Source organism: Hydrobacter penzbergensis (assembly GCF_900106985.1).
In the GTDB taxonomy this organism is placed as follows: Bacteria; Bacteroidota; Bacteroidia; order Chitinophagales; family Chitinophagaceae; genus Sediminibacterium; species Sediminibacterium magnilacihabitans.
Genome location: NZ_FNNO01000001.1, coordinates 344,190 through 574,875 on the forward strand (window position 1 = coordinate 344,190; position 230,686 = coordinate 574,875).

Consider the following 230,686-nt stretch of genomic DNA (forward strand, 5'->3'; position numbering starts at 1 on the left):
AGCACATAGCAATTGAATGTATTGTTATAAAGTGTTTCTAAGTGCTTTTTATCTGCTTGGGGCAAGTCCTGTAACCAGGTGATAAAGCCGTTACGAATGGTTTCAATTTTCTGGTGGGCAAGTTGTATCGCTTCATTGTCCGGTAAACGAATAGTTTTGTCATCCGGTCCCTTTACTTCATAAGTAAAGAAAGGTGTTGTGTTCTCCAGGGCATGTTCCAGAAGGGCATTTCCATAGGTTGTCCTGCCACTCTTAGGGGTAACTGCATATTCTTGTGATACTTTGGCATTATATCCCTGTGTATTGACTTTGAAAGTATCTACCGATTGAAAATAATTAACGCTGGTATTTAGCTCGAACAGTTCGGAAGCAAAACGATTATAATAAGAAGTAGGTATCCAGCGTTCGCCTAAGTTAAAATCAAGCAGCTCAAAAGGTATTTTTTCCGGTTGAATTTTGGTAATGGCCTCAAGGCTCTTTTGTATTTGAACATCGTCCGGATATACAGACGCTTTTTCTTGCGCAATACGAAGTTTCTCTACTACATTTCCGGATAAATATTGGTCAACTGTTTCCCACGCATTTTGTAACGGATTGAGGTAGATATGCCCTTCCAGTTTGGCGATGATTTCTGCTTCGGATAAACCTGTAGCCGCTTCAATAAAACGAATTTCAACTTTACCGTTTTCATTCAAACATTGGGCAAGAGCTTCAATAGGATTATCGGTGCGGAATTGTTCTTCCTTGTGATGAAGCGACTGCGTCAATACATCAGCAGGTAGGTATCGTTCGCCTTCTTTGCGTTCCAAAGAAGAAAGAATGGTAAAGCCAAAAGCCGTATCGTTTGCAATTAATTTGCGGTTGTTAGGATAATTGAGTAATCCGTATTGACTAACAAACTTTTCATAGCTATTTTGCAAAGTGTCTCTTAGCCCGGCATACTCTACATTATTTGAAACTTCTTTTTGAGCTAATTCCAGATAGCTATCCCTAAGGGTAATGTATTGCTCGTAAAATCCCTTATCCCGCTGACCGGAGAAAAAAGGTTGAAAACTTGCCTGCTTGAATTCAGCATCTGGATGACCAATACTTCCAATTTCACCATTATGGACAACGAGGGTTCCTGCCTTATAGAAAGGTTTGAGATTGGTAAATAGTTCCGGCTGGTTGCGTTCCAACCCAAAAGCTGCTTGAAGCGCTTTGTCTCCTTCGTAGGTATAGCCATGACCATAATCCTGTAGTTTTAAAGCAAGCCCTCTTAATTCATAGTTTATGCCTGCCGCATTCTGCCAGTTTGCCGGGAAAGCAATTTCTTCAACGTTAGAATAAAGTTTATAGACATATTGCTTGGAAGCAAAGGCTTTAGCAGTAACGAAAACTATGCTTTCGTGTTCAGGTTTTGCAGTGGTCTTAACCATACTGACGATGCGTGCCGTGTCTTTTTGAACCACCTTACTGTCCAGCTCACTCACGTATGCCATTGCCCGGTTAATACTTTCAGCGGGTGTGCTGTCGAACAAGCCTAACTGCACATTCGCCCTTTGGGTTCTGTCTTCAGGCACGGGCAAGAAAGTAAGCTGCTTACGTGCAGTTTCTGTCCCTGCCATAGAAAGGGATAGAGCTTGTTTGAATAAACTTTGATTGAAACGAGCCTCAACACCTTTCCCGATTGTTTCGGAGAGTTTAGTAGCAATGGCGTTAATGTCTCCATATTGCCATACGCTTTGGTTGGCATTGCCGTATTGATTTTTACCTGCTTTTACTTCATCACCGGCGATAATTTCGGGGTGGCGGTGTATGTATTGATTTAGGTGATAAGAGCCAAATTCATTTTCCTGTGCAATCGTAGCAACCAGGTATTTTTCTTCTATTGATAATGCTTGCTTGCCTTCATTCTTTTGAACGATCAGTAAATGGCTGGGCGCTTCCGTATTGCCGGTATTTTTCATTAGGTTGTCCGGCATTACGGTGAGAGAAATAAAATTAGCCTTGTTAAACAGGTATTCCCTGGCAATGTGATTAGAAGGGTTGTTTAAAAAACCATCCGTTGTGATGTAGGCAAGCAACCCACCCTTCGCAATCTTATCCAATCCTTTTGCAAAAAAGTAGTTGTGTATTTTACCGGAAAGCTCTTTGTCGGGTAATGCCCGATCATAAACGGAGAAGTTTCCAAAGGGAATATTACTGACAATGATATCATACTTGCCGTTATCATTTACCGGAGTTTGTTCAAAACCGGCAATGTGCGTACTTACAGAAACACCTAAGGAACTGTTTAACGCAGCCAGTACCTGACCGGTGAGTATATCTTTTTCGACAGCCGTTATATTTTCAAGGGAAGGGAAGGATTTAACTGCTTCCGTTATAAAAATGCCCGCACCGCTGCTGGGTTCGTATAGCCTTTTAGGTTCAATGCCGTGCTCTTTTAGTGTTGCGTATAAGGTTTGCGGTACAACTGGCGGTGTGTAGAAAGCTGTAAGGACACTGTTTTTTATTGAGCCGATTGCTTCTTTATATTGATGGCCTGATAAGTTATTTTGAAGCAGGTCATGCAACTCTATTATTTTAGGGTGCAATCGCAGGTCTTCGTCTGTCGCATTTAGTTTAATCCATTCCTCTTTGGCTGCATTAGGGTATAAGATGGCTTTTATCCCACCGAAGCCGGAATACTTTTGTAAGGCTTCTACCTGTGCTCTGTCCAATGCTTTTTCTTTATCCCATGCCAGTGCAATGCGAATAGCCGCTATGTTATCATTAAGCTTTTGTAATTGATTATAAGCCATACTTCACTTTTCACTCTCACTGCTTGTTTTCAAAATATTCTTTTACGGCACCGATAATGGCATAGCGCAGATACCGGTTGTTTTCATTTTCAAGGGTAAAACCAAAGGTTTCAAATACTGGTATGCAGCTTTCGATAAGGTTTATCACCTCATAGGTGAGCAATCCACCTTCTTTAAGTCTGTAATAGGTTGATGTAAATTCTTCTTCTAAAACCGAAATCAGGTAGTTGAACTTTGACGGGCGAAGCTCCTTTGTGAGTTCATCCATACAGCGTTCTTCTATGATGTATGCAGGAGTATTAATGGCAAGTAATTCATTCATCAACAAATCAATCTCTGCTATCTTTTCTTTCAGATAGCCACTTACATTGCCTTTCTCTTGAAGAGCAATCAATAAATCGGGATTGTTTTCGGCAATATATTGATGCAGCTTTTCAATTAGTACTTCCTGCATAATCATAGATTTTGTTAGGCGCTTAAACACCAAAGAAGGACTTAATAACAGTAGCCACCACTACAAGAAATACACAGCTTCCAAACCAGGCAGCCGCCACCTTTGAGGTATCCGGATCTCCGGAATTCCATTTCTGATACACTTTCACTGCGCCAATCAGTCCGAGGATGGCACCAACGGCATACATCAGGTTTGTACCTGCCGCAAAATAACTTCGCACCTTAGTGTTGGCTTCGTTGATACCGGCATTCGCATCTTGTGCCATTGCGGTAATGTGGATAGAGGTTAAGATTAATACGGCACAGACACTTAACCATTGCTTTTGGGATAGACTTTTAAAACTCACTCGCTTCATTTTCATAATACACACTATTTAAAAGTTGAACATTTACACTTTTGCAAACTTCCCGAAGCCTCTCCGTCACCACGGACGGAGAGGGAGGAAGCCGGCCACCACTACGCAACCTCTTTCCATAACATCACTTGCTCTTCAGCACTGAGGTGGATGGAGCCATATTTTTCACATTCGGATATAATAAGATTATTTATGGCTACCTGGTATGGTGAGCCTTTCAAATGAGGGTATTCCTTTAAGGTCAATTGCAGTAAGAAGATGAATTCTTCTCTGTGGTAATTTTTAGAAGAAGCATCTGCAATTGTTTCTTTTAGCTTCGTTGTCAGGTTCTCCACTTTATGGAAAAGACTGTCGGTGTCTGAAACTTCCGTTTGTTCGGATGTAAATTCAGCGTTTGGCGTTGAGTAGCTCTCGTCATGGGCAAGTTCTACGTCCCGTTTCCCTTTTCGTGCCAAAAGATTTTGCAGGTCATTGAAATAAAACCGCAGACCTATAAACAGATACCATACTGCTAAAAGGAGGATAACAACAAAAATGTAGGTTGTCCAGGAAATGTTTGTAAACATACGCTTCGCTTTTTCGTTCTCACTAATGATCCGGATAATTAAGTTGTTAATCCGGCTTGTCTTTAATGACTACACAAAAGAACATCAGCACAAAGCGCCTATCAAGTACAACTTTGATTGTATCTTTTTTGTACCCCGTTGTACCCTATTGGTAATCAGAAAGAAAAAAGGTATAGAAAATAAAAAATCCTCTTTTTAGAGGATGTTACAAGATAAAAAAGAGGTTCCTATGGTTTATACCTATTGCATGTTTTTCAGATATAGCTTACCCGCTGCAATAAAATTGTTCAACACCTGCAAAAGACTTACAGCCGGTAAGCTAAAAGTATTGCGCCCCGTCTCATTTCTTCATTCAATTCACTTCCTTCCTTTCATTCATCCATTCGACCAGGCGCTTTTTTTGACATAATCATTTAATACTCCCTTATCTTTTTAATGACTTGTTGAAGCGTTTGGATAATGATCTCCTTATCTCTTGTTTCAGCCGTATAGGATTTACTGCGCATGCTATCGTACGATATATTTTCCTGATAAGGAGTAGATAAATGCGGAACGATGTTTTTAAACACAGCATTGAGACTACGAGCCGTTATAATCTTTAAATCATCTGCAGCACGTAACAAAAGTGCCATTTGGTCCACCGATAATATACACAACAGTTTTTGCGGTTCATTCTTTGGGGAAACGCTTCCTGAGCCTTTTTGTTCTGTGCCGCCGTTTATGGGCACGATGGTTAAATGCAGCCTTTTTTCGAGGTAGAATATCTCCTGTGCAAACCAGTTGCTTAATTCGGTTTTCAGGTCGCCGTATTGCGGATTTAGAATAACTCCTGGCTTCCGATGCATTTGGTTGAACTGCTTGTAATGAAATAGCAACATTTCCAGCTTATCGGCAATATCCTCATTTGGATTGAGCCTTTCAGCAAGCCTTCTCGTAAAATAACCGATGTAAGACTTGCTATTGAAGTTCAGGAAGATAAGCAGTTCGTCCAAAGTGGTAAAAAGGCAAGTTTCGCAGTGGGGAAGTTCTAATAGTTCCAATTCTTTAAGCAGATCTTTTTGATACAATAACTCCCGGAAAGTAACGGGAAAGTCTTCTTTTAGACGGTTTATGAAGCCATATAAGCTATTTAAAACGATATCGGCAAGCTCCTTATTAGTTTCCTGGCCTAACAACTTGGTTTTCAGCTTATCTACCCTTTGTTTTAGCTCCTTGCCTGTTACAGCAAGGTAGGTTACCGGCACCCGTTCATTTAGGCTTAAATACGCAAAAAAGCGTACTTCTATAAATGAAAGTAGTTCTTCCAGACTCGTAATCAGGATGTTATATAGGTCTTTAAGGCGTCTTTTGTTTAATGTTTGCTCCTTCCGGTACTTCAATACCTGATCCAGTAGGATAATTAACAAGGAATGGGATTGGTTAACAAGTAGAGCAATCTGCTTTTCCTTTGTCAAGCCAAATATTTGGTTTTTTAGAATGGTTAACAGCTTCTCCTTCTCCTCACTTATCTTAGAGATAACAGAGCAAATTTCTTCATCTGAAAGGGTATTCAGATCGGTTTTCTCAGGATTAAGCGAAACAGTAATCAGAGAATCCAGCCACCCCAATGTATATCCTCCACACATAGCTGAAAATTTGGGTAGAATTAGTACTCATCTGCCAAATTTCCCGATTTAGCCCTATCCAAAGAATACGGCATTTCTACTAATTTTCTAAGTAAAAAGAAGTATTTTAAGTGCTTTCGAGGCAAATAGTGTTGCAATTCAGTCGTTTAGAAAGTATTTCGCTAAAAGTGCCCTATTGAAACCAGTTAATTCAGGCGGCTGAGAAAAAATGTTCCCGGCTTAGGATTTTTTAGATTTTCGGGTGCCCGCCAATGAGGTCAATTGGAGGGTTATTCCTTGTCGCTGAGCTTATTAATCATTTCAACCTTGTTGGAAACCCCAATTTTTTCAAAGATGTTTTGAATATGCGTTGCAACCGTCTTGTCAGCAATAAATAAGGTCTTTGCTATCTCCTTGTATTTGGTTCCCTTTAATACAAGTTTCACTATTTCTATTTCCCGGTTAGTAAGATTGTACGATTTACATTTCTGCTCAAGGTTAAAAGGGAGCTTTACATCTTCAGGAACTGCCTTTACATTGCCGAGGTTCTTGAGATTAGCTATTGATAAGTTCAGGATTGCTTTTTTCTGCTTACCAATGTTTTTCAGCACGGTGTCAATCTTTTGGTTTAACTCCTCAAAGGAAAACGGCTTTGGAATAAAGTCAATAGCTCCTAAGCGTAAGCCTTTAAGCTTATCAGTTGGCGTGGATTTGGCTGTTAAAAATATGATCGGGATATGGTTATATTCGTCCTGCTCAGAAATAACCTTTGCAAAAGCAAATCCATCCATCTTATCCATCATAATATCGGATAGAATTAAATCTGGTACAACGGGTAATTCATGTAGTTTTTTCAATGCTTCCGCTCCATTCAAAGAACAAAAGATGTTGTACTTGCCACTTAGCTTTTTTGAAAGAAAATGAAGCATGGCTTTATTATCTTCTATCAGCAAAATCGAAGGCCGGTTGGGAAGAGAAGGTGAATCCACTATCTCAAAGCGTTCGGTATTAGGAATGCGGAATTTTGATTCTAAAGGATTGGCAGCCGGAAACTCATTTTCTGCCGGAACGTACTTATTTAAAATAATGGTCACTTCAGTGCCGGGAGCTTCGGCAGGATTACTTTTAATATGGACTTGTCCTCCCAAGCTATCTACCACCTTTTTTACAATCGGCAGCCCAAGCCCCATACCTTGCAGTCCTGTCTTTTTATGATTTATCTGATAATACGGCTCAAATATTTTCTTTTGCAAATCAGGTGGTATGCCGATGCCGGCATCTTTAACGGAGAAATGAACCTTATCGCCTATAGTCTTTAAGGTTATTTCAATTTTCCCTTCATTATCAGAAAATTTAATCGCATTTTCTATTACATTGTTTACTATCCGGTCAATAGCGTTTGGATCTGCTTTTATGAAAACATTTTCTTCAATGTTCCTGTGACATGAAATGATTTGCTTCTTGCAGTAGTATTCAAACAACACCAGGCTACTTTTAATGATTTCAGTAAAATTCGTTATCTGATTATGATTATATACATCAATTCCCTTTGTAAACCTTTCAATATCGAATAAGCTGGTTACATCCCTTGTAAGTTTATCTACACCACCTTTGATTATTTCTAATTCCTCAACCGAGCCGTACTTGTTTATATACTCTTCCAAGTAATTATTCACCAAGGTTAAAGGCGTTTTAGTTTCGTGAACCAGGTTGATAAAATTGTTTGTCTTTTGTTCGTTTGCCTTTTCAAGATCCTTCGTTCTTTTATCTACCTCATTCTGCAAGTTGGTATTCCAGTTCAAAAGCTGCCGTTCAGATGCAATCAACCTTTGGTGTTCTATCCTCGTCTGCTTGATGTGCCTTGATACCTGTAGAGCTAACAAAAGCAAAAATCCAGTATTAGTAACAGATGCTTCTACTACTTGCCCTAAATGGAAGTAATCAATGATGGGCAAACCAACCCAGGGTGTTAAGCTTAAAAAGAGTACAGTCGCTTCTTCCTTTGATGCTTTACTTGTAAGAAGGTTGCCATACTTATATTTGATAGCTTTAACCAAAGTGAAAATCACCCATAAAGCATATAGCACCGGAAGAATAAGCACGTTTTGTGCAGTTGATAAATTACCGGATACGGCAAATACAACAACGAAAATGATATAAGGTATAATCAGGAAGAAGTAAACGCCCTTATAGGCATGGAACTTCATCTTCTCTAAGCCAAAGGCTTTGTAAACGTAGTAAGGGAAATAGCAAGGCGTAATAAATCCTGTAGCATAGGCAATAGTTTCTTGAATAAAGAATGACCCCGGCATATTGGGGTCGGGCAATAACCCGCCGGTAATGTTATAGGTTATCAGCAGGAAGATTAAAACGATATTCAGGAAAGTTATCTTATCATCCGGTCGGGCTAACTTATAAATTATCAGGTAGAAAAAAATAACTATTTCTATGCTCACAAAAATAAATGTGACAATGTGCATTTGTGTTCCAAATACCAGCATCCGATTTATTTTTTACTCAACTCTCTTTTTAGAAAAAATAACTTGTAGCTTAAATCAAGCTCATTGTATATCTGAAAGCCGAACTTCTTATACCAGGGTAAATTTTTCACAGTCGAAGTTTCCAGGTAGATTGGTCTTTGCTTTTGTTCACTATCCTCAATGATTTCATCCAGCAGAATACTACCAATGCCTTCATTTTGATGTTCGGGATCAACACCAATAAACCATAAGTAATACTTTGGCTCTTTTGACTGTAGCTCGTTTATCTTGGCTTCCCTTGCAAGCGTTTTCTTAATATTCTTTAAACCAACTGCCGAAAGGATCAACTTAACATCCAGCAGGATGGATTTGAGAGTAGTCTTTTTCTTATCAGGATAGGTTATCAGCGCACAGCCTTTCTTATCGTCCGATAAAAACACATCCCCAAATAAATAACAGACCTCAAAAGAATAATCCATTAACGAGCGAACCCGTTGTACTCGTTTTTCATCCTGCTTTACGATGTAGTTAACACTTTGGTTGGCGTCAAACGATTTGGTAAGTATGTCAACTACCAAGTCCTTGTCTTTATGTTCTGCTTTTATCATAATTTCTTGTTTTTTTAATGTAATATGACAACTCTGTCAGAATTAAGTGTATCACTATTGTTACCTGCACGATCAACCGCAACAAACCGGAAATAAAAAGTATCATTCTCAACTGGACTGCGGTTTAAATAATTCCACGGTAATTTGAGTTGCAGGAAGCCGCTTGTGTTGCCGGGAGATTGTGGTATTGTGGAAGCTACCGGAGCTAAAACTAAATCAGGTGGTAATGGACGCCTATTCGTATGAATGGGTATATAAACAAACTTGCCTCCCGAAATATCACCATCCTTATTTCTAAACTTTAACTGGATAACTAAATCCTGCTGAGGAGCTATAACCTTGGTATTATAAGAAGCTACTTCAATTTGCAAATGAGCTTTGAGTTTGTCTTTGCTACACGCAAAAAGAAATGAACAAGGAAGCAAAACCATTAAAATGTGTTTCATACCTGTTATTTAGTTAGACCGTTATTCACTTTAAGTAAACTTGCATTGATAGCCACGATAACAGTGCTCAAACTCATTAACACAGCACCCATTGCCGGACTTAGGGTAAAATAGGGGTACAACACGCCGGCTGCTAACGGAATTGCTACCACATTATACCCCACCGCCCAAGCCAAATTTTGTATCATCTTCTTATAGGTAGCCTTGCCAAAAGAAATCATTTGCACTACATCTTTTGGCTCACTATTAACAAGGATAATATCTGCTGTTTCTGCCGCTACATCGGTTCCTGAACCTACAGCTATACCAACGTCTGCCTGTGCTAAAGCAGGTGCATCATTCACCCCATCACCAGTCATGGCCACTATTTCACCTTTTTCCTGAAACTCTTTAACTTTTACTTGTTTTTCGTGAGGCAGCACATTTGCCAAGTACCCATCCATCCCCAATTTGTTGGCTACCGCTGCAGCAATCTTTTCGTTATCGCCTGTAAGCAGAAAGGATTTGATGTGCATTTGCTTTAGTGCATTTACTGCTTCTGCCGATGTCTCTCTTATGCTATCCGCCAGAGTAATGATACCTACGAGCTTATCATTAATCAGAACAAAATTTACCGTTTCTACATCTTGGTCAACTGTAGATGGAATGGCAGGAAGGGAGAGGTGATTTTGTTTAAAATAATTTGGACCGGCAGCTACTACATGCTTGCCGTTGACAGTTCCTGTAACGCCTACACCTTGTATGTATTTGAAGTTTTCTGACTTCCATAACGGTAGGTTCTTTTCTTTCAATTTCCGCATTATACCGTGTGCAATATGGTGTTCGGAATTTTGCTGAATGGCGGCAGCATATTGCAACACTTCATCGGCTGCAATCTCATTGCTTAATGGGATTACTTTTTGAACTTCATGCGAACCTTTGGTAAGGGTTCCTGTTTTATCAAAAATGATAGTAGTGAGCTTCCTCGCCATTTCAAACGCTGTACGGTTGCGTATCAATAAGCCGTGTGTTGCAGACAGGGTAGTTGACAAAGCCACAACCAACGGGATAGCTACACCTAAAGCATGAGGACACGAAGTAACCATCACGGTTACCATCCTTTCCAATGCAAATGACAAATCTTTTTCTACGCTAAGCCAATAAATCAAAGTGCCTACGCCTACTATTATAGAAATGATGGTAAGCCATTTGGCAACTTTGTCCGCAAGGTTTTGTGTAGTTGATTTGGCTTCCTGTGCAGATTGTACCAGGTTGATAACTTTGTTCAGATAACTATCGCTTCCGGTTCCGGTTACTCTAACTCGCAATGAGCCATCACCATTCACAGAGCCACCAATTACTTTAGTATCTTTTTCCTTTTTCACCGGTACACTTTCGCCTGTCAGCATACTTTCGTTTACATAGGTGCTGCCTTCCAATACAATTCCATCCGCCGGAACTTTTTCTCCCGGTTTTATGACGATAATATCATCGGCTGTTAACTCTTGTAAACTTTTATCGTGCACTTCACCATCTTTTTCAATGTGTACGATGGAAGGAAGCAACGCCACCAAACTTTCCAATGCCCTTGAAGCTGCCATTTGAGAACGCATTTCCAGCCAGTGCCCAAGCAGCATAATGTCAATCAAGGTGGCCAACTCCCAAAAGAAATCCATGCCTGGCAAGCCAAATACAACGGCTACACTATAAATAAAAGCAACAGAGATGGCCAAAGCAACCAATGTCATCATTCCTATTGCCTTATCCCTTATTTCACTGACCATTCCCGCAAGGAAAGGCCAGCCGCCATAGAAGTAGATAACGCTGCTTAATGCCAGAAGCACATAATTATCGAATGGAAAGTTTATGCGAAAACCTAACCATTGCTGTATCATGTGCGAAAGCAACAGTACCGGAATGGTAAGCACAAGGCAAATCCAAAACCGCTTTAAAAAATCTTCTGTATGATGTCCTGCATGTTTATCATGCATGTTGCCATGCTGCGTTTCTGCACCCGGTTCATGCTTGTGCGCATGATGGCTGTGGTTCATTTCCCGAACAGCCCCGGTATTGGCCTGTTGATGTTCGCCGTGTTCATGATGGTGATGATCATGTTCCATAAAATATCTTTTTTGAACTGTTACTCTTTATTTTATTCATCCGTTCCTTTCTAAGAAGGAAATAGGTTCCTATAATGATAAAAGGGAGACTTAGAATTTGACCCATGTTTATAGGCAATGCTTTTTCAAAAGGTTCCTGAGCCTCTTTTGTAAACTCTATTAGAAAACGGGCAGAAAACACAAGCACAAGGAACAATCCAAACAAAAACCCTTTTTTAAGATGAGTGCCTTTGTTTCGATATAAACTCCATAAAGTAAAAAAGATGAGGAGGTAAGCTATAGCCTCATAAACCTGTGATGGATGACGAGGCAATAAATCAACTCTTTCAAATATAAAAGCCCAAGACACATCAGTAGGCTTACCAATTATTTCAGAGTTAAAAAGATTGCCTGTTCTGATAAAAAAACCTGCAAGAGCTACCGCAATTACAACTTTGTCCAATACCCTTAAAAAGTTGTGATGGTATCTTTTGCAGTACAATGCAAGTGCGATGAGAATACCAATGGCACCGCCATGACTGGCTAAACCCTGATAGCCCGTCCATTCAAACCCTTTGTTATTGATACGAAAAGGAAAAATAATTTCTAAAGGATGCGTTTTGAAATAACTGAATTCGTAAAAAAATACTTGTCCAAGACGAGCACCGATTATTGTACCTGCAATAAGGTAAATCAAAAGAGGGTTTAGTTCCTCCTGAATGAAATGCTCTTTTTGGTACATGCTTTTGACCAAAACATAACCCAGGAGAAAAGCAATAGCAAACAATACAGAATAGTATCTGAGTGCAAACCCACCTATACGGAAGATTTCAGGGTTGATATTCCATTTGATAAAAAGAAATTCCATACTGTTTGTTTCTGTTGTTATTTATGAGTATTCAACCATACTTTAAATTCCTTTACGTCTTTTTCCTGATCCGTTATACTTTTCTGTGCCATTTTCTTCAGTTCGTCATTCATTCCGTTTTTTACTTCCATTGCTGCCATCGCTATTCCATGCTCATGATGGTGCATCATCATAGTTGCGAAGTCTTTATCCACGTCGCCGCTCATTTTCATAGATTGCATCGTGTTCATCATGTCTTTCATGTGCTTTTCCAATTCACCTTCCCCGTGCTTCATGCCTGACGGCTTATAGCTACTAATAATGGCTCTTAATTTCTGTTGTTCGTCTTTTTGCTTTGTGATAATCTCTTGTGCTTTCGATTTCATTTTTTCATCCTTGCCTTGTGAAAGTTCTACCTGTGCCATGTCAATGCCACCCTGATGATGTTCTATCATCATATTCGCCCAATCCACGTCAAAATCACCAGTCGTTTTCAGGGAGTGCATTTTGTTCATCATGCTATTCATTACACTCATTAAGTTAGTACCGGTATTGGCTGTAGTATTCTCAGTAGTAGTATGTTCATGAGCAGCAGTATCGGTATGCTCATGTGCTGTACTTTCCTTTTTATCGCTTTCTGCGGTGGTTGAATTATTGCAGCTTGTAAAGAGATAAACGGCTGCGATCAGTGCTAAGGATTTGATTTTTAAATTCATGGTTTCAGTTTTTATAGTTTGAAATTGTTTGGTAAAAAGTAAGGATGCCGAAGTACTCAACATCCTTACTACTTTTACGCTGCCACTCCTGAATGACAGGCTTCGGCGCAAGCCCTGCAAGCTTCTGCGCATCTTCTGCAATGCTCCATTCCCATGCTTGCATGCTTTTCGCATTCTTCAGCACAGGCTTCGCAGATGTCGGCACATTCGTGCAGCAGGTGCTGTGCATGTTCTGAACTCCTTGATACAAAGGATGCAGCAAGTGAACAGATTTCAGCACAATCAATGTCTAACTTGATGCAACGGGCAAGCATCTTTACGTCCTGTTCTTCAAGACAGGCTGCTGCACAATGGTTACATTCTTCTGCGCATTTGGTGAGGGCATCTAACAATGCCCTGTTTTGTACATGGCTCATAATTGGCGATTTTATGGTTAAGAAATATTCTTGATTAATAGGTTAGCGTTATGCCTGCACCTAAGCCCATATCAGTATCATAGTGAGTTGATAAAGCAAACCATTTTAAAACGATGTATCTGAACCCGGCGGTGTACTCCTTATCGGTATTAACCATGAAGTTGAAACGTAAACGATTAGTAACCGGCACGTCTTCGCGGCTTAGCTGAAAGCGGAACTTTCCATTGCCATCAACCCTTGCATCTGCCAATATCAGCATGGGTAAAGCATATTGTACACCTGCAACAAAAGTTTTTCGATTGTTTTTGTTGCTTATTTGTCCAAATGAATTTTTTTCTATTTCATCTTTCCCTACTTTTTTGTAGTGATAGTCAAATCCCACATAAGTGAACAACCATTGATTTTTTCCGAAGAACCGCCCGAAGTTTGTTTCACTTTCAAAACCATGCTCTGCATGTAACCCTACATGCCAAACTTGTTGCAGTGCATATCGGTTCGTAGAGAGCATTGCTTCTCCATCACTACCATTACTTTCTAAGCCCGCTCTAACCATGAGATGTCGCATGCTATTATCTCTCTTAAACATTCGATATGCTTTTGCAGCATCAGGTAGTTCAGGATTTACCGGTGAGTTTTCGTAAGTGAATACCCGACCCATACCTGCCATCATATGAAAAAGGATGTGACAATGAAAAAACCAATTACCGCTTTGGTTAGCAGCAAATTCAATTGTATCTGTTTCCATCGGCATGATGTCAATCACATTCTTTAAAGGAGAGTAATCACCTTGTGAATTCAACACCCTGAAATCATGTCCATGCAGGTGCATAGGGTGGCGCATCATGGAATTGTTGGTGAGGATAAGGCGTACATTTTCACCTTGTTTAATTAAGATTTTATCAGCTTCGTTTACTGTCTTGTTATCTATAGTCCATACATACCTGTTCATGTTTCCGGTAAGGGTAAAGTGAAGAACTCTGGTCGGACCGTCAGGTAAGGTTGTTTTTACCGGAGAACGTAGCATGTCATAATTAAGCGTTACAATGCCGGAACTGCTATTCATATTCATGCCCTGCATATCATTAATGTTTTCCATCTTCATCTCCTGCATGCTGTCATTCTTAGGCTCGTTCATGTTCATATGTCCCGAATGACCCATGTTCATTTTGTCGCTACCATCACCAGTTAATTCCGGGTACATCACCGAATTCATATCCATTCTTTGCAGGCTCATGTTCATTCCCATGTCTTTCATGTCTCCGTTGGTTTTCATCATATCGTTCATCATCTTCATGCCTTCAAAGTATTTCAGACGTGGAAGCACAGGAGCAGGCATTTTCATACCTGTTCCTAACCATAGTGATGTTGCTTTTGTACGGTCTTCCGGTGTAGCCCTAAACTCGTAACTCATGTTCTCAGGAATAGTTACAATGAGGTCATAAGTTTCGGCAGTACCTACAATCAGCCGATCCACTTCTACTGGTTCCATATCATTTCCGTCATTTCCCACTACGGCTATTTTTCCACCTGCATATTGCAACCAGAAGTAACTGGACGCCCCCCCGTTTACTACATGCAGCTTTACTTTATCACCCGCCTTAAACTGTGGTGCAGCATTCTCAGGTTTGCCATTAGAAAGAAAACGGTCATAATAAACATCGCTTACATCCATTGCCTTCATTCGCTTCCATTCATTGACAACTTTTGTTTTAAAGAAGCCTTCCTTAATGGCTTCTATATAGCTTTGCGTACTTCCTTTTTTAATTGAGTACCAATCATTAGCCGTGCGTAACCGGCGTTGCACCTGAGTAGGATTTTCATCCGTCCATTCGCTTAGCACAAGCGTATATTCTTTGTTGAATAAACTATTTTGCATGTGCATGGAAGAACCCGCCATATTCTTATCAGGCATATGAGCTTCTTCTCTCTTTTTAAATATCAATGCCCCATACATACCTGATTGTTCCTGCAGTGCACTATGGGAATGATACCAATACGTTCCGTTTTGCACAACAGCAAATTTGTACAGATGTGTTTCTCCGGGACCTATTCTTGCTGTAGTTAAATAGGGTACACCATCAAAGCGGTTAGGAAGTATCACGCCATGCCAGTGCAGCGAGGTTTCCTCTTTCTTTAAATTATTGTGCAGATAAATTTCAGCCGTATCGCCTTCCGTGAAAGTTAGTGTGGGTGCAGGTATAGAACCATTGATGGCAATAGCACGTTTCGTTTTGCCTGTAAAGTTTACCATAGTATCCGTTACATACAGGTCGTATCGAACTCTTTTACCAGGCATAAGGTTGACTTTCGCAGGGATTTGGTTTGCCATATCTGTTTCACCACTATCAGATGCCATTTTATGTTCGTTCATTGGCATGTCCATCTTCATGTCCATATCCGGCATACCTTTTTTCTGAGGCACCGTGTCTTTCGACATCGGCATTGCCTTTTGCTTTGGCATCTGGGGTTGAGGCGTTGGAGCCGTAGTTTTTATTGTCTTCTTTACTAATGTCATTCCGCATTTTGGACACTTTCCAGGCTTTGACATTTGCACTTCAGGGTGCATAACACAAGTGTATATTATTTTCTGTGTCTGTTGGTTACTTGGCTTTTGAGCAGGCATGTTGTGCCCTTCATGCTGTGCAAATGCTGTTGTAAGCCAAAAAACCTGCATAAGCATCAGAAATACTGTTTTCATCTTTTTCTCCTTTTTTATTGACAACACTTTTTCTTGCGGATGAAAACCGCTTTTAAAAATCTTACTGTCAGTTTACCAATTCGTTTCAATATTGTTTTATTTGTTTTGTGTAAGGCTGTCTCTTGTTCTTCTTACCCAACTAATGATTTCCGCTTTATATGTTTCGGTAAGCCGGGCATCTTTGTGTAGCAAGAGGTATGATGACAAGGGCATCGTACCGTCCTTAACGCTATTTTCTATAGCCCGAAGCTTATTAGCCTGCCGCCTCGATGAATAAGAGCCAAATTCACTGAAATTCAATTCATCTTTACCTTCCTTAACATGCCTGGCTAAAAGCCATCCCATAGGCTGCACATTGGCGTACCAGGGATAGCGGGTATTGTTGCTATGACAATCGTAGCAAGCATTTTCAAAAACAGCTTGTATGCTTTGCGGAACGTTATACATGTTTACTATATCCGTTTGCAATACCTGCCCACTTGTATTGCGGGTAGGTTGTATAAACTGTATAACAATCAGTACAATTAGAATAGCTAACAATATTTTTTTCGTGCGGCTCATGCTCACTGTTTAATTTCTTCTTTCACTTCGCCACAGGTAGGCATTTCCTTGCCGAGATAGGGATTTCTTATAAGCTTAACTTCGCTTAACCATGTAGCGCCTTTATTATCGTTATACATAGGGCAAAAATCACGATACAAGGTTTGACCCGTTCCAAATGCTTTTACCATGTCATATATATCGTTACTAAGCATATCAAAATGCTCTCGCTGATGATCAATTTTATCAGCACTCTTGCTGATGTGTTCTGCCATTTCTTTGGCATCGTCCGCAACGTCAGCGTACACTTTCTTTTGCCCCTCTGTTAAAGATGATTTGTCTATCTTGTTCATTGCCTCTAAAAATTCATTTGCTGCATTAGCTGCCGCCTGACTATTATCATTAGCCAACGCATTTTTTAGATTGAGGTAACCATTTACAATTCCTTTAATTGGCGTTGCCTCTCCGGTTGGGTTTGAAGAAAGCGTCGTTGTCGGAGTTTGGTTGTTATCTGCGCTATTGTTTTCAGCAGATTTATTATTGCCGCTATTGCATGCTGTAAAAGCAATTGAAGCCGTCATTATAGCTATTATTATAGATTTCATTCGCTTAGTTTTTAATATGAATAAAGCCGAGGTTTGGAGCAAGCCAACCCCATTCTTGCTTTGGCAGAAGAGTTACTTCAAGGTTTCTGTTACCTTGCCGCACGTAAGCATGCTGCTACCGAAATATGGATTTTTGATTGCCTGCTCGCTGCTTAACCAGTATGCTTTTTTCATTGGGCAATACTGTTGATAAACAGGCAGGTCGGTAAGCTTTACGGCTTTCGCCAAAGCCGTCATATTATTTGAGAGATTGGCAAAGAGGTTACGTTGCTGTTTGATGTCTTTGGTTTCGGAAATCCGTCCGGCATCTTTCAACAACGCATTAATATTGCCTTCAGATATAACCTTAAAGTCTATGCTATTGGCAGTTTTTACAAACTCTGCTGCTTTCGCAGAAGCTGCATTGGCATTATCTGCTACCAAAGCATCTTTTATATTATAATATAGGTTGAGTAGCTGCGACACGTTTTTATTGTCGCTTGCAATGGTGGCAGAATTAGAACGTTCAGTTGTATTGCTGCGGAGATCATGTTGAGCAAACACTGAAGTAGAGGTGAAGCAAAATAATGTTGCTATTACGATTAGCTTTTTCATTCAAAATGATTTAATGTTTTAAAAAATAAGTACAAGCATGGGCAAATAATGCCATGCAGAAATGAAACATTAAATCAAATCTGAAAGCTCTGAATAGCTATGCGAATGTCCGATATGGGAGGATGGTAACTTCGGACAAAATGTTTAATATTCGGAACAACCTGCGAAGCAAATAACAGGTCGATATCAAAGTATGTAGAAAGAAATGCTGCAAAGAATACAGGATTGATTACAGCATTTACGGATTGGGGGACGGTTTTTTCAAGCTGAGCAAATTTTGTTACTCCGTCATTGCAGCAATTGTCTTTATCATCTTTTGATTTTTGCTCATGGTGTGCTTGACTGTGGTTTTTCGCTTTGTGGTTGTGTTGGTGATGATGCTGATGTTTTTTACCATCAGCGTGTACATGAATTGAAGATTGAGTTGCTTCGTCATGATGGTGAGTAGTATTGAAGCCTAAATCCATTCCAACAGAACAAGCAAAGCCAATAACCGTGTTCAGTGAGAACACGACTAACAGAAAAGCCGCTTTAAGTTGTATGGATCTATTTGCTTTCATTACTGTTTACTCATACAATAAGCCATGATATTCAGAGTAATTTTAAGATATACAAAGGTAGTCAGCCTAAAGTTTTCGACTGTTACATAATTTTTAATAAGATTTACAGAATTTTTAGATTGAAGGGGTAGAAGCACGTTTTTACCTCTGTCTTAACAACCTCATCCCTACTGATGCTGATTGAGTGGTTGAAGGTTCGTGTTCATATTCGCCGTTGTTCTCAACACTTATCTATTAAACTTTTACAGCCGATCTCCTGATTTTTCTTCGTCTCAAGCGGTATTATATTGAAGGAACAACTTCAATAGGAATGAAAATTTCTCTTTCAATTCTATGATACGCTTCATCAAGCGGGTTATGTTCTAAAATCTCAAACACATAAGAGTGTTTAATTCTATAGTTGTTTTTAGGGAGCCAGAATTGGTGAATGGCGTGTAAACTATGAAAGGTTGTGAGTGAGGGTCCTTTGACTTTAGTTATGGCAAATCTTCCACCTTCTAATTCGGCAATATCTACATTCTTTGGAAGAGATTGACCCGACTGAAAAGTTATTCCTGCCTGATAAAGTTCTGCATGAGGATTGATAACGCCAATGAATTTCGAGCCCTCATTTATCAAATTAAAATCTTCAACAAGTTGGATAACTTTCCTAAATCCACGCTCAATTTTTTTCGGCTGTGATAATGGAAGATTGACAAATACAGCACGAACTGTCTGAAGTTTGCTTACTCTTACTTCTAAATTTCTGCGCCAATAATCAGGGCTGTAACCTTGGCTAAAAAGGTGCACATTTGTACTCTTTGTGCCCATTGATCTTCGGAATTTAATCTTCTCCTTCGGTGTAAGTTTTCTTAATTCCTCGGCACATATTCCAAAATAGGATTTAAAGGCACGGGCAAAAGTGGATGGCGATGCAAAGCCGCTGCTTAAAGCAATTTCAGTTACAGTTTTGTAATCTTGATTGACTATAAAATGTGCTGAATTTTCCAAACGCATTCTAATAATATATTGCTTTGGAGTTTCGCCTGTAACTTGTTTAAATACTTTTTGGAAATGAAAAGGAGAATAGTTTGCAATAGCAGCAAGTTTCTTTAATCTGAGGTCTGCTGAGAGATGACTTAAAATAAAATTCACTACGGTGTTAGTTCTGTGAACATATTCTTCAGGCAAATTGCTCATTATATGTATTGCACTTTGATGGTGGAATAAAGTTAAATTTCCAAACGCTTCATTTATATTATTTCAATCAATAATGGTTCATAGTGCCACTTAGATGCCAAACCACAAAAAAGAGTAACAAAACGATAATTACTCCAATTACAATTTTAATAACCGATGCTTTTTGTGTTGCGTTATTTTCCATAACCACGCTTTGAGTGTTGATTGTTCCGAAATGTATTTTTCCCCAAGGCTTATAAACAGAAATTACGGTTATAGCCAATAAGACAAAAAGGGCGAGAACCGCTTTTTGTAAAAGCTCCCTTCCAATACCAAACAACTGCGAATTTGGCAATTGTACTTTTGATGCTGTCATTGCTCCATCATTTATAAGCCGCATATGCACCAACAGTAAAATGGTTGAACCAACTGTTAGAAGAAATTTTACAAAAACCCAATAGTGTTTAATCAAACCCCATTTTGCGCCGAGAGACTGAATAAGTCCTGTAATCAGTGAACCAAAGCAGAATGGAAGAATAATATACTGCCCAATTAAATTCATCCCGATGTAAGAAGAAAGAACTGTTTGATTGTTTTTACTTGTAAGCGCTGCAATATTAAGAACTACAAATCCAGCCACAGCACCAAACCATCCAACAGAGAATGCAATGTGACAAGTAAGAACAAGTTTTCTTAATTGAGATGTCATCTGTAAACTATTTTAAAAATCAAGAGGCTGTTTAAGCCAACAACCTCTTGACAACTGTTAATGACCCATAACTGACTTCATTGGACATTCTCCATGTGGCGGTGTATGACCGTTTAAATGAAATCCGACTATTGTAGCCAGCAATGCGGCTGCTACTACTAAAACTTTGTACTTCATTTTTGTTTGTTTTTGTAATCACGAAAGTCCAAGTTCCTACTGAAAAGTTATCGGCAAAACTTGGGAACTACTTTGCAAATCTTGCGATTTAAGAAGGGAGTATATTTCTTTAGGCTTTTTGACCGAAACGCAGAAGGATAGCAAATCAATCATTTTTCAAAAAACTGAATGCTCTTTCAATAGAGTTTGATTTTTAAATAAACTACATGTTGATCATGTCATGTCCTGCCATTGGATTAGCCCCTTTCTTAAAAATGTACTCGCTGTTTATCAGGTAAGCACTACTAATTAAATCCATATTTCTTGCATCAAGTGTGTACCAAAATACATGACCTACCCCTGTGCCATCAGGTCCCAAAGTGGGTATTACACCCTGCGGTAACAGGCGTTGCGCATAATTCAGGCGTTCCAGTACTCTTGTTCTTGCCCAATAACTATCTACATCATCATCAAAAATCAAATAGACAAAGCTCATCCCGAACATGGAGGTGCCTCTAATGTTCTTGATTTTAGGAATGCCCTGCAGGTTCGACACTAATGGGTACGTTACCTGATCTTCCATTACCTGCGGACTGCGACCCATACATTCCGTAAACACAATAATTTGATTTTCGGATAAATCGGGAATGGCATCAATGGAGTTTTGCCGCATCGAACAAATGCCCCAGACAAAAAGCCCTGCGCTGATCATTAACACAACCAACCTGTTTCTTAAAGCAAATTCAACTAACTTCTGAACCATAATAATTCTGATTAAAGCCGTTTAGCCGTTAATAGAAGGAATGATAGAAGCAGACTATGTTTCTGAATGGAGCGTTGGCTGACAGCCTGCTTCTAAGAACTTAAGATTTAACCTTAACCAGCGGTTTGTTGCAAATTGGGCATTTGCCAGGCTTGCTGCTGTATTCATCGGGATGCATGGTGCAGGTATATTCTTTAATTGCCTGCTTGCTGCCCCTTCTATCTACCACCAGTTGCGCCTTGCATTTAGGACAAACGCCTTCATGGTCGCTAACAACTTCCGTGTGCATAGGACAAGTGTAAGTCTTTGTTACTTCCCTTTTCATTTGTTCTTTTTTGGAAAGTGTTAAGTCCATATTACACTTGGGGCATTTGCCAGGTTTGTTGCTTACAACATCCGGGTGCATTGGGCAAGTGTATTGAACAACTACAGTTGTGTGATTGGGGTTAGGAACGTTTGCTTTACTTTTTTGAGCGAAGGTTGACAGAGTTGCAAAGAATGGTATCAACAGAATTAAATACGTTTTCATATAATTAATTTTATCTGATTAGAAGAAATGTTTTGTAGCTGTAGCTACTTAGATTAAACTTGAAAAAGAGAATGTAGGCTAATTGATCAATAGCCTTCCAGAAGGAGAATGAGTGGGTATATAAAACACCTTTAGCCCAACAAATTGCCGGGCATACACTCATAAAGGAAAATCAAATTCTGAAAACGCAGTTGCGAATAAAAAGAGGAACGCCTTGTGTGCGTGGCGGCGCATTGGCGAGTGGATGTTCTTCTGTTATGGAAGAAACGTAAACAGATTGTAAGTCGAAAAAGGTAGGGAGTACAGCAACAGAGGTTAGATGCACCAATGACAAGCTATTATCAGCAGGCTTTTGATCATCTACCTTAAACTGTTTATGCTCGTCTTTACAACAACCTTTATGTGGCACTTTAGCCATACCACATTTCGGGCATTTTCCGCCTTTATTTTTCGAGAGTTTCCAGTCAATCAACTTACCCATGCAGTAATGCAAGTGCATTGTTGCACCTGATGATGCTGTGATATACAGAAGGGCTAATATGGCGACTATAAACTTTTTCACTACATGAAAAATCGTAAGTAAAACTACATTAGCTGCATTGTTATATTTTTGATTTCAGCCATTTGGCATGATGAATTTGGTTAGCTAAATGAATACCAGGTAGTTCATCTTTTATTCGTCTTTAACCAGTCAGCTAAGTCTTCAATCTCTTTCGTTTGCGACATAACAATATTGTTAGCCATCGTTTTTAACTGTGCATTATTACCATGATGCAAATAAGCAGAAGCATTGTCAATCGCACTTTGATGATGTATGATCATTAAAGTAGCAAAATCGTTATCAATATCACCCGTTATTAGTTGAATGTCTGCAGCCTTGCCGCTTTTCATCATGCTATCCATTTGCTCCAATTGTAAAAGATGGGTCACTGTTATCTACAGTTAAAGAAGCTAAGATGGTATTGAGTTGCTGAATTTCCGGTTGTTGCTCGTTGATGATTTTTTGAGCCGTGCGTTTCAAGCTATCATTTTTACCTTCCTGTAACTCCAGGGTTTGCCATATCAATAGCTCCTTGATGATGCATCTTCATCATACGAGCAAAATCAATTTCAGGATCATTTGTTTTCTGCATCGTATCCGTCTTACTCATCATTTGATGCATCAGGATCATCATTTTGTTATCATCATGCTTTTGCAGCGTTATTCCGTTATCGTCTTTTGAGCAAGCCGATAACAACGCTACCATAAACCCCACCACAGTTAAAAACCTGTTCTTTATAAAAGTTCAATTGAAGTGCAAAGTTACTTTTGCCATCTTTCCCAGCTGTTACATAATTTTGATTGTGTTTTACATAATTTTTAGACACAGCATTAGAGACCAATGATAGGTTGATACTAAACCTCATCAAGCGGCTTCCGTCTACTTTTGCCAATGTTTTTAAAATGGCTGGGTGTTTGGTTGGTAACCTTCTTAAATTGAGCAGACAGGTGTGCAACACTGCTATAGCCTAATTTATCTGCAATCTCACTCAGCGTTAATTGCCCATAAACAAGTAACTCTTTTACCTTTTCAACTTTTTGATTGATGATATACTTTTCGATGGTGATACCTTCTACTTCCGAAAAAAGATTGCTCAGGTAGCAATAGTCTTTTTTAAGTTGTTCGGAGAGGATTTGCGAAAAGTTGTATTTGCTTACTTTATCACTATGATGTATTTGAGTGATTATAATGTTCTTAATTTTTTCGGTGAGCTGCTTTTTACTATCATCGAGCAATTCAAAGCCAAGGGCGGCTATATTGCTCCTGAATTTTTCCAATTGGTTTGGCGTTGGCTCTTTCGTTAATTCTACCTCACCAAGAGATATAGCGGTAGCTTTTAAGCGTACTTTTTTCAATTCCTGACTTATCACCAATATACAGCGGTTACAAACCATATTCTTTATAGCTAACTTCATAGAGGCATGTTGAGTTATTTTACGTTTACCAATGATGCTAACGGATGTAGCACAATAAAAAGCTGATAACAATTAGGGATATCAAGCCGTAAAGGCAGATAGAATGGACAGGAAGGTCCTGCGACAAGGAGAGGAGCTAATCAAATACGGTACACGCAGTTGCTGATGTATATTGGTACTTTGCCTGTACCCGGTGGAGAGTTCGTTAACGGGTAATTGATGATTGAATGGGAATATACTATCAGGGTATAGTTATTCCAATCATATTGTGGCAGGTCAATGGCTATTTTTAAAGGAGAAAAAGTAGCTGCCTGAAAGTTGTATTTGCTTTCAATTTTTATCGTTTGGTGTTTATCCTCGCAGCAGCCCTTCTTTTTAGCCATGCTGCAATTCTTACAGTCATCTTTCTTGTCGTGTTTATGCCATAAAGCCCAGGATACCATCTTGCCCATGCAATAGTGCATGTGAATGGTGGCTCCGGTGGAGGTCATAAAGTATAGAACTGCTAATATGGTTGCTATACACTTTTTCACATCTGGCGTTCGTCTTTATGGGAGTGTCTTGTAAACAAAGTTAACTTTTTAAAAGCTCAAAAAAGATAAGCCGGATCAGTTGTTCTGACCCGGCTTACCTCTAAAGTTTAGGCTACTTCCTCCGCTTTGAAACCTGCCTTCTCAACCGCTCTAACTACGTCATTCTTATTGACTTCTGTACCTGAAACGGTCAAAATTTTATTCGGATTTTGAGTATCTACCTTCCAGTTGTTTTCACCCACGGTTTCGTTTAGTGAAGAAGTAATCTTCGCAACACATCCGCTGCAATTGATGTTTGTTTTCAATTTCAGAGTTTCCATGTTATTCTATTTTTATTGATTAAAGAATTGATTTGAATTTTAAACGTAAGCTGTTGCTTACTACACTTACAGAGCTTAGAACCTCAGTTTTTACTACACTGGAACAAAGGATTTTTGATGCAGCATATTTATGTCAAGCCCCGTTTCATTTAAGAAAAGAGCCATTGCCTCTACTGCTGTTATTTCGGTTTGCTGACGATTGAAACCAAATTTCTCCGGCACACCTTGTTCGGTTACAAAAGATGCTCTGTACCGTTTATCTTTTTGATAAGGACTGTTGCCAATGAACAATTCCTGAATGCGATAATCTTTACGGTTCTCAACTTTAATATAGGCTGTAAGTCCCATGCACCGTTTAACATAGCCGCCCATTTGTTGCATCGGATTGGCTGAAAATGTTCTCTCCAGGTTTTCTTCCAGCATTTCCTTGATTTCTTCTCCGGTTAATTCCGTTGTTGAAATGAAAGGGTTGTGTGGAATGATATTGAACAGGTCATTTTTCGAAATATTTCCTTTAAGTATCGGTATCCCATATCTCCATCCATTGGAAAAGGCGAGCTCTGTTTGCGAAACACGCATCATTGCCGCAAGCAATAAATTATCCATTGATGAATGCAATGTGTTATAGCGATGCAAGGTAACCGGAGTGGTTCCAACTACATCTGTAAAAAGATCGGCGTGTGGAGCTAAGGCATCTTTGACCATCCTTTCTGTTTCTTCATCCTGCGGAAGCGTTTCATCAACCACTTTTAATTCGTAGCGATAGCTATTGATTGTATTGCTTTCTATTTCCACATCTAAATGCCCAATGAAAGAACCGTGACAACCGCATTGAATGACAACTGTGTCATTAACTGTTATAGTCTCATAAAGCCGGTTGTGCGTGTGCGCACTTAAACAAATATCTACACCGTTTACTTTTGAAAGCAAATCACAATCTTGTGGGAAGCCATTGTGTGAGAGCAAGATAACCAGATTGGCACCCTCATTCCTCACCCGGTTAATCATTTCAGGCAATTCTTTTGAGCCATCGGTAATACGCAACCCTTTGCTGAAGTGTTTAGGCATGGTTTTGTCAATGATATTGGAGCAAATGCCGAGTACAGCAATTTTATAACCATTCACCTCTTTGATAACGTAGGCAGGTAAAAAAAGACTGCCGGCCTCGTTGTACACATTCATTCCTAAAACAGGATAGTTGAGTTGGGAAGACAAATGTCTTAAATGTTGCGGACCATACGCAAAATCCCAATGTCCTACCATGGCATCAATGCCTATGTTGTTTAAAATAGGCACCACAACTTCGCCTTTCGATTGCACCACAGGAAAAGTGCCGTGAAAGGTATCACCACCATCAAAGACTAAAACATTCTCCTGCTGTCTCCTGACATCGTTTATATAACCGGCTATTCTTGCATAACCACCCGCTATTTTTATCACTTCTTCGGAACCGCTATAAAAAAGCTCTGGGTGCGGCTGTAAATAGCCATGGATATCATTGAAGAACAAGACAGATAGTTTCATCTTTTCAGAATGGTACATTAATTCTTTGAAAAAAACATTTTTATACCGATTGCAATTAAAACGATAGCTAAAACTTTTTCAACTGCTTCTTTCTTTAATAAATAATTTGACTAAGTGCTGCTGCTTTAACATCTACATTTCCCTGTTTGTAATAAACATAAGCAGCCATGAGACCAATAGGCGGTGCAAGGGCTGCAATAGAAGTGCCTTGTGCAGTTCGGAAAGAAAAGGCAAATAGAAAAACCCAAGCGGGAACAATGATAACACCGCCACCAATGCCAACCATACCGCTTAACCATCCTGCAAATAGGCCCAACAACAATAATCCGAAAACGTAATTCATAAGCTGCTCTTTATTATATTGACAAATACAAGATCGTCGGTAGGTTTATCCTTATTTTATAGAGGTTTTAAACGTTTACAAAACTTGTTCCATATGAATTAGATAAATGATTTCCACATAGCGCCTGTGTTCAAATGCGATCAATCACATTTTGCAATTTGCCGCTTACTTCTTCTGCAATGGAATGTAATGCTTCGTTTTCCACCCCACCAATTGAGTTAAGCGGATTGATGGCCGATACTTCCACTTCTCCGTTTTGTTTCTCCTGTATTAAAATGTTACAAGGCAGCATCACACCTATCTTGTCCTCCAGTTGAACAGCCTTATGCGCCAGTGCGGGATTGCAGGCGCCCAGGATTTTGTAGTTGCGGAAGTCAACCCCTAATTTTTCTTTGAGCTTTTCTTTCAGGTCAATTTCTGTAATCACACCAAAACCTTCCTTCTTCAATTCGCCTGTTACGGCGTCAACAGCCGCAATGAAATTTTTGTTTACTTTTTTGCTGATTGTATAGTCCATAATGGTTTCTTTAAAAGTGATTTCTTAAGTTACTTTCTTTGTATTTACCAGACTGTAGCCTGCTATAATCAGCAGTACCGAAAAAACCAAAAAGCCCCAGTTCCATGCCGGTATGTTCAAGGCCACCTCTCTTACATTGTGTAGTTTTAAAAGGTGATGGTTAATAATGCCTTCAATAATGTTGAATAGGCCCCAGCCCAGGAGCATGCCGCCAACAAGCAAATTGCCGGAACGGGCAATGTCCTTACGCCACAATAGCTTCCAAAGCAACACGACACCTACCAGCAATACAATCAGGCAAAACGCATGAAACACCCCATCCCAGAACATGTTTACACTTTTGTTTACATAATCTGTCGGCGGAATTTTTTTCGATAACATCTCATGCCATTGCAAAATTTGGTGCAGCACAATACCATCTACAAATCCGCCCAAACCAATCCCCAGCACCATTGCCGCTGTAGTCAAGGGAACGGGTGTCAGTTCCTCGCTTTCGGGATAGGCGGCCAACCGTGTTTTATAGCGCTTTGCAGACAGTGCGGAAAGAAGCACTACTACAACGGCAAGCACAATGAAGGCTGAAAGCATGGTTAGCAGGTTAGGGAAAAAAGCGCTGTTCCAAATTGCTTCCCGGATATGCTTGTTGCAGGTGATGCATGCAAAGTGAATTGATAGCCACGTCATACGGGATTATTTAAAATTTATACTTAATCAAACATGAAATAATTGAAACAAACCATGTTCCACTATTATCTCATGTACATTAGATTTTTGTTGTCTATAGATGGATATTTATTCCAGCACAACTAAGGATGTACGACAGCCCAGCCTTCGTATTGTCTGATGATGATTTCTCCGTTGCCGCTTGGTACATAAGATACAAACGGCCATAACTCATCTTTGCTGATTTTTCTCTCCCGCAACGTGTTCTCACATTGTGCCAGCAGTACACCTTTACTCTTCAAACCCATGAGCAGTGTATCGTAGCGATTGCTTTTCCGGTAAATTTCTACACCATCGCCAAAGGCAATCAACTCTACCTGTAACTTACCCTTTAGCCGTGGATCCTCTAAAGCATTATTGATGTTTCTAACCACAGCCCTTATTTTTTTGTCGTCCGATTGATTGAGAATGTACAAAGCCTTGTATGCATTCAATGTTGCCTCTGCTCCATGAAAGTCGTAATTGCTGACTTGTTGTGTGTGACCTGTTGCGTACAAAAGGGTCAATGCCAGCCAAAGGACCATCGTTTTTATTCTTCTCATTATTTGTGTTTAACTGGTCTTCATAAAATTTTTAACAGCATCGCTCAAATCAAACACCCTTGCCTTTTCGTTCAACGTTGAATGAATAAGCGAACTGGCGGCTGCACTGCGGTAACCTCCGGCACAATGCACCACAATAGGCTTATTGGTTGGGATTTCGGCTACTCTTTCTCTCAATTCTGCCAGTGGGATGGGCAGGCTGCCCGGAAATATTTTTCCGGCCTTCACCTCTGATGTGTTCCGAACATCTATAATGGTGTAATTAGCTTTCTGCTCTTTAAAGATATTTACATCAAGTTCTGCCTCTTTCTCGGGTCCGTCCCTAACAATCAATGCCTCCGCAATTGCCGTTTCGTAACCAATGGCAGCCGCTCTTAACATCATACGTTGCAATTGCTCCCTGCTTTCACCTGCCAGATAGAATTTTTCACCCGGCTTAATGATGCTGCCCAGCCAGGTCTCAAATTTGCCATCTTCCATGATATTGATAGAATGTGGCAGATGCCCTTCTTTGAAGTGTTCTTCTTTGCGAACGTCCACAATCCATAAAGCTTTATCCAATCCAGCAGCATCATTACCGCTGTCGCTCATTTTAATCTTCGAAATGCTTTCCTGCAAAGGGGCTGCACCTTTCCGGTTAAGCTCCACATCAAAAGAAAAGTAGTGCGGAATAAACGGCTGGTCGGATAGAAGATTGTTGACAAATTCTTCTTCGGTTACCGGCTGCAAACTCCAGTTGCTTTGTTTTTCCCTTCCGATGGCGCTGCTGCTTTCCTTGCTTAAATTTTTGCCGCACAAGGTTCCGGCTCCATGCGCTGGATATACGACAACGTCATCATTCAGCGTCATCAATTTTTCCCGTAGCGAGTGATACATCTGCCTTGCCAACTCTTCCCGTTTCGATTGAATTTTACCGGCACCTTCTCTTAAATCCGGTCTGCCACAGTCGCCAATGAATAGGGTATCGCCGGTGAAGACGGCTTTTTGCTTTCCATTATGCTCTAACAGAACGCTAATGCTATCCGGCGAATGGCCCGGTGTATGAATAGCGGACAACTTTACTTTCCCAACCTGAATGGAGTCGCCTTCGTCAAAGGTTTGGTGCGGGTAAAGCGCATCTACCAGCTTACCGGTGTAAATGGTTGCACCTGTTGACTGATGAAGCTCTAAATGACTGCTCACGAAGTCGGCATGCGGATGTGTTTCGATGACGCCTACAATTTGTGCTTCGTTTTCGGTTGCATAATCAAGATAGGGTTGAGTGTTTCGGGCAGGGTCAATCAGGATTATTTTCTTCTCGCAATCGCTTAAAACAGCATAGCTAAATTGCGCAAGGTTTTTGTCTTCAAATTGCTTTATCTGCATGCGTCCAATCTTTAAGGGTGAAGTAATAGTAAAGTAGGGTTTCGGGTTGTGACTTTTGTCACGGCAGGCTTATCAAAACTAATTTATGCGGCTGCACTGTGACTATTGGCTATGTTACAAGAGGCGGCATCTTTGTCGTACCGGACGAAAAAGGAGAGCCATACTGTTCTGGATAAACGCATCAGGTAAGGTTGCAGGGCAAGGAGCAAAACGGCATTTAACCCTATCCACCAAAAGAACCGGTTGTCGTGCACCGACATGCCAATAATGACCCACCAGGCAATAAAACTTGCAACTGTTATTGCAACGGCTAAAGCATAGCTGACATAACCAGTCCCATAACAGAACGAAGGTTCAATTTCCATCGGTTGCCCGCAAACCGGGCAGGTGTCGTTCATTTTCATGAAACCTTTGCTGTAAGAACGCCTGTTAACGAACATATCGCCCTGCCTGCAATGCGGGCACTTTAACTTTAGAACGCTTGGAATATATTTGGGATGTTGATGCTGCTTGGGTGTTTCCATAAATATGCGTTTAAGACTTCAAAACTATTGAAGCCATAAGTGGTATTTCGTGACACATATCACAGATCTTCACTTCTTGATAATGTATTTTGCCTAAGTACTAAAATCCAGCGCTCCATGCAGGGTTTAAGAGAAAACCGCAACCAATTCTATTTACTGGTGCTCATCAATGCCTTTGTTGGCAGTATGGTAGGACTGGAACGTTCTGTACTGCCGGGCCTAAGCCAACAGTTTAGCCTGAGCAGTTACACTGCCATGCTTTCCTTTCTTGTTTCATTTGGTAGCAGTAAAGCTGTTTTTAATTTGCTTACCGGGAAATTGACAAAAACTTTTTCCCGCAAGACGGTTCTATTGATAGGGTGGATAGTCGCCCTTCCGGTTCCTTTTCTTCTTATGTATGCACCTGACTGGAACTGGATTATTGCTGCGAACGTTCTCCTGGGCATCAATCAGGGACTTGCGTGGTCTTCAACGGTCATTATGAAGATTGATTTGGTGGGAGAAAGGAACCGTGGTCTGGCAATGGGCATCAACGAATTTGCTGGTTATTTATCAGTGGGGCTGGCTGCTTATTTAGCCAGTGAAATTGCTGCAGACAAGGGATTTGCCTACTATCCCTTCTTACCGGGAATTTTCTTTTCCATGGCCGGCTTATTCCTGACCCTGTTCTTTGTAAAGGACACAACGCCACATGTCGTTTATGAAGCAGCAAAAAGCAATGTTCCGTATTTAAAGAATATTTGGGAAGCCACTACTTTACGGCATCACAACCTTGGAAGTGTCACCATCAACGGATTTATCAACAACCTAAACGACGGCGTGATTTGGGGCCTGCTTCCTGTTTTGCTTTTGGGCAAACAGTTTACCCTTTCACAAACAGGATTTGTTGCAGGAGTTTATCCGGCTGTATGGGGCATTGCTCAATTAGTCACCGGCAAACTGGGCGACCGGTACTGTAAAAAACAACTTATTATTTCGGGTATGCTTGTTCAAGCTGCTGGTTTAACCCTGTTGGCATTTTCCAATACGTTTTCGCCGGCTGTTATTTCTATGTTGTTACTTGGTTTAGGGACGGCCTTGGTTTATCCCAACTTTCTTACCGTGGTAGCTGAAAATACCCACCCTCATCAACGGGCAGAAAGCCTGAGCATCTTTCGTTTTTGGCGTGACAGCGGCTATGTTATTGGTGCTTTACTGTCCGGCATTTTAGCGGATGCTTTTGGTATTGTTGTCACGCTCCTGATTGTGGCAATGCTTACGGCTTTAGCCGGGCTATTGGCACAGGTAAGAATGTGTTGTACCGCAAGGTTGCTTTGGAAAAGCAGGTTATGTACAGAACTAACTTAGCTGTTCATCGTGACCATTATCACATTTAAAGGAAAGATTTGTTTGGATATTGCGTACATGGAAAGACAGTTTTGGAATACACGATATAGCGAGCATGATTTTGTTTATGGCAAAGCGCCGAACCAATTTTTCAAACAATTCATTGACACACACAAACCGGGTACTATCTTGTTGCCGGCGGAAGGAGAAGGAAGAAATAGCCGCTACGCTGCCTCCAAAGGCTGGCGGGTAGATGCATTCGATTTTAGTGAAGTGGCTACAGCAAAAGCCCTGAAGCTAACAGAAAGCCTAAGGCCGAGTATCAATTATTGGACGCAAGATATTGCAACCTTTAAGGCAACAAAGAGATACGATGCTGTTGCGTTGATTTACGTTCACTTGCCACAAGCATTGCGACAAGTGTTTCATGAGGAAGTATTTAACGCCTTGCAATCCGGTGGATTTCTGGTGTTTGAAGCATTTGCCAAAGAGCAAGTCAATATGAAGTCCGGCGGGCCCAAAGACCTTTCATTGCTGTATGATGCCCCGTCAATTTGCAGCGATTTCCCGTTTCTTCATTTACTCTCCTGTGGGCAAAAAGAAATCGAATTGAACGAAGGAGAATTCCACAAGGGCAAGGCTACTGTTCTGCAATTGATTGGACAAAGATTGTAAGGAAACCACAAGCCGGGTGTCCGGGGGCCGCACGGTACGAGAAATTATGTTGCTAAGCGTAAAGTCCATTTTTGAAATCTGGTGAATGAGAAAGAAGGAATGACAACATGGGGAGCCTTATTTCAATAGTTGGCGAAAGGCTTCCGAATTATAATCATTGCCGCCACTGATTTGCCGTAGCAATTCACCTTTTTCGTTGTAGATAAAAGTAGAAGGAATAGCATCCACATTGAAAATGGTTGGCAGGTTCTCGGCGGGATAATAAACCGGCAGGTTCAGATTTTGGCTGCGCATGAACCTTTTTGCTTTTGCGAAGTTATCGTCCAGCGAAAGCATCACAAAAGCTACTTTACTGGTGTCTACCGATTTTGAAAGTTTCTCAATGGATGGCATTTCGGCCCGACATGGGGGACACCAGCTTGCCCATAAATTGACAAACACTTTTTTGCCTGCAAAACTTTGCAGGTTGATGCGACGGCCATTGATATCTTCCATTGCAAACGCAGGCAACAAAGAAGCCGGCGCTGTTGCGCTATGGCTGTCAACCGTAGTGGAGTGCTGCGTTGATACAGGCGTGGTTTCGTTCTGCTTATCCTCCGAACACGCTACGAATGTTATCATTAAGACGGCTGAAGTGAATACGATTGCTCTTTTCCCAAATTGTTTTTTGTTCATTTGTTTTATTTTTTTACTCCAATAATCCCTTTAGCTGATTGATAAATGTTGTGGTATTGTAATCGGCAATGCCTTCGTGTTTTAAAACCACCTTACCCTCTTTGTCCAGTACCACGGTTGTCGGCAATGTGCCACTGTAAATTTCAGCCGGCACGGTTCCGGCTTTGGTAAGCAAGGGCATTGTATAATGGTTGTTTTGTAAATAGCTTTTTGCCTTTGCCGTATCCTCGTCTTCATTGATAAACAAAAAGACAAAACGCTTATCATCTTTTAACTGGTTGTACAAGTCGTTGAGCGATGGCATCTCTGCCCTGCACGGTGGACACCAAGTAGCCCAGAAGTTAATGAACACCACTTTCCCTTTTAAACCGGCAACAGAAGATACATCGCCATTTTCCGTCCGAAAATCAAAGGAAACATTTGCCGCTTGTACTTTTCCATTCAAAGCTTCTTTTTTGATTTCTGCCCGGAACAATCCAACAGATATCAATTGTTTCAGCACCCATGATTTTGCATCAGGACTAAACAGCAACAGCAGCAGCAAGCCAACAAAAACAAGATTGCCTGCTTTTCCAATGTTCCTTTTGCTAATAAATTGTTTCATACGCATAAGTAGATTTTTCAAGGTTTTTGGGGGCTCATTTTTGCCCAATCTTTGTGCCTTCCTTTATCTCTTCGCTGCCTTTTAACAGGATTTGGTCGCCGGGGCTAAGGTTGCCGAAAACTTCTATTAGTGTGTCTTTTGTTATACCAATTGTGACCGGTATTCTCTTGGCCTGATTGTTTTCGTTCTTCACGACAAACACACCGGCTTGTGACTGTACCACGCTGCTGACAGGTGCCCACAGCGTGGACTGTGGCCGTTGCAATTGAACGGTAACTTTTGCATACTGGCCGGAACGCAACAAACTATTTGCATTGTCAATATCAAATTCAGCCAGTAAAGATTTTGTTTGGGGATCCAAAGCGCCGCTGTTTCTGGACAGGGTGGCGGTAAATGTTTTACCGGGGTAGTCAATTAAGGTAAATGTTGCTTTTGTTCCTGCTGCCAGCGATTGTGCCTGCTTTTCAGGAATGGCTACGAGTAATCGCAGTTTGCTTTCCTGTGTTAACTGAAATAAAGGTTGCCCACTCATACCATTCTCGCCTACCAGTGCTCCTTCCGAAACAAACCGTCCTGTAATCACTCCATTAAAAGGAGCTGTTATTCGGAGATAGCGTTGTATTTGACCGCTGGCTGCCGCTTCGGAACGGCTGCTGTGATACGCTGCACTGTCGCCTAAGTATTGTGCGTAGGCTCTTTCCAGTTCGATTGTGGCGACCGCTCCGTTTTTCTTTGCCGCTTCTTTTAAGCGCTGATAGGATTGCTTGCTAAAAAGAAATTTCTGGTATGTTGAACTGGTAGTGGATGTTTTGGCCGCATACTGTGCGCCAATTTCAGGTGCTTCCAGTTGTGCCAACAATTGTCCCTTGCGAACATAGCTGCCTCTATCCACATACAGCTTCTTGATGAAGCCCTTTACTTTAGGATAAATGTTTACTTCTTCGTAAGGCTTTAATTCTCCCGGTAAGGTGACGGTAAAGGAAGGCCGGTCGGACAAGACGACGGCCAGTTTAATGGCCGGCCTGGCCTTATTCGTAACAGCCTCTTTTGCCTTTTCCTTTTCTTCAGAGCAATTTTGAAAGAACGTTACTATCGCTATCAATGACAATAAATAGAACAAGCGCATTATTGTAAAATTTTAGTGGAAGGGTTAACAAGTAAGTTTTCTTTAGCTGCAAAGCGACTGGTTGCATCGTCAGGGTCAAGGGAAACACTTTGCAGACTTGCTTTTTTGCGAACAACTACAAATAAATGAGGAAGCACCAGTAAGGTAGTAAAGGTGGACATTAGTAAACCGCCAATGACGGACTGGCCCAATGGAGCCACCTGCTCGCCGCCTTCGCCCAGGCCGGCTGCCATCGGAATCATACCGGCAATCATGGCCAGCGTGGTCATAATGATGGGACGCAACCGTGAGGAAGCAGCCAGTATTGCTGCCACACCTACGTCAACTTTATGGTGGAAACGGCTGCGTTCGGCGTGGTCGGCCAATAAAAACGCATTGGAGACCGATACGCCTACCGACATAATAATGCCCATGTACGATTGCAGGTTCAGCGTGCTGCCGAAGGCTAACAGCATCAGCAAGCTCCCTGCAATGACGGCGGGTATCACAGACAGTATCATGCCTGCCAAAGCAAAAGACTGGTAGTACGCCGCCAGCATCAGAAAGATGACCACAATGGCAATGACCAAGCCGGTTTTCAAACCATCCAGCGTATCGGCAAGCAATTGCAATTGCCCTTGAATGGAAACAATCACACCTTTGGGCTTTTCTCCGGCTTGCACAAGGGCCTTTTTAACTGCCGTGTTTGCGCTGCCTAAATCTTTATTGTGGACATTGGCAGCAATGGTCACATATCGGTTAGCACCCTGACGGTTCACCTGTCCTGGTTCCTCGCCAAATGAAATGGCTGCAATATCATCTAAAATAGGTCTTGCCTGGCCGGCTTTTAGTGGCAGCATCTTTAATTCATCTACCGCCTGCATACTGGCTTCGGGCACTTGCACCTGCACCTGGAAAATTAATCCAGATTTTGGGTCCCGCCATAAGGTCTTGTTCACAAAACGAGTGGAGGAGGTTGCCATTGTAATCACCTGCGTCACGTCCTGCATGGTCAGGCCAAACTGGGCGGCCCGTTCCCGGTCCACTTCAATTTGCAAACTTGGATAGTGTACCGCCTCTTCTATTCGCACATCCCGGAAAAATGCATTCTGCTTTAAGGCTGCCTCAATCTTCTTTGCATAGCCTTCTGCTCCTGCCAACTGAGGCGCAGCTATCCGGATCTGCACCGGTGTGTTCGTGCCTTGGCTCATGATTTTTTCCACCAACTCAATGGGTTCAAAAGAGATTTGCAATTCAGGGTATTCCTTCTTTACTCTCCGGCGGATGGTTTCTTTCAACTTCTCAACAGGTGTAGTCAATGTTTCTTTATTGAGCGATACTTGCAATACAGCTTCCTGCGAACCACTCGTGAACAAAAAAATGGGATTGATGGCCGTGCCGGATGGTTGCGTGCCAACGAAGGCCGAGGATATGGCAACAGCACCGTTGGTTTCCGTTGAAATGATTTCTGTTAACTTATGCAGGTATTCCTCTGTTTTCTCAAGCCGTGTGCCGGCAGGTGCTACTATGCGCAGTTGCAAGTCGCTTGTTCCACCGTTTGGCATAATATCGGTTCCTATCGTCATAAAACCAACTGCAACCAACCCTATTACTACAATGGCATACGTAGTAATCACGGTTTTTTTATTGCGCTGAAAAGAGCGGGTAAGAACCAGATAACGTTTTTTGAATTTTTCAAACCTTGAGAGTTTTATTTTACCGTTTCTATTCACCCGATGTTCGTGTGTCTTTGTTTTCATCAACCAGTTTGCCATGACTGGCACAAAGGTTTGCGAGAAGAGAAAAGAAGCAATCATAGAAAATCCCACCGCCAGCGATAGCGGAAGAAACATGTCTTTTGGTATGCCTGACATAATGAAGGAAGGAAGCAAAACCGAAAGAACACAAAGCAAAATTAGGAGCTTGGGAATAGAGATTTCCAGAAGTGCATCAACGATTGCTCTGGCCTTTGTTTTACCTCTTTCAAAATGCTGGTGAATATTTTCGATGGTTACGGTGGCTTCATCCACCAGGATACCGATGGCCAGCGCAAGACCACTTAAGGTCATGATATTGACGGTTTGTCCAAACGCATAAAGCAACAGCACCGCCGATAAAACGGAGATGGGGATAGTGAGAACAACAATCAATGCGCCTCTTGTATCACCCAAAAAAAGCAAGACCATCAAACCGGTTAGAATGGCACCCAAAATGCCTTCATGAATGAGGTTTTTGATAGAGCGTTCAATGTAAACCGACTGGTCGAATACATAATTAATCTTTACATCATCCGGAAGACTTTCTTTTAGAGTTGGCAGGGCCTGTTTTAAATTCTCCACCACTTTCAGTGTGGAAGCGTCGGCTTTCTTAATTACCGGCAAATACACCGAACGCTTGCCGTTAACGATAGCATAACCGGTGGTAATGTCAGCGCCGTCTTCCACGGTAGCGATGTCTTTGATAAAGACCGTAGCAGCACCTTCTGTCTTTACCGGAAGATTTAGAAACTCTTCGGGCCCTTTCACCATAGAGTTTACGGGGCTCATGTAATTCTTCTCGCCAATGCGAACGTTTCCGGCCGCCGAAGGAAGATTGTTTTTTGCGATAGCCGTCATTACCTGTTCTTCCGACAAGCCGTAGGACCGCATTTGGTCGGGATTAACTTTCACTACAATAGAACGAATGTTGCCTCCAAAGGGTGCTGGTGCAGTGATACCGGGAATAGTGACAAACATGGGACGAATTCTTGTCAGCACCAGGTTTTGAATTTCACTGATGGAGCGTTTATCGCTTTCAAATACTAACTGTCCAATGGGCAAGGCGCTGCCATCAAAACGAACGACTTGCGGCGGTACAGAACCGGGTGGCAAAAATCCCATCGCCCTGGATACCTGTGTGGAAACTTCTGCTGCTGCCTGGGCCATATCGGCGCCGGGGTAAAATGAAAGTTTCATGAGCGTAAAGCCCTGAATGCTTTTAAACTCTATGTCCTTCACACCACTGACAAAGACCAAGACCTTTTGAAATTCATTGGCCATAAAACCATCCATGTATGCAGGTGTCAGTCCGCCATAAGGCATGGCGATATAAATGGCAGGACTTTCGATTTTGGGGAATATATCCACGTTAATTTTTCGAACCACAAAAAATGAGAAATACCCAATCGCCATGACCAACACAATGACGGCAATTGGTTTTCGAAGGGCTAATCGAATAATGTTCATAGTCGTTTGGGTTAGGGTTGAATAGCGGTGAGTAATAAAGAAAGGTTGCCCAGGGCTTCAGACTGCTGGATGAGCTCGTTCCAATAACCATATACCGCAGCAACGTAGTTGCTCTCGGCATCCTGCAGGTTTTTTTGCAATTGCAGCAGTTCTATCAGGCTTATTAAGCCGGATTGATAACGAACTTCATAAAGTTCATAAGCTTCCTTGGAAGCGTTGAATGAGGCGTTGGCAGCCGCCAGCTTTTGCCGTTGTTCATCCCAACCGGCTAAAGCCGATGCATATTGAGCATTGAGCTGTATTTTCACGGCATCACGGTCAGCTTTGGCTGAAGCAATTACACGTTCAGCAATAGCACGTTTGGTTTTGTTTTGGTAAAGAGAAGAGAAACCCCAGGTTAGTCCTACACCCACAAGGTAATTTCCTGAAGCATTGTTCCAAGGGGCGGCAATACCTTTATTAACCGAACCGTCTGTTTGGATGCCAGAACCCTTTAACCCTACACCGGCCAACAAACCAACAGAAGGATAGCGTTCTGCTTTAATGGCTTCTTTTTCGGCTTCTGCAAAACGAATGCGTTCATTCAACACCTGCAAATAAGGATGATTTTGAAGCGCTTCGCCTGTACCAATGACCGTTTGTTGAAACCGGTAATACACAGAAGTATCGAGGTCCGAAAAAGGTATATTCTCTCCGATGAACGAGGACAATTGTATAAGCTGTGTCTTTAAAATTGCCTGTTGTTCGTGTTCCTTAGCAATAGATTGCAGTAAGGCTGATTTTAGCAGCAGCGTATCGGCTCCGGGTCGCAAGCCTGCACTGGCCTGAGACTGTATCAGGCTGAATAATTCAGCCAGTCGTTTTGTATCCGCAGCAACTATTTCCAGTGCAGCCTTGCTGCTTAACGCTGCAAAATAGATGCGGGTTACGGCGGATAACATCTGCCATTCTTCCTGCTTTAGTGCATTTGTGCTTAACCGGATAGCGGCATCGGCCACGTCTAATTTCTTTTGCTCTCTTCCGAATTGCATGAAATTCCACTGCAATACGGCGGAAGCGTACAAATTAGAACCGGCAGTTTTCTCAAGAATGGGTTTATTGCTACCGCTGATGGTGTAAATTCCCGGCAAGGGGAAGAACGAGCCGGGCACATTCTGAACCGACCCATAGCTTTGCTGGGCCTGTATGTTTATTTCCGGCAGGAACTGTTGCTTTATTAATTCCTTTTTTAGTTCCTGCTCTTCTATCAATTGTTTTTTCGAAGTAAGAGAAGGGTATTGCTGCAATGTTTTTTGCCATACCTTCTGAAGTGTATAAGTCCGTTTCTGTGCAAATACAACGGTATGATGCAGCAACCCAAAGGCAGTTGCCCACACAACGATTTTTTTCATCATTTTCTTTCTGAGTGAAATGGAATAGAAATAATTAGCTGCAGAGTGCAGCAGACAATAATTAACCGGAGAGAAGGAAAGAAAATCAGATGAGAAGACGGCGGTGTTGCAAGAAAAGAGGAAGGGAAGAAAGCTTTATAGAACCAGAAGGATAAACGTGTGCATCTAAGCTGCTGAGGTAATGATGTATCGAAAAGCCGGATTGCTGGTTGTAAATAGTAAGGAGAGTTGAAGCAGGCTTTGTTTGCTTTAATTTGGCGGCTTCAACCAAAACAACCTTTTTTTTGATAGAACAACACGAAGCAGCCTTGTAGTTCGTATTTGTAATGGTTTGTGCTTTTGTTCCTTTCTGAAAGGTAATAGATGAACCTGCATTGGTCTGTAGGAAACGCTTTAGAGGACACGAAACCACTAAAAGTAAAACGGCAAGCACAAATATCATCGCAGAAGAAACCTTTCTGCCGTTGTGATAAAGTGTATTCGTACCTGCTTTCATGTTTTGCAAAATAAAAGGAACAATTACAAATAGAGAAAATTCTCTTTATAATAACTTGTTAACACAACTGCTTCACAGGGCTAATGTGGCAGCTTTTCCCTAAAATAGCCGTACATCCACGTACCTGCAATGGCACTTAGCAGCACCACAGCAATCACCAGAAAACCGGCACCAATCTGGGCAAACAAGGGCCCGGGGCAAGCACCGGTCATGGCCCAACCCAAACCGAATATCAATCCGCCAATGATTTGCCCTTTGTTGAACTTCTTTGGGTGAAATTCTATCTTCTCACCATAGATGGTTTTTATGTTGTATTTCTTAATCAACCATACAGAAATCATTCCCACAACAATGGCTGTTCCAATCACCCCATACATGTGAAAGCTTTGCAGGCGGAACATTTCCTGAATGCGGAACCAGGAAATGATTTCTGCCTTGGTAAAAGCTATGCCGAAGATGATACCCACCATAGCGTATTTCAAATTGTGATACCACTTATGCTTTAAATGCGAGTCGTTCACACACATGGTGTCCAACGCTCTTGCCTCGTAATCAGTGTCTATTACCGTTTGCTCGTTTGCAAGGGTTGTCGGTCTTTTGCTTAATACTTCAGCCATTTCTTTTATCTTTTGTGATTTACAAGCTAAGGATATAAGGTAAAATCAAATTGGCCATAATGAAACCACCCGCCATGAAACTTGCTGTGGCAATCAGAGAAGGCACCTGCAGGTCACTAATGCCCATAATGGCATGTCCGCTGGTGCAGCCACCTGCATAGCGGGCACCAAAGCCCACCAGAAAGCCACCTCCTACCAGCATGATAAAGCCTCGCATAGTGGTTAAACTTTTAAAGCTAAATAGCTCCCGGGGCAAAAGCCTGGAATGATCTTCAATGCCGTAAGCTTTCAATTCAGACAGTAAGCCCGGCGCTACTTTCACCGGTTCAGAACTTGATAAAAAATGGGTTGCCAGCAGAGCGCCTATGATAATGCCGCCCACAAAGAAGAAATTCCATACCTCTTTTTTCCAATCATACTTGAAAAATTTTATGTTGGCTGGCAAACAGGCTGCACAGGCATGGCGCAGGTTGGCAGAAATGCCAAAGTGCTTGTTTCCTAAAATTAATAGTGCGGGCACGGTCAAGCCAATAATTGCTCCGGCTACATACCATGGCCACGGTTGCTTTAGTAATTCCATCATACGCAAAATAATTCAGTTGCAAAATTGTTGAAAGTGGAAATGCCTTTTCGTGACTTACATCACGATAGTATAATTCAGTGTTATTTTAATGAGTTCTGTAGGTTATCGTTTTCCACATCTCAATAGGTTTAAAAGGACCAAACTTGTGTTGCTGTTTCGAAAAGGGATCTGCATAAGGACCAAAGGGGAAATCAATTGGTTTTTTCGCTTCGTCCGGCCAGTCACTATGTTGGTCTTTGTGTGGCCTGGGTTGTGAATTTACAAATGCTGCAACATCCCAGGCTTCTTCCAGGGAAAGGACCGGATTTTGATGACTGGCTTGATGAAAAGGCATATTGTTTTTAACGAACGAAGCGAAACCGGAAAGCCGGTATAAACCAGCACCGTCATTATAGCTGTGGGCACCCCACAATGGCGGGATTGCATATGTAAAGCCATCCGGACTTAACTGGCCTTCGCCATGCGCTCCATGACAACTTTGACATTTGTTGAGGTAAACCTGTTTGCCGTTTTCAGTACTTGCAGCCCTGTCTAAAAAGGGCAGCTTTTCCAATCCGGAGCCATAGGGCTTCTTGCCTTTAGGCACATCTTTGTCAAGCCATTTCAGGTAAGTGTAAATAGCTTGCATTTCCCGGCTGCTGGTATCAATGGGCTTTCCGTTCAGGCTTCTTTCAAAACAGTCGTTCACCCGTTGGTAAACATCTTCTATTGTCCCGCTTCGTTGCCGTAGTTTTGGATAAGTAGAATACACAGCACCAAAATTATTACCCCATGGTTTCCTGCCGGCATCCAAATGACAGTTCTGGCAGTTCATGCCATTGCTAATATGCAGAACAGAGCCTTTCGGTCCGAAATAGCTTCCTGTATGGGCAATCAGCTCTTCGCCATAGATAATCATTTCCCTTTCTTTACCCTTTGTTATCTGGTCAGTGTATAGGCTTGGAGCAATCCAGGTACTGTCTGCAGGTTCATGTGGCATACCTGTCTTATGCTTCTCGTAACTGATGATTTCCTGCAGCGTAACCATAGCTACGACAACCAACAACACTACCGCCGGCCAATTTGATTTCAATACTTTCATCGTAAGCATCTCACTTTCTTTAGGTAAAATATTTCCGATTGGCCCTTGTTTGGGAATTATTATGGCTTACGCATGGAAGCAGCTTTTTTCTTTCTGAAAGAGCCCAAAAGAACAGCACCCAGCACAGCAAAATACAGGGTGCTGTTCACAGGCTTTGAGCTTATGGGACAGGTGCCTGAAAGACAGCCTACGTATTTCCAATAGAAGAACCCTGCCAAACTGCCTAAGATAGCGCCAATGAAATACCCTTTATTTCGAAGCATCCACTTCTTCATATTCCACTTCTTTTGTGGCTTGCCTTTTTGAATTAGAAACAGGGCAGCCTGCAGTTCCACAACAACCATAATTGAGCAAAGCACTCAGCAACAGAAAAACTCCCGCTATTACCAGCAAGGTCTCTCGTTGCCCGACACCTTGTCCCACCGCCACAACTCCTATGAGTAAACGAACTAATCGTAGCCAGTTCCAGTTGGTCAATATTCTTTCTTTCATGTTATTGAGATGTTTTCAAATTGGTCCAGGCCCCACCGTTGTATGCATCAATACCTGTCGCTTTCAAAATCCCTTTGGCAATACCACTGCGGTTGCCACTGCGACAAACCGTAATCACCGGCTTGTTCCACTTGCGGATTAAATCCGACTTTAATTTAAGCTCATTCAGAGGAATATTTTTAGAGCCGGGAATGTGACCTTGGCTGAATTCAGCAGCCGTTCGCACATCTACAATCACGGCTCCGTTTTCAAATGCCCTTACCAGTTCCTGATTATCTTTCCCGAACAAGCTTTTGAAAAATTTAAGCATTGTTTATTTTTTTTGTTGCAGCAGGTCTTCCAATCCGCCGCCGTTATACACATCTGTAATGCCATTTTGCTGTAGAATAGAAGCAGCCATTCCGCTCCGGTTGCCGCTGCGGCAATAGGTAACAATGGGCTGCTGTATTTGTTTGAATTCATGTATTCGCTGCGAGACTTCACCCAACGGAATGTTCATGGCACCCGGATAATGACCTTGTGCAAATTCTTCAGGTGTTCTTACATCAACAAAGACAGCGTTATTTAAAATGTTTTTCATCGTTTTCTTTTTAAGAGGTGATGGATAAAAAGAGAAAGCCTCTTTCTCTCCTTAGTGTGTTATTTCTTGCTAACCGTTGTCGGACATACATAGTCCGTTACAGGAAGGGTACCACTTTCTTTGATGGCTTTGAAGCCACCCTTAACATCAATCAGGTTTTCAAAACCCCGTGCCCGCAGAATAGAATTGAAAATCATGGAGCGGTAACCACCGGCGCAATGGACATAATAAGGCTTGTCCCTGCCAATCTGTGTGATGTGATCGTTGATACTGTCCAGGGGCATATTTATAGCGCCATTCACATGTTCGCTCAGGTACTCTCCAGGCTTGCGCACATCCAGCACTTCAGCCTTTTCCTTTTTTAATCTTTCCGCCAGTTCGTCGGCTGAAATGGACGCAATGCTGTCCACTTCTTTTCCGGCGGTCTTCCAGGCAGCAAAGCCGCCTTTCAGATACCCGATGGTATAATCGTACCCCACTCTTGCCAAACGGGTGATGACTTCTTCCTCCCTTCCTTCATCCGTTACTAAAAGAATTTGTTGCCTGATGTCGGGTATCAAAGCACCTACCCACGGGGCAAAGCTGCCATCAATACCGATGTTGATGGAATTGGGAATAAAACCTTTTGCAAAAGTTTGCGGGTCTCTTGTATCAAGAATGATGGCTCCCGTTTCGTTGGCCGCTGCTTCAAACGCATCCGGGGAAAGCGCTTGTTTGCCACGCTGCATTACTTCACTTATGCTTTCATAGCCTTGTTTGTTCAGCATCACGTTCAACGGAAAATATGCCGGCGGCGTAGCCAGACCTTCTGTTACTTCTTTAATAAATTCCTCTCTGGACATGCCCGCCCGCAGAGCATAGTTTGTTTGCTTTTGATGACCCAATGTATCTGAAGTTTCCTTGCTCATGTTCTTGCCACAGGCACTGCCGGCACCGTGTGCCGGATAAACAATGAGGTCATCTGTTAAAGGCATAATCTTGTTCCGCAAAGAATCATACATGATTCCGGCCAGTTCTTCCTGTGTCATGTGGGCGGCTTTTTGCGCCAGGTCTGGGCGGCCCACATCGCCTATGAACAATGTATCTCCCGAGAAAAGCGCCACCTCTTTGCCGTTTTCATCTTTCAGCAAATAGCAGGTGCTTTCCATGGTATGACCGGGAGTGTGCAATACCTTAAAGGTTACGTTACCAACTTTAAACTCCTGCCCGCCTTTGGCAATGATGGCTTCAAATGATGGATTGGCGTTGGGTCCATACACAATAGGTGCGCCGGTTTGCTTGCTCAAATCCACGTGGCCGGAGACAAAGTCGGCGTGGAAGTGTGTTTCAAAAACATACTTGATTTTAGCGCCATTACGTTTTGCTTTTTGCACATACGGCTCCACTTCACGCAAAGGGTCAATCACCACCGCCTCACCTTCGCTTTCGATGTAGTAAGCGCCCTGTGCAAGACAACCTGTATAAATTTGTTCGATTTTCATTTCTGTATTTTTTGGTGTTGTAAAATTCGATTGCTTTTCTGTGTTGTATCGTGACTTGGGTCACAGCTTGTTTTTGATTATTTGAATAACGTTTCTTTTATAATGATGTAAATGCCCATCACCAACACAAACCAGCCAAAGCCTTTTTTTAGTTTCTCGCTGGACAGTTTTTTGCCCAGAGCGCCACCGATAAAAATGCCTGTAGTGGCAAGGAGGGTTACTTTTAAAAGAAATCTCCAGTCAATGGCAAAGTGCCCCAGGTCGCCGGTAAAGCCAACGAGTGAGTTCAGGGCAATAATCAGCAACGAAGTGCCGATTGCTGTCTTCATCGGCAGCTTCAACAGAAACACGAGAGCAGGAATGAGCAAAAAGCCGCCACCGGCGCCAAGTAGTCCCGTAACAAGGCCGATTGCTGTTCCATAAATCACCAGCTTGCCAAAGCGGATACAATCCTTGCATTCTTTTTCCTCTGCCTGCACTTTTTTGTTGCGAATCATGCTGAAGGAAGCCAGCAGCATTAGAATGGCAAACAGCACCATGGTCAGCAGCGATTCAGTGATAGCTACGCCCCCAATGAAGAAAATCGTTTTGGGAATAGCCGGTACAATGAATTTGCGGGTCAGGAATACGGTAACAATGGAGGATGCACCAAAAAGAAGTGCTGCTTTGACATTGACCAGTCCCTTGCGGAAATTATTAAAAGCGCCTACCAGACTGGTAGAACCAACAATAAAAAGTGAGTAAGATGTGGCCAGCAGCGGCTGCAGGCCAAACAAATAGACCATCACCGGAACGGTGAGAATAGAACCGCCGCCACCAATCAGACCGAGTGAAATACCAATAAGTAATGATGCCACGTAACCAAAAACTTCCATGCTTTGTTATTTGCCTGCAAAGCTGAAAAAATTCAACAGCACGTTTCGTGATTCAGGTCACGCAGCGGACATCAGTCTGAGCAATAGAGATGCAAGGCACGAGGTTTGTGTTTTACTGTGAAGGCCCAGGCCGGAACGAGTGACCGGCTTAAACAAAAAGCATGGAAGAGCGGGTAAGAAAACACACCACAACAGGCGTCAATGAAAGAATTGACGAAAAAATAAAGGAAAGCATTGCCCGGTATTTACCACAGGGAAGGCCGCTATTTCGCAAAGAATAAAGGAATTGGACCAGGAGTGGGACATTGAAAGAGCACTGGAAGTAAACATGCCGATTGTGGCATTAATCGGCCTGTCCTTAACCGTGTTTGTCAGCCCTTGGTGGGCTATTTTTCCGACCTTGGTCTTGCTTTTTTTCTACAGCATGCCATTCAGGGATGGTGCCCACCTTTGCCTGCTTTTCGAATGCTGGGCTTTCGCACAAAAAAAGAAATAGAAAAGGAACGCTATGCGCTGAAGTTATTACGAGGTGATTTTGATTTTTTAGCTTGCAACGAAACAACAGCTACGGAAGTTTACAAAGCCGTTTCGCAGAGCTAAAAAGATGATTGTAGTTTTATAATGCTTTATCCAGATTAACCAGCTCCACCTGTGAACCTTGGATTTTCACAATGCCTCTTTCAGAAAGTTTTTTCATCAGCCGGGAAATGACCTCTCTGGAAGAATTTAACTCCTGTGCAACCTGGGTATATGAAAGCGTAAGAACATTCGTATTTAACTTCTCTTGATGGCGCTTTAAATAAAACACCAGGCGTTCATCCATATTTCGGAAGGCAATGTGGTCAATGGTTTGCAAAAGCTCATCAAAGCGCTCCCGGTAAGTGCTTACCGCAAACTGTGCCCAACTTTTGTACTTACCCATCCACTCATCTACCTTGTGGAGTGGTATGCTGAGAACAGTGGCATCGGTCACTGCCTTTGCCATCAAGCCGCTGGTTTCCTTGCCCAAAGCACAAACGAGTGAAATGGCACAGGCTTTTCCTGCATCCAGGTGGTATATAAAGAATTCATTGCCCTGGTCGTCTTCCCTGTAAATTTTTATCAGGCCTCCTAACACCAACATTGCTGAACGAATGTTTTGACCGGTACGTATCAGCACTTCACCTGCTGCTAATGTTTTCACTTCACCCACTTTGGATAGCTCTTCGATAAGACCTTTTTCCAAGGATGGAAAGTACTTGGCAAATTCTTTTTCTGTCATAGCTGCAAAGTTAGATGTAGCGACAGAGAGAAGCGTGACAAACGTCTCACCTATTTATTCACCTGGCTTTTTACAAAATCCTTTTGTTAATAGATCCACTATCCGCCGAAAATAGGCAGCCTTATTGAATCCTCCAGCCCGTTCCAAAGAGCGGCCTTAAATTTTAATGCCGAGTGTCAAATACAGATTTCTTCCGTCACCGGGCCAAATGCCGGGGCCTGGATAAAATGTTGGCCTTTTGGTGAAATACTGTTTATTGAAAATGTTGTTAATGCCTGCCCGCAGCGTAAACAGGGCATTGGCTCTAAAGGAGGCATTGAAATCCCAAATGGAATAAGCAGGCGTAAAACCTCTTGCTCCGCTTGCTGGCGGCGCCTGCGTGTTCAATGCATCGGAAAAAGTGGAGGAAGTATAGCTGTACAGAACGGTGCAGCTAAAGGCTTTGAATAAAATATCCAACCCGTTTCTACTAATCCAGTCGGGAACAGCTTCAACCTTGTTTCCTCTGATTGATTTGTTCCCTGCTCCTGCTGCAACCTGGCCGTCGGTGTACCGGCCATTCATGTACGAGGTGGAGGTAAATATTCCTGCATATAGATGACTGGTAACAGGAAGCTTGTATTGCAGGAACAGTTCTACCCCGTTGGTCCGGCTGTTGCCAATGTTGGTTTTGTAAGTATAAGATTGCCCCGAATTGTCTTGTAGCACCAGAGTTCCCATCCGGTTGTTGTAAAGAAGACGGAAGACACTTATGTCGTATTGCAGGCGCTGGAAAATCTTTCCTCTGACACCCGCATCAAGGTTATACCCGGCAGCATCTTTCAGGGCCTTGTCAACTTGCTCGTAAGTAGAAGCAGGAACAATGTCCTTGAATATTACCGGACGATATGCCTGCGAAAAACCACCATAGAGCATGTTTTCCTTATCCAATATATATTGGGAACTTATGCCGAATAAGGCAAAATGATGATTGATGGTGGTAGGCAGTTCGTTTACTGTGTAATATTTGATAATGCCGCTCATTTTGGAAACGCCGCTTTCAAAACGGATACCCGGAGAAACTACCCAACGAGAGCTGAGTTGAAAGGAATTTTCGGCAAACATGGCAACATTGGTGGTCTTGAAATGAATATCTCTTCCAAAGCCGGGCTCAACCAATGTTAAATCGTAATCCGTGCCTGTTGTTCCTTTTCCCAGTTGCCTGCGGTGCAGGTCATTGTTCATATATACGACCCCTGTAGCGAGTTTGCTTTGCACGTTTCCCAATCGATATTGATGCAATATTCTTGCTTCCAATGTACGGCTGTTAAACCGGTCAATGTCTACCTGCCGGTTTTTGTACGATTGATTGGCCTGGTCAATTGCATCGGGCACGTTGGCAAAAGCATCAAACATCACACTGTTTCGCAAGCCAAAAACACCGGAGGCTGTTAGTTTAATTTTCGTTTTTGTGTTTAGCGCAGCGTTTAAACTGATTGAAGGAACATAAATATCCGGGCTAAAAAAGTTCCGGCTTCGGGTGCTCATTCTGGGGTCAGTCAAAAACATGCTGTCGTTTAATGGCCCGGGAATCTGGTATAAATATTTTGATCTCCCTAATTCTGCCTTTACTCCAACTTTGTCGCTGACCTTATATTGCAGTTGAACAAACTGGGCATCGGCTTCGGAAACACTGTTTCTCCGATACCCATTCGAATGCCTGCGGTACGTGTAAGCATAATAAGAGAACTTTTTTACGGTTCCACTTATGGCATTATACGAACTTAACAGGCCAAAGGAGCCTGCCGAATTAATGCTTTCAAAAGAAAATGTCTTTGCCGTATCCGGCCTTTTAGTGCTATAGTTGATCATTCCTCCGAACTGGGCGCCATACTGTAACGCTCCAGTTCCCCGTATCACTTCAATTCTTTCGAAGCTTTCCATGGGTGCGCTATAGTGGCTGGCAGGGTAGCCGTACATATCTGAATTGATGAGCACTCCGTTTTGGCGCACATTGAATTCCCAACTCCGATGAGGATCGAGGCCACGGGTGGATATGTTTAATTGGTTGCCACTCCCATCCATATCATAAACAAAGACTCCAGGCACTTTGGAAAATAGTTGACGGGCATTTTTTATGGCAATGTTGGCATTTGCGGCGCTTAGGGTAATGAGCTCGTTTTTCTTTCCACTGGTCAGATAACCGTCCGTTTCCTCTGCTAACCGGTTAATATCGTTCCGCATCCAGGACTTTATCATTACTTCCTGAAGTTCTTGCGGCTTTAAGCTATCTTTCGAATTTTGCGAAAAACAAATTGATGCCAATGCTGAGAAAACAATTAGTAAAGTAAACTTTCTCATTATCAAGTACTTAATATACGGTTCCAAAAATTTGGATTAGACGAAAGTACAAGACTGCATAAAACAAAGGTCTCCAGATTATTAATTTATCGTTAAGTTTACAACTTGGGCATGTAAATGTGAGAATACCTGTAGTTTTGCATACTTGAAAAAAGTAACTGCTATATTGTTTTTATTCATACAGCTCAGCGCTACCACTGAGTTCTCGCAGTTATTCAAGCTACCGATACTTTGGCAGCATTACCAGGAACACAAGCAGGGGAATAAGGATGTTTCATTTATAAGCTACCTGACGATGCACTATCTGAATGGTGATGTAAAGGATGCTGATTACGAAAGAGACATGCAGTTACCTTTTAAAACTACCACGCATTATCAGGTTGCAAGCGTAGCTTCTATACTTCCTGCCCCGATTACAACTGTTGAACCACCGGTTTACAATCACTTGTCTGAAATCGTGCCCGCTAACGATATATTTATCTCCTCTGAGTTTTTATCTGCTATCTGGCAGCCTCCCAAAGCTTAAGCAAGTCATCGCTGTTTATCTTTCTTCTTGTTGTGCACCTGTATATAGGTGACCCATCCTTCATTCCGTCATGTGCGTTTACTGGCCCGTATGGTTCTGTGGCATCTAAACGTTCATTTGAAAGTATGTAAGTCTGTTCAAACAGCGTCTCTTCGTTTAGTATCTCATTATCAAGTGGCAGAATAGCGCAACTGTTATTGTTGTGCCTCTACTCGTCATTAGCATTGATTTTACCATGCTTAAGCAAATCATTCATTTTTCCATCCGGAACAAATTAATCATTGGCCTGCTAACTCTCGGACTTGTCGTTTGGGGAGCTTACCAGGCCACACAATTACCAATAGATGCCGTACCGGATATTACAGACAATCAGGTACAGGTGATTACAGTTTCCCCTTCTCTTGGCGCTCCCGACATAGAACGCCTGATCACGTTTCCCATTGAACAGGTTAATAGCAACATACCTGGCCTAAAAGAAATCAGGAGCTTTTCCCGATTCGGTTTGTCTGTCGTCACTATTGTTTTCAATGATGCGGTTGATGTGTATTGGGCCCGTCAGCAGGTAGCCGAACGGCTACAGCAGGTGCAAAGCCAGATACCGACTCAATTTGGCAAACCTGAGCTGGCACCTGTTACCACCGGTCTTGGAGAAATCTATCAATATGTCGTCAGGCCAAAGGCGGGCTTTGAAGGCAAATACGATGTGATGCAACTGCGCACCATTCAGGATTGGATTGTGCGCCGGCAATTGCTCGGTACCCAAGGAGTGGCGGAAGTCGCCAGCTTTGGCGGAAAGCTGAAGCAGTACGAGATTGCCCTCAATCCCTACAAGCTCAAATCGTACAACCTTACCGTTGACGATGTATTCACCGCCCTGGCAAAAAACAACCAAAATACCGGAGGCGCTTACATTGAAAAAGGGCCTACGGTTTTGTTTATCCGCAGCGAGGGGCTGGTTGCCAACGAAGAAGATCTCAACAACATTGTAGTTAGCAGCACCGCAAGCAACATTCCGGTTTTGATTCGTGATGTGGGTGCAGTTCACCTGGGCAATGCGACCCGCTATGGCGCCATGACATTTAACGATAAAGGCGAAGTGGCCGGAGCGGTTGTAATGATGTTGAAAGGTGAAAATTCTTCTGCGGTCATTAGAAGAGTGAAAGAAAAAATTGCTCAAGTTCAAAAATCATTACCCGAAGGTGTCGTAATTGAGCCGTTCCTTGACCGGACAAAAATGGTGAACAATGCCATTTCAACGGTGGAGCGGAACCTGACGGAAGGTGCTTTGATTGTCATCTTCGTGTTGGTTCTTTTCCTGGGAAATTTAAGAGCAGGGCTGGTCGTAGCATCGGTCATTCCGCTGGCCATGTTGTTTGCCATTATTATGATGAACGCTTTTGGCGTGAGTGGCAATCTGATGAGCCTTGGTGCCATTGATTTCGGGTTGATAGTGGACGGCGCTGTTATCATTGTAGAAGCCGTCATGCACCAGCTAAAACACTCAAAACATTTCAGTGGGGTAAACCGGCTCACGCAAGAGAAAATGGATGATGAAGTAGAACACAGCGCATCCCGCATGATGAATGCTTCCATCTTTGGGCAAATCATTATCCTGATTGTTTACCTCCCCATCTTTTCGCTACAAGGCATTGAGGGAAAAATGTTTAAGCCAATGGCGCAGACGGTTACGTTTGCCCTCCTCGGCGCTTTTATTTTATCGCTGACCTACGTGCCTATGATGACTTCCTTGGCAATCAGCAAAAAAATCTCACATAAACCCAATCTTAGCGACCGGGTGATGAACCGGCTGGAAAGGATTTATCAGCATGCGCTGGCAAAATCACTGCGGTTATCGAAAGTATTTATCGCATCAGCAGTAGCGCTGTTTATCATTAGTGTCTTCATTCTAAGCCGGATGGGCGGTGAGTTTATTCCCAAGTTGGAAGAAGGCGACTTTGCCGTAGAAACAAGGGTGCTAACCGGAAGCAATATCACCACCTCTGTCAATACACTTCTTAAAGCCTCACAAATTCTGAAGGCAAGATTTCCGGAAGTGGAAAAAGTGGTGGGAAAGAATGGCAGCAGTGAAATTCCTACTGACCCCATGCCGATTGAAGCCAGTGACCTGATGATTAATTTAAAAGACAAAAGCACCTGGACCAGCGCCAAAACCTTTGACGAATTGTCGGAGAAGATGCAGGCTGCCTTGCAGGAAATACCAGGTGTAACGTTTGGCTTTCAGTATCCCGTTCAAATGCGGTTTAATGAGTTGATTAGCGGTGCCAGGCAGGATGTGGTGTGCAAAATTTTTGGGGAAGACCTGGACTCGCTTGCCAGTTATGCCAATAAACTGGGAGCAGTGGTAAGCACAGTTGATGGTGCCGCCGATTTATATATTGAAACCGTTACCGGTATGCCGCAGATTATCATCCGCTACAACCGGCGGGCGATAGCACAATACGGCCTTACGATTGAAGACATTAACCGTGTCATCAACACTGGCTTTGCAGGGCAAAGCACCGGACAGGTTTACGAAGGCGAAAAACGATTTGACCTCGTCGTACGTCTGGAAAGCGGCCAGCGGCAGAACATTGCAGACGTGCAAAACCTGCTGATAGCAACGCCGTCGGGCACGCAAATCCCATTAAGCCAAGTGGCCGATGTCCGCATAACAGAAGGGCCCAACCAAATACAACGGGAAGATGCCAAACGCCGCATCATCGTTGGCTTTAATGTCCGGGGCCGGGATGTAAAAAGCGTGGTAAATGAGTTACAGGGAAAAGTAGAACAGCAAATGAAATTACCCGCAGGCTATTTTGTAACGTATGGCGGTGCATTTGAAAATCTGCAGGAAGCACAAAAGCGGTTGAGTATCGCCGTACCCGTATCACTGTTGCTCATCTTCCTACTTCTGTACTTCGCCTTCCGCAGTGTCAAACAGGGACTGCTCATTTACTCGGCTATTCCACTCTCTGCCATTGGGGGAGTTTTGGCCCTAGCCATCAGAGGCATGCCCTTCAGCATCTCTGCCGGGGTGGGGTTCATTGCCTTGTTTGGAGTGGCGGTACTAAATGGCATTGTACTCATCTCCGAATTTAACCGCCTTCGCAAAGAAGGCTGGAAAGACGTGAAACGCATTGTACTGCAGGGAACCAAAGTGCGATTACGCCCTGTATTGATGACAGCGATGGTTGCTTCTTTGGGTTTTATTCCGATGGCATTGAGCAGCGGCGCCGGTGCTGAAGTTCAGCGGCCATTGGCAACGGTTGTGATTGGCGGATTGGTCACTGCTACATTCTTAACCTTATTCATTTTACCTATGTTGTATGTCATATTTGATGGAAAGAAAAAAATAAAATCATTGCCTGTGAAAGCTGCCGCTATGGGCTTGCTGTTCGTTGTAAGCGGGATGGCTTCGCTAAAAGCGCAAACACCTGTAACGTTGCAGCAAGCCCTTGACACGGCGGTTCAGAACAATCTGGCCGTCCGTTCTTCACAACTGAACGTGGCCTATTACCAGCAGTTGCAGGGAAGTGCACGGGATGTTTCAAAAACGGCTTTTAATGCCGAAGTGGGCCAGTTTAATTCCTATCAGGCCGATACAAGACTGGGTGTACAGCAAACCATCAACTTTCCAACGGTGTACACCCGGCAGAAAGCTTTGTACCAGGCGCAAACCCGCAGGAGCCAGACGGAATTGCAATGGACAAAACTGCAACTGAAAGAACAAGTGCGGCAAGACTATTCGGACATTGTTGCTCTAAAACAGAAACAAAAACTTTTGCAGTTTGCGGACAGCATCTATGCCCGGTTTTTGAGCAAAGCAGCATTGCGCTATAAAGCCGGCGAAACAAGCATCGTTGAAAGAGCAGCTGCGGAAAACCAGCGAAAGCAAATCAGCCTTCAGTTGCAAACAATGGAAGCAGATATTAATACAGCACTTATCAGCTTCAATACGTTGCTCAACAGCAGACACTATTTTGTCCCGGCGGATACGGGCTTGCGCACTCAGCCTGCATTCATAGCCGACACGGCGCTACTATCCCTTCATCCGGCCATTCAATTAAAACAAAATGACGTACTGATTGCTGAGCAAAACTGGCAACTGCAAAAAGCAAAGTTGCTGCCCGACCTTACATTGGGCTACAGTAACCAAAGCATCATCGGCAACCAGTTGGTTAACGGTGTAAACAAATATTACGACGCAGGCAACCGGTTCCACAGCGTACAGGCGGGTATTGCTATCTCGCTTTTTAGCGGCGCACAAAAAAGCAGGATACGGGCTGCTCAAACAGCCATACTGCAATCGCAAACAGAATACGAGCTTGCCGGGCAAAGGACGTTATCGGCCTACCGCACCTTGATAGAGCAATACCGTGTGCAGCAGGCAAACGTACAGGCCTATGAAACAACGATGCTGAAAAATGCTTCCACGGTGTTGAATGCAGCCAACCTGCAGTTTCAGAATGGAGAAATCAATTACCTGGAATGGGTGATGCTCACCAACCAAGCCGTCAGCATACAGTCCGGGTACATAGATGCCGTTCAAAATCTCAACAGAATTCAAATCCAACTTCAAACCTTAACGGGCAACCAATAAATGCATTCAGATGAAACGTCTAATCATATTTATAATAGCGGCCACAATCCTTTCCTGTTCTTCTAAAAAGCAAGATACTGCTACAGAAACAGCGGTAAAAGAAGAAAAACAAGTGGACCGCAACTATACCGTGCAGCTTACCGATTCGCAGGCACGGAATGCACAAATTGTCATCGGCCAGCTTGAAAAAAAGGAAATAGCAAACCAGTTAAAAGTCACGGGTAAGGTGGATGTGCCGCCGCAAAACATGGTTTCCGTCAGCTTTCCGTTGGGCGGATATTTGAAATCCACCAACCTGCTGCCCGGTACCTATGTAAGAAAAGGCGGCGTGTTGGGTGTGTTAGAAGACATCCAGTTTATTCAGTTGCAACAGGATTACCTGTCGGCAAAAGTGCGTCTTCAGTTTTTGGAAGCAGACTACAAACGCCAGCAAACGCTGGATGCAGGTCAGGCAACCAGCACCAAAATGGTGCAGCAGGTGCGGAGTGATTACCAAAGCCAGCGCATCCTGCTTAGAAGTTTAGAGGAGAAGTTGCGTCTTATTGGCCTCAACCCTGCTCGGCTGAGCGAAGGAAACATTTCCAAACGTGTCAACATCTACTCACCCATCAGCGGATATGTATCAAAGGTGAACGTCAATATCGGTAAGTATGTAAGCCCTACGGATGTATTGTTTGAGCTTGTAAATCCGGCTGATATTCACCTGGTACTGACCGTGTTTCAAAAAGATGTGGCGAAGCTGAGGGTAGGTCAAAAGGTGATAACCTATACCACCAGCGATACGGTTAGAAAAATACCGGCTACAATTTTACTCATCAGCCAGGACGTAGCGCCGGATGGCAGCGTACAGGTGCATTGCCATTTTGAATACGAAGAACACAAGTTGCTGCCCGGCACGTTTATGAATGCGGAGATAGAAACTAAAAATGCTGAAGCGTTTGTTCTACCCGAAACGGCAGTAGTGAGCTTTGAGAATAACCATTACGTCTTTGTGCAGAAAGAGAAAAACGTTTACGAAATGATACCCGTGCAGACAGGCGCCAGTGAGAACGGATATGTAGCGTTGGATGACGCAAACAGCAAAGCATTAGCCGGTAAGCCCATCGTAAGTGCAAATGCATACACATTACTCATGGCTTTAAAAAACAAGGCCGACGAATAACAACAAACCTACTTTTTAAACAACTCAAAATCAATTTTATGAACCTCAATCCCGCTCACTGGCACCTAATGGTTAATCATATCCCCATTACCGGAGGAATAATAGCATTGCTTGTTTTGGCTTATGGCATTCTTCGCAAAAGCGAGGCTGTTATTAAAGCTGCTTATTGGCTGTTCGTTCTTATTGCAGTCTTTTCATTTATTGCTTCCCAAACCGGCGAAGGTGCAGAGCACATGCTCCTGCAGGCAAAGCTGGCCGACCGTGACACCATTGAGAGGCATGTGGAGGCTTCAAACATTGCCCAATGGTGCATGGTGCTCGTTGGCCTGGCATCATTGGCTGCTTTGTTCGTCAAACGCTTCCAAACCATGCGTGTGATGCCCGTAGTTGTGCTTATACTTTCTCTTATTGCGGCAGGGCTAATGGCAAGAGCCGGCCTGTTAGGCGGCGAAATCATGCACAAAGAAATTAGGCCGGCAGCGGCAGCTACCACCGGTTTCGTCAAGGATGACCAAACCGGTGCAAACGAAATTTTTAATAACCGCTAAATTTTAAAATCATGGGATTTGAGCAGTATCACGAGCCCGCAACAGAGCTCTCACAAGAAGTAAGAACGTTTGCCCGCATGTTGACCTCTTTGACTGAAGAAGCGGAGGCAATCGGGTGGTACGAGCAGCGCATGTCGCTGGAAAAAGACAAAGAAGCAAAAGCCATCATGGCCAATGCACAGAAAGAAGAGTTCAAGCATTTTGCTATGGATCTGGAGTTCCTGCTCCGCAAAAACGAAACCTGGCGAGACGTCATGAAGAACATCCTGTTTCGGGAGGGTAACATTGTAGAAAACGGTGAAGCAGCGGAAAAGAAAGTTGATTAAACCGCCCAATGCGAACAGCCCGTTCGGTTGTACGGGTTGTTCATTTATTGCCGAAATGATAAAAAGCAAAAAGCTTATACCGCAACAACTTGAAAGCACGTTAATTAAAAAAACATGAAAGCATTATTCCTTTCAATTGTCCTGGTTTCTTTTTCGCACACCCAATGGTTAACCAACCTTGCCGAAGCTAAAAAGGAAGCGGCAAAATCGCATAAATCCATCTTGCTCAACTTTTCCGGTTCCGATTGGTGCATTCCCTGCATGAAGCTTAAAAAACAAGTATTTGAAGACACTGCATTTGTAAACTATGCTGATACGGCCTTGGTGCTGGTAAACGCAGATTTTCCCCGGCAGCAAAAGCACTCTCTTTCCAAAGAGCAGGAAAAAGCAAATGAGAAGATGGCGGAACAATACAACCCCAACGGCTACTTCCCATTCACGCTTCTGCTGGATGCAAACGGCAAGGTTTTAAAAACATGGGAAGGATTGCCAAAAGAAAATGTTGCGGGATTTGTGCAGCAAATAAAAAACGCAGGTAATGCAGTGCATTGACAAACAGGCGGAGCAACTTGTCAAAAGAGTTTTACGACTGATGGGCAACCGCTTTGAAATTTCGGTAGTTGCCGATAACGAGGCGTGGGCCAATAGCTGTATTGACAAGGCTATTTTAGAAATCAGCCGCATTGAAAAATTGCTGACCACATTTTCCGAAGACAGCGTTACCAATGCCATCAACCGGCAGGCAGGCATTGCTCCAGTAAAAGTGGAGAAAGAAGTGTTCCAATTAATACAGCGCTCACTTCGTATTTCCACACTTACACAGGGCGCCTTCGACATCACTTATGGGTCTATGGATAAACGCTTCTGGAATTTTGACCCGCAGATGAAAAGCTTGCCTGATGCTGCCACTGCAAAAAAAATGGTACACCTGATTAATTACCGCAACGTGCTGTTGAATGTAAGGAACAGCACCGTTATGCTCAAAGAAAAAGGTATGCGGATTGGTTTTGGCGGAATAGGAAAAGGCTATGCTGCAGAAGCCGCAAAGCAGGTGTTGAAAGAAGCCGGCATCAAGAGTGGCATTGTCAATGCTGCAGGTGACCTTACGGTATGGGGCATGCAACCCGACGGCAATCCCTGGACCATCGGCATCGCTAATCCAGAAACTGCCAATCAGCCTTTTTCTTACCTCACGTTAAGTGATATAGCGGTTGCCACATCAGGCAATTATGAAAAACACGTCTGGATTGACGGCATCAAATATTCACATACCATCAATCCAAAAACGGGGCTGCCGATTACAGGCATTAAAAGTGTCACGGTCATCAGCCCTAATGCGGAGATTAGCGATGCCCTGACGACACCAGTGATGGTCATGGGTACAAAGGTTGGCCTTAGCCTTATGAACCAATTGCAACACGTGGGCTGCATTATCATTGACGATAACAATGTAATGCATACTACTAACAACATTTCTATCACATAACATAATTCACTGGTGATGCTTCCAGATAAAACAAAGTTGAATAAACACTTTTTACATCACGTTAAAGACAAATCATGAATAAAAGAACACATTATCCGGCACTTTTCACAGCCGTAATTCTCATCGCCGCTTCTTGCCAACCGGTGAAGGAATACCAGAAAAACCGGTTGAACGACAGCGAAATGGAACTGTCGGCAAGACGTGTGCAAAAGACAGAAACCAGTTTTCAAAACTATCGTGAAGGTGCTTCCGGCGGAAACGGTGGCAAAACCGGAGGCGGCTGCGGCTGTAATTAAAAAGCACTTTGTATGAAAAAGATTTGCCTCTTCACCATTGGCCTATATCTAAATATTCTGGCAGCGTTTGCTCAAAAAGGAACCGCCGATACTTCGGCGTACCGTGACCGTAAACTTCACCTTGATGAAGTAAATCTTGTAACAAGTTACTACCAGCAGAACGGCAACAACTCCGCCGTTACCGGAGGTATTGGAACAGAGCACCTAACTGATTTTGCCAACTCCTTTGACATAAAACTTTCCCGCTACGATAAAAAGTTGCGAAAGCACAGTTTTGAATTTGACTTGGGCCTTGACACTTATTCATCCGCCTCTTCCGATAAGATTGACCCTCGGACAATCTCTTCGGCATCTTCATCTGACATGCGGATTTATCCTTCGCTATCCTGGTCGGTTGAGAACCTAAACAAGGGAACGACAGTTGGTGCGAATATTTCATCCTCCACCGAGTACGATTATCAATCCTTTGGCTTTGGGATAAGCGCTGCAAAAAAATCAAAAGACAACAACCGGGAAGTTTCCGTCAGGCTACAGACCTACCTGGACAACGTAACCTTAATCTCACCCATTGAACTACGCACTGCCGCAGGCCGTGGTGATAATTATGGAAGCAGCCCACGCAATACTTATAACGCTGCATTTGGACTTTCGCAAGTTGTGAACAAGCGGTTACAGATGTCATTATTGGTTGAAGCGGCTTACCAAAAAGGTTATCTCGGGCTGCCTTTTCACCGGGTGTATTTTACCGACAACAGCCTGCGCACCGAGAACCTGCCCACTACAAGGTTTAAAATTCCGATAGGTTTACGGGCAAATTATTTTATTGGTGACAACCTGGTGTTTCGCAGCTTTTACCGCTTTTACAAAGATGACTGGGGAATAATGGCACACACCGCCGACCTGGAGACGGCGTACAAAATAAATCCATTTATCTCTGTCAGCCCATTTTACCGCTTTTATACGCAAACTGCTGCAAACTATTTTGCCCCTTACAAAGTGCACGGCTTGCAGGAGCTTTTCTACACCAGTAACTACGACTTATCCAACTTCAACAGCCAGTTCTTTGGGGCAGGTCTGCGACTGACGCCGGCAAACGGCATTTTAGGAATACACAAGTTAGCCATGTTAGAAATCAGAGCCGGCCATTATCGCCGCAACAACGGGTTATCGGCGAACATTGTTTCACTCAACTTAAAATTCAAATAAATCACTTATGGATATTCATCTGCATAAAGAAGCGCATCTAAAAAGCTCTGACTTCATCACCGATGTGGTCATTGGCATGAGCGATGGTTTAACAGTACCGTTTGCGTTGGCGGCAGGCCTCAGCAGCGCTGTCTCTGATAACCATCTCGTTACTACAGCAGGCATTGCCGAAATTATCGCTGGCTCTATTGCAATGGGTTTGGGTGGTTACTTGGCCGGGAAAACAGAACAGGACCATTATTCCTCTGAATTGCGAAAAGAGTATGATGAAGTAGCGAGAATACCCGAAAAGGAAAAGGCAGAAGTACGGGAAATCTTCGCCGGATACGGCTTGAGCGAATATGCGCAAAATGTGATTGCAGATGAATTGGCGAAAGACAAAGACAAGTGGGTGGAGTTTATGATGAAGTATGAATTGGGGCTTGACGAACCGGATGCCCGACGTGCGGGGAAGAGTGCAGCTACCATCGGCATCTCATACATCGTTGGTGGTACAATACCGTTACTGCCTTACTTCTTCACCAGCACACCACTTGAGGGGCTCAAAATTTCTGCACTCATTACCTTGGTCTGCCTTTTCATATTTGGCTATTTTAAAAGCAAGGTGACGGGTCAGCCAGTTTGGAGTGGGGCATTCAAAGTAATGATCATAGGCGCTATTGCAGCGGGTGCGGCATTTACAGTTGCTAAATTGTTTGGTGCATAATAACACTCAACCATCCCTTGATGCAAGAAGAGAAAAAATTCAGAATTCATTCAAATTCAATTCTGACATTGGAAAAAAATTTTTGTGAAACTCCTGATTATTGAAGATGAAAAAGAACTGCTTGATAGTGTTGTAAAATACTTTCAGGGAGCAAAGTATGTGTGCGAAGTAGCCTCCACTTACAAGGCCGCCTTGGAAAAAGTGGATCTATACGACTATGACTGTATCCTTCTCGACAGTACCGGAACGATAGCTTGCGGCTGGCCAACAACAAAGCCCTGATTGATTTCAGCTACAAGCCCAGAGTTGGCATTTATACAGATGGCGGGTTTAATTCTTCCCTGACGGGTCCGGCTTACAAACATTTTGGTGTAAGCTTCGGCGTCAATTTCGTAGTGCCCATTTACGACGGGCATCAAAAAAAGCTTTTGTACCAGCGGCTGGATATTGAGCAGCGAACAAGAGAAAAATACAGGCAATTTCAGCTTGCCCAATACCAGCAGCAAACGGCACAACTCAAGTGACAGCTTGCAGAAACAGATTCGTTAATCCGCAACATTAACAGTCAGCTAAAATACTCAGAAGGACTGGTCAATGTGAACCGTTTACTGGGAAGCAATTTCAAACAAGCCTTTACCAAGCCTTTTCACATGAAGGGCAGGGATTGGAAATATTTGGGAATTGGCGCAGGCGTGATAACCGCTTTGAGCTTTGCTGACCAACCGGTTCAAAAGGAAGCCTTGCGAATACGGAATGCCAACCCACCCTTTGCGAACGATTAGTAAATACGTCACCAATTTTGGCGGGCCGTACGAGTTCTACACCTTGGCAACCCTTGGTGCTTATGGCTTTATTTTCAAAAACCAAAAAATGAAAACCACCACCTTGCTGGCAACGCAGGCTTACATCACCGGTGCGGCAGTGGAAGGCCTGTTGAAAACCATTACCGGCCGAACACGTCCCTCTTTCTATGGGCCAAACGAAATTGCCAAACCAATGTTCAAGGGGCCGTTTGCCAAAAGCATTGATTACACCGGCGCTAAAACAAACAGTTCATTTCCTTCAGGACATACCACCGTAGCCTTTGCAGCAGCCACCGTTTACGCTATGGAATACAAAGACAAACCCCTGGTGCCTATTCTTTGCTACACTTCTGCATCGCTCATTGGGCTTAGCCGGATTACCGAAAACAAGCATTGGCTAACTGATGTTGTGGTAGGGGCTGCATTAGGGTACCTCACCGGAAGGCAGGTGGTAAACAATTATCATCGCTATGCAGCAGTAAAGAACGCAAAGGCTAAGAAGGGCGATTTGTCTTTTAACCTGCAGTATTCACAAAGCGTGGTGATGCCAGGCTTGGTTTACCGCTTTCGTTAACTGCCTAAATCAACTTAATGAGCCAACAAAGAGTAACGCTGTTACGGGCTACTTCCAAAATGTGCGGATCTATAAGGACGATGGAGCTAAGCTGAAATCTTTGTTGTTTGGTGGCATCGGACAACAACGAACACAAGCTGCATTCAGATTATTGCGAAGCGTTTGCCAGGCATGGTGAAAGTGCTTTGGTCCTGAGCTGACCTAAATGGGGGCTTAGCCCCGTTTTATCCTTTAATAAGCTATTGTATCACATTCAAGTTTAGAATATGAAACCATTAGAGCAGTTAATCAATGTCGAAAAGGGCAAGTTGCTGCACGAGCTATTCCCTGATGAAATGCCTGCATTGCTTCAACATACAAAAAGAAACGTGCAGCCTGATAGACAGGAATAAAGACAGCATAAAAGCCCATTGGGAAAACGGTCTGTTAACAGCCGATTTTTGGTTTACGTTATCCGGTAACGCTAACCGGATTATTGATAAATACGGAGCTAAACTGGAGAAAAGCAGCCGCTTGTTTGCCGACCAGCTTTTTGACGGGTACACGGCTATTTATACGATAGAGAGTATAGTTAACTATGCAAGGTCGAAGCCGGCCAACAAGAAGTTTACAAACGCTGTAGCGATGCTTTTTATGTAAGCCATTTTAAAAATTCGACCCCGCTTATGCGGGGTTGTTGTTTTCGATGATAATCGCAGGAATGTGGATAAAGGGGTTGCTTTGATTTGCTCTATGCAAAGAAGTAAATTGGTAATTTTATCGTAAGTATCAATACTTTTTACTATGAAAATACTAACCATCGTACTCTTAGCCACTTTCCTAACAACTGGCTGTACATCGAAGAAAGAATTGAGCCGTGAGGAGGCTGCGACCCTCATAAAAGAAGGTATGAAATATCCTCGTGTGATTGACTATGATGCTTATTCCAGCGACCCGGAGTTTGCAAAAATGGCAATTGACAAAGGGCTTGAAAAAGAAGGGTTGGTAACTGTACAACGTACCCAAAAGATGGGTGATGTTGGTAAGCCATTAGTAGAGTTTACAAGTAAGGCGCAGCCCTACTTGCTCCCGACACCAGAAAAGGATAAAGCCATCCATGTACAAAAAGTGAAGCTGGCGGATGAAGACTTAGTGGAAGTAACAGGCATCACCACTACGGAAGATGGTAAGCAGGCCGTTGCAGAATACACCACAGCGTATAAAAACGTCAGCGGTTTTGCACCTTTAACCGACATCAACTTCAACAAGATTAATACCCGCAAAGCCAACTTCACCTTATATGACGATGGATGGAGGTTGGAAAAAAAATAGGGATTGTCCATTGGTGTCCAGCGGCTTTCTGTAAACGGTGGTTTACTCGTTTTACCTCTCTAATTCCTTCCGATAGTTATTAAAATGAACGCCACTTTTAACCAAGAGAAGGTGGCTTAAGTTGAAACCCGGCCACAGGGTAGATACGCTGTTATTGCAATCGTTTTTTGACGCTTATGGAGTAGGCACAGCACTAAAAAATAATGAAGAACCGTGCTGTGTCAAAGCCAAAGAGAGGTCAAGGTCATCGTAACGCACAGTTTGATCGAAATATCAAACGAAATATACTTTACGTCCATTATATGGAATTGTATATTTGCGCAAAATATTCTTGAAGCGTTTTTGCTTTAAGTCCTGCACTGAAACTTAGGAACTTTCAAAGGTAACGGGACATAAGTGAAAAACGCCCATGCTACGGCGTGGGCGCACTTATTCGTTACCGGGTTTCCTAAGACCTCAGTGCGGTAAGCTGTTGCCTGCGCTTTTTTTATATGCAGGCAGCACAGATCAAATGGTATATTATTCACCGCTCAAAATAATGACATGTCCGCCTCCAGCTATTACCCGGGATTTGATTATCCGGCGAACCAAATCTTCAAATTTCTGGCAGCCTTAGATTACTTTACCATTATGCTGAAAAATGGCCAAATCGTTCATTATACCGCTACAGATGTAAATGCTTTTCGCCAGTGGTTAACGGACAATAATATCCCGGATATGAGAACTGAAGACGGCTGGGTGGTTAATCAAAATTCGTAGCCTCCTTTTATTTTGTTGTGCTTAACGAATTAAGCTTTTCGCTTAGTTCTGTAAGCCCTGCTTTTGTCAAACAATCATCTGCCAGAGTATTCAATTCCTGAAGGCTTTCTGCCGGTATATTCGCCAACAGATTTGACGATTTATCATCGTCCTTCGTTGCCAGGCCACGCTTAATAACGCTATTTAGCAGCAGTACATTTTTGCGTGAAATCCGCATATCAATCTTCACTGTTTCATTCATGCCAGGGATACTCAAGATCGTATCATAAACCTTGGCTACATCGGTTGTTGTAAGCATAACTACACATTTTTAAATTATCAATCTTTACTGCACAAATTTATCTTTTGCTACCTAATGTATCCGTATCAAAATATGGCGAGGATAGGCTTGAGCCATACCACCTTTTTAACTTCGCTACCATAGTAACTGAAATAGTGAAATTGAAAATGTGTAGTTATGAATTTCAGCAAACAAAGGCTCTCTATCGAAGAAGCCAGAGAGACGGATATGGTAAATTATCTGTCTAATTTGGGGTATGAACCCAAAAAGGTTAGAGGCAATGATTACTGGTATTTGTCTCCCCTACGGGAAGAAAGAACAGCCTCTTTTAAGATAAATCGAAAGGTGAACCGCTGGTACGATCACGGATTGGGCAAAGGTGGTAATATCATTGACTTTGCCATCTTATATAACAACTGCACTGTAGGCGAATTCCTGCACCAGTTAAGCGGCAATCTTTCTTTTCAACAGCCGTTGGTTAGGCACTTAGAAAAACAAGCTGACGGCGGTGGTGAAAGCAAAATAAGTATCCTTCAGGAGAAGGTGCTTTCGTCATTTTCGTTATTGCGCTATCTGCAACAAAGAAGACTTCCTATTGACCTTGTAGAACGCTATTGTAAAGAAGTAAAATACGAGTTAAACGGCAAAGAATATTTTGGCATTGGCTTCAAGAATAACTCCGGTGGCTATGAAATTCGGAACCCTTATTTCAAAGCCAGTAGTGCTCCAAAAGACATGACAACGTTTAACAACGGCGCCAAAGAAGCTGCCGTTTTCGAAGGCTTTACAGACTTCCTTTCTTTTCTTGCAATTCATAAAAATCAGCCTCAAATACCAAGCGATTTCGTGATTTTAAATTCGGTTTCCTTTTTTGAAAAAGCACGTCCTTTTATGGAACAACATGAGTGCATCCGGCTGTATTTAGACCGTGATGCAACGGGACAAAATTGCAGTCATTATGCGCTGTCGTTAAGCAATAAATACAAAGATGAAAGTGGCTTGTATCAGCATCATAACGACCTAAACGATTGGCTGGTGAATTTCGGGAAAACTCAAAAGAAAACCTTAGGGCATAAAATCTAAAGGAGTTGCCTATTTAGTTCTAAATACGTGATGCTTGAAGTAAACACTATTAGAGGTGGCTAAAATACATTGTAATGGACTATGAAACGCCTAAAGAACTTTCCAAAAGCTGTGAGATTGCCTCTTTCCCGCAATCGGCAAGATGTCCGGTTGTATCACAACCGAATCTTGCCGCCCTTTACTCCGAAGTCGTAGGCGGGGACACTATAATGTAAAACAGAGTTTGAAACGTGAAAATGAAACCGTGATGAGCGAACAAAATAACAACCGAACCAAATGGCTACACCTACGTCTAAGGCAAGAAGAATACGACAAATTGCATAAGCAGTTCAAGAAAACAACTTGCCGAAAACTAAGCGATTATGCCCGCAAAATCTTGCTGGGTAAACCTGTAACCAGCACCTACCGCAACCAGTCGCTGGATGACTTTATGGCAGAAGCTATGAGGCTTAGAAATGAGTTGAATGGCATTGGAAATAACTTCAATCAGGCTGTAAAAAAGCTTCACACACTGCACCAAATTACAGAGTTCAGAAGTTGGATTATTACTTATGAATTAGAGAAACAAACACTCTTAAACAAGGTGGAAGAAATCAAAAATTACATTCAAAAAATTGCTGAAAAATGGTTGCAGTAATCAAGACAGGACACTCTATTCACCGCATTTTAAACTACAATGAAAACAAGGTGAAAGAAGGTATAGCGCAGTTCATTTCTGCCGCTAATTACCCTATGGATTCTGAAAAATTATCCTTCAATCAAAAGCTAAATCGGCTGCTTAAACAAGCTGCACTAAATGAAAATGTTACAAGAAATAGCGTTCATGTTTCATTAAATTTTGACCCTAATGAGCGGCTTTCGGATGGGCAATTAAAAGAGATTTCCGACACCTACATGCAGAAAATTGGCTTTGGCGAACAGCCGTATTTGGTGTACCAGCACCTCGATGCTGGGCATCCACATATTCATATTGTTTCAGTCAAAGTGAGAGCCGATGGAACCCGTATAGATACCCAAAATATTGGTCGGAACCAGTCTGAAAAAGCACGGAAAGAAATTGAGATCACCTATGGCTTGGCAAGGGCTGAGGATATGAAGAAGAAGCAGTATGAACTTAAATCTGCTTATACCCAAAAGGTTCAGTATGGAAGGTCCGATTCCAGACGGGCAATAGCTAATGTGCTGGATGCTGTACTGAATACTTACAAGTACACATCCCTGCCTGAACTCAATGCAGTTTTGAAGCAATATAACGTGATGGCAGATAGAGGTAGCGAAAGCTCAAGGACATACCAACATCAGGGATTGCTCTACCGCATTTTAGACGAACAGAGCAATCCTGTTGGCGTTCCTATTAAAGCCAGTTCTTTCCATAACAAACCTACCTTGAAATATCTGGAAGAAAGGTTTCCCCTTAACGAAGTTGCCCGGCAGCCGCACAAATCACGGGTTAAAAATGCCATTGATTTAGCCTTGCTAAAACAGCCAAATCAATCGCTGCAAACTTTGATAAAAGCCCTCGAAAAAGAAGGTATCAACACTGTTATACGGCAGAATGCAGACGGTGTTATTTACGGGATTACCTATGTTGACCACCGCACAAAATGCGTCTTTAACGGGAGTGTCATAGGCAAACCTTACAGTGCAAAAGGCATCTTGGAAAGATGTAGCGAGACGGGAGAACAAACCACGCAAAAGCCGGACTTTGTTAAACAACCACCATCAAAAACACACTTGCCAGAGGAGCAAGCAATACCGCCCGCAGTTCAACAAAATAAAGGTGACAATGAACTTCTGGAAACCTTATTACAACTGGAACATACATCCGGTTATGTTCCTCACCAGTTAACCAAAAAGGGAGGAAGAAAACGCAGAAAACGGACGAACAAACGTCTTTAATCAATCAAAAATATACAGCTATGCAAACAGGAGAAAACGAACAAGCGCTGAGGAAGATCCTGGACATGACCAGGTTGATCAGCATAGCCCTTTTAGGGTTGCATTTTTATTATTACTGCTATACTGCTTTTGGCGAATGGCATTTGACAGCAACTCTTACCGACAGACTAATGGGTAATATCCGGAGCACCGGATTGTTTAACAACTTTCAAACTTCTAAACTTTTTTCGTTGGGTTTTTTAGCTATCTCACTATTAGGTGCAAGAGGTAGGAAGGATGAAAAATTAAGCTATAAAACTGCCTTTGCGTACATCATTACAGGACTGGTGCTATACTTTTTAAGTTACCTTTCTTTGCTTGCTAAAATTGCCCTGACCACGGCAGCAATGCTCTATATGGGGATTACAGCCATCGGATTTATGTTGGTCTTATCGGGAGGCACTTTGCTATCCCGTGTGATACAGCAAAAGTTAAACAGCAAAGACATTTTCAACAAGGAAAATGAGACGTTTCCACAGGAAGAAAGGCTGCTGGAGAATGAGTATTCTATTAACCTGCCGGCACGATATAACCTGAAGGGTAGAATACGGCGAAGCTGGATCAACATCATCAATCCTTTTAGGGCTTTGTTGGTACTTGGCTCACCAGGAGCAGGCAAGTCCTATTTTGTTATCCGGCATGTCATTACGCAGCACATCAGGAAGGGATTTACCATGTTTGTGTACGATTTTAAGTTTGACGACTTATCTAAAATTGCGTATAACACTTGGCTAAAACATAAAATGAAATACCCGGTTCAACCGCAGTTTTATGTCATCAATTTTGACGACCTCACCCGCAGTCACCGGTGCAACCCCCTGGACCATGAAACCATGACCGATATTACAGACGCAGCGGAATCAGCCCGCACCATTTTAATGGGACTGAATAGGGAATGGATCAAGCGGCAGGGTGATTTTTTTGTAGAGTCGCCGATCAATTTTTTAACGGCGATTATCTGGTATTTACGGAAGTACAGAGATGGGGAATTTTGCACCTTGCCTCATGTCATTGAACTGATGCAGGTGGACTATGACAGCCTGTTTACAGCACTCAGAACCGAGAAGGAAATTGAGGTACTAATTAACCCGTTCGTCAACGCCTACTTGAACGATGTAATGGAGCAGTTGGAAGGTCAAATTGCCTCTGCTAAGATTGCAATGGCCAGACTTTCATCCCCTCAACTGTACTATGTGCTGTCCGGCAATGATTTTACGTTGGACATCAATAATCCCGACCAGCCGAAGCTTGTCTGCATGGGTAACAACCCACAAAAAATACAGATTTACGGAGCGGTATTGTCCCTTTATGTAAACCGATTAATAAAGCTGGTGAACAAAAAAGGAAAACAAAAAAGCAGCCTTATTTTCGATGAATTTCCCACTATTTACCTGAACAACATGGATAGCCTGATTGCCACCGCCCGGAGCAATAAAGTAGCGACTTGTTTGGGCGTGCAAGACTTTAGCCAACTGCGAAAAGACTATGGGAAAGAACAGGCAGACGTGATTATGAATATTACGGGAAACATTGTAAGCGGGCAGGTTACAGGTGATACTGCCAAACAGCTTTCTGAGCGTTTTGGGAAGATTATGCAGGACCGGGAGAGCCTTTCCATCAACCGCTCTGATACCTCTATAAGCCGCTCAAAACAGTTGGAAGCAGCCATTCCGCCATCCAAAATTTCAGCCCTTTCATCCGGCGAATTTGTGGGGATGGTAGCGGATGATCCGGACTGTAAAATTGAACTGAAAGCCTTCCATTGTTCCATAGTAAATGACCATGAAGCGTTGACGCAGGAGCAAAATAACTATAAAGAAATCCCTGTTATTCGTAAGCTGGATAATGCAATGGTTCAGCGAAATTATTTACAGATAAAGCAGGATGTACAGGATATTATTCAGTCCGAAATGGAGCGGGTTTTAAGCGACCCAGGGCTAAGTCATTTGGTTATTAAAAAAGCAATGTAAGCCTGCTTTTAAAGTGATGCACGTATTTGTGCTATCATTTCAGCTTGCAACTTTTCAAACTCATTTGGGTTATCGAAAAGCGTTTGCCAGGCATCGTTTACAATTTTAGAAACAGGGTTTTGATGCGCTTCGATTTGCTCATTGTAGGTTGCCAAGTCTATGCCCTTGCAGTAGTCGTAAACTATATCGGTTAAGGCTTCCAAAAGGGCTTCAGGAAAAATATATTTGTAATCAGGATGCTTAGGATTGTTTGTATGGTTTAAAAATTGCTCCCAACTACTTTTGATTTCATCACATTCATAGTTAAAACCTATCTTATTCAGCATAAGAAAAACCGCCCGCATTCTTGCTTCGTCTGATGGATGGCTTGGCGAATCAACAAAGATAGCATTAGAGCCGTTGCTCAACGCTGACATTTTCATGTTCGCCCATGCAAAAGCAGGTCCGCACAGGTAGGTTGCAATCATGTCGCAGGTAAATTCTTCTATCCAGTATTCTTCCCAACGTTTGTGTTTGTTTTGCAGGAATGGTACATAATGCTCATGCGTTTTTTCATCATAACTTCTGTCTATTTCCGCATTGAAGTATTGTTGCAATGCAGGGCTGAATTTCGCCTTTACAATGTCAGGATATTGCTTGCAAATCAGATGACCAATTTCGTGGTACAAATCCGGCAGATTAAGCAGATTGTTTTCTTCTCCATAAGGCAAGGCAATGATTTCAAAAACAGGATGTGCCCAATAATAATTTTCCGAATTGCTTATCGTAGTAATGATAGGCGGAATTGATAAATGCCTTATCTCATTATAAATTCTGGCAATTTTTTTATTAAAGTAAATTTCCGGTACATCGTAGTTGGCAATAACCTCGAAGCGGTACAATTCAATGGTTTGAAACAACTCGTTTAGCTCGTTGAACTCGTAAAGGTTGTTGTTTGCCAGTATATCAATATCAAGGTCAACACCGGAAATTTTTGCCTGAAGCAAGCTTTTAAGTTCTTCCAAATATTCAATGGTTTTGGGAACGAAAGCCTTTTGGATGTCCTCGTGGTACTGCCGGCTGTTCAAAATATTTAGCATCCGCTGCACCCTGCAATTCAAATCATGGTATAATCCCTTAATAAACGCTATCATCCTCTGGCAGTTCTCATTTTTCTGAATAATAAATTCCGTTCACTGTCTAAAATGGCAATGATTTTATCCAGCATTAAAAAGTTTGCTTTCGTCAGCGGTTTATTTTCTTTGAGTAATTGAACAATTACTTCTATTTCTTTCCGGTCAGTATCGTTGCGAAGCACCATGTTTTGCAAGGCAGAACTTTCAGACAAGCCAATGAGCTTGCTGTTATACTCTGTATCTTTTGCAAGACTTTCGAGATCAGATAATGATTGCAGTAAATCCTTTTTAGCCGTGTTTATTTCATCATCACTTACGTCAAGTTTGGGATATTTTTCTTTGTTGGTTTTATCAGCCAGCAAAGATTTCTTTTTGAAAACAATAACGGATTTGTTTACCCTTGATGTAAAGTCAACAATGTCGCTATACCGCTTTGTTATTAATGTCATTTCGCTCATAACGAAAATTTTAATGGTCAGTCAAAAATTTGTTCTTCCTGCTCCTCTAATGATTTTTCCGTAAGCGAGTGAGCAAACGAACGGATCATCGTATCTATCAGCTTTAATACAACAGGCAGGGAGCCGCCTTTGTCTGGTGCGGAGAAAGCCAGTATGCACTGATGAAAAATATCCTGCATTACACTTTCAAAGTCCGCATTACCTTCTACCAATGTAATGTGAATGGGTTGTACAGTGCCGGGTATTTTGAAGGGATAACCCGTTGTAAAAAGAAAACCCGTTGTCGCATCGAATAATTTATATGTGCCGGAGATAGGGTTAGAGAGATTGTTATAGCCGCCTTTCTCCAATGCTACACGATATGGAATAGCGGTATTTTTATGAATATCCACTATGCCCCAATTTATTTTATTGGCATCAATCAAACCGTCTTTCGCTAACTCTCCCAAAACGGTTTTCATCGCTTTGCCTTCTTCGCCAAAGCTCCTTCCATCTCTAAGAAGGATAATGCTGTTTGGATTTTTGGCGTGTTGCGGAATATGCCGCTTCAGGTTCTCCAGCAACTTATCAATAATTACTTTGGCGCTTATTTTTTCGTTTCTGAAAGTTCCCGTTCTGTTTGAGACCTCCGTGTAATCAAAAACAATCTTTTCGCCGTTTCGATAAAAGAACAAAAAGCCTGCATAGTGATCATGCACATCCAAGCCGATATAGATGTCATGGTTCAGCGGTTGAGACAGTGCATAAGCCCATTTTTGATTTACAATCAGGTATTCAAAAAACAGGTTGCTGATATAGGAGCGGTAACTTCTTAAGCCATCCTGATTAAGCTTGAAAATGTAGCCGTTTTCCCTGTCGGAATAGCCGCTGTAAAATGAAGCTACCTTTCTTGCTGAAGCGCACTGAAATTTGATGCTTTTGTAAAAATTCTTTTTCACACAATCGTGCAGGTTGCGTATGTAATAAGCCGATTCAACTTCTGCATCCGGTAATAAAAATAAAGCGTTCCCATGCGTAGCATTGTGCCTGCTCAATGCATCTTTTATCTCGTTGTACTGACGATAGGCACTTGACGATTTAAGGTCTTTGTAAACAATTAAAGTGAACTCCTCAAAATTGCGGGCATACAACTTCATGTCTTTGCTAAACGTTGACTGAATAGCTTTCGCCAACTGGAAGTCAATCGAATCAGGCACTAAAAGATACTGCGGGTTGAATTGCGTTTTATTCAGTATTCCATTCCGCATAATATTTGCCCGCCGCAGCTTTCCAAAATCTTCAATAGCTCTTTCATATCGTTCATCAAGCACAAGAGATTTCATCTCAATCCCATTATTGAACTTAAGCCCTGGCAATGGAAATATTTTCAGCGTTTCGCTAAGCGGGTATTGGTTAACCTTTAGTTCAACACCATTAAATACAATGCCTTGAAAATTGTGCTTGATGAACGTCCTTAGATAATAAAACCTGTTATTGGGATTTTGAATTGTTTTATTGTGCATACCGTTCACAAAATCATCCGCCGTTGTGTACAGCATTTTTGCCAAACATGCTGCCCCGTTAAAATACTTTGACGTGTTTCCCGGATAATTAAAAATCAAAGCTGGTGTATCGGGAAACAAATGCTTTTGCATGTTAAACGTTTCAGATTTGGTATGCTTCATTGCCCAATCCAAAACAGTGTATTTTTTTCCGTTTAAAGCAAAGTCTTGTTCTTTAATAGCCTTACCAAGACTTGCTATCTGAACCTGATACCAGCTATCGCCACCGAAGTACAGGCACTTACGCCCTTTCAACCGTTTTTTCATCACTTCAATATCTTCACCTGCCAAATGCTCGTGCAAAAACTTCTTGTCGGTGTATTTGTACGATAAATCAAGAGCTATGTAAAAATGTCCATCTGGTTGAGGGACAATTTTGAAATTAAACCCACTAAACACATCTATTTGCGAATGAGGTTCGTTAAAAATTGGTTTCCTTAAAAAGTATTGGTAAGCACTATACCGCCACAATTTTGGATGATTGCCCAAATGTTCTTTAACCGCAAACTCCAAAAAGCGAATGGCTAACTCTCTATTGTTGCTCGTTAAGCTATTAAAGTTGAGGTCATAATTGCCGGGCAAAAGGGTTGCTTTTGCAATCATTGGCGCCAGGCTTATTTCAACGTTTTCAACTTCTGTGTCGGCTTTTACAGCAATAAATTTCTTGCCGTCTTTGAAGTAAACAGCAACAGGACCAGATGTTACAGATGCAATTTTCATCAGCACCTTTTGCATGTTCCTGTTATTTAACGCCGGGTCGTTTTCAATTTCCTGCAATTCCAACTGCATCAGCTTAAAAGGAAATTTCAAGCTGTGCAGGTTGTTTAGCCGAAACAATGTTGTCGTATGTTTCTTCATGATATTGATTATTATTCAGTAAAATTTTTGTACAAAGCGAACGGAACTTGCAGAACATACAGGTTCCTTCTTTATCGGTAATCGGAAAATCCTCAATGTTTAATTGGTCAAATGGTTTTCCATCCGTCAACATCTCCACGTCGTCGCTGTTTAAATAGATGTAATCAACACATTCATCTACTACCTGCTTATTGAATGGATGTTCTTTTGCATTTTGTTTTAATAGGTTTACTTCTATCAATCGAATATCATCATAACCCAATCTTTTTCCCTTTCCTTCGTTTGCTTTTCTGCGATAGGTGTCAAGCACTGTAATGCCACCTATCACCAACTGCCTTGAATAATCGCTTACATCGCTTTCTGAAACTTTCCAATCCAAAACAACAGCCTTGTTATCTACAAACATGAACAGGTCAAGCTGCGGGCTTATTTTGACGTTCTCAAACTCGAAGCCCCACGCTCTTAAATTCGGTATGAGGAAGGTGGCTTTTGCCAAAAAATCAACAAGCAAAGAGCCGTTCGGCATTTTTATCAAAGGAATATTTTGTATGATTTCTTTGATAGATGAATACACCTTTGACAAATCTTCTTCCTTGTAAGGAACGTTTGTATCATGCACATCCAAAATGCAGTAGTCTGCACCCACTTTTGATTCTGAATTTTCCTTTACTTTATATAACCTGTCTTCAGAAAACTTGAATTGCCTTTTCGCCAGTTCTATTGCCCGGTTTGCCATTTCATTATAATCAATGGGCAGCTTATCTTTTATCCTGGGCATAATCTCCAACTCCATAATCTTATCAATCACCGACCCACGCCACATGAGTAAACTCTTTGATTTCTTTAGCTCGTGCGCCCTTCTGCGGAGCGAATTAGTGAAATGGTGAGACGGCGCTAAGTATTGGAAATAATACATCCTGTTACATTTTCTTAGCGTACTCAATGCAGAAAAAGACCATTCTAATTTATTGCTCATTGCTCGTTGATTTAGTACAACTCATTCAGCCTTTTCAAATACTTTTTTAATGCTTCTTCATTTTGAAACAAGTATTGGCTTTCAGACTTGCTTGCTTTTGTATTAAATGAAGTTGCTGCGCTTGCGTTTCTTCTGCGATAAGAAAGTTGCATTGCTCCCAAAGCAGCCGGAGAAAAAGCAAACTCGTTTTTCAAAATTTGAAATGTTTTGTGAATTGCTTTTTCCGCTTTTTCAAAAGGTATCTGCAAACTTTTCAGCAGGTTTCTGAAAGAAAGAACCGGAATACTGTTTGCCAGCACTTTATCAGCTTGAAGTTGTTCGATAGTTGCAAGAGGCAAGCTTGATTTTTCTGCTAATTCTTCTTTCTTCAAGTTAGCTTTTGATGCGGCATTTATAATTAACGTTCCCAAAGAATCTACAGCCAATTTTTCATAAAGCTTATCAATCATTTTAATTGATGCTGCTTCGGAAAGTTGGCTTTTGTATTCTGCAGAAGTGATATTTTTTAGCTGCGTGGAAGCATCTAAAAATTCACTATTACTTGAACCGCTATTCAAGTAAGCGAGCTTTAAAGCTTCATCAACAGGGTCAATATTTATTTTGTTATTTTCCATCGTTTGTGATTTGAGTAGTTTGTAAAAGTTTTATCAGTTTCTTTTTAGCCCGATGATGCTTTACTTTAAGCTGATTGTTTTCAATCTTCAGCATGTCTGCTATTTGTTCATAAGAAAAGCCGTTCGCTTTCAGCAACAGCAAATCTTTTTCAACAGGTTCTAATTTTGAAAGAGCTAATTGTAACTCTTTCAACTTAGGATTTTCTGTTTCTTCGCTGTCTGTATAGTCCAGAAAAAATTCCTTGCTGAATGGGTTCTTCAATTCATCAACATTCAAGTCATCATCTTCGCTGTTCATTTCCATTTCACTGAATGATAGCACTTTAAAATCTTGCGATATAGTTTTATTCTTTCTGTATTGCTGCCTCAAAAAATTGATGAATATTTTGAAAATGAGGTTGTCGAAATGCCTTTGTGATTGAATTTCGTATTCTCCAATTTTCAGAATTATTGTTTGCAAGGTTTGATAAACAATTTCCCAAGCTTCGTCCTCATTAAACTTCCAGTTATCTACGGCAAAGCCATAGAACTTTTTACCGTATAACAGGTAAAGAGTTTCCCAACCCTTGCGATCCTTTTGGTCAATCTGAGATATGATTTCTGTATAAGTCATTATTGTTTCATCCTTCGTTTACCTATATGAAATGGAGTTACACCATTACAGTAAATTTGAATTTCGTTCCTCATATACTTATATATATGCAATGAGGTTACACTTCATTCAAATATAAGAATTTGGGCGGGAGAAGGCAGAGCCATAATTTTAAAGGAGGCGTGCAAATAATTGATAAACAATGAGCAAAGTAGGAAGAAACGACCCTTGCCCTTGTGGTAGCGGGAAAAAATACAAGCACTGTCATTGGGAACAGGAACAGACGAAAGGGATGGCTGAAAATACAGCTTTGCCGCAGGCTACGCCGTTTGAAACGTTGGTGAACGATTATAACGCCATCCCCATTGTAAAGCTTTTGGCAATACTGCAACTGCAACCGGCTAACCACGGGCAGAATGTAAAATTTGAGAGCATGATGAGGCAGGTGCTGGTGAAAAGAAAGAATGCAGATAACCGTCCGTTTGCTACTTGGGATAGGCTAAATGCAGTCATCCGACATTACCATGAAGGAGAGCTTTTAGACGAACCTACAAACACTTTTACCGACAACGCTGTTTATGCAGAAGGCAACTACGTTGTTTATCCCGGCATTTATCTTAACGGAACTGACATATTAAACCAATTGCTTGAATGCATTTTTATTCGTGGAAATAAACTGCCTGATGATTTTAAAAAAAGAGTAAATGATGGTGCGGGCATTTTATTATTCATGAGCAACAGTATTGCAAAGGATTTGCAGCATACCAGATATATGTATGAGGAAAGAGATGACCACATTGTTTTTCCTGAATACGATACTTTTATAGAACAAGTTGGAGCAATCGTCTTTAGCAAGGAATATTTACAGAAGGTTTGCAATGCGCACAACTACGATTACAGCGCCGTGCAGAACTTTATTCTGAATGTAGGCGACGCCGCATTAAAGGAAGAAGACCCGGACAAGAACATTGTTATTTTAAAGCCTTTGATTGAGGACGGGGACGACGTGGTATTGTACATGCCTACAACGGTGGTAAATGCTATCGTTGATTTTATTTATTCGCAAGCAAGGAACTTCAACTGCTATGATGATTTGCTAAAATTTCTGCACGAAGAACAGCTTGACCAGGCATGTATGGCACTCGTTAATCAGAAATGGGTTGCAACAGACATTCAGCTTCCCGACGATGGTTTCAAACTACCCATTCAGGAAATGGTTTTCCAGTTCGATAATCAAAAGTTTGGGTATCTGTGTTTTATACATACTGCAAGCTTAGCGCACCTGAATAATCCGGGAACAGACTCTTTGTTTGAGCAACGCAATAAACAGGTAATCGCACATTTGGCATCGCTTACTTCCAAACAGGAGTTTAATGTACTTAGCTTATTTGTACTTGCGGAAAGTGGACACGATGCTTTCTTTTCATGGGCTAAACCTGATACGGGTAATCAGTCAATGACGTTTAGATATGGCGAATTAAAAGCGATTGCCTACTCTGATAATGCGAATTCGTTAACCTTATGGAAGTTCGCCAAAGCTTATAGCAAGACCAATGAAAAAGTACGTATCATGTCAATGGGCGGCTCACTTGATGCTTATTCGATTTACAATAAAAATCACGGCAGCTTATTGCATTCGGATGAAGCTAATCCCATGGGCGGAATGTTGATGATTGTTCCCGGCAGCTCCAACGATTTTGTGCGTTCCGTACAGGTAAAGAGAGACGAACATGCAGTTTCCATCTTTATTAATCGCACCATTGGTTATGTCAAAGTAATCCGTTACAAGGATTATGCTCCCATTTATAAGATGAAAGAGGCGCACCGTGATTTTAGGTTGGCAATAGAAAGCTATAAAATGCCCATTTGGATAACCAATTACCAATCAAAGAAAGCAAGCGAATCAACTTGGGCGCATTATCTGTGCGAAGCTGTTGCTTTTTGGTTACACAAAATGCAGCAAGATTTAGCCGAACCAATCAACGAGCTTACACTCGTCCAGTTCGAGATTGAAATTATTCTTGATGAAGGTCTTTTAACCGCAGAAGAATTCACCATTAAAGAAGTAGATGCCAAAAGCGTTGAAATAAGAATTGAAATAGATGCGCCGAAAATCAGGCTGCATATTCCTTACGAATTTTTATACGTTGTAAGGCTTGCCGATAATTCAGCCGATAAATTATTAATGAAAGCAGTTTTAAGCGGCATCATTCAATATACCGCAGCTTCAAAACGAGCAATAAACCTAAGCAATGAACAAGCTAATCAAATCTTAGAAAAGGTATTGCAACCTGCGCAGGCTAAAATGATTTTGTTTAGCGATGCCTCCAGTAACGTGCGTTTGGACGATAGAGGATTGCCGTCTGTTCGTTACATTCAGGAGACAGACGTATCATTTATATTAGATAATCTGGTGGAGTATTTGCCTGCGGGCTATGCGATACCAGCAACCATAACAAATAAGGATGAGAAGATAAAGCTGTGCGATAATATTGTAACAGCTCTTTTGGGAGTTTTAAATGAGAGGCTGAAAGTGTTTGAAGGAGAAGAATTAATTAAATGGCTAATTCGTGCTAATGAAAAATGCGTTCAGGTAAAAGAGTTCCGAGAAATTTTGATACCTGCTAAAATCGCATGTTTCAGCGACTTCAAAAAAGAAGTAGATGAGCTTTTGGATAAAAATGAAAACCTTGTCACGACCGCTCATGCGCTTAGAACACTAATCGAGTTTGTAGCAACTAACATTCCTGCCGGTAAAAAGTGGGCAAACTTCGATGATATTGATGAACTATTGGCAATAACCAATCAAATTGCAACCTGGGGAGCAATGAGCGAAGCAATGCGGTTAGGCGTTGACGAACCCGAAATGGGTTTATTACCGTCCGGCAGAATTGGAACTGACAAAACTTTTGAAAAAGAAAGCCTTCAACCATATTCGCAAGCAAGAACATCTGGCGAGGTTTTTCAGTACATTGAAAAGTTTGAAAAAAATTACATTCCTTCTTTTAAGAAAGATGCACAACCAACAGAAGATTCAAAAGCTTTGGACGAAGCTTTTTTGGACGAGTTTGGCATCACACTTACAACATTGTCGCAAATAGTAGGAACGTTGATTAATGAAGCTTTTAAAGTTGCAAATCCCTGCTTTAAAATCAAAGAAGCAGATGCCATAAACTTACTGCTTTCATCTATTCCCGGCTTAACAGGAGAAGAAGTTCAATCAACCTTAAATCTACTTACCTTACGGCAACGTCCGGCGTTAGGTGTGCCGCCTGCAGGTTTTCGTCAACAGGATATTTTTCCCTGGCGATATTCACGCCAGCTTTCTTATTTGAGAAGACCTTTAGTAAAATGGGTAGATGGAAACAACGATACGTATTATTTCTATGGTTATCGGCATCTGATGGCGTATATAGACAATCTTCTTTTTTTATTATACACCGGAAAATTACCTGAAACCGATTCAGAAAAAATGAAAACGTGGATAGCTGAAGTTCTATCTGAGAAAGGCGCTCCGTTTAGAAACGCAGTAAAAGATTGGTTGAAGACAAACACCGACTTAGAGGTAATTGACTACGAAGTGAAAATGCAGCCGGGTGGACCAATTAATGCAGAAAAAAATTATGGTGACATAGATGTACTGGCGATGGATCACGGCAACCACATCATTTATTCCATTGAATGCAAAAACAGTGTCGGAGCACGAAACATCCATGAAATGAAAGTTGAAATGGATCTGTATTTAGGCAGGGAGGGACAGGAGAAAAAGGCTAAAATAAAAAAGCATATTGAAAGAGACCAATGGATGAAGGCACATCCTGATGCATTGAATAAGTTAGTGAAAGACCCGGCAACCTACAAAATTGTATCGTTGATTTTAACGTCAGAAGAAATACCGCTTGGCTACCTCGCAAAAGAGAAAATGCCATTGCCTATTTTGTCATTCAATAAATTAAAAATGGACGGCAAAGCAGCTTTGCCGAACTGACCTTAAGGCATTGTGAAACAGTTTGATTGCAAGAGGTGAAACTAAAATCGAGTTATAGCGATTTTACTGCAAAAGTTTGATATTTAGATGCTTGTATTTTGCTTAATAGGGCATGCTAAGCTATTTTAAGGCTATCTAAGAAGGTTAGGAAAGGTATTAGGGGTTCGATTGTGACCCCGTCCAGTCCGCAAGGTTAGTTTACCACAATTTATAAGCCCGTAGAATAACCATTCTGCGGGCTTTTTGCTTCAACAAGGTTTCAACAAAATCTAAAAGTTACAACATGCCTGCACAAGCCTCATTAAAATTTCACCTGTTCACTCAGAAATTTTGAAATTACTTTATTGAATGCCTCGGGCTGTTCCATATTTGATATATGTCCGCAGTCAGGAATGATTGCCAGCGTTGATCCTTTGATCCTTTGGTGTATATAGGCTGATGATTCTAACGGAGTAAATTCATCCTGATCCCCTACAATGATCAATACAGGGAAGTCTATTTTTTCAAGCAAATGAGTGTAGTCCCTGCGCTCTGCCCGCCCTCTTTGAACTGCCGATGAACCTGCTGCAGGCGTTGTTTTCATCATCTTTTCTACCCTACTTACGACCTCTGGTTTATGTGTAAAAGTATTCGTGCACATAAAATGCCTGATCCTTTCATTTGTGAATTTCTCCATCCCTCCCGATAATATTCTTTTCGAAAGTTCAATCCGGTTTTGATAGCCAGCTTCGTTTTCCGCCCTTGCTTCCGTGTTGGCAAAAATGATTGCGCTAAACAGATCAGGTGCCCATGTGTACATTTCTAATGCTATTTGACCGCCCATCGAAAGGGAAATTATTACCGCCTTTTTGATAGAGAGGTGGTCCAGCAAATGCAACAAATCCAGGGCAAGTTCATCGAGTAAAATGATGTCTTTGCCTTGTCCCGTTTCACCGTATCCACGCAAGTCAGGAATAATCAGGCGGTAATTTTTGGCCAGCATTTCTTTTTGGTCATCCCACATGCTTCTGTTGAATGGTTGTCCATGTATCAGCAGGATGGCTTCTCCGGCACCAACCTCATCAAATACCATTGTTATTCCCCGTATGGATGCTTCTTTTCTCATAATGTAATCCCATTTTTTGTTAAGTGGGTTATACACGCATTGTGAGCACGTTTGAGTCTATTCTTTGATTACAATTTGGTTAGTTGAATAAACCCGAATTCCATTTGATTGCTTTTGGCATAGATGCGGATGCTATTTTTTCCCTTTGGCAACTGCTTTTTCGCTATTTCTATTGTTTGCCATTTTTGTTTTTCGTTCTCAACTGGATTGAAACTGATAGCCTGCGGCGCTTCTCCATTTACACTTATTGCCATTTTCTGATCAGGTGCAGAAGCACTCAAACGTAACCGGATATAATAGGTTGCCGGTGCAGTCAGATAGAAGGTATAATTCAACCATTCCCCATCTTCCATTTTAGTAACCTTATGGCCATTCGACAAAGGGTCATCGTTTACATCAATATCCACGCCATCGTTTCGGTACACCCGCCCTTTGTTCCATATCTGCCAGGAACCTCCCGAGGAAATATGATAATCTGCTGAATCCATGTCGAGGTAAGCGCTGCCACTCCGGCCTAAATCATAATCTGTGGCATAGATGATCAAACCTGAATTGTTTTTCTTATGATTGGTAAAAGGAATTGTTTCTGAAGAATGCACCTGACGAAACAGGGCATCGAGCACATCCCTGTGAAGCAGGCAATTTCTAAGCTTCACATTCTCGGCCAGTTGAAAAAATACTTTCTTAGCTGCTGCTTTCGTTGGCTTAGGCCCGTTACCGTTCCAATAACTTAAGACCTTTCCGTAATCGGCAGGAACTTTTACTTCCAATGGATTATTCACTCCCATCTTCTTCAATGGCCACCAACTCCAGCCGATATTGTTCTGTTCCAGCAAAGCAACAGCTTCCCGGAACCATACATTGGAATTCTCTCCCGTTTCTCCAAGCCATACCGGCACATTGTACCGTTGGCGTGCCTCCAGTATATTTTTAATCGATTGCTGGTCGTTGTAATTCCAGTACTTGTGAAAACTCATGCACAGGTTTTTGTCCCATATAGATGGCAGTCCCGCATAATTATTGCCCCAACCATTTCCTTCAATGATCAACAAGTGGCGGGTATCTACTTTACGAACAGCTGTAGCAACTTCTTTCAGAAAATTCCATAACGGCTCATTATGCTGTTCCCATATTCCATTGCGGTCCTTGGGGTTTAAAGAAAAACCCCAGTTGGGTTCATTGAGCAAATCATAGCCGCCTATCCACGGTTCATTTGCATAGCGTTGGGCAATTTTCTCCCAAAGGGCGATGGTCTTTAGCTGGTTCTCCCGGCTTTCCCATAACGAGGGTTTGGAAGCATCCCGGTCAGCAATGTTCAGGTCATTCCCTTGTCCGCCCGGTGCAGCATGCAAATCCAGGATGAGATAAATATGCGCTTTTTTGCACCATGACAATAAACTATCAACAAGTTGAAATCCTTCTTTCAGCCATGTATGTCGCCCCTTTACCGGTTCTTCATCAACAGGCAGCGTGAACAGGTTAAAATGCATGGGCAACCTGATGGCATTAAAACCCCATGCCTTCAGCGAATCTACCTCTGCCCTGCTGATGTGGTTCTTTCTCCATCGATGATAAAAAGAATCCGTTGCCTGCTTACCGATCAACTGTTCAATCCTGCTTTTGATCTTGTGTTGCATACCTTCCCCTTCCAGGCGAAGCATATAGCCTTCCTGTATCATCCATCCGCCCAAACCAATGCTTCTTAATAAAACGTTTTCGTCTTTGTCGTTTACAATTTTCTGTCCGTCCACTTTCAGGAATCCCTGGGCTTGAGCAGTGCAACACAATAGCATGAATAAGCCAATGTAAAAGTTTCGATAAACAAATGATTTCAGTAGCATAATCGTTATTTAAAAGAGAAAAATTGCGTGGTTTCTATTTTCAGTAGACAATAGTAAAAAAAGACCACCAGAAGATCAACTCCTGGCGGTCATATATCTTTTTACGCTATTTTGTATGGCTTTGTGCCTGTTGCGCCATTGTCAAAGCCTGAGTAGTAGTATAATATTTCGCCAGCATATTGGGCACTTCCCATGCAGGCATGTTGTTGTTCTGCAGGTAATTTAAAAATTGTTTGAACACCATGCCGAAATGCGCTTCATGTCCTTCTTTGTATTTTTCGGGGATGACCACCTGCCAGCCGTCGTTGATCTTTTTCAATTCTACACCGGGGTGCTGCTGTTGTATTTTTTTGAACTGCTCTTGTAAAGCAGCTTCATACTCGCTGGTATTGGCCACCGGCTTGATGTATAAAGTGGGCTTGTATTGTTCGGCCTGCCCCTGATCTATCAGCAAGGTTGCTTTGGTTCCTTTCATCAGGGAATAATAGGTATCGCCTGTTCCTTCCGGCGCTTTATATTTCCATAAAGCGGTTGTTTTAACGTGTATGTTTTTCAATTTGTAATCGATCTCTCCATTACAATAATACTGGAGTATGGAGTCTTTGATCACATTCTTAGTTAAATAAGCGGGGAAGCCGTTGGATTGCGTGATCGTTTTGAATTCGCTCAGCGTAAGTTCTGTTGGCCAGTGTTTTGCTGCACCGATATGGATATCATTTTTATAATCGATCGGTTTTTCGGGAAAACATTCCCACTGCACCAGGTCAACCAGGTGCGTCATTACATCGGCAATGCCTTCGCCCTGTTTGGTTACGTCTAAAAACCATTCGGGCCTTATGAGCACATTGCCTGATACATATTTATACAAATAATGCACGCTTTCTTTTACCACAGCAGGATCTGTAGCTGTACCTTCCTGTAACTGGCCAAAGATTTCAGGGATCATGGAAAGCTCCCGCTGCAATATGGTAGTGATCTCAAAACGCTCTGTCATGATATCGTACAGCAGTAAATGGTTTTTCTTAGCTGTTTCAAATGCGGTCTGGATCTTCGCAAAGCCTTCGCTATTGATGGCCATTGGCTTATCGCCCAAAACATGCAAGCCATTTTGCAGCGACTGCAGGATATAATCGGATTTTTTTTCGTTATTGCCCGCCAGCACAACAATATTCCCTTTCTTCTCACTGATCATCTTCTCAAAAAAATCATTCCCGATATAGACTTCTTCTTTCCATGCTGTAGGATTGTCTTTCCGGTTATTATAGCCATCGATCCGTTTGATGTGCAAATCCAGGTCGTTACCCCTGGGTGCATATACCTGAACTACTGAATCTACCTGGTCGTACATTGTTTTCTGAACCAATGCCGCATGGAAATGTCCTGGGTCGAGCGTGATCAGGTGATAGGGTTTGCTCTTATTGCTTTGATGCATCGTGCAGGATAAAAGCATGGAAGAAATAGAAAATATTGCGATGAATGTTTTTTTCATGATAAAGCTGGAATTAAAAATCATATTTTTTTCTGCGTGGACGTGATAACATAGCCGTTGCTTCCTTATCGTTGTTTTTAAAGACCTCATTTACGGGATCCCAATAAATCTTCCTTTTCACCTTCATGGCAATATGGTGCAACAGGCAGGCGCTGCAGGAACGATGGCCCACTTCAACAGGTGCAGATGGCTGTTTTCTTGATTTAACGCAATCGAGCCAGTTGATATGCTGTTCGGAGCTTTCGTATAAATGAACTTCATTCGGACCGATCACCGATTGCAATATTTTAGGATTGCTGGCGTCGATTGGTTTGATGCCGCTGCTGTCTGCAACCGGGTCGGAATCTGTAACACGGTAATTACCACGGGTTGTCCATAGCCAGCCTTCCGTACCAATGAATTTTACGCCGTTGGGCAGTTCATTGGAAACGATCATGTGCACACCATTTGCATACAAGGCTTCTGTTCTGAATATCCCGTGCACATCCCACAATCCTTTATAAGCGGGGTCATCGGTAGGAAATGATCCTTTGCCCCAGATCTCAACAGGCCCTGAATATTCCATACCCATTCCCCAATGCGCTGTATCAATATGATGGGCGCCCCATCCGGTTATCATGCCGGCGCCAAACTGTTCGCAGCGCAGCCATCCGGGCCGGCTTGTAATGCCCTTCATGGTAAAATCCTGTGCATGTACCCTGTCTTCCGTATAATACACATCGGGTGTAGCGCCCAGCCATGCATCATAATCCAGGCTGGCAGGTACCGGCATAGATGCCCTGCTTCCACCACCAGGATCACCCGGCAATCCTACTTCTACTGTTTTCAATTCACCGATCCTTCCGTTCCTTACGAGCTCGCATACTTTTTTGAATTGAGGCCATGGATCGATGGATCGTTGCTGGCTGCCCATTTGCAAAATGCGCCCGGTCTTTTTTACTGCATTGCTTAATATCCTGCCTTCTTCAATCGTTAATGCAGCAGGCTTTTGTAAATACACATCTTTGCCGGCATTCACTGCATGCACGCCTACAATGGCATGTTGGTGGTCGGGTAAGCTGATGTGCACTGCATCGATGTCCTTGTTTGCCAGCAGCTCTTTATAATCATAATATACTTTGATATCCCAATCGCCTTTCAGTCCGCCGTTGAATGCAGCCGCTCTTGCATAATTTGCTCTTACAGCTGCGGGGCCTGCATTTGCACGGTTTTTATCCAGGTCACAAACAGCCATGATCCTGGCGCCGGCATATCTTGCAATACCGCTCATGTCATGGGTGATCGATATCCTGCCGCAACCAATAGATCCTACATTGATCATATTGCTCGGGGCATTTTTACCGAATACACTGGCCGGTACAATCGTGGGAAAGTTCACCGCCAGGGCAGTTCCCAGAGAAGCTTTGATGGTATTACCGAGGAACTCCCTTCTACCAACACCTTTTTTTTCTTTTTTCATAATGAATATTTGATCGTCATCCCGAGCGCAGCCGAGGGATCTGCCCGAATATTCAGCAGGTCCCTCGACTCGCTTCGCTCGCTCGGGATGACGGTTAAAAACAAATTATTTTTTAAGCGTCATGGGCCTGGCTTTTTTCTGAGCGATCAACGCCAGTTCGGTAGCCAAAAAACAATCTGCCTGTGGCATGGCAGTTTCTGTTCTGTTGATGATATCATCCACAAACAAAGGACCAAAAGGAAGTGATTCTTTGTTACAATCCATGTGGACCATTTCTTTCTGGTTAACCAGGTACAGGTGATTCCCACCTTTGTTGCCCGAAGCGATATCTGTATTTTTTCTCACTTCAATGTAACCATCGGTGCCCAATATGGTCAACCGGCCATCTCCCCAGGTATCCAAACCATCGGGTGTAAACCAATCTACCCTGATATAACCTGTACCGCCATTACCACTGAGCATCACATCGCCAAAATCTTCAAAATGGGGATATTGCGGGTAATGCACGTTGCCTGTTTGAGCCAACAATACTTCTGCTTTTGTTGTGCCGGTGAAATAGAGATACTGGTCAAACTGGTGTGAACCAATATCGGTGAGAATGCCGCCATATCTTTTCTTATCGAAAAACCAATCGGGCCTGGAATTGATACTCATCCGGTGCGGCGCCAGGTTAACGGTTTGAATCACTTTTCCAATAGCACCCTGTTTGATCAAATCACTGGCTTTCATCGTGGCTTTGTTTTCCAATCGCTCACTGTACATGATCATGTAGATGCGCTTGGTTTCTTTCTGCACTTTTTTCACCTGTGCAAATTCTTCCAGTGTGATGGCACCCGGCTTATCTGTCAGGTAATCTTTGCCATGCTGCATGACCCTGATGCCCAACGGCGCCCGTTGATCGGGTATACCGGAACTCAGTACCAATTGTATGGAAGTATCTTCCAGTATTTCCTGTTCACTTTTGGCGATTTTACAATTGGGGTATCTTTTATGGAAATTGTTCAGCAGGTCGGGCTCTTTTGCATAAACAGCCACCATCTCACCACCTCCTCTTGTTACAGCTTCCACCATGCCATAAATATGGCCATGGTTGATATTGACAACGCCAAACTTGATCCGGCCGGGTGCAATGTTCAGGGCTTTTTCTTTGTTGGTAGACTCGATAGACCTGGCCCCTGCCATGAGTGGCGACATGAGCATTAATCCGGAAGCCCAGGCTGTATCTTTTAATAATTTTCTTCTGAGTGCGTCGTGAGGTTTCATAATGGAAGCATTTGTTCGCACAAAGTAATTAATATCCAGTGTTTTGTGCTAGTTCTTAAATGCAAAAAACACGCTATTATTGGCATCCTGTTCAGCTATGTTAACATATAGTTTTCAGATGTAATCTATCTTTACTACAAAACAAGCAATCCATGCCAAAAGAAAAAATAAGATGTAGCTGGTGCCAGAAAGACGACTTGTACAAACAATACCACGACGAAGAATGGGGAACGCCTTTGCATGATGATCAAAAATTGTTCGAACTGCTTTGCCTCGAAGGAGCGCAGGCGGGATTGAGTTGGTATACGATCTTATCTAAACGGGAGAATTACCGCAAAGCATTCGACGGGTTTGATGCAAAGAAAATGGCAAAATACAATGCAGCGAAAATTGAAAAGTTGCTGCTGAACGAAGGGATTGTACGGAACCGTTTAAAGGTGAACGCTTTTGTTACCAATGCACAAGCTTACCTGGCTATACAAACAGCATTCGGCAGTTTTGACAAATACATCTGGCAGTTCGTGGGTGGCAAACCCATTGTAAACCAGATAAGCTCCATGAGTAATGTACCCGCCAAAACAGCCATATCCGACGCGATGAGTAAAGATTTACTCAAGCGTGGGTTTAAATTTGTTGGTTCTACTATTTGTTATGCATTTATGCAAGCTTCCGGCATGGTAGACGATCACATCAACGATTGCTGGAAGAAAGGAAAAAGATGAACGTTTACCACAACGGCTTACCCTGGTAATAATCGAGTATCTTGGTCCGGAGCAGGTAATCATAGCGTGCGATGATCAGGTTGCTCCTGGCCCGGTCGAGGTTGTTCTTGGCAATCAGGTAATCGACCGAAGTACCTACTCCTTGTTCGAAGCGTATTTCCGCAGCGCGGAAAGATTCCGTATACGCTTTTACCTGTTCCATTAAAACAGTGTACCGGTCTTTTGCCGAAGTCATGTTCAGGTGATCTCTTTCTACCTGTTGCCTCAATTGTATTTTGGCTGTTTCATCAACAAACCGGGCATTTTGCAAGTCGATCTTTGCCTGTGCCACCTGGTTCTTGTAACGGAAATTATTCAGGATGGGCAGGCTGATACCGGCTCCTACATAAGTACCGTAATTATTTTTCAATTGATCGGCATAAGCAATCTTGTTATTCAATGCGTCCCTGCTGTTGCTGGAATAATTGGTATTGATGCCGCCACCAATAGCAAGACTGGGGAATAAATTTCCTTTTGCTGCACGAAGCGCTTTTTCAGAACGCAAGGTTTTGAGCTCTACCGATTTGATGGCAGCCAGATGCGACACAGCAGTTTGATAGATGCTGTCGGCAGTAGCACGATACGATAAATCGAACTGGTCGGCGCCTAGGCGTTCCAAACTGAGGCTTGTATCCAACGGCATATTCATCAGTTGTGCTAAAGAAAGCTTTGCCGCGTCCCTTGCGTTTCGGGTATTGATGAGTGTTACCTGGTCGCTGGCCAATTGTCCTTTGAGATCGTACAGATCGGAAGGCTTGATGGCGCCGGCTTTGTCCTGTATTTCCAGCCGCGCTACTTGTTGCTCAGAAAGGTATACTTGCTTTGTTGCCTGTTCCATGAGGTCTTCGTTGTTCAATACCTGCAAATAGGCCAGTATAATGTCCAGCGTGAGCTTGTCTTTCGATTGTTGCCAATCCATTTTACCTGCATCGTACGCATACTGGTTTTGTTTGAGTGTATTCAACAGCTTGAATCCGTTGAAAATGGTAACGCTGCTGCCCAGGCTATAATTGGCAGTTGTAAGCTGTTGGTTGATATAGCTGTTATTGGAAGGGTCGATACTTCTTCCCTGGTTGAGGGCGTGGTTGATGCTGCCGTTGAGTTGTGGTACCAGGTTGCCTTTCGCCTGGTTCAGGTTAACGGCCGCCGTTCGCAACTGGAACTCCTGTTGCTTTACATCGGCATTATTGACGATGGCCGTTTCAATGCATTGACGGAGCGTCAGGGAACTGCGTTGTGATAATCCGGGCACACATATCGATGCGATGCCTATGAATAACAGAAATTGTTTCATCAATATATTTTTAACTGCTTAGTCTTTTTTCTCTATTCTTCCGTCCAGCAGGTGGATGATCCGCGATCCGTAGCCGGCATTTTTTTCTGAATGTGTTACCTGTATGATGGTGATGCCTTCTTCCTGGTTCAATTGTTTGAACAGTTGCATGATCTCTTCTCCCTGTTTTGAGTTGAGGTTGCCGGTAGGCTCATCGGCCAGCAACAATTGCGGCCTGGCCACCAGGGCGCGTGCGATGCCTACCAGTTGTTGTTGTCCGCCGGAAAGTTGTTCGGGGAAAAGGTCTTTTTTCCCTACGATCTGGAAACGGTCGAGCATGTCTGCTACCCTGGCCTTCCGTTCCGATGGTTTTACATCCTGGTAAAGTAACGGTGTCTCAATATTTTCATACACCGTCAGCTCATCTATCAGGTGGTAAGCCTGGAATATGAAACCGATATGCTGTTTGTACAGATTTGTCCGTTGTTTTTCTTTCAATTCATGTACAGGTTGCCCATTAAAGGAATAAGCACCTTCATCAAACACATCCAACATGCCGATTAGGTTGAGCAGGGTTGATTTTCCCGATCCCGATGGCCCCATGATGGAAATGAATTCTCCTTCTTTTACAGACAGGTTCACATCTTTTAAAATGAAGGTTCGGGCGCTCTTGTTCTCTACCCATTTGTAAATTCCTTTTAGTTGTATCATAATAATTAATCGTTTTATTCTGTTCGCAAAGATTTAACCGGGTTTGTTACTATTACTTTAATCCCCAATACCTGGATATTCCCTAAGTGATGAACGCCTATACCAACAGATAAATATTTTAAAATCAATTGTTTGAATATTACTAAAAACAACAATCGTCTGAAATCGAACAGTTGCTGTTCGGATACATACCTAACACAGTGTTAGGTTGCAATTTTTAACCCTTTTACTAAACATTTCTTAACGATCATTCATTAAGCGCTTTTGATTTTAAATCCTTCATTAACTTATCAAACCGAACCCAATAAACGTTACAATCTTTCTCACTTGTGCCCCATGTATAAAAAAGATATTTTCCATCGGGGGAAACATATTGCCCGAACCTGTGTGCTTTACCAGTATTTATTGCAGCGCCGAGACTTACCGGATTAGCCCATGTTTTATCTCTTTTTCTAAAACTGATATAAAGCTCACACTCATATGTGGGAGTTTCGTTAGTACTGATGATTATATAACTTTCATCCGGGGCAATATAGAGATCGCCATTAAACCCGGGCTTGTTCAGTGGCGCACCGAGGTTGCTGATAACTGTATCTTTACCTGAGATTGTCAGTATTGAAAAGTTATATGAACTGTAGTCACTTTTGTTACTGCGATCACCATTACTTCCTGCATAAAAATTTCCTGATAAAGTTGGCATGAAATTGTACAACCCAAATGACATATCAAGATATTTGTATGGCAGGCCCCAGCCACTATTGATTCTATCAGCCTTCCAAACAGCGCTTCCTCTTCCTCCAAAATAAAGGCTGTTATCATCTAATGAAAAGGTGGGGCTTGACAAGCGGCTGCAAATTAATTCTGGCTTTCTCCATTTTCGTCCGTCAAAAACCAAACGGTTCACACCGCCGTTGGTGTTATTGAACCAGCTCGTTCCAAAGGTGTAATAAAACTCTTTTCCATCATTACTAAACGCAACCCTGCAAAATGCAAAGCCTGAATCAACAAGCAGTCCTTTTGCAAAAATTTCCGGCACATTTCCTGGTGGTTTTTGACCCAGGTAGGCATCTTTGCTATTCCAAAAATCCTTTTGCGCTTTTGTGGCAATGACAGAAGCTAGAAAGATGATCACAGTTAATAAAATGTTCTTCTTCATTTTCATATTTTTAAACATTATTGTCCGACTAAAAATGGGTCAAAAATGGCTGTAACTCTTATTGCATAAGGAATACGAGCTAAAACTCATCCGTCGCAAAATCGAGGGGAGTATGCCCTTGTTGAAAATTCGATGTAATCCAGCACAGTAAAGGGTTTGATCCATTATTTTACGATTTTAGTCGGACAACAATGATTTTTAAATTGCATTTACTCCGTTCTCAAATTTTTCACTGGGTTGGCACAGGCCGCCTTTAACGAACGAAAACTAACCGTTGCAAACGCAATAAGCAACGTAATTGCAATGGCCAACACGAAAACGCCCATACCAATCCCGATACGGAACTTAAAATCCTGTAAGTACCTGTTCATGAACCACCAGGCAATCGGTGCTGCAATGACAAAAGCAATAAACAAGAGACGGCTGAACTCTTTACCAAACATCCACAAAATGCTGCTTACCCCTGCTCCCAATACCTTACGTATCCCAATCTCTTTTGTCTTTTGTGCTGCCATGAAGGATACCAGGCCGTATAAACCCAGGCAGCCAATGAGAATGGCTATGCCTGCAAATGTCTCAATCAACTTAAGGATCGTATCATCAAACTCATAATATTTATCCAGTTTTTTATCTAAAAACTCATGCTCATATACATATTGCGGATAGATGTCGTTCCAGACTTTTGCAATCGTTGTTAAGCCCGATCTGGCGTCCTGCACATTCATCTTTACGGCACAATGCTCCACACCATGTAATGCAGGAAACATAACCACCGGATTGATATTCAACCGAAAAGACTTGTCATAAAAATTTTTCACCACGCCTACAACCGGCGCAGTAACGCCATTCAGCGAAATATTCTTATTGATGATTTCTTGTGCAGACCGCATGCCCAGTTTTTGAACAACAACTTCATTTACTATATATTGGTTGGTGGTGTCAGAAGGATAGATATTCCTTCCAGCTACCAACTTCAAATTAAACAGGGAAAGATAATTTTCATCAATGGGCTTAGGATTTACCGACCATGGTCTTTCTTCGCTATCATTATCATACCGGATGCCGTTGGTATTACTATGATCGGAACTGGGAGGTTCCATGCAAAGTGAAGCATCTTTTACAGATGGTATTTCTTTAAGCCTGTTTATCAACCATTTCATTTTGATCCGACCAATACTATCATGAACAGGAACCGGCAGCATTACAATATTGTCTTTATCAAAACCCAGGTCCGAGTGTTTAGAAAAATTCATCTGTGAGGCGATCACAATCGTTCCGATGATCAGCATCTGGGAAATGGAAAATTGCACAATGACCAATACTTTCCTCATCGAAAAGCCGGCAGTCTTTTCCCGCGACAATTTGCCTTTTAACGCGACTGCTGGCTTGAATCCCGATAATATCAAACCTGGGTAAGACCCTGACAGAAACACAACAACAAGTACAATCGCTACAAGGAATAACAATAGCCAGGTATTCATGAAGGGGTTGATGGCAAGTTGTACTTTAAAAAGGGTATTCACAAAAGGTAAACTCAACTTTGCGAAGCCCATTGCCAGCAATGTTGCAAACAATGTAATGATGGTTGTTTCTGCAATAAATTGCCAGAACAGCTGCATGCGCATACCGCCCAATACCTTCCTTACACCTATTTCTTTACTTCTATTGGAGGCCTGCGCAGTAGCAAGATTGATAAAATTGACACATGCAGTAACAATCAAAAACAATCCGATGAATGCAGCTGCCCATAAGTACTTTTTATCTGCATAGCCACCATAATCGGCATTGAAATGGATATCCTTTAATGGCTGAAGATGGAATTTGAAAACATTCTTGTTGTTATTGTTGGCATAGTATTTTTCCATTACCTGGGGGAAGACTTTTTCAACAGCATCCGCGGCAACGCCTTGTTTCAGTAAAAGAAAAGTATTACACTCACTGGTAAATCCCCCCCAACTGTCGTCTTTTGCCTGCCAATCACTGAAATCTTTTAAATTTTTATCGCTCACATAAATTTCCTGTACCCTGTCTGTATTTAAAGGAATATCACGAAGAATGCCTGTTATTTTGGCATTCACCGTATTGTTGATGCGGATCGTTTTCCCTATTACATCTTCATGCCCGAAATATTTCCTCGCCAATTTTTGGGTAATGACGGCTGTATTAGGTTCATTCAATGCGGTTTTTATATCCCCCTCTGCCAATGGGAAATTAAATATGTCGAAAAAGTCTGCTGTTGTAATGGCAATACCATTATTTTCTTTGAACTTTTTTATGTCATTATTTGATGATTCAACACTGACAGGCATTCCCCAAAACACTTCAACCCTTGCCGCCCTTTCCGCAAATGCATAATCATTACGCATCGCTTTTGCCAAGGGTGCGGGTGAACCATGTGAATAAAAAGTATGCTCACCCCGCACTTCAGTACCCACACGATATATCCTGTCTTTGTTGTGGTTGAAGTTTTCAAAACTCAAATGATGGGCAACTATCGAAAAAATCACAATACTGCATGCGATTCCCAGGGAAAGCCCAGCAATGTTAATTGTTGCATAAGCTTTATTGCGTATCAGGCTGCGCCAAGCTGTTTTGAAATAATTTTTGATCATAACATTATTTTTATTCAGTTCGCAAGCTCTTTACCGGGTTGCTGATGGCTGCTTTTATCGATTGAAAGCTGACCGTAGCCAATGCAATCAATACAACCAGAATACCTGCCAGGGGAAAATTCCACCAGCTGATCGCAACGCGATATTGGTAATTCTGAAGCCAGTTATTCATGATCCACCAGGCGAGCGGGAATGCCAACAGGCAGGACAGGCCGATGAGTTTCAGAAAATCTTTCGACAACAATGCGGTGATATTGGTTACTGTTGCTCCCAGCACTTTTCTCACCCCTATTTCTTTGATCCTCCGTTCTGTTGCATAGGATGCCAGGGCAAATAAACCCAGACATGAAATCACGATAGCCAAAACGGCGAATACCCTCGACAGTTTACTGATCAGCTCTTCATTCATGAATATGCGATTGAATTGTTCATCCACAAACTGGTAAGAAAAAGGGTAACCGGGGTTATATTGCTTCATTACGCTTTCAACCGTCGCCACCGTTTTCTCAATATCTGCCTGTGGTTTAAACCGCACATACATTTCTGTAGTGTTTTCGGGTTTACTATAAAAGAACATGACCGGATCGGGCTTGGCATACATATCACCATAAACATAATCGTTCACCACTCCTACTACCTGGGCTGCCACACCGCTGCCATCACCATCATACCATATCTTTTTATCCAGGGCGCTTCCTTCTCCCATCAGCTTTTCCAAAGATTGTGTGATAACGATATGGATCGTTTTGTTTACCATGGCACTGTCTGTTTCGGCAATATCCCTTCCTTGCAGCAACCTGATGCCCGATGTGTGGAAAAATCCGGTACTTACATATCGTTGGGAAATGACCACTTTTGCATCTCTGGGCTTCCCCATCCAGGTAAGGCCATAGGTATTGTTTCCTCCATAGAGTGTAATATGATCGCTCAAAGCCACATCTTCAATCAATCCCGTGCCCAGGAGCTCCTGTTTAATAGCAGCATAGTGCCTTCCGACATTGCCCGTTACCTCCGTTTGCAATAAGTTATTCTTATCCAGTCCAAGGTTTCGGCTTTTCACATGCTGTATCTGCTGGTAAATGACAATAGTGCCAATGATCAGGACAATGGAGACTGTGAATTGCATTACAACCAGTCCATTCCTGATCAGGTTGGCGCTGCCGGCTTTTTGTTTCAATCCTTTCAGAACCATTGCCGGATTGAAAAGAGACAGGTAGAATGAAGGATAGCTGCCCGATAACAACCCGCAAACCAATATAATCGACAAAAGCATGAAAACATGAAAAGGACGATCCAATCCAAGTGACAGGTGTTTCTGAACCATCAGGTTGAATGCAGGCAGAGCAAGTGCTATCATGATAATGGCTAACAAACCAGCAAAAAAGGCCATCAGTAAAGCTTCACCAAGAAACTGATAAATAAGGCTGGTATTGGTTGACCCTAATACTTTTCTTACGCCTACCTCTTTCGCCCGTTTTTCGCTCCTGGCCGTGGCAAGGTTCATGAAATTAATACAGGCGATCAAAAGAATGATGATGGCAATAAGAGAAAACAGGCGAACATATTCAATACGCCCACCACCCGTTTGCACACCGTTATCGAATTTATCACGCAGCCGCCAGTCGTTCATGCTGAATAAAAAGGGTCTTGCTATGGAAGTGGGCTCTCTCTTCTGAATGAAATCATACAGTAACTTATTCACAGTAGCAGGGTCAGCTCCCGGTTTGAGTTCCACATAAGTACTCAAAGAATTATTACCCCATTTATGTAGCCATTCGCTGTTTCTAAAAAAGATTTCAAATGGAACCACCCATTCAAATTGCAAACTGGAGTTATCAGGTATATCTTTCAGTACACCAGTAACTACAAAGTCTTGCTTGTTATTCACTCTTACGCTCTTTCCCAGTACGTCTTTATCATTCCCGAAAAATTTCTTGGCTGTCTTCTCCGTTATAACAATGGAATGGAGTTCTTTGAAAGCTGTTGCCGCATTTCCTTGTACAAACGGCAGGGTGAACATGGTAAATAAAGAAGGTTCTACATACTTTCCGCCTGCATACATGGAGCGATCACCGATGCTGAACAAAAATGTAGCAGTTCCTTCCGAAGTGCGGCAGGTATTGGCAACTCCCGGAATCTCTGCCTGCATGGCCGGACCCAAAAGCCCGGGCGTGGACGAAAGCGTGCTTGTACGGGTATCGACTTTCTGGTTTTCCTGGACAAAATATAACTGGTCTTTTTTCTCGTTAAAATTATCATAGCTTAATTCATCTTCTACCCACAAAAAGATCAACCCAGCACAAACGACACCTATAGTCAATCCAAAAATGTTCAGAAAACCATAAGTCTTGTTCTTCCAAAGATTTCGGAACGCAGTTTTGAAATAATTTTTGATCATATCTATAATTTTATTCAGTTCGCAAGCTCTTTACCGGGTTAGCCACCGCTGCTTTGATTGCCTGGAAGCTCACTGTTGCCATTGCAATAAAGACCACCAGGAAGCAGGCCGCAGCAAATATTTGCCAGCCGATCGTGATCCTGTAAGGATAATTCTGAAGCCATTTGTTGGCTACCATCCATGCAGCAGGAACAGCAACGATCAATGCAATGCATACCAGTTTCAGGAAATCTTTAGAAAGAATGGTCACTACACCGTTTACAGATGCTCCCAGGATCTTACGGATGCCGATTTCTTTTGTCCGTTTCTCTGCCGCCAGCACAGACAGACCGAACAAGCCAATGCAGGAAACGAAAATGGTCAATATGGCACCGAAAAGCATGATCTGTTTCCATTTTGCTTCGGACTCGTACTCCTTGAGATTTTTTTCGTTTTTGAACGTGTAATCATACGGACTAAGCGGAAAAAAGTCTTTGAATTTCTTTTGGATATAGGCGAGGCAATCAGCTGCGGTATTAGGCTTTATCTTGATATTAAATTGACCGTACTGATTATCATTTTTCATAGTGAACATCTGAGGCTCAATTTTTTGATTCAATGCCAGGTAATGATAGTCTTTTACCACACCAACTACATGGTAGATTTCGTTGTTATTGTAATAGAAATTCACTATTTCGCCAATAGGATGCTTCCATCCCGCCTTCTTTACAAACGCTTCATTCACAAGAATAGACCGCGTTGAATCGAAAGGAAAGCTTTTCGAAAAATTTCTTCCCATTACCAGCGGTATTTTTAATGCAGGAAGGTATGACTCATCAATTGTTTCATATTCGAAACTCATAAAAGAATCGTTGCCAAGCTTAGCATCAGTAATCCAACGTCCGCCATTTTTAGCAGCTACGGCTGCAATATTGGGGTTCTGTAATAATGTGGCCTTGAACAATGCCGCCTTCCTATGGTTCATTCCGTCTTTGTGCAATTCAATGATATTACTATCGTCGTATCCCAAATCAGCTTTTGTAAGAAAATCAAACTGCCGGTAAATAACAAGGGTAGCACAGATCAAAAATGCGGAAAACGTAAATTGCAATACCACCAATGACTTTTGCAGGTAATTTTTACCGGCAAGCCGAAAACGGCCATAGAGTGTTTCTACCGGCTTGTAGCCAGATAATACCATGGCAGGGTAAAACCCAGCCAGCAAGCCTGTTATAATAAGTAAGGCAATATAAGCCGTTACCAGTTTTGTATCAAAGAGATACGAAAGAGAAAGCGCTTTATTAGAAAGTCGGTTAAATACAGGCAACGATATTTCAACTAACAAGATCGCTGAAATGAAAGCAATTACACATAAGAAAAACGATTCTCCCAGAAATTGAACAATCAATTGTTTTTTCCTGCTACCGATTACCTTTCTAACCCCTATCTCTTTTGCCCGTTTCAATGACCTGGCTACTGTAAGGTTTACGAAATTGATACAGGCAATTAGCAATACAAATAATGCAATACCAGAAAGTATATACGAATACATCGGGTTGCTTTCGTCAGATAACCCATTTGTTGCAGGAAGTTCAGGGTTCATGTGAATGTCTGTAAACTGCTGCAAAAAATAGGTTCCCATTTGAGGATCGGGACCATTATCGTATTTTTTATTGAGCTCATCAAAAATCTGCCTGGCGTCCTTCTCGTAAAAATTTTGCATTTGCTTTTCTACTATACTAATATTCGCTTTGGGATTTAGCACCACAAATGTGTTCAGGAAAAAATAATACCAGTTCTCATTATTGTTGGCATCCTGAACCGATTCTTTAAACGGAAGCAATACATCGAATTTTATGGAAGAATTTTGTGGGCATGTTCTTGCAACGGCTGTTACTTTATACGGAACAAACGCACTGTCTTCTTTTACCATCACCGTATTACCTACCACATCGGTACTACCAAATTGCTTTTTTGCAGCATCTTCAGAGAACACAATGGAACGTGGCTCAACGAGACAGGTTTTAGCATCACCATGCAACAGTGGGAAAGTAAACATGGAGAAAAAACCAGAATCTACATTCAGTAAATTCTGCGAACGAACGTCTGCTCCTTTTTTGATATCTCTTGCACCACCTGATATACGAACAAAGGATTGAATCCCAGGAACATTCTGTGTGAACCTGGGGCCTTGTAAATAGCCGGTATGGATGCTTTTTTGTACAACTCCATTCCGCTTCGCTTTTGAAACAATCCGGTAAATATGGGATACATCTTTATGGAACCGGTCGTAACTTACTTCGTCCTTCACAAAGAGCATAATGAGCATGGCACAAGCCAGCCCGAGACTCAGCCCTATAATATTGATGAAGGAATAAATTTTATTCCTCAGCAAGTTCCGCCAGGCGGTTTTAAAATAGTTCCTTATCATAACCGTTATTTATTAAAGCTTTTTATTTATTCTGTTCTCAAACTCTTCACAGGATTGGCAAGCGCCGCCTTTATTGCCTGGAAACTTACCGTTACAAGTGCGATAATGATGGCAACGAGTCCGCCTGCAGCAAATAACCACCAACTGATGCTGATGCGATAAGCATAATACTGCAACCATTGGTGCATATAAAACCATGCAATGGGCGTAGCTATCGCAAAGGCAATTGCAATGAGTATGATAAATTCCTTTGAAAACAAATAAACGATACTGCCTGCAGTAGCGCCAAGCACTTTACGAATACCCACTTCTTTTATCCGCTGCACTGCCATGAATGAGGCCAGCCCGTACAGCCCGAGGCAGCTAAGGAATATAGCGATTGCTGCGAAAGCTTTATACAATTGCGACAACTGGTTTTCTTGTTTATAAAAACTGCCAATCTTATCATCAAGAAACTTGTATTCATAACTATAATCGGGAAATGTTTGCTCCCATATTTTTTTAACCGATTGCATGGTAGAGGCCATGTTCGTTGTTCCCAATTTTATTGCAGCCTGGCGGTACATGGTAATATTGGTAGTAATAAGCAGTGGCGCCAGGCCATTGCGGAAAGGCCTGTCATTAAAATCTTTCAATACACCAACAACGGGGCATTTTATTTGGTCATTCAACATGCTTATTTCTTTGTTCAATATATCTCCTGGCTTTTTGAATCCCAGGCTTTTTACCAGCGATTCATTCACCAGGAACTCTCTAGTCATATTGGAGGGTTGCAGATTTCTTCCGGCTACCAGTTGTAATTTATAAGCCGTCACATACCCGTCGTCTGCGAATTTGGCAATGGCCTGAAAATCTGTCTCTTTTATTGCGTGGTCAAATTTGAATGAGGTCCACATATCGTTAGCATCTTCAACCGGGGTGTTGGAACTAAAGCTTACCGACTGCACGCCGTTTACCGACAATAACTGCTGCCGCAAATAATCCGTCAGCTTGCTGCCGGTACTGTCCGGGCGGAAAGGAACATTTACAATGGCGTCTTTATCGAAGCCTAACGGACGGTTCATAAAATAATCCATCTGTTTTACAATGATGAGTGTTCCGATGATAAGCGCCTGTGCTATAACAAATTGAAATACCACCAATCCTCTTCTTAATGAAATTCCCTTTGCAGTATTTACTGTAAGCTTACTCTTTAAAGCATTGACAGGATTGAAACGTGATAAAACAATAGAAGGATAAAAACCGGCGAGTGCGGTTACAAGCATTGTTACTGTCAGCAGAAATAAAATAATTGATGGGTTGTTTAGTACGTTGAACGAAAGTGAAAGCTCCAACAATTGATTTATAGAGGGCAATACAAAAATGGTAATCACTGCTGCAAGTATTACGGCACTTGTAACTATCAAAAACGTTTCAATAATGAACTGGATCTGCAATTGAAATTTATTGCTACCCAGCACTTTTCTTACACCTACTTCCTTTGCGCGATTAACCGCTTGCGCAGTGGAGAGATTGATAAAGTTTACGCATGCAATCAACAGGATAAATGTTGCTATGAGCCATAATACATTGATGAGCTCATGACTGATCGTTTTGTTGCTGTAATTGCCCACTTCTGCGTCATAATGTACTGCGCTTAATGACTGAACAATTTGGCTATTCTTATTGTCAGCAGGCGCCATCTTTCGTGCGAACGCGCTGAGTTGTTGATTAAAATTATCAACGGAAATATTCGGTGGCAACAAAACATAGCACCCAAAATCAGGGCTAGTCTGGTTCCAGTTGGGGTTTTGCAAGCCGTATATCTTGTCTCCTGTAAAATCTGTTCCAAAAGCAACTACCAATTTTAGCTGTAAGTCTGTATTGGCTGGGATGGTTGCGAGAATGCCTGAAACTTTCAGCGCTGCTGGCGGAAATTGGAACAATCCTGCACCTATTCTATAGGTTCCTGTCAGTTTAATGGTTTTGCCTATTGCTGCTTTCCAGTCGCCAAAATAGTTTTCCGCGATTTCTTTTGTAAGCAATACATTGTTCGGATCTTTCAATGAAGCATACGAACCTGCCAGCAGCGGGAAGTCGAACATGTTGAAGAATGAAGGGCTTGTATAAAATACACCGCTCTGCTCTTTAAAATTCTTTACAGGAGTTCCATTGGCATCAAGCACCTGTAACTCATCATTGTGGCTCGCATAAATCGGGGCTACTTGTTCCAGTTGTGGAAAAGCCGTTTTCAGTCCTTCCGGCATTGGGAAAGGAATGCTTTTCTCATAAGAAATAGTGGCAGCATCTGCATGATGATGTTCGGTTAACACCCGATAGATGCGATCTTTCTTTGAATGAAAATTATCGAAACTTGTTTGAAATTGTATAATGATAAAGATCATCATGCATACAGCAATGCCAACTGCTAAGCCAGCAATGTTGATAATGGCGTAGCTTTTGTTTCTCACCAAACTCCTGAATGCTGTTTTGAAATAGTTCTTTATCATGATATTTTTTTATCAAATTCTTCTATTCTGTTCTCAAACTCTTTACCGGGTTAGCCACCGCAGCTTTTATTGACTGAAAGCTAACAGTGATTAAAGCTATCAGCAGCGCAGAAATTCCTGCTGAAAGAAATATCCACCAGCTTATCGAAATTCTGTAAGCAAAGCTTTGCAGCCATTTATTCATAGCCCACCATGCAACAGGTAAGGCAATTATATAAGCAATTAAAACAAGCTTTGCAAAATCTTTGGAAAGCATTGTAGCAATACCGGCTATGCTTGCGCCCAGCACTTTTCGTATGCCTATTTCTTTTATTCGTTGCTCTGCTGAGAATGTTGACAAACCAAATAAGCCAAGGCATGCGATTAAAATAGTGATGATGGTAAAGTACGACACGATAGCCGATGTGCGCTGTTCCTTTCCATAATTTCGTTGAAAATCCTGGTCTAAAAATGAATAGCCAAAAGGCACGCCGGGGTTAAGTTTTACCCAGGCACCCTGTACTTCTTTTATAATACCTGCATAGTTATCAGTATTGAGTGAGGCAATAAGAAAAGCATACCTGCTACCGAATATTGTGGTAGTGAAACCACAAGGCTGGATAAGGTTGTGCAGGCTTTCAAAATGGAAATCTCTTACTACGCCTATAATGCTTAACGAACCATGATAATCGTTTACATCATAGCGCATTTTTTTCCCAACAGCATTCTCTATAGTATAGCCAAGTTGTTTTACTGCCGTTTCATTTACAATTATCCCTGCAGAATCATTAAACTCTTTGGAAAATGCCCGGCCGCTTAATAATTGAAAACCAAGCGTTTCTATAAAATTATTGTTCACCGCGCTAAGATGCACATCCACATTATCCTGCCTTGTTTTGCCTTCACTGTAAAAAAGCATATCATTCAAATTCGTAATGCCGGGATAAGCTGAAGCACTCGTTATAGATTTTATTTCGGGATATTTTAATAATTCATTCTTTAAAGCAGTGTAATTTTTTTCACTGTTAAGATACCCATCATGCAGCGGCAATATTAATTTCTGCTCTTTATTAAAACCCAATTGTCTGTTTTTTAAATCATCCATTTGTTGCCAAATAACAATGGCAGCAAATACCAAACAGATAGAAATAGTGAATTGAAATACTACTAAACCTTTTCGAAACAATGTTGCTGAAAAATGCCTGGTTATCTTTCCTTTCAGTACAGATGCCGGCTTGAATGCAGACAAATAAAAAGCAGGATATAAGCCGGCAAACAATCCTGTTACCAATGTTAACGCTACTATCCAAAACAATAACGAAGGTTCTTCGAAAAGATGAATATTTTTTTGTGTGAGATTATTAAAGAGTGGCAACAATAGTTGAACAAGTACCAATCCAATAAGCAGGGAAATGATGCACATGATAAATGATTCACCAAGGAATTGGGCTATTAATAAGCCTCTGTTGGCACCTATTACTTTTCTTACGCCTACTTCTTTGGCACGTTTTTCACTACGGGCTGTGCTTAGGTTTATAAAATTACTACAAGCAATGATGAGCAGGAATGCAGCAATAGAGCCAAGTATGTATAGATAGGTGATGTTACCGTTGGCTGCAATTTCGTTTCCGGAAGAAGAGTGCAAGTAAATATCTTTTAGCGGCTGCAGAAAAAGGCCTACTGAAATGCCTGCCGATTTTGTTTCTGTACCCGTTTGTTTATCAAAGAAAAATTGCAGTTTCTTTTCAAATAGCTGCCGGTTACTTCCTTGTTTCAATTTTATGTAAGTAAAAAATAAACTATTTCCTATAAAATGAGTTTGGCGTTGCACCCAATTCCACATATCATTATTTCGCATGGACAAGAAATAGTTAGCCGGAATATGCAATTTGTATCGGCTATCATCAAAAACTGCTTTTACCGTATAATTAAATTTTCCGAAAGGTGTATTAATTAAGAGCGGTTTGCCCACGGGGTCGTCATTGCCGAAATATTTTTGAGACATCGTTTTTGAAATCACTAAACTATTGGGATCGCTCAAAGCAGTTTCGCCATTACCATAAACAAACCGGTAGGTAAAGATTTGGAAGAAGGTTGAATCTACATAATACCCATTCGTTTCAAAAAACTGTTTCTGTTCCTTGTCATTTTGATATTGGACAAGCATTTTTGCAATGTCCGAGAATGTCATTAGTCTTGCCGCCTGTTCTACTTCGGGAAAATTACTTTTCACTGCAAATGCAATCGGAGCAGCCACAGAAGCCCATGTTGTTTTGTCTTTTTTATTTTCAGAAGCGATGCGAAAAACCCTGTCGCCGTCTTTCTGATGCTTGTCATAGCTGCTTTCATCTAAAATATAAAGCATAATAACCAAGCAGGAAGCCAAGCCAACAGCCAACCCAAAAATGTTGATACTAGAAAATACTTTGTTTTTCCAAAGACTTCTTATCGCTATTTTTAAATAATTTTTGAGCATGTTGTTTTATTTTGAATGTTTCTCACTCCGTTCTTAAACTCTTTACCGGGTTAGCCACCGCTGCTTTTATTGCCTGAAAGCTTACTGTTGTCAGTGCAATCAAAATCACCAGGAAACCAGCCGCAGCAAATATTTGCCAGCCGATCGTGATCCTGTATGGATAATTCTGAAGCCATTTGTTGGCGACCATCCATGCAGCCGGAACAGCAACGAGCAATGCAATGCATACCAGTTTCAGGAAATCTTTGGAAAGAGTAGCTACCACACTATTTACAGATGCCCCCAAGATCTTTCGGATGCCAATTTCTTTTGTCCTTTTTTCAGCCGCCAATACCGATAGTCCGAACAATCCAATGCACGAAATGAAAATGGTCAATATGGCACCGAACAACATAATCTGCTTCCATCTTGCCTCGGTTTCATAGCTTCTAAGGTTCTCCTCGTTTTTAAAGACATAGGAATATGGGCTGAGCGGGAAAATTTCGGCAAACTTTTTTTGAATGAATTTGAGGCATTCTGCGGCGGTGTTTGGCTTTATTTTGATATTAATCAGGCCATACAAATTGCTATTTTTCATTGTAAATAACTGCGGGTCTATTTGCTGGCCTAAACCCTGGTAGTGATAATCTTTTACAACACCTATGACGCGATAAATCTCATTATTATTGTAAAAGAAATTAACCGTTTCACCAATAGGAGTTTTCCAACCTGCTTTCTTTACAAAAGCCTCGTTTACAAGAACAGATTGTATTGAATCTGCAGGAAAATCTTTTGAAAAATTCCTTCCTGCCACCAGCGGAATTTTTAAAGCAGGAATATAAGACTCATCAATGGTTTCATAAGTAAAGTTGATGGAAGAATCATTCCTGAGTTTAGCCGTTGTACCATTATAGCCTCCATTTTTGGCAGCCACTTCAACAATGTTGGGGTTTTGAAGCAACGCTGTCTTAAATAGCGCGGCTTCACTGTGTTTCATCATGTTTTTGTGTATCACAACAATATTGTTGTCATCATACCCCAAATCAGTTTTGGTAAGAAAATTAAACTGCTTGTAAATCACAATGGTGGCGAAAATGAGAAATGACGCGAGCGCAAATTGTAATACGACCAATGATTTTTGCAGATAGTTCTTCCCCGAAAACTGAACCCTGCTATATAATGTCTCTGTCGGTTTATACCCCGATAATACCAGTGCGGGATAAAAACCTGCCAGCAATCCCGTAGCAATAAGCAGCACAAGATAACCTACCACTAATCTTGTATCAAACAGGTAAGAAAAAGAAAGCGCTTTATGTGAAAGATCATTAAACACAGGCAGGGTTAATTTTACCAGTATGATTGCCGCAGTAAAAGCGGCTATCGTTAATAAAAACGACTCACCAAGAAATTGCGCAATCAGTTGTTTTTTCCCGCCACCAACGACTTTGCGTACACCAATTTCTTTGGCTCGTTTTAATGACCTGGCTACTGTCAGGTTCACAAAATTGATACAGGCAATCAACAATACAAACAGTGCAATGCCTGAAAGTATATAAGCAAATATCGGGTTGCTTCCATCTGTCAATCCGTTCACCGGAGGAAGCTGGGGGTTCAGGTGGATATCAGTGAATGGTTGCAAAAAATAAGTACCCATCTGCACATCAGGGCCACCGCCATATTTCTTAATCAATGCATCGAAAGTCGGCTTTCCATCCTTTGCATAAAACCTTTGCATTTGGTTTTCCACTGTTTGCACATTTGCGTTCGGGTTCAAAACAACAAATGTGTTCAGGAATTTATTAAACCAGTTATCGTCATTTTTCGCATCCTTGGTAGTCTCTCTGAATGGGAGCAATACATCAAACTTGATAGTAGAATTTTGAGGACAGGTTTTTGCTACAGCAGTTACCTTGTACGGAACAAACGCGCTGTCTTCTTTCATCATTACTATTTTACCGACCGCATTATGGGTACCGAATTGCTTTTCAGCCATATTTTCTGAAAGCACAATAGAATGAGGCTCCAGCAAGCAGGTTTTAAGATTACCGTTCAGCAACGGCAAAGTAAAGACGGAGAAAAAATTCGAATCTACATATAACAAAGATTGAGAATGAACCTCCATTCCTGTTTTTATATCCAAGGCACTGCTCTGTAAGCGGACAAAAGACTGGATACCCGGTACATTTTGTGTAAACCTTGGCCCTTGCAAAAAACCGGTAATGCTGTTTTTTTGTTCAGTTCCATTGTGCTTGGATTTTGATACGACCCTATAAATATGCGACACATTTTTATGGAACCTATCGAAGCTCACATCATCTTTTACATACAGCATAATAAGCATAGCAGAAGCCAGCCCAAGGCTCAACCCGGCAATATTGATAAGGGAATAAATTTTATTCCTTTGAAGGTTTCTCCACGCTGTTTTAAAATAATTTTTCAACATAACGATTTATTTATCGGTGTCCAATTTCTGATACGTAAACCCCTACTCCATTCTCAAACTATTTACCGGATTGGCTGTTGCTGCTTTGATCGCCTGGAAGCTTACTGTTATTAATGCAATCAGCAATGCAATAACTCCCGAAGCAACAAACATCCACCAGCTTGTATTGATTCTGTACGCAAAGTTTTGCAGCCATTTATTCATCGCCCAATATGAAATCGGAAATGCAATAAGAATCGCAATGCAGACCAGTTTTATAAAATCTTTTGAAAGCATTCCCGTTATTTGTGATACATCAGCGCCTAGCACTTTGCGTATGCCAATCTCCTTGGTACGCTGTTCTGCTGTATAAGTGATCAGTCCAAACAGTCCCAGGCAGGATACGAATATGGTGAGTGCGGAGAAAATATTGAGAATAGCACTTGTTTTTTGTTCTGCCACATAGGTCTTGTTATACAGATTATCCATAAAAGCGTAGGTAAAAGGTTCATCTGTTTGGAAATTTGCCCATTCCTTCTTCATTGCGGAAAGTAGCCCCGGTATATCTGTGGTTTTTATTTTAAATATCAACCCCCAGTCCTGACCAAGCACCATTAACAGGGGAGTAATTGGTTCATGAAGCGACTTGAAATTGAAATCTTTCACCACCCCAACTATATGAAAAGGAATATCCATCCCCTTTCCTTCCTTATCGATTTTCCTGACAATCGTTTTTCCAATAGCATCATTCACTCCCCATCCAAATGCTTTTGCAGCAGTTTCGTTGACGATCATAGCAGTGGAATCTGTTGCTAAATCTCTTGAAAAGTTCCTGCCCGCTGCCAACTGCATACCCAAAGTGGGAATATATTGCTCATCCACCTGGTATTCCAGTGTTCTCATCATTTCATTGTCACGTCCCGATGGATATGCTAAAGCATTATTATTACCGCTGGGGCCGGCCGGCTTATACGCTGAAATGGTTGCGTTCACTATACGAGGGTCTTTCAGCATCTTTTCTTTATAGATCCGCTCATTTTTACCCAGGGCCCAGGAATTTGAGATCGTGAGTAATTGTTCCTTGTTGTAACCCAAATTTTTATGTTGTATATATTTCATTTGTTGCCATACTACAATCGTACCGACGATTAAAGCAACAGAAATAAAAAACTGGAAAACAACCAGGCTGCTGCGTAAGCCAAAACTATTATTACCGCCAGTAAATTTCCCTTTTAAAACAGAGGCAGGTTTGAAAGACGACAGAAAGAAGGCTGGATACATTCCTGCAACAATGCTTACAAAAACACCCAACCCGATAAATGCTGCAATGATTCTTATTTCAAATTCAAAACTTAAGTCTTTGCCAGATATATCATTGAAGACCGGCAACAGGAATTGAATTAAGCCATATGATATCAACAAGGCAAAAAAGGTCAACAATGCAGATTCAAGCAAGAACTGTTTCACAAGCTGAAGTCGTCCTGAACCAATTACTTTGCGCACGCCTACCTCTTTTGCACGTTTGGAGGCGCTTGCGGTGGAAAGATTAATAAAATTGATGCATGCAATAAGCAGCATAAAAATGGCAATTGCCGAGAAGATGTATACATACATAACATTCCCAGGAGATGTCAATTCATAATTCGAATGAGAATACAGGTGAATGGATGTTAGTGGTTGCAATACAAAGCCGAGTCCGTTGCCTTTTTTTCTAAACTGCTCAAGGCTCACACCCATTTGCTGTTGTATTTGAGGGCCCATGTATTTCTCCACCATGCCCGGCAGTTTGGCTTCCAGTTTTTTATAATCGGATCCTGGTTTTAATAATATATAAGTAAAAAAATTAGACCCCATCCACGAATCCGACTTTGCTTCGTTCAATCCAGTCATGGAGCCAAACAAATCAAATTGGAAGTGAGAATTGACCGGTACTTTGTCGATGAGCCCTGTTACTTTAAAAGGTTCATTGTTATTACTGGTAAACACCAGGGTTTTACCTATCGGATTTTCATTGCCGAAATATTTTTTTGCCGCTGCTTTTGTAATGACAAGTGTGTTGGGTTCTTTCAAAGCAGTCTTTACGTCTCCTTCAATCAGCGGTAAAGTGAATATGCTGAAAAAATTAGGGTCAACAAAAACAAGTTCATCATCCCTGAAATTCCTCCCTTTATAACTGATTTTCGGCGCGCCTGCCACGCGAAGCCTCGTAGCATCTTCAACTTCAGGGTAATCCTTTGTCATTGCCGAAGCTACTTGTGGCATTACGTTTGCCTCATAAATCTTTCCTCCATTGATATCCGCTTTGAAAACAATCCGTACTATACGGTCGGCATTTTTATTGAACCGGTCAAAATTCAGTTCATCCTGCACATAAAGCATGATGATAAAACAGACTGAAATTCCAATGGAAAGTCCTGCAATATTGATGAAAGAAAAAGCTTTTCTTTTTATCAAATTGCGCCACGCGGTTATGAAATAGTTTTTCAGCATAATCTTTTTATTTCAATTATTGATTATTCCGTTCTCAAACTCTTCACCGGGTTAGCCAGAGCAGCTTTTATTGCCTGGGAACTAACTGTAATAAATGCAATCAACAGCGCAGTACCCGCCGCCGCAATAAATATCCACCAGCTCATATTTATCCTATACGCAAAGCTTTGCAGCCATTTATTCATTGCCCACCATGCAATAGGCGATGCAATAAGTATAGAAACGATCACCAATTTCAGAAGGTCTTTTGTGAGCAATTGTGCAATGCCAGATACGCTTGCACCAATAACCTTCCTTATACCAATTTCTTTTGTTCTTTGCTCTGCCGTAAATGCCACTAATCCAAATAAACCAAGGCAAGCAACAAAAATCGCTAACATTGAAAATACGGTTACGGTATTGGCTGCATGCTGGTCTGACGCATACAGATTCTGAATATGCTCATCAAGAAACCGGTAATCGAAAGCCGAATTAGGCAAATCGTTCCTGAATATTCCTTGTATTTGTTGCACAAGTGCCGGAAGGTTTTGTGTATTATACCTTATCAGCAATTCCCTTAAATTTTCTGGTGCTTTGTTCATTGCATAATAAACATACCCGCCTATTTCTTCTTTCAGAGAATGATAATTGAAATCCCTCACAACGCCGGTAACAATAGACCTATCAGCCATTTCGGTAATGATATGTTTACCTATGGCCTCCTGCGGTGTTTTAAAGCCCAAATAATTTGCAACAACTTCATTAATCAATGCATAACAAGTAGTATCGCCTTCAGCTATGGTTTTAGGTAATGTTGTGCCAGCCAATAATTGCAGCTGCATTGTTTGCACAATGGAGCCGTCTGAATGGCATGTTTTAACAGGGTAGCCTTCCTTGTCTGTCGATGACTTACTTACACTTCTTCCACTTTCAACATCCCCCGGGATCGATTGCACTTCCGAAACGCTTTCAATATTTGCGAGGTTTTTTAAATCATTTTTCGCAGATAAAATCTGCTGTCTATTTTGTGCCGATTTTATTGAAACTGCAACAATACCATTGGGATTATATCCCAAATTTTTATTCCTGATATAATGTATTTGTTCCAGGATTACTATTACACCAATAATCAAAATAACAGAAGATGCAAACTGAAATACCACCAATGATTTACGAATAAAATCTGCAACAGAATACTTTTGTTTCAATTTATTCATTAATACAAGCGGGGAAATGTATGACATGGAAAACGCAGGATAGCTGCCAGCAACAATTGTTACTACAAACCATATCAGCAACAGGCCAAGTAGTATAGGTATTGAATATAATGCTGATGGTTTTAATTCTATGCCGGTAATGTCATGAAACAATGGTTGCACAAGAAAAGAAAGAAAATAACCGACAATAATGGCAATAAAAGAAAGGACGGCGGTTTCAATATAAAACAGTATAAGCATTTGCCTGATATTGGCGCCTAAAACTTTATTTACACCTACCCCTTTGGCTCGCTTTTGAGAACGTGCCGTTGCCAGATTCATATAGTTAATGCAAGCAATAACCAATACAAGCAACGATAAAAACAACAATGCTTTTACAGTGTTGCTGCTGCCAATCCTTTCAGAATAACCTGCTCTTAAGCCTGAAGAATACAAGTGGATATCCGTTAATGGCTGCATTAAAAATCCGGAATAAAATTGGTGCTCTTTTGGTACATTTTTATTAATAAGTGCTACAGCCAGTTGTTGCACCCGGTCAATATTTGCGCCAGGCTGTAAAAGGCAATATGTTTCGAAACTCGCATTGCTCCAGGAAATATTTTTGCCTGCCCAGGAATCCATGATGTTATACACCATGTCGCAATCAATCGTGCTATTTTCTGGCAAATCTTTGTAAACGCCGGAAACATGTAATGTATCACTATTGTTTACATAAATGATTTTCCCAAATGCAGCTTCTTTTCCATACAGCCTTTCTTTTGCAGATTGGGACAGGACGATGGATTTCCGCTGTGCAAAAGCCGTATTTGCATTGCCTTCAATAAAACTGAAATCAAACATGCTGAAGACAGATGCGTCGGCCATGTACAGTTTTTTTTCAACAAAGTTTTTATCCCCTGTTTTCAGGGATACAGAAGCGCCGAAATCGTGTTTAATCAGTCTTGTCATATCCTTTACCTGTGGGATGCTTTGCAACATGGCAGGACCAACTGCATTGGGCAACTCTGCCCATTTCTCATATTGATACTGTGCCGTTGTTTGCATGTTCACACGGTAGATATTCTTAGCGTTTTTGTACCCGCGATCAAAACTTAATTCATAAGAGACACATGCAAACAATGTAATGCATACACACAAAGCAATAGCTAACCCTGCTATGTTAAGCGTTGTAAAAAGTTTATTCTTCTTAATATTCCTCCATGCAGTCTTGAAATAATTCTTTATCATGACAACTCTTTTTATGAATGATAAGTCATTCTTCAACCATTCACTATCTCACTTTCAAATGCTTTGATTCAAACCAGTATGTTTTCCGTAACCGTTTGCCCATCGAGCATGCGGATAATGCGATGACTGTAACGGGCATCGTGTTCGGAGTGTGTAACCATGACGATCGTGGTCCCCAATTCATTCAGCTCAGTCAATAACTGCATCACTTCATTACCATTGGAAGAATCGAGATTACCGGTAGGTTCATCCGCCAGGATCAGCTTGGGGTTGTTGACCACAGCTCTGGCTACCGCCACCCTTTGTTGTTGTCCGCCGGAAAGCTGTTGGGGATAGTGGTTGCGGCGATGCATGATCTGCATTTTATCCAGCACCGCTTCTACCCTTGTCTTCCTGTCGGCCGCTTTAACGCCGGTATAGATCAGGGGCAGTTCTACATTCTCAAAAACAGTCAGTTCATCGATGAGGTTGAAACTCTGGAACACGAACCCGATATTGTGTTTACGGAGATCGGCCCTTTTGCGTTCATTGAAGCCGGCCACTTCAATACCATTGAAGACAAAACTGCCCGCATCGGGATCATCGAGCAATCCCAGTATATTCAACAACGTGGATTTACCACAGCCGGATGGTCCCATCACAGCCACAAATTCCCCCTCCTTCACGTCGATACATAGTTTGTTGAGCGCTACCGTTTCCACTTCTTCTGTGCGGTAGATTTTCTCGAGGTTTTTGATCTTGATCATATTGCAGATTGCTTAATTTTTTTTTAATATTAGTTCCTGCATGTTTCCATAGTTCTCATAACTGGATGTTACCACTTTATCGCCCGGTTTCAGGCCCGATAACACTTCATAATACTCTGTATTCTGGCGGCCCAGCTGTATATCTGTTTTATAGGCTCTTCTGCCATCTGCACTCAGCTTGAATATCCAGTTGCCACCGGTTTGCTGGTAAAAACCACCTTTCGGCAATAACAGCGCCTGTGTTTCATCACTTAGCGCCAGCAAAATCTGTAAAGTCTGCCCGCGACGGATCCCTTTGGGCACTTCTCCTTCAAATTCCATATCTACCTGGAAACTGCTTTTGGTTATCTGAGAGAATATTTTTTTTATGGTGAGTGTATAATCTTTACCGGCAAAATTGAATGTACCCTTCAGTCCGGTATAAATGCGCGATACATAGTGCTCATCTACATCCACCCTTACTTTAAAACCGCTCAGTACATCTATTTGTCCCAGGCGTTCTCCTTTATTCTTATTCTGCCCTATTTCCGCATCGAGCGATGTCAGTTGCCCGTCTACCGGGGCACGAACGATGAGGTCGCCCACTTTTTTCTGAAATAATCCCAGTGCATTCTGCGAACCCTGGTAAGATTGTTTCGCCTGTGCCAGTTGTTGTACATTGGTTGTAGAATCCTGTTGCATGATCTCCCTGGTAAGGCTATATTTCTGTAAATTATAATTGTAATCGTTCTCTGCTTTTTTGAATTCCTGGAAACCAATCACTTTTTGTTCGTACAAACGCTTGTCTAAGAGGTACACCCGTTCTGCTTCTTTCAACAGGTTTTCTGCATCGGTCAACTGGTTGCGTTTGGTAACCGTATTCTGCAACGCTGCGTTCCGTGCGATCTGCATCTGTGTAAGGGTATTATACACGTTGGATTGTTGTGAAAGAAGGTTCAGCTCCAGGTCGGTATTGCTGAGCCGGAGAATGGGTTGCCCCTTTTTCATGACGGTACCATCTTCCACATATTTCTCTTCCACGCGACCGCCTTCCACTGCATCGAGGTAAATCGTGGTCAACGGCAGCACGACACCGTTGACGGGAATGGCATCCTTGTAAGGGCCTTTTTTGACTTCCGAGATGATGATCCGCTCCGTATCTACATTCAGCCTGCTTTTTCCTGAGGTGAAATAATAGCTGGCACCTATCAGGGCAGCAATACCAACGCTTACTCCAATCGTAAGTAATCTTTTAACCGACCATTTCTTTTTTGCAATAACTCTGTCCATTATGTCTGATGTTAATTTGGCGATGCAGTGATGAATATCCAGCCCTGCTTGCCGAGGGCTGGATATTACAAACCCAACTATAACTGCCACATTATTACTCTATAAGAACATGCCAGAGTGCTTATACTATGATTTTCAATTCATTACGATGTGTTACAAGCCATTAACCGCGCGCATTCGATACAACAACTGTCCGCTTTTGATACACTTGTAAGAACTTCTTAGTGTATGAACCCCACGAGGTGGGCCAACTGGTGGAAAAGTTCGGTAGCATGTTGTGCGTTTATGATACAGTAGTTGTCCGGTTTCGATACAGTGCTGTATTGAGACTACACAGTATGGATAATTGTTTGTCATCACTTTGTATTTGTGGTATCATTGTAGCACTAATTACGCCAGCTATAAATTCTCTCCGGGCATGCAGTTCAAAAAAGCCTCCATACTGGTCATAGATGACGATACCGATGTATTAACGGCCGTGCGCCTGTTGCTGAAACCGGAAGCAGGACAAGTAGTTACAGAAAAGAACCCCGAACAGATCCGCTTTCACCTGGCCCAACAGTCTTTCGACGCGATATTGCTGGACATGAATTTCAACAGCGCCGTCCATACCGGCAACGAAGGATTGTTCTGGTTGAAGAAGATCAAGGAATTGCGTTCAGATGCTGCGGTGATCATGATCACCGCTTACGGAGATATTGACCTCGCCGTACGATCGCTGAAAGAAGGCGCTTCAGATTTCGTGATAAAACCATGGCACAATGAAAAATTGATCGGCACCATCAAGGATGCACTGAAACGAAAAGAAAACAAAACTACGAGCGGCATGGTACCCGAGTCAGGCTCTATCATAGGCACAGAACTGATCGGCCGTTCAGACGCGATGCAGGAAATATTGCTGAAACTGGAAAAAATTGCCCCTACCGATGCCAACATCCTCATATTAGGTGAAAACGGTACAGGTAAGGATTTGATTGCAAAAGCCATTCACCAGCATTCGCTTCGGGCACAAAAACCATTTGTAAAAGTGGATGTAGGCGCCTTAACAGAAAGCCTCTTCGAAAGCGAATTGTTTGGTCATAAAAAAGGCGCTTTTACCGATGCGAAAGAAGATCGCGCCGGCAGGTTTGAAGCAGCAAACGGCGGTACACTCTTTCTCGATGAAATTGGTAATATCAGCCTCCAACAGCAAGCGAAGCTGTTAACGGTATTGCAAAACCGGCAGATAACCAGGCTGGGCAGCAATGAGTCCGTACCGGTTGATATCAGATTGATATGCGCTACCAACCTGCCTATTATGGAACTGGCCAATGAAAACCGTTTCCGCAAAGACCTGGTCTATCGCATCAATACCGTAGAGATCATGGTACCACCATTGCGCAAAAGAGGTAACGATATTATCCTGCTGGCTAAACATTTCAGTAACCTGTACAGCAATAAATATTTAAAACCAACACTGGAACTGGATGATAATGCGCTGGACAAACTGTTGCATTATCATTTTCCGGGGAACATACGGGAGTTACAATATACCATTGAAAGAGCCGTCATTATGTCCGATGGTGGCGTATTGGAAGCAAAAGACCTGATCTTTTCACCCATCGAATCGGCACCCGAAGAATCATCGTCAGTCCCCGTAGAACTGAAACTCAGCGCCGTTGAAAAAAACACCATTCGCCGCGTTATTGAAAAGCACCATGGCAATATCACCAAGGCAGCAAAAGAACTGGGAATCACACGCACTGCACTCTATCGCCGCCTAAGCAAATACGATATATGACACAGGGAAATACAGCATGGCGGATAGGCATAAGGATAGTACTGCTTTTTGCAGCGCTGTTTGCCACTGCATTCATCCTGATAAAAGGCTGGTTCCCGTATCTGCTGATAGCCATCCCGGTTACTATTTACCTGTCAATTGAATTGTACCGTTTTCATAAAAAAACACACGATGAACTGCAACAGTTTGTAGAAGCTGTGCATTACCGGGATTTTTCCCGGCATTTTGATATCAAGCATGCACCGGTTGACCTGCAACCTTTGAGAAAAGGGTTCAACGAGATCAATACAACATTTAAAACCATCACCAGGGAAAAGGAAACCCAATACCAGTATTTACAAAAGATACTGGAACTGGTAGATACCGGCATCTTATCTTATGAAGAGCAAGGAGGTGAAGTAGTATGGATGAATGAATCGCTGAAACGCATGCTGCAACTGCCCTATCTTAAAACCATCCACTCGATGGAAAAGCGGGATGCGGCGTTGTATCAGGACATCATTGCATTAAAACCCGGCGAAGGAAAGATCACCACCGCGCAGCCCGAAGCGGCTTCGTTTAAAATATTGCTGTCTGCCACTTCCTTCCAGACCGACGGGAAAAAATACAAACTGATCGCTTTCCAGAACGTAGACGAAGCCCTGGATGAAACAGAATCAAAAGCCTGGCAGAAACTGCTGAGCGTAATGACACATGAAATCATGAACTCGGTGGCGCCCATTTCCTCTCTTGCCGACACGCTAAAGAACAGGTTGCAGCAATCGGCGCCTTTGCTCAAACACCATCCCGGCGCAGTAGACGACCTTGAGTTGGGTATCGAAACCATCAAGCGCAGAAGCGAAGGCTTGCTGAAATTTGCCGAGACCTACCGTAACCTGAATAAGATCACCACCCTCAATCTTACAAAAGTATATGTACGGGATCTGTTTGAAAACCTGCACCGGTTGATGCAACCCACCCTGGAACAGAAAGAGATTGAACTGGAAATCATTCTCAAAGATCCCGACCTGATGCTGGAGGCTGATACCAACCTGGTAGAACAGGTACTGATTAACCTGGTGGTGAATGCGATCGAAGCGGTAAAATCGACCAACCAGCCCAGGATCATTTTAGCCGGTTACCAATCCGGCAATGGCAAAACCATTATCAAGGTCGCTGATAACGGATTGGGTATACCAGCCGAGATCATGGATAAGATTTTCATCCCATTCTTCAGCACCAAAAAACACGGCAGCGGTATTGGGCTGAGCCTTTGCAAACAAATCATGATGCTGCACCGGGGAAATATCCAGGTACAAAGTGCCACAAGCGAAGGGACTGTTTTTATGCTCTTATTCTGATTTTTACAACGAAGATGTCTTGGCATCAAAAGCATCCAATACCCTTGTAGAGAAAACCAATGCAGCTCCGGCATTCACGGCAATCGCAACGCTCAATGCTTCTACGATCTCTTCTTTCGTGGCTCCTTGTTTAATGGCAGCATCGGTATGAACTGTAATACATCCATCGCATTCGCGTGTAACAGCTACTGCCAGTGCAATCAACTCTCTTACTTTAGCACCTAACAGGTTGGTGGCATTGCCTGCTTCACTCAGGCCGCGATAGCCTTTAATAATTTCGTGGTTGATCCTTCCGATCTGGACATTGCCAGCTGCTATTTGTTTTTGGTATTCATTCCAATCAAGCATCATAATGATTTGATTTTGGGTTAAATAAAATGATTCAATGTTTGTCCATCTTCCCTTTTGCTTCCATGCACCAGGTCATTTCGTGTAAAAATGACCTGGCAAATTTTTGTATCAATGGGCTTGTTACATGCCCATGCTCATCGTAGTCATCCTGCACATTGCCTACGCGAAACATCGATGGCACTACCCATGCACCTATTTTCCATAAAGAGAATAATAAAGATGTCATTACCTGCGAACCTCCATACTGTCCGTTCGATACCGTAGCCAATCCAATGGGTTTTCTTCTCCATTCTGCATACAAAACGTCTATTGCATTTTTGAGACTGGCAGGATATCCCCCGTTGTATTCCGGTGTAACGATCAGGATGCCTTCGGCATGCTTGATCCTTTCGGCAAATTCTACCAAAGAAGGTAACGGGTTCTGCATTTCGCCGAGCCGCTGGTCGAAAATGGGAAAATCGTATTCCTGCAGGTCAAGTATTTCTACAGAACCTAATTCGTGCTCTTCTATGAATTTTTTGAAGAACAAAGCCACCCGGTGACTCATGCGTTCTTTTCTGATACTGGATGAAATAATGGTGATCTGGTGCATAAATTTATGTATTGATATTGTATTTTTTTGCCAGCGCCGCACAAACGCCGTTCGTCCATCCGAACCCATCCTGCCCAGGGTATTCGCCGCCACCCGCTTCCAGGTGCATGTCTATTACATTGTATTTTTCCATCAGTTTGCCTGTGCGTTTGTACACTTCGTTATTCAGGTTCAGCCACCGGGTGGCGATCTCCTTTGCCAACTCATGCGACCCCATTTTTTCCAGTGCTATGATCGTCATCCATTGCAGGGGCGCCCAACCATTGGGATGGTCCCATTGCTGCCCGGTATGCTGTGTAGCGGTTACAACTCCCCCGGCACATAAAAAATGTTCCCTGATCGTATCACTTACCCGCTCATATTCCGTTAATGGATCAACACCAAACAGGAACAAAGGCACCATCCCAGCCAGTGTGATCATTTCTTTTTGTTTTTCTTCCTTCCAATCATAATCAACATAAAAATTTTTATGACTGTTCCAGCAATAAGCATCCATCGCTGCTCGCCTTTTCCTGGCAGCAGACAGGTATTGGTCTTCCTTCTCTTGCATGCCCGACTGCCGGTAGGCTTCACTGATCATCATTTCCTGGAACAAAAGCAACGCATTCAAATCAACCGGAATGATATCGGTAGTGTGGATGGTATACAACGACTTACCATCTTTGAACCAGCGGCTGCTGAAATCCCAGCCCGATTCTGCTGCCGCTCTCAGGTTGCGGAACAATATTGCCGGCTCGCTGGCTGATCGTTGCGCCAGCTCCCTGTCTTCCCGGTACGATTCAGGCCTTGGTGTATCGTACTCATCCCAAAACCTGTTGAGTATGGATCCGTCCGGCATCCGCACTATGTGGTGCAGCGCAATCTGTTCATCGCTTAATTCAGTTTCCCCGCGCATCCAGAACTGGTATTCCTTTTCCAGTTGTGGCAGGTATTGACTCTTCACCTGCTCTCCTTTAGTCTCTGCCAGCAGGCTCACCATCATTGCAAAAAAAGGCGGCTGCGACCGGCCCAGGTAATAGCTGCGGTTTCCATTCGGTATATACCCGATGATATTGATGAGGTGGGCAAAATTCTGGATCATGTGCTCCATCATAGCTGTCCTGCCCGATGCCTGCAAGCCCAGCAAAGTGAAGTAACTATCCCAATAATAAATTTCCCTGAATCGCCCACCCGGAACGATATAAGGATAAGGAAGCGGGATCAAAGAGCCTTGCTGTGTATCCGGCTTACGGGTGAGGGCCGGCCAGAGTGATTCAATATGCTCCAACATGGTAGCGTTGCTTTGTGCAACAAAGTCAACGGCTGGGGCAGCAGGTAATGTAAAATAACGCCGTACAAATGAAGTAAGATCAAAGTCAGGCTTGTGTTTCTCTGCTTCGTATGTGTTCAGGATATCCGGTATTCCTGTTTTGGGTGCGCAATCCACAAAAGTCTTTCCATCAGGGAAAATCCTGTTCATCTGCACTGCTTCAAACAAAGAAGTACGGAAAAAATCAACCGTCATTTTCATGTTCATTTTATTGAAACAGTTTTCAAGTCTTTTGTTTCTGTTGGAACCCGTAAAAAAACCACAAGCATAACAGCAAGACGGCCATGGGTGCCAATGAAAAATAAAACGCTTTTCCCCCGCCAATGTGTTTGAATAAATATCCTACCAGTCTTGACCCCAAAGTGCCTCCAATAGCTGAAAAGAAAACGAGCAGGGATGCCATGGGACTGTGAAACTTTTTCTCTGTAGAACTGAGTACAAAAGAATTGACCAACGGGTAAATGGGCGCCAGGAAAAAGCCGATCAACGGGAAAACATAACCAATCACCGGCACATCGGCAAAAGAAAGGATCTGCCTTGGCGCCAGGTTCTGCGCTGCCGGCAACACCAGCCAGACGATGATCGCTGCACCTGCCAGGCAAACAAATAGCATGAAGAACCAGGATATTTTCTTTACCAACAGCGCCGATAAATACCGTCCTAATGCGATGGACAGCATGAGAATGACCGCCATATAAATGCTGGTTGTCTCGGGCAGGTGCAATACTTTCTGATTAAAAGTAGGCAGCCAGCTCATGATGCCCTGCTCTGTCATCACATACATGAAAGCAGCAACGGCAAAAACCAGCACCAGGGGTCTTTTGATCAGTTTTACCATTTCCACAAAATCATCTATCACCGATGTTCCCGGAATTTCATAATCCGCTTTAAAATCTGACAATAACAACACCAAAAAAGATACGGCTATCAATCCTGCCAACAGCAGGTATATGCGCAGCCATGCATTCGGGTTGGTATCGCTGTAGAAAAAAGGGAAAGCAATGAATCCGGCGGCAATACCAATCATAAAACAGCTCTCCACTGAACTGAGCAGGCTTTTGTGTTCTTTTTCATCATTGGTTACCACACCTATCAATGCATACACAGATACTTTGATAACGGCAAAAGAGACGCCCACACAAGCAAACATCAATTTAACCGTTGCAAATGAGTTACCAAAATACATAGTAAGGCAACCGGCAAAGACCAACGCCAGGGCCGCCAGCATGCCTTTTTTATAACCCAGCCTGGGCAGGAAGGAGCCTACAAAAAAAGACACAAAAGCAATGGAAAGGTCTTTGAAAGCTTCCAGGATACTGGCCTGCAATTCATCTACATGATATGAATTGATGGATTTCTGGATCAATATGCCTACACTGTTGAGCAGTATGGCGAATACAAAATAGTTGAGGAATAAGGATATCCTGATCTTTTGGTTTGACATGGCAGCTGTTTGAAAAGACAGCTTTAAAATAAGGTTTTCTGTCTAGAATATCTTGTATTGAACCGAAATTCATTATTCTTGCCATAAGCCATGGTTTTTAATACGTAGTAATTAAACATATATTAAAAACGAGATAATCCACATTAAAAGTGAGCTACTGTGGGAATGGTGTGGGTTTGCTGTGGTTTTAGTATCAACCAATAGTATATTTATCGGCCTTCAAACCCCTTTTACATGAAACCAAAGTATTCATTACCTGTTTATGTATTGTTGTTGCTTTGTGCTACTGTCTGCGCTCAAAGCGATCTTCATAATGATCCCGTCTATTCCGGCAAAGATTTGGGCGTTCGTTATAAGGGTGCAATAACCTCTTTTAAAATTTGGGCGCCCCGGGCATCAGAAGTGCTGTTGCGTTTATACGCAGCTGGCGATGGCGGCCAGCCGCTGGAACAGATAAAACTGCTGCCAGCCCGGCAAGGCATATGGGAAACCATTGTCCATAAAAACATTGTCAACCGCTATTATACTTTCCAGGTAAAACAGGATGGTAAATGGTTGGATGAAAGTCCTGATATCAATGCAAAAGCCGTAGGCGTCAACGGCAAACGTGGAATGGTGGTTGACCTGAAAACCACCAACCCGGTCAACTGGGCTAAAGATAAAAAACCACTGCTTAAAAATTTTACCGACATCATCATCTATGAATTACATGTACGCGACCTGTCGATCAGTCCCACTTCCGGCATTCACCACAAAGGAAAATTTCTGGGTCTTACCGAGACAGGAACACGCAATGCAGCCGGTGAAAAAACGGGGCTCGATCACCTGGCCGAATTAGGTATTACACATGTACACCTGTTACCTTCTTTCGATTTTAATTCCGTAGATGAAACCAAACTTTCATTGAACAAATACAACTGGGGCTACGATCCGCTCAACTACAATGTACCGGAAGGATCTTATGCTACTGACCCTTACAATGGCAATACACGTATCAAAGAGTTCAAACAAATGGTTCAGGCCTTGCACAACAGGGGGTTGCGTGTGATATTGGATGTGGTGTATAACCACACAGCCAATCTTGCATCTCCTTTCAATCAGTTTGCACCCGGTTATTTTTATCGCCATAAAGCCAACGGTAATTATTCCGATGCCACCGGCTGCGGCAATGAAACCGCTTCAGAAAAAGTCATGATGCGCCAATTCATGATAGCTTCTGTAGCATACTGGGCCAGGGAATACCATATCGATGGCTTCCGTTTCGATCTCATGGGTGTGCACGATATTGCTACTATGAATGCCATCAGTGATACGTTGCACAAGATTGATCCAACCATTTTCATCTACGGTGAGGGGTGGACTGCCGGAGAAAGTCCGCTGGACGAATCGCTGCGTGCAGTTAAACAAAATACTTACCAGCTACACCAGATCGCGGCGTTCGGCGATGAAATGCGGGATGGCCTGCGTGGACCTTTTGCCGATGTAAAAGAAAAAGGGTTCATCAGTGGAAAAACGGGCACAGCAGAAAGCATCAAATTCGGTATTGCAGGCGCCGTGCAGCACCCACAGATCAACTACAAGCAGGTGAATTATTCAAAACGCGCCTGGGCCGCAGAGCCTTATCAATCCATCAGCTATGTTTCCTGCCATGATGATAATACGCTGTTCGATCGCCTGCTGATCGATAACCCTGGTGCCTCGGAAGAAGACATTATCAAAATGGATAAACTGGCTCAAGCCATTGTACTTACCTCCCAGGGTGTTCCTTTCCTGCATGCCGGAGAAGAAATGCTGCGTACCAAAAAAGGTGTAGCCAATTCTTTTGAATCGCCCGACTCCATCAATGCACTCGACTGGAATCGTAAGACACAATATAAAGCAGTATTCAAGTATTATCAGTCACTCGTTGCCTTGCGCAAACACCATCCTGCTTTCAGGATGCCTTCCGCTCAAATGATCCGGCAACATTTAACTTTCCTTGAAACCAACGATCCTTTGCTCATTATGTATACACTATCAGGTCACGCCAATGGAGACAAGTGGAAAGATATCCTGGTTATATTGAATGGTAACAGGCAAGCCCGAACGGTACAGTTGCCCCCGGGTTCGTGGATACTGGCTGCCGATGGAGATAACATCAATGAAAAAAGCATTCAAAAAGTGACCGCTTCCAACATGTTGATACCCGCCACTACGGCATGCATACTCTTCAGGTAAGCGTGCACGGAAAACCAGCAGAGCACTCGCTGCCAAAGAGTTTAACATGACCATAACAAACTAATAGCAAAATAGTATTAAGGAAAACACTATTTTGTATAAAATTCATATATGAAATCAATTTTATTCGCACTATGCTTACTTATTTCCAGTGCCGGCTTCAGCCAAACCGACACTACAAAAACAGTGCTTACTGAAGGTACCGTAGTAAAAGTGAAAACAGTAACAGAGTTAAAAGGGAGCGAATTAAAAGTAGGGGATATTGTAAACTTCGAATTGGCACAACCCATTATAATCAATGATAAAATCGTTGTCAATCCCGGAGCAAAAGCCACCGGTTCGGTTACTTCAGCAGCCGGTAGTAAGGCTTTGGGCAAAAAGGGAAAACTGGAGTTCAGTATTGACTACCTGTATTTACCTGGTGGCAAAACCGTTAAATTAAAAAGTTCTGTTGCGGCAAATGTTAAAGGAAGAGGAGCCACTACAGCAGCAGTATCTGTTTTGGTTTCCCCGCTGGGTTTATTGTGGCACGGGCAGCAAGCTAAATTTCCTCCCGGCACTGTTTTCTCAGCTTATGTAGACCATGATACGGTGCTTAATTAAGCAGGTTGATGGTGTTGTGCGAAAGGCATGTATGAAGTTGTTGCTTCCAATCTTTCAATACAATGCCATAATCGGCCTGTATAGCAGTTGTATCGAGCACTGAATAAGCCGGCCGTTTAGCCGGTGTGGGATAAGCAGCAGTAGGAATGGGTAACACTTCACACTGCATACCGGCTGCGGCTTTGATGGCGAGGGCAAAATCGTACCAACTGATGGCGCCTGCATTGCTGTAATGATAAATACCATAATGCGCATGGCCATGCTGCATAGATTCAATCACCTGCATCAATACTTCGGCCAGGTCTGCGGCATAAGTAGGTGATCCAATCTGATCATGCACCACTTTGATCTCCGGTCTTTCTTTCATCAGCCGCAACATGGTCTTGACGAAATTATGGCCATGTGAACTGTACACCCATGAAGTGCGTATGATGACCGACTGCTCGCAATGTTCCAATGCCAATTGTTCTCCCATGTACTTGGTATATCCATAGTAATTGACCGGATCGCAGGCGGTACCGGTAGTATACGGCGCTGTTCCTTTTCCGTCGAACACATAATCGGTGGAAATGCCCAGGTACACGCAGCCATAACGATGGCATTCTTTGGCGATCATACCGGCAGCCGTTGCATTGACCGTGTAAGCAGTTTCCTGGTCGGTCTCTGCTTTATCAACCGCCGTATACGCCGCGCAGTTGATGACATAATCTGGTTTGATGTTCTCAAAAAAAACGGGAATGGTTTCCGGTTCACTCATATCCATGTCTTCCCTTCCTGCAAACAGGAAATCAAACGCTCCGGCAAACCGGCCCGACAATTGCAAGAGTTCCCAGCCCAGCTGCCCGTTTTTTCCTGTAACAACAATTAGTGGTTTTGGCATGGGCTGAACAGTTATTTATGTTTTCCGAATTCTTTGGGTTGCTTCGACCATTCTGCTTCCGGCAGCGATTTGAAATAGTCATACGTTTTTTTCAAACCGGCTGCCCTGTCTATTTTAGGCTCCCAATTGAGTAATTGTTTGGCTTTGCTGATATCCGGCTTTCTTTGTTTGGGATCATCTACAGGCAAGGGTTTATATATGATCTTCACTTTCGATCCCGTCAGCTTCAACACTTCTTCTGCAAAATCTTTCAACGATATCTCGTTCGGGTTACCGATGTTCACCGGCTTGGCATAATCACTCAACAGCAAACGGTAAATACCTTCCACCAGGTCGTCTACATAACAGAAAGAACGTGTTTGGCTGCCATCTCCGAATACCGTCAGGTCTTCTCCCCTCAATGCCTGGCCAATGAATGCAGGCAATGCCCTGCCGTCGTTGAGGCGCATACGCGGTCCGTATGTATTGAATATGCGCACGATCCTCGTTTCCACACCATGATAAGTATGGTACGCCATGGTGATGGATTCCATGAACCGTTTGGCTTCATCATAAACACCACGTGGCCCCACCGGGTTCACATTACCCCAGTATTCTTCCGTTTGCGGGTGTACCAATGGGTCGCCATACACTTCACTGGTGGAAGCCACCAGTATCCTGGCTTTTTTTTCTTTAGCCAGTCCCAAACAATTGTGTGTACCCAATGCGCCTACTTTCAATGTTTGGATGGGTATTTTCAAATAGTCGATCGGACTGGCGGGCGATGCAAAATGGAGGATATAATCGAGGTGACCGGGCACATGGATGAACTTCGATACATCGTGGTTATAAAATTCAAAGTTCTTCAGTTTGAACAGGTGTTCAATATTGCGCAGGTCGCCTGTAATCAGGTTGTCCATACCAATCACATCATTGCCTTCTTTTACAAAACGGTCGCACAGGTGAGATCCGAGAAATCCGGCGGCCCCTGTGATGAGTATTCTTTTTCCTGACATATTAATAATTTAAGGACGTCCTATGCTTTCGTAATGATAGCCCAGTGCGGCCATCTGTTTCACTTCAAAAAGATTGCGGCCATCGAAAATGGTTTTGTTCTTCAACCGCTCTCCGATCATTTCAAAATCGGGGGTGCGAAATTCACTCCACTCGGTAGCAATGATCAACGCATCTGCACCTACCAATGCTTCGTACTGGTTCGCGGCATATGCTATCTGGTTGCCCAGTGTCTTTTTAACATTGGCCATCGCTTCCGGATCAAAAGCAATCACGTTGGCTCCTTCTGCTGTCAACGCTTCAATCAGGCTCAGGGCCGGCGCCTCGCGTATATCATCGGTATTGGGTTTGAAAGCCAATCCCCACAAGGCAATACGCTTCCCTTTCAATGCCCCTTTGAAATAAGCTTTGACCTTGGGCAGCAGGTGTTTCTTCTGCAATTCATTCACCGACTCCACTGCCTTCAATATCTTGAAATCATAATCTGCTTCTTCCGCAGAACGGATCAATGCCTGCACATCTTTGGGAAAGCAACTACCCCCATAACCAATACCCGGGAACAGGAATCGCTTGCCAATGCGCTCATCACTGCCAATACCACGGCGCACCATATCTACATCGGCTCCCAGCTTTTCGCAGAGCTGTGCGATCTCGTTCATGAAAGATATCTTAGTAGCTAAAAAAGAGTTAGCAGCATATTTCGTGAGCTCGGCTGATCTTTCATCCATATAGATCACCGGGTTACCCTGGCGAACAAAAGGGGCATACAGATCGCCCATCAGTTTGCGGGCTCTCTCAGATCCTGTTCCGATCACTACCCTATCCGGCTTCATGAAATCATCTACCGCCACACCTTCTCTCAAAAACTCCGGGTTGCTCACCACATCGAACGCTCCTTTATAATGTGCAGCAACAGCACTGTGTACTTTCTGTGCAGTACCCACCGGTACTGTACTTTTATCAACAATCACTTTGTAGTCCTTCATTAATTTGCCCAATTCATCAGCCACACCCAGCACATAACGCAGATCAGCTGCCCCGTCTTCACCGGGTGGTGTGGGCAGGGCCAGGAAAATGATGGGAGCGCCTTCGATGCCTTCAGCAAGGCTGGTGGTGAATTTCAAACGGCCTTCTTTGAGGTTGCGCAGAAATAATTTCTCCAGTCCCGGTTCATAGATGGTGATCTCTCCGTTGCTCAGCTTCTCTACCTTGCTTTTGTCAATATCCACACAGACTACTTTATTGCCCGTTTCGGCAAAACAAGTGCCCGTTACCAATCCTACATAACCCGTTCCTACAACTGCAATCTTCATACATTATTTCTTTACAAATTTCAGTACATGTTCTGCAATATATGCCATTTGCTCCTCGTCCATCTCAGTATGGATCGGAAGCGATATTACCCGCTCGGTAAGCCAGTCGGTCTGCGGCATATCCAGCTTGGGCAGGCCGAATGAATCGAACATGCGCTGTTTATGTCCCGGTACAGGATAATAGATCATCGAAGGTATTTTATGTTCGGCCAGGTACCTGTTGAGCTCATCCCTGTTGCCTTTCTCCAATATAATGGTATACTGGTGATATACATGGGTACTATAAGCCGCTTTGAAAGGAGTGATGATGGCATCGCTCGCTTCAAAAGCCTGGTCATAAAAAGCCGCTACCTCCTGTCGCGCAGCATTGTATCGATCGAGGTGTTTCAGTTTGATGTTCAATACAGCCGCCTGTATGGAATCCAGCCTCGAATTACAACCCACCACATCGTGATAATATCTTTTCGACTGACCGTGATTAGCAATCATCAGCATATTGTGTGCCAATTGGTCGTCATTGGTAAAAATAGCGCCCCCATCTCCAAAAGCGCCCAGGTTTTTACTGGGGTAAAATGAAGTGGCGCCGATGGTACCGATGGTACCTGTTTTTTTCTTCGTACCGTCTGAAAAAAGATAGTGGCAACCAATGGCCTGCGCATTGTCTTCAATCACCGGAATAGCGAACTCATTGGCAATCTGCATGATCTCCTCCATTGGGGCTGCCTGTCCGTATAAATGCACCGGCACAATGGCTTTGGTTTTGGGCGTGATGGCCTTTCGCAATGCAGCGGGGTCGATGCAAAATGTTTGCGGATCTACTTCCACAAACACCGGCTTGAGTTTTAACAAGGCCACCACTTCAGTGGTAGCAATATAGGTGAAAGAAGGCGTGATGACCTCATCGCCCGGTTGCAGTCCCAATGCCATCATCGCTATCTGCAAAGCATCTGTTCCGTTGGCACAGGGTATCGTATGCTTCACATCCAGGTATGCTCCCAGGGCGGCTGCAAAGTCCTGAACCGCCTTACCATTGATATAAGCTGCACTGTCCAGCACTTCATGGATGGCGGTGTCTATTGCTGTCTTGATCTGCAGGTACTGGCTCCTGGTATCAACCATCTGGATGGGTCTCGTCATAATCGGGCGTATTAAGCCGGGCAAAACTACTAATCATTTTAATGTTGTTTATTTGTATTTGAAAATCAAGCACCGTGCAGGCAGTTTACCGCTTATTTATATGGATCTATCCCAAAGCAGCCTGGTTACTGGGTTTGTATAACCACAAAGCCCGGCTTTGGGTGAAAGGCAGAAGCCGGTTGTTTAAAAAGCTGTCTGTTTTTTTTCACAACAACCGCCAGCCCGTGGTTTGGATGCATACGGCATCGCTGGGTGAGTTTGAACAGGGGCGTCCTATTTTGGAGCGTATCAGGCAACTCTATCCCAAACACAAGATCCTGCTCAGTTTTTTTTCCCCTTCAGGGTACGAGATCAGGAAACACTATGAGGGGGCCGACCTGGTCTGCTACCTGCCCATGGATGGCTCGGGCAATGCCAGCCGTTTCCTGAACATTGTACAGCCTTCACTGGTGATCTTTGTGAAGTATGAGTTCTGGCATTTTTACCTGCAGGAGACCAGGCAAAGGAATATTCCCCTGTTACTGGTATCTGGCATCTTTAGAAAGGACCAGCCTTTCTTTCAATGGTATGGCGGTTTTCACCGTGCCATGCTCTCCTGCTTTACACAATTATTTGTACAGAATGCAGCATCGGCAACACTGCTGCAAACAGCCGGTTTTCATGCCAATGTGAGCATCAGCGGCGATACGCGGTTCGACAGGGTCATTGCCATTGCGTCGCAGTTCCAGACATTGCCTGTGATAAACAGGTTCTGCGATCACCGCGCGGTGATCGTGGCCGGCAGTACCTGGACAGACGATGACGAAGTGCTGGATCATTTTGCCAATACCCACCCGGAATTACGCTTCATCATTGCGCCGCATGATATCGACAGCGACCGTTTGGATGAATGCCTGAAGCTATATAAACATGCCATATTGTATTCAGCCTACGAAGAAATGCTTAGCGAAGGAGCCGAACCGCAGCGGCATTTCAATGTATTGATCATTGATAATATTGGCATGCTGAGCAAACTGTATCATTATGCTACCCTTGCTTATATAGGAGGAGGTTTTGGCGATGATGGCATTCACAATATCCTGGAAGCGGCTGTATATGGTAAGCCTGTTTTATTCGGCCCTGTTTACCAGAAGTATTTCGAAGCGGAGGAATTATTGGATGCAGGAGGCGCTTTCAGTGTTGATGATGCACTGGAACTGGAAAAACAATTTAAGTTGCTCCTTGAAAACAAAGCTTTATACGATGTTGCTGCAAAAGCAGCGCTGGATTATGTACAGCAGCATGCGGGCGCTACGCAAAAGATCATTCAATATATTCAGGCAAACCGTCTCCTCACCAACTGATCGAAGAGTTTTACTGTTTCGCTGTTTTCGTTCCATCCCATTTTCACTTTCAATTCACGCTGGATCCAGTACTGTGCTTCGGGATAAATGTTGAACCCGTTGATGGTTTTGAGGCTGCGCTCATACATGCTCTCGTCGCCACGGAAAAGATCGTTGACAAACTGGTAACGGTCATTTACACCCACCGCTTTTTTCAGGTCGCGAATGGGACTGCCCTGCAACAAAGTAGCGATCTCTACCCTGTCTTCTTTCAGTTTTTCATTCAGACTGCCGTTTCTTGATACCACCAGGTGGTCGTTGAGTTCCAGTATTTCTTTTTCTTCCTGTCCTTCCTGGTGTGCAAGGGTGGGAATGGCTTCTTCTTTATTGAGCAGCCAGTTATTGGGTACATCTTTCTTTGGTTGAGCTACTGGCGGTGGAGTTACCTGAGTGATTGCAGGCAATACTACCGACACTTTTCCTTTGTTCATTATCTTTTCCTGGCCGGACTGTAATTCGCACAATAAAAGTCTGGTGGTGACAGCTAATTTTTCAGCATCGGCATGCTGTTCAAACTGTTCTTTCAGTTTATTGATCAAAGCGCCTACTCTTTCCATAGTTATGTGATACATTTGGGGGGTTACCAATGGCCGTTGGCAAGTTATAAAGTTACTAACGTTTTTATTTGTTAATTTATTTTATTGATGTTCATAGAACCCATCATATCAGGTGAAAAAAGAGGCTGGATTGAGGTTATTTGCGGCAGTATGTTCAGCGGAAAAACGGAGGAGCTTATCCGGAGACTCAAAAGGGCCCGCATTGCCAATCTCAAAGTAGAAATATTCAAACCCGCCCTTGATACCCGATATGATGAAACGCAGGTGGTTAGTCACGACGCCAATGCCATCCAGTCAACCCCTATCGACAACTCCCAGACCATCTTTCTCCTGGCCCAGGATGTGGATGTGGTGGGCATTGATGAGGCCCAGTTTTTCGACAACGAGATCACAACTGTTTGTGAAACCCTGGCTTTGCGGGGTATCCGCGTCATTGTTGCCGGGCTGGACATGGACTACACAGGGCGTCCTTTCGGACAAATGCCCGACCTGCTTGCCATCGCCGACTTTATCACCAAACTGCATGCCATTTGTGTAAAATGCGGTAACCTGGCCAATTTTTCTTTCCGGAAAACAGCGCAGGACAGCCAGGTATTGCTGGGCGAAAAAGAAACATACGAACCCCGATGCCGTATATGCGCCCATGAAAAATAATCACCCCATATTATCGCTGGTTAAAAAAGACCTGCTGCTGGAATTCAGGCAGCAGTACACCCTCTATGGCATCCTGTTATATGTAGCTTCTACCATATTTGTTGTGTATTTATCGATGGGAGAACCGGAAGACAAAGTATGGAATGGTCTTTTCTGGGTGATACAATTGTTTGTATGCGTGAATGCCGTTGCCAAAAGCTTCTTGCAGGAAAGCCGGGGCCGTATGTTGTATTTTTATTCGATAGCAGGTCCGCGTGACTTCATATTATCCAAACTACTCTTCAACCTGCTGCTCATGTTGGCCATGAGCCTGCTGAGCCTGGGCGTATTTACGGTGCTGCTGGGTAATCCCATTCAAAAGATGCCTGCTTTTATTGGTATCGCCTGCCTGGGAGGCATGAGCCTGGGACTGGTATTCACTTTCCTCGCGGCGATCGCCGCCAAAGCCCAGCAGCAATCGGCCCTGATGGCCATCATGGGTTTTCCCATCATCATCCCTCAATTATTATTGCTCATGAAAATAGCCAATGCCGCATTCTCGGATGTGGTTCAGGGCGGCTTCTGGCAAATGGTGGTATTGTTGGTAGCGCTTGACCTGATGGTGGTAGCGCTGGCGGTAATACTGTTTCCGTTTCTTTGGAAGGACTGAGGAAATCAGCAATCAGCAATCAAAATCTCAGGTGACGCACCGTAAGCCCTTTATTGATCAACTGCTTCAATGAGTCGATGCCAATCTTCAGGTGCTTCTCTACATAGTCGGTTGTTACCTTTTTATCACTGGCTTCTGTTTTAACGCCATCGGGTATCATAGGTTGGTCGCTCACCAGTAACAGGGCGCCTGTGGGAATTTTATTATAGAAACCTACTGTAAAGATGGTAGCCGTTTCCATATCAATAGCATAAGCACGCACTTTAGTAAGGTATTCTTTGAAATCATCATCGTGCTCCCATACACGGCGGTTGGTAGTGTATACAGTGCCCGTCCAGTAATCCACTTTGTAATCGCGTATAGTGGTGGAGACCGCTTTTTGCAGGGCAAAGGCAGGCATGGCCGGCACTTCGGGCGGGAAATAATCGCCGGATGTACCCTCACCCCTGATGGCCGCGATGGGGAGGATCAGGTCGCCGAGTTTATTTCTTTTCTTCAGTCCGCCGCATTTGCCCAGGAACAACACGGCCTGGGGTTCAATGGCCGTGAGCAGGTCCATGATGGTGGCAGCACCGGGACTGCCCATGCCGAAGTTGATGATGGTAATACCATTGGCGGTAGCACATTGCATGGGTTTGTCGTGCCCCACTATTTTTACATTATTCCATTTGGCAAAAAGTGTTACATAATTACTGAAATTGGTGAGTAATATATATTGGCCAAAATTCTTCAGCTTCTCACCTGTATAACGCGGCAGCCAGTTCTCAACAATCTCTTCTTTCGTCTTCATAAATGCATCTTTTAGTCAATATCTTTGAAAAAGTTAATTGGCTAAAATACGAAAAAACAGCGGCGGGACAAGCGTTATGATGAAAATAACTTATCCTTCATACGATTTCAGGATCAAGGAAGAAGCCGGGAAAGAATGGGTATTCGACCCCATTCGAAAGCAATGGGTACGGCTCACGCCGGAAGAATGGGTAAGACAACATTTCCTTCAATACCTGGTGCAGGAAAAAAAATATCCTGCTTCGCTGATTGCAGTTGAAAAAGAAATTGAACTGGGTGAACTCAAGAAACGATTCGATATTGTAGTGTACAAAGACCAGGCTCCCTGGATGGTGGTCGAATGCAAGGATACCACCACATCTCTCACCGAAGCCGTATTCCGGCAAGCCCTCCATTATAATATTGTGTTGAAAGCGCCTTTCATTGTTGTAACAAACGGTAGCTATACGCAGGGATATCTTGTTGAAAACGGCCGGTTAGCAGAACTGGAAGCGTTGCCACCTTATTAAAGATGCCGCATAAAAAAGCCGCTGCATTGCTGCAACGGCCCATATGTATAGTGAACCTCAAAAACACTAAGGAAAGATACCCAGCTCGGCATACGACGTACCCACTTTATTAATTGCGCAAACATACGCCGCCGTGCGCATATCCGGAATAGCCGGGTTAGCTTTCCAGATATCCATGATCTCACGTGTAGCGGCGATCATGGTTTCTTCCAGTCCGCTGTGTACCAGGTCTACCTCTTCCGGACCATGCAAAATAAATGAACGTTCTGCTTCCGTAACTTTTTTATCGGTGAGCACCTCAATTTGGCTCAGAATATGGCTGTTCATGTTCTCTGTGAACCTTTTTTCCATCCGGCCATAACGCACATGGCTCAGGTTCTTCAGCCATTCAAAATAAGAAACGGTTACACCGCCTGCATTCAGGTACATATCGGGCACCACCAAGGTTCCATTGGCTACGAGTATTTCATCTGCTTCGGGTGTAAGGGGGCCATTGGCTGCTTCACCAATGATCTTCGCTTTCACACGTGCCGCATTACCGGCATTGATCACATTTTCCAATGCCGCCGGTATCAATATATCGCAAGCCAGTTCGAGGGCGTCATTGCTGCTCTGCAGGTTTTGTGCTCCGGGGAAATTGAGTATGGATCCTGTTTCTTTACGGTGCTGGAATACTTCTTCTTCATTCAATCCTTTCTCACAGTAAATGGCGCCTTCGTATTCGGCAATGGCTACCACTTTGGATCCGTGTTCGCGGAAAAACCTGGCAGAGTGGTATCCTACATTACCCAATCCCTGTACTACTACTGTTTTTCCTTCTACACCAGTGGCGAGTCCGAGTTTACCCATTACATCCGGCATGCTGCACACTTCGCGAATGCCAAAGAACACACCCAGGCCGGTAGCTTCTTTTCGTCCCCTTACCCCGCCTTGCGAAACAGGCTTACCGGTTACGCAGCCGGCTGCATCGATCTCGCCGGGTTTCAGGGAAGTATAGGTATCTACGATCCAGGCCATTTCCCTTTCACCGGTTCCGTAATCGGGCGCCGGTACATCAATGCCGGGTCCGATGAAATTTTTCTTTACCAATTCACTCGTATAACGTCTTGTGATCTTTTCCAGTTCATACACACTGTGCTTGCGCGGGTTGATCTTAATGCCTCCCTTACCTCCACCAAATGGAACATTCACAATGGCGCATTTATAGGTCATGAGAGAAGCCAGCGCCATCACTTCATCCTGGTTCACTTCTTCGCTGAAACGGATACCTCCTTTGCAAGGCGATTTATGCTGCGAGTGTTGCACCCGGTACGCTTCGATCACTTCAATACTTCCATCATCCATCTTAACAGGGAAACGCATACTGTACACGCTGTTACAGGCTTTGATCTGTTCCAGCACCCCCTTCTCCCATCGGGTAAATTTGGCCGCTTTATCAAAACTCCTTTCAACACTTTGAAAGAAGCTGTACGGTTTTTGTTCTGACATGAGCTAATCGTTTTAGTTAGTTGTTTTTGACTTGTATAGAACAGCAGTGTGATTATTTTTTCTCCATCTGCGAAATCTTTTTATCCAGCATAAAGAGGTATACGAACATGCCGAGCAATATGGTCAATACCACGGCAACCACCACATAGATCCTGCCATTGCTGTGCATGAAATCGTTGGGTTCGTTTGCAACAGCGGTCTGTGCCTGTGAGATTACCGATACCATCATCATTGTTAACACCAGGAATATTCTTGTGAACTTATTCATGAGCCAGTCTTTTTTGTTGAATGAGTTGAACGCGTATCCGCAAGGTGGTGATCCATACACCCAGTAATGTCCATCCGATAAAAGCCGGATACATCACGCTGCGCATGGCAGGTGAGCTGTCTTTGGGGTTGAGCCCGGGATTTCCTTCGCTTCCTTGTCCGCCGGGGTGTAAGCTTTCTGTTAACCTGGGCAGTATCCAAATCGTAGGGAAAAGCATGAAAAAGGCGAATATGTTATAAACCGAGCCTATGCGTGCCCGTTTTTCTTCGTCGTGCAGGCTGCCGCGTACCACGAAATAGGCAAAATAGATCAGCACACCGATGGCTGCTCCGTTCTGTTTCGGGTCGCTGCTCCAGGGTTTACCCCACTGGTAATTGGCCCAGATCATGCCGGTGAGCAGTCCCAGTACACCAAAGAAAGCCCCAGTTCTCGCAAATTCCGTTGAATAGATATCTGCTTTTACGTCTGCTTTGTTCAGGTATTTGATGGCATATACCACTGAAACCGTGAAACAAACCATCATGGCTATCCACATGGGTACATGGAAAAAAAGGTTGCGGATGGTCTGGTGAAGCGGCACACCCGGCGGGGAAGGCACTTTCACCAAAAAACCGACCGAGCAGGTATAAATAAGCAGTACGAATGCCAGAATCTTCCACCAGGATTTGCGAATCATGAATCTGTTTTTTGCAGATAAACTAACAACTGTGAGCGCAAAATTAGGGCAACTATATACAAGTTGGGACAAACCGAATAAAAAAATAAAAAGCGGCTTTTTGGCCGCTTTAGTTTTTACCTATCAGTGTGCTGTATTTCAGCCGTCCCTCACTATTCTGTATTGACAATTCAAATCTCTCATGGTCTTTGATCTGCCTTGTATTGTACCGTGAGGCAAATTCATCGCAGTAACGCTGTAGGTGTTGTGGACTTACTTGGTGAAAGATGCCGATAATGCCTCGTTTTAAGAGGCTCCAGAAGTTCTCAATATTGTTCGTGTGGAAGCCACCGTTTACATATTGCCCCTTCTTATGGTCTACCATATAGTGTTTAAATCGGTTATCCCTCCCAAGAAAAGCATACATAGAAAGGCCATCCGTTACCATATTAGAGCCTGTCTCCACATGCTTATCTATTAAGGCTTTGGCGTTCTGCTTAGTAACCCAATTAGTAACCTTTACGACTACTTTACCGCCAGTTTCTGCAATACCAAATACAGGCGTTTTCACCTCTTTTGCGCGGCCACCTTCCCCCTTGCCATTCTTAGCCCTCTTATTAACGTGCTTGTTCTTCTCCAAACCACCTACATAGGTTTCGTCAATCTGCACGGTATCTTTCAGCATTTGTGGGGCTTTCTCTTTCAGCATTTCACGAACCCTATGCAGGACAAACCAAGCAGTCTTTTGGGTTATTCCCAACTGGCGGCTTGCTTGCAGTGAACTAATGCCTTTCTTGCTGGAAGTACAGAGGTAAATAGCCGAAAACCATATCCTAAGGGGTACTTTGGAGTTTTCGTAAACAGTACCCACTGTTACGCTGAACTTCTTGTGGCATTGCTTATCCCGGCATTTAAAGCCTCTGTTTGTCCTGTATGGATTAACCACCCCACAGAAAGGACAGGCGGGAGTGCCGCCCCAGCGTTGATATTCCAAATAGGCTATACAGGTTGCCTCTTCTTTGAAGTAGTCTAAGCATTCGGGTAAGTTTTTGAATTGGTTATCCATTTTAGGTTCTTTATGGGACAAAAATACACAAATCCCATCATCTACCTAATTTTATGTCAATTATTTTTTGTAATTTTGACCATCTGACCGTCAAAATTAAATAGTATTATAATATGACTGCTTTGTTTGCAGTCATAAACGCAATAAATTGTATCCGCATGGATGAAGCCGTTGACATATTAGAATTAAAATTTCACGGGAATAATATCAGTCCAGAAAGCGTGAAGCCATCGGAAGTTGCTAACATTATTGCAGCATTCGAAAGACTTTTATTGCAACAAGCCAAAGCAGATGAGCCGGGAATAGATGTTGACGAGGTTTTGTTTTGTTTTGAAAAAATAGAAAATAATAGTCTTGATTTGCTATTCAAGCCGGTCAAGGTAAAAGAAATTATAGTGGGTAGCTATTTGTTATTAGCCACGGCTGTTTCTACTGGAGATTATACAAATGTGAGTAAGGGGGCTATACAACCATTGAAAGAGATTGTAAAATTCACAAAGAAACATAACTGTTTGGGACAGTTTAATCATAACTATAAAACAATTTCAAATTTCACTAAGGATTTAGAAATAAACTACGCAATTCCTAATAGTATATCGGGTGAAACAACTATATATGGAAAGATTATTCGTATCGGAGGAGAAGAACCGAGACTGCATTTTAGAATTAATGAGGATGAAAAACTAATATTTGATATTAACGAAAAGCTGGCAAAAGAATTAGCGCATCAGTTATATGAATATATAGGACTTGTTGGGGTTGCTACATGGGACGCAACAAATTTTAATATAGAAAATTTTGAAATACTAAAGATTGTTCGGTTAGATAATCAACCCTTAAATATTGCTTTTGATGAAATAAAAGGAGTAATCGGCAAATATTGGGATGAAGTAGAGGACGTGGAAAATTACCTTAACTAAACTGCAATGGAAAAATTAGTAGGAATTGATAGCCATATTTTCATTTGGGGTATAAGGGAGGTCGCAACATCTGGTCAAGAAGATAAAATAGAGAAGGCAAGAAAATTAATAAGATGGTTATCAGATAAAGAATATAGACTACTTCTTCCAACTCCAATGTTAGCTGAAATATTATCTGCTGTACCCAAAGAAGATCGCATAAAGGTTTCAAGTTTAATTGATAAGAAGTTCATCGTTGCCCCATTCGATGTACCAGCTGCGAATAAATGTGCTGAATTATTGCATAATTCATTTAAAAATCCAGAACTAATACAATATAAAAATGATCATGCAATCCCTAAACAGAAAATGAAATATGACTGTATGATAGCCGCTATTTGTATAGTAAGAAAGGTTGAATGTATTTACAGTGAAGACGGGGATTTGAGTAAATTTGCAAATGGTGAATTACAAGTAAAAGAAATACCCTTATTAAGTTTACCCGGCGTTCAAACCCAAATGTCCTTCCAGTGATGGCAAAAGCAGAAAAAAAGAAAGCCCCTAAGCCCCGCGCTTCAAAGTATGACCCTAAACTGGCCGTAAACGGCTCTTTTGCCGATGTGATAAAGGTTTCGGTAAGTCCTACTCACAAAGAAGATAAGCCCCAAGAAACGGCCAAAAATAAGAAATAAGGCTTATAGGGAGATTTAACCAATAAGTTGTAGAAGCTAATACTTGACCCGAGAGTACAGGTTATTTTGTGTCTTCCTCAATTGCTTTTTTGATAGCATTATCTGGGAAACTCTTAAAAAAGGAAATTACATCTGGGATATGTTCATGTAAATTTTTAAAGACAGTATCTTTCGCTTCTTGAGTTACGTTGGCATGCCTATATAACATATCCTTAATTGCTTTAATTCTCATTGCAATTTCTTCTTTTTCATTTTGCTTTGCCATTTTCGTTAGGTTTTTAGGTTAACCAATAGCACCTAATTTACTGAAATTTTTCATCTTTTGTCCCAACTTGTATATATATAGTTGCCAAAATTAGGGGAAATGACTGATTAGTGAATAGATGTTTAACTTGTGGGGTGAATATATGGATCAACCCCTCTTACAAATCAACGATCTCTGCATAGATTTCAGCTCCGATGGCCTTGTTACACAAGCGTTACAGCATATCAGCCTCACTGTAGCGCGTGGAGAAATACTGGCCATCGTAGGTGAATCGGGGTCGGGCAAATCGGTCACTTCCCTCTCCATATTGCAGTTATTGCCGGCCCCTCCCGCCCTGTACCGGGCCGGCGAGATATTGTTTTCGCACGATGGCCATACCAGGGATATTCTCCGGCTCTCTCCGCCGGAACTCCAGGCATTACGCGGCCGGCATATTGCCATGATCTTCCAGGAACCGATGACATCGCTGAACCCCTTGCTCACCTGCGGTTTCCAGGTCATGGAAGCCATCAGGGAGCATTTTTCGCTGTCGGCGGCTGAGGCAAGGGAAAAAACAATCGCGCTGTTTGAAGAAGTGCAATTGCCCGATCCGGCGGCACTGTTCGATCGTTATCCGCACCAGCTCAGCGGTGGACAAAAACAGCGCGTGATGATTGCCATGGCCATGAGTTGCGACCCTTCCCTGCTCATTTGCGACGAGCCTACTACCGCACTGGATGTAACCGTTCAACAAAGCATTCTGTTGTTGATACGCCGCCTGCAACAACGGAACAATATGGGCGTTATTTTTATTACGCACGATTTGGGAGTGGTGTCTGCCATTGCAGACCGGGTAGCTGTGATGTACAAGGGGCAGTTGGTAGAACAAAACACAACAGCCAACCTGCTCAAAGCCCCGCAACATCCTTATACCAAAGCGCTGCTGGCCTGTCGCCCTGCTTTATATTCGAAAGGAGAACGGTTACCTGTTGTAAGTGATTTCATGGGAGGAGCATCGCAGCCTGCTTATCCCTCAACCAACACCTCACAACTAACAACTAACAACGCTCAACTAACAACGCTCTTAAAAGTCTCCCATCTCTCCGTACACTATCCCGACAAAAAGAATTTCCTGGGCCGTGTATCAACATATAACAAAGCGGTTGACAATGTAAGTTTTGAAGTGTATGAAGGAGAAACGCTGGGACTCGTTGGCGAATCGGGCTGTGGCAAGAGTACACTTGGCCGTGCTTTGCTGCGTTTGACCGATGTAAGCAGCGGCAGCCTCTATTATAAAGGGGAAGATCTGTTGGCAGCCAGGGGCAGTAAGCTGAAGCATTTGCGCAGGGAACTGCAAATCGTTTTCCAGGGCCCTTATTCTTCCCTCAACCCGCGGATAACGATTGGCGAAGCCATTGCTGAGCCTTTGCAAGTACATGGCCTGGTTCTTGCTCCCAAAGAAAGAAAAGAAAGAGTGATTGACCTGTTGGAAAAAGTTGGTCTCCAGGCATCGCATTACAATCGGTATCCGCATGAGTTCAGCGGCGGGCAGCGACAGCGGATCGTGATAGCGCGGGCGCTTGCCTTGAACCCAAGGTTTGTGGTATGTGATGAAAGTGTATCGGCGCTGGATGTAAGTGTGCAGGCACAGGTGCTCAACCTGCTGAACGACCTGAAAAAAACCTTCGGGTTTACGGCTGTCTTCATCTCGCACGACTTATCGGTGGTACGTTATATCAGCGACCGGATCATGGTCATGAACAAAGGCCGCATTGAAGAATACGGGCCGGCTGAACAGGTTTACCATCAACCACAATCTGCCTATACACAACGCCTGATTGCTTCAATAGCGCGATAAAAGGGCATTTTAGAAGAATTTCGTACCTTTGCCGACTTCACTAAAAAAACTCATGCCGTAACATGAAATTATCACAATTCAAATTTGACCTTCCTCTAAACCTTATTGCACAAAATCCAACCAAAAGACGAGAAGACAGCCGAATGATGGTGGTAGACCGTAAAAGCGGTCACATGGAAAACAGACATTTCCGCGACATCATTGAATATTTTGATGACAAGGATGTGTTCGTAGTGAACAACACCAAAGTGTTTCCTGCGCGTATGTATGGCCGCAAGGAAAAGACCGGCGCCAAGATCGAAGTTTTTCTGTTGCGTGAGCTGAACAAGCCCAACCGTTTGTGGGATGTGATCGTTGATCCCGCAAGAAAGATAAGGGTAGGTAATAAACTGTACTTCGGAGACAACGAAGAACTGGTAGCGGAAGTAATTGACAATACAACCAGCCGCGGACGTACCATCCGTTTCCTTTGGGATGATGATGATGAGAGCTTCAAAAAAATGCTCGAATTTTTGGGTGAGACACCGCTGCCCAAATACATCAAGCGCAAGCCCGATGAAGAAGATAAAGAGCGTTACCAAACTGTATATGCCAAATACGAGGGAGCTGTTGCCGCTCCTACGGCGGGCCTGCATTTCAGCAAGGAACTGATCAAGCGTTGCGAAATACTGGGTATCCGTTTTGCAGAAGTAACCCTGCATACCGGCCTTGGCACTTTCCGTCCTATTGAAGTGGAAGACCTCAGCAAACACAAAATGGACGCTGAATATTACGCCATTACCGAAGAAGCATGCCGGATCGTTAATAAAGCAAAAGAAACCGGTCGCCGCGTTTGTTCCATCGGCACCACTACCATGCGCGCCATGGAAAGCAGTTTCACTGCGCAGAAATTACTGAAGCCGAGTGAAGGATGGACCAACCATTTCATTCATCCGCCTTATACATTCAATGTGGCGGACAGCCTGGTAACCAATTTCCACCTGCCCAAAACCAGCCTGCTCATCATGACTTGCGCCTTTGCCGGTTATGACCTGGCTATGGAAGCTTATAAAAAAGCCATCAAGGACAAATACCGTTTCTTCAGCTACGGCGATGCCCTGCTGATCATCTGATCTGTACCACAATGATGGCATTATGAAAGAAGCCACCTGGCATAAACCGGGTGGCTTCTTTATTTAGAGAATCTTCCCCATGTGCATTGTTAGTTTGTGGGGGGAATTGAACGGCAAAACCGAACCGTGAGCTAAACTAACGAACAGCGGCCGTCCAACCTGACTAAATTTAACGATTATTTATTTTCTAAGCTTTTTTTAAGGTTGTCGAGGTTTTTCTCCATCATTGGTCCCATGATCTTGTCGTTCATCATGGACCCCAGTTTGGCCCAGGGATACCATTTAACCTGTTCTACGAATTGCCATTGCACCACCGTTTGGGGCTGCCCGGGCCGTGAGATCAGCCGGATGGTGGCTACCTGGGGGTTGCTTTTTTTACTGGTCCAGTTCGATACTACTGCCGTATCGGATACCGGGCCGATGGTTACCTCCGTTCCACCCAATGTGGCGCTGGTGGCCGAATGTATTTGAACCCCGGGGCTTTCCATTCCACCCACCCACCCTGTCCATTGACGTATATCTTTCACTTTAGCAAGGACCGAATCGGGCGGCGCCTCTATAGTCACCGCCCTGGACACCAGCACCATGGAGGGCAATAAAAGAGAAAGCCCGGTAGAGAGGGCAAAAAGTATTATCAGGCTTATCAGTACCAGTTTAATCAATCGCATCGGTTATTCCCATTTGAAAGTTTTAAAAGCAATGGCGTAAATCACTACCGCCCATATTCCCAAAATACCCAATTCCCTCCAGCAACTCGCCAGGCTGGCGCCTTCAAAAGCGATATTGCGCATGGCGTTGTTGAAATGCGTCAGTGGCAGCAGCTTACACAGGGGCTGCAGCCAGGCGGGAAAAGCTTCGATGGAGAAGAAAGTGCCTGCCAGCAGGAATTGCGGCAAAGTGATGAGGTTGGCAAAGGGTGGAATGGTGCTTTCGTTCTTCGCCACACTGCTCACAATAAAACCAAAACCCATGAATAAGATCAGGGCCACGAAGCTGAGCAACATGATCTCCAGGAAGGTTTGCAAGCCATGCACCAGCGTGAATTTGAACAGAAAATGCCCCACTCCTATGATAATGATCGCCGTAAACATCTGGAACAATACCCGGCTGATGGCTTCTCCCAGCACAATATAGGAGCGCCGGATAGGCGTTGCATAAAACCTTTTCAATACCAGTTGTTGACGGAGGTTAAAGAAAAGGAATGCCACACCGAATACACCGGAACTGAGCAACGAAAAACCAAGCTGACCGGGCAGGATAAAATCAATGGTCCTGTAAATGCGGCCAGGGATTTTCTGCACATTATTGTTGATGATGGCGATGGTAGGTATATTGGGATAAGCGCGTTGATTGATACCCGATATGACCGCATTGAGGATGGATTGCAACACCTGGATGTTCTGCGGACTCACAGCCCCCGAGCTCTGCAGGCTGATCTTGTAAGGCGGATTGGTGAGTCCTGATTTTTCAATGTTGATGACGGCTGTCAGTCTTCCTTTTTCAAGGTCTTCCTTTATTTCTGCATCGGATTTGTTTACTACATGCAGAGCTGCAATGTTTTTGATGGCCTGGTAAACGGGGTTGGTGGTATCGGTATGGCTGGCGAATGCAATGTTCACCGACACCTTACCTCCTCCGCCAATGAATCCGAAAACCAGGATAAAGATCAGGGGGAAAGCAATGCTGAAAATTACGGCCGAAGGGCTGCGGAAAGTGGCTCTCAGGCTGCCTCTTGTGATGGCGAGCATCGCTTTGGCCTGGCTATAAGTACCTGTCATGCGTTGTTGATTAGGGGGACAAATCTATTTTTTATTTTTTGTTCGAAGGAACAGACAAAAGTCGTATATTTGTATAACAAATGACGGATATGGCAAAAGTGAGAAAATACCCCAAACAAGATGCTCTTCCTCCTAAAGTAAGTGAAGAGCCGGCAGCTTATATACCTGCTAAAAAGCAGCCCATCAGTGTTGCCGATTTCAGTTACCGGAAATTTAAAAAAATTGCCGATCTCGTTCCTTTTACACAAACCGAATGGGCCAATATTCTTCACCTTTCCGAAAGAACCCTACAGCGTTATGCCAAAAACAACAGTTCTTTCGAAGGTATTTACACAGACCGCATCCTTGAAATGCAGGAGCTTATTGAAACCGGCCTCGAAACCTTTTCGTCCTCCGATGCTTTTTACCGCTGGCTCAAAAAAGATAAGCAAATCCTGGGGCACAACCTCAATTTCGAGTCGTTATACAACAGCCGCGGCATCATTGAACTCACCGATCAGTTAGCCAGGATTCAATACGGCGTCTATTCATGATCGTCTACCGCATTGCACATAAAAAATATGCAGACGATCTTTCAGGAACGGGCGCCCGGCTGAGAGGTGGCAGGTGGAATCCAAAAGGATTACCATTGCTGTATACCAGTGAACATATTTCATTGGCCCTGCTCGAGACCCTGGTGAACGCATTCTCGCTGGAAGACCTGCACCTATTGCGACTCGTGCAGATCGAAATTCCGGGACGCACTGCCCACAGTCATATCATAGAGAATAAGAACCTTAAAAAGAACTGGCAACAGGATTTTGATTACACGCAATGGATGGGACAGGAAATCATCCGCAACAAAGAAGTATTGTACGTCCGCTGTCCTTCTGCAGTGGTACCTCAGGAACATAATTACCTCATCAATCCCCTTCACGCCGATTTTGAACGCATCAAGCTGACCGAAGTAAGTGATTTTGAATTCGACCACCGGCTATTCAAACAAACCGTTAGTTCACATCTACCGTAAACGGCATGCGGGCCTGCGGTATCCCTATCATCTGACGCACCTGCTTTACCTGCTGTAAGACTTTCCACTCTTCTGCACCGATCTCTTCTTTGATCAGGTCTTTGCTTACTGATTTTTTATAATTGCTCATCAATTGTTCCAAAAATCCTTTTTTCTCTGGGTATTCCCTGGTGCGATAGTCTTTCAGTTTCGCCATCCGCGCGGCACAATCAACTGCATCCTGCATGGTGCCTACCCTATCTACCAAACCGATCTGTGAAGCGCGTGTTCCTGTCCATACACGGCCCTGAGCAATACTGTCGATATACACCATGTCTTTTTTTCTTCCTTCACTTACCCTTGTCTTGAATGTATGGTAGATCGAATCAACGGCTGACTGTACGAACCTTTTCTCTGTTTCATTCAGCGGCCTGTCGCCCGAACCCATATCGGCAAAGGGCGCTGTCTTTACCCTGTCGAATGTAACCCCCAGCTTATTCCTGAAAAAGGATTCGAAATTGGGAACAATGCTGAATACGCCAATAGAACCGGTGATGGTATTGGCATTGGCAAAAACCGAGTCGGCATTGCAGGAAATATAATACCCACCAGACGCTGCCACATCGCCCATGCTCACTACCACAGGCTTTTCTTTTCTTGCCAGGGTAATCTCGCGCCAGATCACATCGCTTGCCAGCGAGCTGCCACCCGGTGAATTCACCCTAAACACAATAGCCTTTATATCATTGTCGAGCCGCAGCTTGCGTATCAGGTTCCTGAATTCATCACTCGATACCTGGTCGCTCTCTCCTTTTCCATCCACGATATCTCCCGCAGCATATACAATGGCAATGCGGCCATCACTACCTGTTTTTTTGAATTCAACAGCTCTTGCATAATCAGTCAATTTTACAAAATTGATTTTCTGTTCATCCTTTGCAGCGTGGAGTTTCCGGAGTATCGCGTTTTTCACTTGATCATCATACTTCAAGCCGTCTACCAATCCTAGTTGCAATGCATCGTGGGCAGTCTGTACGGATCCGTTCACCGCGAGCATCCTCAGTTTGGCCGTATCGAGATCACGGCTCTCAGCAGTGGTCTGCAAAAGGCGGCTATATAAATCGCCCAGCCATACGGAGGTCTGCAGCCGATTGGCTTCGGTCATGTGTGTCTCACGTAAAGGCTCGGTAGCGCTCTTGAATTTGCCGGCATAAAATATCTGCGGCTGTATCTCCAGCTTGTCTAGCGCTCCCTTCAGGTACAGCATCCCCGATGAAAAACCTCCCCATTCAACACCACCTTCCGGATGGCAGTACAACTTATTGGCTATGGTACCCACGTAATACCCTTTCTGCGAAATCGCCTCGCCATAAGCCACGATGAACTTTTTGCTGTCTTTAAAATCTGCCAGGGCTTTGCGGAGTTCTTCACTGGCAGCGAAGCCGTTGGCATTATGTCCGCATACCAGGTATATCCCTTTGATGGCCGTATCTGCTTTTGCATACCGGATCATCCGCACCACATCGTAGAGGGATGGTATATCATAGGCCTCATCATCGATAATTGAACCGATGGGGTTTTCCTGCTTTCTTTCCCTGAAATGATTGGCGAGATCTACTACCAGTACCGCATCATTCCCGATGGTGGTTTTTTCGGCAGAAGTAGCGCTGGCAATGAAACCGGCAAGAATGAAAATACCCATCACACATAAAACAACCAGCGCCAGCAGGACGGCAAAAAAGGTTTTAAAAAAGCTTTTCATATTTTTAATTACGGCTTTATGAATTTAAAGATATTTGAAGCCATTTATTCTACCAATTTATGAGAACAGCATATTTGCTGATAGGCGGCAACATGGGCAACCGGCTGGCTTACCTGCAACAGGCTTCCGACGAGATCGAAGCATCCTGTGGTATTATTACGCGCCGCTCTTCTATTTATGAAACGGAAGCCTGGGGACTTACAGACCAGCCATCCTTTTTCAACCAGGCGCTGGCGCTGGAATCTTTCCATGAGCCGCCACTACTCATGAATGAGCTACTTACTATCGAAGAAAGGATGGGAAGAAAACGCAACATCAAAATGGGTCCCAGGATCATTGATATAGACATTTTATTGATTGATGACCTGGTGATGGACACACCACAGCTTTCTGTTCCACATCCTGCACTGGCTTTAAGGAGGTTTGCACTGGCGCCACTGGCCCAGATAGCAGCCGAATTGGTGCACCCTGTATTGCATAAAACCATCCGCCAATTACTCAATGAATGCCCCGACCGGCTCCATGTGCAAAAAAAATAAAGGCACAGTTGCCGATGACGGTTAATTTTGAAAGTCACCGACCAGCAACTAATGAAGCATCATTTTATTACGGTAGAAGGGAATATCGGCGCCGGCAAAACTACATTGGCACATTTATTGGCCAAGCATTTCAATGCGAGGATCATTCTGGAAGAATTTGCAGACAACCCTTTTCTGCCTAAATTCTACGAGAATCCTCAACAATATGCTTTCCCGCTCGAGCTGTTCTTTATGGCCGAGCGCTACAAACAGATGAAAGACCTGGTACACACCAAGGACCTTTTCCAACACGTGACCGTTTCGGATTATCTATTTACCAAATGCCTGCTCTTTGCCAAAGTGAACCTGCCCGAGGAAGAGTTCAGGCTTTACCAGAAATTGTTCGAGATCATCCACCAGCAACTGGTATTTCCCGACATCCTCATATACCTGCATGCACCCGTGAATAAACTGCAGGCCAACATCAAAAAAAGGAACCGCGATTACGAACAGTCCATACCCGATGAATACCTGTTCAGCATTCAGGAAACTTATACCAGCTATATCAAACAACACAACATCAAAACTATTTTTATCGACGCCAGCAATGCCGATTTCCTGGGTAATGAAAAACATTTGCAGGTAGTACTGGATGCATTGGATAAGGACTATGATGTTGGGCAACACTATTTCACGTTGCCATAGACCATGAAACATGACGAATACCGATAGTAACAAGAGAGACCCGTTTGAAGCAGTTCGTATTTCCGAATTCAGGAGTCTGGTCACCGTCAGGTTCCTGTTCATCATGGGATTGCGCATGATGAGTACCCTGGTAGGCTGGTGGATCTATGAACTCACCAATGCACCCTTTGCAATTGGTTTGATTGGCTTGTCTGAAGTCATCCCTGCCATTTCGATGGCATTATATGCCGGTCATATCATTGACCTGAGCGAGAAAAAAAAGCTGATGCGTACCGGCTTAAGCCTGTACCTGCTTGCAGCGCTTGTATTGGTTTTGCTTTCATCGCGTTTCACCGATACCCGTCTTTCTCATCACTGGATTGCCTTAAGCATTTACCTGATTATTTTTTGCACGGGTATCATTCGCTCCTTCACTGGCCCGGTGTTCAATGTGATCCTGGCGCAGGTAGTACCTAAATCTAAACTGCAGAACGCCACTACCTGGAACCAGGGTGCCTGGCTCACCGCATCGGTATCGGGCCATGCTATCGGCGGATTTCTCATAGCCGGCTTGGGCAATACCGGTACGCTGGTCACCATCGCCTGCCTGATGACTGCAGCACTGCTCTTTTCATCGAGACTCAAACAGCATCCTCCCCTGAATGAACGCGGTGAGAAAAAGACCTGGGAAAGTGTGAAAGAAGGGATCGACTTTGTTTTCAAAACAAAAGAAGTGCTGGGCGCTCTTTCCCTTGATCTTTTTGCGGTGTTGTTTGGTGGCGCCGTAGCTATGGTACCTGTTTATGCGAGGGATATTTTAAATGTAGGCCCGCGCGGATTCGGTTTTTTGAACGGCGCATCTGATATAGGCGCTATTTGCATTGTGGTATTGCTGGCTTTGTTTCCTTTACGCCAAAAACAGGGAAGAAAATTATTGTTTGCCGTGGCCGGATTCGGTTTGTGCATCATCACATTTGCGCTCTCTACCACTTTCTGGTTGTCTTTTGCTGCATTGATGCTGAGCGGAATTCTCGATGGTATTAGCATGGTAGTACGCGGTACCATCATGCAATTGAAAACACCCGATAATATGCGCGGAAGGGTTTTGAGCGTAAACTCCATGTTTGTCAACAGCAGCAATGAATTGGGGCAGTTTGAAAGCGGTGTAGCTGCAAAGCTCATGGGCGTGGTACCTTCTGTTGTATTTGGAGGATGCATGACGCTAGGTGTGGTTCTAGTTACCTGGTTCAAAGCCCCCAGCCTGCGAAAAATGGAATACTAATTCGCGCTTAACTTCCTGATCTTTCTCCGGTTACCCACTATCCAAAGTATATCGCCCCATTCGAGTATGGTTTGTGAAGAAGGGTTCAATATGCGATCTCCTCCCCTTTCTATGCCTACTACAAGCCCGTCTGTTTCCTCCCTGATGCCCGATTCGCGGATGGTTTTTCCTTTCAGCCGGTTGTGTTCATCCACTATGATGGTTTCCAACTCCACCGTTTCTTTCTCTGCAGGGAAATTGGCTTCATAGGCTACGATGATCTTGCCAAACTCCTGTAATTGCTGGTCGGTACCAATTACTCCGATGGTATCGAAGGGAAAAATATGTTCTGTTCGCGCAGGGGCGTACAATGTTTCATTGCCCCTTTCTATAAAAGCTATGTTGATACCGTATTGTTCACGCCATTGGAGTTGTTCCAGTGTATGGCCTATGAAAGGTGCATGCGGACTGATATTGTAATGCACCAGGTGCGCATCCCAGGGTGAAAGATGGCTTTGTCTTTTTTGCAGTTCCAGCATTTCTTTTTCGTGCAGGTTAGCGAGAAAACGGTCTTCGATACGCTGGTAGAATTTTTGCAGCCGCTGCCGGAATATCACGCCTACTACAACCATCACCACAATGGTGCCGGCTACGGCGGTCCAGAAAGGATATAGCTGTCGCAATAAGAAGCCCACCAATAAAACGGCCAGGATATTACGGGCTATTTCGAGCATCACCAGCGGGCCGTGATTGTATTTATTATCGAGCCACAATGCTGCATAAGCGCTGCGTTTCATTTTTTTCGCTGTCAGGGCCCATACAAAAGGCGCCATCAAAAGGAGCGCTACCAAAGTAGTGATGATTCTTCCCAGTTGTTGATTTTCAAAATGAAGTAATACAAACGGCAACAGTATATAACTAACCAACAGGATCAACGCAATGATCACTACACTATTCACCACCACTACCTGGAAATAAAAACGGAGCAATTTTTTCCAGTTGCTTTCACTTTCAATGATCTGCGAGCTGCTGCTGTATTTTTCCAGGCCCGCCAGCCAACGGGCCGGTAATATTTTCTGTAGCAGTGCATATAAAGGCTCGGAGAGCTTCATCATATAAGGCGTGGTGAAGGTGGTGATTACCGATACGCCTACGGCTATAGGATAGAGATAGGAGCTGGTTACGTTCAATGAAAGTCCCAATGTAGCAATGATGAACGAAAACTCCCCAATCTGCGACATGCTGGTACCCGCCTGTACTGCCTGTTTGAGTGGCTTTCCCGCGAGAAGGGCACCCGCGCTTACGAATAAAGTCTTTCCAAGTAAAACGGCCAGCGTTAGCAACAATACGGGCACCGCATATTCCACCAGGATGGCGGGGTTGATGAGCATCCCTACCGAAACAAAGAAAATGGCGCCGAATAAATCTTTGACCGAAGCAATAAGATGTTCAATTTTTTCCGACTGCGTGGTTTCGGCCAATATAGATCCCATGATGAAGGCGCCCAATGCTGCTGAGAACCCTACTTTGTCTGCCAGCACCACCATGCCCAGGCAAAGCGCCAGGGAAACCACCAATAAAGTTTCACTACTCAGCCATTTGGAAACCCTTTTGAAAAAAGTAGGCAGCAGGAATATGCCCATCACAAACCAGAGGCAGAGAAAAAACAACAATTTCAGGATGGAGAAAACCATTTGCGAACCTTCGAACTGGCGGCTGACGGCAACGGTTGAGAGCAATACCAATAACAAGATGGCTACCAGGTCTTCTATCACCAAAACGCCCAATACCAGCCCGGTGAACTGTTTTGATTTCAATCCCAGTTCATCAAAAGCCCTGAAAATAATGGTAGTGGATGAAATAGCTATTATGCCTCCTAAAAAGAGGCTGTCCATATAAGGCCAACCGAGCAATTGCCCCATTCCATAACCCGTAAGCATCATACATACCAGCTCCACCACGCCGGTGATGGCTGCCGATCCGCCTACCTTGACCAGTTTTTTAAAGCTGAATTCAATACCCAATGCAAACAGTAAAAACACAACACCTATTTCGCCCCATATCTTGATCCCTTCGAGATCGGTAATGGTAGGGAATAGCCTGAAATTGGGACCTACAAAAAGACCTGCAATGATATAACCCAATACTACAGGTTGTTTCAACCGCTTGAAAAACAAGGTGATGACTCCTGCTGCGCCAAGAATCAGCGCCAAGTCTTTGATCAGGGCCGGTACATGGTTCATAGGCTGTTTTTCGCAAGGATATGCAAAAGTTTCTCTAATACATAATGCACTGCTGGACAGAAACTCGAATTCTTCAGCGTGATGGCGGGACGTTTCAATAAAACGTCTTCATCTGTGTAAGGAAAGCGGTGACAATCAGAAGGGCGCTGCTCATAAATGGAGCAATAGTTTCCGTCTCCCAAAAAAGGACAGGGACTGTTCTTCACCACATAATCGCCGTCTTCATCCAACCGGAGGTAAGTATCGATGAAAACGCTTTCTTTCAGCTTGAGGTGCTTGCTGATCCGTTTGATATCAGGGGTTTTGAAGCGCGGGGAGTAGTTTTTACAACAATTGGCGCATTGCAGGCAGTCGATCTGTTCAAAAGCCTCTTCATGCAGGCGCGGCAGCAATTTCAGTGTCTTTTGCTTATCGGCCCGTTGCAAGTACTGCCGGTATTGCTTTTGGTGCTCGGCAGACTTTTTCTCCCAATTATCCATGTTTATTGCATCCATTCACTGGTCGTCGATCGATCGCAAAGATACCATTCTCCCCGGTTAGGCCCGGCTTTTCCCCAGCCGGTTACGACAGCGTTTTTTTAACAGTATATCATCTTACCTTTGCGGCGTCTGAAAAAACAGCTATTGCTATGAAGTTATTTGAAGAACAGTCCGTTGAATTTCAACACAGGCATATCGGTCCCGGCGAGCAAGACACCCAGGCCATGTTAAAGACCATCGGCGCCTCTACACTGGAAGCGCTGGTTGGCAAAACCGTTCCTGATGCCATTCGTATTAAAAAGCCGCTCGATCTTCCCGCAGCCATCAGTGAGTTTGAATACCTGAGCGAATTGAAAAAAGTAGCGGCTAAAAACAAGGTGTATAAAAATTATATAGGTCAGGGTTATTACGGCACTATCACACCCAGTGTCATTCTCCGCAACGTTTTTGAGAATCCGGGATGGTACACACAGTACACGCCTTACCAGGCCGAGATTTCACAGGGCAGGTTAGAGAGCCTGTTGAATTTTCAGACCATGGTGGCTGATCTCACGGGACTGCCCATAGCCAACGCCTCATTGCTTGATGAAGCCACTGCCGCAGCAGAAGCCATGGCCATGATCTTTCATCACTTGAACAAAACAGATGTGATCAGCAAACCCCGGTTGTTTGTTGACAATAGCATTTTCCAACAGACCAAAGACGTATTGGTTACCAGGGCAACACCTATTGGTATTGAGCTGGTATATGGCGATTATCATACTGCGTCTCTCGACAATACTTATTTTGGTGCCATCCTGCAATACCCCAACAGTCACGGTGCTGTTGAAGACCAGCGTGTTTTCATTGAACAGGTGCATGCAGCAGGCGGATTGGCGATCATGGCCACCGATCTATTGGCGCTCACTTTACTCACTCCTCCCGGAGAACTGGGTGCAGATGTGGCCGTTGGCAACACACAACGTTTTGGCGTTCCGATGGGATATGGTGGTCCGCACGCCGCTTTCTTTGCCACCAAAGACGAATTCAAACGCGGCATGCCCGGCAGGTTGATCGGTGTGAGCATCGATGCGCAGGGCAACCGTGCATTGCGCATGGCTTTGCAAACGAGGGAGCAGCACATCAAACGCGAAAAAGCAACGTCTAATATTTGTACGGCGCAGGCATTGCTGGCCAATATGGCGGCTATGTATGCTGTGTATCATGGTGCAGCAGGACTCAAAGCCATCGCTTCCCGGGTACATGCATTGACACAAGCGGTAGCCAAAGGATTGAGCAAGCTGGGTATTGAACAAAAGAATGCGTTCTATTTCGACACACTGCATGTTGCAGGTGTTGATGCGGCGGCTTTGAAAAAAATGGCGGAGAAATTCCATACCAATTTCCATTATGCAGCCGATGGCACTGTGCATATCAGCATAGACGAAACCACATCCATAGAAGATGCTAATACCATCATCAAAATATTTGAATCGCTTACCGAGAAAAGTACGGGCTATCTGTTAACAGCAGCAAATGCAAATGGTGTTGCTTATCAGTTGCCCAATTCCCTGTTGCGCAGCTCTGAATATTTAACACACCCTGTGTTCAATACACACCGCAGCGAGAGCCAGATGATGCGTTACCTGAAACAACTGGAAAATAAAGACCTGTCACTGAATACCAGCATGATCAGTTTGGGTAGTTGCACTATGAAGTTGAATGCCGCTACTGAAATGATCCCTGTGAGTTGGCCTGAGTTCGGTGGCCTCCATCCTTTTGTTCCCGCAGAACAAGCAACGGGATACCAGCAGATCGTTGAAGAGCTGAGTGCATTCCTTTGCCAGATCACCGGCTTTACTGCCTGCAGCCTCCAACCTAATAGCGGCGCTCAGGGTGAATATGCCGGTCTGTTGTCTATCCGCTCATATCATGCGGCGAATAACCAGGCACATCGCAATGTAGTGTTGATACCCATCAGTGCGCACGGCACCAATCCTGCCAGTGCGGTCATGGCCGGTTTCAAAGTGGTGGTGGTAAAATGTGATGATGCAGGAAATATCGATGTAGCTGATCTGAAAGAAAAAGCAGTACAATACAAAGATACACTGGGTGTGTTGATGGTTACTTATCCCTCGACCCATGGCGTGTTCGAAGAAACCATCAAAGACATCTGCAATATCATACATGAGAATGGTGGTCTTGTGTACATGGATGGAGCGAATATGAATGCGCAGGTAGGACTGACCAGTCCGGGTACCATTGGTGCCGATGTGTGTCACCTCAACCTGCACAAAACCTTCGCCATCCCGCATGGCGGTGGCGGTCCAGGCATGGGCCCTATTTGTGTGAACGACAAACTCGCTCCATACCTTCCCGGTCATGCCAGCACAGGCAATGGCCAGTTGGCTGTAAGTGCAGCGCCTTATGGATCGGCCAGCATCCTGCTTATCAGCTATGCTTATATCAAAATGCTGGGGGCAGATGGTGTAAAGATGGCAACTGAATATGCCATCCTGAATGCCAATTACATGAAAGCGCGGCTTGAAAAATACTATAAGATATTGTACACCGGCAGCAATGGAACCTGTGCGCACGAGTTCATTGTTGACCTGCGACCGTTCAAACAAAGCGTGGGTATTGAAGCAGAAGATGTGGCCAAGCGTTTGATCGATTATGGTTTCCATGCGCCCACGCTGAGCTTTCCTGTTCCGGGCACTATTATGATTGAGCCTACCGAGAGTGAGGATAAAGCCGAACTCGATCGTTTCTGTGATGCATTGATCTCAATTTATGAAGAGATCAGGGCTATAGAGGAAGGACATTCCGACAAAGCCGATAATCCGCTTAAGCATGCGCCACATACGCAAGCCGTTGTTTGTGGTGATGAATGGCCCCATGCCTATTCACGTAAGGAAGCGGCGTTTCCATTGTACTATGTTACACAGAATAAATTTTGGCCGAGTGTGGCGAGGGTGAATAACACACACGGCGATCGCAACCTGGTATGCACTTGCGAGCCTGTTTCGGCTTACGCAGAAAATGCATAAGTTATACCGTTGATCAAAACCAAAAGCCGTAAGAAAATGATGCGTTCATCTTCTTACGGCTTTTTTCTTTCTGTTTCTTTTTCCAGCAGTGTGATCAGTTTTTGTTTGTCCGACAATGCATTTTCCAACAGGATTACCTGGGCCCTGAGGAGTGCGATGATTTCATCTTTGGAAGTGAGATAGGCCGCTTTCTCTTCATTCATTTCGTGGGCCAATTGTTCTTCAGGCGGCAGGCTTGCATCGATGAGCATATTACCCCTGCCTGAAAAAAGCCAGATGATGCTGAGCTCTGGATACTGTGTTTTGATTCTTTCCAGGATATCGGTACCTACGGCTCCCTGTTTCTTTCGCTGCTTGCCAAGATATCCGTTGGATATGCTGCAGGCATGTTCTACTTCATAAGCAGAGAGACCACGAAAATCCATGTATTGGTATAAGCGTTCAATGATCGTCAATGTGGATAAATTTATTAGAAAAAAGTTTGCTAAAAATTTTATTATTAATAGAAATATTACTATTATTGTGGTCGAAATGTTTTACGAAGTAAATCAATCTGTATGACACCACAATGGTTGTTTATACGGTAATTTGTCTTAACTCACAGCGGGTATGCAGAACCATCCGTTAACCTACAAGACAAATCTACGGTCCAAACCTATCTCGTAAAACGAACCCAAAGTATACCGCCACTATCGGGGAAGTGGTTGTATACTAACAACTGCTTTGTAACAATACAAACCCCGGGGGTATTGTGCACAGCATCGCACAAAAAGTCCAGCAAGCAAAGAGCGATTGATCACTATTAAAAACAGTAAAAATGCCTTTGACACAGTACCCGGAATGGGAATCCCATTCCAGAAAACTCAGCAAAGAAGAGGTTGAGCATCCCCTGCTGGTAATCGATGAACTTTTTGATTACGCGCATCTCCCGGATGTGAGAGAGCTTTTATGGCTTTGGCTGAAAACCACAGTGAACGGAGATTTTTCTGATGGTCTTGATCAGCACGAGAGAGGCTCTATACTTTTCTTTTATGAAAAAATGGAAAGATTGGTAGAAGCGGCACATATACTTCATGTGCGAAACAAATACCAACAACCAGGCGACTCAACCAATGAGCCGCAATAACAATAAGGCCTTACCGATATCAGTAAGGCCTTTGTTTTACCTGTTGTTGCTGTTTATTCGCTGTTTGTTACCTGCTGGTTTTATTTTATCCTCACTGCAACTCCTACCTGGAGCACATTGCTATAATGCAAAAAATTGGTATTGGCTACAATGTTGGTAAGGCCGAAATTATATCGTGCATCGAACCCTATCTGATCCGTTGCCTGTATCCCCACTCCCAGGCCCGCACTCAATGCGAACTTGTTATAATCGCTCATGACATTTATTTTGCGGCTGGGGTCCTTGTCGGCCGCGCCTACCAGCATTCCCAATTGCGGACCTGCTTCCACATAAACCTGCCTGGCAGGATAGTATTGAAACATCACAGGCACATTGATATAACTCAACGCAATCACCCTGTCGCCCACCGGCGTCTGGAATCTTTCGCCTTCACCCGAATACATGATCTCCGGCTGGATATACCAATTTCTTGATGATTTTGTAAGCAATGAATTGAAAAACAAACCTGCATGTCCGCTGGTACGGCTATTGCCGCCCGTACTGGATATATCCGCTATGCTAAAACCGCCTTTTACCCCCATTACTTGTGCCTTTGCTTTTGTAAAGCAGCATACCATCAGGAATGCTCCCATTACCATCATACTCTTTTTCATTACAATATTGTTTGATTCATGTCTTGTATTGCCAAATGCCATGCCAAAAAAAACATGAGACGCAATTTGTATTTATATTTAGTTCACAAACAGTCCATCATCATGTGTAATTTATTTCTCTACCGACAACAAGCTGTCTGGCTGTTTCTGCTCCTGCTGTGCCCCTGCCTCGTTCCGGCCCAGGAAAAAACAGATTCCTGGCTGCAACAACTGCTGAACAGTAAAGCGCCACCGCTGCTGCAAAAGGTGTTGAACCACCCCGACAGTTTTCAATACCAGCTCATCTATACAGAAATCAACCGAGACGCCAACAACCGGCCTCATTTCAAAAATCATTACCTGCATGTAGACCGTAACCGGTATTTCAATCCTGCTTCTACGGTTAAACTACCTACTGCGTTGGTGGCATTGGAAAAATTGCACTCGCTTCGTAAATATGGGGTTGACAGGCGAACACACATGTTAACCGATAGCAGCTTCAGTTCCCAGTCTGCCGTATGGAGTGACAGTTCTTCCGCAGATGGTTATCCTTCTGTTGAACACTACATCAAAAAAATATTCCTCATCAGTGATAATGATGCATACAACCGCTTGTATGAATTCGTGGGACAGGCAGCACTCAACCGTACTTTATGGAGCAAAGGTTATCCTGATATACGCATTGTACGGCGGTTTACACCTATGAGTGAGGAAGAGAACCGTCATACCAACTCCATCCGCTTTGAAAAGAATGGAACATTGTTATATCAACAACCTGCCGCTTACAGCGATATCCCATTCAATTACAATAAGCAGGTATTGGTAGGAAATTCTTTTTACGATCGTTACGATTCACTCATTCATCAACCGATGGATTTCACGCGGCATAACAATTTTCCATTGGAAGACCTGCAACAGGTACTTCAGTCGGTGCTCTTTCCTCAATCGGTTCCTGCATCGAAACGATTCCATTTATCGGATGAGGATGAGCAACTCTTATACCAGTATATGTCGGAATACCCTTCTGAAAGTCAGCATCCACGCTATGACACCACCACCTATTTCGACAGCTATACCAAATTCTTCCTGTTCAAAGATGGCCGTCAAAAAATACCTTCCAATATCCGTATCTTTAATAAAACAGGATGGTCTTACGGCTATCTTACCGATGCAGCTTACATCGTTGATTTCGATAAAAAAATTGAATTCATGCTTTCTGGTGTCATATATGTTAATCGCGATGGAATTTTAAACGATGACAAATACGAGTATGAAGAAACCGGTTATCCTTTCTTTAAAGAAGTAGGCAGGATCATATATGAATATGAACAAAACCGGAAACGTTCTCATCAACCCAACCTTAACAAATTTGTCCTGGACTATAATGCAATACCATGATTATTCAAAAAAAGAAAAGAAAAAAGGATTTTAACCGAATCATTATTCATTGATATTATGCAACAGATCAGAACCGCACTGCTGTCTTTTGGAATGTCGGGCAGGGTATTCCATGCCCCCTTCATTCATTTACATCCCGGCCTCGAATTATATGGTGTGTGGGAAAGAACAAAATCCGCTTCACTCGAATTTTATCCCGGCATTCGCATCTTTCGTTCGCTGGAAGAACTGCTTGCCGATGAAAGCATTGAACTGGTGATTGTGAACACACCCACCAATACGCATTTTGAATACACTAAAAAAGTATTGGAAGCAGGTAAACATGCGGTGGTGGAAAAAGCATTCACCACTTCCGTGGCCGAAGCCATTGAATTGCAACAACTGGCTGCACAACAGCATAAAAAAATAAGTGTATTCCAGAACCGCAGGTGGGATAGTGATTTCAAGACCGTAAAAAAAATAGTAGAAGAAGGATGGCTCGGTGATATCACCGAAGCCGAGTTTCATTTCGACAGGTACAAGGAAGAATTGAGTCCCAAAATGCACAAAGAGATTCCCGGTCCCGGTGCAGGTGTGCTCAACGACCTGGGTCCGCATTTGATTGACCAGGCCCTGTTTCTTTTCGGAATGCCCGATGCCATGTTTGCCGATATCCGCATTACCAGGCCGGTATCGCAGGTGGATGATTATTTTGAGCTACTGCTTTATTATAAAACCATGCGGGTGCGCCTGAAAGCAGGTTACCTGGTGAGAGAACCCCTTCCTTCTTTTATCGTACATGGTCACAAAGGATCATTTATCAAAACGCGCGCGGATGTACAGGAAGCGGATCTGATAGAAAATAAAAAGCCGGGCGGAACCGATTGGGGAACAGAACCTGTATCAGAAGAAGGATTATTGCATACAGAAAAGAACGGAAAAATTATCAGGGAACGGATTCATACGCTACAGGGCAATTATTATGCATATTATGAAGCTGTTTATCATGCAATCATCCAAAACACAGAGATGCCTGTTACCGTACAAGATGGTATCAACGTTGTGCGGATCATTGAGGCTGCAGTACAAAGCAGTGCGGCAGGTAAACTGATCCAACTATAATATCATCAAATAAAAAAGCCCCCGCATGCGGAGGCTTTTTTATTAATCAATATCGTTCATTTACATTTTCTTGGCATCTTCCAGGAACTTGGCCAGACCAATATCCGTTAAAGGATGTTTGAGCAAGCCGAGGATGGAATCGAGCGGACAGGTACATACATCCGCCCCTGCTTCTGCAGCTTTGGTGATATGCAGTGCGCTGCGGATAGAAGCCGCCAGGATTTCTGTTCTGTAATTCTGTATATCGTAGATATGGCGGATCTGCGCAATCAGTTCCATACCATCCCAACCACTATCGTCGATACGGCCGATGAAAGGCGATACATAACTGGCACCTGCTTTGGCAGCCAGGATGGCTTGTCCGGCAGAGAACACCAAAGTGCAATTGGTACGGATACCATTATCGGTAAACCATTTGATGGCTTTTACGCCGTCTTTGATCATGGGAACTTTCACCACGATATTGGGGTGAATGGCCGCCAGTTTTTTCCCTTCTTCAACAATGGTAGCAAAATCGGTCGATAACACTTCTGCACTTACATCGCCATCTACCAGCTCGCAAATGGTTTTGTAATGGTTGGCAATAGCAGCTTCTCCTTTGATGCCTTCTTTTGCCATCAGGGAAGGATTGGTGGTTACACCATCGAGGATACCCAGGTCATGGGCTTCTTTGATCTGGGAAAGATTACCCGTGTCGATAAAAAATTTCATGCGGTATAAAATTAGCTTCCCCCTCAAATGAAATGCCCCCATCGGGGGTGGAGGGGGTAAAAAATGGCAGGCTACTCACATCGCACCGCTCAACCACTTATCCTTGCTGCATTCCTGCCCTGGGGAGGTTCAGCAGGAGCTGGTCGTGTAAGACCTGCCGGTTGCAAAGCTAAGGCATCGCAGTTTATTTTCCCGTTTTTTTTTAATATCGTCCTGTGCGTGAATTGATTGTGCTGATGCCCAGCAATTCATCGTGTCTGCCGCTCAATGAACGATAATAGACCAATATGGTATAATCGTTCTCTGTTTCCCAATAATTTCCTTCGGTGAGATCGGTAGCAGCTCTTTCGTCCGGATCTTTAACAGATTTGGTAACATAGATGTAGCTGTAATAACCTTGTTTGAGCAACAGGGTCTTGGTATATACGCCATTCGCTTCATCGAATTGCATCAGGGAAGTATCGCTTACCTGGTTGCCGGTACATTCACCCAACAAATATACACGGCGCCCTGCAAGAGGCTGTTTATTCGCCGGCGCCAATGTGAACTTCACTTGCGCATAATCGCTCTGCCACCAGGGGTTGATCGATTCTGTAGCACTGATCTGGTCCCAACCGTTGCGATCTGTAAAGAACACATAAGCAAGTTGTTGCCGCTGAAAATCGGGTTTCATGTATACGGCAAATGGCCGCTCGCGCTGGTCGATATGATCTACGCGATCGCTTTCAAAACGAAAGCTCTGCAAATCGGCCCAGCGGTATTCTTTCCCGGCTGCAAAAACACAATCGCGCTCTCCGTTATACTCCAGCACATTGTTACGGATGAAGGATGGCTGGATACCGGTAACCGCATCATCCCAACGGTTGTTTTGCAACACAACCACTTTCACCTGCTGCTGCACATTCAGCACATTCATTTCACGGGTGTTGATGAAGAACTGCAGTTTCTGGTGGGTTTGTATCAATGCATTATCAAACGGTTGTAACATTCGTGCGCCGACAGACATCTTATCTTCCATCACCATGAGGCGTTTGGTAAAAGCCAATTGTGAAGTATCGCCATTAAGGAATACTTTCAACAGGTAATTACCGCTCCGGGTAGGGATACAATTCCGTTCGGGCAGCAGGGCCTGGTAATGTACATAGGGAGTGGTACTGATAGATGACATGCGATACTGGTACAAACGGTTTTGCTGAAAACCATTGATATAGTCGAACGGACTCAGGTCCGCCGGCGTCCAGTCTGCATTACACAACTGAAGGGTGTAAAAATAATTCTTCGCATATCCGTCAAGATCATCGAAATGCAGCTCCAGCAGGTCGGGAGAATTGAGCCGGATGACCGGCAAACTCTGCTGGTTGTTTTGCTGGAATAATTTGACGGTCCTGATGCCCGGCATATACACATGATCGGGCAAACGCTGTGCATGCAACAAGAAACAACCCTGCCAGACGAGGAATACCAAGAGCAACTTTTTCATGTTGTAAAGATGCAGTAAAACGGTCTGTTAGTCAATTCATTTTGCTGCATTGCAGACAGCTCCGTAGATTTGGCTGAATCAAAATCAATGCCGTTTGGGTCTTGCCCTTGATATTGCAAAGCGTGTTGCGTTCAACCGTCAAAAATCATTTTCCAGGTTCATCATCCGGTTATCGGTTGCTGCAACGGCTTTAAGCGTGGCGGCCATGATCATTACCCTCTCTTTTGTAAATGGGTTCCAGCAGAAAGTGTCGGAAAAAGTATTCAGTTTCTGGGGGCATATCCGTGTACAGAAATATGAGGCCGGGAAATCGCTGGTTGCCGAAGAAACCCCTCTTCAAAAAGATCCTTCAGTAGAAAACATCATTCGTCAGCAACCCGGTGTAACACAAGTGCAGGGGTTTGCTACCAAATCGGTGGTGTTGGAGAAAAATAAAGAGATCGAAGGCGTGCTGCTCAAAGGCATTGAAGAGAATTACGACAGCAGCCGGCTGAAGCCTTACCTCGTGGAGGGCCGATGGATACATTTCAATGACAGCCTGTATAGCCGCGAATTGTTGCTTTCTGCACAACTGGCTTCGCAATTGAAAGTGAACCTGAACGATACTATTACTGTTTATTTCATTTCATCTGTCGACGGCAGCAGAACTTACCGCAGGCTGAGCATAGCCGGCATTTACAAAACTGGTATTGAAGAATACGATAAGCTGTTCATCATCGGCGACCTGCGGCTGATCAGGCGCGTAAACAGTTGGCGGGATGATGAGATTGGCGGCTATGAATTGTTTGTAAAAGATGATCATTCCATGACGGCCATTAATGATGCTTTGCTAAATCACCTGCCGCCGGAATGGATGAGCCGGAGCATACCCGAGATCTATCCCAATATTTTTGATTGGCTTAACATCCAGGATGTGAACAGGAATGTCATTTTCATTGTCATGTCTGTGGTGGCCATCATCAACCTGGCCACTTGTTTACTGATACTGATGCTGGAAAGGACCCGCATGATTGGGATCCTAAAAGCCATTGGCGCTACCGACTGGCTGATACAGCGTGTGTTCCTGTACCATGCTACTGTTATTACCCTCGCGGGCATTGGTATTGGGTTTGTGACAGGTACCGGCATCTGCCTGCTGCAACAGTATACACATTTCATCAAACTCGACGAAGCCTCATATTATGTACGGTATGCGCCTGTAACGATCAACTGGATACAGGTTGCAGTGGTTTGTATGACCACTGCATTGGTTTGTTACCTTTCTCTTTTATTGCCCACCTGGCTCATCAGGAAAATCAGTCCTGTGAAAGCCATACAGTTCAGATAGTATTTTGAGATGATGAAAATATGCTTCCGGGCATGTTATGATCATCCTATATGATCTATATGACGATTTTGTTATTTCAATACATTATATATATTTATATTAATATGTTTGTATCAAAAATCACCTAATATACTCATTATATATGAACCCAACAACGGGATTCTTCCGGGCTGCCGTGTCGCTCTTGGAATTCTCTTCTTCAACCTGCTGACTGCTCAAACCCCTGTCATCACCGGCCATGTTACCGCACAAAACAGCGGAGAACCCCTGCAAGGGGTATCGGTCGTGATCAAAGTATCGGCGCACGTTTCTCCCGTGTGAAATTTGCAGATGCCGATACCGGAATCAACCTCAATGAAAACTGCAGCCCGCTTCATCGTTTACCTGTTGGAAAAATCGTCCGAAACAAAGGCCATGACGGCGTACACACTTACCGGATACCCGGCATGTCTTACAGCGACGATCAGGGCAGCATGATCTCATTCATATATCACGGAAAAAACGTACTGGCTTTTTCAAACCCGCACGTACAGAAAGGCCGGAGGAACCTGACCATCCAGTTCAGTTTCGATGAAGGCAGCACATGGTTGTCGCAATACAACATGTTGGTAGATGAGCGGTCTTTCTTCGGGTATTCTTCACTGGTATATACGGGTGATCTGCTCTATACCAAATTCCGCCTGCCCTTCTGAACTATCGCTCCCTGAATTCTTTGGGTGTGATCCCAAACCGGGATTTAAACACAGTGGAAAAATATGCCGGAGAAGAGAAACCAACTTTATACGCCACTTCCCCTATCGGCCCTGTTTCCTGTTTTAAAAGATATTTGGCTTTCTGCAATCTTTTCTGAAGGATGTATTCATTTACATTGACATCCAGTAATGCTTTGACTTTCCTGTACAATTGCACCCTGGAAATGCCCATCGACCTGCATATTTCTTCCACATCAAAATGTTCGTTAGACAGGTTGGCTTCCACCAGTGCGGTGAATCCGGTTGTAAACTTTTTATCGTCTTTGCTGATCACCTGCGTTTTCAGGTTAGCAGGTAATTCGCCGGTATAATGCTCTTTTAACATAGAGCGGTTGGCAATCAGACTGCTCACTGTTTCTTCGAGGTATTGCACGTTGAAAGGTTTCGTAATGTAACAGTCCGCTTTCTTCTTCATGCCTTCTATCTGTTCTTCCACACCTGTTTTGGCTGTCAGCAGGATTACTGGGATATGTGAAGTACGGATATCCGATTTCAGGATATTCGTCAACGCAATGCCGTCCTTACCTGGAATCACCACATCGCAAATGATCAGGTCGGGAATAGTATCGAACGCCTGCTGCAAAGCAGTCTGGCTGTTATCCGCTTCAATGATTTCATAAGCAGGTGATAATTTGGCTGTGATGAAATTCCGCAGGTCGGCATGGTCTTCTACTATCAGAATGGTATGCTCTTTTGCCTGTTCAACCGATGCCAATTCGGGTAAAGGCATTGATTCGAGGCGCAGTTCTTCGGTATATATCTTTTCATCGTTGTACGGCACCTGGGTATTTGCGTCTGTTGACACCATTTCCTGGGGTTCCAGGTGGGTATTGCCTAACGGCAGCCTGATCTCAAAACTGCTCCCCTTCCATTTTTCACTTGACAACTGTATAGTACCCCTGTGCAATACAATGAGCTCTTTCGACAAAGCCAGCCCCAAACCCGATCCCTTGTAATTTTCATATTCACCCTGATAAAACAATTCAAAAGCGTGATCCACGGTATCCTTGCTCATACCAACACCGTTGTCTTCTATCCTGAGCAAAACATGATTGCTATTGTTTTGTTGGGCAATGTGCAGGTGTATATATCCACCATCACTGGTAAACTTAAACGCATTGGACAAAAGATTGAAGATCACTTTGTCTAACATGTTAACATCGAACCAGAGAAGCAGTTGTTTTTCTTTGGTCAGTAACCGGAAATCGATATTCCTTTTAGCTGCGAGGTCTTTGAAAGCGTCCATGATATCGGTAACAAAAGCAATGAAATCGTTTTCCGATGCTTTCAATTGCAGCTTGTCCAACTCTATTTTTCTGAAATCCATCAATTGATTCACCAGGCGCAACAAACGAATGACATTCTTCCTGATCAGGTTCAGGTGGTTGCGGGTAACAAAATTGAGTTTGGGATTATTCAGCAGGTCTTCCAGCGGCGCCAATATCAGCGTCAACGGTGTCCTGAACTCGTGCGAGATATTGGTAAAAAATTTCAGTTTGGCATCATGTGCCGCTTCTGCTTTATCGGACATTTCAATCAACTGCTGTTGTTGCCGGATGATTTCTTCGTTTTTTTGCCGCAACCGTTTGGCGATCTTTTTATTTTCGCGCAGGTAATAGAAGGTAACGGCCGCCAGTATCACCGCAATGATCAGGCTGGCAAGGATGATGAGCAGGGTGACACTCTGGTTCTGATAAATTCTTCGCTGCGTGTCGATCATCTTTTGCTGCCGCACAATATCTGCCTGTTGGCTGTTGACTTTCTCGTTCTGCAGCTTCATCAGGTCCACATTCGTGGAATCGATCAACACCGTTTTGAGGATGTTTTCTTTTTTAAAATCTTCATGACGCAAAATGGCCATGGCTGTCTGAATGGCTTCCTGTCCGCCCGTACCATATAAAGCAGAAGCGCTTAATATTCTATCCGACACAAATTGTAACCCTGTCGCCGGCAAGGCATCCACACCTATAAAATGCGCCCTGCTCAATTGACCCGCCGCCTTAAAACATTCATACGATCCCAGCGCCATCATATCATTGTGTGCAAAAACCACATCGGCAGATGCCCTTACTTCTTTCGGAAGGTTGTTCAACTCCCGGTAAGCTTTATCCTTCAGCCAGTTGCCATGCAAATGAGCAATGATCTTGATTTCGGGATATCCTTTCAAAGCTTCATAAAATCCTTTTTCTCTTTCAATAGCCGGAGATGATCCCGCTAACCCTGTTACTTCAATCACATTGCCTTTGCCATGCAACATATTGGCCGTGTATTGCCCTACGCGTTTTCCTATTTCATAATTATCGCTGCCAATATAGGCTGTATAAAGTGGCGAACTTGTTTTGCGGTCGATCACAATCACGGGAATTCCGCGGGTGTATACTTGTTCAATGATCGGTGTAAGGGGTGCGGCTTCATTGGGACTTACAATCAACAGATCAATCCCTTCCTTCAATAATTCATTGATCTGGGCAATCTGTACTTCGCTGCTGTTATCGGCATCTTTATATAATAGTGTGGTATTAGGAGAAAAACTCAGTTCCCGCTGCATACCTAACAGCATGCTTTTCCTCCACTGGTCCGATCCCACACATTGCGAAAAACCGATCCGGAACTGGTTGTCTTTGTTTCCACCGCGGGTACACCCCGTCAGGAACCCAATAGTCGTTACAATAAGGATGAAATAGTATTTTCTCATGGCATACTCACAATCGTTGAACAATGTTTGCTTGGAAAGGTGAAATAAGCATTCCCCTCATTAATATAGAAAAACATCCGGCGAGTACCACTTATCTACCCTTTCAAGCAGGATTGGTCTATTAAAATTGGAATATTTTTAAAAATTATTGAAACAAAATTATAAGAAAGAAAAGCAAGCAAGTTTCAAAATTTTATTAAATAGTTGATTATCAATAATATAAAAATATTCTTCTGAAACTGCTCTTCTAAAACTATTTGATACAATTTCTAAAATAAAATCCTGCCCTCCAAAGCTAAGTTTGATCCCGAAAGCTTGCTATATGAACAAACGAAAAGTACTTCTTTGGAGTGTCATTGTTTCTCTGGGTGGATTTTTATTCGGATTTGATACGGCTGTGATTTCCGGTGCCGAGCAATCTATCCAGCAATATTGGCACCTCAGTTCTCTTCAACACGGACTAACCATTTCCATTGCATTGATCGGCACCATCATCGGAGCCCTCACCGGTAGCATGCCCAGCGACAACCTGGGCAGAAAGAAAACCCTGATGATCATTGCCGCTACCTATCTTATTGCCTCTCTCGGTACGGCCTTTGCCACCAACTGGCACCTGTTTTTACTATTCCGTTTATTGGGCGGATGGGGAGTAGGCGCTTCCTCTGTAACCGCACCAGTGTATATTTCCGAAATCTCGCCCCCGGAGTCGCGCGGCAGGATGGTAGCCATGTTCCAGTTCAATGTAGTGCTGGGCATACTCATCTCCTATTTTTCCAATTACCTGATTGGCGAAACCGGTGGCTTGTCCTGGCGGTGGATGTTGGGTATCCAGGCCCTGCCTTCACTTCTTTTCCTGCTGCTGTTGCGTTTGATACCGGAAAGTCCGCGTTGGCTATTGCTGCACAAAGGCAGGAAAGAAGAAGCTGCGAGCATCCTGACCATCATCAATCCGGAAAATGCAGATACGGTACTCGCCGGTATCGAAACTAATGCAGCGCAGGAAGCTGCCAGTGGTGGCGGAGAGGTATTGTTCACCAGGAAAAACAAGTTCCCTATTTTTCTAGCGGTGGCATTTGCCATATTCAACCAGGTATCGGGCATCAATGCCATTATTTATTTTGCGCCCCGCATTTTTGAAATGACAGGTTTGGGCCGCAGCTCTTCTCTTTTATCGACTGTAGGTATCGGCGGTGTAAATTTTCTGTTCACACTGGTGGCTATCAATTTCATTGACCGGATAGGCAGAAGAAAACTGATGCTGATCGGGTCTGTAGGATTGGTCTTCACCCTGGGCCTCGTAGCCCGGTCTTTTTACCTGCAGGATTTCAGCGGACCGGGCATTGTGGTTTACCTGCTCGTATACATCGCATTTTTCGCATTCAGTCAGGGAGCTGTGATATGGGTATTCATTTCAGAGATATTTCCCAACCAGGTGCGGGCCAAAGGCCAGACCCTGGGCAGCTTCACGCACTGGTTCATGGCGGCATTGATCGCTTTTTCCTTCCCGGTACTGGCAGAGAAACTCGGAGGCGGACATACTTTTTTGTTTTTCACGGTGATGATGTTGGTGCAACTGGTATTCGTATGGAAGTTCATGCCGGAGACCAAGGGTAAATCGCTTGAACAGATTGAAAGAAGCCTGGTGTTGCACTAAAATCATCCATGATTGCTTAATGACTGCTATATGAACCAACACAAACACAACATCGCCTCTTATGGCGAAATCCTTTGGGATCTTTTTCCGTCGGGTGCCAAGCCCGGAGGTGCTCCCATGAATGTAGCCTATCACTTGCAAAAGCTGGGTCAGGCGCCTGCGCTCATCACCCGTATCGGTTCCGATCAATATGGATCTGACCTGGTGGAAGTGATGAAAAATGCAGGACTCAGCACACATTATGTGCAGTTAGATAAAACCTATGCAACTGGTTTAGTGAGAGTGCTCGCCAACGAGCAAACCGATGTGGTCTATGATATTGTGAAGCCCGCTGCCTGGGATGAGATCGTGGCTGACCATGAAAACCTTGAGCTGGCCGTCAATGCCAACTATTTTATTTACGGCAGTTTATCGGCAAGGAGCTTGCAATCAAGAGATACGCTTTTCAAATTGTTGCACCTGGCTCGTACCAAAGTACTCGATATCAATCTCCGTGCGCCACACTATGATCAGTTTACCATCGAATACCTCATCAGTGAAGCAACCATATTCAAACTGAACATTCACGAGCTGGAGCTGGTAACTTCCTGGCTGGGTCATTATCCTACGCATGCCAAACGCATTGAAGCCGTATACGAAAAATTCAAAACACCCATGATCGTAGTAACCATGGGAAGTGAAGGCGCTATGCTTTACAAAGAGGGTCAATTATACCAACATGCCGGCTACACTGTTGAAGTAGCCGATACAGTAGGCAGCGGTGATGCATTCCTTGCCGGATTACTCCATCAACTCATCAATGGAGCCGCTGTTGAAGACGCACTGGCTTTTGCCTGTGCCATGGGTGCGCTCATTGCTACCAAAAAAGGCGGATGCCCCGATTACCTGGTCACGGAAATCGATCTCATTCTCCATTAAAAAGAATTCACTGCACATACAACCTAAAACCCCAACACTTATGCGATTGCCATCACAATTAGCCATGCGGCTGATGCCGCACCCGAGCGTCTGCTCATTTTCAATTCCTCAGGATTGCCAACCATTAAAAACTGCGCTATGAAAAAGAACCTGCTTTTTTTGATTGTAATGCTCTTTGCATTGCAATATGCAAATGCACAAAAACAATTAACCGGTACTGTCAGGGCCGCACGCACCAATGAACCATTGGCCGGTGCCAACATTACCTTCCAGGGTACCGCCGGTGGTACCGCCACCAATGCTGAAGGCAAATTCAGCATCACAGTTCCCAACAAAGTAAAATTCATACTGGTCAGCTATATTGGGTACGAATCTCAAACGGTTGCTGTAGAAGGAAAACAACAAATAGATATCATCTTAACGGCTGCCGGCAAAGCGCTGGAAGATGTGGTGATCGTTGGTTATACCGCACAAAGAAAACAAGACTTGACGGGTTCTGTAGCCGTTGTAGATATGGCGCCTGTCAAAAACAATACTTCAGGCAATGCTATGCAAGCGTTACAAGGCAGGGTTGCAGGTTTGTATATCGAAAAAAGCGGCTCTCCGAATGGATCAACGAGCAGGATACTCATCAGGGGTGCCAATACGCTCGGCAACAATGATCCGCTGTATATAATAGACGGTATACCTACTACGAGACCCGAGGTATTTCAGAACCTGGACCCTGCCAACATTGCCTCTGTACAAGTTTTGAAAGATGCGTCTGCAGAATCTATTTACGGTTCACGTGCGTCTAATGGTGTGATCATTGTGACTACCCGGAATGGCGGGAACACCAATGGCAAAGTGGATTTTCAATTCAACAGCAGTACTGCCCTCCAGTCGGAAAAACCATTCCGGTTAAAAATGCTGAACTCGCTGGATAGGGGTAAAGCCTTATGGCAGGCTTCTGTCAACGACAAACAGGATCCGACTGCCGGATATGGCCAGATCTATAATTTCGATTGGAACAAAGATTACAACAATCCTATATTGAACAGCGTATCGCTCCAGCCCTTCGTTGGCGGCGATCCTAACACACCGGTGGGTAATACCGACTGGCAAAGTGTAATGTACAAAACAGGTATTGTTACCAGCAACAGCCTGACTGCATCGGTAGGCAATAAAAATTCTTCAGTCGAGATCAACCTGAACCAACTGAGTAATTCGGGCATGTTGCGATTCACCGGATACAACCGCATCGGCGGAAGCATCAACGCCATCACACGCGCTTTTAACGACAAAGTTACTTTTGGTGTGAACCTGCGCATGGCCAATTCCAATGAAAGGCTCACGGCCAGGGACCTGGGTGGCGCTCTTACCACATTCCTGGCAGTTACGCTGGCACCTACCATTCCGGTATATCAGAAAGATGGTACTACTTATGCAGGCGAACTGGGTGCGGGTTATTCAGACCGGAATAATCCGCTGCATATGCAGGACCTGGCAAAATGGAACAATGCCAACCGGTTAAGCACATTCGGTAACGTATTTGTAGAAATTCAACCTGTCAAAAACCTCTTTTTCAAATCCAATTTCGGTGCCGACAATGCTACTTATCTGAGTAAAGTGATCACTCCTACTTTTTCAGAAGGCGCCTTGAACCGCACCACCAACAGCCTGTCTTTCGATCAGAATCATTTCCTGAGTACCACCTTCTCCAATACACTGCGATACAACTGGGACCTGAGTGCCAATCATCATTTCAAATTCCTGGTAGGTACGGAATACATCAAAACCACGCTGGACTTCCAGACCACCAAGAAAGAAAAATTTGCCATCCAGACCCAGGAATATTTTACACTGAATGCAGGTACGGGCAATACCACTGTTTCCGGAGGGTCTACAGGAAATCAGTTGTTCTCTCAATTCGGTCGCATCGATTATAGCTTCTCGAATAAATACCTGGCTGCATTAACCGTACGCCGTGATGGTTCATCCAGGTTTGGTTCCGATAACCAGTACGGAATTTTTCCCGCAGCTTCATTGGGATGGAGAATTGACAAGGAAAGTTTCATGAAAAACAACCGGCTGTTCTCCGAATTAAAGGCAAGGGTGGGTATAGGCCGTGTAGGTAATCAGCAGATCGGCGATCTCGCTCGCTTTGGATTATTCGACACCAGGTACGGTACTGTATTATCACAACTCGTAGGAGGTTTCTGGGAACAATACATGAACATTGGTACCGCCTACTCTTTATCCGGCGCTTCTACCGGTACATTGCCTTCCGGCTTTGTACAAACACAGGCTGCCAACCCGGGACTTAAATGGGAAACTACCGATGAGATCAACGTGGGCATAGACTTCTCTATTCTCAGCAATAAGATCTTTGGTTCGTTTGATTATTTTACCCGGAATACAACAGGCATTCTGATCGTACCACCTGTTGCATCGGCGCTGGGCGAAGGTCAATCGAAAGCAGTGAACGGCGCTTCCAAAAGCAACAAAGGCTGGGAACTGGTGTTGGGCTATCATGGTCCGCAGACAGGCGATTTCAAATACAATGTAACACTGAATTTTTCTCACTTCAGGGATAAGATCACAGATTTACCTGAAAAGGTTCGTCCAGCTTACCCCGGTAACCTGCTCAATACCATCATTGGTCATTCGCAGTTCGACATCTTCGGTTTCAAAACTGCCGGACTCTTCCAGTCACAGGCTGAAGTAGATGCGGCTCCCAAACAAATAGGCGCTGCTCCCGGCCGGATACGTTATGTAGATGTAACCCATAAAGGTCAAATTGACGATGATGCCAGAACCTGGATAGGCACCACACTGCCTTCTTTGGAATATGGCGCCAGGATAGACATGAGCTACAAGAAATTCGACCTGTCTGTTTTCGGTTCAGGTGTTAGCGGAAGAGCTGGATTTGATGTATATACCTTATTCAACAATCTCATGAAAAGCAGGGAAAATGTTGGACCCGGCGTATTTGATGGCTGGACTCCCACACATACCAATACCAGCATTCCTGCTTTGACATTGAAAGATAATAACAATGAAGGCCGCACTTCCGATTATTTCATTGTGAATACGTCGTATTTCAAAATACGTACTGTTCAATTGGGTTACAACATTGTTCCCAAATCTGTTTTCTCGAGGTTGCGTTTCTACCTGATGGCCGAAAATCTGCTGACAATCAAGAGCAAGAAATACCAAAGTCCCGACCCTGAGCGCATCAGTCTTGATCCGATACCCATTCCCAGAACATTCTCATTTGGTATCAACGCTTCATTTTAACCCATAAAATTGAATCATCATGAAAACTAAAATAATATTATCATCCACTGTTTTATCAGGACTCCTGTTATTGGGTTCTTGCAAGAAAGCGCTGGACTATACGCCAACAGGCGTATTATCATCTACAGACCTCACATCACCTACTGCTGTGGAAGGGTTGGTAACAGCCGCTTATGCCGCTATTGGAAACGGAGATATGATTGGCCCTATCTATAGCAACTGGGCATATGGCAGTGTTCGTTCAGACGATGCATACAAAGGGGGTGGTGGTACCGGTGATGTGGGTGAAATCGATGCCATGGAGCACTATAACCTGGTAGCACCTACTATGGGAGCTTTTGTTTCCCGTACCTGGTCAAACCTGTTCAAATCCATTTCCAGGGCCAATGTAGCATTGCGTGCGGTGAATGCTACTTCAGATGCCAGTTTCCCCAACAAAAAAATACGTTTGGCCGAACTGAGGTTCCTGAGAGCGCACAGTTATTTTACGATGAAGCGCCTGTACAAGAACATTCCCATTTTCGATGAAACTGCCACTGATGCAGACATATTGAAGACTTCCAATGATCTGAAAAACGATGACTCCTGGAATAAGATCGCAGCTGACTTTCAATATGCGATCGACAATTTACCTGCAACTCAACCGCAGCTCGGCAGAGCCAATAAACTGGCCGCCCAGGCTTACCTGGCCAAACTGAGATTATACCAGGCCTATGAACAGAACGATAAGCACCAGGTGATCAACATCAACAAAACCAGGCTGCAGGAAGTAGTGGCTTTGACACAAGCAGTGATCTCATCGGGCAAATATGCTTTGAGTACAGATATCGGTGATAATTTTTTAGCTGAAACCAAGAACGGACCCGAGTCTATTTTTGCGATCCAGTTCAGCATCAATGATGGTACCGCCAACGGCCGGTTGGCTTTTGAAGATGGTTTGAATTATCCGCACGGTGCGCCACAGTACGGCTGTTGCGGTTTCCATGCTGCGAGTCAGAACCTGGTCAATGCGCATACAACAGATATCAATGGTTTGCCCAATTTTGATAATTTCAATAATAACATCGCTGATCTCAGCACGGCAACAGTAGATCCCCGCCTGGATCATACCGTTGGCATCGATGGACATCCTTACAAATACGATAATACCAGGCCTTTTAGTAACAGCTGGGTACGCGATCCGGGTGTGTATGGAAACTTTCATACCATGCGTCACCAACAACTGGCGAACAGTCCGTTTTACCTGAAGTTGGGACCATTCATGGGCACTGCATTGAATGAAGATGTGCTTCGTTACGATGATATTTTATTGATACAGGCGGAAGCTTATATTGAACTGGGACAACAAAACAATGCATTGCCATTGATCAACCAGATCAGGGTAAGAGCGGCAGCCAGCACAGGAAGACTTAAAAAAGCCGATGGTACTTTCCCGTCCAAATACAATATCCAACCTTATCCTGCCACCGGCTGGACCCAGGATTATGCACGCAAAGCATTGCAATGGGAAAGAAGGCTGGAGTTTGCAACGGAAGGACCCCGCTTCTTTGATCTTGTACGCTGGGGTATTGCTGAACAAACATTGAATGCCTATATCGCCGTTGAAAAAACCAGGAGGTCTTTTTTAGCAACAGCAAAATTCACTGCAGGCCGCGACGAGTATTTGCCAATCCCTCAATCGGAGATTACATTTACCAACGGTTTGTATAAACAAAACCCCGGGTACTGATCACATATTCTGTGCGTATAAAACCTTTTACATGAAGAACCATATTCGGATACCTGCTTTGTTGATGGTCATAGTTACCACCTTCTCATCGCAGGCGCAGTCCACCTACCAGGAACCACACCGCCCACAGATCCATTTCTCTCCTAAAGAAAAATGGATGAACGATCCCAATGGAATGGTGTACTACAAAGGCGCTTACCATCTTTTTTACCAGTACTATCCCGGTGCAATGGTATGGGGTCCTATGCACTGGGGACATGCTACCAGCACTGATCTTATGCATTGGCAACATCAGCCGGTTGCATTGTATCCAGATAGCCTGGGTTATATTTTCTCGGGCAGTGCAGTAGTGGACGAACACAATACCACTGGATTCGGAACCGGTGGGCAAACGCCACTCGTTGCCATCTTCACACACCACGATACAGCGGCACTGCGTGCAAAGAGAAACGATTATCAACATCAAAGCCTCGCATACAGCCTGGACGATGGTAAGACCTGGACCAAATATGCGGGCAACCCCGTGTTGAAGAATCCCGGCATCACTGATTTTCGCGATCCGAAAGTGATGTGGTATGAACCTCAACACAAATGGATCATGACACTAGCCACTAAAGATTGCATCAGCTTTTTCTCTTCACCCAATTTAAAAGAGTGGGCCAAAGAAAGCGAGTTTGGTAAAGCGTTGGGAGCACATGGCGGCGTTTGGGAATGTCCCGATCTGTTTACATTAACTGATGAGCATGGCAAACAACATTGGGTACTGATCGTGAACCTGAATCCCGGAGGTCCCAACGGAGGTTCTGCTACGCAATATTTTGTTGGGAGCTTCAACGGTCATCAATTCACACCCGTTGATACCCGTACCAGGTGGATCGATTACGGACCAGATGAATACGCAGGTGTTACCTGGTCCAACACCGGTTCAGAAAGAATTTTCCTGGGCTGGATGAGTAACTGGAACTATGCCAATGTAGTACCCACTTCCCCCTGGAGAAGCGCTATGACCATCCCACGTGTATTAAGTTTGAAACAGGTAAAACAGGAATGGCTGGTGGCATCAGCACCAGTATCTGCCATGCATGTTATTGAAAAAAAGCCGGTAGTGAAAACTCAGTTGGCCGTTCATTCCAGTCTCGATCTTACCCAATCGCTGGGTATCGATGGGCAACCTTTCCGGTTGCAACTGGAGGCAGATAAAGCCGAGGATCTTTCACTGGTATTGTCCAATGAAGCAGGTGAGCAAGTAGAGATTGGTTATGATGCCCTGTCTCATCAATATTATATCGATCGCTTACGTTCGGGCGAAATAGATTTCAAAAAGGGTTTCGCCGGAAGGCATACAGCGCCACGCTTCAGCCAGGCTGCCGGCATAAAGCTGGACCTCGTGGTTGATAGGAGTTCAGTAGAATTATTTGCCGATGGAGGGCTGAGTGTAATGACAGAGATATTCTTCCCTCACCAGCCCTTTCACCGGCTGGCGGTGAAAGCTTCCAAAGACCTCATTATTAAAAAACTGGTACATACCCCGTTGAAAAGTACCTGGTAATGATCAAATGATAAAAGCTACCGGCAAACCGGAGCAGGCATAAGCAACAACAATTGCTTAAATTGCCGGTAGCTCTATCAATCATTCCCAAATATGAAAAAATACCTTACCCTGCTTCTCGCAATGTTTTTATCCGGCGCCGGTCTTGTTTGTGCGCAAAGCGGCAAATTACCCCCTTTCAAAATCGTTAAGAGTGACGCCAAATTATACAGGGCTACGGAATTGCCTATGGGCAAACCCATCCTGCTCATTTACTTCTCTCCCGATTGTGATCATTGTAAAGTGATGATGGATGCTTTTTTCAAGCGTGTTCATGATTTTGATAAAGCGTCTGTTGTGATGATCACTTATTTTCCTTTAGCGGCCGTTAACCAGTTCGTGAAAGAACATAAAATATATAAATACCCCAATATCATCACCGGTACCGAAGGCAACTCTTTTTTCCTTCGCAATTATTATAAAATGACCGGTGTTCCTTTTGCAGCTTTATATGATAAGAATGGTAACCTGATCAGTTCTTATATGCAGCATGTTCCGCTAACCGAACTGGCCGACCAATTGCACAAACTGTAAAGATCATTTGATCAGGTGGGAAAGCAGGATGCCGGTAGCAACCGCCGCATTCAAAGATTCTGCTCCTCCTATCCTGGGAATGGTTACCGGATGACTGATGAACGGAAGCAACTCCGGGCGGATGCCCTTCGATTCATTGCCGATTACCAGAACGCCTTCCTTCAGCAACGGTTGTTCATACAAATTATTTCCTGTTAACAAAGCGCCATATACAGGAACCTGTAGAGCAGATAAAAAATGTGTCAGCCGTTTATACCATAGTTTTATCCGCATGAAACTGCCCATAGTGCTCTGTATCACCTTGGGGTTATACAATTCAACAGTATCTTCGCTGGCAATGATCTGTTCTATACCGAACCAGTCTGCAATACGTATAATGGTTCCCATATTGCCGGGATCCTGTATACCATCCAATACCAGGCTCAGGCGGCCCTCTATCACTGGTTCAGTAGCAAGCGCCTTTTGTTCTACAATCGCCAGTACCTGGTTAGGCGTTTGCAACGCACTGATCTTTTCCAATTCCGCTTCTGTTACCTGCTCAACAATGTGATTTGTTCCGTGCTCCTCAGTCCACTGGCCGGTAGCGAGTATCTTTTTGATCCTGTAATCGCTGTGCAACAGTTCTTCTACCAGCTTGGGGCCTTCGGCCAGGAAAAGGCCCGTCTCCTGCCTTTGTTTTTTGTGGCACAAAGATTGAATATATTTGAGTTCATTCTTGCTTAACATCCTGTATGTATTTGAACGGTAAACGAATATCTTTTTTCAGTCTCTTTTCACTGCTGTTTTTACTGGCGCTGTTCTGTTCCTGCGCTAAACAAAACTATCCCATCGGCCGCCCTTTTGTTTATTCCAATAAAGTACTCCTGAACGGGAATCTTTCCAAAGATGAGAAAAATAGGTTAACCACCGACCTGGAGAATTATTGGGACGATAGCCTGAAAAGCCGCAAGGTTCGCCAGTTCTTTTTCTTCGACCGTATCAAAAACCCGCCGGTCTTCGACAGCACGAATATTATCCGTTCCATCAGTTTCATGAACGCTTACCTGAACTCGCAGGGATATTATTACGCCCGGTTCAAAGACTCTGTCAACATCGATACATTCAAAGACCAGTTGCGCACCAATATCCAAATGATCATTGAAGCAGGGAAGAATGTTACCATCGATTCCGTTTCCTATACGCTCAGCGACAGCAACCTGCAACGCCTCACGCGTAAGCAGGAAAAGAACAGCCTGCTCAAAAAAGGCAACCCTTACAGCAAGGGTATCATCAGTTCCGAACTCGACAGGCTCGTAAGCCTATACCGGCAAAACGGTTACTTCAGGTTTACCCGCGACAATATTTATGCGCAGGTTGACAGTACCGATGCCAGGTTGCTGGCGCTCACCCTCGACCCTTTCCAGCAGGCAAAGCTGATTGCCGAAGCAGCCAAACACAGGAAAGAAAATCCCGCCTGGGATATAGACATACGACAGCGACCCGTGACCGATTCGGCTGTCATCAAGCCATTCTATATCGCCAACAATTATTATTATTCCGAGACCAGGCCGGGCGATGTCACAGACAGCCTGATTGCACAACATGGGCTCGGTTTTTATGAGATCAGGAGAAAAGAAGGCATCCTTCGTTATAAAAAAGGACTCTTTAATTACCGTCCGCTCAGAGAACATACTTATCTCCGGCGCGGCGATCTTTACAATGAAGACAGCTATCTCAAATCCATCAACAACCTTGGCCAGATCGGCGCCTGGCAGCAGGTAGATGTAACACCGGTGGTGAGGGGGAAAGACAGTATCGATCTCTATTATTTTCTCATACCAGCTGTTAAACAAAGTTTTACCGTAGACCTGGAAACCAGTCTCAACAGGGCCGATATCATATCGGGTAATACCTGGGGCGTTTCTACCAACTTCTCTTACCACAACAAAAATGTATGGAAACAGGCCATCCAGTCAGTCACCACCCTGCGCACGGGAGTTGAACTCAATTTATTCTCGCAAACAAGTGACCGGCTGGTGCAAACATTCTTACTCAGTCTGGGGCATACTTATGCATTTCCCCGGTTGATCCAGCCCTTCAAAAACTGGAAAGCGTTGAAAGCGCTTGACAACAAAAAGACCCTGCTTTCCATCAATGGTTCTTATGTAGACAGGCGCGATATTTACCGTCTGCGTTCACTCGTAACCAGCTTTGGTTATGAATGGAAAGTGCAGAAACGCAATGGAGATAATCTTTGGCTATACAAACCATTGAACCTGGAATTATACGGTATTGACAAACTCGACAGTCTTAGAAAACTGATCGCTATCAATCCTTTCCTGCGGGCTTCTTTCAACGAAGGCAATGTGTTGAGTCAAAGTCTTACATTGTACAGATCGGTGAGCAATCCCAACAATAAAAATAAAAGCCATTTTATCCGTTTAGGGGTGGAAGAGGCAGGCGGGTTATTCGGGATGATACCTGACCTCACCAATAATATTTACCGCTACATCAAAGCAGAAGCCGAATACAAGCAGTCTACCAAAATGGGTAAAACAGAACTGGCTTACCGGGGATTCATTGGTGCCGGTTACAACTATGGAAATGATTCTGTTATCGGCAGAACATTACCCTTCTTCAAACAGTTCATAGCGGGTGGCCCTTACAGTATGCGTGCATGGGCATTGCGGCAACTGGGCCCTGGTAGTTCTTTATCGAGTGATACGATCACTACCAGCAGGTACCACGACCGGTTTGGTGATATGCAGATAGAAGCAAATATCGAATACCGTTTCCCGCTTACGACGATTGCCGGATTCAAAATAGGCAGTGCGTTGTATGCCGATATCGGTAATATCTGGAACATCAAAAACAACAGTGCAGATCCCGATGCACAATTTTCATTTTCACGCCTGGGCCGCGACCTGGCCATTGGTGTGGGAACCGGTATCCGCATTGACTTCTCGTATGTGTTGATACGACTCGATGTTGCTTATAAAGTAAAAGATCCCGCACGCTTGCAGAACGGCGGATGGATGAGCCTCAAAAATTTTGAATGGACCGATACCCGGCAGAATGGATTGAAGGTAGACAACTACGCTTTCCAGTTCGGTATCAACCTACCCTTCTGATGCCAGCATTTTTTTGATGGATGTTTCAAAGTCGGCCAGCGACATAGCTCCGCTGAGTTTAAAAGTGCCGATGCGTGTTCTGCATAAACTGCTCATATATCCACCCACACCCAATGCTGCACCGAAATCATTAGCGAGACTGCGGATATAGGTTCCTGTAGAACATATCACCCTGAAATATACTTTGGGTAATTCTATTTTTTCAATCTCAAAAGCATGAATGGTCACGGGTCTCGGTTCCAACTCTACATCCTCTCCCTTCCGGGCCGCCAGGTATACAGGCTTGCCATCTTTTTTGATGGCCGAATGTGCAGGCGGAACTTGCATAATAGGACCTGTGAACTGCCTGGTTGCTGCATGGATCATCTCTGGCGTAAGATGGGTGATGTCTTTAGGGTTTTCAGGCTCACTTTCAAGGTCATAGGTGCGTGTAACAGCTCCGAGCGTGAATGTGCCCGTGTACTCTTTTTCCATGCCCATGTACTCATTGATCTTTTTCGTGAACTTACCCGTACATACAATGAGCAATCCGGTAGCGAGCGGATCCAATGTGCCTGCGTGGCCTACTTTGCTAATGCGCGTGAGGATGCGCACTTTCTTCACCACATCAAAGGAGGTCCAATTAAGAGGTTTATCTAACAGTAAAACCTTACCATCGAGGTAAGGTTGCATGGAAGGATGAATTTCTTTCTGTCGCATAATTAATAAGCCCTTGCAAACAATACCCTTACGGAAGAAGGCTTGCCAGTGAGGATGCACTTTCCTGCTTCTTCTTTTGCATCCAGTGGAATACAACGAATGGTTGCTTTGGTTTGTTCTTTGATCTGTTCTTCCGTTTCAGCAGTACCATCCCAATGCGCTGAAATAAAACCGCCTTTGGTATCCAGCAGGTTTACAAATGTATTCCAATCGTCGGCCTTCGTGATGTGTTCATCGCGATAAGTTTTGGCTTTGTTGTAAATATGCAGTTGTATTTCTTCGAGCAGGGTTTGCACATAGAATTCAATGCCATCCATACTCACCGTTTGCTTTTCTTTGGTGTCCCTGCGCGCTACTTCCACCACATTGTTTTGCATATCGCGCGCACCAATGGCCATGCGAACGGGAATGCCCTTCATTTCGTATTCGGCAAATTTCCAACCGGGACGTGAATTATCCGAGTTATCGTATTTCACAGAAATGCCCAGTCCTTTTAATTTCTTCACAAGCTCATGCGCTTTCACATCGATCAATGCTTTTTGCTCATCGCCTTTATAAATAGGCACGATCACTACCTGAATGGGTGCAATCTTCGGAGGAAGTATCAGGCCATCATCATCACTATGCGCCATTACCAGGGCGCCGATGAGGCGGGTGCTCACCCCCCAGCTGGTAGCCCATACATAATCGAGTTTGTTTTCTTTATCGCTGAACTTCACATCAAACGCTTTCGCAAAATTCTGCCCCAGGAAATGTGAAGTACCGGCCTGTAAAGCCTTTCCATCCTGCATCAGCGCTTCTATGCAATAAGTGTCTTCTGCACCGGCAAAACGTTCATTCGGACTTTTCACGCCTTTGATCACCGGTACCGCCATCCAATTCTCTACGAAATCGGCATATACATCCAGCATCTTCCGGGTTTCTTCAATCGCTTCTTCCTTACTGGCGTGCGCGGTATGTCCTTCCTGCCATAGGAACTCGGCTGTGCGCAAGAATAAACGGGTGCGCATTTCCCAGCGAACCACGTTGGCCCATTGGTTAACAAGTATGGGAAGATCACGATACGATTGTATCCATCCTTTATAAGTATTCCAGATGATCGCTTCACTGGTGGGTCTTACCACCAACTCTTCCTCCAGTTTCGCTTCGGGATCTACCATGAGCTTGCCTGGTTGTGAAGGATCATTCTTGAGACGGTAATGCGTTACCACTGCGCACTCTTTTGCAAAACCTTCTGCATTTTTTTCTTCCGCTTCAAAAAGACTTTTGGGAACAAAGAGTGGGAAATAGGCGTTCTGATGCCCGGTATCTTTGAACATCCTGTCCAGCACATCCCGCATGTTCTCCCACAAAGCAAAACCATAAGGTTTGATCACCATACAACCACGCACGGCGCTGTAATCGGCCAGATCACCTTTCAACACCAGATCGTTGTACCATTGCGAATAATCCTGTTCCCTGGATGTGATTTCCTTACTCATTATAAATTTTTACAATTCTATTAACAAAATAGTTTACTTGCTATCGTTTGTTGGCAAACTCTTTGACGCTCAATTATTAACTAGCAACAGAGACGCAAATGTATGTAACTTCACAGTATCTAACTTCTTAATGCCGGCGTTATGAAAAGAATGCTACTCCTCGGTCTCATCGGCTCCAGTTTACTGGCGGGTTGTTCTACTATGTACAAATCCGGACAAACACCCGATGACGTTTATTATTCCCCCGGAAGAGAAGGTCTCACGGCAGGTCAGCAAAAGCAGCAGGATAACGAAGCACGCTACGAAGATTATATCAGCAGTCAGGACGACCAGTACCTGCGCATGAAAGTAGCCAACCGTAATCGCTGGAGTGCACTGGATGATTTCGATTACTGGTACGACAGCCGTTATGATTTTGGCCAATCCTATTATGGTTATGGTGGTTACAATACCTGGAATAACTTATATGGATGGAATCCTTACTCCTATTCAATGTTCCCTGCCTGGAACTACGGATTAAGTTATGGATTAGGCTATGGGATGTGGCGGCCAGGATGGGGCCTGGGATGGAATTGTCCCGCTTACACTGTGATCGGCTATGCGAATCCGAAAGTTTTCTATGGAAGCAATACATCTGTAAACTTCAACTCGGGAACGAATATAGCGGCTTTCCGCAACAGGACTTACAACAACACCAATTCCGGTTACCGGGATAACAAATCCGGACAATGGATCAATGTCGACAATAACCAGAATCGTTTTGGCAACCTGATGAGACGGGTGTTCAGTCCTGCACCCAATAATTCCAGCAATGCCAGCAGTTGGGACAGGCCCGTGCGTACTTTCAGCAATACCAACACTTATTCTTCCGGCAATAACAACTCCTCATCCAGTTCTTCCAGCAGCAGTAGTGCGGGCGGCAACAGCGGCGGCTACAAAAGCACAGGCAGCAGTGCGGGTGGTGGCCGTAGCAGGGGTAATTAGTACAAACGTCTTCAGTACATGCACGTCAGGTGAATGGTTTGCCTGTCGTTAGTGATAAGTGTATCCAAACAAAACTATTATGAAATCATTTATACTGGGTTCTTTATTGCTTTTTGCTTTGTTTGCATCTGCCCAAACACCGGAAGATGCATTGCGTACCGCCTGGTTTACACAGAATGGTACGGCACGCAACGTTGCAATTGGTGGTGTGATGGGTTCTCTGGGTGGGGAGATCACAGCCAACCACGTGAACCCCGCGGGTATTGGTATGTACAAGACCAATGAGTTGGTTTTATCTCCTGCGTTTTTATTGAACAATAATAAATTCAATTTCAGGGGTTCCGATACCACCAGTAGTCTCAACCGTTTCAACTACGGCACATCGGGTTTTATTTTCAGTTCGGCTAATCACGATGGCGCCAGGAAGTGGACGAGCAGCGCATTCGCTTTATCGGTGATGGAAGTAGCGAATTATAACAACCATATCCAGTTCAAAGGTTTCAATAATTTCAGTTCTTATTCCGAGCAATTTTTGGAAGAGCTCACGCGCGACCGTGCCGATACCAATGCAGCGCTCAGCAATTATATTTTTGGTTCTTCTCTTGCTTTCCGCACTTACCTGGTAGATACATTGCAGGGACCCGGCGGCACGCTGGCCGGTTATCAAAGCATGGTGCCCATTTCAACAGGCGTGAATCAATTGTATAATGCCGTTACACGCGGCGGATACCATGAGATCGCTTTGGGATTCGCCGGCAATATGGATGATAAATTATACATAGGCGGCAGCTTCACCATTCCGGTGATCAGTTATGCACGTGATCTCACCTATACAGAAACGGATGCCACCAATAATCCCAATAATCATTTTGCTTATTCCACTTTTAAAGAACAGTTCAGTTCCCGGGGCATAGGTATTGGTGGCAAGTTTGGTATCATTTATAAACCGAAGGATTTCTGGCGCATAGGCTTCGCGATACACACGCCGCAATTCATTGGCTTCAAAGATGAACTCAGGGCATCTATGACTACCAATACCGAAGGTTTTGCAGGAACAGTAAGTGAGACCAGCGACCGGCTCAACAGCGGCAATCCCGGCAGACGTTCCTACAACCTGTTAACTCCCTGGAGGGCTATTGTCAGTGGTAGTTATGTATTCCGTGAGATCAGGGATACACGTTTGCAAAGGGCTTTCATCAGCGCCGATCTCGAGTATGTGAATTACCGCGGCGCCCGTTTTTATTCTACCGATGGTGGTGATCAGGCATTAGCAAATTATTATCACCAGGTGAACGATGCCGTTAAAGCATCTTATAAAGGCAATATCAATTTCAAATTAGGCGGTGAACTCAAACTGCACACCATTATGTTCCGGTTGGGAGGGGCCTACTATGGCAGTCCCTATGCAGATGCCGCCATCAAAGCCAACCGTATTGTGGCAAGCGGCGGTATCGGTTACCGCGATCATGGTATTTTCATCGACCTCGGCTATGCGCATGCTTTCAACACAGATGCACAATTCCCCTATCGCCTCAATGATAAGCCCAACACTTTTGCAGAACAAAGTGGCAGCGCCGGTAACCTCATGTTAACTTTCGGGGTAAAACTCTGATAGCCACTGACCGGCATTTCGCGCATCGATCCATTGAATGGAGCTGTCTTTTTTAAACCAGGTCATCTGCCGCTTGGCATAATGACGGGTATTTTGTTTGATCAGGTGAACCGCTTCGTCGAGCGAATATTGTCCAGCCAGATACTGGAACAATTCTTTATAACCCACCGTTTGCAACGCATTGAGGTGTTGATACGCAGCAACTGAACGGACCTCTTCTAGCAAACCTGCTTCCATCATCTGGTCTACCCGCGCATTGATGCGTTCGTATAAGCGCTCACGGGGAAGTTCCAGTCCAATTTTTGATACTGCAAACGGACGCGCTACCTGGTTGCGTTGACGAAAGACAATAATAGATTGCCCCGTAGCTTCCATAATTTCCAATGCACGCATGAGACGTTGCGGGTTCTGTTGTTCAGCTATCTCCCAGAAAGCGGGGTCTTTGGTGCGCAATTCCTGTTGTAGCCAGTCCAACCCCTTTTCTTTGTAAGCATCTATGATCTGCTTGCGCACCAACGGCGACACCGCAGGCATTTCATCCAATCCTTCACAAAAAGTTTTGATGTACAAACCGGTGCCGCCTACCATCACCGCATACTGCTGCTGTTGGAAAATTTCATCAGCCGCCTGTAATGCATATTGCTCAAAGCTTGCTGCATTTATCTCTTCTTTCACCGAATGAGAAGCGATGAAATAATGTTTCACGGCTGCCAGTTCTTCGGGTGAAGGCCTGGCTACGCCAATATTCAGTTCCCGGTAACATTGCCTGGAGTCGGCAGAGATAATGTTTGTATGCAAGCGCCGCGCGAGATCAACGGCAACAGCTGTTTTCCCTACTGCAGTAGGACCAACAATAATGATAACATGTTTTGCTGCAACTGGCTGCATAAACCGCAATTAAAAATCTTCTTCGCCTCCGTTGTTCCTTTCTTCTTCGTGTTCGCCTCCCTTTTCTTCTCCTTCTTCACCAAAACCCTCTGCTGCTTCTGAGAGATCGTATTTCTCTTCTATATCTGCAAATTTATCGCCCAACAGACTTTTGGTTCCATATTGTTGCGGGCCGATCCCTTCTGTTCTTGAGATAGCAGGATAAGTGATCTTGCTGCTTTCTTCCTTGCTTACATTGATGAGTTCTACCAGGAAGGTCCAGTTCTTCGCAAAATCATACACATAAATGAAGCGCTGGTTGGTATCCCTGATCTCACTGCCGATGGTAGTCTCAGACATGAGCAATGGTTCGGCAACATAAGATTTATCGTATTTGGCAAAACTGATCTCCCTGCCCCTTTGCCAGTTATCGTTACTCCTGAAAAATGTAGCCTGGTGCTTACTATCGAATTCATAAGCTTTCAGGATCGCAAAATGCAGGTCCTGAAAAAACTGTTTGTGCTGTATGACGATGTCCCTGTAAACCGCATCATCTTCTTCCAGATATACCCTGAATTTTAAAACAGCCATTCTTCGTGAATTGTTAGTTGTTTATAATTGCTGCAAAATACAATTTATTCAACGGCCTGCAAGTGCAGTTCTTTGCCCTTTTCAAGCATGAAATGGTAGGCCGCTTCATAGTTGTTGGGAATAACACCGTCCAGTATTGCTTCCCGTATGGCGTCTTTGATGATGCCTACTTTCTTGCCTGGTGCCAATCCAAATGTTTGCATGATCATCTCCCCTGTTACAGGCGGTTGCCAGTTGCGGATACGGTCGCTTTCCTCCACCTCGTGTAATCTTTCCCGCACCAGCTCGAAGTTTTGCAGGTATCTTTTTACTTTCAGTTTATTCTTGCTGGTGATATCCGCTTCACAAAGCATCATCAATTCATCTATGTCTTCACCTGCATCAAACAGTAACCGGCGGATGGCGCTATCGGTAATATTTTCTTTGGTAAGGCTGATGGGTCGCAAGTGCAATAGCACCAACTTCTGTACCAGTTTCATCTTTTCATTGAGCGGCAGTTTGAGCTTGGTAAAAATCTTCGGAACCATCCTGGCTCCCACTACTTCATGTCCGTGAAAAGTCCACCCATGCCCTTCTTCAAACTTTTTGGTAGCCGGCTTGCCTATATCGTGCAGCAATGCTGCCCATCGCAACCAGAGATCGCTTGTTTTATCGGCAATATTATCCAACACTTGCAGGGTGTGGTAAAAATTATCCTTGTGTCCCTTTCCATCTATGTATTCTGCTCCATGCAGTTCTACCATTTGCGGGAAGATCAGTTGCAGGAGCCCGCTTTTAAACAGCAGGTCCCACCCAATCGATGGCCGGTCGCACAACATGATCTTGTTCAACTCGTCGGTGATCCTTTCCTGTGAAACAATTTTGATTCGTTTGGCATTTTCTCCAATAGCAGCAAAGGTTTCAGGCAATATGGTAAACCGCAATTGGGCTGCAAACCTTATGGCGCGCATCATCCGCAACGGATCGTCGCTGAATGTCTGCGCAGGGGTCAGTGGCGTCTGGATGATCTTCCGTTCAATATCCCTCACCCCATTGAAAGGATCGACCAGCTTGCCAAAATCTTTTTTGTTCAGGCTGATGGCAAGTGCATTGATAGTAAAATCCCTCCTGTTCTGATCGTCTTCAATAGTGCCGGGCGTTACTTCCGGCTTGCGGCTATGTGAGCGGTAACTTTCTTTCCGGGCGCCTACGAATTCCACTTCAAAATCGTCGAGTTTGATCTGTGCCGTACCGAAATTCTTAAAATAAGCCACTTGTGGTTTGGGCTTGAACATTTCTGCCACTTTGTGTGCCAGCGCAATGCCATCTCCCATACAAACAATATCAGCATCTTTGGTAGGTCTGCCAATGATCTTGTCGCGCACAAATCCTCCTATGAGATAACAAGGCGTATCCAAAGCTGTTGCAGCTTTCGCAATTTTCTCCAGTACCTGCTTTTCCTTATCAGAGCAAACTATGTCCATAAACTGCAAATGTAGCGCTGTTTTGTTTTGGATCAACGGGGAAGGCAATCGAGCAATTGCCGGGTGGTGATATGCCTTGCACAATGGAAATGGGTTTGCGGACAGGCCTTTTTTCCATGGAGTCCGCAAGGCCTGCACGAAAGTGCCTCTGTTACTTCCACAATATGACTGTTATCAGACAATGGCCCATATCCAAATGCGGGAATAGTGGAACAATAAACAGCCGTTACCGGTGCATTCACTGCCGATGCAAAATGCATCGGTGCAGAATCATTCACATAATTCATCAGCGCTCCCTGCATCAGGGCAGCCGACTGCAGGAAACTGAGTTTGCCGGCTAAATTTTCTACTTGTCTGCCCCGCACGGCATTCGTCATCTCATCACACAATGCCCGATCGCCGGGTGCACCCAGCAGGTACACTTTATATTCTCCCGGCAAAGATCCGATCAACGATATCCATTGATCGGCCGGAAATTGTTTGGTGAACCATACCGATGCGGGAGCCATGCAAACATAAGCCTGTAATTGCATGGAAGCTACCGCTTGCATATCCTGCTGCGATGGATACAACCTGGGCCTGGCCGCATGCTCATCCGTTAAAGAGGCAATCAACAGGTGATTGCGTTCTATTTCATGGATGCCTTTGCCTTCTTCTGAAAACACATGCCGGATAATATCTGTGAACAAAAAACTAAATGGGTTTTTATCAAAACCAATCCTTCTGCGGGCCCCAGAAAAAGCGGTGAGCAAACCGGTTGCAGCATAACGCTGTACATTGATCACACAATCGTACCGGTTGGACCTGATCTGTTTCAGCAGTTTGAACAGGTTGCGGTATTTATTTTTCTTTTTATCCCATACCAGTACTTCGTGTACATAAGGATGTTGTATGAACAAGGATTCATTTCCTTTTCTAACAGCTATATCAATGGAAGCCTGGGGAAAATATGCGTGCAGTTTTTCAAGCAACCCTGTTGCCAATACAACATCCCCGATAAAAGCAGTCTGAACGACCAGGACTTTCTGCATCAGCAAAAATAATTTTTTTAACGCACTTAAAGAGAAGTTGTTAGTTGTCAGATGATAGTTGTGAGAAATAATTCCGCCAACTAACAACTATCATCTGACAACTAACAACTCTTTATTCGTATTCCAATTCGTTGCTGAAAAACTCCCAGTCGAACAGCAGGAAGCTTGAAGAAATACTTTTCAGGGAAAATTCACTTCTGTTCCTTTTGTGTGAAGAACGATGGCGAAGCCTGGTGGAGCTAATGGCATGACGGTCTATCCCAAGGCTGAGTACAGCGTTGATGAATGAATGCATTTTTTCACTTGGGACGTCTAAAATAACCCTTGCCATATACAGTATTTACCTGTTTTAGGATATCAACTTTAAGTTCGATATTTTTTCCGGGTTCTACAAACAAAAAGGGTTAAAATTAGTATTAAACTAATGTTACCTCGCAAGCGGTTCTTTTACAGTTATTTAAAGATATCCATGTGAAAAATAAGTCCCCTGAAGCGCTTAAGGCCTTATGATACTCAGGCTGCCGTCTTTCTCCCATTTAATGACGGAAGACGGTTTGGCATAATCTTCTTCATCGCGCCTGTATTTGACTACATAATCCACCCCCTCGTGAATGACCGGCTCTATATCCCGGAAACACTGCGGTGGCGGGTATCCTGAAAGGTTGGCCGATGTACTGACGATGGGTTTTCTGAACCGGCGGATCAGGTGCTTGCAGAAGGTATCGCCGCAAATCCGTATGGCCACCGAACCATCGGCTCCCAGCAGGTTGGATGCCAGCCCTACCCCTCCTTCATAAATGACCGTGGTAGGTTTGGTAACCCCTTTGATATAATCGAATATTTGCAGGTCGGGCTGGGTTACGTGGCGAAGGATATCTTTTTCATCGGCCACCAGCACGATCATGGCTTTGTTATCGGCCCTGTGCTTCAGTTGGTAAATCCTTTTCACCGCATCTTCATTGGTAGCATCGCAACCGATACCCCAGATGGTATCCGTAGGATACAGGATCAGTCCTCCTTTTTGCAATACATCGAGACAGGCATCAATATCTTGTTGGAATGGAAGCATCTTCATACAAAATTACCGGCAGCAAATTACAAATTGTAACGCAGATACATGCTGCAAAAGCCATGATACTGTATGTTTGCACAAAAAACTGACCATGGAATCATTGAAAGCCCTGATACAGGAAGCCTGGGGCAACCGGGACTTATTAAAAGAAGTGACTTACACAGAAGCCGTTCGCACCACTATTGAAGAGGTTGACAAAGGCAGGCTGCGTGTAGCTTCCCCGGAGAATGGCCGGTGGGTGGTGAACGAGTGGGTGAAACAGGCTATTTTGATGTATTTCAGCATCCAGCAAATGCAGACCTGGTCTATCGCGCCTTTCGAATTTTACGATAAAATGCTCCTCAAAAATAATTACCGCGAACTGGGTGTAAGGGCTGTTCCCCATGCCGTAGCCCGTTATGGCGCTTTCCTGGGCAGGAATGTGGTACTCATGCCCAGCTATGTGAACATTGGCGCATACGTAGATGAGGGCACTATGGTAGACACCTGGGCCACCGTGGGAAGCTGTGCCCAGATAGGCAAAGGCGTTCACCTGAGTGGTGGCGTAGGCATCGGTGGCGTGCTCGAACCATTGCAGGCGAGCCCCGTAATCATTGAAGACGGATGCTTTATCGGTAGCCGTTGCATTGTAGTAGAAGGCGTGATCATAGAAAAAGAAGCGGTGCTGGGCGCTAATGTGGTACTTACCCAATCAACCAAGATCATCGACGTTAGTGGGCCTGATCCCATTGAATACAAGGGCCGTGTTCCTGCCAGAAGTGTAGTGATCCCGGGCAGCTATACCAAAAAGTTCAATGCGGGCGAATACCAGGTAAGCTGCGCCCTCATCATTGGTCAGCGTAAACCCAGTACAGACCTGAAAACCAGCCTCAACGACGCATTACGCGATTTCAATGTAAGCGTATAAACTCATTATTGACCGTTCAATCATACTTGATAGATGGCAGCACAACGCATCGGGTTAAAAGGATTTTTGATCACGTTGCTGGGTGCTGTCTTCTTTTCTACCAAAGCCATTTTTGTAAAACTGGCTTTTCATGATACAGGCACCGATGCCGTTACTTTACTTACGGTGCGCATGTTATTCTCCTTGCCATTATTGCAACCGTACTGCCTTCTTTTATGATGAGTGCCGGTATGAAAAGCATTGGCAGTAACAATATAGCCATCATCACCAGTATTGGTCCCGTTTCCACCATTCTGCAAGCGCATTTTATCCTTGGCGAACCCATATTGGGCTTGCAGCTAGCCGGTACAGCATTGGTGATCATAGGCGTATTGCTCATCGGCTGGCGCTCGGCGAATTGATGGGAGCCTGTCATTTACCGAGGTTTTCCCGTCACTTACCGCCTTTCCTACTGTACCTGCCTAAAGAGGCTTCTCCAGCTTTTTTCGTGCCACTAGATTTGTGCTATCAAAAGATAAATAATGGAAGACTTCAACAAAAACATTCAAAACGAAAAACACAGCCGATTCTGGACCGGGCTGATATTTGTACTGATCGGCGTGGGGTTGCTGCTCCAGCAAATAAGCGCGCCCTTCCCTCACTGGCTGTTTACCTGGCCCATGATACTTATCATCATTGGGTTGATCTCAGGTATCAAACACAGGTTCCGGAATTTTTCCTGGTTTATCATTGCCGGCATTGGCGTGGTTTTCCTGATGGGAGAAGTATTCAACGATATGGACATGCGGACTTATATGTGGCCCATCATCATCATCGGAGTAGGACTCATTTTCATGTTCCGCCCCAGGCGCAGGTCGCGCTGCTTCAACCGCTGGCAAGACCGGTACGGGAAATATGACTATGATAAAGTACATGTATTTGGCGATGCAGAAATACATACAGAAGATGTGATCGACAGCGTATCAGTTTTCAGCGGCGTTAAAAAAACAGTCACATCGAAAAATTTTAAGGGCGGGGAAATTTGTTGTTTCATGGGCGGCGCTGAAGTCAATCTGAGTCAGGCCGATATTACCGGCACCATCGTGATAGATATCACCCTCATTTTTGGCGGAGCCAAGCTCATCATCCCCCCTCATTGGGAAGTCAGGTCAGAGTCCGTGGCCATTTTCGCCGGTATCGATGACAAACGCCCGGTGCAGGCCAGCAATTTCGATCCTTCTAAAGTGATCATCATACGCGGCACCAGCATTTTTGGCGGCATTGAGATCAAAAGTTATTAAATCAATTCAACTGTTTTCACCTTGTAAATTGATCTGTTATGGAATGGTATCTTGCAAAACTGGTGTATCGCATCATTTGCGGCAATGGCGAACACCATGCACAGTTCGATGAACAACTCAGGCTCATCCATGCAGAAGACGAACTGCATGCCTTTAACAAAGCCCAGCTCACCGGCCAGAAAGAACAGGAAAATTTTTTCAACCAGGCCAACCACCTGGTGCAATGGAAGTTCATCAACGTAACCGAGCTGCACAAACTGGAAAATCTTACAGATGGCGCCGAAGTGTATTCCCGCATCAGGGAAGAGGATGACGGCCGTGCTTACCAGCACTCCGTTCATGCAAAAGCGGGATATTTGTTGGAGCAGTGTACCGATAAATTCCTGGAAACTGTTTAACCGATATGGTAAGATCTATCACAACAGGCAAAGGCTTTTACATTATTTTCTGCTGCTGGTGGCTGGCGTGGATACTCGTCCAGGCCGCCATGGTAGAGCGGGCGGGCTTTGATTTCCTGATTGCTTTTACAGATGCTCTTTGCTGTAATATATTGCTGGCAGGCTGTTGCGCACTGATCGTTAACAATATGCGGTTTTACCTGCCCAGGAAGGAACGCTATTGGTACCTGCTGGTTGTGAGCCTGGTGGAGAGCGCTATCTGGTTATTGATGAGCAAATGGATATTGAAATTGTTGTTCAGAAGCAATGTAGCTTACCGGGCTTTTCTCGATCAATCGGTTCCGATCCGTTATATTCTCGCCTTTCTGATGATCGGATGCATGGCCATGATAGCCATCCTGTGGTATACCCTGCAGGAACAACAGGAGAATGACCGGCGTAAAGAAGATGCAGAGCGGTTGGCCAAAGACGCCGAACTGCTCAAACTGCGTCAGCAGTTGCAACCGCATTTTCTTTTCAACAGCCTTAATTCCATCAGTGCGCTGGCCGGTAGTCAGCCTGAAAAAGCCCGGCACATGATCCAGCAACTGTCTGATTTTTTAAGAGGCACTTTAAAGAAAGAAGAGCACCAGTTGGTGACGCTGGAAGATGAGTTGCATCACCTGCAATTGTACCTGGAGATTGAAAAAGTGCGCTTCGGTCACCGGTTGCAAACAGCTATCAATGTAAGAGAAGAAGCCGGCAAACTATTGATCCCTTCACTCCTGTTACAACCGATCGTAGAGAATGCCATCAAATTCGGTCTATATGATACCATCGATACCGTATTGATCAGTCTGGATGCCGCTCAGCGAAAAGGTATGCTGGAACTTACGGTCACCAATCCATTCGATGAAACAACTGCTGTCAATACCCAGGGAACAGGGTTCGGACTGGCATCCATCCAGCGCCGGCTCTTCCTGCTGTATGCACGGAACGACCTGTTATTAACGCATGCAAACGGTTCTGTTTTTTCAACTACGCTACTCATCCCACAAAATATTTATGAAGGCCATCATCATTGACGACGAATTCCTGGCAAGGAACATGGTAAAAGAATACCTGCAATACTATCCTGAAATAGAAGTAGTGCAGGAGTGCAGTGATGGATTTGAAGGAATCAAAGCCATACAACAACACCAGCCCGATCTCTTATTTCTCGACATACAAATGCCGAAGATCAATGGATTTGAAATGTTGGAACTGGTAGAGCAGCCACCTGCTGTTATTTTCACCACTGCTTTCGAGGAATATGCCATCAAAGCTTTTGAAGCACATGCCATCGATTACCTGCTGAAACCCTTCAGCAAAGAACGGTTCGATAAAGCCATGCAGAAATGGCAACAACTGGGCAGGCAGGAAATGGCACTGCAAGCGGGACAATTATTGGAGGGGCTGGGTAACCAGCCTTTCCGTTCCAACAGGATCGTGCTGAAGGATAATGGAAAGATCAAGATCATCCCTACGGCGAATATCCGTTACCTCGAATCGGCCGATGATTATGTGAAAATCCATACGGCAGAAGGTGCGTTCCTGAAGAACCGGACGATGCAGTATTTTGAGCAACAACTCGACCCGCAGCAATTCGTGCGCATCCACCGTTCATACCTCGTGAATGTGCAGCTCATCAGTCGAATTGATCCTTATGAAAAAGACGGCCATCTGGCCATTCTCAGTGTGGGGGTAAGGCTTCCCGTGAGTAAATCGGGATACCAGAAATTAAAGCAACTGCTGGGAATATAATTTTTGCCAGGTAGCTTCGATGATGGCGGGAATCTGTTGAAAATCCCGGGCTTTATCCAGGAAATGATCGGCGCCGCAGCGGAGGCATTCCGATTTGTAGCCGGAAAGGGTATTATTGGTAAGGATCACTACTACCGGCAAAAAGCCTTCCATTTTCCGGATGTCTTTCAGCATCTGGAGACCATTTTTCCCCGGCAGGTTGATATCCAGGAGTATGATATCCGGCCGGCAACCATCATTTAACAGAACCATTCCCTCTTCGGCGCTTTTGGCTGATTGGATTTCCCTTACTGACCCCAGATCGGCCAATAGCAAGAGCAACCTTTCCCTGATAAAATCAGAGTCGTCCACCATTAATAATCGTAATGCGTTGGCAATCATAGCATTTAAAATAGACGCCTGGGGGTGCATCATCTGTTTGGAGTAAAAAAAGCTTTGTAAAGGATTAGCCCTACAAAGCTTGCGTAGCGGTTAACTACAAGGTTTCTCAAGGAGAATCAGGTAATGTGGACGTTAACCCAACACAGGAAGCGTCCGGCTAACGGGCTTTTAGAGGATCTTTACTTAGAATATTGGATAATACATCACAAAGAAACACAGTTCCCACCAGTCCGCCCATAACAAGAGTTATATAAAATGCGTAGTATAAACACTACAATAAACGGTGTTTTGTCAAACAATATTGTTCTGGATGGCGTAACGGACCAGGTCGGCATTGCTTTGCATCTTCATTTTGTCCATGATCCTGGCGCGGTAAGTGCTGATGGTATTTACGTTTAGGGAGAGTATATCCCCGATCTCGGAGATGCTTTTACCAGACACCAGCATTTTGAATACTTCAAATTCGCGGTCTGATAATTGTTCGTGAGGGGCTTTGTCGCTTTTCTCTTCCAGTGAACCTGCGAGCACTTCAGCCACCTCACTGGTAATGTATTTTCTTCCGCTCAATATTTGTTGAACGGCTTTCACCAATTCATAAGGTGCACTTTCTTTGGTGAGATAACCAGCCGCTCCTGCCTTGATAGCACGTACCGCATATTGTTCAGGCGAATGCATGCTCAACATGAGCACAGGCGTTTGGGGGGCATGCTCTTTGATCTGCTTGAGTATTTCGATACCGGAATACCCGGGCATGCTGATATCGGAAATAATGATATCCCAGCTTTCCCCGACTGCTTTCTTGAACAGATCAGCAGAATCGGATACATCATGCACTTCTGCAAAAGAAAGTGATTCTTCCAGTATCTTTCTGAGCCCTTCTCGGATCAATGTGTGATCGTCTGCGATCAATATTCTCATTTAATGTTCCTTGTTTGATTTGCAGTACTGCTGATGGCGTAAAGTTAATGAGTTCTGGTTAACCTTACTCGCCATTCATATCAAGTTCCAATAAACAAATAAAGCAGATAGCCGAACCAACGGCAATCTGCTACACCAAAACTCCAAAAATGTTTATACGATCCTGTTAGGCCAAGAAATAAAATAGGGGCGGAGAAGATTCGCCCCTATTCCGTAGTTTTTGCAATAGAATATAGGATTCGTATAGCTATAAGGAAATTGGAATCAGGGATAGATTTACTAAAACTCATACAAAGCTAACCAGAGAAAAAGATTAAGTTTCTGTGTAAATCACCATTTCTTAACGGTGAAAACACGGAATTTTTCAGTGTTCTAACTTCGTATTTTTCCCATTCCGGGACCTTTCACCCCATCATTTCTTCAATTTGCCGGTCATTCAGTGGTTTAGAATAGGCTTTTTGCACCAATGGATAGGTCATAGCCCTTTTGATGTCTTCCGGATAGACCGAAGAAGTTAAAATAAACACACGGATTTCACCCAGGTTTGGCCGGCTTTCCGCCATTACCTTGAAATGGTCCAGGAAATCCCATCCATCCATTACAGGCATATTGATATCAAGCAGGATGATCTGGGGCAGGCTGGCCTCCCCCTCTTCCGATGCACGGAGCAACAACTCTATAGCTTCTTTTCCGTTCTGGGCAATATCAATGCAAACGTCTGGATGATAGTGCCGGAATATTTCCCGACTGAGGAAATTCGTTACATCATCGTCGTCTACCAAAAGTATCCGCTGGTATTCAGGCGTCATAGGGCATTGTGTTTTTTTTCAGGAATACTTGAAATGCAGTGCCCCTGTTCACCATACTTTCCACTGCTATCTTACCTCCAAGGGCTTCTACCTGGCTTTTAACGATGTAGAGTCCCAATCCCTTTCCTTCCGTATTTTCATGAAAGCGTTGGTACAATCCGAATATTTTGTTCCCGTATTTTCCCATATCAATTCCTTTGCCATTATCTGTGATGGTAAGTACCACAAACTCTCCGTCTTCCTGCGTAGTAATATGGATAACAGGCCGTTCATGCTCCTTCCGGTATTTGATGGCATTGGTGATGGTATTCAGGAACACACTGTGGATAACTTTCCCGGGATAGCAGATGTCTTTTGCTTTGGAGAAATCATAAGTAATCGCCGCCTCTTTTTCCATGATCTCTTCCGAGATGGAATGCATCACATCTGTCAGTTCTTTTTCGAATGAGACCGGTTCCCGCAGTTCCGTTTTGTGCACCCGGGAGCTTAGTATTTCATTGAGATCCTCCAGTGTACTGCTCAGCTTATCAATACTGAGGTTGATCTTATCAAAAATATCCTTATTCCTGCCTGCCAGTTCTTCTTTGTTGAATAACCAGGTAAGGCTGCGCAGGTTGGCAACAGGGGCACGCAGGTTGTGTGAAGTAATGTAAGCAAATTGTTGCAATTCCTTATTGCTGATCATCAGTTCCTCGGTAAGTTCCTGCAGTTCCATCTCCTTTTGCTTGATATCATCCATATCGATATGAATGCCTGCTGCACGGATGGTTTCCCCCTGCTCATCCCGTAGGGGGGATTTGCTGATGGATAATATCCATTTCCATTTATTCTCGCGGGTCTTCATCCGCATCATCACCTGGTAACTGCTGGCTTTACGCGTCACATAATCGTTGTATTGTTTTTCGATCGCTTTCCGTTCATCAGGATGCAGCAGCATGGTAAAAGTTTCCCATTTATTATCCAGTTCTCCCGGGTCATATCCCAGCATGATCTTCCACATATCGTTGAAATAAATCGTGTTGTTCCGGATATCCCAATCCCATATACCGATTTCAGCAGCATCGGTAGCCATTTCCAATCGCTCTTCACTGATGCGCAATTGCTCCTGTGTACGTTTTCTTTGCTCAATTTCTTTTTCCAGTTGCAGCGTTCTTTTCCTGACCGAGGCCCTCAATGATATGCTGTACAATATGATGATCAGCAATACCAACAGGACTGCTACCGACAGGATGATCCCCATTCGTATCACATCAGATGAGAAGCCTTTGCTCTCACTGTACACAAACCCATCGAGCCGCGCATGCGGCGAAACCAGCTTCAATGACTTATAGATATCAAGGATATGATTCCAGCGTCCTTCATTCATGTGCCCTATTTCCACTATATCGGGCACGATCAGTTTGCGCATATCTTCGGCTTCCGCCAGCAGTTCGGCCTTTGTAACGCCCCTTTCTTTTACGCCAGGCAATGTGAGGATATAATCAGCTATTTCTTCCGGGTGATCCAGGGCATAATCCCATCCTTTGAAGCTTGCCTTCACAAACTTCCTGGTCTTTTCAGGGTTATTCTCTGCCGTGCTTTGGAGTGAAAAGAGCAAGTCTCCGTAAAAGTCAATGCCGTAGTTGATGGGTTGTATATAAGACGGTTTTATCCCCTGCTTCCGCAACTGGTTGAGCTCATCGGAATAATAACCGGTCATCGCATCTACCTTCCCTTTGATGAGATCGTCGTTTTTCCAACTATGTGTTACCACATGCAACGAATTGATGGGAATGCCTTCTTTGAGAAAAACAGCTTGTAGTTCTATCCAGCCTTGCGCTTCCGAAACCATCAGGGTCTTGCCTACCAGGTCCGACGGCACACGGATACCCCTGCTGGCCAAAGAGATCAATATATAGGGTGAATGTTGAAAAAGCGCCCCTAATGCCACTATCGGTTTGCCTTTGGCGAACTGGATCATCAGATCAGAACCGGAAATGCCGAACTGCGCCCGCCCCGCCAATACTTCCTGCAGCGGGTCGTGATTGCCGTCTCCGGGAACCAATTTTACTTTCAGGCCTTCAGCGCTGTAAAAACCTTTGATCTGTGCCGCATAATAACCTGCAAACTGGAACTGGTGCCACCATTTCAACTGGAGATGCAGGGTATCGTTTGCCGCTTCGGCCCGTTGCACAATACAACATCCCGTCAACAACAAAAGCAGCAATGTATTCCTGATGTACCACATTGGTCTGACGAAGGGCTAGGGTGAATGGACCATTGATTGCGCCAAGATAATCTGTTTCAGTCATATCAGGTAGATTCATTGATAAAAGACAAAAAAGTATTTTATTAAATCGATTCATTTATCTTTGTTATTGCAATCAATGATATGTTTTCAAAAACCTGTACTTATGCCATCCGGGCCATGCTGTTCATTGCCCGGCACGGCGAAATCGATAATAAGCTGGGCATAAAGGAAATTGCCGGAGGTATTGATGCACCTGAACATTTTATTGCAAAAATTTTGCAGCAATTGAGCAAAAAGGGGTTGGTATTGTCGCTGAAGGGACCATCGGGTGGGTTTTACCTGGATAAGAAAACGGGTAAATGTACCCTGGCCGACATTGTGCAGGCTGTTGATGGCGATTCGTTGTTTACAGGTTGTGCATTGGGACTCTCCCATTGTTCGGAACAATATCCCTGTCCACTCCACCATGAATTCAAAAAGATCAGAAAAGAGATTCATGAAGCGTTGAAGTCAACCAGGCTTTCAGAGTTCAATGAAGAACTGCTTCAGCAATTCACTTATCTGAAAAACAGATAAACGTTATGCAAACACGGCACGACATTCACAATGAGACCGACATCAGTTTACTGGTTCACCGCTTCTACGATAAAGTAAGGGAAGATGCGCTGTTAGCTCCTATATTCAATGAGCGGATCGGCAGTCACTGGCCCGCGCACCTGCAAAAGATGGTCTATTTCTGGCAAACCGTTTTACTGGATGAACAAAAATATTTTGGGAGTCCCTTCCCCCCTCATGCCAGGTTACCTATTGCACACGCACATTTTGAAAGATGGATGCAATTGTTTACCGCTACCATTGATGAATTGTTCGATGGAGAAAAAGCGGCGGAAGCCAAATGGAGGGCCGGTAAAATGGCCGAGCTGTTTGAAATCAAAATAGCCCATCACCAGCGCAACAACATGCAAAACCTGATATAATGCCTTCTGCACAATTCACCATCAAAAGGGTATACGAAAAGCCTTCGGCCAAAGACGGTTACCGGGTGTTGGTTGACAGGCTCTGGCTTAACCTTATAATTTACCCGCACCAACAAAACGCACCCAATCGATCACCCGCGAAGTATAGCCATATTCATTGTCGAAGAAAGCCATCAGGTTCACGGTGCGGCCTGTTACAGTTGTCAGTGACCCGTCGATAATGGCTGAATGACTATTGCCTTTGATATCGAGTGAAACCAATGGGTCTTCGGTATACTGAATGATGTCTTTGTATTCCCGCTTAGCAGCCTGCTTGAACAGTTCATTCACCTGTGCTGCCGTAACCGCCTCTTTCATCTGGAAAACAAAATTAGCCAGTGCACCGTTCGCGACCGGTACGCGGGTAGTAATGGTATAGATGCAGCCTTTCAACAGAACAAAGAGTCGCTCTAAAGATTGCCCCAGGTCAACAGATACGGGAATGATAGATTCGGCAGCAGCCCTGCCTCTGCGAAGATCTTTATGCGGACCATCCACCAGTTCCTGCCTGGATGTATATGAATGCAGCACATTGATGTGCACCGATTCTATGCCGATGGATTGCATGAGATAGATCAGGTGCGTTGAGCAATTGGTCATGCAGCCTCCGGGGGAAATCAGGTGTTTATCTCCATTCAGTTGGTGCTGATTGAATCCATAAATCCTGAGCGGAATATCTTCTGCACCCGTAGTAGACAGAATGACGTTTCCTGCTCCTGCTTCCAGGTGTTGAGATGCGAGGGCTTTCGTCAGGAATTTACCGGTACACTCCAAAACAAGATCAACCTGCAATGCTTTCCAGGGCAGCTTTGCCGGGGCAGGTTCATGCAAAAAGCGAATGGTTTGACCGGCAGCGATGAGTTCGTTGTTTTCTACGGCGATCTCAAAGGTAGCCGGACCATATACTGAATCGTACCTGAGTAAATAAGCCAACTGGTGCAGTTCCATGATATCATTCACTGCTACTAACTCTACACCAGGCATCATTACCAATCTCCTGAACAATAACCGGCCAATCCTGCCCATTCCGTTGATCGCTATTCTCATCGCTGTTTTTTAGCCTGTAAAATTAGCGATTTCATGTGGTGAATGGCCCACCATGCATGGACGTTGGAAATGGAGCTACAACTTTCTCATCAGTTTTACCAGTTCCCTGGCAATACATGCATTTCCCTTATCGGAGGGATGCAGCCCATCATAAGTCATCCCAATAGCTTCTACAGGATAGGGATAGGCGTCTTTTGCGGGATCGAACGGAACACCCGTGTAGGCCGGATAAGGATAGTTTTTGTATTCACCCGTTTGCGGATCGCGCAGCCGTTTGAACTGAACGAGGCGGGGGATTTCAAGTTTCTTATTATGATAGAGATCAACTATTTTAAAATGTTCATGCGCTCCTATATTACGTATGGCATCCACTACCTGTTCCAGTGTCTGGCCCGCTTTTGCTTTATAAGAGCCATAAGCATTGTTCCTGGCATTATTGATATACACAAAATCGCTTCTTTGCATGGGCGTGATCAACACGATCGTCGCACTAGGATTCAGTGAACGTATCTTGTTGATGATGATACGGAAAGCGCCATACACAGTGCTATCCCCTGTTGCCATAACATAATCTTCCCACCTGCCTATATGGTCTCCGTGCCACCAGTCATTAGTGCCTAAAAAGATAGAATATATATCGGCCCGGGGAATGTTCAGGCGCTCAATAGAGTCGGCAATCCTTCTTGAAGTCCAGCCATTGTGTCCCTGGTTAACATATTGTATGTATGGCAGCTTTTCTGTTACGCGCGAAAGGTAGCCTTTGGTAACCCGGTTGCCCGTTTCATTCGCGTGGTCATTGAGGTAGGTAATAGAATCGCCAATGGCAACCCAGGTAATCGGGTGGCGGGTGAATGAACAGACAAAAAGGAAAATAACGGGGAGATAAATGCACTTCTTCATATGTATATAAAGATAGAGGAGAAATAAAAAAGCCTCGCATTTATCACAAATACGAGGCTCTCAGGTGCCCAGGACTGGATTCGAACCAGCACATCCTTGCGAACGCTGCGACCTGAACACAGTGCGTCTACCAATTTCGCCACCTGGGCTTCCGCTTTAACGGGGTGCAAATATAAGGGCAAAAATCCTTATCATCCAAAGAAAACTACTGAATTCCCCCGCTGCCTGCCAGTCATATGTCAGGTCGATTCTTTCAGGCATTTTATTCAAATTGTTTTTCCTGATGCAATTTTTTTGCATGCAGGTATACCTGGCGCATGCAGTAATATAAATTAGCCGGCTTTTCCATATCTACGATCAACTGCTTACGCGGCAATTGCTTCAGGTTGGGCAGTGCATCCGCTTGTCTCTGTATTTTTTGTAATTGTTTGATGGCGATCAACCCAAAAGAACAAATACCCATCAGGGAAATGTTAAGATGCTGTTTGGTTTTATTTGGAAAGGGCAATGCTGCGATCTCTTTTTTTAGCTGTGTTATCTTACCGGTAAAATAGTCATGGAAAGCATACGCATCTTGCATCCTGTTAGGCAATGTAACAATTCCTTCCTGGTAATCTTTATAAATATCATACAGATCGTTCGTTAGTTGTATGATGCCACCGATCAGGTACCAGCATTGTTGTTCCTCTTTCCCGGCAGGATCATCGAGATAAAAATGGCAAAGCAATACCGAATATCCACCCTTGTGTAAAGTGATCTGTTCTATTTCTTCATCGGTGATCGAGGGGTTGAATTGCCTCGCTGAATCTTCCTGGGCCTCATATAAACGATGGGTTACTGTTTCATACCATTGTTTATCCCGTACATAATTCTTCAGCAACAAATGAGCGTACAAAAAAAGGCTTTCATCAAAGGATTTGGGCTGATAGACAGTGGGAGAAAAAGAAATTTCATAAAGACTTTCCTGATCCAATTCCTTTCTGTCACAAAAGTTATCAAACAAAGAACTGCAGATAAAATAATGCAGCATACGATCCCGCTCTGCACGGTTCGACACCCTACCCCTTAAGCGTGTAAAAGCATCACACATCATAGGATTATAAATACCATAACTGGTAATCACTTTATGAAAAGTGACATCATCCAAACGTCCTCCCAGTTGCTGTTCTAATTCCCTCAAACGCACTCTGGCCCATTTGGTTTCTTTTCTCCGCACAGAAAGTATGTACCAGGTTTTACTGATGATATTCCACATAAAGTTGAACAGGTACATACGATGGTTTCTCATTTTAATCATTCAATACACAGCCGGTTACCTGGTTGTATTATACTACCAGTAAGCTGCACCCCCTGATATCACTGTGGTCCAGCCGCCCCCATACTTCAAAGCTTCCGTCTTCATAAACAATACCCACATCTTCCGTTGCAATGAAAGACACACTATACAGGTTTGCCAGGTCTATGATTTGTAACAAGCCCCGTCCACTCGTTTGCACATGCAGGGGGTCTTCTTCGTCGCGCACCAGCACTTTCATCCAGGGCGGGCAATAAAAGCGCCCCTCTCCTTTCGAATAAGCCTGGCTCAATAATTCGGTCATGCCATATTCTGCATGTACCTGTTTTACACCAAAACCTGTGCAAAGCTGTTCATGCACTTCTGCCCTGGTCATTTCTCTCTTCCGGCCTTTCATGCCACCTGTTTCCATAACAATGGTATGTTCCAGTTGCTGCGGATGGGTTTCAGCAAAATCGAGCAGGGCAAAAGTAACACCGATGAGGAGTGTTTTTTGCCTGGCCGCTTCCAGTTGCCGGAGGGTGTTTGCCAGCTTTTCATGCTCGTATAAATAAAAGCCACCGGCGGTATGGCCGCTCATCTTCACCATTTCATCCACCATCATCACCAGTGAAGAATGTTGCCGTTCCAGGTAGGCGGGTAACAATCCTATGATACACCATTCGGGTACCGGACCATAAAACTGTTCAAAAGCATGGGTAAAACTGCGCCGGTATATGTCCGGGTCTTTTACCCAATGCCGGCTGTTAACGGTTTGTGTGGTGCCGCTGCTTTCAAAATACAGGGGTGGTTCAAAATCCGTAGTCACTACCCGGTGCGTTTTAAAGAAAGAGATGGGCAACGCCGGCACCTGTGCGGGTGTCATAACAGTAGCGATATCTTTGCACACCAGGTCGCACCAGCTACGGTAAACCTGGTTATGCCGGTATTGGAAATGAAAGGTATCCATGCAATACTTTTCAAAATCGGCAGGCCGGATAGAGAAAATATTGTTAACTTCAAAAGGAAGCACTGTGTTCTATTGTAAGGTTTTGACTAAATTTGAACGGAAAGTACAACGAATGAAGAACCCATTATTGATATTAACTGCTATCACGCTCATTGCATTGTCTTGCAACAAAGATACCTATACTACGCGTCCGAAATTAACTTTCAAAAGTGTCAACGGCAGCAGCTTCGGCGTCAACCAGACCATCCTCTTCAATATTGAATTCACCGATAAGGAAGGCGACCTGCAAGACAGTGTGTGGATACAAAAAATTACCCGTACCACTGGCTGCAATAATTTCGCCGACAGGCTTAAAATACCCGATTTTGTGGCAACTTCCAACCTGAAGGGCACCCTGGAGATCGGTTATGCCGTTGGATTCAATTCCGCGGCAGGTTATCCGATCCTGCCCCAATGTCCGATTGGAAAGAACGACACCTGTTATTTCAGATTCTGGGCACGTGATAAGCAGAAAAATGTGAGTGATACCGTCGTTTCACCCACCATCGTGATACTGAAATAGACAATTTTACATCTGCAATCGAAAATAATACATACGCTTTTCTTTGGTAATTATTTTTACGGCGTCTGCACAGTGGCCCTATCGATCGAAGCCAGTCTGCAACAGGGATACGGATTGAACAATTTTACCTATTACCTGTTTGTTTTTGCCGCAACAGTACTGTATTACACCCATGCTTACATGGCTGAAAGCATTACCAACAGCAGTAACCGCCGTTCCATCTGGTATGTGAGGAATCACCAGGCTATGCGGGTATCCCAGTTATCGCTCACTGCTATCTCTTTTATCAGCGGCGGCATCCTTTTATACGAGTTCGGATCCAGGATGGTAGCGGCTTCTTTTCTGCAATGGGTAGCTATTGGTATTTTCCCGGTAGCAGCTGCACTCTATTATGGCAGTGCTGCGCCGCTCAACAGTTCTCATAGCCTGCGCAACAACGGATGGCTGAAACCCTTTGTGATCGGTTTTGTATGGGCGGGCACTGTTACGGTGTATCCGGTACTCTTCAAAAGTATTGAGGACGGCTTACCTTATGCACCTAAACTGTTCAACGTTTTGCTCTTCATCAAGAACCTGATGTTCATCACTGTGCTCTGCATCATGTTCGATTTCAAAGATTATGTGGCGGACCATAACAAACAGCTGAAAACTTTTGTGGTGCAGATCGGGCTCCGGAAGACCATTTTTTACATCATTCTACCATTGAGTGTGGTGGGATTGGGTACTTTTCTCAGCTATGCTTATTATATGCATTTCCCTTTCCCCCGCATTGTGCTGAATACGATCCCCTTCATTTTATTGATCATGGTGGCGCTGTCCATGCAACGGCGTAAATCAATTCTCTATTATCTTGCAATCATAGACGGACTCATGCTGGTCAAAGCCCTGTGTGGTACCATCGGCGCGTTATATTTTTAAAACAAAGATTATGGCAAAGACAAAAAAAGCGAAAGCAACATCCATCCTGACAGACAAATCACTGGCTTTTCTGAAAAATTATATCAATACCCCTTCCCCGGTTGGTTTTGAGAGTGGCGGGCAGAAACTCTGGCTCGATTATATCAAACCGTATACCGATACTTTCTTTACCGATCCTTATGGCACTGCTGTGGGCGTGATCAACCCTACCGCTCCTTTTAAAGTGGTCATTGAAGCGCATGCCGATGAAATCAGTTGGTTCGTGAACTACATCAATGAGCAGGGACTCATTTACCTGAAACGCAACGGTGGCGTAGATCACCAGGTGGCGCCTGCCAAGCGTGTGTGGATTCATGGTAAAAAAGGACCTGTGAAAGCGGTATTCGGCTGGCCTGCAATCCATACCCGTTTGGGCAATGGCGATAAAGAACAGCAACCCAAAGTGGAGAACCTTTGTCTCGATTGCGGCGCCCGCAGCAAGAAAGAAGTAGAAGAACTGGGCGTTCATATTGGCGCAGTGGTTACCTATGAAGAAGGGTTCGATGAGTTGGCCAATGATTTTTATATAGGCCGCGCATTCGATAACCGCGTAGGCGGCTTTATGATTGCCGAAGTAGCACGTCTGCTGCACGAGCACAAAAAGAAATTACCCTTCGCCCTGTATATAGTGAATGCTGTACAGGAAGAGATTGGTTTGCGCGGTGCTGAAATGATCGCCCGCCGCATCAAGCCCGATATAGCGATCATTACCGATGTTACACATGATACCAGTACGCCCATGATCAACAAGATCGTTGAAGGCGATATACAGTGCGGTAAAGGACCTTCACTCGCTTATGCGCCGGCTATCCACAATAAATTGCTGAAAGTGGTGGAAGACGTAGCAGAAAAAAACAAAATACCCGTTCAGTTTCGTACCCTCAGCAGGAGCACCGGTACCGATACCGATAGTTTCGCCTATGCCAATGATGGTTGCCCCTCTGTACTCATCTCCATACCCCTGCGCTACATGCACACGACCGTGGAAATGCTGCACAAGAGCGATATCGAGGGTACCATTCAATTAATGTATCATACTTTGCTGACCCTGACGCCCAAGACCAATCTTTCTTATTTATAATGAAGGTATCAATTACTCAGCGGCTCAATGTAAAACCTCGTCATTATCAAATTGACGAATTGACAAATTGTCAAATTACATTGAGCCATTGAGTATTGAGCCATTTTCACATTAATCATTATTTTTGCGGCTCCATGCAAAACAGGGAACATATAAGAATAGCCATCCTGGACCTTTATGCGGGCGAGCCCAACCAGGGAATGCGCTGTATCAGGGAGATCATCAACCAATGGGGCGATTTCAAACAACTCGACGTGGAATTCGATGAATTCGACGTGCGGCAACAGTTGGCAGTACCTGATACCTCCTATGATGTATATATTTCCAGTGGTGGCCCCGGCTCTCCTTTGGAAAGCGAAGGCACTGAATGGGAACGGCGTTATTTCGACTGGATAGCACGCATGGAGCAATGGAACCGGGAAGCGCTCCAAGTTCCCAAGAAAAAAATATTCTTCATCTGCCATAGCTTCCAACTGGCCTGCCGGTATTTCCAGTTGGCTACTGTTTGCAAGCGCAAGTCCACCGCCTTTGGGGTCTTTCCTGTACACATGCTGCCCTATGGCAAAGAAGAACCGGTTTTGCAGGGCCTCACAGATCCGTTCTTTGCCGTAGACAGCCGCGATTACCAGGTGATCAAACCCAAACGCGAAAAACTGAAAGCAATGGGCGCTCATTTACTGGCGCTCGAAAAGATCAGGCCGCATGTACCTTTTGAAAGGGCCATTATGGGCATCCGTTTCAATGAGCATTTTATCGGCACCCAGTTCCATCCCGAGGCCGATGCAGAAGGTATGCACATGTATTTATTGAGGGAAGATAAAAAGCAGACCGTTATTCAAAACCATGGTAAAGCCAAATGGCAAAGCATGGTGGAACAATTACAGGACCCGGATAAGATACTGAGAACACATAACCATGTGCTCCCTAATTTTCTCGACCTGGTCCTTACAGCACAGCAACAGGCTGTTGTTCCCGCTTAACGCCCCCTTTCCGTTTGTGTTGTAAATATTTATCGTGGATGACCTTGCTCATCGGCTTCTCATACACTTTGCTTTCTACCCAGGATATCATATCGAGATAAGCAAAAGACCTTGTTTCAAAACGGCTTTTCTCCACCTGCCGGATGCTGTGCAGGAACTGCTTCAGTTCTGTTTTCACCTGGTGGGCAGGGCGATGGAAAGAGTGCCGCAAAAATTTGAACATCTCTTCTTCAATCACCGTGAGGTTTTTCATTTTGGCCATGTAACGGTATACCGAGCGGATCAGTGAGCCTTCGATCAATTCCAAATTACCCAACTCATAGTGCGCCATCATGTGCAGCAACCGTGCGTAACACTGCAAATCACTGCGCATGTCTACATGGTCGTCGATGATCCTGCGCAGGTAATCAATGGAAGTTTCATAATCGCCGCTGCCAAAAAACAGCGTAGCCATCTTATAGTTGAATACCAGTATGCGGTGTTTATCGAGATACAATGCTTCTTTCTCCAGCCAGGCTTCCAGCTCCGGTACCAGCAACAGTCCCTCTTTGAAAGTACCCGTCATCAGGTGCCAGTTCAGTTTGGCGCTGTAGATATAGATAAAAGAATGTACCCTGAAGATATCGTGCTGGTTGGCCAGTGGAGTAGCCGAGAACTCCTCGAATCGTTTCAATACAACCTGGAACTTTTCAAAATTGCGCAGGTCGAAATGCGCATTCAGCAGGTTGTGCAGGGCTTTTACATAGTGACCTGTCTCTATCGGTATCATCAAAGGCTGTTCATCGAACAGGTCGAGCCATTTCTGGCTATACCGGTAATACATGATGAAGTCCTGCCGCACAAAAGCATACCAGCAATAACTCTGGAACAGGTACAAACGCTCATAAAAACCCGTCAGGCTTTGTGCATTCGCCGGCAGGTGTTCCCTGAAATATTGTTTGATACCCTTTTCATCTTCTTCATTCCGCGCATGGCCGTTCCTGATATACCAGGTGTACAATTGCAACGCCAGGTTCGACAATTGTGTAATCACCATCCTTTTCTCATTCACCTCATTGGCCTGTACAATCAGTTCCTCGGTTTTTTCTACCATGCTGCGCGTGATGTACAGCGTTTCGATCTTTTTCTCCAGGGAAATCACCTGTATCAAAAAGCTTTCCTGGTTATAGGTATGGGCCATCCCTTTCACCTTATCGAGTATTTTCAGGCTCTGGTGATACAATCCTTTATTATAAAGAATGCGGGCATGATCCAACTGCTCATGCAGTTGCATATCGATGCTCTCACTGCTCTTGAGCAGGCGCAGGCTGGCCAGTAATTGCTTATAGAGGTGGGTTTTGAGGTTGGCCAACTGTGGTTTTCCCACGTTGGTGAGCTTTTTTAACAAAAGCTTTTCATCATACTCGGCCAGTTTATCCATCGCATCGAATAACTGGATGATTTTCAGGTCTTCTTTGGCTGAACTTCGCTTGATATAGAGCTTAAAATTGCGCTTTTCCGACTTCTGGAGGGACTTTATCAACTGGAACAATGGGTCGGAAATACGGTTGGGCATCATATTCATTTTAACCAAAAACGCAATGCTGACAAGGGTTTCAGCGAATGAAACCGCTTTTCAGCATAATAAAACCTTAGTAAACTTGTTTTTCTTAATGTCTCAAACCGATCTACATTTGTGTCAGATTGGTTCGAGAGACAGGAAGTAAGGCAAGCAATCGTTAGAAGAGGCAAACAATCGAAGATACACTGCAACCGTTGCAGTTCAAAATATTAAGCGGTAGATAATAACGCCAACCGCAGCAAGAGTTTTCGTATGGCAAGCAATCGTAGAGGTCGTTCCGTTTCCACGGAGGGACCTTTTTTGTTGGCGCCAAGGTAAGGAAGATTTTAATTAAAATAACATTTCCTTAATATTTTTTTCAGCGAATCTTTTCCCTGGCCCATTTGAGCGCCAACGACAGCTGCTCTTCCCGGGTGAGGTTGCTGTTATCTAGCACAATGGCGTCTTCTGCTTTTCTAAGGGGACTGAACTCCCGGTTACTATCAATATAATCACGCATTTCCAGGTTGTTTTTCACCTCTTCAATGGTGATATTGGGATTTTTGGCAAATAATTCCTTGAACCGTCTTTCCACCCTCACAGCCGGATCGGCCGTAACGAATATTTTTAATTCGGCATGCGGGAATACCGTGGTGCCGATATCCCTCCCATCCATGACGATCCCTTTTTTCTTTCCCATTTGCTGTTGCTGCGCAACGGCAAATTCCCTTACTGCTTTCAGCGCAGATACGGCGCTTACATTTTCACTCACCAGCATATCCCGTATCAATGCTTCCACATTCTCATCATTCAAATACATATCGCTGTTGCCGGTAATGGGATTGTAACGAAAATCCAGGCTCACTTTACCCAGGGCTTTCACCGCTTCTGTTTCATTCTGCCAGTCGATATGCTGCCGCAGGAAATACAAAGTGATGGCGCGGTACATGGCTCCGCTATCGATAAAAACATAGTTGAGCTCATTCGCCAGCTGGCGTGCCAGTGTACTCTTGCCACAGGATGAAAAACCGTCGAGCGTGATGATGATCTTCTTCATAAAACAACTTTGCCCATTTGTACGGGTTTAAAAAAGGTGGCCTTTTCTTTTTTGCATCTCGGCGGCAACGGCTTTTGCATCAGCATCTTGTTCATTCAATTGCTCCATGATCTGTTCATAGCTGCGCCGGTCGCGGTTCTGGCTCAACTTGAATACATGCTCCAGTGCATCTACTTTTATCTCAAAAGCAACAATGGCTTTGGCCATGCGTTCAACATATTCGGGCGATAATTCCTTGTATTGAGCAGGTGATTGCGCATCCTGTTCAAAAAGTGTGGTGGTTTCTTCCAGCACCTGCAATAACTGTTCATGATCCAGAAAAGCAAGTGTTCCCCGCGCATGCACTGTCATGTAGTTCCAGGTAGAAGCCTGCTGCGGATTTTTGTACCAGCTGGCGCTCACATAGGTATGCGGACCGGTAAACAGCACCAGTGCCTGTTGGGTGGTCTCAAATGCTTTGCAATGATCGGTCTGTCGCATCATGTGCGCCTGCAGGTAAAGTACCCCTTCTTTCTCTTTGATGAGGAAGGGTAACTGGGTGGCAACCGGCTGTCCGCCTGCATCAACCCCGATCAGCATGGCAAAAGGATGCTGCTTCATGAAATCGATCACAACAGCCTGGTCTTTCTCTTTGTAATGCGGTAAATGGTACATGCAGTGAAGTTACGCAACTACATCGATCGGTTTGGTTTTGGGCACATTCGCATTGCGAATGGCGATATTTCTTACGGCCGAAGCAGTAAAATCGCGGAATGCCTGCTGGCTGATGGCATCGGTTCCCAGCATTGCCGGAACGCCCTCGTCGCCGCCTTCGCGGATGCTTTGCACCAATGGTACCTGGCCCAGGAACGGCAGGTCGTACTCATCGGCCAATCGCTTGCCGCCTTCTTTACCAAACAGATAATATTTGTTGTTGGGCAATTCTGCTGGAGTGAAATAAGCCATATTTTCCACCAGTCCAATGATCGGCACTTTGATCTGTGCTTGTCCGAACATGGCAATTCCTTTTTTAGCATCCGCCACCGCTACATTTTGCGGCGTGGTAACGATCACCACTCCTGTTACCGGAACGGTCTGCATCAATGTAAGGTGTATATCGCCGGTGCCGGGAGGCATGTCGATCACCAGGTAATCCAGTTCACCCCAATCCACATCGGTTACAAACTGGCGTATGGCGCTGCTGGCCATTGGACCGCGCCATACCACTGCGTTCTTTTCGTCTACCAGTAACCCGATACTCATCAAACGGATACCATATTTCTCCAAAGGAACGATCATCCCTTTTCCATTCACATCCTTCATCATCGGCCTTTCGCCACGCACGCCAAACATGATGGGAACGCTGGGGCCATAAATATCCGCATCCATCAATCCAACACTGGCGCCTCCTTCAGATAAAGCCAGTGCGAGGTTGGCAGCGACCGTACTTTTACCCACACCGCCTTTACCGCTCACTACTGCAATGACATTCTTAACACCTGCCAGCAATTGCTGATCGCCTTTCCTGGAGGAAGATGTATTGGCAATAAAATTTATTTTAACGGAAGCCGATGGATTCACCAGTAATTTGATGGCATTTTCACTGGCAGTGCGCATCATATCTTTCATCGGACAAGCAGGCGTGGTAAGCACGATGGTAAAGCTCACATCGTTACCAGATATATGAATATCCTTTACCATATTGAGTGTTACCAGGTCTTTCCCCAGGTCCGGCTCCTGCACATTACTCAAGGCTTTCAAAATAGCTTCTTCGGTCATCACGCAAGTTTTTGTTAAAAAAGAAAATCGGCACGCAAAGTTAACCCCTTGCAGCCGTACTTTGTTCTAAATCCTTCCTTTTAAACAAAGAAGGCCGGTTGCAGTTCGGTTTTATGAGCAATGGCTTTGTATTTTTACGCGGATGATGAAATTTTTACGATACTTTTTAATTATTGCTACCCTGTTCACCTTTCACAAAGGCTATTCCCAGGCAAATCCCTATCGCGATTCTGTAGTACAACTCTATGGTGTGGTTATGACGGCCGACAGCCTCAAGGGCATACCTGCGGCGAGTGTTATTGTAGAAGGAAGGGGGCGCGGTACCATTTCCAATGGCGACGGGGTTTTCTCTATTGCGGTATTAAAAGGAGATCATATCCTTTTTTCCAGTATTGGCTATAAAGATAAAACCATTCATATCCCCGCCGACCTGCCGGGCAACCAGTACAGTGTGATACAATTGCTGATCAGCGACACCACATATCTTCCCGCCACCATATTGAAGCCGCGTCCTACGCGTGAACAGTTTGAACGCGATTTTGTGAACATTCCTGTCCAGGATGATCTCTATGAAACCGTTCGCAAAAACAATAATGAAGCGCAACGAAGGGCTTTGCTGAACAGCCTGCCTGCCGATGGCCGCGAAGCAGTCAATTACCAGTTACGTCAACAAGCCAACAAAGCCTATTACGCCGGACAGGTACCGCCCATGAATATCCTGAATCCTGCGGCCTGGCTCGATTTTATTCAAGCCTGGAAAAGGGGCGATTTCAAGAAAAAGAACTAATCTTTGCCTATTATGGCATTACAACATATTACTGTTATCGGCGCCGGTACCATGGGTAACGGTATTGCGCATGTTTTCGCACAAAGCGGTTTTTCCGTTGTATTGGTGGATGTGAATCCGGCGCAACTGGAAAAAGCATTGCAGACCATCACCCGGAATTTCGACAGGCAGATCGGCAAAGGCACTGTTAGCGAAGAACAAAAGCAAAAGGCGCTGGCGAACCTGACCACCGATACCGACCTGGCCAAAGCGGTAAGCAAGGCCGATCTCGTTGTAGAAGCCGCCACAGAAAATGCAGAACTGAAATTAAAAATATTCAAACAGATAGATGAAGCGGCGCCTGCCCAGGCCATCCTGGCTACCAACACTTCTTCTATTTCCATTACCAAAATAGCAGCCGCCACCAGCAGGCCCGGTAAAGTGATCGGTATGCACTTCATGAACCCGGTTCCTGTGATGAAACTGGTAGAGATCATCAATGGCTATGCTACCGAAGCAACTGTTACCGATGCCATTGTGCAGCTCAGCGCTGCTTTAGGTAAAATACCATGCGTGGTGAATGATTATCCCGGCTTCATCGCCAACAAGATACTGATGCCCATGATCAATGAAGCTATTTACAGTCTTTATGAAGGTATTGCCGGCGTGGATTCCATCGATACCATCATGAAGCTGGGTATGGCGCATCCTATGGGACCTTTGCAGTTGGCCGATTTCATTGGGCTCGATGTGTGCCTGAGTATACTCAACGTGCTGCACGAAGGATTTGGCAATCCGAAATATGCCCCCTGCCCCCTGTTGGTAAATATGGTTACTGCCGGCAAACTGGGCGTAAAATCCGGTGAAGGGTTTTATGTTTATTCGGGCGGAAGCAAGGAACTGGTAGTGAGCAACCGTTTTAAAAAATAAGATTGATGTTCTTCATTCTTTCCAAAGTATTATACTTCCTGTTATACCCCATTTCATGGATCCTTATTTTGTGGGTCTGGCGATGGAGATCACGCACTGCCACCACACGTAAAAGATTACTGATAAGTATGATTGTGCTGGGTATTGTTTTCTCCAATCCATTCCTGTATAGATCTTTTGTGATGAGCTGGCAGCCTGTACCGAAGTCCTTGCCGGATACTGCGCACTACAGTGCAGGTATTGTTTTAGGCGGACTTTCTTATTACGATAAAAAAGACAGCGGCTTCTTTGGCCCTTCTGCCGATCGCTTCATTCAAACAGCCAACTTGTATCACAGGGGCATCATCAATAAAGTACTGATCACCGGTGGCACAGGCAATTTGATGCAAAGGGAACCACCGGAAGCTATTTTTCTCAAACAGGAATTCATCCGCAATGGCGTAAACGAAAAAGACATTATCCTCGAAAGTCGGTCTCGTAACACATACGAGAATGCCATATTCAGTAAGCGGGTATTGGATTCTCTAAAATTACAACCGCCGTTTGTACTGGTAACTTCTGCCATGCATATGCCCCGGTCGGTCGCTGTATTTAAAAAAGCGGGCATCAACTTCATTAGTTACCCTTGCGATTATACAGTCATCGATGAAAGATTTGATATTGATAATTATATCATACCCGATATTTCTCTATTGAAGAAGTGGTCATGGGTCATCAAAGAAGTGGTAGGTTTCGTTGCCTATCGTTTAACAGGCAAAGCCTGATCATTACACCCGTTTTACATCTACCGTATGCATATCCTGCAAACGATACAATACTTCATCGAGCCTTGCTTTGGGAATGCCAATACGGAGCAGACAGAACAATTGCATTTCCTGTCCAACCACGCTGCAGTTGCATTGTTTAACGATCATCATCACATCGTTCATGCGCGTATAGTCGAACTGCAGTTCGTGCATGATTTCAATTGGTTTCTGCACAATGGGCACCAGTTGCAACGCCATGGCAGTAGCTGTTTTATAGGCATTGGTGAGTCCGGGTACACCCAATAAAGTGCCCCCAAAATAACGCACTACAATCACCCCGGTATCGGTTAGCCCTTTGCTGTCGATCTGCCCCAGGATTGGCCTGCCGGCGCTTCCACTGGGCTCGCCATCGTCACTCACCCTGAACTGGTTTCCATCCAGTCCTATACGGTATGCAAAGCAGTGATGCACTGCTTTGGGGTGTTCTTTCTTCAGTTGCTGCAACTGCTCTTTGAATGCCTCGGGTGTTTGCACCGGGAAAACAAAAGCGATGAACTTACTGCCCCTGTCTTTGAATTCGGCCATTGCAGTTTTATCAATGGCCTGGTAAAAATCTTCATTACTCATAAGCTGTCTCCAAATGCAATCAACCAGATCGATACCATGGAAAGAACAATTCCTGCCCAATTGATCTTTGATAACCGTTCCCGGAACAATAACCAGGCAGCCACAGCGCTGAATAATACAATGCCCATATTGTTCATGGGTATGCTGGCGCTGCTCTGCCAGGGACTGATTTTCAAAAACCTGACCAGGCACCAGATGGAAAAATAATTGGGTACGCCAATGATAATGCCGGCCAGCAGGTTCTTCCAGGCAAAAACCTGTTTGCCGCGAAGATACTGTATCAATAGAATGCAGGAGCCGATAGTGGCCGCTGATAAAAAACCACTGATGAGGTAAGCATTGCTGTTTTCTTCGGTTACATAATTTTTCTGCACATGGTTGATCAGTGCATCGAGCAGGCCACTGCCAATGAAAAGGATCAAAGGCAAAAAAGGAACCAGGGAGTACCTGTGCGAAGCCTGCTGCTTGTTATCATTCACTTCCGATGATGCCGCCTTGTTCCTGTAACAAGTAAGTACAACGGCCAATAATGCCAGTCCAACTCCTATCCCTTTCCAAATCCTTATACTTTCTCCATACAGGTATACCGATAAAACCACCGGTATGATCAGCGATAGTTTATTGGCAACAGAAGCAACTGCCACGCCGATCTTTTGTGTGGTAGCGCCCAATGTATTGAAGATGGAGACAAAGAAAACACCCATCAGACAGGCCCAGCGGAACCAGGGTGTGCCTGTTACCGAAGCATTAATGGGGAAACCACCATTCACGAATGAACCGGTAACAACACAGGTGAAATAGTTAAAGAGAATGACCTGGAATATACTAACCTGGTATCTTTCACATGCTTTGATCGCAAGCGTGAGATAACTGGTAAGCACAATACTGCCGAGCAGGTAAAGCATGGGAACAGGGATTTAATGCAAGAGACCGGGTGTATAATAAGTGATATGATCGGTTTCCCATTGTTCTTCCAGTTGCATATCTGCATTGGTAAGGAGTGGCGATGGCAAACCATTGCCAATGTTCAACTGCCGGTTTGTGATCACACGCGCTTCATCCCACAATGCTTCGTCAATAAACTGCTGCAACAAATGCTTTCCTCCTTCTACCAATATACTTTGCAGTTGCAGATGGTGACAGGCTTTGAGCAGTTGCGGCACAACAGGCGCTTCAAAATCCAGCCGGTGGTACCATAATTGGTTATGCCGTTCCTCTTTGCTGTTATTGAATACAATGGTAGTTTGTTCTCCGTTGAATAATTTCAGCGACGATGGCAGCGAAAGGTTCCGGTCAATGACCATTCGCACAGGGCTTTTCCCGCTCCACAAACGGTTATCGAGCGATGGGTTATCGAGCATAGCTGTACGGGTACCCACCAGTATGGCTGCTTCTTCGCTGCGCCAACGATGCACGAGCCTGTTGGAATATGCATTACTGATCAGCAGGCGTTCCCCGGTATTAGCGGCCATTTTATGATCTGCCGTCTGCGCCCATTTCAGCACCACATAAGGCCGGCCGGTTGTATGAAAAGTGAAAAAACGTTTGTTCAATGTTTTACAGGCGTCTTCCAATACACCCACTTCAACAGTAATGCCTGCCTGTTTTAGTTTTTCAATTCCCCTGCCGTCTACTTCTTTAAAAGGATCCCTGCATCCTATCACTACATGGGGTATTTGCTTTTCGATGATCAGGTCGCTGCAGGGAGGTGTTTTACCATAATGGGCACAGGGCTCCAGGGAAACATACAAACTGGCTTGCCTGATATGTGGCTGGTCAATGGCAGCAACGCTATTGATGCAGTTCACTTCGGCATGCGCTTGTCCGTATTGACGGTGCCATCCCTCCCCAATGATCCGATCCTGGTACACCAGTACCGCACCTACCATGGGATTGGGCGCAACGGACCCAGCACCCAACCGGGCCAGTTCCATGCAACGCAGCATATATCGTTCGTCCTGGTTCATCACATCAGAATGAACAAAAATAGCCAAATGGTGCTAACATTGCAGCATGACGTTCCAATCGGCCCAACAGCAATTACTGGCAATACTGGCTCCCATATACGATGCACGCGAAGCAAGTGCTATTGCTCACATGATCATGGAGCACCTGACCCGTAAAACAAAAATAGAACGCCTGCTGGAGCCCGCATCTGTATTGACTGCAGATCAAAAATCTTTGTTACAATTATATATAGATCAATTATCCCGGCATCGTCCTGTTCAGTATGTATTGGGTGAAGCATGGTTTGCGGGTATGAAATTTTATGTCAACGAACATGTGTTGATTCCCCGGCCGGAGACAGAAGAACTCGTTACATGGATCATTGATGAAGCTGCACAAGGTACTCAACAGGTATTGGATATTGGTACCGGTAGCGGATGCATCCCCATTGCATTGAAAAAAGGTTTGCCTGCTGCGTCTATCACATCAATTGATATAGACCCCAATGCATTGCAGGTGGCGCATGATAATGCAACTACTCTGCAAGCGGATATTCAATTGATTGAACTGGATTTTTTAAATGAATCTTTTTGGCACAAATTACCTGGCTATTACGATACCATTGTCAGCAACCCACCCTATATAAAAGCGATGGAATCAAATACCATGGCAAAGCATGTGCTGGACTATGAGCCTGCACGAGCGCTTTTTGTGCCCGACAATGATGCACTTGTTTTCTACCGGAAAATAGCAGCCTTCGCATCAACCCATCTGAACAATGCCGGCAGCATTTATATGGAAATCAATGAAGCGTTGGGAAAAGAAGTAAAACAACTCTTCGAGGCAACAGGATATCATGTAACAATAAAGCAAGATTTACAGGGAAAGGATCGTATGATCAAGGCTTCGAAGGCGTATTATCCACCGCCATCACAGGCGTAGCGCCCAGTTTCTTGATCACTTGCATTACCCGGATGGCGGTGCCAAGATGGGAAGTGCTATCGCCATTGATCACCACCGAAGGTTTTTCTGTTTCTTTAGCGAGGAAGTTTTTCAGTTCCGGTTCCAGTTGATCAAAAGTTATTTTCTGTGAACCAAGGTATATCTGCTGGTCCTTATCAACCGTTACCACCACCGTTTGTTTGGCGCGGGTATCGCTTTTGGCTTTGGGGTTGGAGACCTTGATCACATTGGGATTGGCCAGTGTGGAAACAATGAGGAAGAACAACAGGAGTATGAACAGGATATCATTCAATGCGCCTGTATGCACTTCCGGGTGTGTTCTGAATCGTTTCCTGATATTCATGATAGGCAGATTGCAATGAATAAAAAATTACCTGGTAGGCTCCTGCAGTATGTCGATGAATTCCGCACTCGAAGCTTCCATCTTGTTTGCTGTTTTATCAATCTGTGTACTGAGGTAGTTATGTCCTACATAAGCGATCAGTCCAATGATCAGCCCCGTTGCCGAAGTGATCATCTTGGTATAGATACCTCCTGCGATGGTATTCAGCGTGTATTCACCTGTTGAAGCAATGCCATAGAACAACTGCACCATACCCACAATGGTTCCGAGGAACCCGAACATAGGCGCGATACCTGCCACCAGCGAAAGAATGTTCAGGTTGCGTTCCATATTGTACATTTCCAGTTTGCCTACGTTCTCCATGCTTTTTTCAATGGCATCGATGGGTTTGCCAATACGCTGTATGCCTTTGTCGATCATACGGGCAACCGGGTTATTGGTATTCCTGGCCAGGTTCCTGGCTGCCGCTACATTACCCGTCATGATGTTGTCACGAATGATGCTCATGAAATTGCCTTCAATGCGGGAGGCGCGGCGGATGGCCAATAACCTTTCCACGAATACAAAAATGGCTATGACCAGCAGCAGGTAAAGGGGATACATGATCCAACCGCCCTTTTCGAGAAGGCTCCACATGGATATTTTTTCCGGTGCAGCGGGAACAGCTGCAGCAGCAACCTTCTGGAGGGTATCGGTCTGCAGTAAATAGAACATGCTGGTTGTTTTATGGTTATGCTAAAATTAGCTGCTTCTGCAAAAGAACAGCCAGCATGTGAATAAAATTGCCCTACCAGGGCGTTTTAAGAAAGATTTTGCACATTTTGAGTTGTTAGTTGTCAGAGGGATGTTCTAACAACTGACATCTATCAACTAACAACTTGATCCTTCATTTTAAGCATCCCCATGATCTGCTTCATCGTTTTATCCATGCCTTCCGGACTTCCATCGAGAAAAATGATATTGCCTTTACCGCCCTCGGCGAAGTTCTTAACGGCCTCGGTCCACATGCTGAAAAGGATCACATTGGTATCCAGGTTGGCCTGTTTCATCTGCTCGGCAGCCTGGCTCATACCCCTGGCCACTTCTTCGCGGAAAAGGGCCACACCCTGGCCTCGCAGCCGTGCTGCCTCTTTCTCCGCTTCTGCCGATATCTTGATGGCATTTCCTTCTGCCTCTGCCGCCTTGGTCTTGGTAATGAGTAATGCCTGTCCTTCGTTCTCCGCGGCCGCTTTCAGGTTATTACTGGCCACTACCTTACTCATGCTGTCCATGATCTGCTTGTCGAATGTGATGTCGTTGATCTGCAGGTCCTGCAGGTGATAACCCCATTCTTCTAATGAATGATCGATCTGCTGCTTTACAAATTCCACAATTTCCCTTCGTAACAGCAATATCTCCGCCTGCTTTTTCGTAGCTACAAAAGCCCTGATGCTGCCTTCCACCGTTCTGATCAATGCCTGCATCAGGTCTTTATCGCTGATGAACTTGAATGCCACATTTTTAATGGTTTCTTCATCCTGGTTGATCACCGAATACAACAGCATACTCTTGAAATATACGTTGGCCTGGTCTACCGTCACCGCCTGGAATTCCAGCTCCACAGAGCGGTTCTGAATGCTAACCGTTTTATACACCTGTTCCAGTATGGGTATCTTGAAATTCAATCCCGGCCTGAGTATCCGCTGGTATTTACCGAATAAAGTAATCACCGCAATGGATCCCTGGTTTACCGTAACCAGTCCGCTGAAGAAGATGAAGATGAGTATCAATACCCACCAATAAGCAGCTAGCAGTTGCATAACATTAAATTTTGATGTAAGATAAGTAGAAAAAGACAGCTCGCTATTAATCTTTCATCATGAAACGATGAAAACTTTCAGTTCCAACGGGCCGTGGGCTCCCACCACCAGCGATTGTTCTATATCGGCTGTTTTGGAAGGCCCGGCAATAAAGGTTCCGTATCCGTCTTTGTCTACCTTAATGCGCCGGTACGCTTCATGCATATTGTACACGATGTCTTTGGCATTGATCACCAATACCAGCTTCCTGCATATAAACGGAAATAACCGGTTTATCATATCCGATTCACTCACCCAGATAGCGCCGTTTTCTGCCACTCCTACCTGTCCTTTGATGAAAGCAGTGTCCAGCGCTTCAAGCTCCGATGCATTGGCCCTTTTATATGCATTGATATTATAACCGTTGAGTTCGGCGATGGTGTTCACCAGGCGTGTACCCGCCTGTTGCAAGCTTTCCAGGTATTCGTCCACTTCACTCAACGAGGCCACTTTTACACTCGTTGCCCCGATAAATTCCAGCGCTCCTATGAATACATTCACCAGGTTGCCCTTCCTTTCAAAAAGCGGTATTTCGGGCAGTTCTACAGGCGCCGGCTTATTCGCGTTGATAGCTGCTAATATGTTTTCCCTGCTGTTACTCATGGTTCCTGTTCTTTTTATACCAGTCTTTGAAACTTTCTTTGGGGGCCGATGGCATATCCCGTTGTTTATACCAGGGGTTGAGCCGGTTGTTCACTAAAAAAGGCAGGTATCGCATGAAGAACCTTGCCATCCCGGCGCTCAGCCGGTATACAGCAGGCTTCGACAATACGCCCGTCATTAGTTTCATCGATGTTTTTTTCGCTGCGCCTCCATAACCTTCCGCCATCAATACCTGCCGCCAGCTCCAAAGCTGTTCGTGGATATTGATCTTAACCGGACAAACATTGGTACAGGAACCGCAAAGCGTGGAAGCAAAAGGAAGGTCCGCATTCTTGCGCATGTCCAGGTTGGGCGCCAGTATGGAACCAATAGGACCTGCCACCGAATTGTGATAACTGTGTCCGCCGCTGCGCCGGTACACCGGGCAGGTATTGAAGCAGGCGGCACAGCGAATACATTTCAAAGAGTTCCTGAAAGCTTCCCTGCCCAACTGTTCTGTTCTTCCGTTATTGACCAATACGATGTGCATTTCCTGTCCTGCTTTCGGGCGATGGAAATGACTCGAATAAGTAGTGATGGGTTGTCCTGTAGCGCTTCTCGCCAGCAGCCTTAAGAAAACAGAAAGGTCTTGTGCACGGGGTATGATCTTTTCAAAACCCATGCAGGCGATATGCACTTTGTTGGCATGCACACCCAGGTCGGCATTGCCTTCATTGGTGCAAACCACAATACCACCTGTTTCGGCTACTGCAAAATTTACTCCGGTGATGGCTGCATCTGCAGTAATGAATTTTTTACGCAGCACTTGTCTTGCTGCGCGGGTAAGATATACCGGATCTTGGTTGTTTTTTTCTGTATGAAGGTGTTTGTGGAAAGTATTGCTGACGTCTTCTTTTTTCAGGTGAATGGCCGGCAACACGATATGACTCGGCGGCTCATTCCGCAGTTGTACAATGTATTCACCCAGGTCCGTATCAACCACCGCTATTTTTCTTTCGGCGAGATAATGATTGAGTCCGCACTCTTCCGTAAGCATCGATTTGCTTTTCACCACATTCACCGCATTGTGATGCAGCAAAATCTCGTACACGATCTGGTTATGTTCCGCCGCGTTATTCGCCCAATGTACTTTGATGCCATTCTTTTTGGCATTGGCCTCAAATTGCAACAGGTATTCGTCGAGGTTCGATAATGTATGCTCTTTGATCTGTGAACCCAGGTTGCGCAATGCTTCCCATTCGGGAATTTGATGCGCCGCTTTGTCTCTTTTAGCCCTTACGAACCAAAGTGTTTCGTCGTGCCATTGGGCGCGTTGGCCGTTTTTGAGGAAAGCAGCGGCAGCTTTGTTGTGCTGAGTGGCAGGTTGACTCATTGCGCGTTTAAAATTTCAGCGAGGTGAATGACCTTGATATCGATCTTTTGCCTTTTCAATAATCCCTCCAGGTGCATCAGACAACTCATATCGCCGCCTGTGATATAATGCACGCCGTTTGCCAGGTGCTCTTTGATGCGGGTATTACCCATGCTTACCGACACGGCTTCTTCCGTTACACAAAAAGTACCGCCAAAACCACAGCACTCATCAGCACGTGAAGTGCGAAATAATTCCAGGCCATCCACTGTGCTCAACAGGGCTTCTGCTTTGGAGAAAGGCTTCTCTACTTTTTCACTCATGGAAGAAAGATGCAACATGCGTTGTCCGTGGCAACTTACATGGAGACCTACTTTGTGCGGAAAAGAAGCTTTCACTCCTTCCAGCTTCAACACATCGGTGATGAATTCCGTCAGTTCGTATATACGCTCGCGGATAGTAGCGGCCGCATTGGGTTCTTCCGCTGAATGCAAATGCTCTTTTATATGGAGCGCACAACTTCCCGAGGGGCAAACAATGTATTCGTAACCGGAAAAATTGGCTATAAAATTTTTATCACATCCGCCTGCCATAGAAGCAAAACCTGAATTGACCATGGGTTGTCCGCAACAGGTTTGTTTCAGCGGATAATGCACTTCGCATCCATGACGTTCCAGCAACTCTAGTGTGGCAACGGCCACCTGCGGATAAAACTGATCTACATAACAGGGTATGAATAATCCTACTTTCATGATTACAGGCTTACACCTCTTTTCCACGGAATAAAATCGTCCTGGCCTAGTAAAACGGCTTTGGGTATCACTTCTCCGCTCGCTGCTTTGATGCAGTATTCCAGTATCTCCTCTCCCATCTGTTCAATTGTTTTTTCGCCGGTGATGATGCCTCCCGTATCGATATCGATAATATCACCCATGCGTTTTGCCAATGTTGAATTGGTTGACAGTTTGATGGTAGGCGCAACAGGATTTCCTGTAGGCGTTCCCAAACCGGTAGTGAACAATATCAATGTAGCGCCTGCCGCCGCCTTACCGGTAGTGGCTTCCACATCATTACCCGGTGTACACACCAGGCTCAGTCCGGCTTTGGTAGCAGGTTCTGTATAATCCAGTACATCCACCACCGGCGACGTGCCACCTTTGCGTGCAGCGCCTGTTGATTTGATCGCATCGGTAATAAGTCCGTCTTTGATATTACCGGGTGATGGGTTCATGTAAAATCCCGATCCTACTTTATTGGCCAATGCATCGTAAGTCTGCATGAGGTGAATGAATTTTTCGGCTGCCTCTTTTGTTACACAACGGTCTATCATTTGCTGTTCGGCTCCACAAAGCTCGGGGAATTCTGCCAACAATACTTTAGCGCCCAAAGCCACCAGCAGGTCGGCACTATAGCCCACCGCCGGGTTAGCGGAGATACCGCTGAAACCATCGCTGCCACCACATTTCACGCCAACCGTCAATTCACTCAGCGGTGCAGGCTCACGCGTTATCTTATTTGCTTCCACCAATCCTTTGAAAGTGGTGCGAATCGCATCAACGATCAACTGCTCTTCACTCTGTGCTTTCTGTTGTTCAAAAACAAATAGCGGTTTATCAAAAGAAGGGTTCCGTTTTTTGAGGTCTTTCAGGAACATCTCTGTCTGCAGGTGCTGGCATCCCAGGCTCAACACAGTAATACCGGCAACATTGGGATGGTCTGCATAAGCAGCCAGCAAAGCGCTGAGTGTTTCTGCATCCTGGCGGGTACCGCCGCATCCGCCGGTATGGTTCAGGAATTTGATGCCATCTATGTTTTTGAAATAACGTTTTTCTTTCGCAGTTGCGGCGGGTGAAAGATCAAGGTGACTGATATCGGCGCCTGCCTGGTAAGCTGCAAGGAGTTCGCGGGTATAGCGTGTGTATTTATCTGAAACAGCATAACCCAATTCATTGTGCAGCGCTTCCCGTATCATATCGAGGTTCCGGTTCTCACAAAAAACAGTGGGGATGAACAACCAGTAATTGGCCGTTCCGAATTTTCCATTGCTTCTTTTGTATCCGAGAAAAGTTCTGTTTGTAAATTTCGATGCATCGGGTGCTTGCCATTGATAATGTGCATCCCGGTATCCATAAGCGCCTGCCGCGTGTTTGGTATTGGCGGTTGTCATCAGTTGTCCTTTTTCTACAGCCGATTGCAGTTTACCTACCAGCACACCATACATGATCACTTCATCACCGGCTTTCATATCGGAAATGAAGAATTTGTGTTTGGCCGGAATATTTTCTTTCAGTGTAATACCATTCTCATGCTCTTCAATGATGGCGCCTGCGGTCAGGTTTCCCAGGGCAACCAACACATTATCGGAAGGATGGATCTTTAAAAAATTGCGGGTCTTAGCGGTTCTATCCATGTATTGTTAGATTATTCAATGCGAAATTGCATCATTTTCAGGGCCCAAATAACGATTGAATGTAACTGCAAGCAGTAAGCCAGGCTTACGTTTTATTCACTTATTCTAACCTCCGGGAACGTTTGCGTAAAAAAACCTGCTTCCTGCGGCCGCTGCCATGCGCCCGCCTCAAAATTAACTTATATTTACTCCAAATCGATTGCTTTGCCTCATTTTCATGTCAAAATAGCTAACTAAATGCGCCCCCAGTTATTGAAGATATCGCAGGGTCCGGGCCATTCATTTAGTGTCCGGCAGGATCTTTACCCCATCAACAACCGTTGGCATTACCACGGTGAAGTAGAGTTGATCCATATTAAAAAAGGAGACGGTACCCAGTTCGTAGGTGATAACATCAGCCGCTTCAAATCGGGCGATGTAGTGATCATTGGCAGCAACCTGCCCCACTACTGGCGTTTCGATGATACGTATTACGAGGAAGACACCAAATCGGGCGCCGATATCAGGGTAGCCCATTTCAATGAGAAATTCTGGGGCGACCAGTTTCTCCAGCTTCCGGAGAACATCAGCATCCGCAGTGCATTGGAAAAAGGGAAACGGGGCGTACGCATCAACGGCAAAGCCAGGCAACGAATTGCCGATATACTGGAAGAGCTCATGAAAGCCGAAGGCCCGAACCGTGTATCCTTGCTGATGGAAGCGCTCACCGTGATTGGTAATTGCCAGAATTATTCTTTCATCTCTTCAATAGGCTTCAAACACGATTTTGTGGAATCGGAAAACGATCGCATCAATGCCATCTATGAATATTCCATCCGGAATTTCAAGAACAAGATCCACCTTGAAGAGATCGCTGCAATGGCCAATATCAGTCCCAACTCTTTCTGCCGCTATTTCAAATCACGTACCCGCAAAACTTTTTCCCAGTTTTTGATCGAGCTGCGGGTGGGTCATGCATGCAAATTGCTGATCGAAAACAATTTCAGCATCAAACAGATCTGTTATGAGAGCGGCTTCAACAATTTTACCAGCTTTCATAAGTATTTCAAAGTGATTACCGGGAAAAGTCCGTTGGCTTATCAGAAAGAGTTTACTGCGAATTAACAACTCAATGTAATTTGTCAATTTGACAATTCGATAATTCGACAAATACCTGATTTTACTATGTAAACTTTTTACTTTCATTGAGTATTGAGCCATCCTCCCTTATAAATTACCTTATGAAAAAATGCATTTGTACCCTATTTTGTACCCTCCTGGTTTTTCTTGTAAACGCGCAGAGCGACCGGCAGATATTGCTGGAAACAAAAAATACTGCGCTGTTACTTTCCATTGGCGCTAACCAGCGCGTTACCCAATCTTATTTTGGTAAAAAACTACAACCGGCAGATTATGCTTTGTTGAAAGGCGGCCGCGAAGTGTACCTCACAGCAGGTATGGAAAATCAGAACGAACCAGCCATACGGGTGGTGCATGCAGATGGCAACCCTTCACTGGAGCTGCAATATGTTGCTCACAAAACGATCAGTTCGGGTGGAGACAGCAGCACTACCGGCATTCTGCTGAGAGACCCGCAATATCCGTTCGAAGTAACTTTATATTATACGCTCTATTACAATGAAGATGTGATCAAGGCATGGACCGAGATCAGAAACAATGAAAAGAAACCGGTACAACTTACCGCTTATGCATCTTCCCTCCTGCATTTCAATGCCAATGCTTATTGGCTCACACAGTTTCATGGCGATTGGGCACGTGAAATGAATATGGTAGAAGAGCCATTGAGCAATGGCATCAAAACACTGGAAAGCAAACTGGGTACACGTAGCAACTTCTACCAAACCCAGGTATTTTTTGTTTCACTGGATAAGCCTTCTACTGAAACAGATGGCGAACTGGTGGCAGGTACACTCAACTGGACCGGGAACTTCAGGTACAGTTTTGAAATTGATCAGCGCAACGGGTTGCGCGTATTGTCGGGCATCAATCCTTTTGCTTCAGAATATGCACTTCAACCGGCAGAAACTTTTACCACGCCTGCATTTCTTTTTACCTGGTCGGGAAATGGAAAAGGATTGGCCAGTCGCAACCTGCATAACTGGGCGCGCAATTACGGCGTGATGGATGGCAATGACAACAGGATGGTATTGTTGAACAACTGGGAAGCTACGGATGTCAGGTTCAATGAAAACCGTTTGGTGGAATTGTTTGGTGAAGCAAAAAAATTAGGCGCCGATCTGTTCCTGCTGGATGATGGATGGTTTGGTAACAAGTATCCACGCAACGATGATAAAAACGGGCTGGGCGATTGGCAGGAAGACAAAGCGAAACTGCCGAGTGGTTTGGGTTACCTGGTGAAAGAAGCAGAGAAACAGGGTGTGAAATTCGGTATCTGGCTCGAACCCGAAATGGTCAATCCGAAAAGTGAACTTTACGAACAGCATCCCGATTGGATATTGAAATTACCCAACAGGCCGGAAAATTATGGCCGCAATCAATTGGTACTCGATCTCACGAATCCCAAAGTGCAGGATTTTGTGTTCTCGATTGTAGACAATATGCTGACCAAAACACCCGGTATCGCTTTCATCAAATGGGATTGTAACCGCAGCATGACCAATGCCTGGTCGCCTTACCTGGGCAGCAGCCGGCAATCGCAGTTATATATTGAATACACACGGAGTTTCTACAAAGTCATGGACCGTATCCGTGCCAAATATCCCACATTACCCATCATGCTATGCTCAGGTGGTGGTGGCAGAACCGATTATGGCGCGTTGAAATATTTTACGGAGTTCTGGCCAAGCGATAATACCGATCCACTCTCTCGCATTTATATACAGTGGGGTTATTCTTATTTCTTTCCCGCCAATACCATGGCTGCGCATATTACCGGCATGGGTAAACAATCGTTGAAATACAAGACCGATGTTGCCATGATGGGCAGGATGGGTTATGATATACGTACCAATAATTTCACGCCGCAGGAATTGCAGTTCAGTGAAGAAGCCGTGAAGACTTACAAACGCATCAGTCCGGTGATCTGGCGTGGCGATCTGTACCGGCTCGTTTCTCCTTATGAAAACAACCGCGCAGTGCTCATGTATGTAAGCAAGGATCAAAACCAGGCGATCTTATTCAACTATCACCTGAACAGTACCCGCAGCGATGTATTCGGGAAAGTGCGGTTACAAGGACTTGATCCGAAGAAAAAATACCGCATCAGAGAGATCAACCTGTTTCCGGGTACTACGTCTGCAATGGCCGATCATGACAAAGTATTTTCGGGTGAATACCTGCTGCAAGCAGGCCTTAACCTGTCTGTAAGAACTACTCCCCTAACCAGTAACGTATATGAATTAACTGCGGAGCCATAAATTTGTATTTTTCATTATATTTAGCTATTCAATAATACTTCATGAAACAATTATTCTTTCTTCTGCTGGCGATGGCAACAGGTACCTGTTTTGCACAACAGCATAAACTTGAAAAGATTTGGGAAACTGATACGGTAGTAGCTGTACCGGAATCTGTATTGCCTGTTGGCGATATTTTGTATGTCTCGCAGATAGATGGAGCCCCCTGGACAGCCGATGGTAAAGGGGGAGTAGCCAAGATTGATAAGGATGGAAAGATCATTGACCTTCACTGGATAACCGGTCTCAATGCCCCTAAGGGATTGGGTATTTATCAAAACCGTTTATATGTAGCAGATATTTCTGATGTAGTGGTTATCAATATCAAAAAAGGAAAAGTAGAAAAGAATATCCGTGTTGCCGATGCCAACGGATTGAATGATATCACCGTAACCGATAAAGGCGTTGTGTTTGTCTCTGATACGAAACAAAGCAAAGTATGGCGCATTGAGAATGATGTACCGGCCTTGTACCTCGATGGCATGAAGAGTGCAAATGGACTCAAAGTTGTCAAAGATGGACTGGTAATAGGCGCCGGCAAGGACTTTCTAAAAGCCGACGCGCAAAAAAAGGTTACAAAAATTGCCGATGTTCCCCAACCCATCGATGGTATTGAGCCGGTAGGCAATGGCGATTTTATTGTAACCGCATGGAGCGGATGGGTATTTTATGTATATGCCAATGGCACCGTTGAGACTTTATTGGAAACACACGAACAAAAAAAGAATACGGCCGATATTGGCTATGATCCGGTTAAGCGGATCGTATATATTCCTTCCTTCAATGGCAAAACAGTAGCGGCTTACAAGCTGTTATGATTTTGCTGCTCATGCATATAGGCATCCCTGGTTACCCTGGCTGTTTTATGCGCACCGGTATGGCTCCATCCCGGCGGCATGATGATGTATAGTAATTTATTTTTTATGCCCGGGGCTTTTACTACATCTTTCCACAAACAAATGATCTCGCCAAAATAAGCATCCCATAAACTGTTCGGGTTCATCTCGCGGGTAATGCCGTATTCTATTTTAACATCACGCTGCTCTTGCTGGTAAGTCTTGAATACTTTATCCCAAATATTCAGCAGGTTGCAAAAATTGGTATCCATATATAATGGATTGCGTGCATGGTGTACACGATGATGCGAAGGGGTTAACAATATTTTGTTGAATATACCCAGCCTGGCGTCTTTCATTATATTCTCCCCGATATGAATAAATGAGCCCCAGAAACCATCTATAAACATGATCAGGAACAGCATGGGCGGATTCACACCCATAATAATACAGATGGAAGTGCGTATCACATCTGCATAGGGCGCTTCCAAAAAGAAATGTGCGAAGTTCACGAAAAGGTTCATCTGCTGCGGCGCATGATGGGTAGAATGCAGGCACCACAACAGTCTTACCTTATGCGCCAGGAAATGATAAACAAAGTGGGCAAACTCCCATACAATATAACCATACAGCAACCAGTACCAGGTAAACGATGTTTTTACGATTGCCCATTTTCCAAAAAGGCCGATACAAAAACTGACAGCTGCTATTGAAATAAAACGGGATAAAAACCGGTTCAGTACAAATACCAGGAACGGAACTTTATAGTCTTCTATCCGGAATCGTTTATACACAACTGCCCTGATTATTTCTATGATCAGTAAGAGTGGAATAAGCGGGTAGATGAAATTGGCAATCCCGTCGAATGTTGAGAGCGTGGAGTAATCGCCCTTTTTAACCAGTTCTATAATACCTCCCAGGCCCAGGAAGCCAATAATTTCCTGGTAAAGGATTTCAAATACTTTCATACGGCAATCGTTGTATTAATGAATCGTAAGTTACATCCTTATTGTTTACAATTTTACCTCTTGTGTAGCCCCATCCTTTATTGTGTATTGTTTAACTGCATTTCCTTGTTTTACCATAATCGCTAAGCGCTCGCCGGACAACCTTGTAATCTCCAGGTCAAATACATGCCCGAACGCATGAACATTGCGCAAAGCCATACGATCCCATCCTGCCGGTATACGGGGGCGTATGTCAAAGCTGTTGAATCCTGTTGGACGCATGCCAAACATTCCTTCTGTATAAATGCGGCAATACAAACCGCTTTCGGCAGCAAGGTGTCGCTGGTTCCCTTCGGGGTATGCTTCTACCGCGTAAGGCACGTGTTCGCCCAATAGTCTCCTGCGTGAAAAATATTCCAGGAAAGGGAAAGCTTTCCCGGTGGCACCTGCTGCAAATGCGCCGCGCAGTCCGTATAAAGTAGAGCGGTCCCAGAAAGTTTTATCACCTGCCAGTGTAGCCAATCCATCTGCAGTCCATAATCGCGGTGAGAAGAGCGCTTCAATGGTACCTTCTTTCCTGTCGAAAATATCCATTACCAGCGGCGTGGTGATCCAGGCACGCAGGGTATCGTTGCCTTCGTAATAACGATAGGTCTTATATCCTTCCACCGTTGCACCGAAATACAATTCAATATTCGAACGCAAAGCTGTTGCCTGTGATTCGTATATTTTGAGTTGCGCAAGCGGTATATGCAGTTCCCTGCCCAACATAACGGCCGACCGCAATGCATCGTAATACAAAGAGCTGGTGTTGAGGTTGGCTTTGCCGGCGGGGAAACGCCCTTCCAATTCATCACTGTTGCTTTTCACTACTCCTTGATCATTCAATTGACGTTTCAGGTATTCGAGGCACCATTCTATCAAAGGCCATAACACCCTGGCGCTATCGGCATTTCCATTGGCCAGTGCATAACGGCCAGCGCCATAAGCAATCATCGCCATATCTCCCCTGTCTTTCGCTCCATGCCATGTGGCATCTCCTTCCGCAATGATGGAACTGGGAATGGGTTGATATTCCGGATTGATGTAACGGGCGAACAAACGGAAAGCATTCATAGCAGAACGGTTGCCAATATCATCTCCAAGGAAAGCAAAAAAAGGGTTGACGTATTCAGCCTGGTCATTGGCCCAGATGGCTGCATAATAACGCAATCCGCCGGGACCGTGCATATACCCTCCCTTTGTATTATAAATACTTTCGGTAGCCCTGATCTTGGCAAAAGCGAAAGCTGTATTCAACAAACGATCGGGTGTTTCCAGTACCAGTTCCGATATGATCTGGTTTACCCTGTTTCTCCGCATCTGTTCTTCCTGGTCAACATTGATGGCCAGCGGTTGTGCCGATCCTTTTGTGGCTTCATAACTAATGGCAAATACCACACTATCGCCCGGCTGCACTGTTTTCAATCCATCGCCAATGGTAGATACGATGAAATGATGCGGTCCGCCCGTGGTCCTTTCTGCAGCAGGCCTGCTTTCCCTGTGCAGGTATTCCATTTCAATTTTGGCTGCTTGTTTACCTTCATTGATGAATACCATTTTTTCAATGGCCATTGGTTTATCTACCGAAGGAAAATAGATCCTTTTCAGCCGGATACCGTCTTTGCCCACCATGCTTTCTATTTCCATGATACCCTTGTGTGTGATGCGTATTACTTTTTCCGGCAAATCGGGCACAACAGCAGCATTGTATACACCCGATCTAAGCATGCGGTTATTGATGTAGATACGCGGCAGGTCATTGTCTTCCACATTGTACATCATGTGGGCAATGGTTTGCACAGGCAACAAACGGCTCGATGGAAATACCAGGGTACGCGAAAGAACCGGCCGGTAATTACTGTCCACACCATACCGCATCCAGAGCGCTACTTTTTCTCCGCCCATCTCGATGTGATCATTGTGCGGCAATCGTCCATCCACCACCCATTCAATGCCGCCCTCAGGTGTGATCTTCCACCGGTCTTGCTGTTGTGTCAGGGGCATCATCTGTGCCCTGGCGAAAAAGGAGCCGCACATCAATGCAGCTGCCAGTAGTGTTCTGTTGAATCGCATCATCTTTATTTATTTGATTGAGCCTTCTCACAAATATAACGGGTTCTTCATACCAGTCAGGCGAAAGCTATTGCGTTAGCCATCTATTCAGCAATTCTGGCATGGCCTTCTGCAATCGTCTTTTCCTGTTTATCTTAGAACCATCTAAATTCCTTGCTGTCACCATTACTTATCAAAATCATTTTATGATCTTCAGACAGCTTGCCCGGGCAGCCTGCATTTGTTGCAGCATCCTATCCACTTCTTTTATTACCCTTGATACAGGTAGCCATTCATCATCAAAATTTGTCAAACTCAATGCAGACGGCAGTCTTGTGTACATGCCGGATGAAAAAGGAAATACCATTCCCGATTTCAGTCGTGTTGGTTTTTATGGCGGCGACCGGTCTATTCCTGATATACCAATAGTAAAAACCATCAGCGCTACCGGTGCCGATGATCAGCAGTTGATCCAGCAGGCCATTGATGAAGTAAGCAACCGGCCGCTTGATGCTACTGGTTTTCGTGGCGCTATTTTATTGAAGCGGGGATTGTATAAGATTGCCACTTCCCTCCGACTGGAAGCAAGCGGCGTAATACTAAGAGGCGAAGGCAACACAGAAAACGGCACCAGGATACAACTTACAGCAGCCACACAAATGCCTTTGTTGCGTGTTACCGGATCAGGCACACCGCGTGAGATACCCGGCACCAGAACACAGGTTACAGACAATTATGTTCCGGCCGGCACTCATTCGTTGACTGTTTCAGATGCTACGCGTTACAAGGCCGGTGACAAGGTCATGGTGTTTCGTCCCGCAACCAAGCAATGGATACAAGACCTCAAAATGGACCAGATCGAAGGAAGAGATGGCACGAAGCAATGGCAACCGGATGAATATAATTTGTCGTTCGAAAGGGTGATCACAAAGATCGAAGGCAATAAGGTATTTATAGATAACCCCATCGTTATGCCAATGGAACCAAAATATGGTACTCCCATCATCTTCAAATATGAATTTCCCAAACGCATCAACCATGTGGGTATTGAACAACTGTTTTTTCAAAGCGATTATAGCAGCGATACCGCCGAAAACCATGGATGGCAGGCCATCTTATGCGACAGGATCGAGAACAGCTGGATAAGAAATGTTAGTTCCAGGTATTTTGGTTATGCTTGTGTTGAGCTCGGCAGCCTTGCCAAACATATTTCCGTATTGAACTCGAACTGCTTAGATGCCAAATCTGTTATCACAGGAGGCCGCCGGTATTCTTTTTGCAACAATGGTCAGTTGAACCTGTTCATGAACTGCCACACCACCGAAGGCCGGCATGATTTTGTAACAGGTGCGCGCGTTTGCGGTCCCAATGTGTTTTACAACTGCACGGCGCAGCAAACACATGCCGATATTGGTCCGCACCACCGTTGGGCCAGCGGTACTTTATACGACAATATTGTTACTGATGGAGAGATCAATGTGCAGGACAGGGGCAATTATGGCAGCGGGCATGGCTGGGCCGGTGTTACTCAAATCGTATGGAACTGTACTGCTAAAAATGCGGCCGTACAAAGCCCGTGGGTATCCGGAAAAAATTATTGTATCGGATTGAAAGGAAAAAAATCAACAGGGCGGTTTAAAGACAGGCCCGATGGAGAATGGGAATTGATGAACCAGACTGCTGAACCTGCCTCATTGTATATGGCACAACTCAAAGCAAGGCAACGCTAAAAAAGCGCCCATCATTTTAAAGAGGTGGGCGTTTTTTTTATTTTCTAAGCAATGCCGTAGCGCACCACAGTATCGGTGCCTGTCCGTGTAAATCACCTGTGTTCTTCTTACGATCTAGGTAGTATTGCCGGCTGTTCTTTTTATTGGTGCCTTCGCATACATCGGTGATATCATTATCTGCATTGATGTATTTGATCAACGCGAGCCATCCTTTGCGTGCCGCGGGGCCATAAATGGTTTTATCGAGCCAGCCTTCTTTCACACCCGTAATGAATGCAAAAGTGAACATGCCCGTACAGGATGTTTCCGGCCATGATTCGGCATCATCGATCAGTTGCCGCCACATACCATCACTTGCCTGGTATTGTAGCAGAGAAGCCATCATTGCTTGATAGCCTTGCATGATGCGGGTCCTGTTGGGATTATTTTTAGGCAATGAGCGCAGCACTTCACTCATACCAACAGCCATCCAGCCATTGCCCCTGCCCCAGAAAAAAGGCACGTCGGGCGCATGATAAAACAGGCCATTGGGTCTTTGTAACGAATCGAGATAAAAAACCATTTCTGTTGCCGCATGTTCGATATAGCTTTTATCGCCTGTGGCCCTGTACGCCTGCGCCTGCAATGCAGTGATCATGAACATATCATCGATCCACAAACGTGTTTGCCAGCTAAGGCCCTTTGCATAAAAACGGCGCGCTTCTGCATTCACCCTGGGGCCTTCCGGTGTACCCCATTGTTTATCTGCAATCTGCTTGCCCAGGTTGAGGTACTTCTGTTCTTTTGTTTGCATGTACAGTTCCAACGGAACAGCGCCAAAGACTGAATAATCTACATGATCCGGTTTAGGGATCAGTGTATCGCTGCTGCCGAAAAGCGGCTCAAACCGTTCAGCAAGCTGCTGCAATAAATGGGTGTCTTTAGTTTCTTTTGCAAAAGTCAATGCACCATACCAGGTGCAGGTCTCCGGGTAAGTGATGTACCTCGGGGGAGTGGATCTTCCAAAATTGGTATGCGGTGTTACAACAAAATGAGCGGCTATCTTTTGTCCTATTGCTGCCGGACCTTCTCCTTCAGGAAAATTTTTCAGATCGGCGCTCTCTTTTTTTTGCGCTGCCGCCTGATCGAAGCCATAGGCAACCTGTACAGTTGCAAAAGCGATCATGAGGTACCTGTTCAATTTTGATTTCATAAACAGATGGGTTTTATGTTGATGATTGATCCGCTGATCATCTGCAATAGAATAAGAAATCATGAGCATTCCGGTGACAGGATTGTCAAAATATTCAACAATTCTGGCATAACCATTGAACAAAAAAGTAATACTTCATTCACAATCTTAGCATAAATTAGTGCCTCGATAAATCGATTTTGCCTGCTATTGCAGTCAAACGAACTGACCTATTGCAAACAAAAAAAATACCGATGAAAAAAGTTTTTTCTTTTCTTTCCATTGGCTTCCTTTTTGCCGTACCCTGCCTGGCCAATCCTTATGCCGACACCATCAACGCGGGGCTTAGTCTCCCTAAAGGCTTCGAAGCGTCCAAAGTATCTGATGGCATTGGCCGTATCCGCCATTTACTGGTTACGCCTGAAGGGGTGATCTATGCCAGAACAAGCAGGTTATATAAAGGTAATGGCATTTTAAAAATGACCGCCCAGAACGGAGACGGTAAGATAGACAAGGTTGAAGGGTTCAGCAATTATACCGGCACAGGCATTGCCTTAAAAGACGGCTACCTCTATGCATCCAGTGATGACGAAGTTTTCCGTTACAAATTGAATGCAAAAAATGAAGTGATCGATGCGGAGCATCCCGAAAAGATCATTACCGGTCTCTGGAATAAAAGACAACACGAATCCAAATCTATTGCCCTCGACAACAACGGTAATATTTATGTGAATATTGGCGCCCCTTCCAATTCCTGCCAGGAAGTAGACCGTGGCAACGGATCAAAAGGCAGGATGCCCTGTCCCATACTGGATAGCGCGGGAGGTATCTGGATGTTCAAAGCCGACAAGTTGAATCAAAGCTATGCACAGGGCGTTCGCTATGCAACAGGATTAAGAAATGTAGTGGGCCTCGATTGGAATACACAAAGCAATTCATTGTTTGTGATGCAACATGGCCGCGATAATTTATTGCAGGATTGGCCTCAGTATTTTGATGCTGAACAAAGCGCCGAACTGCCTTCCGAGTGTATGTATGAATTGAAAAAAGGCGACAATGCAGGTTGGCCTTATATTTATTACAACCAGATCCTGCACAAGAAAATGCTGGCGCCCGAATACGGTGGCGATGGTAAAACAGAAAGCCCCAGGGCAAAAGATTTTATCGAGCCTGTAGTAGCGTTCCCTGGTCACCTTGCACCAAACGGATTATTGTTTTATACAGGTAATATGTTCCCCGAAAAATACAGGAACGGCGCTTTCATTGCTTTCCACGGCAGTTGGAATCGTGCTCCCATGCCACAGGAAGGTTATTATGTGGTTTTCGTGCCCTTCAAGAATGGTAAGCCTTCCGGCAAATGGGAAGTTTTTGCCAATGGCTTTTCGGGTGTGAAAGTAGTGAACGCTACCCGGCAGGCAGAACACCGCCCCTGCGGTCTTGCCCAGGGGCCCGATGGTTCGCTTTATGTAAGCGACGATA

The 230,686-nt window shown here is 44.1% G+C and carries 217 protein-coding genes, 1 tRNA gene, 1 other RNA gene and 2 pseudogenes (2 of these 221 only partly in view); 82 read left to right on the top strand and 139 right to left on the bottom strand.

Going from position 1 to position 230,686, the window contains the following annotated elements; translation table 11 throughout:
* The 36 genes and pseudogenes from BLU98_RS01595 to BLU98_RS01765 form a co-directional block, all read right to left on the bottom strand.
* Nucleotides 1–2,783 carry the 5' end (the start) of a helicase-like domain-containing protein gene (locus tag BLU98_RS01595; RefSeq protein ID WP_092721477.1) on the bottom strand. The gene continues 2,803 nt to the left of window position 1, outside the view, so only the first 2,783 of its 5,586 coding nucleotides appear in the window; its start codon is at nt 2,781–2,783; its stop codon lies off the left edge, out of view.
* A 16-nt stretch (nt 2,784–2,799) separates the two neighbouring features.
* The gene (locus tag BLU98_RS01600; RefSeq protein ID WP_092721478.1) at nt 2,800–3,237 is read right to left on the bottom strand and encodes a hypothetical protein; all 438 of its coding nucleotides are present in this window, start codon (nt 3,235–3,237) and stop codon (nt 2,800–2,802) included.
* A 22-nt stretch (nt 3,238–3,259) separates the two neighbouring features.
* The gene (locus BLU98_RS01605) at nt 3,260–3,598 is read right to left on the bottom strand and encodes a DUF4134 domain-containing protein (RefSeq protein ID WP_092721479.1); all 339 of its coding nucleotides are present in this window, start codon (nt 3,596–3,598) and stop codon (nt 3,260–3,262) included.
* A 95-nt stretch (nt 3,599–3,693) separates the two neighbouring features.
* Nucleotides 3,694–4,158: a hypothetical protein gene (locus tag BLU98_RS01610; RefSeq protein WP_092721480.1), complete on the bottom strand. Its 465-nt coding sequence runs from the start codon at nt 4,156–4,158 to the stop codon at nt 3,694–3,696.
* A 413-nt stretch (nt 4,159–4,571) separates the two neighbouring features.
* Nucleotides 4,572–5,783 carry a hypothetical protein gene (locus BLU98_RS01620; protein WP_092721482.1) on the bottom strand — a complete coding sequence of 404 codons (1,212 nt, stop codon included), beginning with the start codon at nt 5,781–5,783 and terminating at the stop codon, nt 4,572–4,574.
* A gap of 269 nt (nt 5,784–6,052) precedes the next feature.
* The gene (locus BLU98_RS01625; RefSeq protein WP_092721483.1) at nt 6,053–8,263 is read right to left on the bottom strand and encodes an ATP-binding response regulator; all 2,211 of its coding nucleotides are present in this window, start codon (nt 8,261–8,263) and stop codon (nt 6,053–6,055) included.
* Between the two features lie 5 nt (nt 8,264–8,268).
* On the bottom strand, nt 8,269–8,850 hold the full coding sequence (locus BLU98_RS01630; protein WP_092721484.1) for a GNAT family N-acetyltransferase: 582 nt from the start codon (nt 8,848–8,850) through the stop codon (nt 8,269–8,271).
* 14 nt (nt 8,851–8,864) lie between these two features.
* On the bottom strand, nt 8,865–9,296 hold the full coding sequence (locus tag BLU98_RS01635; protein WP_092721485.1) for a hypothetical protein: 432 nt from the start codon (nt 9,294–9,296) through the stop codon (nt 8,865–8,867).
* A gap of 5 nt (nt 9,297–9,301) precedes the next feature.
* A complete protein-coding gene (locus tag BLU98_RS01640) occupies nt 9,302–11,395 on the bottom strand; it encodes a heavy metal translocating P-type ATPase (RefSeq protein WP_092721486.1) in 2,094 nt (697 codons plus the stop codon).
* Nucleotides 11,385–12,242: a prolipoprotein diacylglyceryl transferase gene (lgt, locus tag BLU98_RS01645; protein WP_092721487.1), complete on the bottom strand. Its 858-nt coding sequence runs from the start codon at nt 12,240–12,242 to the stop codon at nt 11,385–11,387. The genes BLU98_RS01640 and lgt overlap by 11 nt, the downstream gene beginning before the upstream one ends.
* A gap of 17 nt (nt 12,243–12,259) precedes the next feature.
* A complete protein-coding gene (locus BLU98_RS01650; protein WP_257574633.1) occupies nt 12,260–12,937 on the bottom strand; it encodes a DUF305 domain-containing protein in 678 nt (225 codons plus the stop codon).
* Nucleotides 12,938–13,011: 74 nt separating this feature from the next.
* Entirely contained in the window at nt 13,012–13,353 is a 342-nt protein-coding gene (locus tag BLU98_RS01655) for a four-helix bundle copper-binding protein (protein ID WP_092721489.1), read from the bottom strand.
* A gap of 34 nt (nt 13,354–13,387) precedes the next feature.
* Nucleotides 13,388–16,051: a multicopper oxidase domain-containing protein gene (locus BLU98_RS01660; RefSeq protein WP_092721490.1), complete on the bottom strand. Its 2,664-nt coding sequence runs from the start codon at nt 16,049–16,051 to the stop codon at nt 13,388–13,390.
* Nucleotides 16,052–16,147: 96 nt separating this feature from the next.
* The gene (locus tag BLU98_RS01665) at nt 16,148–16,612 is read right to left on the bottom strand and encodes a heme-binding domain-containing protein (RefSeq protein ID WP_092721491.1); all 465 of its coding nucleotides are present in this window, start codon (nt 16,610–16,612) and stop codon (nt 16,148–16,150) included.
* A gap of 2 nt (nt 16,613–16,614) precedes the next feature.
* Nucleotides 16,615–17,196, bottom strand: coding sequence for a DUF3347 domain-containing protein (locus BLU98_RS01670; RefSeq protein WP_092721492.1), 582 nt, complete (start codon nt 17,194–17,196; stop codon nt 16,615–16,617).
* A gap of 72 nt (nt 17,197–17,268) precedes the next feature.
* Complete coding sequence (locus BLU98_RS01675; RefSeq protein WP_092721493.1) at nt 17,269–17,790, bottom strand: DUF3347 domain-containing protein; 522 nt, start codon at nt 17,788–17,790, stop codon at nt 17,269–17,271.
* Nucleotides 17,791–17,864: 74 nt separating this feature from the next.
* Nucleotides 17,865–18,350 carry a hypothetical protein gene (locus BLU98_RS01680; protein WP_092721494.1) on the bottom strand — a complete coding sequence of 162 codons (486 nt, stop codon included), beginning with the start codon at nt 18,348–18,350 and terminating at the stop codon, nt 17,865–17,867.
* Between the two features lie 282 nt (nt 18,351–18,632).
* Entirely contained in the window at nt 18,633–19,520 is an 888-nt protein-coding gene (locus BLU98_RS01685) for an AraC family transcriptional regulator (protein WP_257574634.1), read from the bottom strand.
* Nucleotides 19,521–19,596: 76 nt separating this feature from the next.
* On the bottom strand, nt 19,597–20,217 hold the full coding sequence (locus BLU98_RS01690) for a hypothetical protein (RefSeq protein ID WP_092721496.1): 621 nt from the start codon (nt 20,215–20,217) through the stop codon (nt 19,597–19,599).
* A gap of 379 nt (nt 20,218–20,596) precedes the next feature.
* The gene (locus tag BLU98_RS01695; RefSeq protein ID WP_257574635.1) at nt 20,597–21,136 is read right to left on the bottom strand and encodes an efflux RND transporter permease subunit; all 540 of its coding nucleotides are present in this window, start codon (nt 21,134–21,136) and stop codon (nt 20,597–20,599) included.
* 100 nt (nt 21,137–21,236) lie between these two features.
* Entirely contained in the window at nt 21,237–21,461 is a 225-nt protein-coding gene (locus BLU98_RS01700) for a heavy metal-binding domain-containing protein (RefSeq protein WP_139173804.1), read from the bottom strand.
* 27 nt (nt 21,462–21,488) lie between these two features.
* A pseudogene (locus BLU98_RS18000) lies at nt 21,489–21,665 on the bottom strand (heavy metal-binding domain-containing protein); the annotation flags it as partial.
* 172 nt (nt 21,666–21,837) lie between these two features.
* Nucleotides 21,838–22,227 (bottom strand): HYC_CC_PP family protein, encoded by a 390-nt coding sequence (locus BLU98_RS01705; RefSeq protein ID WP_139173805.1) that lies wholly within the window; start codon nt 22,225–22,227, stop codon nt 21,838–21,840.
* Nucleotides 22,228–22,331: 104 nt separating this feature from the next.
* The gene (locus tag BLU98_RS01710) at nt 22,332–22,568 is read right to left on the bottom strand and encodes a DUF305 domain-containing protein (RefSeq protein ID WP_092721499.1); all 237 of its coding nucleotides are present in this window, start codon (nt 22,566–22,568) and stop codon (nt 22,332–22,334) included.
* On the bottom strand, nt 22,561–22,686 hold the full coding sequence (locus tag BLU98_RS17495) for a hypothetical protein (RefSeq protein WP_257574636.1): 126 nt from the start codon (nt 22,684–22,686) through the stop codon (nt 22,561–22,563). Before BLU98_RS17495 ends, BLU98_RS01710 begins: the two co-directional genes overlap by 8 nt.
* A 10-nt stretch (nt 22,687–22,696) precedes the next feature.
* The gene (locus tag BLU98_RS01715) at nt 22,697–22,912 is read right to left on the bottom strand and encodes a DUF305 domain-containing protein (protein ID WP_092721500.1); all 216 of its coding nucleotides are present in this window, start codon (nt 22,910–22,912) and stop codon (nt 22,697–22,699) included.
* A 149-nt stretch (nt 22,913–23,061) separates the two neighbouring features.
* Nucleotides 23,062–23,622 (bottom strand): helix-turn-helix domain-containing protein, encoded by a 561-nt coding sequence (locus BLU98_RS01720; RefSeq protein WP_257574637.1) that lies wholly within the window; start codon nt 23,620–23,622, stop codon nt 23,062–23,064.
* 140 nt (nt 23,623–23,762) lie between these two features.
* Nucleotides 23,763–24,155: an HYC_CC_PP family protein gene (locus BLU98_RS01725; protein WP_443667549.1), complete on the bottom strand. Its 393-nt coding sequence runs from the start codon at nt 24,153–24,155 to the stop codon at nt 23,763–23,765.
* A gap of 107 nt (nt 24,156–24,262) precedes the next feature.
* A complete protein-coding gene (locus tag BLU98_RS01730; RefSeq protein WP_092721502.1) occupies nt 24,263–24,475 on the bottom strand; it encodes a heavy-metal-associated domain-containing protein in 213 nt (70 codons plus the stop codon).
* Nucleotides 24,476–24,568: 93 nt separating this feature from the next.
* Nucleotides 24,569–25,999, bottom strand: a complete 1,431-nt coding sequence (locus tag BLU98_RS01735; RefSeq protein ID WP_092721924.1) for a bifunctional metallophosphatase/5'-nucleotidase — start codon at nt 25,997–25,999, stop codon at nt 24,569–24,571.
* A gap of 94 nt (nt 26,000–26,093) precedes the next feature.
* Nucleotides 26,094–26,342, bottom strand: coding sequence for a TSUP family transporter (locus BLU98_RS01740; RefSeq protein ID WP_092721503.1), 249 nt, complete (start codon nt 26,340–26,342; stop codon nt 26,094–26,096).
* A 130-nt stretch (nt 26,343–26,472) separates the two neighbouring features.
* The gene (locus BLU98_RS01745; protein WP_092721504.1) at nt 26,473–26,859 is read right to left on the bottom strand and encodes a DUF302 domain-containing protein; all 387 of its coding nucleotides are present in this window, start codon (nt 26,857–26,859) and stop codon (nt 26,473–26,475) included.
* A 24-nt stretch (nt 26,860–26,883) separates the two neighbouring features.
* Entirely contained in the window at nt 26,884–27,447 is a 564-nt protein-coding gene (locus tag BLU98_RS01750; protein ID WP_257574638.1) for a DUF2243 domain-containing protein, read from the bottom strand.
* A gap of 218 nt (nt 27,448–27,665) precedes the next feature.
* Complete coding sequence (locus tag BLU98_RS01755) at nt 27,666–28,124, bottom strand: DsrE family protein (protein ID WP_092721505.1); 459 nt, start codon at nt 28,122–28,124, stop codon at nt 27,666–27,668.
* A 9-nt stretch (nt 28,125–28,133) separates the two neighbouring features.
* The gene (locus BLU98_RS01760) at nt 28,134–29,489 is read right to left on the bottom strand and encodes an MBL fold metallo-hydrolase (RefSeq protein ID WP_092721506.1); all 1,356 of its coding nucleotides are present in this window, start codon (nt 29,487–29,489) and stop codon (nt 28,134–28,136) included.
* Nucleotides 29,490–29,572: 83 nt separating this feature from the next.
* On the bottom strand, nt 29,573–30,013 hold the full coding sequence (locus BLU98_RS01765) for a DUF983 domain-containing protein (protein WP_092721507.1): 441 nt from the start codon (nt 30,011–30,013) through the stop codon (nt 29,573–29,575).
* 117 nt (nt 30,014–30,130) lie between these two features.
* On the opposite strand from BLU98_RS01765, the gene BLU98_RS01770 reads away from it, so the two are divergent.
* Nucleotides 30,131–31,360 carry an MFS transporter gene (locus BLU98_RS01770; RefSeq protein WP_257574639.1) on the top strand — a complete coding sequence of 410 codons (1,230 nt, stop codon included), beginning with the start codon at nt 30,131–30,133 and terminating at the stop codon, nt 31,358–31,360.
* A 9-nt stretch (nt 31,361–31,369) separates the two neighbouring features.
* Nucleotides 31,370–32,014, top strand: coding sequence for a class I SAM-dependent methyltransferase (locus BLU98_RS01775; protein WP_092721508.1), 645 nt, complete (start codon nt 31,370–31,372; stop codon nt 32,012–32,014).
* Nucleotides 32,015–32,131: 117 nt separating this feature from the next.
* On the opposite strand, the gene BLU98_RS01780 is transcribed toward BLU98_RS01775, so the two are convergent.
* The 15 genes from BLU98_RS01780 to BLU98_RS01850 all read right to left on the bottom strand — a co-directional run bounded on the left by BLU98_RS01780 (nt 32,132) and on the right by BLU98_RS01850 (nt 45,218).
* A complete protein-coding gene (locus tag BLU98_RS01780) occupies nt 32,132–32,689 on the bottom strand; it encodes a TlpA family protein disulfide reductase (protein ID WP_092721509.1) in 558 nt (185 codons plus the stop codon).
* Nucleotides 32,690–32,702: 13 nt separating this feature from the next.
* Complete coding sequence (locus BLU98_RS01785; protein WP_257574640.1) at nt 32,703–33,341, bottom strand: TlpA family protein disulfide reductase; 639 nt, start codon at nt 33,339–33,341, stop codon at nt 32,703–32,705.
* Complete coding sequence (locus BLU98_RS01790) at nt 33,328–34,419, bottom strand: efflux RND transporter periplasmic adaptor subunit (RefSeq protein WP_092721510.1); 1,092 nt, start codon at nt 34,417–34,419, stop codon at nt 33,328–33,330. Before BLU98_RS01790 ends, BLU98_RS01785 begins: the two co-directional genes overlap by 14 nt.
* Entirely contained in the window at nt 34,419–37,622 is a 3,204-nt protein-coding gene (locus tag BLU98_RS01795; protein ID WP_092721511.1) for an efflux RND transporter permease subunit, read from the bottom strand. The genes BLU98_RS01790 and BLU98_RS01795 overlap by 1 nt, the downstream gene beginning before the upstream one ends.
* An 11-nt stretch (nt 37,623–37,633) precedes the next feature.
* Nucleotides 37,634–39,013: a TolC family protein gene (locus BLU98_RS01800; RefSeq protein ID WP_257574641.1), complete on the bottom strand. Its 1,380-nt coding sequence runs from the start codon at nt 39,011–39,013 to the stop codon at nt 37,634–37,636.
* 85 nt (nt 39,014–39,098) lie between these two features.
* A complete protein-coding gene (locus tag BLU98_RS01805) occupies nt 39,099–39,509 on the bottom strand; it encodes a hypothetical protein (protein ID WP_092721513.1) in 411 nt (136 codons plus the stop codon).
* An 80-nt stretch (nt 39,510–39,589) separates the two neighbouring features.
* A complete protein-coding gene (locus tag BLU98_RS01810) occupies nt 39,590–40,126 on the bottom strand; it encodes a DUF6691 family protein (protein WP_092721514.1) in 537 nt (178 codons plus the stop codon).
* Between the two features lie 19 nt (nt 40,127–40,145).
* Nucleotides 40,146–40,709, bottom strand: coding sequence for a YeeE/YedE family protein (locus tag BLU98_RS01815; protein WP_092721515.1), 564 nt, complete (start codon nt 40,707–40,709; stop codon nt 40,146–40,148).
* 85 nt (nt 40,710–40,794) lie between these two features.
* Nucleotides 40,795–41,799, bottom strand: coding sequence for a c-type cytochrome (locus tag BLU98_RS01820; protein ID WP_257574642.1), 1,005 nt, complete (start codon nt 41,797–41,799; stop codon nt 40,795–40,797).
* A gap of 50 nt (nt 41,800–41,849) precedes the next feature.
* Nucleotides 41,850–42,065, bottom strand: a complete 216-nt coding sequence (locus BLU98_RS01825) for a DUF6132 family protein (RefSeq protein ID WP_092721516.1) — start codon at nt 42,063–42,065, stop codon at nt 41,850–41,852.
* Nucleotides 42,040–42,282 (bottom strand): hypothetical protein, encoded by a 243-nt coding sequence (locus BLU98_RS01830; protein WP_092721517.1) that lies wholly within the window; start codon nt 42,280–42,282, stop codon nt 42,040–42,042. Before BLU98_RS01830 ends, BLU98_RS01825 begins: the two co-directional genes overlap by 26 nt.
* A gap of 1 nt (nt 42,283) precedes the next feature.
* Complete coding sequence (locus tag BLU98_RS01835) at nt 42,284–42,592, bottom strand: rhodanese-like domain-containing protein (protein ID WP_092721518.1); 309 nt, start codon at nt 42,590–42,592, stop codon at nt 42,284–42,286.
* Nucleotides 42,593–42,595: 3 nt separating this feature from the next.
* Nucleotides 42,596–42,862, bottom strand: coding sequence for a rhodanese-like domain-containing protein (locus BLU98_RS01840; protein ID WP_092721519.1), 267 nt, complete (start codon nt 42,860–42,862; stop codon nt 42,596–42,598).
* Between the two features lie 59 nt (nt 42,863–42,921).
* The gene (locus BLU98_RS01845; protein WP_092721520.1) at nt 42,922–44,343 is read right to left on the bottom strand and encodes an MBL fold metallo-hydrolase; all 1,422 of its coding nucleotides are present in this window, start codon (nt 44,341–44,343) and stop codon (nt 42,922–42,924) included.
* A gap of 77 nt (nt 44,344–44,420) precedes the next feature.
* A complete protein-coding gene (locus BLU98_RS01850; protein WP_092721521.1) occupies nt 44,421–45,218 on the bottom strand; it encodes a sulfite exporter TauE/SafE family protein in 798 nt (265 codons plus the stop codon).
* Nucleotides 45,219–45,596: 378 nt separating this feature from the next.
* On the opposite strand from BLU98_RS01850, the gene BLU98_RS17650 reads away from it, so the two are divergent.
* A complete protein-coding gene (locus BLU98_RS17650; protein WP_257574643.1) occupies nt 45,597–45,818 on the top strand; it encodes a hypothetical protein in 222 nt (73 codons plus the stop codon).
* A gap of 16 nt (nt 45,819–45,834) precedes the next feature.
* Here BLU98_RS17650 and BLU98_RS01860 read toward each other — a convergent pair whose 3' ends face one another.
* Nucleotides 45,835–46,479, bottom strand: a complete 645-nt coding sequence (locus BLU98_RS01860) for a Crp/Fnr family transcriptional regulator (protein WP_092721522.1) — start codon at nt 46,477–46,479, stop codon at nt 45,835–45,837.
* A 156-nt stretch (nt 46,480–46,635) separates the two neighbouring features.
* Complete coding sequence (locus BLU98_RS01865; RefSeq protein WP_257574644.1) at nt 46,636–48,702, bottom strand: TonB-dependent receptor family protein; 2,067 nt, start codon at nt 48,700–48,702, stop codon at nt 46,636–46,638.
* 262 nt (nt 48,703–48,964) lie between these two features.
* Between BLU98_RS01865 and BLU98_RS01870 the strand changes: the two genes are divergently transcribed.
* The 16 genes from BLU98_RS01870 (at nt 48,965) to BLU98_RS01950 (ending at nt 63,122) form a co-directional block, all read left to right on the top strand.
* The gene (locus BLU98_RS01870) at nt 48,965–49,345 is read left to right on the top strand and encodes a hypothetical protein (RefSeq protein WP_105469418.1); all 381 of its coding nucleotides are present in this window, start codon (nt 48,965–48,967) and stop codon (nt 49,343–49,345) included.
* A gap of 235 nt (nt 49,346–49,580) precedes the next feature.
* Nucleotides 49,581–53,945: a CusA/CzcA family heavy metal efflux RND transporter gene (locus tag BLU98_RS01875; protein WP_092721525.1), complete on the top strand. Its 4,365-nt coding sequence runs from the start codon at nt 49,581–49,583 to the stop codon at nt 53,943–53,945.
* 10 nt (nt 53,946–53,955) lie between these two features.
* Nucleotides 53,956–55,107: an efflux RND transporter periplasmic adaptor subunit gene (locus BLU98_RS01880; RefSeq protein ID WP_092721526.1), complete on the top strand. Its 1,152-nt coding sequence runs from the start codon at nt 53,956–53,958 to the stop codon at nt 55,105–55,107.
* 38 nt (nt 55,108–55,145) lie between these two features.
* Complete coding sequence (locus BLU98_RS01885) at nt 55,146–55,655, top strand: DUF2231 domain-containing protein (RefSeq protein ID WP_092721527.1); 510 nt, start codon at nt 55,146–55,148, stop codon at nt 55,653–55,655.
* Nucleotides 55,656–55,666: 11 nt separating this feature from the next.
* On the top strand, nt 55,667–55,981 hold the full coding sequence (locus tag BLU98_RS01890) for a ferritin family protein (RefSeq protein ID WP_092721528.1): 315 nt from the start codon (nt 55,667–55,669) through the stop codon (nt 55,979–55,981).
* Nucleotides 55,982–56,095: 114 nt separating this feature from the next.
* On the top strand, nt 56,096–56,533 hold the full coding sequence (locus tag BLU98_RS01895) for a thioredoxin family protein (protein ID WP_092721529.1): 438 nt from the start codon (nt 56,096–56,098) through the stop codon (nt 56,531–56,533).
* Nucleotides 56,520–57,467: an FAD:protein FMN transferase gene (locus BLU98_RS01900; protein ID WP_092721530.1), complete on the top strand. Its 948-nt coding sequence runs from the start codon at nt 56,520–56,522 to the stop codon at nt 57,465–57,467. Before BLU98_RS01895 ends, BLU98_RS01900 begins: the two co-directional genes overlap by 14 nt.
* 74 nt (nt 57,468–57,541) lie before the next feature.
* A complete protein-coding gene (locus tag BLU98_RS01905) occupies nt 57,542–57,763 on the top strand; it encodes a DUF4266 domain-containing protein (RefSeq protein ID WP_092721531.1) in 222 nt (73 codons plus the stop codon).
* A 12-nt stretch (nt 57,764–57,775) separates the two neighbouring features.
* Nucleotides 57,776–58,969: a DUF3570 domain-containing protein gene (locus BLU98_RS01910; protein WP_092721532.1), complete on the top strand. Its 1,194-nt coding sequence runs from the start codon at nt 57,776–57,778 to the stop codon at nt 58,967–58,969.
* Between the two features lie 7 nt (nt 58,970–58,976).
* Nucleotides 58,977–59,675: a VIT1/CCC1 transporter family protein gene (locus BLU98_RS01915; protein WP_092721533.1), complete on the top strand. Its 699-nt coding sequence runs from the start codon at nt 58,977–58,979 to the stop codon at nt 59,673–59,675.
* Nucleotides 59,676–59,759: 84 nt separating this feature from the next.
* Entirely contained in the window at nt 59,760–59,957 is a 198-nt protein-coding gene (locus BLU98_RS01920) for a response regulator (protein WP_092721534.1), read from the top strand.
* Entirely contained in the window at nt 59,930–60,199 is a 270-nt protein-coding gene (locus BLU98_RS01925; protein WP_092721535.1) for a hypothetical protein, read from the top strand. Before BLU98_RS01920 ends, BLU98_RS01925 begins: the two co-directional genes overlap by 28 nt.
* Before the next feature lie 346 nt (nt 60,200–60,545).
* A complete protein-coding gene (locus BLU98_RS01935) occupies nt 60,546–61,052 on the top strand; it encodes a phosphatase PAP2 family protein (protein ID WP_371937607.1) in 507 nt (168 codons plus the stop codon).
* 291 nt (nt 61,053–61,343) lie between these two features.
* The gene (locus tag BLU98_RS01940; protein ID WP_139173806.1) at nt 61,344–61,691 is read left to right on the top strand and encodes a hypothetical protein; all 348 of its coding nucleotides are present in this window, start codon (nt 61,344–61,346) and stop codon (nt 61,689–61,691) included.
* Between the two features lie 144 nt (nt 61,692–61,835).
* Nucleotides 61,836–62,363: a hypothetical protein gene (locus tag BLU98_RS01945; protein WP_092721539.1), complete on the top strand. Its 528-nt coding sequence runs from the start codon at nt 61,836–61,838 to the stop codon at nt 62,361–62,363.
* Nucleotides 62,364–62,906: 543 nt separating this feature from the next.
* Nucleotides 62,907–63,122: a hypothetical protein gene (locus BLU98_RS01950; RefSeq protein ID WP_092721540.1), complete on the top strand. Its 216-nt coding sequence runs from the start codon at nt 62,907–62,909 to the stop codon at nt 63,120–63,122.
* A 7-nt stretch (nt 63,123–63,129) separates the two neighbouring features.
* Here the strand turns inward: BLU98_RS01950 and BLU98_RS01955 are convergent, their stop codons facing one another.
* Nucleotides 63,130–63,420 (bottom strand): hypothetical protein, encoded by a 291-nt coding sequence (locus tag BLU98_RS01955; RefSeq protein ID WP_092721541.1) that lies wholly within the window; start codon nt 63,418–63,420, stop codon nt 63,130–63,132.
* Nucleotides 63,421–63,579: 159 nt separating this feature from the next.
* Here BLU98_RS01955 and BLU98_RS01960 point away from each other — a divergent pair, with 159 nt between their 5' ends.
* The 4 genes from BLU98_RS01960 (at nt 63,580) to mobC (ending at nt 68,393) form a co-directional block, all read left to right on the top strand.
* Nucleotides 63,580–64,485: a DUF8464 domain-containing protein gene (locus tag BLU98_RS01960; RefSeq protein ID WP_092721542.1), complete on the top strand. Its 906-nt coding sequence runs from the start codon at nt 63,580–63,582 to the stop codon at nt 64,483–64,485.
* 223 nt (nt 64,486–64,708) lie between these two features.
* Complete coding sequence (locus tag BLU98_RS01965; RefSeq protein ID WP_257574645.1) at nt 64,709–65,122, top strand: plasmid mobilization protein; 414 nt, start codon at nt 64,709–64,711, stop codon at nt 65,120–65,122.
* Nucleotides 65,110–66,384: a relaxase/mobilization nuclease domain-containing protein gene (locus BLU98_RS01970; protein ID WP_092721543.1), complete on the top strand. Its 1,275-nt coding sequence runs from the start codon at nt 65,110–65,112 to the stop codon at nt 66,382–66,384. Before BLU98_RS01965 ends, BLU98_RS01970 begins: the two co-directional genes overlap by 13 nt.
* A gap of 20 nt (nt 66,385–66,404) precedes the next feature.
* Nucleotides 66,405–68,393 (top strand): conjugal transfer protein MobC, encoded by a 1,989-nt coding sequence (mobC, locus tag BLU98_RS01975; RefSeq protein ID WP_092721544.1) that lies wholly within the window; start codon nt 66,405–66,407, stop codon nt 68,391–68,393.
* An 8-nt stretch (nt 68,394–68,401) separates the two neighbouring features.
* On the opposite strand, the gene BLU98_RS01980 is transcribed toward mobC, so the two are convergent.
* The 6 genes from BLU98_RS01980 to BLU98_RS02005 all read right to left on the bottom strand — a co-directional run bounded on the left by BLU98_RS01980 (nt 68,402) and on the right by BLU98_RS02005 (nt 74,568).
* A complete protein-coding gene (locus BLU98_RS01980; protein WP_139173807.1) occupies nt 68,402–69,397 on the bottom strand; it encodes a hypothetical protein in 996 nt (331 codons plus the stop codon).
* Nucleotides 69,398–69,522: 125 nt separating this feature from the next.
* The gene (locus BLU98_RS01985) at nt 69,523–69,966 is read right to left on the bottom strand and encodes a hypothetical protein (RefSeq protein WP_092721546.1); all 444 of its coding nucleotides are present in this window, start codon (nt 69,964–69,966) and stop codon (nt 69,523–69,525) included.
* Between the two features lie 17 nt (nt 69,967–69,983).
* A complete protein-coding gene (locus BLU98_RS01990; RefSeq protein WP_139173808.1) occupies nt 69,984–72,365 on the bottom strand; it encodes an argonaute/piwi family protein in 2,382 nt (793 codons plus the stop codon).
* Nucleotides 72,301–73,341, bottom strand: coding sequence for a PD-(D/E)XK nuclease family protein (locus tag BLU98_RS01995; protein ID WP_092721548.1), 1,041 nt, complete (start codon nt 73,339–73,341; stop codon nt 72,301–72,303). The genes BLU98_RS01990 and BLU98_RS01995 overlap by 65 nt, the downstream gene beginning before the upstream one ends.
* Before the next feature lie 11 nt (nt 73,342–73,352).
* A complete protein-coding gene (locus BLU98_RS02000) occupies nt 73,353–73,955 on the bottom strand; it encodes a hypothetical protein (protein ID WP_092721549.1) in 603 nt (200 codons plus the stop codon).
* Nucleotides 73,945–74,568: an RNA polymerase sigma factor gene (locus tag BLU98_RS02005; RefSeq protein ID WP_092721550.1), complete on the bottom strand. Its 624-nt coding sequence runs from the start codon at nt 74,566–74,568 to the stop codon at nt 73,945–73,947. The genes BLU98_RS02000 and BLU98_RS02005 overlap by 11 nt, the downstream gene beginning before the upstream one ends.
* A 181-nt stretch (nt 74,569–74,749) precedes the next feature.
* On the opposite strand from BLU98_RS02005, the gene BLU98_RS02010 reads away from it, so the two are divergent.
* The gene (locus BLU98_RS02010) at nt 74,750–78,535 is read left to right on the top strand and encodes a YecA family protein (RefSeq protein WP_092721551.1); all 3,786 of its coding nucleotides are present in this window, start codon (nt 74,750–74,752) and stop codon (nt 78,533–78,535) included.
* A gap of 301 nt (nt 78,536–78,836) precedes the next feature.
* Here BLU98_RS02010 and BLU98_RS02015 read toward each other — a convergent pair whose 3' ends face one another.
* The 5 genes from BLU98_RS02015 to BLU98_RS02035 form a co-directional block, all read right to left on the bottom strand.
* On the bottom strand, nt 78,837–79,640 hold the full coding sequence (locus BLU98_RS02015; RefSeq protein ID WP_092721552.1) for an alpha/beta fold hydrolase: 804 nt from the start codon (nt 79,638–79,640) through the stop codon (nt 78,837–78,839).
* A gap of 68 nt (nt 79,641–79,708) precedes the next feature.
* Nucleotides 79,709–81,481, bottom strand: a complete 1,773-nt coding sequence (locus tag BLU98_RS02020; protein WP_257574646.1) for a cellulase family glycosylhydrolase — start codon at nt 81,479–81,481, stop codon at nt 79,709–79,711.
* Between the two features lie 106 nt (nt 81,482–81,587).
* A complete protein-coding gene (locus tag BLU98_RS02025; RefSeq protein ID WP_092721938.1) occupies nt 81,588–82,970 on the bottom strand; it encodes a putative oxidoreductase C-terminal domain-containing protein in 1,383 nt (460 codons plus the stop codon).
* Between the two features lie 13 nt (nt 82,971–82,983).
* The gene (locus BLU98_RS02030) at nt 82,984–84,429 is read right to left on the bottom strand and encodes a Gfo/Idh/MocA family protein (protein WP_092721553.1); all 1,446 of its coding nucleotides are present in this window, start codon (nt 84,427–84,429) and stop codon (nt 82,984–82,986) included.
* A gap of 105 nt (nt 84,430–84,534) precedes the next feature.
* Complete coding sequence (locus tag BLU98_RS02035; RefSeq protein ID WP_092721554.1) at nt 84,535–85,692, bottom strand: Gfo/Idh/MocA family protein; 1,158 nt, start codon at nt 85,690–85,692, stop codon at nt 84,535–84,537.
* A gap of 152 nt (nt 85,693–85,844) precedes the next feature.
* On the opposite strand from BLU98_RS02035, the gene BLU98_RS02040 reads away from it, so the two are divergent.
* Complete coding sequence (locus BLU98_RS02040) at nt 85,845–86,414, top strand: DNA-3-methyladenine glycosylase I (RefSeq protein ID WP_092721555.1); 570 nt, start codon at nt 85,845–85,847, stop codon at nt 86,412–86,414.
* Between the two features lie 4 nt (nt 86,415–86,418).
* Here the strand turns inward: BLU98_RS02040 and BLU98_RS02045 are convergent, their stop codons facing one another.
* From BLU98_RS02045 to BLU98_RS02105, 13 genes are all read right to left on the bottom strand, one after another.
* Nucleotides 86,419–87,747 (bottom strand): TolC family protein, encoded by a 1,329-nt coding sequence (locus tag BLU98_RS02045; RefSeq protein WP_092721556.1) that lies wholly within the window; start codon nt 87,745–87,747, stop codon nt 86,419–86,421.
* Nucleotides 87,748–87,765: 18 nt separating this feature from the next.
* Complete coding sequence (locus BLU98_RS02050; protein WP_092721557.1) at nt 87,766–88,437, bottom strand: ABC transporter ATP-binding protein; 672 nt, start codon at nt 88,435–88,437, stop codon at nt 87,766–87,768.
* A 247-nt stretch (nt 88,438–88,684) separates the two neighbouring features.
* The gene (locus BLU98_RS02055; RefSeq protein ID WP_092721558.1) at nt 88,685–89,593 is read right to left on the bottom strand and encodes a PD40 domain-containing protein; all 909 of its coding nucleotides are present in this window, start codon (nt 89,591–89,593) and stop codon (nt 88,685–88,687) included.
* 209 nt (nt 89,594–89,802) lie between these two features.
* Nucleotides 89,803–92,205, bottom strand: coding sequence for an ABC transporter permease (locus tag BLU98_RS02060; protein ID WP_092721559.1), 2,403 nt, complete (start codon nt 92,203–92,205; stop codon nt 89,803–89,805).
* Between the two features lie 10 nt (nt 92,206–92,215).
* Nucleotides 92,216–94,603: an ABC transporter permease gene (locus tag BLU98_RS02065; protein WP_092721560.1), complete on the bottom strand. Its 2,388-nt coding sequence runs from the start codon at nt 94,601–94,603 to the stop codon at nt 92,216–92,218.
* Nucleotides 94,604–94,613: 10 nt separating this feature from the next.
* Nucleotides 94,614–97,013 (bottom strand): ABC transporter permease, encoded by a 2,400-nt coding sequence (locus BLU98_RS02070; protein WP_092721561.1) that lies wholly within the window; start codon nt 97,011–97,013, stop codon nt 94,614–94,616.
* A gap of 26 nt (nt 97,014–97,039) precedes the next feature.
* On the bottom strand, nt 97,040–99,502 hold the full coding sequence (locus BLU98_RS02075; RefSeq protein ID WP_092721562.1) for an ABC transporter permease: 2,463 nt from the start codon (nt 99,500–99,502) through the stop codon (nt 97,040–97,042).
* Between the two features lie 22 nt (nt 99,503–99,524).
* Complete coding sequence (locus tag BLU98_RS02080) at nt 99,525–101,957, bottom strand: ABC transporter permease (RefSeq protein WP_092721563.1); 2,433 nt, start codon at nt 101,955–101,957, stop codon at nt 99,525–99,527.
* A 22-nt stretch (nt 101,958–101,979) separates the two neighbouring features.
* On the bottom strand, nt 101,980–104,379 hold the full coding sequence (locus tag BLU98_RS02085) for an ABC transporter permease (protein WP_092721564.1): 2,400 nt from the start codon (nt 104,377–104,379) through the stop codon (nt 101,980–101,982).
* Nucleotides 104,380–104,421: 42 nt separating this feature from the next.
* Complete coding sequence (locus tag BLU98_RS02090) at nt 104,422–106,812, bottom strand: ABC transporter permease (protein WP_257574647.1); 2,391 nt, start codon at nt 106,810–106,812, stop codon at nt 104,422–104,424.
* 59 nt (nt 106,813–106,871) lie between these two features.
* Nucleotides 106,872–109,271, bottom strand: coding sequence for an ABC transporter permease (locus BLU98_RS02095; RefSeq protein WP_092721566.1), 2,400 nt, complete (start codon nt 109,269–109,271; stop codon nt 106,872–106,874).
* Nucleotides 109,272–109,339: 68 nt separating this feature from the next.
* Entirely contained in the window at nt 109,340–110,017 is a 678-nt protein-coding gene (locus tag BLU98_RS02100; RefSeq protein ID WP_092721567.1) for an ABC transporter ATP-binding protein, read from the bottom strand.
* Nucleotides 110,018–110,029: 12 nt separating this feature from the next.
* Nucleotides 110,030–111,286, bottom strand: a complete 1,257-nt coding sequence (locus BLU98_RS02105; protein WP_092721568.1) for an efflux RND transporter periplasmic adaptor subunit — start codon at nt 111,284–111,286, stop codon at nt 110,030–110,032.
* Between the two features lie 418 nt (nt 111,287–111,704).
* On the opposite strand from BLU98_RS02105, the gene BLU98_RS02110 reads away from it, so the two are divergent.
* Both BLU98_RS02110 and BLU98_RS02115 read left to right on the top strand, forming a co-directional pair.
* A complete protein-coding gene (locus BLU98_RS02110; protein ID WP_092721569.1) occupies nt 111,705–113,066 on the top strand; it encodes a sigma-54-dependent transcriptional regulator in 1,362 nt (453 codons plus the stop codon).
* Nucleotides 113,063–114,406, top strand: coding sequence for a sensor histidine kinase (locus tag BLU98_RS02115; RefSeq protein ID WP_092721570.1), 1,344 nt, complete (start codon nt 113,063–113,065; stop codon nt 114,404–114,406). Before BLU98_RS02110 ends, BLU98_RS02115 begins: the two co-directional genes overlap by 4 nt.
* A gap of 3 nt (nt 114,407–114,409) precedes the next feature.
* Here the strand turns inward: BLU98_RS02115 and BLU98_RS02120 are convergent, their stop codons facing one another.
* Genes BLU98_RS02120 through BLU98_RS02135 form a run of 4 tightly spaced genes read right to left on the bottom strand, consistent with a single transcriptional unit; the run spans nt 114,410 to nt 118,102 of the window.
* Complete coding sequence (locus tag BLU98_RS02120) at nt 114,410–114,757, bottom strand: carboxymuconolactone decarboxylase family protein (RefSeq protein WP_092721571.1); 348 nt, start codon at nt 114,755–114,757, stop codon at nt 114,410–114,412.
* Between the two features lie 31 nt (nt 114,758–114,788).
* The gene (locus BLU98_RS02125) at nt 114,789–115,349 is read right to left on the bottom strand and encodes an NADPH-dependent FMN reductase (RefSeq protein ID WP_026769618.1); all 561 of its coding nucleotides are present in this window, start codon (nt 115,347–115,349) and stop codon (nt 114,789–114,791) included.
* A 4-nt stretch (nt 115,350–115,353) separates the two neighbouring features.
* Nucleotides 115,354–116,859 carry an alpha,alpha-trehalase TreF gene (gene treF, locus BLU98_RS02130; RefSeq protein ID WP_257574648.1) on the bottom strand — a complete coding sequence of 502 codons (1,506 nt, stop codon included), beginning with the start codon at nt 116,857–116,859 and terminating at the stop codon, nt 115,354–115,356.
* Between the two features lie 22 nt (nt 116,860–116,881).
* Entirely contained in the window at nt 116,882–118,102 is a 1,221-nt protein-coding gene (locus BLU98_RS02135; protein WP_092721572.1) for an MFS transporter, read from the bottom strand.
* 234 nt (nt 118,103–118,336) lie between these two features.
* Between BLU98_RS02135 and pulA the strand changes: the two genes are divergently transcribed.
* Together pulA and BLU98_RS02145 are read left to right on the top strand one after the other, a co-directional pair.
* Nucleotides 118,337–120,319, top strand: a complete 1,983-nt coding sequence (pulA, locus tag BLU98_RS02140; protein WP_092721573.1) for a type I pullulanase — start codon at nt 118,337–118,339, stop codon at nt 120,317–120,319.
* 111 nt (nt 120,320–120,430) lie between these two features.
* Nucleotides 120,431–120,922: a hypothetical protein gene (locus tag BLU98_RS02145; protein WP_092721574.1), complete on the top strand. Its 492-nt coding sequence runs from the start codon at nt 120,431–120,433 to the stop codon at nt 120,920–120,922.
* On the opposite strand, the gene rfbD is transcribed toward BLU98_RS02145, so the two are convergent.
* Genes rfbD through BLU98_RS02165 form a run of 4 tightly spaced genes read right to left on the bottom strand, consistent with a single transcriptional unit; the run spans nt 120,915 to nt 125,245 of the window.
* Nucleotides 120,915–121,802, bottom strand: a complete 888-nt coding sequence (gene rfbD / locus BLU98_RS02150) for a dTDP-4-dehydrorhamnose reductase (protein ID WP_092721575.1) — start codon at nt 121,800–121,802, stop codon at nt 120,915–120,917. The genes BLU98_RS02145 and rfbD overlap by 8 nt on opposite strands.
* A gap of 11 nt (nt 121,803–121,813) precedes the next feature.
* Nucleotides 121,814–122,797: a UDP-glucuronic acid decarboxylase family protein gene (locus BLU98_RS02155; RefSeq protein WP_092721576.1), complete on the bottom strand. Its 984-nt coding sequence runs from the start codon at nt 122,795–122,797 to the stop codon at nt 121,814–121,816.
* A gap of 9 nt (nt 122,798–122,806) precedes the next feature.
* Entirely contained in the window at nt 122,807–124,108 is a 1,302-nt protein-coding gene (locus BLU98_RS02160) for a UDP-glucose dehydrogenase family protein (protein ID WP_092721577.1), read from the bottom strand.
* Nucleotides 124,109–124,111: 3 nt separating this feature from the next.
* Nucleotides 124,112–125,245 carry a DegT/DnrJ/EryC1/StrS family aminotransferase gene (locus tag BLU98_RS02165; protein WP_257574649.1) on the bottom strand — a complete coding sequence of 378 codons (1,134 nt, stop codon included), beginning with the start codon at nt 125,243–125,245 and terminating at the stop codon, nt 124,112–124,114.
* Between the two features lie 74 nt (nt 125,246–125,319).
* Here BLU98_RS02165 and BLU98_RS02170 point away from each other — a divergent pair, with 74 nt between their 5' ends.
* Nucleotides 125,320–126,588, top strand: coding sequence for a 3-deoxy-D-manno-octulosonic acid transferase (locus BLU98_RS02170; RefSeq protein WP_092721578.1), 1,269 nt, complete (start codon nt 125,320–125,322; stop codon nt 126,586–126,588).
* Here BLU98_RS02170 and BLU98_RS02175 read toward each other — a convergent pair.
* Nucleotides 126,561–127,199 carry a DUF8457 domain-containing protein gene (locus tag BLU98_RS02175; protein WP_139173810.1) on the bottom strand — a complete coding sequence of 213 codons (639 nt, stop codon included), beginning with the start codon at nt 127,197–127,199 and terminating at the stop codon, nt 126,561–126,563. The genes BLU98_RS02170 and BLU98_RS02175 overlap by 28 nt on opposite strands.
* A gap of 72 nt (nt 127,200–127,271) precedes the next feature.
* On the opposite strand from BLU98_RS02175, the gene BLU98_RS02180 reads away from it, so the two are divergent.
* Both BLU98_RS02180 and BLU98_RS02185 read left to right on the top strand, forming a co-directional pair.
* A complete protein-coding gene (locus tag BLU98_RS02180; RefSeq protein WP_092721580.1) occupies nt 127,272–127,838 on the top strand; it encodes a thymidine kinase in 567 nt (188 codons plus the stop codon).
* Nucleotides 127,828–128,487, top strand: a complete 660-nt coding sequence (locus BLU98_RS02185; RefSeq protein ID WP_092721581.1) for a heme exporter protein CcmB — start codon at nt 127,828–127,830, stop codon at nt 128,485–128,487. Before BLU98_RS02180 ends, BLU98_RS02185 begins: the two co-directional genes overlap by 11 nt.
* 19 nt (nt 128,488–128,506) lie before the next feature.
* Here BLU98_RS02185 and BLU98_RS02190 read toward each other — a convergent pair whose 3' ends face one another.
* Complete coding sequence (locus BLU98_RS02190; RefSeq protein WP_092721582.1) at nt 128,507–129,277, bottom strand: AMP nucleosidase; 771 nt, start codon at nt 129,275–129,277, stop codon at nt 128,507–128,509.
* 76 nt (nt 129,278–129,353) lie between these two features.
* Between BLU98_RS02190 and BLU98_RS02195 the strand changes: the two genes are divergently transcribed.
* Nucleotides 129,354–129,785, top strand: a complete 432-nt coding sequence (locus BLU98_RS02195) for a type I restriction enzyme HsdR N-terminal domain-containing protein (protein WP_092721583.1) — start codon at nt 129,354–129,356, stop codon at nt 129,783–129,785.
* Nucleotides 129,786–129,851: 66 nt separating this feature from the next.
* On the opposite strand, the gene BLU98_RS02200 is transcribed toward BLU98_RS02195, so the two are convergent.
* From BLU98_RS02200 to BLU98_RS02215, 4 genes are read right to left on the bottom strand one after another with little or no spacing between them, the layout of a single operon-like run.
* The gene (locus tag BLU98_RS02200; protein WP_092721584.1) at nt 129,852–131,273 is read right to left on the bottom strand and encodes a Glu/Leu/Phe/Val family dehydrogenase; all 1,422 of its coding nucleotides are present in this window, start codon (nt 131,271–131,273) and stop codon (nt 129,852–129,854) included.
* A 52-nt stretch (nt 131,274–131,325) separates the two neighbouring features.
* The gene (locus BLU98_RS02205; protein WP_092721585.1) at nt 131,326–131,541 is read right to left on the bottom strand and encodes a CcmD family protein; all 216 of its coding nucleotides are present in this window, start codon (nt 131,539–131,541) and stop codon (nt 131,326–131,328) included.
* Nucleotides 131,534–132,289 carry a cytochrome c biogenesis protein CcsA gene (gene ccsA / locus BLU98_RS02210; protein WP_504739186.1) on the bottom strand — a complete coding sequence of 252 codons (756 nt, stop codon included), beginning with the start codon at nt 132,287–132,289 and terminating at the stop codon, nt 131,534–131,536. The genes BLU98_RS02205 and ccsA overlap by 8 nt, the downstream gene beginning before the upstream one ends.
* 37 nt (nt 132,290–132,326) lie before the next feature.
* A complete protein-coding gene (locus BLU98_RS02215) occupies nt 132,327–133,262 on the bottom strand; it encodes an IS1595 family transposase (RefSeq protein ID WP_092721586.1) in 936 nt (311 codons plus the stop codon).
* Between the two features lie 158 nt (nt 133,263–133,420).
* On the opposite strand from BLU98_RS02215, the gene BLU98_RS02220 reads away from it, so the two are divergent.
* Genes BLU98_RS02220 through BLU98_RS17655 form a run of 3 tightly spaced genes read left to right on the top strand, consistent with a single transcriptional unit; the run spans nt 133,421 to nt 134,853 of the window.
* Complete coding sequence (locus tag BLU98_RS02220) at nt 133,421–134,182, top strand: hypothetical protein (protein ID WP_139173811.1); 762 nt, start codon at nt 133,421–133,423, stop codon at nt 134,180–134,182.
* A 6-nt stretch (nt 134,183–134,188) separates the two neighbouring features.
* On the top strand, nt 134,189–134,695 hold the full coding sequence (locus BLU98_RS02225) for a PIN domain-containing protein (RefSeq protein ID WP_092721588.1): 507 nt from the start codon (nt 134,189–134,191) through the stop codon (nt 134,693–134,695).
* On the top strand, nt 134,695–134,853 hold the full coding sequence (locus tag BLU98_RS17655; protein WP_257574651.1) for a hypothetical protein: 159 nt from the start codon (nt 134,695–134,697) through the stop codon (nt 134,851–134,853). The genes BLU98_RS02225 and BLU98_RS17655 overlap by 1 nt, the downstream gene beginning before the upstream one ends.
* A 61-nt stretch (nt 134,854–134,914) precedes the next feature.
* Here BLU98_RS17655 and BLU98_RS02230 read toward each other — a convergent pair whose 3' ends face one another.
* Nucleotides 134,915–135,118, bottom strand: coding sequence for a hypothetical protein (locus BLU98_RS02230; protein ID WP_092721589.1), 204 nt, complete (start codon nt 135,116–135,118; stop codon nt 134,915–134,917).
* Nucleotides 135,119–135,260: 142 nt separating this feature from the next.
* Here BLU98_RS02230 and BLU98_RS02235 point away from each other — a divergent pair, with 142 nt between their 5' ends.
* Complete coding sequence (locus BLU98_RS02235; RefSeq protein ID WP_092721946.1) at nt 135,261–136,955, top strand: ABC transporter ATP-binding protein; 1,695 nt, start codon at nt 135,261–135,263, stop codon at nt 136,953–136,955.
* A gap of 62 nt (nt 136,956–137,017) precedes the next feature.
* A complete protein-coding gene (queA, locus tag BLU98_RS02240) occupies nt 137,018–138,067 on the top strand; it encodes a tRNA preQ1(34) S-adenosylmethionine ribosyltransferase-isomerase QueA (protein ID WP_026769598.1) in 1,050 nt (349 codons plus the stop codon).
* A 176-nt stretch (nt 138,068–138,243) separates the two neighbouring features.
* Here the strand turns inward: queA and BLU98_RS02245 are convergent, their stop codons facing one another.
* The gene (locus BLU98_RS02245; protein ID WP_092721590.1) at nt 138,244–138,735 is read right to left on the bottom strand and encodes an SRPBCC family protein; all 492 of its coding nucleotides are present in this window, start codon (nt 138,733–138,735) and stop codon (nt 138,244–138,246) included.
* A 3-nt stretch (nt 138,736–138,738) separates the two neighbouring features.
* A complete protein-coding gene (locus BLU98_RS02250; RefSeq protein WP_092721591.1) occupies nt 138,739–139,845 on the bottom strand; it encodes an ABC transporter permease in 1,107 nt (368 codons plus the stop codon).
* Nucleotides 139,846–139,934: 89 nt separating this feature from the next.
* Here BLU98_RS02250 and BLU98_RS02255 point away from each other — a divergent pair, with 89 nt between their 5' ends.
* Complete coding sequence (locus BLU98_RS02255) at nt 139,935–140,378, top strand: Xre family toxin-antitoxin system antitoxin (RefSeq protein WP_139173812.1); 444 nt, start codon at nt 139,935–139,937, stop codon at nt 140,376–140,378.
* Entirely contained in the window at nt 140,375–140,854 is a 480-nt protein-coding gene (locus tag BLU98_RS02260) for an RES family NAD+ phosphorylase (protein WP_092721593.1), read from the top strand. Before BLU98_RS02255 ends, BLU98_RS02260 begins: the two co-directional genes overlap by 4 nt.
* Here BLU98_RS02260 and sppA read toward each other — a convergent pair.
* On the bottom strand, nt 140,835–142,595 hold the full coding sequence (gene sppA / locus BLU98_RS02265; protein ID WP_092721594.1) for a signal peptide peptidase SppA: 1,761 nt from the start codon (nt 142,593–142,595) through the stop codon (nt 140,835–140,837). The genes BLU98_RS02260 and sppA overlap by 20 nt on opposite strands.
* Nucleotides 142,596–142,654: 59 nt before the next feature.
* Between sppA and folK the strand changes: the two genes are divergently transcribed.
* Genes folK through BLU98_RS02280 form a run of 3 tightly spaced genes read left to right on the top strand, consistent with a single transcriptional unit; the run spans nt 142,655 to nt 145,079 of the window.
* Nucleotides 142,655–143,134: a 2-amino-4-hydroxy-6-hydroxymethyldihydropteridine diphosphokinase gene (gene folK, locus BLU98_RS02270; RefSeq protein WP_092721595.1), complete on the top strand. Its 480-nt coding sequence runs from the start codon at nt 142,655–142,657 to the stop codon at nt 143,132–143,134.
* A 51-nt stretch (nt 143,135–143,185) separates the two neighbouring features.
* Nucleotides 143,186–143,818, top strand: a complete 633-nt coding sequence (locus BLU98_RS02275; protein ID WP_092721948.1) for a deoxynucleoside kinase — start codon at nt 143,186–143,188, stop codon at nt 143,816–143,818.
* 10 nt (nt 143,819–143,828) lie between these two features.
* Nucleotides 143,829–145,079 (top strand): MFS transporter, encoded by a 1,251-nt coding sequence (locus BLU98_RS02280; protein ID WP_092721596.1) that lies wholly within the window; start codon nt 143,829–143,831, stop codon nt 145,077–145,079.
* On the opposite strand, the gene BLU98_RS02285 is transcribed toward BLU98_RS02280, so the two are convergent.
* Nucleotides 145,076–147,301 (bottom strand): monovalent cation:proton antiporter family protein, encoded by a 2,226-nt coding sequence (locus BLU98_RS02285; RefSeq protein WP_092721597.1) that lies wholly within the window; start codon nt 147,299–147,301, stop codon nt 145,076–145,078. The genes BLU98_RS02280 and BLU98_RS02285 overlap by 4 nt on opposite strands.
* A complete protein-coding gene (locus BLU98_RS02290) occupies nt 147,298–147,795 on the bottom strand; it encodes a YkgJ family cysteine cluster protein (RefSeq protein WP_026774953.1) in 498 nt (165 codons plus the stop codon). The genes BLU98_RS02285 and BLU98_RS02290 overlap by 4 nt, the downstream gene beginning before the upstream one ends.
* A gap of 134 nt (nt 147,796–147,929) precedes the next feature.
* Between BLU98_RS02290 and gcvP the strand changes: the two genes are divergently transcribed.
* A complete protein-coding gene (gene gcvP / locus BLU98_RS02295) occupies nt 147,930–150,809 on the top strand; it encodes an aminomethyl-transferring glycine dehydrogenase (protein WP_092721598.1) in 2,880 nt (959 codons plus the stop codon).
* A 53-nt stretch (nt 150,810–150,862) separates the two neighbouring features.
* Here the strand turns inward: gcvP and BLU98_RS02300 are convergent, their stop codons facing one another.
* Complete coding sequence (locus tag BLU98_RS02300; protein WP_139173813.1) at nt 150,863–151,264, bottom strand: hypothetical protein; 402 nt, start codon at nt 151,262–151,264, stop codon at nt 150,863–150,865.
* A gap of 362 nt (nt 151,265–151,626) precedes the next feature.
* On the opposite strand from BLU98_RS02300, the gene BLU98_RS02305 reads away from it, so the two are divergent.
* Complete coding sequence (locus BLU98_RS02305) at nt 151,627–151,935, top strand: hypothetical protein (RefSeq protein ID WP_092721600.1); 309 nt, start codon at nt 151,627–151,629, stop codon at nt 151,933–151,935.
* 80 nt (nt 151,936–152,015) lie between these two features.
* Here BLU98_RS02305 and BLU98_RS02310 read toward each other — a convergent pair whose 3' ends face one another.
* Nucleotides 152,016–152,588, bottom strand: a complete 573-nt coding sequence (locus tag BLU98_RS02310; RefSeq protein ID WP_257574652.1) for a porin family protein — start codon at nt 152,586–152,588, stop codon at nt 152,016–152,018.
* A 102-nt stretch (nt 152,589–152,690) separates the two neighbouring features.
* Between BLU98_RS02310 and BLU98_RS02315 the strand changes: the two genes are divergently transcribed.
* The gene (locus tag BLU98_RS02315) at nt 152,691–153,965 is read left to right on the top strand and encodes a serine hydrolase (RefSeq protein WP_092721602.1); all 1,275 of its coding nucleotides are present in this window, start codon (nt 152,691–152,693) and stop codon (nt 153,963–153,965) included.
* A gap of 57 nt (nt 153,966–154,022) precedes the next feature.
* On the top strand, nt 154,023–155,066 hold the full coding sequence (locus BLU98_RS02320; RefSeq protein ID WP_092721603.1) for a Gfo/Idh/MocA family oxidoreductase: 1,044 nt from the start codon (nt 154,023–154,025) through the stop codon (nt 155,064–155,066).
* Between the two features lie 60 nt (nt 155,067–155,126).
* Here the strand turns inward: BLU98_RS02320 and fsa are convergent, their stop codons facing one another.
* The 3 genes from fsa to BLU98_RS02335 all read right to left on the bottom strand — a co-directional run bounded on the left by fsa (nt 155,127) and on the right by BLU98_RS02335 (nt 157,257).
* Nucleotides 155,127–155,777, bottom strand: a complete 651-nt coding sequence (gene fsa / locus BLU98_RS02325) for a fructose-6-phosphate aldolase (protein ID WP_092721604.1) — start codon at nt 155,775–155,777, stop codon at nt 155,127–155,129.
* A 61-nt stretch (nt 155,778–155,838) separates the two neighbouring features.
* An RNA gene (ffs, locus tag BLU98_RS02330) (signal recognition particle sRNA small type) lies at nt 155,839–155,937 on the bottom strand.
* Between the two features lie 42 nt (nt 155,938–155,979).
* Entirely contained in the window at nt 155,980–157,257 is a 1,278-nt protein-coding gene (locus BLU98_RS02335; RefSeq protein WP_092721605.1) for a type IX secretion system plug protein, read from the bottom strand.
* 94 nt (nt 157,258–157,351) lie between these two features.
* On the opposite strand from BLU98_RS02335, the gene BLU98_RS02340 reads away from it, so the two are divergent.
* The 3 genes from BLU98_RS02340 (at nt 157,352) to BLU98_RS17505 (ending at nt 159,276) form a co-directional block, all read left to right on the top strand.
* Nucleotides 157,352–158,584 (top strand): ABC transporter permease, encoded by a 1,233-nt coding sequence (locus BLU98_RS02340; protein ID WP_092721606.1) that lies wholly within the window; start codon nt 157,352–157,354, stop codon nt 158,582–158,584.
* A gap of 354 nt (nt 158,585–158,938) precedes the next feature.
* A complete protein-coding gene (locus tag BLU98_RS17660) occupies nt 158,939–159,061 on the top strand; it encodes a hypothetical protein (RefSeq protein WP_257574653.1) in 123 nt (40 codons plus the stop codon).
* Nucleotides 159,058–159,276, top strand: a complete 219-nt coding sequence (locus tag BLU98_RS17505; protein WP_139173814.1) for a sialidase family protein — start codon at nt 159,058–159,060, stop codon at nt 159,274–159,276. Before BLU98_RS17660 ends, BLU98_RS17505 begins: the two co-directional genes overlap by 4 nt.
* A gap of 1 nt (nt 159,277) precedes the next feature.
* On the opposite strand, the gene BLU98_RS02350 is transcribed toward BLU98_RS17505, so the two are convergent.
* Nucleotides 159,278–162,031 (bottom strand): hybrid sensor histidine kinase/response regulator transcription factor, encoded by a 2,754-nt coding sequence (locus BLU98_RS02350; RefSeq protein ID WP_092721608.1) that lies wholly within the window; start codon nt 162,029–162,031, stop codon nt 159,278–159,280.
* A 301-nt stretch (nt 162,032–162,332) separates the two neighbouring features.
* Between BLU98_RS02350 and BLU98_RS02355 the strand changes: the two genes are divergently transcribed.
* From BLU98_RS02355 to BLU98_RS02380, 6 genes are all read left to right on the top strand, one after another.
* Nucleotides 162,333–163,685, top strand: coding sequence for a sugar porter family MFS transporter (locus tag BLU98_RS02355; RefSeq protein ID WP_257574655.1), 1,353 nt, complete (start codon nt 162,333–162,335; stop codon nt 163,683–163,685).
* Between the two features lie 30 nt (nt 163,686–163,715).
* A complete protein-coding gene (locus BLU98_RS02360; RefSeq protein WP_092721610.1) occupies nt 163,716–164,603 on the top strand; it encodes a carbohydrate kinase family protein in 888 nt (295 codons plus the stop codon).
* A gap of 138 nt (nt 164,604–164,741) precedes the next feature.
* On the top strand, nt 164,742–167,882 hold the full coding sequence (locus tag BLU98_RS02365; protein ID WP_092721611.1) for a SusC/RagA family TonB-linked outer membrane protein: 3,141 nt from the start codon (nt 164,742–164,744) through the stop codon (nt 167,880–167,882).
* A 19-nt stretch (nt 167,883–167,901) separates the two neighbouring features.
* A complete protein-coding gene (locus BLU98_RS02370; protein ID WP_092721612.1) occupies nt 167,902–169,611 on the top strand; it encodes a RagB/SusD family nutrient uptake outer membrane protein in 1,710 nt (569 codons plus the stop codon).
* Between the two features lie 31 nt (nt 169,612–169,642).
* Nucleotides 169,643–171,160, top strand: coding sequence for a glycoside hydrolase family 32 protein (locus BLU98_RS02375; protein WP_092721613.1), 1,518 nt, complete (start codon nt 169,643–169,645; stop codon nt 171,158–171,160).
* A 93-nt stretch (nt 171,161–171,253) separates the two neighbouring features.
* The gene (locus BLU98_RS02380; protein ID WP_092721614.1) at nt 171,254–171,733 is read left to right on the top strand and encodes a TlpA family protein disulfide reductase; all 480 of its coding nucleotides are present in this window, start codon (nt 171,254–171,256) and stop codon (nt 171,731–171,733) included.
* 3 nt (nt 171,734–171,736) lie between these two features.
* On the opposite strand, the gene BLU98_RS02385 is transcribed toward BLU98_RS02380, so the two are convergent.
* Nucleotides 171,737–172,459 (bottom strand): TrmH family RNA methyltransferase, encoded by a 723-nt coding sequence (locus tag BLU98_RS02385; protein ID WP_092721615.1) that lies wholly within the window; start codon nt 172,457–172,459, stop codon nt 171,737–171,739.
* 5 nt (nt 172,460–172,464) lie between these two features.
* On the opposite strand from BLU98_RS02385, the gene BLU98_RS02390 reads away from it, so the two are divergent.
* On the top strand, nt 172,465–174,843 hold the full coding sequence (locus BLU98_RS02390) for a BamA/TamA family outer membrane protein (RefSeq protein ID WP_092721616.1): 2,379 nt from the start codon (nt 172,465–172,467) through the stop codon (nt 174,841–174,843).
* On the opposite strand, the gene truB is transcribed toward BLU98_RS02390, so the two are convergent.
* Together truB and proS are read right to left on the bottom strand one after the other, a co-directional pair.
* Entirely contained in the window at nt 174,832–175,542 is a 711-nt protein-coding gene (gene truB, locus BLU98_RS02395) for a tRNA pseudouridine(55) synthase TruB (RefSeq protein WP_257574658.1), read from the bottom strand. The genes BLU98_RS02390 and truB overlap by 12 nt on opposite strands.
* A 2-nt stretch (nt 175,543–175,544) precedes the next feature.
* Nucleotides 175,545–177,023, bottom strand: coding sequence for a proline--tRNA ligase (gene proS / locus BLU98_RS02400; protein ID WP_092721618.1), 1,479 nt, complete (start codon nt 177,021–177,023; stop codon nt 175,545–175,547).
* A gap of 141 nt (nt 177,024–177,164) precedes the next feature.
* Here proS and BLU98_RS02405 point away from each other — a divergent pair, with 141 nt between their 5' ends.
* A complete protein-coding gene (locus tag BLU98_RS02405) occupies nt 177,165–178,007 on the top strand; it encodes a hypothetical protein (RefSeq protein ID WP_139173815.1) in 843 nt (280 codons plus the stop codon).
* Between the two features lie 79 nt (nt 178,008–178,086).
* A complete protein-coding gene (locus tag BLU98_RS02410) occupies nt 178,087–179,619 on the top strand; it encodes a hypothetical protein (RefSeq protein ID WP_092721620.1) in 1,533 nt (510 codons plus the stop codon).
* Here BLU98_RS02410 and miaA read toward each other — a convergent pair.
* From miaA to BLU98_RS02440, 6 genes are all read right to left on the bottom strand, one after another.
* Nucleotides 179,596–180,507: a tRNA (adenosine(37)-N6)-dimethylallyltransferase MiaA gene (miaA, locus tag BLU98_RS02415; RefSeq protein WP_092721621.1), complete on the bottom strand. Its 912-nt coding sequence runs from the start codon at nt 180,505–180,507 to the stop codon at nt 179,596–179,598. The two genes, BLU98_RS02410 and miaA, sit on opposite strands and share 24 nt — an antisense overlap.
* 9 nt (nt 180,508–180,516) lie before the next feature.
* On the bottom strand, nt 180,517–181,077 hold the full coding sequence (locus BLU98_RS02420) for an IS1096 element passenger TnpR family protein (RefSeq protein ID WP_092721622.1): 561 nt from the start codon (nt 181,075–181,077) through the stop codon (nt 180,517–180,519).
* 44 nt (nt 181,078–181,121) lie between these two features.
* Nucleotides 181,122–182,540, bottom strand: a complete 1,419-nt coding sequence (locus BLU98_RS02425; protein WP_092721623.1) for a CCA tRNA nucleotidyltransferase — start codon at nt 182,538–182,540, stop codon at nt 181,122–181,124.
* 32 nt (nt 182,541–182,572) lie between these two features.
* Nucleotides 182,573–183,571 (bottom strand): glycosyltransferase family 9 protein, encoded by a 999-nt coding sequence (locus BLU98_RS02430; protein WP_092721950.1) that lies wholly within the window; start codon nt 183,569–183,571, stop codon nt 182,573–182,575.
* A gap of 112 nt (nt 183,572–183,683) precedes the next feature.
* The gene (locus tag BLU98_RS02435) at nt 183,684–183,902 is read right to left on the bottom strand and encodes a hypothetical protein (RefSeq protein WP_026774980.1); all 219 of its coding nucleotides are present in this window, start codon (nt 183,900–183,902) and stop codon (nt 183,684–183,686) included.
* 165 nt (nt 183,903–184,067) lie between these two features.
* Entirely contained in the window at nt 184,068–184,640 is a 573-nt protein-coding gene (locus tag BLU98_RS02440; protein WP_026774981.1) for an L-threonylcarbamoyladenylate synthase, read from the bottom strand.
* A gap of 94 nt (nt 184,641–184,734) precedes the next feature.
* Here BLU98_RS02440 and BLU98_RS02445 point away from each other — a divergent pair, with 94 nt between their 5' ends.
* From BLU98_RS02445 to BLU98_RS02475, 7 genes are all read left to right on the top strand, one after another.
* Complete coding sequence (locus tag BLU98_RS02445) at nt 184,735–185,550, top strand: 2,3,4,5-tetrahydropyridine-2,6-dicarboxylate N-succinyltransferase (protein WP_092721624.1); 816 nt, start codon at nt 184,735–184,737, stop codon at nt 185,548–185,550.
* A gap of 33 nt (nt 185,551–185,583) precedes the next feature.
* Nucleotides 185,584–185,769 carry a hypothetical protein gene (locus BLU98_RS02450; protein ID WP_092721625.1) on the top strand — a complete coding sequence of 62 codons (186 nt, stop codon included), beginning with the start codon at nt 185,584–185,586 and terminating at the stop codon, nt 185,767–185,769.
* Nucleotides 185,766–185,951 carry an EamA family transporter gene (locus tag BLU98_RS02455; protein ID WP_092721626.1) on the top strand — a complete coding sequence of 62 codons (186 nt, stop codon included), beginning with the start codon at nt 185,766–185,768 and terminating at the stop codon, nt 185,949–185,951. Before BLU98_RS02450 ends, BLU98_RS02455 begins: the two co-directional genes overlap by 4 nt.
* 120 nt (nt 185,952–186,071) lie before the next feature.
* Nucleotides 186,072–186,830: a LiaF transmembrane domain-containing protein gene (locus BLU98_RS02460; protein WP_092721627.1), complete on the top strand. Its 759-nt coding sequence runs from the start codon at nt 186,072–186,074 to the stop codon at nt 186,828–186,830.
* A 38-nt stretch (nt 186,831–186,868) separates the two neighbouring features.
* Complete coding sequence (locus tag BLU98_RS02465; RefSeq protein ID WP_092721628.1) at nt 186,869–187,228, top strand: DUF4288 domain-containing protein; 360 nt, start codon at nt 186,869–186,871, stop codon at nt 187,226–187,228.
* Between the two features lie 5 nt (nt 187,229–187,233).
* A complete protein-coding gene (locus tag BLU98_RS02470; RefSeq protein WP_092721629.1) occupies nt 187,234–188,292 on the top strand; it encodes a sensor histidine kinase in 1,059 nt (352 codons plus the stop codon).
* Nucleotides 188,273–189,010, top strand: a complete 738-nt coding sequence (locus BLU98_RS02475) for a LytR/AlgR family response regulator transcription factor (protein ID WP_092721630.1) — start codon at nt 188,273–188,275, stop codon at nt 189,008–189,010. Before BLU98_RS02470 ends, BLU98_RS02475 begins: the two co-directional genes overlap by 20 nt.
* On the opposite strand, the gene BLU98_RS02480 is transcribed toward BLU98_RS02475, so the two are convergent.
* From BLU98_RS02480 to BLU98_RS02495, 4 genes are all read right to left on the bottom strand, one after another.
* Entirely contained in the window at nt 188,987–189,424 is a 438-nt protein-coding gene (locus BLU98_RS02480) for a response regulator (RefSeq protein WP_092721631.1), read from the bottom strand. The two genes, BLU98_RS02475 and BLU98_RS02480, sit on opposite strands and share 24 nt — an antisense overlap.
* 258 nt (nt 189,425–189,682) lie before the next feature.
* Nucleotides 189,683–190,309, bottom strand: coding sequence for a response regulator (locus BLU98_RS02485; RefSeq protein WP_092721632.1), 627 nt, complete (start codon nt 190,307–190,309; stop codon nt 189,683–189,685).
* Nucleotides 190,310–190,713: 404 nt separating this feature from the next.
* On the bottom strand, nt 190,714–191,118 hold the full coding sequence (locus tag BLU98_RS02490; protein WP_092721634.1) for a response regulator: 405 nt from the start codon (nt 191,116–191,118) through the stop codon (nt 190,714–190,716).
* Nucleotides 191,108–193,345, bottom strand: coding sequence for an ABC transporter substrate-binding protein (locus BLU98_RS02495; RefSeq protein ID WP_092721637.1), 2,238 nt, complete (start codon nt 193,343–193,345; stop codon nt 191,108–191,110). The genes BLU98_RS02490 and BLU98_RS02495 overlap by 11 nt, the downstream gene beginning before the upstream one ends.
* Nucleotides 193,346–193,489: 144 nt before the next feature.
* On the opposite strand from BLU98_RS02495, the gene BLU98_RS02500 reads away from it, so the two are divergent.
* The 3 genes and pseudogenes from BLU98_RS02500 to BLU98_RS18005 form a co-directional block, all read left to right on the top strand.
* On the top strand, nt 193,490–193,924 hold the full coding sequence (locus BLU98_RS02500) for an RrF2 family transcriptional regulator (protein ID WP_092721639.1): 435 nt from the start codon (nt 193,490–193,492) through the stop codon (nt 193,922–193,924).
* A 5-nt stretch (nt 193,925–193,929) separates the two neighbouring features.
* Nucleotides 193,930–194,325 (top strand): group III truncated hemoglobin, encoded by a 396-nt coding sequence (locus BLU98_RS02505; protein ID WP_092721641.1) that lies wholly within the window; start codon nt 193,930–193,932, stop codon nt 194,323–194,325.
* Nucleotides 194,325–194,402, top strand: a pseudogene (locus tag BLU98_RS18005) (hypothetical protein); the annotation flags it as partial. The gene BLU98_RS02505 and the pseudogene BLU98_RS18005, both read left to right, overlap by 1 nt.
* A gap of 16 nt (nt 194,403–194,418) precedes the next feature.
* Here BLU98_RS18005 and BLU98_RS02510 read toward each other — a convergent pair.
* From BLU98_RS02510 to BLU98_RS02530, 5 genes are all read right to left on the bottom strand, one after another.
* Nucleotides 194,419–195,411, bottom strand: coding sequence for a type I glyceraldehyde-3-phosphate dehydrogenase (locus BLU98_RS02510; RefSeq protein WP_092721643.1), 993 nt, complete (start codon nt 195,409–195,411; stop codon nt 194,419–194,421).
* A gap of 75 nt (nt 195,412–195,486) precedes the next feature.
* Nucleotides 195,487–196,311, bottom strand: coding sequence for an SGNH/GDSL hydrolase family protein (locus tag BLU98_RS02515; RefSeq protein WP_092721645.1), 825 nt, complete (start codon nt 196,309–196,311; stop codon nt 195,487–195,489).
* Nucleotides 196,312–196,376: 65 nt separating this feature from the next.
* Nucleotides 196,377–196,460 (bottom strand) — tRNA-Leu (locus tag BLU98_RS02520).
* A gap of 113 nt (nt 196,461–196,573) precedes the next feature.
* Nucleotides 196,574–197,599, bottom strand: a complete 1,026-nt coding sequence (locus BLU98_RS02525; protein ID WP_257574659.1) for an isoprenoid biosynthesis enzyme family protein — start codon at nt 197,597–197,599, stop codon at nt 196,574–196,576.
* Nucleotides 197,600–197,636: 37 nt separating this feature from the next.
* Nucleotides 197,637–198,617 carry a LuxE/PaaK family acyltransferase gene (locus BLU98_RS02530; RefSeq protein WP_257574660.1) on the bottom strand — a complete coding sequence of 327 codons (981 nt, stop codon included), beginning with the start codon at nt 198,615–198,617 and terminating at the stop codon, nt 197,637–197,639.
* A gap of 49 nt (nt 198,618–198,666) precedes the next feature.
* Here BLU98_RS02530 and BLU98_RS02535 point away from each other — a divergent pair, with 49 nt between their 5' ends.
* The 4 genes from BLU98_RS02535 (at nt 198,667) to BLU98_RS02550 (ending at nt 202,134) form a co-directional block, all read left to right on the top strand.
* Nucleotides 198,667–199,116, top strand: a complete 450-nt coding sequence (locus BLU98_RS02535) for a hypothetical protein (RefSeq protein ID WP_139173817.1) — start codon at nt 198,667–198,669, stop codon at nt 199,114–199,116.
* A 72-nt stretch (nt 199,117–199,188) separates the two neighbouring features.
* Nucleotides 199,189–200,034 carry a UbiA prenyltransferase family protein gene (locus BLU98_RS02540; RefSeq protein WP_092721653.1) on the top strand — a complete coding sequence of 282 codons (846 nt, stop codon included), beginning with the start codon at nt 199,189–199,191 and terminating at the stop codon, nt 200,032–200,034.
* 10 nt (nt 200,035–200,044) lie between these two features.
* Nucleotides 200,045–201,154 (top strand): M42 family metallopeptidase, encoded by a 1,110-nt coding sequence (locus BLU98_RS02545; RefSeq protein ID WP_092721655.1) that lies wholly within the window; start codon nt 200,045–200,047, stop codon nt 201,152–201,154.
* Nucleotides 201,155–201,288: 134 nt separating this feature from the next.
* Complete coding sequence (locus BLU98_RS02550; RefSeq protein ID WP_092721657.1) at nt 201,289–202,134, top strand: type 1 glutamine amidotransferase; 846 nt, start codon at nt 201,289–201,291, stop codon at nt 202,132–202,134.
* Here the strand turns inward: BLU98_RS02550 and BLU98_RS02555 are convergent.
* From BLU98_RS02555 to BLU98_RS02570, 4 genes are all read right to left on the bottom strand, one after another.
* A complete protein-coding gene (locus BLU98_RS02555; protein ID WP_092721952.1) occupies nt 202,100–203,689 on the bottom strand; it encodes a bacterial transcriptional activator domain-containing protein in 1,590 nt (529 codons plus the stop codon). The genes BLU98_RS02550 and BLU98_RS02555 overlap by 35 nt on opposite strands.
* A gap of 364 nt (nt 203,690–204,053) precedes the next feature.
* Nucleotides 204,054–204,731: a (d)CMP kinase gene (cmk, locus tag BLU98_RS02560; protein WP_092721659.1), complete on the bottom strand. Its 678-nt coding sequence runs from the start codon at nt 204,729–204,731 to the stop codon at nt 204,054–204,056.
* Nucleotides 204,732–204,758: 27 nt separating this feature from the next.
* The gene (locus tag BLU98_RS02565) at nt 204,759–205,385 is read right to left on the bottom strand and encodes an FMN-binding negative transcriptional regulator (protein ID WP_092721661.1); all 627 of its coding nucleotides are present in this window, start codon (nt 205,383–205,385) and stop codon (nt 204,759–204,761) included.
* A gap of 9 nt (nt 205,386–205,394) precedes the next feature.
* Nucleotides 205,395–206,489 carry an Mrp/NBP35 family ATP-binding protein gene (locus BLU98_RS02570; RefSeq protein WP_092721663.1) on the bottom strand — a complete coding sequence of 365 codons (1,095 nt, stop codon included), beginning with the start codon at nt 206,487–206,489 and terminating at the stop codon, nt 205,395–205,397.
* A 142-nt stretch (nt 206,490–206,631) separates the two neighbouring features.
* Between BLU98_RS02570 and BLU98_RS02575 the strand changes: the two genes are divergently transcribed.
* Genes BLU98_RS02575 through BLU98_RS02585 form a run of 3 tightly spaced genes read left to right on the top strand, consistent with a single transcriptional unit; the run spans nt 206,632 to nt 208,949 of the window.
* Nucleotides 206,632–207,276 (top strand): carboxypeptidase-like regulatory domain-containing protein, encoded by a 645-nt coding sequence (locus BLU98_RS02575; protein ID WP_092721665.1) that lies wholly within the window; start codon nt 206,632–206,634, stop codon nt 207,274–207,276.
* Between the two features lie 12 nt (nt 207,277–207,288).
* Nucleotides 207,289–208,185, top strand: coding sequence for a 3-hydroxybutyryl-CoA dehydrogenase (locus tag BLU98_RS02580; protein WP_092721667.1), 897 nt, complete (start codon nt 207,289–207,291; stop codon nt 208,183–208,185).
* Nucleotides 208,186–208,190: 5 nt separating this feature from the next.
* Nucleotides 208,191–208,949: a YdcF family protein gene (locus BLU98_RS02585; RefSeq protein WP_092721669.1), complete on the top strand. Its 759-nt coding sequence runs from the start codon at nt 208,191–208,193 to the stop codon at nt 208,947–208,949.
* Nucleotides 208,950–208,952: 3 nt separating this feature from the next.
* Here BLU98_RS02585 and BLU98_RS02590 read toward each other — a convergent pair whose 3' ends face one another.
* From BLU98_RS02590 to ribD, 3 genes are read right to left on the bottom strand one after another with little or no spacing between them, the layout of a single operon-like run.
* Complete coding sequence (locus tag BLU98_RS02590; RefSeq protein WP_092721671.1) at nt 208,953–209,558, bottom strand: IMPACT family protein; 606 nt, start codon at nt 209,556–209,558, stop codon at nt 208,953–208,955.
* Complete coding sequence (locus BLU98_RS02595) at nt 209,555–210,463, bottom strand: EamA family transporter (RefSeq protein WP_092721673.1); 909 nt, start codon at nt 210,461–210,463, stop codon at nt 209,555–209,557. Before BLU98_RS02595 ends, BLU98_RS02590 begins: the two co-directional genes overlap by 4 nt.
* Before the next feature lie 12 nt (nt 210,464–210,475).
* Nucleotides 210,476–211,525, bottom strand: a complete 1,050-nt coding sequence (ribD, locus tag BLU98_RS02600) for a bifunctional diaminohydroxyphosphoribosylaminopyrimidine deaminase/5-amino-6-(5-phosphoribosylamino)uracil reductase RibD (protein ID WP_092721954.1) — start codon at nt 211,523–211,525, stop codon at nt 210,476–210,478.
* Between the two features lie 46 nt (nt 211,526–211,571).
* On the opposite strand from ribD, the gene prmC reads away from it, so the two are divergent.
* On the top strand, nt 211,572–212,447 hold the full coding sequence (prmC, locus tag BLU98_RS02605; RefSeq protein ID WP_092721675.1) for a peptide chain release factor N(5)-glutamine methyltransferase: 876 nt from the start codon (nt 211,572–211,574) through the stop codon (nt 212,445–212,447).
* Here the strand turns inward: prmC and BLU98_RS02610 are convergent.
* From BLU98_RS02610 to BLU98_RS02640, 7 genes are all read right to left on the bottom strand, one after another.
* Nucleotides 212,404–212,811, bottom strand: coding sequence for an ExbD/TolR family protein (locus BLU98_RS02610; RefSeq protein WP_026775009.1), 408 nt, complete (start codon nt 212,809–212,811; stop codon nt 212,404–212,406). The two genes, prmC and BLU98_RS02610, sit on opposite strands and share 44 nt — an antisense overlap.
* A 27-nt stretch (nt 212,812–212,838) precedes the next feature.
* Nucleotides 212,839–213,525, bottom strand: coding sequence for a MotA/TolQ/ExbB proton channel family protein (locus BLU98_RS02615; RefSeq protein WP_026775010.1), 687 nt, complete (start codon nt 213,523–213,525; stop codon nt 212,839–212,841).
* Between the two features lie 152 nt (nt 213,526–213,677).
* The gene (locus tag BLU98_RS02620; RefSeq protein ID WP_092721677.1) at nt 213,678–214,610 is read right to left on the bottom strand and encodes an SPFH domain-containing protein; all 933 of its coding nucleotides are present in this window, start codon (nt 214,608–214,610) and stop codon (nt 213,678–213,680) included.
* Between the two features lie 57 nt (nt 214,611–214,667).
* Nucleotides 214,668–215,252 (bottom strand): LutC/YkgG family protein, encoded by a 585-nt coding sequence (locus BLU98_RS02625; RefSeq protein ID WP_092721679.1) that lies wholly within the window; start codon nt 215,250–215,252, stop codon nt 214,668–214,670.
* Nucleotides 215,245–216,624, bottom strand: coding sequence for a lactate utilization protein B (locus BLU98_RS02630; protein ID WP_092721681.1), 1,380 nt, complete (start codon nt 216,622–216,624; stop codon nt 215,245–215,247). Before BLU98_RS02630 ends, BLU98_RS02625 begins: the two co-directional genes overlap by 8 nt.
* A complete protein-coding gene (locus BLU98_RS02635) occupies nt 216,621–217,355 on the bottom strand; it encodes a (Fe-S)-binding protein (protein ID WP_092721683.1) in 735 nt (244 codons plus the stop codon). The genes BLU98_RS02630 and BLU98_RS02635 overlap by 4 nt, the downstream gene beginning before the upstream one ends.
* 2 nt (nt 217,356–217,357) lie before the next feature.
* A complete protein-coding gene (locus tag BLU98_RS02640; protein ID WP_092721685.1) occupies nt 217,358–219,013 on the bottom strand; it encodes a UxaA family hydrolase in 1,656 nt (551 codons plus the stop codon).
* A 237-nt stretch (nt 219,014–219,250) separates the two neighbouring features.
* On the opposite strand from BLU98_RS02640, the gene BLU98_RS02645 reads away from it, so the two are divergent.
* From BLU98_RS02645 to BLU98_RS02655, 3 genes are all read left to right on the top strand, one after another.
* Nucleotides 219,251–220,117: an AraC family transcriptional regulator gene (locus tag BLU98_RS02645; protein ID WP_026775015.1), complete on the top strand. Its 867-nt coding sequence runs from the start codon at nt 219,251–219,253 to the stop codon at nt 220,115–220,117.
* A gap of 116 nt (nt 220,118–220,233) precedes the next feature.
* Nucleotides 220,234–222,390 carry an alpha-galactosidase gene (locus BLU98_RS02650; RefSeq protein ID WP_092721687.1) on the top strand — a complete coding sequence of 719 codons (2,157 nt, stop codon included), beginning with the start codon at nt 220,234–220,236 and terminating at the stop codon, nt 222,388–222,390.
* A 41-nt stretch (nt 222,391–222,431) separates the two neighbouring features.
* Entirely contained in the window at nt 222,432–223,247 is an 816-nt protein-coding gene (locus BLU98_RS02655) for an SMP-30/gluconolactonase/LRE family protein (RefSeq protein ID WP_092721689.1), read from the top strand.
* Here the strand turns inward: BLU98_RS02655 and BLU98_RS02660 are convergent.
* Both BLU98_RS02660 and BLU98_RS02665 read right to left on the bottom strand, forming a co-directional pair.
* Nucleotides 223,232–224,233 (bottom strand): sterol desaturase family protein, encoded by a 1,002-nt coding sequence (locus tag BLU98_RS02660; protein WP_092721691.1) that lies wholly within the window; start codon nt 224,231–224,233, stop codon nt 223,232–223,234. The two genes, BLU98_RS02655 and BLU98_RS02660, sit on opposite strands and share 16 nt — an antisense overlap.
* Nucleotides 224,234–224,278: 45 nt before the next feature.
* Complete coding sequence (locus BLU98_RS02665) at nt 224,279–226,330, bottom strand: glucosidase family protein (protein WP_257574661.1); 2,052 nt, start codon at nt 226,328–226,330, stop codon at nt 224,279–224,281.
* Between the two features lie 182 nt (nt 226,331–226,512).
* On the opposite strand from BLU98_RS02665, the gene BLU98_RS02670 reads away from it, so the two are divergent.
* Nucleotides 226,513–228,036 (top strand): hypothetical protein, encoded by a 1,524-nt coding sequence (locus BLU98_RS02670; RefSeq protein ID WP_092721693.1) that lies wholly within the window; start codon nt 226,513–226,515, stop codon nt 228,034–228,036.
* A gap of 37 nt (nt 228,037–228,073) precedes the next feature.
* On the opposite strand, the gene BLU98_RS02675 is transcribed toward BLU98_RS02670, so the two are convergent.
* Complete coding sequence (locus BLU98_RS02675; protein WP_092721958.1) at nt 228,074–229,228, bottom strand: glycoside hydrolase family 88/105 protein; 1,155 nt, start codon at nt 229,226–229,228, stop codon at nt 228,074–228,076.
* A 233-nt stretch (nt 229,229–229,461) separates the two neighbouring features.
* Here BLU98_RS02675 and BLU98_RS02680 point away from each other — a divergent pair, with 233 nt between their 5' ends.
* Nucleotides 229,462–230,686, top strand: partial view of a PQQ-dependent sugar dehydrogenase gene (locus tag BLU98_RS02680; RefSeq protein WP_092721695.1) — the 5' portion only. 41 nt of this gene lie beyond the right edge of the window; only the first 1,225 of its 1,266 coding nucleotides appear in the window; its start codon is at nt 229,462–229,464; its stop codon lies off the right edge, out of view.

Bases quoted from the DNA above. Each gene is read 5' to 3' on its own strand.
- BLU98_RS01600 (WP_092721478.1), bottom strand. From the start codon at position 3,237: ATGCAGGAAGTACTAATTGAAAAGCTGCATCAATATATTGCCGAAAAC.
- BLU98_RS01605 (WP_092721479.1), bottom strand. From the start codon at position 3,598: ATGAAAATGAAGCGAGTGAGTTTTAAAAGTCTATCCCAAAAGCAATGG.
- BLU98_RS01610 (WP_092721480.1), bottom strand. From the start codon at position 4,158: ATGTTTACAAACATTTCCTGGACAACCTACATTTTTGTTGTTATCCTC.
- BLU98_RS01620 (WP_092721482.1), bottom strand. From the start codon at position 5,783: ATGTGTGGAGGATATACATTGGGGTGGCTGGATTCTCTGATTACTGTT.
- BLU98_RS01625 (WP_092721483.1), bottom strand. From the start codon at position 8,263: ATGCTGGTATTTGGAACACAAATGCACATTGTCACATTTATTTTTGTG.
- BLU98_RS01630 (WP_092721484.1), bottom strand. From the start codon at position 8,850: ATGATAAAAGCAGAACATAAAGACAAGGACTTGGTAGTTGACATACTT.
- BLU98_RS01635 (WP_092721485.1), bottom strand. From the start codon at position 9,296: ATGAAACACATTTTAATGGTTTTGCTTCCTTGTTCATTTCTTTTTGCG.
- BLU98_RS01640 (WP_092721486.1), bottom strand. From the start codon at position 11,395: ATGGAACATGATCATCACCATCATGAACACGGCGAACATCAACAGGCC.
- lgt (WP_092721487.1), bottom strand. From the start codon at position 12,242: ATGGAATTTCTTTTTATCAAATGGAATATCAACCCTGAAATCTTCCGT.
- BLU98_RS01650 (WP_257574633.1), bottom strand. From the start codon at position 12,937: ATGAATTTAAAAATCAAATCCTTAGCACTGATCGCAGCCGTTTATCTC.
- BLU98_RS01655 (WP_092721489.1), bottom strand. From the start codon at position 13,353: ATGAGCCATGTACAAAACAGGGCATTGTTAGATGCCCTCACCAAATGC.
- BLU98_RS01660 (WP_092721490.1), bottom strand. From the start codon at position 16,051: ATGAAAACAGTATTTCTGATGCTTATGCAGGTTTTTTGGCTTACAACA.
- BLU98_RS01665 (WP_092721491.1), bottom strand. From the start codon at position 16,612: ATGAGCCGCACGAAAAAAATATTGTTAGCTATTCTAATTGTACTGATT.
- BLU98_RS01670 (WP_092721492.1), bottom strand. From the start codon at position 17,196: ATGAAATCTATAATAATAGCTATAATGACGGCTTCAATTGCTTTTACA.
- BLU98_RS01675 (WP_092721493.1), bottom strand. From the start codon at position 17,790: ATGAAAAAGCTAATCGTAATAGCAACATTATTTTGCTTCACCTCTACT.
- BLU98_RS01680 (WP_092721494.1), bottom strand. From the start codon at position 18,350: ATGAAAGCAAATAGATCCATACAACTTAAAGCGGCTTTTCTGTTAGTC.
- BLU98_RS01690 (WP_092721496.1), bottom strand. From the start codon at position 20,217: ATGACATCTCAATTAAGAAAACTTGTTCTTACTTGTCACATTGCATTC.
- BLU98_RS01695 (WP_257574635.1), bottom strand. From the start codon at position 21,136: ATGGTTCAGAAGTTAGTTGAATTTGCTTTAAGAAACAGGTTGGTTGTG.
- BLU98_RS01700 (WP_139173804.1), bottom strand. From the start codon at position 21,461: ATGAAAAGGGAAGTAACAAAGACTTACACTTGTCCTATGCACACGGAA.
- BLU98_RS01710 (WP_092721499.1), bottom strand. From the start codon at position 22,568: ATGGATAGCATGATGAAAAGCGGCAAGGCTGCAGACATTCAACTAATA.
- BLU98_RS01715 (WP_092721500.1), bottom strand. From the start codon at position 22,912: ATGGTAGCGTTGTTATCGGCTTGCTCAAAAGACGATAACGGAATAACG.
- BLU98_RS01720 (WP_257574637.1), bottom strand. From the start codon at position 23,622: ATGAAGTTAGCTATAAAGAATATGGTTTGTAACCGCTGTATATTGGTG.
- BLU98_RS01730 (WP_092721502.1), bottom strand. From the start codon at position 24,475: ATGGAAACTCTGAAATTGAAAACAAACATCAATTGCAGCGGATGTGTT.
- BLU98_RS01735 (WP_092721924.1), bottom strand. From the start codon at position 25,999: ATGAAACTATCTGTCTTGTTCTTCAATGATATCCATGGCTATTTACAG.
- BLU98_RS01740 (WP_092721503.1), bottom strand. From the start codon at position 26,342: ATGAATTACGTTTTCGGATTATTGTTGTTGGGCCTATTTGCAGGATGG.
- BLU98_RS01745 (WP_092721504.1), bottom strand. From the start codon at position 26,859: ATGGACTATACAATCAGCAAAAAAGTAAACAAAAATTTCATTGCGGCT.
- BLU98_RS01750 (WP_257574638.1), bottom strand. From the start codon at position 27,447: ATGCTTTCAGCCTTCATTGTGCTTGCCGTTGTAGTAGTGCTTCTTTCC.
- BLU98_RS01755 (WP_092721505.1), bottom strand. From the start codon at position 28,124: ATGAGAAGAATAAAAACGATGGTCCTTTGGCTGGCATTGACCCTTTTG.
- BLU98_RS01760 (WP_092721506.1), bottom strand. From the start codon at position 29,489: ATGCAGATAAAGCAATTTGAAGACAAAAACCTTGCGCAATTTAGCTAT.
- BLU98_RS01765 (WP_092721507.1), bottom strand. From the start codon at position 30,013: ATGGAAACACCCAAGCAGCATCAACATCCCAAATATATTCCAAGCGTT.
- BLU98_RS01770 (WP_257574639.1), top strand. From the start codon at position 30,131: ATGCAGGGTTTAAGAGAAAACCGCAACCAATTCTATTTACTGGTGCTC.
- BLU98_RS01780 (WP_092721509.1), bottom strand. From the start codon at position 32,689: ATGAACAAAAAACAATTTGGGAAAAGAGCAATCGTATTCACTTCAGCC.
- BLU98_RS01790 (WP_092721510.1), bottom strand. From the start codon at position 34,419: ATGCGCTTGTTCTATTTATTGTCATTGATAGCGATAGTAACGTTCTTT.
- BLU98_RS01795 (WP_092721511.1), bottom strand. From the start codon at position 37,622: ATGAACATTATTCGATTAGCCCTTCGAAAACCAATTGCCGTCATTGTG.
- BLU98_RS01800 (WP_257574641.1), bottom strand. From the start codon at position 39,013: ATGAAAAAAATCGTTGTGTGGGCAACTGCCTTTGGGTTGCTGCATCAT.
- BLU98_RS01805 (WP_092721513.1), bottom strand. From the start codon at position 39,509: ATGAAAGCAGGTACGAATACACTTTATCACAACGGCAGAAAGGTTTCT.
- BLU98_RS01810 (WP_092721514.1), bottom strand. From the start codon at position 40,126: ATGGCTGAAGTATTAAGCAAAAGACCGACAACCCTTGCAAACGAGCAA.
- BLU98_RS01815 (WP_092721515.1), bottom strand. From the start codon at position 40,709: ATGATGGAATTACTAAAGCAACCGTGGCCATGGTATGTAGCCGGAGCA.
- BLU98_RS01820 (WP_257574642.1), bottom strand. From the start codon at position 41,799: ATGCTTACGATGAAAGTATTGAAATCAAATTGGCCGGCGGTAGTGTTG.
- BLU98_RS01825 (WP_092721516.1), bottom strand. From the start codon at position 42,065: ATGAAGAAGTGGATGCTTCGAAATAAAGGGTATTTCATTGGCGCTATC.
- BLU98_RS01830 (WP_092721517.1), bottom strand. From the start codon at position 42,282: ATGAAAGAAAGAATATTGACCAACTGGAACTGGCTACGATTAGTTCGT.
- BLU98_RS01835 (WP_092721518.1), bottom strand. From the start codon at position 42,592: ATGCTTAAATTTTTCAAAAGCTTGTTCGGGAAAGATAATCAGGAACTG.
- BLU98_RS01840 (WP_092721519.1), bottom strand. From the start codon at position 42,862: ATGAAAAACATTTTAAATAACGCTGTCTTTGTTGATGTAAGAACACCT.
- BLU98_RS01845 (WP_092721520.1), bottom strand. From the start codon at position 44,343: ATGAAAATCGAACAAATTTATACAGGTTGTCTTGCACAGGGCGCTTAC.
- BLU98_RS01850 (WP_092721521.1), bottom strand. From the start codon at position 45,218: ATGGAAGTTTTTGGTTACGTGGCATCATTACTTATTGGTATTTCACTC.
- BLU98_RS01860 (WP_092721522.1), bottom strand. From the start codon at position 46,479: ATGACAGAAAAAGAATTTGCCAAGTACTTTCCATCCTTGGAAAAAGGT.
- BLU98_RS01865 (WP_257574644.1), bottom strand. From the start codon at position 48,702: ATGCGGAACGATATTAACCGGTTAGCAGAGGAAACGGACGGTTATCTG.
- BLU98_RS01875 (WP_092721525.1), top strand. From the start codon at position 49,581: ATGCTTAAGCAAATCATTCATTTTTCCATCCGGAACAAATTAATCATT.
- BLU98_RS01880 (WP_092721526.1), top strand. From the start codon at position 53,956: ATGAAACGTCTAATCATATTTATAATAGCGGCCACAATCCTTTCCTGT.
- BLU98_RS01885 (WP_092721527.1), top strand. From the start codon at position 55,146: ATGAACCTCAATCCCGCTCACTGGCACCTAATGGTTAATCATATCCCC.
- BLU98_RS01890 (WP_092721528.1), top strand. From the start codon at position 55,667: ATGGGATTTGAGCAGTATCACGAGCCCGCAACAGAGCTCTCACAAGAA.
- BLU98_RS01895 (WP_092721529.1), top strand. From the start codon at position 56,096: ATGAAAGCATTATTCCTTTCAATTGTCCTGGTTTCTTTTTCGCACACC.
- BLU98_RS01900 (WP_092721530.1), top strand. From the start codon at position 56,520: ATGCAGTGCATTGACAAACAGGCGGAGCAACTTGTCAAAAGAGTTTTA.
- BLU98_RS01905 (WP_092721531.1), top strand. From the start codon at position 57,542: ATGAATAAAAGAACACATTATCCGGCACTTTTCACAGCCGTAATTCTC.
- BLU98_RS01910 (WP_092721532.1), top strand. From the start codon at position 57,776: ATGAAAAAGATTTGCCTCTTCACCATTGGCCTATATCTAAATATTCTG.
- BLU98_RS01915 (WP_092721533.1), top strand. From the start codon at position 58,977: ATGGATATTCATCTGCATAAAGAAGCGCATCTAAAAAGCTCTGACTTC.
- BLU98_RS01935 (WP_371937607.1), top strand. From the start codon at position 60,546: ATGAAAACCACCACCTTGCTGGCAACGCAGGCTTACATCACCGGTGCG.
- BLU98_RS01940 (WP_139173806.1), top strand. From the start codon at position 61,344: ATGTCGAAAAGGGCAAGTTGCTGCACGAGCTATTCCCTGATGAAATGC.
- BLU98_RS01945 (WP_092721539.1), top strand. From the start codon at position 61,836: ATGAAAATACTAACCATCGTACTCTTAGCCACTTTCCTAACAACTGGC.
- BLU98_RS01950 (WP_092721540.1), top strand. From the start codon at position 62,907: ATGTCCGCCTCCAGCTATTACCCGGGATTTGATTATCCGGCGAACCAA.
- BLU98_RS01955 (WP_092721541.1), bottom strand. From the start codon at position 63,420: ATGCTTACAACAACCGATGTAGCCAAGGTTTATGATACGATCTTGAGT.
- BLU98_RS01960 (WP_092721542.1), top strand. From the start codon at position 63,580: ATGAATTTCAGCAAACAAAGGCTCTCTATCGAAGAAGCCAGAGAGACG.
- BLU98_RS01970 (WP_092721543.1), top strand. From the start codon at position 65,110: ATGGTTGCAGTAATCAAGACAGGACACTCTATTCACCGCATTTTAAAC.
- mobC (WP_092721544.1), top strand. From the start codon at position 66,405: ATGCAAACAGGAGAAAACGAACAAGCGCTGAGGAAGATCCTGGACATG.
- BLU98_RS01985 (WP_092721546.1), bottom strand. From the start codon at position 69,966: ATGAGCGAAATGACATTAATAACAAAGCGGTATAGCGACATTGTTGAC.
- BLU98_RS01990 (WP_139173808.1), bottom strand. From the start codon at position 72,365: ATGAAGAAACATACGACAACATTGTTTCGGCTAAACAACCTGCACAGC.
- BLU98_RS01995 (WP_092721548.1), bottom strand. From the start codon at position 73,341: ATGAGCAATAAATTAGAATGGTCTTTTTCTGCATTGAGTACGCTAAGA.
- BLU98_RS02000 (WP_092721549.1), bottom strand. From the start codon at position 73,955: ATGGAAAATAACAAAATAAATATTGACCCTGTTGATGAAGCTTTAAAG.
- BLU98_RS02005 (WP_092721550.1), bottom strand. From the start codon at position 74,568: ATGACTTATACAGAAATCATATCTCAGATTGACCAAAAGGATCGCAAG.
- BLU98_RS02010 (WP_092721551.1), top strand. From the start codon at position 74,750: ATGAGCAAAGTAGGAAGAAACGACCCTTGCCCTTGTGGTAGCGGGAAA.
- BLU98_RS02015 (WP_092721552.1), bottom strand. From the start codon at position 79,640: ATGAGAAAAGAAGCATCCATACGGGGAATAACAATGGTATTTGATGAG.
- BLU98_RS02020 (WP_257574646.1), bottom strand. From the start codon at position 81,481: ATGCTACTGAAATCATTTGTTTATCGAAACTTTTACATTGGCTTATTC.
- BLU98_RS02025 (WP_092721938.1), bottom strand. From the start codon at position 82,970: ATGAAAAAAACATTCATCGCAATATTTTCTATTTCTTCCATGCTTTTA.
- BLU98_RS02030 (WP_092721553.1), bottom strand. From the start codon at position 84,429: ATGAAAAAAGAAAAAAAAGGTGTTGGTAGAAGGGAGTTCCTCGGTAAT.
- BLU98_RS02035 (WP_092721554.1), bottom strand. From the start codon at position 85,692: ATGAAACCTCACGACGCACTCAGAAGAAAATTATTAAAAGATACAGCC.
- BLU98_RS02040 (WP_092721555.1), top strand. From the start codon at position 85,845: ATGCCAAAAGAAAAAATAAGATGTAGCTGGTGCCAGAAAGACGACTTG.
- BLU98_RS02045 (WP_092721556.1), bottom strand. From the start codon at position 87,747: ATGAAACAATTTCTGTTATTCATAGGCATCGCATCGATATGTGTGCCC.
- BLU98_RS02050 (WP_092721557.1), bottom strand. From the start codon at position 88,437: ATGATACAACTAAAAGGAATTTACAAATGGGTAGAGAACAAGAGCGCC.
- BLU98_RS02055 (WP_092721558.1), bottom strand. From the start codon at position 89,593: ATGAAGAAGAACATTTTATTAACTGTGATCATCTTTCTAGCTTCTGTC.
- BLU98_RS02060 (WP_092721559.1), bottom strand. From the start codon at position 92,205: ATGATCAAAAATTATTTCAAAACAGCTTGGCGCAGCCTGATACGCAAT.
- BLU98_RS02065 (WP_092721560.1), bottom strand. From the start codon at position 94,603: ATGATCAAAAATTATTTCAAAACTGCGTTCCGAAATCTTTGGAAGAAC.
- BLU98_RS02070 (WP_092721561.1), bottom strand. From the start codon at position 97,013: ATGATAAGGAACTATTTTAAAACCGCCTGGCGGAACTTGCTGAGGAAT.
- BLU98_RS02075 (WP_092721562.1), bottom strand. From the start codon at position 99,502: ATGATAAAGAACTATTTCAAAACAGCATTCAGGAGTTTGGTGAGAAAC.
- BLU98_RS02080 (WP_092721563.1), bottom strand. From the start codon at position 101,957: ATGCTCAAAAATTATTTAAAAATAGCGATAAGAAGTCTTTGGAAAAAC.
- BLU98_RS02085 (WP_092721564.1), bottom strand. From the start codon at position 104,379: ATGTTGAAAAATTATTTTAAAACAGCGTGGAGAAACCTTCAAAGGAAT.
- BLU98_RS02095 (WP_092721566.1), bottom strand. From the start codon at position 109,271: ATGATAAAGAATTATTTCAAGACTGCATGGAGGAATATTAAGAAGAAT.
- BLU98_RS02100 (WP_092721567.1), bottom strand. From the start codon at position 110,017: ATGATCAAGATCAAAAACCTCGAGAAAATCTACCGCACAGAAGAAGTG.
- BLU98_RS02105 (WP_092721568.1), bottom strand. From the start codon at position 111,286: ATGGACAGAGTTATTGCAAAAAAGAAATGGTCGGTTAAAAGATTACTT.
- BLU98_RS02110 (WP_092721569.1), top strand. From the start codon at position 111,705: ATGCAGTTCAAAAAAGCCTCCATACTGGTCATAGATGACGATACCGAT.
- BLU98_RS02115 (WP_092721570.1), top strand. From the start codon at position 113,063: ATGACACAGGGAAATACAGCATGGCGGATAGGCATAAGGATAGTACTG.
- BLU98_RS02120 (WP_092721571.1), bottom strand. From the start codon at position 114,757: ATGATGCTTGATTGGAATGAATACCAAAAACAAATAGCAGCTGGCAAT.
- BLU98_RS02125 (WP_026769618.1), bottom strand. From the start codon at position 115,349: ATGCACCAGATCACCATTATTTCATCCAGTATCAGAAAAGAACGCATG.
- treF (WP_257574648.1), bottom strand. From the start codon at position 116,859: ATGAAAATGACGGTTGATTTTTTCCGTACTTCTTTGTTTGAAGCAGTG.
- BLU98_RS02135 (WP_092721572.1), bottom strand. From the start codon at position 118,102: ATGTCAAACCAAAAGATCAGGATATCCTTATTCCTCAACTATTTTGTA.
- pulA (WP_092721573.1), top strand. From the start codon at position 118,337: ATGAAACCAAAGTATTCATTACCTGTTTATGTATTGTTGTTGCTTTGT.
- BLU98_RS02145 (WP_092721574.1), top strand. From the start codon at position 120,431: ATGAAATCAATTTTATTCGCACTATGCTTACTTATTTCCAGTGCCGGC.
- rfbD (WP_092721575.1), bottom strand. From the start codon at position 121,802: ATGCCAAAACCACTAATTGTTGTTACAGGAAAAAACGGGCAGCTGGGC.
- BLU98_RS02155 (WP_092721576.1), bottom strand. From the start codon at position 122,797: ATGTCAGGAAAAAGAATACTCATCACAGGGGCCGCCGGATTTCTCGGA.
- BLU98_RS02160 (WP_092721577.1), bottom strand. From the start codon at position 124,108: ATGAAGATTGCAGTTGTAGGAACGGGTTATGTAGGATTGGTAACGGGC.
- BLU98_RS02165 (WP_257574649.1), bottom strand. From the start codon at position 125,245: ATGACGAGACCCATCCAGATGGTTGATACCAGGAGCCAGTACCTGCAG.
- BLU98_RS02175 (WP_139173810.1), bottom strand. From the start codon at position 127,199: ATGTATCACATAACTATGGAAAGAGTAGGCGCTTTGATCAATAAACTG.
- BLU98_RS02180 (WP_092721580.1), top strand. From the start codon at position 127,272: ATGTTCATAGAACCCATCATATCAGGTGAAAAAAGAGGCTGGATTGAG.
- BLU98_RS02185 (WP_092721581.1), top strand. From the start codon at position 127,828: ATGAAAAATAATCACCCCATATTATCGCTGGTTAAAAAAGACCTGCTG.
- BLU98_RS02190 (WP_092721582.1), bottom strand. From the start codon at position 129,277: ATGAAGACGAAAGAAGAGATTGTTGAGAACTGGCTGCCGCGTTATACA.
- BLU98_RS02195 (WP_092721583.1), top strand. From the start codon at position 129,354: ATGATGAAAATAACTTATCCTTCATACGATTTCAGGATCAAGGAAGAA.
- BLU98_RS02200 (WP_092721584.1), bottom strand. From the start codon at position 131,273: ATGTCAGAACAAAAACCGTACAGCTTCTTTCAAAGTGTTGAAAGGAGT.
- BLU98_RS02205 (WP_092721585.1), bottom strand. From the start codon at position 131,541: ATGAATAAGTTCACAAGAATATTCCTGGTGTTAACAATGATGATGGTA.
- BLU98_RS02215 (WP_092721586.1), bottom strand. From the start codon at position 133,262: ATGGATAACCAATTCAAAAACTTACCCGAATGCTTAGACTACTTCAAA.
- BLU98_RS02220 (WP_139173811.1), top strand. From the start codon at position 133,421: ATGGATGAAGCCGTTGACATATTAGAATTAAAATTTCACGGGAATAAT.
- BLU98_RS02225 (WP_092721588.1), top strand. From the start codon at position 134,189: ATGGAAAAATTAGTAGGAATTGATAGCCATATTTTCATTTGGGGTATA.
- BLU98_RS17655 (WP_257574651.1), top strand. From the start codon at position 134,695: ATGGCAAAAGCAGAAAAAAAGAAAGCCCCTAAGCCCCGCGCTTCAAAG.
- BLU98_RS02230 (WP_092721589.1), bottom strand. From the start codon at position 135,118: ATGGCAAAGCAAAATGAAAAAGAAGAAATTGCAATGAGAATTAAAGCA.
- BLU98_RS02235 (WP_092721946.1), top strand. From the start codon at position 135,261: ATGGATCAACCCCTCTTACAAATCAACGATCTCTGCATAGATTTCAGC.
- queA (WP_026769598.1), top strand. From the start codon at position 137,018: ATGAAATTATCACAATTCAAATTTGACCTTCCTCTAAACCTTATTGCA.
- BLU98_RS02245 (WP_092721590.1), bottom strand. From the start codon at position 138,735: ATGCGATTGATTAAACTGGTACTGATAAGCCTGATAATACTTTTTGCC.
- BLU98_RS02250 (WP_092721591.1), bottom strand. From the start codon at position 139,845: ATGACAGGTACTTATAGCCAGGCCAAAGCGATGCTCGCCATCACAAGA.
- BLU98_RS02255 (WP_139173812.1), top strand. From the start codon at position 139,935: ATGGCAAAAGTGAGAAAATACCCCAAACAAGATGCTCTTCCTCCTAAA.
- BLU98_RS02260 (WP_092721593.1), top strand. From the start codon at position 140,375: ATGATCGTCTACCGCATTGCACATAAAAAATATGCAGACGATCTTTCA.
- sppA (WP_092721594.1), bottom strand. From the start codon at position 142,595: ATGAAAAGCTTTTTTAAAACCTTTTTTGCCGTCCTGCTGGCGCTGGTT.
- folK (WP_092721595.1), top strand. From the start codon at position 142,655: ATGAGAACAGCATATTTGCTGATAGGCGGCAACATGGGCAACCGGCTG.
- BLU98_RS02275 (WP_092721948.1), top strand. From the start codon at position 143,186: ATGAAGCATCATTTTATTACGGTAGAAGGGAATATCGGCGCCGGCAAA.
- BLU98_RS02280 (WP_092721596.1), top strand. From the start codon at position 143,829: ATGACGAATACCGATAGTAACAAGAGAGACCCGTTTGAAGCAGTTCGT.
- BLU98_RS02285 (WP_092721597.1), bottom strand. From the start codon at position 147,301: ATGAACCATGTACCGGCCCTGATCAAAGACTTGGCGCTGATTCTTGGC.
- BLU98_RS02290 (WP_026774953.1), bottom strand. From the start codon at position 147,795: ATGGATGCAATAAACATGGATAATTGGGAGAAAAAGTCTGCCGAGCAC.
- gcvP (WP_092721598.1), top strand. From the start codon at position 147,930: ATGAAGTTATTTGAAGAACAGTCCGTTGAATTTCAACACAGGCATATC.
- BLU98_RS02305 (WP_092721600.1), top strand. From the start codon at position 151,627: ATGCCTTTGACACAGTACCCGGAATGGGAATCCCATTCCAGAAAACTC.
- BLU98_RS02310 (WP_257574652.1), bottom strand. From the start codon at position 152,588: ATGAAAAAGAGTATGATGGTAATGGGAGCATTCCTGATGGTATGCTGC.
- BLU98_RS02315 (WP_092721602.1), top strand. From the start codon at position 152,691: ATGTGTAATTTATTTCTCTACCGACAACAAGCTGTCTGGCTGTTTCTG.
- BLU98_RS02320 (WP_092721603.1), top strand. From the start codon at position 154,023: ATGCAACAGATCAGAACCGCACTGCTGTCTTTTGGAATGTCGGGCAGG.
- fsa (WP_092721604.1), bottom strand. From the start codon at position 155,777: ATGAAATTTTTTATCGACACGGGTAATCTTTCCCAGATCAAAGAAGCC.
- BLU98_RS02335 (WP_092721605.1), bottom strand. From the start codon at position 157,257: ATGAAAAAGTTGCTCTTGGTATTCCTCGTCTGGCAGGGTTGTTTCTTG.
- BLU98_RS17660 (WP_257574653.1), top strand. From the start codon at position 158,939: ATGAAAACTGCAGCCCGCTTCATCGTTTACCTGTTGGAAAAATCGTCC.
- BLU98_RS17505 (WP_139173814.1), top strand. From the start codon at position 159,058: ATGATCTCATTCATATATCACGGAAAAAACGTACTGGCTTTTTCAAAC.
- BLU98_RS02350 (WP_092721608.1), bottom strand. From the start codon at position 162,031: ATGAGAAAATACTATTTCATCCTTATTGTAACGACTATTGGGTTCCTG.
- BLU98_RS02360 (WP_092721610.1), top strand. From the start codon at position 163,716: ATGAACCAACACAAACACAACATCGCCTCTTATGGCGAAATCCTTTGG.
- BLU98_RS02365 (WP_092721611.1), top strand. From the start codon at position 164,742: ATGAAAAAGAACCTGCTTTTTTTGATTGTAATGCTCTTTGCATTGCAA.
- BLU98_RS02370 (WP_092721612.1), top strand. From the start codon at position 167,902: ATGAAAACTAAAATAATATTATCATCCACTGTTTTATCAGGACTCCTG.
- BLU98_RS02375 (WP_092721613.1), top strand. From the start codon at position 169,643: ATGAAGAACCATATTCGGATACCTGCTTTGTTGATGGTCATAGTTACC.
- BLU98_RS02380 (WP_092721614.1), top strand. From the start codon at position 171,254: ATGAAAAAATACCTTACCCTGCTTCTCGCAATGTTTTTATCCGGCGCC.
- BLU98_RS02385 (WP_092721615.1), bottom strand. From the start codon at position 172,459: ATGTTAAGCAAGAATGAACTCAAATATATTCAATCTTTGTGCCACAAA.
- BLU98_RS02390 (WP_092721616.1), top strand. From the start codon at position 172,465: ATGTATTTGAACGGTAAACGAATATCTTTTTTCAGTCTCTTTTCACTG.
- truB (WP_257574658.1), bottom strand. From the start codon at position 175,542: ATGCGACAGAAAGAAATTCATCCTTCCATGCAACCTTACCTCGATGGT.
- proS (WP_092721618.1), bottom strand. From the start codon at position 177,023: ATGAGTAAGGAAATCACATCCAGGGAACAGGATTATTCGCAATGGTAC.
- BLU98_RS02405 (WP_139173815.1), top strand. From the start codon at position 177,165: ATGAAAAGAATGCTACTCCTCGGTCTCATCGGCTCCAGTTTACTGGCG.
- BLU98_RS02410 (WP_092721620.1), top strand. From the start codon at position 178,087: ATGAAATCATTTATACTGGGTTCTTTATTGCTTTTTGCTTTGTTTGCA.
- miaA (WP_092721621.1), bottom strand. From the start codon at position 180,507: ATGCAGCCAGTTGCAGCAAAACATGTTATCATTATTGTTGGTCCTACT.
- BLU98_RS02420 (WP_092721622.1), bottom strand. From the start codon at position 181,077: ATGGCTGTTTTAAAATTCAGGGTATATCTGGAAGAAGATGATGCGGTT.
- BLU98_RS02425 (WP_092721623.1), bottom strand. From the start codon at position 182,540: ATGGACATAGTTTGCTCTGATAAGGAAAAGCAGGTACTGGAGAAAATT.
- BLU98_RS02430 (WP_092721950.1), bottom strand. From the start codon at position 183,571: ATGCAGAAAGTCCTGGTCGTTCAGACTGCTTTTATCGGGGATGTTGTA.
- BLU98_RS02435 (WP_026774980.1), bottom strand. From the start codon at position 183,902: ATGGCAAGGGTTATTTTAGACGTCCCAAGTGAAAAAATGCATTCATTC.
- BLU98_RS02440 (WP_026774981.1), bottom strand. From the start codon at position 184,640: ATGCTTCCATTCCAACAAGATATTGATGCCTGTCTCGATGTATTGCAA.
- BLU98_RS02445 (WP_092721624.1), top strand. From the start codon at position 184,735: ATGGAATCATTGAAAGCCCTGATACAGGAAGCCTGGGGCAACCGGGAC.
- BLU98_RS02450 (WP_092721625.1), top strand. From the start codon at position 185,584: ATGGCAGCACAACGCATCGGGTTAAAAGGATTTTTGATCACGTTGCTG.
- BLU98_RS02455 (WP_092721626.1), top strand. From the start codon at position 185,766: ATGATGAGTGCCGGTATGAAAAGCATTGGCAGTAACAATATAGCCATC.
- BLU98_RS02460 (WP_092721627.1), top strand. From the start codon at position 186,072: ATGGAAGACTTCAACAAAAACATTCAAAACGAAAAACACAGCCGATTC.
- BLU98_RS02465 (WP_092721628.1), top strand. From the start codon at position 186,869: ATGGAATGGTATCTTGCAAAACTGGTGTATCGCATCATTTGCGGCAAT.
- BLU98_RS02470 (WP_092721629.1), top strand. From the start codon at position 187,234: ATGGTAAGATCTATCACAACAGGCAAAGGCTTTTACATTATTTTCTGC.
- BLU98_RS02475 (WP_092721630.1), top strand. From the start codon at position 188,273: ATGAAGGCCATCATCATTGACGACGAATTCCTGGCAAGGAACATGGTA.
- BLU98_RS02480 (WP_092721631.1), bottom strand. From the start codon at position 189,424: ATGATGCACCCCCAGGCGTCTATTTTAAATGCTATGATTGCCAACGCA.
- BLU98_RS02485 (WP_092721632.1), bottom strand. From the start codon at position 190,309: ATGAGAATATTGATCGCAGACGATCACACATTGATCCGAGAAGGGCTC.
- BLU98_RS02490 (WP_092721634.1), bottom strand. From the start codon at position 191,118: ATGACGCCTGAATACCAGCGGATACTTTTGGTAGACGACGATGATGTA.
- BLU98_RS02495 (WP_092721637.1), bottom strand. From the start codon at position 193,345: ATGTGGTACATCAGGAATACATTGCTGCTTTTGTTGTTGACGGGATGT.
- BLU98_RS02500 (WP_092721639.1), top strand. From the start codon at position 193,490: ATGTTTTCAAAAACCTGTACTTATGCCATCCGGGCCATGCTGTTCATT.
- BLU98_RS02505 (WP_092721641.1), top strand. From the start codon at position 193,930: ATGCAAACACGGCACGACATTCACAATGAGACCGACATCAGTTTACTG.
- BLU98_RS02510 (WP_092721643.1), bottom strand. From the start codon at position 195,411: ATGAGAATAGCGATCAACGGAATGGGCAGGATTGGCCGGTTATTGTTC.
- BLU98_RS02515 (WP_092721645.1), bottom strand. From the start codon at position 196,311: ATGAAGAAGTGCATTTATCTCCCCGTTATTTTCCTTTTTGTCTGTTCA.
- BLU98_RS02525 (WP_257574659.1), bottom strand. From the start codon at position 197,599: ATGAGAAACCATCGTATGTACCTGTTCAACTTTATGTGGAATATCATC.
- BLU98_RS02535 (WP_139173817.1), top strand. From the start codon at position 198,667: ATGAAGAACCCATTATTGATATTAACTGCTATCACGCTCATTGCATTG.
- BLU98_RS02545 (WP_092721655.1), top strand. From the start codon at position 200,045: ATGGCAAAGACAAAAAAAGCGAAAGCAACATCCATCCTGACAGACAAA.
- BLU98_RS02550 (WP_092721657.1), top strand. From the start codon at position 201,289: ATGCAAAACAGGGAACATATAAGAATAGCCATCCTGGACCTTTATGCG.
- BLU98_RS02555 (WP_092721952.1), bottom strand. From the start codon at position 203,689: ATGCCCAACCGTATTTCCGACCCATTGTTCCAGTTGATAAAGTCCCTC.
- cmk (WP_092721659.1), bottom strand. From the start codon at position 204,731: ATGAAGAAGATCATCATCACGCTCGACGGTTTTTCATCCTGTGGCAAG.
- BLU98_RS02565 (WP_092721661.1), bottom strand. From the start codon at position 205,385: ATGTACCATTTACCGCATTACAAAGAGAAAGACCAGGCTGTTGTGATC.
- BLU98_RS02570 (WP_092721663.1), bottom strand. From the start codon at position 206,489: ATGACCGAAGAAGCTATTTTGAAAGCCTTGAGTAATGTGCAGGAGCCG.
- BLU98_RS02575 (WP_092721665.1), top strand. From the start codon at position 206,632: ATGATGAAATTTTTACGATACTTTTTAATTATTGCTACCCTGTTCACC.
- BLU98_RS02580 (WP_092721667.1), top strand. From the start codon at position 207,289: ATGGCATTACAACATATTACTGTTATCGGCGCCGGTACCATGGGTAAC.
- BLU98_RS02585 (WP_092721669.1), top strand. From the start codon at position 208,191: ATGTTCTTCATTCTTTCCAAAGTATTATACTTCCTGTTATACCCCATT.
- BLU98_RS02590 (WP_092721671.1), bottom strand. From the start codon at position 209,558: ATGAGTAATGAAGATTTTTACCAGGCCATTGATAAAACTGCAATGGCC.
- BLU98_RS02595 (WP_092721673.1), bottom strand. From the start codon at position 210,463: ATGCTTTACCTGCTCGGCAGTATTGTGCTTACCAGTTATCTCACGCTT.
- ribD (WP_092721954.1), bottom strand. From the start codon at position 211,525: ATGAACCAGGACGAACGATATATGCTGCGTTGCATGGAACTGGCCCGG.
- prmC (WP_092721675.1), top strand. From the start codon at position 211,572: ATGACGTTCCAATCGGCCCAACAGCAATTACTGGCAATACTGGCTCCC.
- BLU98_RS02610 (WP_026775009.1), bottom strand. From the start codon at position 212,811: ATGAATATCAGGAAACGATTCAGAACACACCCGGAAGTGCATACAGGC.
- BLU98_RS02615 (WP_026775010.1), bottom strand. From the start codon at position 213,525: ATGTTCTATTTACTGCAGACCGATACCCTCCAGAAGGTTGCTGCTGCA.
- BLU98_RS02620 (WP_092721677.1), bottom strand. From the start codon at position 214,610: ATGCAACTGCTAGCTGCTTATTGGTGGGTATTGATACTCATCTTCATC.
- BLU98_RS02625 (WP_092721679.1), bottom strand. From the start codon at position 215,252: ATGAGTAACAGCAGGGAAAACATATTAGCAGCTATCAACGCGAATAAG.
- BLU98_RS02630 (WP_092721681.1), bottom strand. From the start codon at position 216,624: ATGAGTCAACCTGCCACTCAGCACAACAAAGCTGCCGCTGCTTTCCTC.
- BLU98_RS02635 (WP_092721683.1), bottom strand. From the start codon at position 217,355: ATGAAAGTAGGATTATTCATACCCTGTTATGTAGATCAGTTTTATCCG.
- BLU98_RS02640 (WP_092721685.1), bottom strand. From the start codon at position 219,013: ATGGATAGAACCGCTAAGACCCGCAATTTTTTAAAGATCCATCCTTCC.
- BLU98_RS02645 (WP_026775015.1), top strand. From the start codon at position 219,251: ATGCGCCCCCAGTTATTGAAGATATCGCAGGGTCCGGGCCATTCATTT.
- BLU98_RS02650 (WP_092721687.1), top strand. From the start codon at position 220,234: ATGAAAAAATGCATTTGTACCCTATTTTGTACCCTCCTGGTTTTTCTT.
- BLU98_RS02655 (WP_092721689.1), top strand. From the start codon at position 222,432: ATGAAACAATTATTCTTTCTTCTGCTGGCGATGGCAACAGGTACCTGT.
- BLU98_RS02660 (WP_092721691.1), bottom strand. From the start codon at position 224,233: ATGAAAGTATTTGAAATCCTTTACCAGGAAATTATTGGCTTCCTGGGC.
- BLU98_RS02665 (WP_257574661.1), bottom strand. From the start codon at position 226,330: ATGATGCGATTCAACAGAACACTACTGGCAGCTGCATTGATGTGCGGC.
- BLU98_RS02670 (WP_092721693.1), top strand. From the start codon at position 226,513: ATGATCTTCAGACAGCTTGCCCGGGCAGCCTGCATTTGTTGCAGCATC.
- BLU98_RS02675 (WP_092721958.1), bottom strand. From the start codon at position 229,228: ATGAAATCAAAATTGAACAGGTACCTCATGATCGCTTTTGCAACTGTA.